Below are 230,686 nucleotides of genomic sequence, written 5' to 3'. Positions count from 1 at the left end.
GCGACGGCCGCGTTCGCGGAGCGCGGGGTCGAGGTGTCGATCGGCGAGATCGCCCAACGCGCGGGCCTCGCCAAGGGCACCGTGTTCCGGCACTTCGCCTCCAAGGAGGAGCTGCTCGCGGCGATCACGCTCCAGATGCTCGACCAGCTCATCCGCGCGGCGAAGCGGCTGCTGACAGCCGACGACGCGGCAGCGGCGCTCCGGGAGTTCATGACCGACGGGGTCGAACTGCTCGCCGCCGACCGCGCGTTCTGCGAGGTGATCGGACGCCCTTCGCTCCAGCATTCCGGGGTGCGGGACACGATCGGCGACCTCTGCGAGGCGGCCGAGGCGCTCACCGCTCGGGCCCGCGAGCAGGGCGCCGTCCGCAGCGACGTCACGGGAACGGACGTCGTGCTGCTCCTCGGCGGCATCCACCAGACCGCGGCGCCCCTGCTGGCCACGCAGCCACAGGCGTGGCGCCGCTACCTCGAACTCGCTCTCGACGGCCTGCGTGCCACCGACGCCGGCCCCCTGCCGCAACCGCCGCCCGGACGCCCACGGCTCACCTGACCCGCGGCGCCAGGTCCTGATCCGGGGTCGGGGACGTGTCACACACACCGGTGGTGTCCGGTCTCTCCTGTGGGACCTAGCGCAACCAACGTGGGAAAGGGATGGTCGGCATGTCGTACCCGAAGCAGGTGTACGTGGGAGATGACGGCGAGATCAACGCGGACTTCCGGCCGGCGACGACTCCACCGAACGTCGGCACGGCCGGCGGTGACGCCATCCACTACCTGGCGACCACGACCACCACGCACGGCGAATTCGGGCTGTACCGAGTCGAGATGCGCCCGCACGCGGGTGGGCCCAGGACCCACTTCCACAAGACCATCTCGGAGTCCTTCTTCATCCTCAACGGCACGGTTCGGCTCTTCGACGGCGCGCAGTGGACCGACGCCCGGCAGGGCGACTTCCTCCATGTGCCGCAGGGCGGACTGCACGCGTTCCGCAACGACTCCGACTCACCGGCCGACATGCTCCTGCTCTTCACCCCCGGAGCACCGCGCGAGGAGTACTTCGAAAAGCTCTCGCAGCTGGCGGACGCCACGGACGAGGAGCGCGCCGAGTTCCTCGTCAAGCACGACTCGTACTTCGTGGAACAACCGTAAGAGCACTCCCCCGGCCCTCGCCGCCCCGCCGCGGATCAGCCCCCGGGGCGCGGAGCACGCAGGTGAGCCCGCAGCGCCAGTTCCTCCTCGTCGACCAGCGTGAGCATCGGCGTGCCCGGCGCGCAGAGCATGGTCACGACGAACCGGCACGGCGCGTCCGTACGGGCGTTTCCGTCCTGGTAGTGGATGACGTCTCCGCCCGGCTCCCAGAACGTCTCGCCGGCCTTGACGACCCGTTCCGGTTCGCCTTCGAGCTCGAAACGCACCTCGCCCTCGACCACGTAGCCGAAGGCCGGTCCCGAGTGGCGGTGCGGAGGGGTGCCGGGGTCACCGGGTGGCCACTGGACGAGGATCGTCATCCCCGAGGCACCCTCGGGGATGTGGGGCGGTTCGACGTCCTGCAGGACCGTCACCGCCGTCTTCCACGCCTCGGAACGCGGCCTGTCCGGCGTCTCGCCCGACGAGTCGTTGTTCGACACTGCGACTCCCTCCGTGCTGGTCCGCGGTGACGGTGACCGTCGCTGATCAAGCGTGCACGGGTCCGACAGGGAGCACAACACGGGGCGTACCCGGCAGGTCAGGCCGCGTGGCTCCACCACGCGCCCTGCGATGCCGGCCGGTAAAATGGGTGACCCGAACCTGAAGGAGATCCATGTCAGCCGGGGATGACGCAGACTCCCTCGACCGGGCGACGAGGGATTTCGTCGCGGCCCGTCCCCAGCTCTTCGGCATCGCGTACCGCGTGCTCGGCAGCGCCGTGGAGGCCGAGGACATCGTGCAGGAGGCATGGCTGCGGTGGCAGAGCACCGACCGCACCGACATCCGCGAGCCGGCGGCGTTCCTGGCCACCGTCACCGCCCGCCTGGCCATCAACCTCGCGCAGTCCGCCCGGGTACGGCGTGAGACGTACATCGGGCCCTGGCTCCCGGAACCGGTCGACACCAGCCTCGACCCCCAGCTCGGCGCGGAACGGGCCGAGGCACTCGACCTGGCCGTCCTCTTCCTCCTGGAGAAACTGAACCCGGTGGAACGGGCCGCCTACGTCCTGCGCGAAGCCTTCGACTACCCGTACGGACAGATCGCCGACATCCTCGAGACCAGCGAGGCCAACACACGTCAACTGGTCAGCCGCGCCCGCAAACACCTCTCCGCGGAACGCAAGGAACCCGTCAGCCCCGACGCCCACCGCAGACTCCTGGAGGTCTTCCTCGTCGCCGCACAGACCGGCAGCCTGTCCGCGCTCGAGGACGTACTCAGCGCCGACGTGGTCAGCTACACCGACGGCGGAGGCATCCGCGGGGCCTCCCGGATCCCCGTCGTCGGCCGCCCGCACGTCAGCAAGTACCTCGTCGCCTTCGCCCCGCGGTTCTGGCCCGGGACGGACATCCGCTGGGTCGAGAGCAACGGCGGCCCGGCCGTCCTCGTCTCCTCCCACGGCAACCCGAAGGTTCTCCTCTCCGTGGACGTGTCGGAACACGGCATCGAACGCATCATGTGGGTCATGAACCCCGAGAAACTGAACCCCTACGTGGCTTCGTTGAGTGCCTGAAGACGTTCTGTCACAAGCCTCCCCACAGCTGTCACAAGCGGGGTGGCCCGTCGGTCAACCAGCTGTCCGAGACCCGGGGCTTGCCCATGACACAAAGGCGCGGGACACATGGCAGTTGGCGCATCCGGCTCGCTGGGCTCCGGCCGGGGCCGACCCCCTCGCATGGGCTGTCGGCATGAAGTGACCCCGCCGTACCCCCGTACTCCCGCGACGGTGCCGACTCCGCGGCCGGCGGCGTACGGCGGGGCCGACGGAGTCATGCGGTGACCGACGGGTTCCGGTTGCCCCCGCCGTCCACCGCCCAGGACTTCGACGCGGAGTCCTTCGCCCCCCTCTACACCACGACGGTGACCGTGAGTGGAGGAACAGCCCGTCACGGGCGGGCCTCGGGAAGGGCCCGCTCGGCCGACGGGGTCCTGGATCTCGACCTCGGCATGCCCGCCGAGCTGGGAGGAGACGGCCGGGGAACGAACCCCGAGCAGTTGTTCGCCGCAGGCTTCGCCGCCTGCTTCCACGGCACGCTCAGCCTGGTGGCACGCCATGCGGCGTTCGACCCCGCCGCGATCTCCGTGGAGGTGACCGTCGCGCTCGGGCGGGACCCGGGGGACATCGGTTACCTGCTGCGCGTCGACCTCGTGGTGCGGTGGCCCGGCGTCGACCCCGAGACGGCGGCTCCGCTGCTGGCGAAGGCCGATTCGCTGTGCCCCTACGCGAAGATGGTCCGGCGGGGGACGCCGACGACCCTCACGCTCTCGTCCTGAGGGCTGAGCGAAAGGAGGTGTCACAAACTCCGGGACGGCCTGGTCGTAGTGATGACAACCCAGGCGATCGGAGCAAAAACCGTGGTCATCACCGAACGACGTCTCTCCACCATGGTGCTGGTGATCGGCACCGGAGGAGCCGGACTGCGAGCGGCCATCGAACTGGCCGAGGCCGGCGTCGACGTGCTCGCGGTCGGCAAGCGTCCCAAGGAGGACGCCCACACGGCACTCGCCGCCGGGGGGATCAACGCGGCGCTGTCCACGATGGATCCCGAGGACAGCTGGCAGCAGCACGCGGCGGACACCCTCAAGGAGAGTTATCTTCTCGCCGACCCTCGGACGACCCGGATCGTCACCCAGGGCGCCGCCCGAGGAATCGACGATCTGGAACGCTATGGCATGGCCTTCGCCAGGGAAGAGGACGGCCGGATCAGCCAACGCTTCTTCGGCGCCCACAAGTTCCGGCGGACCGCCTTCGCGGGCGACTACACCGGTCTGGAGATCCAGCGCACCCTCATCAGACGCGCCGACCAGCTCGGCATCCCCGTACTCGACGGCGTGTACATCACCCGGCTCCTGGTCCACGACGGTGCCGTCTTCGGTGCCTACGGCTTCGATCTCACCGACGGAACGCGCTACCTGATCCACGCCGACGCCGTCATCCTCGCCGCGGGTGGTCACACCCGCATCTGGCGTCGTACGTCGTCACGGCGCGACGAGAACACGGGCGACTCCTTCCGTCTGGCGGTGGAGGCAGGGGCGCGTCTGCGCGACCCCGAGCTGGTGCAGTTCCATCCGTCCGGGATCATCGAGCCGGAGAACGCGGCCGGCACCCTGGTCAGCGAGGCCGCTCGGGGCGAGGGCGGAATACTGCGCAACGCGCTCGGAGAGCGGTTCATGTCCCGCTACGACCCCGCCCGTATGGAGCTGTCCACCCGTGACCGTGTCGCCCTGGCCTCCTACACGGAGATCAAGGAAGGGCGGGGGACGCCCAACGGAGGGGTGTGGCTCGACGTCTCCCATCTGCCCCGGCAGACGATCATGACGCGGCTTCCCCGTGTCTACCAGACCCTGCTGGATCTGCAGATGCTGGACATCACCCGTGAGCCCATCGAGATCGCGCCCACGGCGCACTACTCGATGGGCGGGGTGTGGGTGCGCCCCGAGGACCACAGCACCGACGTCCGCGGCCTGTACGCCATCGGCGAGGCGTCGAGCGGGCTGCACGGCGCCAACCGCCTGGGCGGCAACAGCCTCATCGAACTGCTGGTCTTCGGCCGCATCACGGGCCAGGCGGCCGCCGCCTACTCACGCTCGCTCACCGCGCACACGCGGTCGGCGTCGGCCACCGCGCACGCCCGCGCGGAGATCGACGACCTCCTCGCCGCCGACGGGCCGGAGAACGTCCGCGCCCTGCAGCGCGCCGTCCGCAACACCATGACCGAGCACGCGGGAGTCGTACGCGACGAAGAAGGCCTGCGGGCCGGGCTGGCGGAGCTCACGGCGATCGAGGAGAGGATGGAGAAGGTCGGCGTGCACCCGGACATCGCCGGCTATCAGGACCTCGCGCACGCCTTCGACCTCATGTCCGCCGCCCTGGCGGCCCGTGCCACCCTCGAGGCGGCACTGGAGCGTCGTGAGACACGTGGTTGTCACAACCGCAGTGACTATCCCGACCTCGATCCCGCTCTGCAGGTCAATCTCGTGTGGTCGCCGACGACCGGCATCACCCACGAGAGCATTCCGGCCATCCCCGAGGAGATCTCCTCTCTGATGGAGGAGGTCTCGACCGAGGGAAAGCTTGCCGAATGACGGCAGGCCGTACCGTGCGGTACGGCCGGTCCCGTCAGCGGTGATTCCCGCGGGCCCCTGTCGACGCGGCAGGGGCCCCGCCATTGCGGCGGCAGCCTCGCCCCACGCAGACAAGGGCCGTGTGCGGGCCCTCCTTTTCCGAATCGCCCCCCTACGAGATCCCCGCGCGGAAGAATCGGCACGACATGTTCCACCCCAAGGAAGCCACCGTTTCCCATCCCGCTCCCCATGAGGAGTCGACCGGCGTCTACCTCATCGACCCGGTCCGCAGTGCGATCGGCTTCTCCGCCCGACGTGCCATGATCACCGACGTACGCGGGCAGTTCACCGCGTTCGAGGGGCTCCTCAAGCTCGACGGAGCCCGTCCCACCCGCTCCGAGGCCTACCTCAGTGTCCAGACGGGCAGTGTGGACACGGGCTCCCGGGAGCGCGACGCGCACGTCACCGGACCGGAGTTCCTGGACTCCGCCACGTTTCCCCTCATGAGCTTCCGTTCCACCGGAGTCCTCGACGCCGGGGACGACCGGCTCCGTCTGGCGGGGTACCTCCGGATCAAGGACGGCGAGCTCCCCGTCCGCCTCGACCTCGCGTTCCGTGCGGCGAGCCGGGACGCGTACGGACGCGACCGAGTCGGCTGCGAGGGTACGGTCACCCCGCGGCGCCCCGCCCCTGGCCCCGACGGCGATCCGGCTCCGGGACCAGGTGGACTCCTGATCAGCGACAGGGTGCGGCTGATCCTCGACATCTCCGCCGTGCGGACACAGCCGCATCAGCCTCTGTGATCACCGGTGAGCGCCTTGTACTCGCGCGCCGTCGGCTTGGTGATCTGCGCGCCTTCGCCGTAGAAACGCCGGCTGAGCCGTGCACGCAGTCGCTGGGCGGGGCGCGATCCGGCAGTCGGCTCTCCCCCGTCGCCCGTGCCGCCGGGACCGATCGGCCGGTACTGCTCGTGCTGGGTGAGAACGTGCAGTCGCTCTTGGCTGAGCGGCTCGTGCACCTCGACGAACTCACCGTGCGGCAGACGCCTGATCGTGCCGGTCTCGCGTCCGTGCAGGACCTCGTCGCGGTCCGCGCGCTGGAGACCCAGCGCCCAGCGACGCGCTACGGCGTAGGCGGCGGGCGGCACGACGAACAGGGCGACGCGCACCGCCCACGTCACTGATTCGACCCCGACGTGCAGGCGAACGGCGATGATGTCGTTCGCGGCTCCGACGAGGGCCACCAGATAGAAACTGATCCATGCCACACCGAGGCCCGCTCGCACCGGCCGGTTGCGTGGTCTGTCGAGGACGTGCTGGTCACGATCGTCGCCCGTCACCCATGCCTCGAGGAACGGGTACGCGCCCATGGCGAGGAAGAGTCCGGCTCCCACCAACAGGGGGATCAGGTTGTCGAGAGCCAGTGTGTGACCCCACAAGTCGACTTCCCAGCCCGGCATGACGCGCAGCAGTCCGTCCGCCACGCCCATGTACCAGTCGGGTTGGGACCCCGCCGAGACCTGGTCGGCGCGATGGGGTCCGTACTGCCAGACGGGGTTGATCTGCGCGGACGCGGCGACGAGGAGGATGCCGCCGGCGACCAGGAGGAAGAATCCCGCGGACTTCACGGCACGCGCCTTGAGCGGAAGACCCACGACGTTCCGGTTGTTGCGCCCCGCACCCGGATACTGGGTGTGCCTGTGGCGGAGGGCCAGAACCACATGCGCGACGACCAGCCCCACCATGAGGGCAGGGATGATCAGCACGTGAAGGGTGTTGAAACGCGCTACCAGGTCGTCGCCCGGGAACTCGCCCCCGAAAAGGAACATCGAGAGATAGGTTCCGACGATCGGTAGGGAGAGGATGGTTCCGTTCACGACCGCGAGCCCCGTCCCGGACAGCAGGTCGTCCGGAAGGTCGTACCCGGTCAGGCCCGCGAACATTCCCAGGACCAACAGCAGGAAACCGAGAACCCAGTTGAGCTCACGGGGCTTTCGGAACGCTCCGGTGAAGAACACGCGCATCATGTGGACCAGCATCGCGGCGACGAAGACCAGCGCCGCCCAGTGGTGGACCTGCCGGATGAGCAGGCCACCGCGCACGTCGAAGGAGATGCGCAGGGTCGAGTCGAACGCCTCCGACACCGTCTGCCCGCGCAACGGGGCGTAACTGCCCTGATACGTCACTTCCTTCATCGACGGATGGAAGTACAGCGTGAGATACACGCCTGTGACGACGATGACGAGAAAGCTGTAGAGGCATATCTCGCCGAGCAGGAACGACCAGTGGTCCGGGAACGCTCTCCGCGCCCTCTCCTTGAGCCGACCGTGCACACCCAGGCGCCCGGAGACCCAGTCGGCGATCCTTTCTCCTGCGGGATCTCGCCGCACGGGCTGATCCCGGCTCCCGTCGCTCATGCCTCTACCACCGTTCACAGATCGTTCAGGGGAATCGCGTTCGGCCCGGCGCGTCTCCCCGTCTCTCGGGCAGCCGAGAACCTCTGCGAGGAGGGCCGGGGAAGGTGGCGCGACCTGGCGCGAGATCGGGTCTCGTCACCGCGCTTCCGGGATCGGCGGACACCCGCCCGCTCCCACCCGTATGACCGGGCAGGAAGCGTGCATGTGACACACAGAGGCTCGTGTCACAAGATCCGTGCCTGCCCGGTCACATGGTTGAGCCGAGAAATGAGAAATGGCGTGTCATTCACCAGGACTCCGCTGCCGGCCACCGAAATCACCGTCCGGGCACAGGCGTGTACGTGCCGGCCCCCAACCATCGGGCCGGGAATACCGCTCAAGGCCTCCGGAACCGCGAGGAGTAATTCTGTGCGGCCGTGTGACACGGCCGTCCGTGAGGGAGAATGCCGTATGGATCGTGTCGCTGCGGTGCCGCTCGCGGAGTTGCTGGACGAGCGTCGGTATCTGCTGGACGTGGCCTGCTGGATGCTGGGCAGCACCGGTGCGGCGGAGGGCGTGGTCGACGAGACGTACCGCCGGTGGTACGGGCTGCCGGACGCGACGCGTGGCCGTATCGAGGTGCCCCGGTCCTGGCTGGCGAAGACCGCGGGCGGTATCTGTCTCGGCCGCCTCACCGGTCCCGGCCGGGTCGACGACACCGACGGCACCGCGGGATCGGCGGACCGGCTCCGGACTGCCGAACGCTCCACCGCCACGCTACTCGTCGACCGGGCACGGCACGGCGTTCGCGTGGCCCGCCCGCAGCCCGTCACGGCGTACCAGCACGATGTCCTCGCCCGAGCCGTCCGCGAGGCCTGTGCGGCTCAGGACGGCGAACTGCTCGCCTCCCTCCTCGCCCCGGACGCCACGGCGCTCTTCGACGGCGGCGGCAAGGTCCGGGCCCTGGCCAGCCCCGTGCACGGCTGCCGGCAGGTCGCGGCCAGCCTGTTGACGCTCCTGGCGCTCCGTCCGCGCACCACACTGACCGCCCACTCGGTCAACGGCCGCACCGGTCTCGTGGCCCGCTACGACCACCAGGTCGCCGCCGTCATCAGCCTCGCCGTCACCGACCAGCGCATCACGCGGATCTCGATCGTCCTCAACCCCGACAAACTCCGCCTCTGGAACCGCCCGCCCAGCTCCCGCGGCGCACCGGAGCGTCCGTCGCCGCGGAGTGACGGCCGGCTCTGATCACCTGCTGTCCCGCCGGGTCTCAGGCCGACGCTCCGACGACCAACGCGACGCTGACCACGACCATCACCGCGGTGATGAGAGCCATCGCGGCCAGCGTTCCCCGGAGCCATCGCCCGAAGCGCACGTGGTGCTGCTTCTCCACCACGCTGATGCTGTCGGCGATGTGCTCGGTCACCATTCGAGCGACGTGTCTCTGCTCCTCGACATACCACTCCTCGATATCGATCCTCTGCTGCCGGGTCAGGCCGGGCACACGTGCGGTGAAATCCGCCGCACGCCGGTGGGCCGCTCCCAGATGCGACTCCCGGTACAGGAAGTTCTCGATGTCGGTCAGGCCGCGTGCGGCCTCCTCACTCGCGTCCAAGGTGCCCTCCAGAGGGGTAACCGCTTCCCCGCCACCCGGCACCGGCACCGGCACCGGCACCGGCACCGGCACCGGCCGAATGCTCCGGCCCGCCCGCGTGGCCCTGTCCCCCGTCGCTCACCCGGCTCCCCCGCCGGAGCGTCGCGGCTCGCCGCTCGCGAGGAACGCGTCCCGTGGGTGCTGGACGGAGGCCAGGGAGACGAGATCGCGGCCGAACAGCGCGGCGGTGAGCCAGACGGCGAGCACGCGGACCTTCCGCTCCCAGGTGGGGACGGCCAGAACGTGGTAACCGCGGTGCATCAGCCAGGCGGTAAGACCCTTGACGACGATGCGCTTGTACTGGAAGACGCCTCGTCCCAGGCCCAGTGTCGCCACCACTCCCAGACTGCTGTGGCGGTAGTCCCGGATCCTGCCTCCGTGCAGGTCGGCGGCGATGTTCTTCGCGAGGAGCCTGCCCTGCCGCACGGCGTGCTGGGCGTTCGGCACCGTGTGCGCCCCCGGTACCGGAGAGGCCAGGTCCGGAACGGCCGCGTCGTCCCCGGCCGCCCACACGTCCGGCACGGGCTCGTCGGCGGTACCCACGCGAAGGTCGGGGCGGACGATGACCAGTCCCCGCTCGTCGACCGGCAGATCCGTGTGGTTGTGCACGACCGGGTTCGAGGCGTTGCCGGCGGTCCAGACGATCAGCGTCGAATCGAACTCCTCCCCGCTGGACAGCACGACGTGCCCGTCCTCGGCGGAGACCAGCTGGGTGTTCAGATGGACGTGCGCGCCACGGCGTTCCAGGTCGCGCACGACCCAGGCGCCGGGCTTGTCACCCACCTCGGGCAGGATGCGCCCCCGGGCCTCGACCAGGTGGAAGGAGAGGTCCTCGAAGCTCAGTTCCGGATACGACGCGAGCATCGCGGTCGCCAGCGACAGCAGCTCGCCGAAGCCCTCGACCCCGGAGAAGCCGCCCCCCACGAACGTGACGGTGAGCAGTTTCCGCCGCTCGGCCCCGGGCGGCGTGGACGCCGCCTGGTCGAACGCGGTCATCAGCCGGTCGCGAATCGCGACGGCCTCCTCGACGTGCTTCAGGCCGATCGCCTGCTGCGCCAGGCCCGGTATGGGGAAGGTGCGGGTCACGGCGCCGGCGGTGACCACGAGGGTGTCGTAACGGAGTTCGTGGTCCGTTCCGTCGGCGGACCGGACGGTGACGGCCCGGTCCGCGTGGCTTATCCCGGTCACGCTCCCCGCGATCAGCCGGGTGCCGCGCAGATGCCGCCGCAAGGACACGGCGGCGTGCCGCGCCTCCACCGAGCCGGCCGTCACCTCCGGAAGGAACGGCTGGTACGTCATATAGGGACGCGGATCGACGACCGTCACCCGTGCCTCACCCGTACGCAGTGCCTTCTCGAGGCCCCACGCGGTGTAGAAGCCCGCGTAGCCGCCACCGACGATCACCATCTCGCGCATGATTCCCTCTGTCCGTTGTTCGACACCGGAATAGACCGGGTGAGCCCGGGTGGTGTGACAGACACGGCGGCGGAAACGAGGCAAGGGGTACGTCGTGGTCCGGGGTCCATGGGCCCCCGGCGGGCGCAAACCCTACATACTGTAGGGTTTGCGTCATCATGAGTTCGTCATGAGCCTCTTACGTCTCGGGGGATCCCTGTGAAGGAACGTGACGCGGATCGGACGGCGCCGGGCGACGGCACCTTCGAGCGGGTCCTGGACCGGGCCCTGCACTCCCCCGAGATCATGGCAGCGATGGAGCGCTCCGACGCCGCGGACACGCGCGAGCGCCTGCGCGGCGAGGCACTGAAGGCGCGCGCCGCCCTCTCCCGGACCGCTGCCGCCGAGTACGCCCGCTACCTCGGACTGCGGGCCCCCGCCGGCGACCTCCCGCACCCGGGCCGACATGACGGCCCATCAGAATCCGTCGTGTGTACGGAGGAGAGCTCCGTCTCCGTGTCCGCGTTGCTTCTGCCCAGCCTCGGTGTCGTCGCGGCCGGCGTCTACGTGCTGAGCGGGTTCGACCTGCGCGCCCTGGACGTACGCCCGCACCTGAACGACGGCCTGATCATGGTCGTGGTGATCCTGGCCGCCGTGACGGCGGGCGCGGCGCTGGGTGATCTGGTCTGGTCGCTGGCGACCCGCCGCCGCCTTGCCCCGGAAGAGCGTGAGCCCGGCGGCGCCGAGCTGAGACAGGCCCATCTGGACTGGCAACTGGCCCTCCTGGAGCGGGGCTTGATCCCGTTCCTGCTCGAGAGCCTCGACGGGCCTGAGCCGGTTCGGCCCGCGAGCGAGCGGCCGAACCGGTCCGAGCGGTCCTTCACACCGGGCAGCGCGAAGAAGTAGTCGCCCCGGTCGGGCCGAGGCGGCAGGTGGGAGGCGCGTCGACCGCCCTTGAATTCTCACCACTCCCTTACCCCGTGACACCGCGCGGACCAGGCACCCTTGCCGTACGAGGCCCCCGGCAGCCGTTCGCCGAGATCTCCGAAGCCCGTCCTCACCGTGGACACAACTCACCTTTCCTTACAGGATGTAGGGTTTCCCCGCTCTGCGGTTCCCAGGAACCGCACAGGTTCACCCGGCCCGTCCCCACGGCTTTCTTCCACTCCCTCTCCCCAAGGTGATGCTGCACCGTGTCTGCACAACAGCCTGCGCTCGTCCCCGAACAGCGGAACTCGACATCACGGCGGACCGCTCCCGCCGAAGGGTCCGCCGGCGGCGCAGGGTCACGACTGCGGCTGCGGGCCGCCGCGGCCACCGTCTGGTACCTGCGGCTGCTCGCGCTGCTCAACCTCGTGGCGGTCGTCTCGCTGCCGTTCCGCGAGGAGGTCCACGAGCACAACGCGGGTCAGTTCTTCACCCCGTACCTGGCCACCGCCGGGTTGATCTCGGCGGCCCTGGCACTGTTCCTGGCCCTGGTGATGAGGCGCCGCAAGCGGGCCGCGTGGATCTTCAACATGCTGCTGGCGGGGCCGCTCTTCGGGCTGTACGTACTCGCCCTGACCCAGGCCCCGTACCGACGCCACGGTTTCAACTGGTTCTCGACCCTGTTCACCGGACTGTTCGTGCTCGCGCTGCTGCTGGGGCGCTCGGAGTTCCGGGCCGTCGGGGACCGCTCGAACCCGCGGCTGGCACTCGCCGTCGGAGCCGGCGGCGTCCTCGTGAGCGGGACCCTCGGAATCCTGCTGGTGAGCGCCACCAACAAGGTGTCCGGGGCGCCGCTGAGGGACCGGATCGCCTACACCCTGCTGCGCGGGGTCAGCGTCGGCCCGCTCGCCGACCGCCTCGACTCCGTCGTCGCGCCCCGTTGGGTGGACGTCCTCATCAACGTTCTGATCGCCGCAACCTTCCTGCTCGTTCTCTACGCGTGCTTCCGCGCCCCGCGCGGCAGTGAACTCCTCGGCGAGGACGACGAGAAGCGCCTGCGCGTGCTCCTGGCCAAACACGGCGAGCGGGATTCGCTGGGCTACTTCTCACTGCGCCGCGACAAGGCCGTCATGTGGTCGCCGAGCGGCAAGGCGGCGATCGCCTACCGTGTGGTCGGCGGGGTGACCCTGGCCTCGGGAGACCCGATCGGTGACCCGGAGGCGTGGCCCGGCGCGATCGAGGAGTGGCTGCGCGAGGCGCGCCGGCACGCGTGGACACCGGCCGTGATGGGCGCCGGCGAGGAGGCCGGCACCATCTACGCCCGGCACGGCCTCGACGCGCTCGAACTCGGCGACGAAGCCATCGTCGAGCGGGCGGACTTCACCCTCGAAGGACGTGCGATGCGTGGAGTGCGCCAGGCGCACAAGCGGATCCGCCGGGCCGGGTACACCGTCCGTATCCGCCGCCACGCCGACATTCCCGAGGCCGAGATGGCCACCCTGATCGACAAGGCGGACCACTGGAGGGACGGCGAGACCGAACGCGGCTTCTCCATGGCGCTGGGACGGCTCGGCGACCCGGGCGACGGCCGTTGCGTCATGCTGGAATGCCACGACAGCCGGGCCGAGCCGCGGGCGGTGCTGAGCTTCGTGCCCTGGGGAGGGAAAGGGCTGTCGCTCGACCTGATGCGCCGTGACCGGAACTCCGAGAACGGGCTGATGGAGTTCATGGTCATCGAACTTCTGCTGCGCGCACAGGAGTTCGGGGTACAGCGGCTGTCGCTGAACTTCGCCATGTTCCGGTCGGTCTTCGACCGGGGTTCCCGGCTCGGCGCCGGGCCCGTGCTCAGGCTCTGGTGCACCGTGCTGACCTTCCTCTCCCGCTGGTGGCAGCTCGAGTCCCTCTACCGGGCCAACGCCAAGTACCGGCCGGTGTGGGAGCCCCGCTACCTGCTGTTCGAGAAGAGCAGCGACCTGCCCCGCATCGGGATCGCCACGGCCCGCGCGGAGGGCTTCCTCACCCGGCCCGCGCTGCCCGCCCTCGGCCGTCGCGGGCGCCCGCGGACACCGGAGGGAACGACCCGACCGCCGCACGGCGGTGCGCCGTCGGCCTCGACGCCGGGTTCGTCTTCCGGTTCGTCGTCCAGTTCGCCGTCCGCCGGGTGACGCGACGTGCCCGGCAGGCACCGGACCACCTCTCGGCTGCCGTGCCTGCCGGGCACCCGTCGCCCCGCCATTCCCCGGTCACCAGGCGTTCACGTCCTCCGGCGACGATGCGGCCGATCACCCGAGCCCGCTCCGGAGGAATCGACCACCCCATGAAACGCATCGCGGCCGTCCCCGCCCTGGTCCTCGCGCTCTCCGCCCTCCTGACCTCCGCCTTCCCGGCAGGAGCGACGGCAGGACCGGCCGGCTCCTACGGGACGAAGACCCCGTACGCCCCGCAGCAGGACGCCCGTTCGTATCAGCGGGCGCCGAAGGGGTTCGTCCCGGTGTTCACGGAGAACGTGTCCCGGCACGGCTCCCGCGCGGCGACGAGCGGTGAGGACGCGGAGTTGATCCTCCAGCTGTGGGACAGGGCCGCGGACGAGGGTGAACTCACGCGCGCAGGGGCGGCGTTCGGTCCCCAGGTACGGTCACTGACCGCCGCGATGGAGAAGGTCGGGTACGGCAGTCTCAGCGGCCGGGGGCAACGGGAGATCCAGGGGGCCGCGGTCCGTATGGAGCGGCGGCTGCCCGGGCTGTTCGCGCGGATCGCCCGGGACGGCGAACCGATCGACGTCGTCAGTTCGGGTCAGGGCCGCGCCGTCGACAGCGGCCGGCTCTTCGCCTCCGCGCTCGCCGACGCCGAACCCGCCCTCGGCCCCCTCATCGGCCCCGCGCGGGCCGACGCCGACCTCCTCTATTTCCACAAGTCCGCGGGGGGCGCCGCCTATCGCGACTACATAGCCAACGACCGGCGGCTGGCGACCACGCTCAAGAACATCACCGAGCAGCCCGCCACCCGGCGCGCGGCCCGCGGCATCCTGGAGAAGATCTTCACCCCGGCCTTCGTCCGGCGGATCTCGGCGGGCGAGTTCGCCTCGACCGGCTCCGAAGTGGACGCGGCACAGGCGGTCTACAACCTGTACAGCATCGCCCCGGCCATGAGCGACGAGGGCGACTGGCACCTGGAGCGCTACCTCGCCCCGCGCGACGCCGCCTGGTTCGCCTATCTCAGCGACACCGAGGACTTCTACGAGAAGGGACCCGGCTTCGCGGACAGCGACATCACGTACAAGATGGCGGATGTCCTGCTCGACGACTTCTTCAAGAAGGTCGAGGCCAAGCGCGCGGGGACCAGCGACCTGGGCGCGGAACTGCGCTTCACCCACGCGGAGGAGATCATCCCGCTCGCCGCGCTGATGCGGCTGCCGGGCAGCACCCAGCCGGTGACGGAGAGCCGGCCCTACACCTACGCGGACAACTCCTGGCGGGGCGGTTCGGTGGCTCCGATGGCCGCGAACATCCAGTGGGACGTGTTCCGCAAGGGGAACTCCTATCTGGTGCGGATGCTCTACAACGAGAAGGAGACCGCGTTCAAGCGGGGCTGTGAGCCCGTGCGGAAGGGCAGCTCGTTCTACGACCTGGACGAACTGGAGCGCTGCTTCGGCCGTGAGGGGTCGTGAGCGCCGCCTTTGACCGGGTGACCTGGGAACTTCTTCGCCCACACCGTCAGTTCCGACGAGACCGGCCCGGCGCGCGAGCGTCGGGCCGGTTCGGAACGACGAGTGCGATCAGTGAAGGAGCCACAGCGGCATGGTGTTCAAGAGGCTGCTCGGGGCGATGGGCGCAGGCGGCCCCTCGGTGGACACGGTTCTCGACGGCGGCGCGGTGGCGCCCGGCGGAATCCTGTCGGGACAGGTCCATCTCGAGGGCGGCGACACGGACGTGGAGATCGAGCACATCGGGCTCGATCTGATCGCCCGGGTCGAGGCGGAGCACGAGGACGGGGAGAGCGAAGGCGCCGTCGTCTTCGAGCGGTTCACCGTCGGCGGCGGTTTCCGCCTCGCCGAGGAGGAGCGGCGCAGCATCCCGTTCAGCGTGCCGCTGCCGTGGGAGACGCCGGTCAGCGAGTTGTACGGGCAGCCGCTGGGCATCGTGCTCGGGGTGCGGACCGAACTCGCCGTGGCCGGCGCGAGGGACAAGGGAGACCTCGATCCGCTCACCGTGCGGCCGCTGCCGGTCCAGGAAGCGGTTCTGGAGGCGCTGGGCCAGTTGGGCTTCGGCTTCCGGTCGGCCGACCTCGAGTACGGCCACATCGGGGGCACGGGGCAGCGGTTGCCCTTCTACCAGGAGATCGAGCTGACCCCTGCGCCGCAGTACGCGCACGCGGTGAACGAGATCGAGCTGACCTTCCTCGCCACCCCCGCCGGCATGGAGGTGGTGCTGGAGGCCGACAAGCGCGGCGGCCTGTTCGAGTCGGGGCATGACGCCCTCACCCGTTTCACGGTGAGCCATCAGGACGCGCACACGCTCGACTGGAACAGCGAAGTCGACGGCTGGATGAGGGAGTTGGTGGAGCACCGGGCTTCGTACGGCTCGCACGCCTCGTACGGCCACGACGATCCGTACGCCGCCGGGAGCGCGTACGGGCACGCGCCGGGCCATGGCGGCCACGAGGGCCGTCACTCCGGTCCCGGCGTGGGGACCGCGATCGCGGCCGGTGCGGCGGGACTCGCGGTGGGTGTGGTGGGCGGCCTGGTCGCGGCCGAAGTCGTCGACGAGGTGGGCGACTTCTTCGAGGGCGACGACGAGGAGGACTGAGCCCCGCGCGGTGTCCGTACCGGGCGGCCCGGTGCGCCGACCCGGTGGGGACACCGGGAGCGTCAGTGCGCGGTGCCCGGAACGTCGGCCGTCGTGCGCGGGGCGGCCTGCCCGGCGGCGTTCCGGACGGCGTCCGCGGCCGTGCCCGGGTGGGTGCCCGGCTCGGTGGTGGCCGCGGGATTCCCGTCCTTCATCGCCTTGGCCTCGCTCTTGGGGATGCGCAGGGACCTGCCGAGCGCGCGGGCGGTGTCCGGCAGAGGTCCTGGACGGCGCGCTGGACGTGCGGGGCGTGCTGGACGGTCGCGCCGCCTTCAGGCGCCGAAGCCGCGCAACCGCCGCCCTGCCGCCTGGGCGGGCAGCCCGGACCGGTCGGCCCGGTCCGTCAGTTGTCCGACCATGAGGCGTACGACGGTCACCACGTCCGGGTCGTCGACGAAGTAGACCTGTCGCCGGCCCTCGCGCCGGGACCGTACGAGGCCGGCGAGCTTCAGCTTGGTGAGGTGCTGGCTCACCGCGGGCAACGCACCGCCGACCCGCTCGGAAAGGCCGGTGACGTCGCTCTCGCCCTGCGCCAGCGCCCACACGATGTGCAGCCGTGCCGACGACGCGAGCAGCCCGAAGGCCGCGGCCGCCTCCGCCAGCACCTCGGCGGACGGATCGTCGAAGCCGCCGACCTCTGTCGCCACCGTGTTTCCTCCCCCTCGCCGGGATCGTCTCGCGCGAACCGCCCCGGCCGCCGTGTGGACCGTCCCAGTCTAGGGAGCCCCGTCGGCCCAGGAGACGGGACGGGGCCCGACCGGGCCGGGACGGACGGAACCGGGATCCTCGCGGCCGGACGTCGGCTGTCAGTGCCGTGGTGCACACTCGCGCTCAGTTGACGTATGTCCGGGGAGGACGCCGTGTTCACGGGGATCGACGAGGTCGCCTGGGCCTCGATGAAGCATGCCTACGGAAGCGCGGAGGAAGTTCCGCGACTGCTGCGGGGGCTGGCCTCGCCCAGCCCCCAGGAGCGGGAGAGAGCGCTCGACGGCATGTACGGGGCCGTACACCACCAGGGCGATGTGTACGACTCGACACTCGCGTGCATCCCGTTCCTCTTCGCACTCGTCGCGCGGCCGGAACTCCCCGACCGGAGCGGCGTCGTGGAGCTGCTCGTCAGCATCGGCGGCGGCGCGCCCACCGACGAACAGCCGATCGAGGACGCGGATCCCGCCGGGGAGCGACCGCTCGAAGGTGCGGATCCCACCGTCGACAACCACGCGATGGCCCGGACCGCGGTGCGGGCGGGTGCCGCGGTCTTCGCCGAGCTGGTCGGGGACCGGGACCCGGAGGTGCGCCGGGCGGCGGCGACGGCGCTGACGCGCTTCCTCGACGAACCGGAGCGGGTGCTCGGGCTGTTGGCGGAGCGGCTCGACGAGGAACAGGAGGAGCGCGTCCGCCCGGCGCTCGCCGAGGCCCTCGGCCTCTTCGCGCGCCTGCGTCCGGCGGTCGGCGCCGCGGCGGTGGACCGTCTGGTCGCGCTCTGTCGCGCACCGCACGACCCGGGGCTGCGGCTCGCCGCGCTCGGCCGGCTCGCCGGCTGCGCCCCCGACCGCCTGCCCGTCGACCTCGTGTCCACCGTCGTCGAGCTCCTCAGGGCCAGATCCCGGTGGCCCCGGGTCGAGGACCTGCCCGAAAGGCCCGACACGGACACACTCATCGGTCAGCTGCGACGCCTGCGCCCGGCCGACGAGGAGGGCGCTCAGCTCCTGCGGACGCTGCACACCGCGCTCGGTGGGCGGACGGCCGAACGGATCGCCCTGCTCAACGGGCAGTTGACGAGTGAATCGGCCACCGACCGGTGCAACGCCGTGTGGATGTCGGCGGGGCTGTTCCGCGAATGGCGCGGATCGTACGAGGAGCCGGTCGCTTTGATCGGCGAGCAACTCCTCTTGGGGGACGAGCGGTTGCGTGACGCGGCCGTCTCGGTCCTGGAGGATCTCTTCGCCCTGGCCCGACCGGCCGCCGACCGCCTCGCCGACCTGGTGGCCACCGGTCCGGAGCACTCGATACACCGGTGGGAGCGCGGGGCGGCGGCGCTGGGCCGAGCGCTCAAGGCGCTGGCCAGGGCCGGGGACCGGCGAGCGGTACCCGCGCTCGCCGAAGTGCTGAGCGGCCCGGTCGTGCCGCACGACACCGGATACACCATCAAGTTCCTGGGTGCCGCGGCCGAACCGCTCGGCCCGCTGCTGCGCGCACGGCTCGGCGAGGTGCCCCTCGACTCGCCCGACGCGTACGACCGCGCCGCGCCGCTGCTGTTCGCACTCGGCGGGCTGCGGCACGCCGACGCGCTGCCGGAGGTGCTGCGGCTGTTGCGCGGCATGCCGGTCGAACTGCGCGGCCGGGAATGGCTGGTGAAGGCGGCCACGCAGACCGTCGGCGCGTTCGGACCGGCGGCGCGGGATGCGCTACCGGCCCTGCGCGAGCTGCTGGACGGCGAGTTCGCGGTGGCGGCGGCGTCCGCGCTCTGGTCGGTGGAGGGGGACGCGGATGCCGTACTGCCGGTGCTGCGGCGGGAGTTGGCACGAGGGGAACACGCCCGCGCGAGTGCCGAAGCACTGGGGTGGTTGGGTCCCGCGGCGGGGGCCGCGCTGCCCGACCTGCGCCGCATGGCCGTGTCGGAGGACGTCTGGAAACAGGCGGCGGCCGCAGGGGCCCTGTGGGACGTCGCCGGGGATCCGGATCCGGTCCTCACGGCGCTCCGTTCGGCCTGGGAACGGAACGTGTACACGCGTGGCGCGCTGGCCGTGCGCCTGGGCCGGATGGGTCCGGCGGGTACACCCGCACACGATCTGCTCCGGACGGAACTCGCCGCACCGCGACGGCACCAGGCGCGGTCCGCCGGGCACAGCAGCCACGACATCGTCGAGGACGAACAACTGCTGCGTGCCTGCCGGACCGCCCTGGAGAGCGCCCGGCCGGCGCCGCGGCAGGCGACGTTCGCCCCGTCGCGACGCACGGCGCGCACTCGCGCCGCATCGGAAGGGAGTGACGAGCCGCGCTGAGTGGCGCGTCGAGGACATCGTCCTCAGCCGGTCTTCCGTCCCCACAGTGGCCCGATCCGCTGCCACTCCTCGTCCCACTGCTCCATACGGCGCCGTTCCATGTGTCCGCGCAGGAGCCGCCCGCCCATGAACGGCACGCCCGCGGCGCTCACCCCCATCAGGATCCCGACCAGCGAGGCGCGCAACCGGGCCTGGGAAGGTGAGGCGGGCTTGGTGACGAGCCGGCCGTCGTCGTCCGTCCACACGGTGACCGGGGTGCCCGCGTGGCTGCCGACGGAGACCCGCGCCTGGCCGGCACGCGGTGAGCCGTCCGCCGCGGTCCAGCGGACCTTCGCCCACACCATGTCCGCGCCGGTCGCCGACGCGGTCGTCCTCGGCACGTCGTCGGCGAGCAGCGCGAGGACGGAGTGCCACTCGGCGCGCTGCCGGGCGAGGCCGTGCTCCACGGACTGCGTCGCCAGCAGGCCGGCGAGCACCCCGCCGAACACGGTGAGTGTTCCGGCGACGAGCACGATCCAGGCCTCCAGGGCGTCACTGCGCCGCCGCAGCGGGTTGCGCCGCCATCTCCACAGCCACACGTTCAAAACCTTCGGACCACGGAATGCCGCCATCAACGGCGTCCTCCTCACGACCGCACGGACATGTCATGTCGCCCTCCCATACGGTCCCGGTCCCTCCGCTGCTCACAAGGCGCCCGGCGACGCGTCCGTTCCAGCGCTGCCTTCGCTCTCCGCCCGATGCCCGATGCCCGATGCCTTCCGTCCTCCGCCCTCCGCGGACGGACCGTCGACAGACGTCGTCAACAGGCGCCCCCGACCGACACGTGCCGTCGTTCAGCCCTGCGATGTCGCCGGGGTGTGCTCGGTGATGGCCTCGAAGAGGAGGAGGCCCTGATCCACCAGCTCCGCCCTGGAGACGTCCAGGACTCCGCTGGACCAGCTCAGCAGCATCTCGCTGACGGCGCCCACGACGGCCACGGACATCGTGGCCGTGTCGATACGGGGGTCGAGAAGCCGCTCCCTCAGGAGAGCGTCCACGAGCCCGCTCATCCGTTGCAGGCCCAGGCGCCGTTCGCGCGCCGTGAGGGGACCGGCACCCAGGGATTCCGTGAGTTTGACGCGGCCTTTCCTCGGGTCCTCCAGAGGAAGTACGACGACGACGTCGATCATGTTTCGAGCCCGGTCGCGCAACGGCTGGTCCGTGCTGACCGCCTCGGTGCACCGGTCGATCTGCTCCTCGTAGATCTCTCTCATGAGCGCCGCCATGAGGTCGTCGAGGGACGAGAAGCTCTCCGCGAAGTACCTGTCCTTCAGTCCGGCGTGGCGCAGCACCGCGCTGATGGAGGTGTGGGCGTATCCCCGGCTGGAGAAGAGCTCGAGGCCGCTGTCCAGCAGGCGCCGACGGCGGAGCGAAACGCGCTGTTCCGCCGTCGCTCCGCCATATGTCCGCACGATGTGCCACCTCTCCTGAGGTGCGGTGCTCGGGATGCGGTGCCGCGCACCGGACCCGGCCTGCCCACACCGCCCTCCCTGGGGCGGTGCCAAAGTTTTCCATCCCCGTTCTACCCATCTGGTGACGCGTTACCCCAGATGGGTGTAATGTCGCATTTATTCAGGAATGAACCATACGAAGCGCTCCTCACGAGGTGCGTTCTCCCGCCGCAAGGGGCGTCACGGATGTGGCCCGCCAGGGAAGAGTTCACCATGGATCCCCACCATCTGTTCATCGACGGACACTGGGTGCACGCGTCCGGCGCCCGCGTCATCGACGCCGTGTCCGCCAGTACCGGCGATCACCTCGGCACCGTCCCGGACGGCTCCCCGGCCGACATCGACCGAGCGGTCGCAGCCGCGCGTGCCGCATTCGACGCACCGACCGGCTGGGCCTCCTGGACCACCGCACGTCGCGCCGCCGCCATGATCCGTCTGGCGGACGCGCTCGATGCCAGGAGCGGGGCGACGTCCACCGCTGTCAGCGCGCAGAACGGCATGCCGATCACGGTCGCCCGGTCCTTCGAAGGCGTGGTGCCATCAGCCCTGTTGCGCTATTACGCGGGACTTGCCGACGGGATGGCGTCCGAAGAACTGCGTGCCGGGCTGCCCCGTGGCACCACCCTGGTCCGCCGGGAACCCACAGGCGTCGTGGCTGCCGTCATGACCTGGAACTTCCCCCAGACCATCGCCTTCTTCAAGATTGCCCCGGCGCTGGCGGCCGGGTGCGTGCTCGTCCTCAAGCCGGCACCGGAGACGGTCCTCGACTCGGTGCTGCTGGCGCAGGCGGTCGAGGAGGCGGACCTCCCCGCCGGCGTGATCAACATCGTTCCTGGCGGGCGCGACACCGGCGCGTATCTGGTCTCCCACCCCGGCGTCGACCAGGTGTCGTTCACCGGCTCCACCCGAGCGGGCCGCCAAGTGGCCGCCGCGTGCGCCGGGTTGCTACGACCAGTGACCCTGGAACTGGGAGGCAAGTCCGCCGCCGTCGTCCTCGACGACGCCGACCTCGCCGCGGACCCCGAGCAGTTCTTCATGGCCGGTCTGCTCAACAACGGTCAGACCTGCTACGCGAGTACGAGGGTCCTGGCCCCGAGCAGCAGGTACGGCGAAGTGGTCGAGTTCTGCACGACGATGGCCCGTGACGCCGTCGTCGGTGACGCGCTCGACCCCGGCACCCAGATCGGCCCGCTGGTCAGCCCGCGCCAGCGAGAACGTGTACTCGGTTACGTCAGGACCGGCCTCGACGAGGGAGCCCGGCTCACCACCGGCGGAGGCCGGCCGGCCGGCCTCGACCGGGGCTGGTTCGTCGAACCGACCGTGTTCGCCGACGTCGAGAACTCGTCGACCATCGCGCAGGAGGAGATCTTCGGCCCGGTCCTCACCGTCACGCCCTACGACGGCGAGGACGAGGCGGTGCGCCTGGCGAACGAGTCGGCGTACGGCCTGGCCGGAACCGTCTGGACCACGGACGTGGACCATGGTGCCCAGGTGGCCCGCCGAATCCGGACGGGCACCGTCGGACTCAACGGCTATCTCCCCGACCTCACTTCGCCCTACGGCGGCAGGAAGGCGAGCGGCCTCGGCAGCGAGCTGGGGCCCGAGGGGCTTCAGGCCTACCAGCAACTCCAGTCGATCTACCACCCCTGATCCGACGGCGGGCCCACGTCGCCCGTCCCGGGCGAGTCCGGGCGACGGCGTCCGCCGGGTGAGGGAGCCATCATGAACTCCACCGGAACCGAAGGCTTCGACTACGTCATCGTGGGCGCCGGCAGCGCCGGTTGCGTGCTCGCGAACCGTCTGAGCCGCGACGACCGGGTCCGCGTGCTGCTCCTCGAAGCGGGCGGCCCCGACAGCGACGAACTCATACACACCCCGGCCGCCCTCGGAATGCTCTTCGGATCGCAGGCCGACTGGAGCTACCGGACGGTCGGGCAGGCCAGGCAGGGCCGCACCTTCTCCTGGCCCCGCGGCAAGGTGCTGGGCGGCTCGTCCTCCACCAACGTGATGATCTACATCCGGGGCAACCGGCACGACTACGACGGCTGGCGCGACGAGTACGGAGCGACGGGCTGGGGCTACGACGACGTCCTGCCGTACTTCGTGAAGTCCGAGTCGCACCGGCGCCTCGGCCCGCCGTACCACGGGTCGGACGGCCCCCTGCACGTCGAGGACCGCGTCTACACCCACGAACTGTCACGGAGCTGGCTGGACGCCGCCGCGGCATGGGGACTGGATCCCAACGACGACTTCGCGGGTGCGTCCCCCGTCGGTGTCGGCCCGTACCAGGTGACCTGCCATCACGGACGGCGGTGGTCCGCGGCCGACGCCTATCTGCGCCCGGCCCTCGGCCGGCCCAATCTCACGGTACGCATCGATGCCCTGGCAACGGGGATCGTCTTCGACGGATCACGCGCGGCCGGCGTCACCTATCTCCTGGACGGTCAGGAGCGGGTGGCCCACGCCGACATGGAGACCCTGTTGTGTGGCGGATCCGTCAACTCCCCCCAGCTGCTCATGCTGTCGGGCATGGGCGATCCCGACGAGCTGCATGACGTGGGGATAGACGTCCGCGTCGCCCTGCCCGGGGTCGGGCGCAACCTGCAGGACCATCTGATGGCTCCCCTCGTGTGGGAGACCCGGAACACCACCGATGTCGTCCGCGACCTGCTCACCCCGGACAACCTCGAACGATGGCGCGCCCAGGGCGACGGACCCTTCGCCTCCAACTACGGCGAGGTCGGCGCGTTCCTCGACGTGACGGACGGCGGCAGCCGTCCTGACGTCCAACTGATCGGCGGGGCCACGGCACTCATTCTCAGCGGCGAGGAAGTACCGGACCGGCCGGTGTTCACGATGAACTGCGTCGGCCTGAACCCTCGGACTCGCGGCACCATCCGCCTCGCGTCCGCCGATCCGCAGGCCCCACCGCTGATCGATCCCCGGTACTTCGAGGTGCCCGCGGATATGAAGGTCATGGTCGCCGGACTCAGATCGGTCATGGGCATCGCCCACTGCGCACCCTTCGCCGCCTACCTGGCGCGGTCGTATCTGCCGGCCGCCGACGACCCGGACTCCCTGGACTCCCTGGACGACGCGGCCCTCGAAGAACATGTCCGCGGGTGGAGTGCCACGTCGTACCACCCGGTGGGCACCTGCGCCATGGGAACCGGAGAACGCTCCGTCGTCGGCCCGGATCTGGAGGTCCACGGGGTCGAGCGCCTCCGTGTCGTCGACGCCTCGGTCATGCCCACCGTCACCAGCGGAAACACCAACGCGCCCACGATCATGATCGCCGAGAAGGCCGCTGACCGGATCCGGGAGCAGTCGCGCCGACCTCTCAGCTGACATCGAAGAGGCAGAGCCCCTCAGGGCCCCTCAGGGCCCCTCCGGCAGCGCCCCTGTCGCGCGGCACGTGCCTGCCTCGCGACACGTGCCTGTGCGACATGCGCGTCCACCTGTGCGACGAGCGCGTGCACCCGTGCGGCCCCGTGGTCTCCGCGAGGGCCGCGGCCTACGGCAGTTGCCAGTCCACCGGTTGGGCGCCCTGCCGCAGCAGCAGGTCGTTGGCCCGGCTGAAGGGCCGCGAACCGAAGAAGCCCCGGTCCGCCGACATCGGAGACGGGTGCGCGGACTCGATCGCCGGAAGGTCCCCCAGCAACGGGCGCAGATTTCGCGCGTCACGCCCCCACAGGATCGACACCAGTGGTTTGCCGCGCGCGGCCAACGCCCGGATGGCCTGCTCCGTGACCTCCTCCCAGCCCTTGCCGCGGTGCGCGGCGGGCTTGCGCGGGGCCGTCGTCAGTGCCCTGTTGAGCAGCAGCACGCCCTGCCGCGTCCACGGCGTCAGATCGCCGTTCGACGGCCTGGGCAGCCCGAGGTCGGAGTGCATCTCCCGGAAGATGTTCTCCAGACTGCCCGGCAGCGAACGCACCTCGGGCGAGACCGCGAAACTCAGCCCGACCGCCATACCCGGTGTGGGGTAGGGGTCCTGACCCACGATCAGGACCCGCACGTCGTCGAAGGGCTGCTGGAAGGCCCTCAGGACATTCGCCCCGGACGGCAGGTAGGTCCGGCCCGCCGCTATCTCGGCCCGAAGGAAGTCGCCCATGGCGGCGATGCGCTCGGCCGCGGGCTCGAGGGCCTTCGCCCAGCCCGCTTCAACAAGTTCGTACAAAGGTCGTGGTGCCACGGTCCGTCACTCTACTGGCACACACGGACGCCCCGCATACGCACCGAAGCCTGCCCGGACCAGCGCAGTTGACGCTCGCCGCGGCCCCGACGGCCCCTCACAGCGCAGGCATGTCCGGCATTACTGATCATTTATGATCCACGCGTAACTCATCCGACAAAACCGGACGGATACCGCTCACCTGCACCCTCCCCGAACAGGGGAGCCCAGGAAACCAGTAACATGCGGCGCCATGAGCTCCCCCACTGGGCCCGCGTCCGGCCTGCCAGTACGAATGCCGCGACCCCGCCAGCCCGGGCGGCACCGCCGTCCGGAGCCCCTGGCGGCTCCCGAGGGCGCGCCCGCGCTCGTCCTCGCGGTGCCGGGCACCTCCAGCGCGGCCACGCGCAGCCTCGCCGAGGAGGTCGTGAGCATCGCGCGCTCCGAGCTGCCCGGCCTCGACGCCCGCATCGGGTACCTCGACGGGGACGACTCCGAGTTCCCCACGCTGCAGTCCGTGCTCGCGCGCGCGGCCGAGGAGCGCACCGCCCGCTTCGAGCAGGCCCGTGCCGCCGGTGCCGACGTGTCCGAGCCCGACGGCCCCGTCGCCGTCGTGGTGCCGCTGCTCGCCGGCCCTGACAACGCGCTGCTGCGCCGCATCCGCCAGGCCGTCATGGACAGCCGTGTCGCGGCCGACCTGACCGATTCCCTCGGTCCCCACCCGCTGCTCGCCGAGGCGCTGCACGTACGCCTGTCCGAGGCGGGTCTGGCGCGCGCCGACCGCGCCCGGCTGTTCACCGTGGCCACGGCCGCCGACGGCATCATCCTCGCCTCCGTGGGCGGCGAGGACGCCGTACAGGCGGCCGGTATCACCGGCATGCTGCTCGCCGCGCGCCTCGCCGTGCCGGTGATGGCGGCGGCGCTCGACGAGGAGGGCGCGATCGCGGCCACCGCCGAGCAGCTGCGCGGTTCCGGTTCGCAGCAGCTGGCGCTCGCGCCGTACCTGATCGGCCCGGAGATCGACGCCGGCCTGCTGGAGGAGGCCGCCAAGGAGGCGGGCTGCTCCGCCGCCGAGGCGCTCGGCCCGTACCCGGCGATCGGCAAGCTCGCGCTGGCCAAGTACACGGCGGCGCTGGGCATCGCCCCGCAGCAGCCGCAGGGCGCGCCGGTCCGCTGACCGGCCCCCGTACCCCTCTCGCACTCCGAAGGGCCCGCTCCTGATCCCAGGAACGGGCCCTTCCGCCTTCGCGCTCGCAGGCTGCCGCGCGTCCCGGCACCGGGCCACGCGAGCCCTCGCACACCCCTGAGCGATCTTCCCGCGCACCCCTGCGCGTGCGCGATCCCCAGCGCACTTCCGCGCGCGTCCTCGCGCATCCCTGCGCGGGTCCTCGTGCAACCCTGCGCGGGTCCTCGTGCAACCCTGCGCGGGTCCTCGTGCTCCCTCGCGCGAGTCCTCGCGCCCGGCCACACGGCTGGTGGCGGGATCAGCCGAAGACCACGCAGGACGCCGCCGGAACCGGCATCGAGCCGCCCCGCCGCGGCACCCCCGTGTCCGGGTCGACGGCGAACCAGGTCACGTCCCCCGAGCGCTCGTTGGCGACGTAGAGGAAGCGTCCGGAGGGGCCGACGGCCAGCGCCCGCGGCCAGGCGCCTCCACAGGGCACCGTGGCGACCAGCCGCAGGCCCTCACCCGTCGCGTCGGGCGTCAGGACGGAGACGACGTCCTGGCCCCGCGTGGCGGTCCACACGAAGCGGCCGTCGGGCGACACCACGATGCCCGAGGGGTACGCGTCGCCGTCCGGGGCACCCGAGAGCACCGACGTCTCGCCGACGGGCCGCAGCGAGCCCTCCAGGGCGTTCCAGCGGCACACGGTGACGGTGGGCGCGAGCTCATTGAGTACGTACGCGTGTTCGCCCCGGGGATGGAAGGCGAGGTGGCGCGGTCCGGAGCCGGGGCGCAGCGCGATCTCGCGGTGCAGCGCGAGCCTCCCGCCCTCCAGCGTGCACACCCGCACCGAGTCCGTACCGAGGTCGACGCTCACCGCCCAGCGCCCGCTCGGGTCGGACTGCACCTGATGGGCGTGCGGGTTCTTCTGGCGCCGGGTGTGCGGCCCGGAACCCGTGTGCTGGAGCACGCTCGTGGCGGCGCCGGCCAGCGTGCCGTCGGCGCGGACGGGCACGGCGGTGACGCTGCCGGAGCCGTAGTTGGCGGTGAGGACGTGTCCGGCGAAGACACTGAGATGTGTGGGGCCGCTGCCGCCGACCGGCACCGGGGGCCCGGCCGGCTCGGGCTTGTCGCCGCCCACGCGGTACGCGGCCACCGCGCCGTCGGACGTCTCGCTGACCGCGTAGAGCATGTCGCGGGCGGGTGACAGCGCGAGGTACGAGGGGTCGGGCACCCCGCCCACCGTGCTCAGGAGGGTCAGCGCACCGCTGTCGCGGTCCACGGCAGCGGTGAGGACTCCCGGGCCCCCCGCCGCCGTGAACGAGCCGATGAACGCCCGCTGTTCCCGCCTGCCACCGTCTGCCACTGCCGACCCCTCTCGGTCCCCGCGTTGCTCGGGGCCGACGGTAGCAGCCATCGGCCTGCGGTCTAGACCAAGACCTCCCCACTGCCGCCGCGCGCCCGTTCGTGCGCCTCGGGGTGGTGCACGTACGCGGGTCGCTGCTCCAGCGTTTCGTAGGTGCGGTGGAAGACGGGCGTGGCGCTGCCGGAGATGGGCGGCACGATCCACGACCAGTCGGCGCCGACGCGGCGGCCCTTGCGCTCCTCGCGGCCGAGATGGGTGAGGAAGTGCCGGGACTCGGTGTGGTGGTCGGTGACGGTGACGCCCGCGCGGTCGAACGAGTACAGGACCGAGCGGTTGAGTTCGACGAGCGTCCGGTCCTTCCACAGGGAGCGGTCGGTGCGGGTGTCCAGGCCGAGGCGCTCGGCGAGGAACGGCAGGAGGTCGTAACGGTCGGCGTCGGCGAGGTTGCGGGCGCCGATCTCGGTGCCCATGTACCAGCCGTTGAAGGGCGCCGTCGGGTAGCAGATGCCGCCGATCTCCAGGCACATGTTGGCCAGCGCGGGCACGGCGTGCCAGCGAAGTCCGAGCGAACGCCACCACGTGTACTCGGGGTGGTCCAGCCGCACTTCGAGCACCGCGTCGTCCGGCAGCGTGAACCAGCGGGGCCCCTCACCGGCGCCCTGGACCACCAGGGGCAGGACGTCGAAGGGGGTGCCCGGGCCGCCGGGCCAGCCCAGCCGCCGGGCGAGCGCGGTGAGGCCGACGTTGCGCGGGTCACCGGTCACGCTCCCGTCGGGGCGCGCGTAACCGGCGTACCGGATGAGCTGTTCGTTCCAGATCCGCGGGCCGGGGCGGCCCGGCTCGTCCGGCGCGAAGACCGTGATGAGGGCCCGGATGCGGCCGTCGCGGGTGGCCTCCCGCAGGTGGTCCGCGGAGGCGTCGGCGACCTCCCGTGCCGTCCGCACCTCCCTGCGGTCGCGGACCCGCAGCGAGTGCCAGTACAGGCGCCCGATGCACCGGTTGGCGTTGCGCCAGGCGACACGGGCGCCGAAGACCAGTTCCTCGGTGGTGTGGCGGTACGTGCCCGTCTCCGTTATCTCCGCCCGTGCGGCGGCGATGCGCCGCGACGGGTCGCCGAGACGCTGTTCGGTGTGATGGAGGGTGAGGAACTCGGCGGCGGCGCGGAGCAGTTCGTACGCCGTCCGCCGCGGACCCCTGAGGGCCGGTTCCGTCCCGCCGGGTGTCCCGGGGCCGGTCCACGGCACGGCGCCGGGCACCTCGGGGCCGGTCCAGGACACGGTTCGGTCCGGGCGGGGTGCCTGCACGGGGCAGGAGCGCGCCTCGACCGCCGGACCTCCGTCCGGCAGCCGGCCCTGGAGGTCCGGCACCGGCACCGGGGCAGGGGCCGGGACCGGGGCCGGGGCCTGAAGCGTGACGGCCGGGTCCGGGCGGGTGCGAGGCTCCGCGCCCGCCCGCGCGCGCGGCGGACGGGACTCCGCACGTTCCGTCCGGTGACCGCCCGCGAGCTGCTCCCGGGGGCCGGTCACGAGCTGCTCCCGGTGGCCGCCGGAGAACCGGTCAGGGCAGCCGCCCGAGGGCTGGTCCCGGTGGGCGTCCCCGTGCTGGTCCCCGCGGCCGTCCCGACGCCGGTCCTGACGGTCCTCCCCACGCCGGTCCTGACGGTCCTCCCGCCGCGGGTCCCCGTGGTCGTCCCGCCGCGGGTCCCCGTGGTCGTCGGTAAGTCGGCCTCGGTGGTCGTCGGGGTCGTCGGGGTCGTCGTCGTCCCGCCGGGGTCCGACCTTGAGCCGGTCGAGCCATCCGCCCGGCCCGCCGGGCCACGGCGCGCTCCCCTCGTCCGTGAAGCGCTCACCGTGTCCGGTTCCGCGCGACATGTTCCGCATGGCGCCACCCCCAGCGGCTCCGTCCGCGGGCCGCTCCCGCACGGTCCCGCGGCTTCCGTGCGTCTGATAGCCGCGGGGTTACCCCGCCCGCACGGTGATCCACCCTCCCCATGGCCCGTACATCCGTCACGCCGGCGGAGCCGAATTGCCGCTGGCCCATGCCGGACGCACACGCCGGTTGTCAGACACGCACGAGCCGGGAGCCGCCCAGCGGCGCGGCCAGCGCGACCAGCGCTCGTTCCAGGCCGTGCAGGTGGGCGAGCGCCTGCTCGGCGCCCGGGTGCCGGCCCGGCGCCCCCGGGTCGGCCGCCAGGGCACCCTCCGGCACCGCTCCGACCAGGGACTCCACCGCTGCTTCGACGCGCCGGCAGGCAGCCGTCAGCCGGGCGTCGTGGGAGGCGTCCGGGTCCTCCGCGACGGCCACGAGACCGTGCGCCTCCCGGGCGCAGTCGTCCAGCAGCGCGAGCACCTGACGAGCCCGCGCCTTGCGCGCCCGCAACGGGTTGAGGGGATGCACCAGGGGCGCGAGCGCCATCCGTACGCGCCCCAGAAGTGCTTCGAGCTCCCCCGCACGGGGCGCGGGGTCCGCTGCCTCGTCCCCCGCGAGCCGTGCGGCAGCCGCCGCGGTGCAGCCGTGCACCGCGTGCAGGGCCCGCTCGACCCAGCGGTCGGTGACCGTGTGCGTGGTGAGGGGCAGGACCATCGCCACGGCGAGCGCCGCGCCGAGCGCGCCGACGCCGGTCTCCGCGAGCCGCAGCACGATCAGACCGGGGTCCAGCACACCGAGCAGACCGTAGAGCGACTCGGCCATCAGCGTCACCGCGAGCATCATCCAGGTGTACGAGACGGCGGCCGCGTAGAAGATCCCGAAGACGCACACCGCGACGAGAACGGCGCTGGGGACCGGCGCGCCGTGCAGGGGCACCGCGACGACGAGGCCCAGGGCCATGCCGAGCACCGTGCCGAGAACCCGGCGGAACCCGCGCACCAGCGTCTCGCCGCGCGAGGCGGTGTTCACGAAGATCCACCAGGTGGCGCCCACGGCCCAGTACCAGCGGTCCTCGGACAGCCACTGGCCCGCCACCAGTGCGAAGGCCGAGCCCGCGGTCGCCTGGAGCGCCTGGCGGGTGCTCGGCCTGGCCCAGCCCCTTCCGTGCGGTGCGGGGGGCGTCGCGCCGGGCGGCAGCCGCCTCTCGAAGCACCACAGGGCGAAGCGCACCAGCGAGGACGCCAGCAGCGAGAGCAGCACCGCGACGTACAGCCCGGGCAACTGCCGGGGGACGGCGTGCAGGAACTGCGTCATGAAGAAGGTCATGAACGCGAACACACCCAGGGAATGGCCCCGCGGCCCCCAGCGCCGCGCGTACACACCGGCGCCGACGACCGCCAGGAAGGCCAGGTCCCTCGCGACCGGGTGGTCGTGCAGTCCGGCGGCGAGGGCCAGCACGGGCAGGCCCACGGCGGGGAGCAGGGCCGTGGTGACGGCCTGCCCGCGGACGGTCGCATCGGTCACGGTGAAGAGGGCGAGCAGCGCGGCGAGGCCGCCGGCCACGGCGCCCACGAGTCCCCGGCCGGCGAGGCCGCACAGGGCCACCGCCAGACCGATGCCGAGGACGGCCCGGGAGGCGTTGCGCAGCCGCAGCCGCCCCGGATCCGGCGCCATGAACACCCTCTTGAGCACTGCCCCGCCCTCTCACCACCGCCCGGCCGAACCGGCATGAAAAAGGCGCCGCGGGATTCCGCAGCGCCGTCGATGGGGACATCACACCATCCGCGGCCCACCTGGCTCAACAGAGGTCGCATCCGGTGAGCCATTGGCCCACCTCAACCGGCCCCCGCTGTACCACGGATGAACCAACGGACCACTCCTGGGCACCGCCGGTCCGCAACACCCGCCGCTGCTGCGGTGCGCTCCCGGTGGACGACGCGTCACTCGACGGGCAGGTCCGGCCGCACGAGCGTGCCCGACCTGCCGTGGACGATCTCGTACGCCGCGTCCAGGGCGCCGATCGCGGCCGGTCCGCCGGTGCGCTCGACGAAGCGCGCGGCGGCCTCGGCCTTGGGCCCCATGGAGCCTTCGGTGAAGCGGCCCCGGCGCAGCTCGGCGGGTGTGACGCCGAGGAGGGGCCGCTGCCCGGAGGTGCGGTAGCCGGCGTAGACGCAGGGCACGTCGGTGAGGATGAGCAGGAAGTCGGCCTCCAGGTCCTCGGCGAGCAGCGCCGCGGTGAGGTCCTTGTCGACGACGGCCTCCACGCCGGTCAGCGCGCCGGTGTCGCGGTCGGCGGTGACGGGGACGCCTCCGCCGCCGGCGCAGATGACGAGGGTGCCGCCCGTCAGCAGCTCGTGGACGGTGTCGGTCTCCCACACCCGCTCGGGTTCCGGGGAGGGCACGACGCGGCGTCGGCCCGTGCCCTCCGCGACGAAGCGCCAGCCGCGCCCGGCGGCGAGGGACGACGCCACGTCCGGTGGGTACACCTGGCCGACGCGCTTCGTGGGGTGGTCGAAGGCCGGGTCGTCGGCGCGCACGAGGGTGTGGGTGACCAGGGCGACGATCCGGAGACCGGGCAGGGCGTCGTGCAGGCTGCGGGCCAGCAGGGACCCGATCAGGCCCTGGGTCTGGGCACCGAGGAGGTCCAGCGGGTAGGGGGCGCTCAGGGCCGGGTCGGCCGCGCTCTCGCCGGCGAGCAGGCCGAGCTGTGGCCCGTTGCCGTGCGTGATGACGATCTCGTGCTCGTGTGCGAGGGCGGCGAGCGCGGTGGTGACCCGGTCGACGTTGGCTTCCTGAACGGCCGCGTCGGGGCGTTCGCCCCGGTGCAGCAGGGCGTTGCCACCGAGCGCCACGACGATGCGCATGGGTCGGTCCTTCTCGGGGTCGGTCGTTCGCGGGGTCCGTCCTTCTCGGGGACGGTCCTTCTCGGGGTCGGTCGTTCGCGGGATCGGTCGTTCGCGGGGTCCGTCCTTCTCGGGGTCGGTCCTTCTAGGGGGTCGATGTTCCTCCCGGGGCGCGCAGTCCACGCAGGATCAGAGGGAGAGGTCGACTCCGTACGCCGTGCGTCCGGCGACCAGCTCACGGCCGGTCACCAGTTCGGGTTCGATGCGGATGAAGACGTCGCGGGGCGAGGTGACCCAGGAGCGGGGGCCGGTGCGGGACAGCCTGCCGTGCTCGGCGGGGTCGGTGACCACCGTCGCGCGGCCGGTGACGACGACGCTCCAGCCGGAGTGCGCGCGGGCGTCGACCTCGTCCGCCTCGAACGCCACGACCACGCCGTCGACCGAACGGGCCAGATCCGAGTCCGCCGCCGTCCGCAGCAGTACGGCGGAGTCGGCGTCCAGACAGAAGTTGAGCGGCAGCACCGCGGGCAGGGCGTGACGCGTGTGCACGATTCGGCCGACGGGCGCCCTGACCAGCAGGACGAGACACTCCTGCCGGTCGAGTTCGCGGAAGCCGTCGTCGGGATACATCACCGGTCGACTTTGATCCGGCGCCCGGAGATCTCGGCGGTGTCGATGGACAGCCACATCAGGCCCTCGCCGCCCACCCAGGGAGCGCTGTACGAGAGCTCCTCCAGCCGTCGTACGGCGGCCGGGTCCGTCACGGCGCGGGCCCGGCCGCGTACGAGCACGCTCCAGCCCTGGCTCAGCGCCTCGTCGATGTGGTCGACCTCGAAGGCGACCCGGGCTCCGTCGGCGGCGGCCGGTGTCGAGCCAGGTGCCGTCCTGCAGACCACCGCGCCGTCCACGACGGTGTAGTTCAGCGGACCGATGTACGGACCGCTGGGCGTGTCCATGGCCAGCCGTCCGACACCGTGCGTCGACAGCCGCGCCCGGCACTCGTCGGTGTCGAGCACCAGCAGTTCGGGGTGGCGGGCGGCCCGGCCGACGCCGGGCGGCAGGTCGGTGTCACCGCCGCGCAGGGCCGCCACGCTGGTCTCCAGGACGTCGGCGAGCCTGATGAGCACACCGACGCCCGGGGTGGCCGTGGGCTGCTCCTCGATGTACCGGATGTAGCCGGGAGCCGTGCCCGCCCGGTCCGCCGTCTCCTCCCTGGTCAGGCCCAGTGCCTCACGTCGTTGGGCGATACGGCGCCCGATGTCGCCCTGCGCGCGGTCCACCGCCGGGGACACCGTGTTCGGCGGGATCTGTCGGGACATGGCCTTCACCTCTTCCTGTCGGGAGGCCCGGGTCGTCTTCCTGTCGGGAGCCGCCGGTCGTCGTGTGCTGCCGGGATTCCCCGGTCGTCGTCCTGTCCGGGGGCGCGATCGTCGTGACCGGCCGGGCGGGGCAGTCGTAAGAAGCGGCCCGGTACGTCCAGCGTGACCGCGGTGGACGCGGTCCGCTTGGGCCGGTCGGGCCCCTTCGCCGGACCGGACGGGGCAGGACGGCCCGCGGTACGGGGTGCGCGGACGAACCCGTGGTGGCCGTCCCGGCCGATGCCATGCGGCCCGGTCCTCGGGGCCGGGTGGCCCCTGGCCCCATCCGCCGGACGGGGAGAGTGTGGATGCGGCAGGGCCCCGCGTCAGGAAGAGACAGGGACATGAACGCTTCCCCCACATTCACCAGGCTGCGGGCACTGCCCGTCGAACACCGCGAGCGCCTGATGCGTCTCGCTCGCGAGGTGTCGTTCCCGCAGGCAACCCGTCTGTTCGAGGAGGGCAGGCGCGCCGACCGGTTCTGGATCATCCGGACCGGCACGATCACGCTCGACCTGCGTGTACCGGGTCGGCGCCCGGCCGTCATCGAGACCCTCGGGCACAACGAACTCATCGGCTGGTCCTGGCTGTTCGAGCCCCACATCTGGCATCTCGGCGCCGAGACGACGAGCCCTGTGCGCGCGTTCGAGTTCGACGCCGGGGAAGTGAGGATCATGTGCCAGGACGACCCGGTCCTGGGAATGGCCGTGGCCGAGTGGGTGGGGGACACCGTCGCCCGACGGCTGCGGTCGGCACGGACGCGGCTGCTGGACCTGTACGCGCCCTACGGCAGCGGCCCGCTCGGCTGACGCCGGTGCCCCTCGTCGGCCGCACCGCCCGGGTTGGACCGGTCGGCCCTGGCGCGCCCGCTCCCGGAAGGCGATGATCGTCGTCACAGCGGGCTCGTGATCCGGGTCGTGGGTCCACCCGGAACGATCCGCGGTCCACCAGGGAACAGCAGTCCGCCAGGGAACAGCAGTCCGCCAGGGAACAAGGGAACAAGGGGTCGCCATGGCCGAGGCGCGTGCCTTCTCGGAACAGAACCCGATCCGGGTCTTTCTGCTGGACGACCACGAGGTCGTACGCCGTGGCCTGACCGATCTCCTGGACGCCGAGCCGGACATCTCGGTGGTCGGCGACGCGGGCAGCGTCGAACAGGCGCTGGTGCGCGGCCCGGCACTGCGTCCGCACGTGGCCGTGCTCGACGTCCGCCTGCCGGACGGCGACGGGATCGGCGTCTGCCGCGAGCTGCGCGGTCAGATGCCGGAGCTGGCCTGCCTGATGCTGACGTCCTTCGACGACGAGGAAGCACTGCTCGACGCGATCATGGCCGGGGCCGCAGGCTATGTACTCAAGCAGATCAAGGGCTCCGACCTGGTCTCGGCGGTGCGTACGGTCGCTTCGGGCCAGTCGATGCTGGATCCGACCACGACGGCCCGGCTGATGCGGTCGCTGCGCGCCGACCCGGCCGGGGAGCCGACCCTCGCTCCCGAGCTCGCCGGCCTCTCGCCCCGCGAGCGGGACATCCTCGCGCTCATCGGGGACGGGCTCACCAACCGGGAGATCGGCAAGAAGCTGTACCTGTCCGAGAAGACGGTGAAGAACCACATCTCCCGGCTGCTGGCCAAACTCGGTGTCCAGCGCCGTGTCCAGGCGGCGGTCCTGGCCAGCCACCTGGAGAATCCGGACACCACGGGCCGCTCCCCGCGCTGACCCCGTGCCCAGGCGGCGGTGCGGGGCCCACCGGCACCGCCCTTCCCGGACGGCCACCGGCCCCCTCCGGGCCACCCGACAGCACCCTTCCCGGACGCCGACGACCCTCGCCCGCCGACAGCACCCTTCCCGGACGCCGACGATCCCCGCCCGCCGACCACCCGGACTCACCCGTCTCAGCCGCCCCCGGCCCTCCGGCGTCCGCGAGTCGGTCGGAGCCCGCGTCGGGGCCACAGGCCGCCCGCCCGACACCACGCGCCACCCGCACCACCCGCACCACCCGCCTCAGCCGCCCCCCGGCCCCCCGGCCGTCCGCGCATCGGTCGGAGCCCGCGTCGGGGCCTCGGCCGGGACCACCGGCACCCTCCACACCAGCCGCGTACCGCCGCCCTCCGGCCTCTCGCCGAGTGTCAGGGCTCCGCCCAGGGCGACGGCCCGCTCCTCCAGGTTCCGCAGCCCGCTGCGCGCGGCCCCCGGGGGCACCCCGCACCCGTCGTCGGTCACGGTCAGCGTCAACTCGCCCTCACCGCACCGAAGCCGGACGTCCACGGCCCGTGCCCCGGAGTGCCGGGCCACGTTGCTCAGCGCCTCGCCGAGCACCGCGACGGCGTGGTCGGCGATCTCGCCGGGGACATCGGTCTCCACTAGCCCCTCGATCCGCAGCGCGGGCGAGAACCCGAACGAGGTGGCCGAGGCCGTCACCGCCTGCGAGACCCGGCCACGCAGACCGCTGTCCTCCCCGGTACCCGCGCCGTGTGCGCGCAGACCGAAGATCGTGGACCGAATGATCTTGATGGTGTCGTCCAGGTCGTCGACGGTCCGCGTCAGTCGCTCCCTGCCCTCGGGATGCTCCATGAAGCGCTGCGCGCTCTGCAGGGTCATCCCCGCCGCGAAGAGCCGCTGGATGGCCAGGTCATGGAGGTCGCGGGCGATGCGGTCGCGGTCCTGGAGCAGCGCGATCTGTTCGGCGTCCCGGCGGCGTTCGGCCAGTTCCAGGGCAAGGGCGGCCTGGTCGGCGAACCCGAGCAGCGGGCCGGTGTCCGCGTCACCGAACGGCACGCCGCCCGGCTCCCGCCCCAGCAGCAGCACTCCGCGCGCCTTTCCACTGGTCCCCAGCGGCACCGCCACCACGGGGCCGAGCCCGGCCCAGGGGGCCGCGCCCGCGCCCGGCCGGGTGTCGTGCGCGATGTCGGCGCTGACCACCGGCTCGGCCGTGGCCAGCGCGGCTCCCACGAGGCCGTCCCGGGAGGACAGCACCAGGCCGCCGCGCTCGCGCGCCCCGAGGCCGACCGCCAGTGCCGGGCGCAGGGCCTCCTCGCCCGGCACCCGTTCCGCGATCATCCCCATGTCCGCGCAGACGATCTTCCGCGCCTCGTCGATGATCAGTTCCAGCACCTCCTCGCCGGGCGCGCCGGTCAGCAGGACGCTGGTGACCTTGCCGCTGGCCCGCTGCCACCGCTCGCGCAGGCGCGTCTCCTCGTACAGCCGCGCGTTCTCGATGGCGACCCCGGCCGCGACCGCGAGCGTCGACAGGACCGACTCGTCCTCGGCGTCGAACTGCGTGCCGCTGCGCTTCTCGGTGAGGTAGAGGTTCCCGAACACCTCGTCGCGCACTCTGATCGGGACCCCGAGGAACGAGTGCATCGGCGGATGGTGGGCCGGGAACCCGTACGACTCCGGGTGCCGTGAGAGCTCCGGCAGCCGCAGCGGCACCGGGTGCCGGATCAGCTCGCCGAGCAGCCCGTGGCCGCTGGGCAGCGCCCCGATCCGCGCGCGCCGTTCCTCGTCGATCCCGACGGTCAGGAACTCGGACAGCTTCCGGTCCCCGCCGATCACGCCGAGCGCCCCGTACTCGGCGTCCACGAGCACCACCGCGGCCTCCACGATGCTGCGCAGCACCTGCGGCAGGTCCAGCTCCCGTCCGACCGAGAGGACGGCCTCCAGCAGGCCGTGCAGGCGGTCCCTGGTACCGCGCACCGCGTCGATGCGTACCTGGAGCTCGCCCAGCAGCTCGTCGAGCCGCAGTCCGGGCAGGTGCTGCCCGGACCCCTGGCTCTTGTCCCCGCTCATCGCTTCCTCCGACCGACAGGGCAGACAGGGCAGCTCGGACAAGCTCTCGTGTCTTCACCGTACTGTCCGGGGGGCCCGGTCTCATCACCAGGACGGCGACGGGGCCCCCGGACCGGACTCGCTCCGGAACCGCGCATCGCCCCGTCGGTGTCGAGGAGAACGGCCGCCGTACCCCGCGGCGCACGGGGTACGGCGGCGACGCTCGGCCCGGTGCTCATCGGGCGTCGGGCGCCTGCTCGGGGTGTGCGGTCACGACGGGGGAACTCCTTCACGACCCGCACGGGGCGCCGGTCGTCAGCCGGTCCAGCTCCAGTCGGCGACCTCGGGCAGATCGGTGCCGTGTTCGCGGATCCAGGCGTGGTGGCGGGTGCGGACGTCGGCCATCCGCTGGCGCACGGCGGCGGCGCGGACAGCGAGGCCGGGGACCCGGTCGATGACGTCCATGACGAGTCGGTAGCGGTCCAGGTCGTTGCGGACGACCATGTCGAAGGGCGTCGTGGTGGTGCCCATCTCCTTGTAGCCGCGGACGTGCAGCTGGGGGTGGCCGGTACGGCGGTAGGCGAGACGGTGGATGAGCCAGGGGTAGCCGTGGTAGGCGAAGATCACCGGCTTGTCGGTGGTGAACAGTCCGTCGTACTCGCGGTCGCTCATCCCGTGCGGATGGTCCTCGCGCGGCATCAGCCGGGTCATGTCGACGACGTTGACGACGCGTACGGCTAGTTCGGGCAGCTGCCGGCGCAGCAACTGGGCCGCGGCCAGGACCTCCTGGGTGGGGACGTCACCGGCGCAGGCGAGGACGACATCCGGTTCGCCGCCGTTCTCCGTGCCCGCCCACTCCCAGACTCCGGCACCGCGGGCGCAGTGGGCGCGGGCCTCGTCCATGGAGAGCCAGTCGAAGCAGGGCTGCTTGCCGGCGACGACGACATTGACGTAGTCGCGGCTGCGCAGCACGTGATCGGCCACGGACAGCAGGGTGTTGGCGTCCGGCGGCAGGTAGACCCGTACGACCTCCGGACTCTTGCTGAGGACGTGGTCGACGAAGCCGGGGTCCTGGTGGGAGAAGCCGTTGTGGTCCTGGCGCCAGACGTGCGAGGTGAGCAGGTAGTTCAGGGAGGCGATCGGGGCACGCCACGACAACTCCCGCGACGTCCTGAGCCACTTGATGTGCTGGTTGACCATCGAGTCGACGATGTGGACGAAGGCCTCGTAGCAGGAGAACAGACCGTGCCGCCCGGTGAGGAGATAGCCCTCCAGCCAGCCCTGGCAGGTGTGTTCGGAGAGGATCTCCATGACCCGGCCGTGCCGGTCCAGGTGTTCGTCCACCTGGAGGGTCTGGGCCTGCCAGGCCTTGCCGCTCGCGGCGTAGACGGCCTCGAGCCGGTTGGACGCGGTCTCGTCGGGGCCCACCAGCCGGAAGTCGCGGCGGTGCGCGCTGTCCTTCATGACCTGTTCGAGGAGGTCACCGAGGACGCGGGTGGGCTCGTGCAGGGTCGTGCCCGGCTTGTCGACGGGGACGGCGAAGTCGTCGAGCGGCGCGATGGGCAGGTCGCGGACGAGCAGACCGCCGTTGGCGTGCGGGGTGGCGCCCAGCCGGCGCGCTCCCTCCGGGACACAGGTGAGGACCTCGGCGACGGGCCGGCCCTCGGCGTCGAAGAGCTCCTCGGGGCGGTACGAGCGCAGCCAGCCCTCCAACTGGCGCAGATGCTGCGGGTTTTCCCGCACCCCGGCCAGCGGGACCTGGTGAGCGCGCCACGTTCCCGCGACGGGCAGGCCGTCGACCTCCGCGGGTCCGGTCCAGCCCTTCGGCGTGCGCAGCACGATCATGGGCCAGTGCACGCGCTCGGTCACGCCGTCCTCGCGGGCGGTGCGCTGCATCAGCGCGATGCGGTCCAGGGCCCGGTCGAAGGCGTCGGCCATGGCCCGGTGCACCTGGTGCGGGTCGTCACTGGTGACGTGGATGGGGTCGTGGCCGTAGCCGCGCAGCAGTTCGTCGAGTTCGGGTTCGGGGATGCGGGCCAGCACGGTCGGGTTGGCGATCTTGTAGCCGTTGAGGTGCAGGATCGGCAGGACGGCCCCGTCGTGGACCGGGTCGAGGAACTTGTTGGAGTGCCAGGACGCGGCCAGCGGGCCGGTCTCCGCCTCGCCGTCCCCGATGACGCAGGCGACGAGCAGGTCCGGGTTGTCGAAGGCGGCGCCGTAGGCGTGCGCGAGGGAGTAGCCGAGCTCGCCGCCCTCGTGGATCGAGCCCGGTGTCTCGGGGGCGACGTGGCTGGGCACGCCGCCGGGGAAGGAGAACTGTTTGAACAGGCGCTCCATGCCGGCCGCGTCCCGCGACACGTCCGGATAGGTCTCGCTGTAGCTGCCCTCCAGCCAGGAGTTGGCGAGCACGGCGGGCCCACCGTGACCCGGGCCCCAGACGCACAGCGCGTCGAGACCGCGGGCCCTGATCACCCGGTTGAGGTGGGTGTGGACGAGGTTGAGTCCGGGCGAGGTGCCCCAGTGGCCCAGCAGCCGCGGCTTGATGTGGGCGGGGGTCAGGGGCTCGGTCAGCAGCGGGTTGGCCAGCAGGTAGATCTGGCCCACGGCAAGGTAGTTGGCGGCCCGCCAGTGGGCGTCCAGGGTGCGCAGTTCCTCGTCGCTCAGTACGGTGGCGTCCTGTTGTTCCACCTTGGACGGTTGGACCTTGGGCATGGTGACTCCGAAGTCATCGGGGCAAGTCAGCGGGCGGAGGAGGCGGCATGGCCGGCAAGAGGACGGCGTCGTTGCCGGGCGCGGTGTACGAGCGGGAGCTGCTGCGTCTCCAGACGGAACTGGTGAAGCTGCAGGAGTGGGTGCGCGCCGAGGGCGCCCGGCTCGTGGTGGTCTTCGAGGGGCGTGACGCGGCGGGCAAGGGCGGCACGATCAAAAGGGTCTCGGAGCACCTCAACCCGCGGGTCGCACGGACCGTGGCGCTGCCCAGGCCGACCGAGCGCGAGCGCACCCAGTGGTATTTCCAGCGGTACGTCGAGCATCTGCCGGCCGCCGGGGAGATCGTTCTGTTCGACCGGAGCTGGTACAACCGGGCCGGTGTCGAGCGCGTCATGGGTTTCTGCACCAAGGAGGAGTACCAACTCTTCCTGCGTCAATGCCCGATCTTCGAGCGCATGCTCGTGGAGGAGGGGATCGTGCTGCGCAAGTACTGGTTCTCGGTGAGCGACGCGGTGCAGCAGGACCGGTTCCGGCGCCGGCTGAAGGATCCGACGCGGCGCTGGAAGCTCTCCCCGATGGACCTGGAGTCGATCACCCGCTGGGAGGCGTACTCCCGGGCGAAGGACGAGATGCTGGTGCACACCGACATCTCGGAGGCGCCCTGGTTCGTGGTCGAGAGCGACAACAAGCGCCGCGCCCGGCTGAACATGATCGCCCATCTGCTCGACTCGGTGCCCTACTACGAGGTGCCCCCGCCGGTGCTCGAACTCCCGCCCCGGCCGCCGTCGACCGGTTACGAGCGCCCGCCACGCGATCTTCAGACGTACGTCCCCGACCACGCGGCGAGCCTCTGAGCCGGTCACGGTGTCTCCGCCCGGCCGGGGACGACGGCGACCGGGCAGTCGGACCGGTGCAGGACGGCGCGCGCGATCCGGCCGACCGGCAGCCCCACGTGTCCGCGGTGCCGCTCGGCGCCGACGACCAGCAGGTCCGCTTCGGCCGCGGCGGCCAGCAGTACGCCGCGGGCGGGCCCCTCGGTGGCCCGCAGGCGGAGGTCCACCGACGGGTGGTCCGCCGCGGGTCCGCCGAGCGCCGCCTCGAGGATCTCCACCGCCTGCCGCTCGTGCAGTCGGGCGGGTTCTCCCTCGACGGGTGGCTGGTCCGTCGGTTCCCGGCCGGGCCACCGCCAGGCCCGTACCGCGTCCAGGGCGGCCCCGCGGGCCTGTGCCTCCTGGAGGGCGAAGCGCGCGGGTGCGGAGTTGTGCGGGCCGGCGCCGACGCCGAGGACGATCCGGCGGTGCTTTCCGGTCGCGGCCCGGCTCTCCCGGCCGCCGCGCAGGACGATCACGGGGCAGTCGGCACGGGCGGCCACCGCGAGGCTCACCGAGCCGAGCAGTAGTTCGACGAGCCCGTTGCGCCCGCGCGAGCCGATGACCAGCGCGCAGGCACCGTGCCCCTCGTGCAGCAGGACGCTCACCGGGTCGTCGGGCAGGACGTCGGCGGACACCTCCAGGCCGGGCCGCCGGTCACGGGCACGCCGTGTGGCGGTGTCGACGACGTCCTCGACCAGCACCTGCTCCGAGGGCCGGTCCGCTCCCCCGGCGGGCGAGACTCCTTCGTAGCGTTCCCACAGTGAGGCGTTCACCAGCCGCAGCGGGGCCCCGCGCAGCGCCGCCTCGTCCGCCGCCCAGTCCACGGCGCGGAGGCTCGGTGCGGAGCCGTCGACGCCCACGACGAGGGGAAGCTCCAAGATCCTCACCTTCCCGTGCCGGGATCGAGGACGATCCCGGTCCTGTCCCGACCGCGCGGCACCTCGTCGGTGGGCTGGTCGACGGACGCGAGCGGACGGGTCCCGTGGCCGGATCCGGTCGGGCCCGGGGCGTGCGGCCGAAGGACCTCGGCGAGGTCCTGCCGCGTCCCGAGGCCGGAGCCCGTCACCGGGATGCCGCCGCGGATCGTGCCGTGGACCGGGGCCCGGACCGTGCCGTCGGCCAGGGCCCGGATCGTGCCGCACACCGGCACGGCCACCCTCACGAGTTTCCCGTCGTGCCGCAACCCGGGCCGGGACACCGCGAACGCGGCTTCGTCCACCATGGTGGTGATTCCCTCCTCACACGAGATCACCCCGCCGCACGGCCTCCGTTCGCTCCACCCGCGTGCCCTGCCCGGCCGGGGCACGGCCGTCCGCCACCGGGCCCTCCTCCGCCGCGGAGCCGGACGGGTGACGCCCCGGCCCTGGACCGGAAGCAAACCGAACGCACGTACGATTACAGATTTCATGCTCCGGTCCCCTCGAAGGTCGGTCGTGCGGGACGACAGCGACCGGGGCACCCGGTGAGCGGAACGGGTTCCGGCTCCCGGGCGTGGACCGGCCTCGGCGGCAGCCGGGCGGAGCCCCGCCTCGCGGTCCGCCCGCGCGGCGCCGGCCCGGTGCTCGGGCGAGCCGTCGGGCCCCACGGTGACACTGCGGAGCATGGTCCCCTTCTCCCGGGCCGGGCGGACGATGTGTTTCCAGCCTCTGGTCCCGGAGGGCAACGGTGCAGGGGCCGCAGGTCCCCGGCGGGGGCCGAACGGCCCTATGGACGGACGCGGCGGGAGGGCGGCGGGTGCGGACACAGGGCCTCGACGTCCGGCCGCGCGGCCGGACGTCACCGCCTCCAGGCCCGCCGCGCAACCGTTCATGAACCGACCCATGAACCGACCCACGACCCGACCCACGACCCGGCAACGCCCCGGCCTCGGCCCCGCCCCGGTCGCCGCCGACCCGTATCCCGAAGACCCGGGACCCGCCCCCGGAGACCGCCCGCCGAAAGGAAGACACCGCAGGTGGGCCCGATGCCCCGCGCCCGGGGCCGGCGACCTGTGGTGGCCGCCCCCTCATGCGTCCACGCTGGAAGGAGCACCCTCGACCCGGTGCCCCTCGCCGGTGAGCGACCGGACGGTCCTCGTACCGGTACGTACGCCCCTACGGCAGCGGAGGCCGGCCATGGACGACGTTCCCCTCCCCTATCAGGTGACCCAGGCGCGCGACGAGACGGCCGACACGGTCACCCTCACCCTCGCGCCGACCGGCACCGGGCTGCTCGCGCCGTTCACGCCCGGCCGCTACGCCCTGGTGCACGCCCTCGGGGTGGGCGAGATCCCGGTACCGGTGTCCCGCATCGACCGCCACGAACTCGCCCTGACGATACGGTCGCTGGAGGCGGTCTCGGCCGCGCTGTGCGCCCTCCGGCCGGGCGGCCGGGTCGGTCTGCGCGGCCCGTTCGGCACCGGCTGGGAGCTCGACAGGGCCGCCGGGCAGGATCTGCTGGTCGTCGCGGACGGACTCGGCCCGGCGCCACTGCGCCCGCTCGTCCTCGACGCGCTCGCCGCACCGCAGCTGTACGGACACCTGAACGTCCTGGTCGGCGCCCGCACCCCGGACGACATCCTCTACGCCCAGCAGACACACGCCTGGTCGGCGGCGCACGGCCCACCGCACTGCGCGGTCACCGTCGACCGCCCCGGCCCCGCCTGGGAGGGTCCCGTCGGCGCCGTCACGACTCTCCTGGACGGGGCCCGGTTCGAGCCCCGGAACACCGCGGCCTACGTCTGCGGTCCCGCGGGGACGATCCGGGCGGCCGCCCATGCGCTGCTCCGGCGCGGCCTGCCCGCGGAGCGGATCCGGGTCGCCCTCGACGGCTTCCCCGACGGCGACGCCGGTCACCGCGACGGTGCACCGCCAGGGGATGCCCCGCTGTCCCGGGACGGCGGCCCGGTGGTCGGCTGGGACCAGGTCGAGTCCCCGTCCGCCGCCGCGGACCCCGACACCTGACCCGGGGCCCTTCGTCGCTCCATGACCGGCCTGCCGCCCGGCCATGGCCCACCGGCCTCGGCAGCCGGGTACCGCGGAACCACGGCCTTACGGTCAGGACCGGTCAGGATCGGTCAGGACCGGAGGAGGCCGTCGGTACAGTCGGTGAAGATCACTTCAGGCGGCAGGAAGGCCGGCGCACCATGGCCGTGGACGAGCTCGACACCCGGATCCTGCGGCTGCTCCTGGAGCAGCCGCGTACCAGCGTGCGTGAGTACGCCCGCATGCTCGGTGTCGCCCGCGGCACGCTGCAGGCCCGCCTGGACCGGCTGGAACGGGACGGGGTGATCACCGGCATGGGGCCCTCGCTGTCCCCCGCGGCGCTCGGCCACCCCGTGCTGGCCTTCGTGCACATCGAGGTCACGCAGGGCCATCTCGACGAGGTGGGGGACGCGCTCGCCGCGGTACCGGAGATCATCGAGGCGTTCTCGATCACGGGCGGCGGCGATCTGCTCACCCGGGTGGTGGCGCGCGACAACGCCCACCTGGAGGATGTGATCCAGTCGCTCATCAGCATGCCCGGCGTCGTACGCACCCGCACCGAGGTGGCGCTGCGCGAACGTGTTCCGCACCGGGTGCTGCCGTTGGTGGAGTCGATCGGCCGGATACCGAACGGCTGACGGGGGCGGGGACGGGGCGATCGACTCCACCAGCGGCAGCACCTCGCCCCTCACCGGCCGGCCCTTGGCATCCTGGACCCCATGAGCACTTTCGGCCGCACCTCGGTCATCTTCGATCTCGACGGAACTCTCGTGGACAGCGAGCCGAACTACTTCGAAGCCGGCCGGCAGACGCTCGCCGAGCAGGGCATCACCGACTTCACCTGGGCCGACCACGAACGGTACGTCGGCATCAGCACCCGGGAGACGCTCGCCCTCTGGAAGGAGCGCTACGGTCTGCGGGCTCCGCTGGAGGTGCTGCTCGCCGACAAGAACCGCCGCTATCTGGAGCTCGCCCGTGCCTCCACGCACGTCTATCCCGAGATGCGGAAGTTCGTCGGGCTGCTGGCCGACGAGGGCGTCCCGATGGCCGTGGCCTCGGGCTCCTCGGCCGCCGCCATCGAGGCGATCCTGACAGGGACCGGCCTGGCGGCCCGTCTGACGACCGTCGTCTCGGCCGACGAGGTGGCACACGGCAAGCCCGCACCCGACGTCTTCCTGGAGGCGGCCGCCCGCCTGGGGGCCGCGCCGGCGGACTGTGTGGTCCTGGAGGACGCCGCCCCGGGGGCCGCGGCCGCGCACGCGGCCGGGATGCGCTGCCTCGCGATCCCGTACGTCACCGCGCAGGCCGACGACCCTGCGTTCGGCACGGCGGGGCTGCTGCTGCGCGGCGGCCAGGCCGAGTTCACGGCGCGGGCCGCGTACGACTGGCTCGGACGCTCGGCCGCGTCCTCCCGTACCTCCGGCACGCCCTGAGCCCGCCGGTACGTCCCGAACCCCGGGAACCCGCGCCCGGCCGGCCACCACCGGTCAGGCGGCCTCCCGGGTCCCGGTCGCACCGTCGGCCGGGCCGCCACCCCCGTCGCGGTGGATCGGCGTCCGCGAGCCGGTCAGCGGAGCGCCGGTGCCGCCCTCCCGGGCCGCGACGATCTCCGCCGCGATGGACAGCGCGGTCTCCTCCGGCGTACGGGCCCCGAGGTCGAGCCCGATCGGGGACCTCAGCCGGGACAGCTCCCGCTCGCCCAGCCCGGCCTCGCGCAGCCGCCGCTCACGGTCCTCGTGGGTGCGGCGCGAGCCCATGGCCCCGACGAAGGCCGCCGGCATCCGCAGGGCCGCCTCCAACAGCGGTACGTCGAACTTGGCGTCGTGGGTGAGCACGCACAGGACCGTCCGCTCGTCGGTCCCGGTACGCCGCAGGTAGCGGTGCGGCCAGTCGACGACGATGTCGTCCGCCTCGGGAAAGCGGACCCGGGTGGCGAAGACGGGGCGGGCGTCGCACACGGTCACGTGGTAGCCGAGGAACTTGCCGACCCGTACCAGCGCCGTGGCGAAGTCGACGGCACCGAAGACGATCAGACGCGGTGGCGGCACACTGGACTCCACGAACAGCGTCACGCCCCCGGGGCACCGGGAACCGTCCTCGGAGACCTCGACGGTGCCGGTACGCCCCGCCGTGAGCATGCCGCGGGCCTCCCCCGCCGCCGTGCCGTCCAGCGCCGGGGAACCGCTGAGACCTCCCTCGACCGGTGGCCCGTACGCCTCGTCGAGGCGGACGAGCAGCGCCCTGCCCAGCAGTGCGGCGGGTCCCCGGGCCACCCGGGCGACGGCGGCCGGCTCGCCACGGGCCGCGGCCGCCAGCGCCGCCTCGAACACCTTCCGGTCCGGTGCGTCCGCGCGCACCGGCGTGACCAGGACATCGACGACACCGCCACAGGTCAGTCCCACCGCGAAGGCGTCCGCGTCGCTGTATCCGAACCGTTCGAGCACCGTCCGGCCGTCCTGGAGCGCCTGGACGCACAGGTCGTACACGGCGCCTTCGACGCATCCCCCGGAGACCGAGCCGACGGCCGTGCCGTGGCCGTCCACGGCGAGGGCGGCCCCGGGACCGCGCGGCGCGCTGCCGCCGACGCGCACGACGGTGGCGACGGCGAAGTCCCGGCCCTCCTCGGCCCAGCGGTGCAGCTCGTCGGCGAGGTCAAGCACCCAGATCCCCTTCCGCCGCGGTCCCCGCGAGCAGGACCCGGTCGGGTCGGATCGGCAGGTTCCGGTGGCGTACGCCGGTCGCGTGCCAGACCGCGTTGGCGATCGCCGCCGCGGCTCCGACGACCCCGATCTCACCGATGCCCTTGATGCCGACCGGGTCGTCCGGATCCGGGTCGTCCACCCAGTCCGCCTCGATGTGCGGTACGTCGGCGTGCGCGGCGAAGTGGTAACCGGCCAGGTCCGCGCCGACGTGGCCGCCCGTGGCCCGGTCCCGGACCGCCTCCTCGTGCAGCGCCATGGACAGGCCCCAGACCATGCCGCCGACGAACTGCCCGCGCGCCGTCAGCGGATTGACGATGCGGCCCGCGGCGAAGATGCCGAGCATCCGCCGCACCCGCACCTCCCCCGTGGTGACGTCGACGGCGACCTCGGCGAACTGCGCCCCGAAGGTGTGCCGTTCCATCGGCGGCAGCGCGCCGACGGCCTGGGAGGTGTCCGAGCGCGCCGTGATCCCCTCCGGTGGGATGCCGCCGCCGAGGCCCAGCCGCTCGCGCAGCTCGGCCGCGGCGACCCGGATCGCCCAGGCCCAGGAGCGGGTGCCCATCGAACCGCCGGCGATCATCGCCGGGCCGAAGTCGCTGTCCGCGATCCGCATCCGGATGCGCTCCGGCTCCGTCTCCAGCGCGTCCGCGGCGACCAGGGTGAGCGCGGTCCGCGCACCGGTCCCGATGTCCGAGGCGGTGATCCGTACGGTGAAGGTGCCGTCGGGCTCCGCCGTCACGGCCGCCGTGGACGGGGCGGACAGCATGGGGAAGGTGGCCGCGGCCGTGCCGGTGCCGAGCAGTCGGCGCCCTTCGCGGCGGACTCCGGGGCGCGGGTCACGGCCCGCCCAGCCGAACCTGCGGGCCCCTTCCTCGAAGCAGCCGGCCAGATTGCGGCTGCTGTACGGCAACCCGGAGACCGGGCCCACGTCCGGCTCGTTGCGAAGACGCAGCTCGATCGGGTCGAGGCCGCACTTCTCCGCGAGTTCGTCGATCGCGGACTCCAGCGCGAAGGAACCCGGCGCCTCCCCGGGGGCCCGCATCCAGCTCGGCGTCGGCACGTCGAGCCGTACGACGCGGCTGGCGGAGTGGTGCGCGTCGGAGCCGTACATCGCCCGCCCGAACTCGGCGCTGCGCTCGACGAACTCGTGGACGGTCGAGGTGAGGCTCTCGGCCCGGTGCTCGACCGCGCGCAGCCGTCCGTCCGCGTCGGCGCCGAGCCTGACCCGCTGCGCCGTCGGGCTGCGATAGCCGACGAGGGAGAACATCTGACGCCGGGTCATGACGACCCTGACCGGGCGGTGCAGCACGGTCGCGGCCATCGCGGCGGCGACGGAGTGGGGGCGGGTCCCCTTGGAGCCGAAGCCGCCTCCCACGTGTTCGGACCGCACCCGGACCGACTCGGGGTCGAGCGAGAACAGCTTCGCCAGTTCGTCCGCCACGAACCTGCTGCCCTGGTTGGAGTCGATCACCTCGAGCCGGCCGCCGTCCCAGCGGGCGACCGCCGCGTGCGGTTCCATGGGGCTGTGGTGCTCCTCCGGGGTGCTGTACTCGGCGTCCACGACGACGGCGGACGCGGCGAGTTCGGCCTCCAGGTCGCCCTTGGTCGCGGCGGGGGCGCTCTCCGGCGTGTACACACCGGGAAGTCCGGCGGCGAACACGACGTCGTGCGGCTCCTCGTCGTACTCGACGACGAGCGCCTCGGCGGCCTCCCTCGCCTGCTCGGGTGTCTCGGCGACGACGAGGGCCACCGGCCAGCCGGCGTACGGGACCCGGTCCCGCTGGAAGATCTGGGCGATGGGGTCGGGCACGCCGAGGGCGTTCGTGTAATCGCCGTTGAGGCGCGGGGCGTTCTCGTGGTGCAGGACGGCGAGGACACCCGGCATCGCGAGGACGGGCGCGGACCGCACGGAGCGGACACGGCCGCGGGCCACGGTGGACAGCACCAGCCAGCCGTGGGCGAGTTCGGGATACGGCACCTCGCCCGCGTAGCGAGCCGCTCCGGTCACCTTGGCCACGCCCTCCACACGGGTGCGCGCGGTGCCGACGGCCGCGACCGCCGGGGTCGTGGTGGTCGTGGTGGTCGTGGTCATCGGGCGGCCTCCTCGGTGAGCTCGGTCAGCGTCGCCACGACGAGATTGCGTGTCAGCGGCACCTTGTATCCGTTGTGGGGCAGCGGTTCGGCCTGCGCCAGTTCGGCGTCCGCGGCGGCGGCGAAGGCCTCGGCGTCCGCCGGTCCCCCCAGCAGCGCCCGCTCGGCCTCCCGAGCACGCCACGGCCGGGACGCCACCGCACCGAAGGCGAGGCGTACTTCGCGCACCACACCCTCGCGGACGTCGAGCGCGGCGGCGATCGAGCCGATCGCGAAGGCGTACGAGGCGCGCTCGCGCACCTTGCGGTAGCGGGAGCGGGCGGCGACCGGGGCGGCGGGCACGGTGACGCCGGTGATCAGCGCGCCGGACGGCAGGGCGGTCTCCCGGTGCGGAGTGTCGCCCACCGGGAGATAGAACTCCGCGAGCGGCAACTCACCCGGTCCGTCGAGCGTTTCGTACGTGACGACGGCGTCGAAGGCGGTCAGTGCCACCGCCATGTCGGAGGGGTGCGTGGCGACGCAGTGCGCGGAGGCGCCGAGGACGGCGTGGTTGTGGTGCTCGCCCTCGACGGCGGGACAACCACTGCCGGGAACACGCTTGTTGCAGGGTTTCGCCAGGTCGGTGAAGTAGCCGCAGCGGGTGCGCTGGAGCAGGTTCCCGCCGACCGTGGCCATGTTGCGCAGCTGCCCCGAGGCGCCGGCCAGGACAGCCTGCGTCAACGCCGGGTAGCGGCGCCGCACTTCGGGGTGGGCGGCGAGGTCGCTGTTGGTGACGGTCGCGCCGATGCGCAGCCCCTCACCCTGGGTGAACTCGATCCGGTCCAGGGGCAGTTCACGCACGTCGACGAGGCGCGCCGGTCGTTCCACCCCGCTCTTCATCAGGTCGACGAGGTTGGTGCCGCCGCCGAGACACCGCGCCTCGGGGTCGGCGCCCAGCAGGGCGACCGCGCCGGCCACGTCGAAGACGCGCTCATAGCCGAACTCCTTCATGCCACAGCCTCCTTGGCATCCGCTCCGGTGGTGCCGGACTCCTCGTCCGCTTCCGTCTCCACGGCACCGGATTCGATGAGGTCGGACCGCGCGGCGGGGACTTCCCCCGCCCGGACCGCGCCGCCCCCTGCCGCCCGGGCGACGGCCTGCACGATCGACACGTAGGCGCCGCAGCGGCACAGGTTGCCGCTCATCCGCTCCCGGATCTCCTCGGCGGTGAGCGGCGGGACGCCCGCTTCGGGCCGTACGTCGGCGGTCACGGCGCTCGGCCAGCCCGCCGCGTGCTCCTCGATCACGCCGAGCGCCGAGCAGATCTGGCCCGGTGTGCAGTAGCCGCACTGATAACCGTCGAGGTCCAGGAAGGCCTGCTGCACCGGATGCAGCCGTTCCCCGTCCGCCACGCCTTCGATGGTGGTGATGTCGCGACCCTCCGCGGCCACGGCGAGTTGCAGACAGGAGACGGCCCGGCGTCCGTCGAGCAGCACCGTGCAGGCGCCGCACTGGCCCTGATCACAGCCCTTCTTGGTACCCGTCAGATCGAGATGCTCGCGCAGGGCGTCGAGCAGGGTGGTGCGATGGTCGACGGGCAGCGTGTACTTCTCGCCATTGATGTTCAGGGTGATGGCGCTGGACGACGTCGATGGGGCCATGATCAGCCTTCTTTCGCCGAGTCGCGGGTCGCGGGGTCGCGGGGGAAGGTATGGCGCTGTGCGGTGGGGGATGGGGGTGGATGGGGCCGAAGGCCTCCGCGGAAGGCGCGGGGCACGCCGGCTTCGGGGGGCACCGACAGTCCACGGTGGCCGGATCTCGCGCTATGGTGAACCTAAGTGGACAGCTGTCCACTAACCCTGAACTTAGCGGACAGCTGTCCACTTAGCAAGGCCCGGGCTCCGCCACGAGTGCCGTGCCTTCCGGAAGGGGGACGAGTGGAGCAGAAAAAGGACGCCCCGCTGCGTTCGGACGCGCAGCGCAACCGCGAGCGGATCCTCGAAGTGGCCCTGGCGGAACTGACCCGCTCCTCCGACACCCCGCTCAGTGCGATCGCCAAGAAGGCGGGCGTGGGACAGGGCACGTTCTACCGGAACTTCCCCAACCGCGAGGCGCTGGTCCTGGAGGTCTACCGCTACGAGGTGCAGCAGCTCGCCGACGCCGCGGCCCAGCTGCTGGAGACCCGCGCTCCGGACCAGGCCCTGCGGGAGTGGATGGACCGGCTGGCGCAGTACGCCATGGCCAAGGCCGGGCTGGCCGAGGCGTTGCGCGCGTCCACCGTGACCCGGGGCACCCTGACCAGGCTGGGACACGGCGCGGTCTCCTCGGCCGTCTCCCTCCTTCTCGACGCCAACGAGCGGGCGGGCACCATCCGCCCGGGGGTGACCCCCGACGACTTCGTCCTCGCGATCGCCGGCCTCTGGCAGATGGACGCGCACGGGGACTGGCAGCCGCGCGCCGCACGTCTGCTGGACCTGGTGATGGACGGTCTGCGGGTGGGCGCGCCAGGTCCGCGTCCGTCGGCGTCCGGCACGGCCTCCGCCGACGCGGGGTGAGGCGCGCGCCGGACGACTCGCATGCACCGGACTCGGACGCGGCGGACTCGGACACGCCGGACCCCGACGCACCGGACTCGGACGCGGCGGACCCGGACGCGCCGGACCCAACACGGCGGACCCGGACGCGCCGGACTCGGACGCGTCGGGTGAGGCGCGCGCCGAGGCCGGACCCGCCGGGGTGAAACGGGCGCCGAGCTCAGCCGTGCCGGAAGGAGACGCGCGCCGCACACCCGCCGATGCCGGTATTGGGCATGCCGACGCCGGGCGGCGCACCCTCCGGCGCACCACCTGACGTCATGCTGACCTCATGCCCGCCGCACGGGGATCACGTCACCGGCGCAGCAGCCGGGCATGGGTGACGGCCGGCGAGCTCACCAGCTCGGCGACGCGGTAGCCGTCGACCCCGTCCCCGAGGTGGTCGAACAGACGCTCACCCCGCCCGAGGAGCCGGGGAACGATGGCCAGGTGCAGTTCGTCGATGAGCCCGGCGCGCAGATACTGCTGAACGGTGGCCGATCCGCCACCGACGCGCACGTCCCGGCCCGCGGCCGCCTCGAAGGCCCGCTCCAGGACCGTGGTGACGGGCTCGTCCGTGAAGTGGAAGGTGGTTCCGCCCTCCATCGCCAGCGACGGCCGCGGGTGGTGCGTGTGCACGAACACGTCATTGTGGTAAGGCGGGTTGTCGCCCCACCAGCCCTGCCACGACTCGTCCGGCCACGGCCCGCGCTGGGGCCCGAACATGTTGCGGCCCATGATCGTGGCGCCGATGTTCTCCTCGCTGCGCTCGACGTACTCGACGTCGGTACCGCCCTTGCCGTCCGCGAGGTCCCGCATCGCGGCGAACATCCACGTGTGCATGTCCTCGAAGCCCTCGCCGAGCGGGTACTCCAGGCGCTGGTTCGGGCCGGCGGCGAAGCCGTCCAGCGAAACGGTCAGGTTGTGCACGCGCAGCCTTGGCATGGCCGTACTCCTCGGGTTCGTTCTTCCTGTTCTCACCCGTGCGTCGAACGGGACACCGCCGGATCGACAGGTGTCCCGACATCGGTCACCGGAGAGCTCAGGACCCACCCGGTCCGAGCGGCGTCCAGCGCGGACGCGGCCGACGACCGTGGGAGGTGCGGTCACCTCCCACGGCGGCGTGCCCTAGGCTCCGCTGGCGTCGAGCATGTCCTCGCGCTCGACGAGCTTCACCCGCTCGCGGCCCTGCGGTTCGCCGAGCGCCTTCTCCGCGGCGTCCAGCCGGTACCAGCCCTGCCACGTGGTGAAGCGGACGTCGCGCTCCTCCAGGAACGCGTCCACGGCCTCCGGCTCGGGTGCGGCGGGCGTGTGCAGACGGCCGCTCGCGTGGTCGTCGAGCAGACTGGCGACGGTCTCGTTGGCGTCGCCCTTGGTGTGGCCGATGAGGCCCACCGGCCCACGCCGGATCCAGCCGGTGACGTACGTCGACCGGAGGTGCTCGCCGGTCTCCTCGATCACCCGGCCCGCCGCGTCGGGGACCGTGCCGGACTCGACGTCCCAGGGCAGCTTGGGGAGCTTGTCGGACAGGTAGCCCACGGCGCGGTAGACGGCCGTCACGTCCCAGTCCTTGAAGGTGCCGGTGCCCTTGACGTTGCCGGTGCCGTCCAGGACGGTGCGCTCGGTGCGCAGGCCGGTGACCTCGCCGTCCTCACCGAGGATCTCGGTCGGCGACTCGAAGAAGTGCAGGAACAGCTTGTGCGGCCGGTCGCCGACGTCGCGGATGGCCCAGTTCTCCAGGGTCTTGGCGACCATGTCGGCCTGCTTGTTGCCGCGCCGGGTGGCGATCGAGCCGTCGTCGTAGTCGATGTCCTCGGGGTCGACGATGACCTCGATGTTCGGGGAGTGGTCCAGCTCCCGCAGCTCCATCGGGCTGAACTTGGCCTGCGCCGGGCCGCGGCGGCCGAAGACGTGGACCTCCAGTGCCTTGTTGGCCTTGAGTCCCTCGTGGACGTTCGGCGGGATCTCGGTCGGCAGCAGCTCGTCGGCGGTCTTGGCCAGGATGCGCGCGACGTCGAGCGCGACGTTGCCGACGCCGAGGACGGCGACCTTCTCCGCTTCGAGGGGCCAGGTCCGCGGCACGTCGGGGTGCCCGTCGTACCAGGAGACGAAGTCCGCCGCGCCGTACGAGCCGTCGAGGCCGATGCCGGGTATGTCCAGGGCCCGGTCCGCCGTCGCGCCCGTGGAGAAGATCACCGCGTCGTAGAAGGCACGCAGGTCGTCCAGGTTGATGTCCCCCGGGTAGTCGACATTGCCGAAGAGACGTATCTGCGGCTTGTCGAGCACCTGGTGCAGGGCCGTGATGATGCCCTTGATCCGCGGATGGTCCGGGGCGACGCCGTAGCGGATCAGGCCGAAGGGCGCCGGCATCCGCTCGAAGAGGTCGATGGAAACACCGGGCTCGACGGCCACTGCGGACTTCAGCAGCGCGTCGGCGGCGTAGATGCCGGCGGGACCGGCTCCGACAATGGCTACCCGCAGGGGGCGAGGCATGATCAGATTCCCTTCGAAGGGGGCAGGGTGACTCGCCGGGAAGCCTAAGCTAAGGCATGCCTTAGTCAGTACTCGGGTCGGATCTATGACCACATAAGGGCGACTTATGACCCCTTGTTTCTGGGAACACCCCTAGAGTCGGGGCGGCCCCTTCGGGACTCTTCCCACGGGTTGCGGGGCCGGGCGCCGGGGAGCAGGCGCTCCGGGTCCGGGGGAAAATGGGGAGGTGAGCGTCCGGCGCGTGTCAGTGGACCGCCTCGTGGAGCAGCCGTCAGGCCGCGGACTGGTGGCGATCCCTGTCGCGCTGATCGTAGTGATCACGGTAGTGGACATCCACTCACCGGCCGACATCCATCTCGGTCCGCTGCTGGTCATCGCACCCGCGCTGACCGCCTCGCTGGCAGGACCACGGATGACCGCCCTGGTCGGCGTGCTGGCCGTGACCGCCCAGGTGGTCATAGCGGTGCTGCACGGCGGCCTCGGCACGGCCAACCACGTCTCGCAGATCATCGCCCTGTCCGTGCTCTCCGCCCTGGTGGTCTTCGTGTGCCACGTACGCGAGCGGAGAGCACGCGAGCTGAGCCGGTCACGTTCGGTGGCCGAGACGGCGCAGCGTGTTCTGCTGCGGCCACCGCCCCGCAGGATCGGCCCACTGCGGGTGGCCTGGCTGTATCTGGCCGCCGAGGACGAGGCCCGGATCGGGGGCGACCTCTTCGCGGTGGCCCGCTCCGCCCACGCTTCCACGCGGTTGGTCATCGGGGACGTGCGCGGCAAGGGCATGTCCTCGATCGGCGAGGCCTCGGTGGCGCTCGGCGCGTTCCGGGAGGGCGCCCAGCGGTACGCCACGCTGCCCGAACTGACGGCGGCGCTGGAGGCGAGCGTGTGCCGGGACCTCGACGAGGTGGCGGACACCCAGCACGACCCCGGCGAGCACTTCATCACCGCGCTCGTCCTCGACATCCCCGACCACGGCAACCAGGTCGACATGATCAACTGCGGCCATCCCCCGCCCCTGCTGCTGCACGACCACGGGATCGAGATCCTGCACGCCAAGCACCCGGTGCCCCCGCTGGGTCTGTGCGAGATGCCCGCCGCGCGCCACCGCACCGATCCGTTCTCCTTCGAGGTGGGCGACATCCTGCTGCTCTACACCGACGGCGTCATCGAGGCCCGGTCACCGACGGGCGCCTTCTACCCGCTCGCCGAGCGGGTCGCCACGTTCCGGGGCGCCGGACCCGACGCCCTGCTGCGCCACATCCACGACGACCTCCTCGCCCACGTCGGCGACCGGCCCTCCGACGACGCCGCCCTTCTGATCGTCGAACGCGTCGCCTCCGAGCATCCGCACCGACCGCATCTCCCGACCCACCCCGTCGACGGCCGCCATCGGATCCGTCCCGGCGATCCGCCGCCCACCCCCGGGACACCGCCCTGATCCGGCCGCGGACGATGCCCCTCGGCGCGCGGCCGAGGCGGCCGGAGGGGGCGGTGCCCGTCCCGTGAGCCGTACCGCCCTCGGGTCCGCCGGTACGAGGCGCCCCACGGTCCGGCGTCCCGCCGCGGCCGCCCCGCTCCTGGAGCCGGGACACCGGCGGACCGCCCCGTGCCACAGCCCCCTGCCACGACCGGTGCCGACACGCCGAGGCCGGCCGGGACGCGGGGCGGCCGTGGCCGGTCCCGGACCCTGCCGGGGGCTCCGCCCGGACCCCCTGCGGTGCTCCGCCCCCAGACCCCCGCCAGGGGTGCTGCGCCGCCTGGACCCCCGCATCGCCGGAAGGGCTCGTCCTCGGACGCCGGACGGGCTGAGGGTACGGGCCCGCGCTGGAGGGTTCCGGCCGCCGCCCGCCCAGGTCACTCCCGGGCCATGTCCGACTCCGCCCTGCTCGCCGTCGAATCGGCGTCGTCGACCAGTTTCTGCAGGTGGCCGAGGTCCGTGGAGGACGAGGAAGCGGGTGCCGGCTGCCCGGCGTCCTCGCCGTGACCGCAGCCGGCCAGCAGCAGGACGGCCACGACGGCCAGTCCGGCCGGCGCGACGCGGCGCGCGCCCCTCACTTCGCGCTCCCGTTGTCGTTGGCGCCGCACCACTTCTCGACCTCGGACAGGTCCTTCCGGCGTGCCTCCAGGGTGGGGATCAGGGAGCGCCGGAAGGTGAGCCGGTCGTTGAGGTAATTCTCGATCTCCTTGTGTCCCGCCGACCTGGCATGGGCCACGCGCTGTTCGAGGCGGGCGACGGAACCGCGCCGGGACGCGTCCGCGTGCAGCCGGTCGAGGATCCGGTCGATCCGCTGGTCGACCTTCGGCGCGCGCCGGCACAGCGCCGCGGCGCCGTCGCCCGTGGGCGTGCCGGACGGCGCGGGAGACGCGGTGTCCGCCGCGGCGACGCCCGCGGCGCCGAGCAGCGTACCCACGGCGAGAAACGAGACCACGGTCTTCCTGGTGCTTGGCATGACGAACTCCTCCGTGTTCACGGGCGGTTGCCCGCACACCGCGGAAACTAGGAGTCGTCCTTGTGGAATTCTTGTGGGCGGTGGGCGGCCGCGATCATCCAGTTGCGAGGGAGCGGCAGCGTGTTCCCTTCGTCCGCCGTGCCATCGGCGAGCGGCAGCGTGACCTCGATCCGGGTACCGGGTCCCGCCGGCCGGTCCAGGATCCGGATGCGGCCCCGGTGCAGGGCGATCTGCTGGGCGACCAGGGTGAGTCCGAGGCCGGAGCCCGGACTGTCGGGCCGGCGCCTGAAGCGTTCGAAGACCTGCGCGCGCAGTTCGGGCGGGATGCCGGGGCCCTGGTCGTCGACGACGAGGAGTACGTCGGTGCCACTCGCGCGCAGGCTCACCTCCACCTGCGCGGGACGCGCGCCCCGGTGCCCATCCCCATCCCCGTGCCCGTGCCCGTGCACCAAGGCGTTGACGAGGAGGTTGTCCACCACGCTCCGCAGTCCCGGTTCCCAGCCGTGCACCCGCAGGCCCGGCGCGCAGCGGCCGGACAGCCGTGCGCGCGGATGGCGCCGCCGCTGTTCCGCCGTGCTCGCCTCGACGACGTCCGCCAGGTCCACCGGCCCGAAGGCATCGGCCTCGACGAGGTCCCCGCGGCCGAGGTCGCGCAGCATGACCAGGAGGCCCAGCAGCCGGGCGTGCTCGCGACGCAGGTCGAGCAGCACCTCGTCACGGTCGGCTCCGGCGAGTTCGGGGTGCCCGGCGAGGATCTCCAGGTTGGTCTGCATGCTCATCAGCGGAGTGCGCAGTTCGTGCGAGGCGGCGGAGGCGAAGGAGCGGGCGGTGGCCAGTGCCTCGGCGGTTCTGGCGGCCTGTTCGTCGTAGCGGGCCAGGACGGTCCCCAGGGTGTGCGCGAGATCGTCGACCTCGGCGATACGCGTCGGGGTGTGATCCAGGCGGGCCGGGCTGGAACGCGGGTCCAGGCCGCTCGCGCGGCGTTGCAGTCGGCGCAGCGGCCGGCTCGCCCGCGCGGCGACACCCCAGGCGAGCAGTCCGGACAGCGGCGCGGCGAGCAGTGCGACGGACACCGCGCGCCGCCGGACCAGCCGCAGTTGGGTGTCGGCGGCGGTGTCCGACGCGAACAGCCACAGGGTGCCGCGCGCTCCGGGCCGGCCGCCCGTCACCCGGGTCGACAGGATCCGCCAGCTGTGACCGTCGGCCCGGAGCGTGACCGGGACCGGCGCGCTCGCGGGCAGCGGTGCTCCGGCGTCCGGCTGCGGGCCGCCGGTGAAGGTCTCGTCCGGGCCGATCAGCCGGACGCCGACGTCCAGGGCGGAGGTGAACAGCCTTCGCTGCCGCGCCTGCTCCACGGCGGCCGACCGGTCGGCGGCGCTCGCGCGCAGCAGTCCCCGGGCGTCCTTGGCCACGGTCGCCGCGCGCTCGCGCAGATGGGCGTCCTGCTGGTCGTGCAGGTCCGCCGCGACCAGCCGCAGCAGCAACCAGCCGGTGGCCAGGACCAGTACGGGCACGGTGGCGCCGACGGCCAGTGCGATCCGCGTGGACAGCCTCACCGTTGCTCCCCCGCCCGGTCGTCCCGCAGGACGAAGCCCACGCCCCGTACGGTGTGGATGATCCGTGCGCGGTCCGGGGTCTCCAGTTTGCGGCGCAGATAGCTGACGAAGGTGTCCACCGCGTCGGTGCGCACGTCGAAGTCGTATCCCCATACGCGGTCCAGGAGTTGGTCCCGGCTGAGGACGAGGCCGGCGTTGCGCGCGAGGACGTGCAGGAGCTCGAACTCGCGCCGGGTCAGGTCCACCGGTCGTCCGTCGAGGGTGACCCTGCGGGCGGCGGGGTCCATCAGCAGGCCACCGACCCGTACGGTGTCGGTGTCGCGCGGCGGTCTGCGGCGCAACAGCGCCTCCAGGCGCAGCACCAGTTCCTGCAGGGCGAAGGGTTTGACCAGATAGTCGTCGCCGCCGGCCTGGAGACCCGCGATCCGGTCGGCGGTCTCGTCGAGCGCGGAGAGCATCAGCACGGGTACGTCGTTGTCGTCGCCCCGCAGTGTCCTGCACACCTCGATGCCGTTGAGGTCCGGCATCGAGATGTCCAGCACGATCACGTCCGGTGGTCTCGTCCGGGCCACGGCCAGCGCCGGGCGGCCTCCGTCGGCCAGGTCCACGGTGAATCCGCCGAGCCGCAGTCCGCGCTCCAGCGAGCGGCGTATCGCCGCGTCGTCGTCGACGACCAGGACCCGGCCCCGGTCTGCGCTCATCACCACTGTCCCTCCGCGCCGCTGTCCCACCACGCCACGCATCCGGCCGTGTCGCCGGCATCCGCCGCCGCCCATCGTGCATCAGTCGCGCCGTTCCCGTTCCCGAGGGGTGCCGACGACTCCTCCCCGGCCGCCGCCCGGCCGGCGCGCCCGGATCCCCTTCCCGGGTGATGCCCCGCTCCCGCACCGGGTCCTTGATCCCTCCGCGCGCCGACTGTGGTGGAGTGGGCCGCACCGGCCCGGGCACCGTTGATCGGTGCTTCCGTGCTTCCGCGTGTCTGTGCACCGGCACATGCCTGCGTCGGCGCGACCGTGCATTTCTGGAGGAGCCATGACCGAGGAGACGAACGGCGCGGCCCGTGGCGGACAACGATGGGCCGCCAGAGCCGCGCTGGCCGCGGCGGTACTGGCGGTGCTGCTGCCGCTGGCCAAGGGCGGCCTGAGCGGCGTACTGCTGCTCGCGATCGCGCTCGTCGGCGTGGTCGTCACGGCGGCCGCGGCCTGGTGGACGCTGACCCGCCGCGGTCCGCTGCGCTGGGTGGCGGCGCTGCTGGCGGTGGCCGCACCCGCCGCCGTCGTCACCCTGTTCGCGGTCTCCCTGCTGTGGGCGGTCCCGGTGTCCCTGCTGCTGTGGGCCATGGCCGTCTGGAGCGGACGGTACGCGCTGCGCGGCGACCGCCCCCGCTCCCGGCCTGCCAGGGAACGCAGGACGGCACCTCCGCGCCGCCCCTTCCTCATCATGAACCCGCGTTCCGGGGGTGGGAAGGTGGCGAGGTTCGGCCTGGTGGAGAAGGCCGAACGGCTCGGCGCGCGGGTCGTCCTCCTCGACCCCGACGAACAGCAGGACGTCACCGCGCTGGCGCGCGCGGCCGTCGCCGACGGTGCCGATCTGCTGGGCGTCGCGGGCGGCGACGGGACCCAGGCGCTCGTCGCGGCCGTCGCCGCCGAGCACGGTCTGCCGTTCCTGGTCGTCTGCGCGGGTACCCGCAACCACTTCGCGATGGATCTCGGCCTCGACCGGGACGACCCCGCGCGCTGCCTCGACGCGCTCACCGACGGCGTCGAGCTCCGGGTGGACCTCGGCTTCGCCGGAGGCCATCCGTTCGTCAACAACGCCTCCTTCGGCGCCTACGCGGCGGTGGTGCAGAGTCCCGCGTACCGCGACGACAAGGTCGGCACCATCCTGGAGCTCCTGCCCGACCTGCTCACCCGCCGCCGAGGGCCGCGGCTGACCGTCCGCACCGAAGGCGCGACGCTCGACGCCCCGCAGGCCGTACTCGTGAGCAACAACCCCTACCGCACGAACGATCCGGCCGGGATCGGCCGCCGCGAGCGGCTCGACTCCGGGCTGCTCGGCGTCCTCGGGATCAAGGTCGACAGCGCGGTCGAGGCCGCGGCCCTGGTGCTGGACAGCACCGCGGACGGACTCTCGGTCCTCACCACCCGCGAGGTGGTCGTCGACGCGGACCAACCGGAGATCGAGGCCGGTGTCGACGGCGAGGCCCTGATGCTGTCCGCCCCGGTGCACTGCCGTGTCGAACCGGGCGCGCTGCGCGTCCGGGTCCCCCGGAAACGTCCTGGTGTGCCCGATCCCCAACCGACGCTGAACTGGCGCCGGTTGCGGGAACTCGCGACGACCGCGGGCCGGACTCCCGCCACCCGTCGGACCGTTCACGCCGAGGAGCCGGCCCGGCGCCCCTGAATCCGGCGCCCCTGAACACCCCCGCGCGTCCGGGAGGCCGGGCTCCCCGGTCGCACGCCCGCTTGCCGGGCGAGCCGACATCGCGGGGCCGGACTGCCGGCTCCGCGAGCGCCCTCGGGCCTCCCCCGGTAACCGGTCCCCTCTCCGGCAACCGGTCCCCTTTGCGGTGAGCGCTCCCGCCCGGTGTGCGCCGAGGAGCCGGTGACGCGGAGTGCGGTGCTGCTGCGGACCCGGCGAGGACCGGCTGCGGACCGGGAGCGGAACGAGTTCAGGCCCAGTAGGGACCGGCTGCGGACCCGGTGCGGAATCAGTGCGGACCGGGAGCGAACCTGGTGCGAGGACACGGCCGAAGGCCGCGGTCCTCACGGACCACGGCCTTCGTCATCGCCCCGGACGCCCGGGAAGCGGGCGGGAGCTGCTGTCGCGCGCCCCCGCCCCGCCCCGTACCACCGGTGTCAGGGGGTGCAGTTCAGAGTGCCGGCGCGCAGCGCGTGGCCCCCGTCGTTGGAGTCGTCGGACCACAGGACCGGCTTGTGGCCGCCGACGCAGGCGGACTGGGGGGCGATGGCGAAGCCCTCGTTGTTGTAGTTGGCCATGCCGGTGGGTCGGTCGTAGGTGTGGGTGACGGCGAACGTGCCCTGGGCGTTGATGTCGAGGGTCGAGGTCCGGCCCTGGCAGGTGTCGTCGCAGGCCGCCCACAGGTGCCCGGTGGCGGGCTCGAACTCCAGGTCCATCACGCCGGGAAAGCCGCTGGTGATGGTGGCGACGCGGGTGTATCCGCCGCCGGACTGGTTGAGGGCGTAGGCGTAGACGGTGCCGTTGTCCTCGACGCCGGCGAGGAAGAGGCCGCTTCCGTGTCCCGGGTAGCCGGCCGGGTTGTAGGCGGCGCCGGTGTGCTCGTCGCGGAACCCGTGCGCGGTCAGGAAGGTGTCGGGGATCCACGAGATGCCCTCGGGCCCCGCGTTGGCCGGCAGGGAGGGGAGGTCGGAGGTGAGGTTCCACTCCGCGGTCGCGTTCAGCGACGAGGCGGTGGAGGAGGCGTCGAAGCGCAGGATCTTCGGCAGACTGGTGGAGCTCTTGCCGTTGTCGCGCTCGGTGACGACGAACATGCCGTCGGGGGTGACGACCACGCCCTCGGCGTCGGGGTCGCCGGTGCCGCCCGCGTAGTGCAGGGCCTTGCCCGATCCCCAGCCGCTCGCCGGGTCGGGGCGCCATGTCGTGCCGTTGGGCACGAGCCGGTACAGCTTGCCGGGGCCGTTGTTCACCGCCCAGAGCACGCCCTCGCTCTCGAACGACAGCCCGCTGAGGTTCTCCCCGAACACGTTCGAACCGTCCGCGACGGTGACCGCCGTGCCGCCCGGCCACGTGGTGTCGCCCCCGCCGCCGGTGGTACCGCAGGCGTTCGCCGCGCCCTTGGTCGGCGCGGTCGTGGTCGTGAACGCGCCGGTGCCGTCCGCGCACCGCCCGTACGTGGTACTGGCGTGGTCGGTCCAGGTGTAGGAGTCCACCAGGGTGGAACCGTCCGTCTGGAACAGCCGCGCGGAGTCCGAACTCCCCAGCCCGTACGACGACTCGACATCCAACGCCAGGAACGCACCCGGAGCGATCGACGTCTTCTTGCCGATCTTGTAGGAGTGGGAGTTGTCGTTGTCCTTGACGATCCATCCGGACACGTCGACCGCGGCGGACCCGGTGTTGACGAGTTCGATCCAGTCGCCGGGGCTGCCACCGCTCGACTCGACCTCGTTGATCCGTACCGTGGACGGGTCCTGCGCCGAAGCCGGCGCACCCGACAGGCCGAGGGCGAGGAGGATCAGGGCGACGGCGGTGATGGGGGCTTGTCTACGCCAGTGCGTACGCAAGGTGGCCGGTCCTCTTTTCAGGGGGTCGGGCAGACAAGGAGCGCGCTCACGCTCCCGGCGAAGCTTCGGGCACACCGACGACCAAGGACTGAACTCGCCGCGAACAGTGCGGGTACGCGCCGAACGGACTTGATCAACCGGTACCCCCCGCCGCCTCGGCCGCGCCAAGGCGAGCCCCCTGGCGATGAGTTGGGTACCCGCGTCGACGTAGGAGCCTCCACCGGCATGCCGCCGCGTACGCCGGGGACAAGCGGACGGCGAACGACCGGCGCAGGAACCGTGCGCTCCCCGGACGAGTCGCCCGAGGCAGCGCCACCGGTCACTTTCCGAGGCCGGCTGGCGGTGGAGGAGAGTACGTCCGACCACATGCCGGTGGTCACCAACGCGACCGCGACGTGCACGACCGTCTCGGGCAAGTAGCCGTCCGCGTAGGCCCGTTCGACGACTCGATGCGTGAGCCGGCGCGCCGTCCGAGGGGGTGCCCGAGGCGGGGCCCGACGCCCGCGCCAGGTCGGCGCGGGCGTCCGGCAGGTCGTGCCGGACCAGCCGCTTCGACAGCCCCCTTCAGGCTGCGGGACGGCAGTCGCGCGCGAGCCCTCCCGGCCTCTTACGCGGGCCGCGCGGCACTGTGGATCGCCGCCTGTCCGGCGTAGAAGATCGACTCCTCGCGTATGTACGCCCCCGGGCTCGGCGCGTGGATCATCATGCTGTTGCCGATGTAGAGGCCGACATGGCTGACGTCGCCGTAGAAGAAGATCAGGTCGCCGACGCGGAGGTCGGTGAGCGGGATCGCCGTGGTGGCCGTCGCCTGGTCGCGCGCGGTGCGCGGGAGCGCGACCCCGGCCACCATCCACGCGGCCCGGGTGAGGCCCGCGCAGTCGTAGGAACCCGGCCCGGCCGCGCCCCAGACGCACGGCCTGCCGATCTGGGCACGGGCGAAGGCCAGTGCCTTGGCTGCCTTCATGTCGTACCCCGATCCGGACGTGTCGCCGCCGGCCATGACCGTGCCCACGGTGGTGGGTACTCCCGCGGTGACAGGCGCGGCCTGGACGAAGGACGCGTCGGGAGCGACGGACGGGGCGAACGGAGCGGACACGACCGACGGGGCAGGGGCAATGGTCATGGCCGGGCTGTAGGCCGTCTCCGAGGCGACGGGCGCCTCCGGGACGAAAAGCAAATCCGGGGCACGGAGTGGCTCCGGACCTTGGAACTGGTCGGGGGCGTAGGGCATGTCCTGCGCGTAGGACAGCTCCGGAGCGTAGGGCGTACCCGGGGCGAACGCCGTGTCCGAGGTGAACGTCATACCCGGGGGGAACGCCGTGTCCGAAGCGAACGTCATGCCAGAGGCCGACGCAGTGTCCGAGCCGAACGTCACGCCTGGGGCGAACGCGGTATCCGAGCTGAACGTCATGCCCGAGGCCGACGCAGTGTCCGAGCTGAACGTCACGCCTGGGGCGAACGCGGTATCCGAGCTGAACGTCATGCCCGAGGCCAACGCAGTGTCCGAGCCGAACGTCACGCCTGGGGCGAACGCGGCATCCGAGCTGAACGTCATGCCCGAGGCCAACGCAGTGTCCGAGCTGAACGTCATGCCCGGGGTGAACGCCGTGTCCGAGGTGAACGTCATGTCCGCGGTGAGGGGCATGCCCGTACCGAGGGACGCGTCCGTACCGGCCGGTGCGGCCATGCCCGCACGTGCGGCCGTGTCCACGGCTGCGCCCATGGCCAGGCCGGCCGACTGCTGTCGCCGCCACTGCTCCTCGGCCTCGCGGCGGGTCCGTTCCTCCGGGGTGGGCCAGATCTCCTGAGCGGGCGGCGCCTCGATCGCCGCGATCGGGGCGATCCGCTGCTGGACGACGTGCCGGGACAGCAGTTCACGGGCGAGTGCGAGCTTGCGCCGGTTCTGCTCCTTGCGGTTCTTCAGCGAGGAGTGGCCGGACTCCGTGGCCGGCGCGGGCAGGGCCTTGACCGCCTCCTGTCGCGCTCCGGTCCCGGCCGGCAGCGCCGCGACGGCCCTCCCGGAGGCCGGCTCAGTCCCGGCCGCCGGTCCGGCGGTCAACTCGGCCACGGGGCCCGCTCCCGGTCCGGCGGTCAGCTCCGGAACGGGGCGACCCGCGGTTCGGGCGGAGGGTCCGCCCTCCAGGCGCTTCGCGGCAGGCGCGGGGCGCGCCTCGGCCGCACGCTTCGGCGTTCTGTCGGCCGGCAGCCTCGCCGGCACGGTCGGGCCCAACTGGGCACGGCCCACGTCGAACCAGGGCCGGGACACGTCGTCGAGGGCGGCGTCGGTGCTCCTGCGCCCGTTGTCCCGGGCGGGGTTGACGCGCTTACGCGAACCGGAGGTCATCGCGCGGGTCGCGTTGTAGTTCCCGGTGGCCGTCTCGGCCCGGTCGTACAAGGAGCTGATCCGCTGCTGGACCTCTTCGCGGCTCGGACCGTCGTCTCCGCCGAGGGACGCGGAGTTGGGGCTCTGCGGGAGGTCCGCCGAGGAGCGGGCCACCGTCGCGGGTGCGGAGCGGGGCATGCCGGGGAGGCTGTTGCCTCCAGGGCCCGGGGTGCGTTCCGGCGCCATGGCAGACGTACTCCTTCCGTGCTCCGCCTACCGAGTTAGCTGTCGGGTTCGGGCGGACGGATCCGGAAGGTATGCCCTACGGCCTCTGCCCGGTAGGGCAGTTGGGCCGATTCACCCCAGGGTTCGGTTGGGTCCCCGGCTCCGGTGGCCAGGAGGCCGCACCGGATTAGGCGGAGGCCAAGCGACCCGGCGAGGTTCGCCGGAGGAAGTCGTGTGGCCTGTCGCCAACTTAGCCAACTTGTGTGCCTCACGTGAAGATTGAAGTGCGATGTGTCCGATATGTAATTGTGACCTTCGTCGTACTCCCGATCTCGGGTGAGTTTGCGCACCACGGCGCCGGTGTCAGCGCAGGTGCGCCCGTGGCTCGTCGGCGCGACGCGCGGGACCCGACGGGTCCGCCAGGGCCGGTGACACCGCAGCGGCCGGTGTTCCCGCCACGGCCGCCGGGACCGCCGGTCTCGACAGGTCCGGGCCGCCGGTCGGCCGATCGTCCGCTCGGCGCGAGCCGAGCAGGACCGACAGGGCCCGCACGGGTCTTCGCCAGCGCCCGTGCAGCAGCCCCAGGACGATCGCGGCGGCCACGGCGATCAGGTGCTCCCGACCCGCCAGATTGGGTTTGACGATCGACTCCCACACCATCGAGCCGCCGGTGAGCGCGAACACCACGGGCGCCCGTCGGACGACCGCGAGATAGGTGAACAGGCCCACCACGGCGGCGGACGGGCCGGTGTCCAGCACCTGCCCGATCTCGGGGGGCAGCCCCAGGCCCCACCAGCCCGGGCCCATCGCGATCATCACGCGGACGGTGAGGGTGCCCGCCAGCGTGGTGACGTACGCGATGACCAGCGTCCGGGCCCGGCCGAGGGCGAGTTCGGCGAGGGCGAACGCGAGGAACAGCTGGGTGATGCCCGCCCACACCGGAAGGTCGAGGGCGGGCACGTACAGCGACACGGGAGTACGCAGCAGGGCCAGCGGCAGGGGCAGGGACGCCTTGACACCGCCGGTCAGCCGCACCACCGTGGCCCCGGCCGGATGCTGGGCGATCGCGTGGAAGAAGATGACCCCGAAGGCGGCCACGAACGCCAGCACGAGTCCGGACAGTCCACGGCGCAGGAGTTGCCGGAACGGTTCGACGACCATGCCGTGCCACTCGCCGCGCAGGGTGCGTCCGACGAACGACACGAACCGGTACGGGGATCCACCCGGTCGCCCGTGCGCGTCGTCGCCCGCGGCGGACGGCGGTGGACCGTCGCCGGGTCCCGCCGTCCGTCCATGACCGTTGCCGACATCGCCGCGACGCTCTTCCACCGCCCTAAGCAATGCCCTCTCCCCCCACCACCCGCAGGACGTCTCCTCGTATAGAGGGACGTGATCGTCATTAGGTTGACTCCGGCCGTGCCCTGTCCCTGTCGCGGGCCCGGCCCCCACCGCCCGTGCGCCTCAGGGTGAGCCGAGCGGGCCGTCCGTCGGCCTGCCCAGGTAGGTCAAGGGGCCCGGTTCCGGTACGGGGATCTCGTGGAAGCCGAGACGGTCGTAGAAGGCGCGGGCGGACGTGTTGGCGGTGACCATGCCGAGGTGGACGGCCGGGACACCGCGATCGGCGAGCGCGGCGAGGAAGGTGTGCATCAGCGCCCGGCCATGGCCCCTGCGCTGCCAGTCCGGGAGCAGGTCGATGTGCAGATGCGCGGGATAGGCGGCGAGTTCGGGCAGGATCATGCGTTCGGGGCGGTGCAGCAGGTCGATCATCGTGTCGCCCGGGGTGTGCGGTGGCCTCGTGCTCCGGGGGTACCGCTCGGCGACACCCGGTATCCAGACGTCGCGGAGGTCGCCGACGAAACGCGCGGTGTCGGCGGTGCCCAGGACGTAGCCGACCGCCCGGCCGGTCCCGTCGTCGAGCACGAAGGCGAGCTCCGGTTCGAGGTGACAGTAGGGGTACGCGAACAGGGTCGGCATCAGCTCCTGGTCGGGATAGAGGGCCCGTGAGTCCCCTCCGTCGTGAGCCGTCATCACGCACACGTGCGCCACCGCTGCACGGTCTTCGGCCTTGTACGGCCGGATCGTCGGCTGGTGAGTCATGAGCCGTATCCTCCCCGCATGGGAGCGCTCCCGCCAGCGCCTGGACGCTCCGACCGCCCCGTCCGTCCGACCCGTTCCATCCGCCCCTCCGTCCGGCTCGCCCGGCCCGCTCGAGCCGCCGCCTCCCTACCCCTTGCCCCCGGGCAGGGACCGTACCCGCACGGCACCGCCCGGCGCCGGCCGACCGCCGTCACCGGCAGCGCAGCGTCTCCCACTGCGCCGCGGCGCTGTCCAGCAGCATCTCCAGGGCCGTGGGATAGGCGCTGTCGACCATGCGGGTGGCCAGGAGGGGCGCCGCCTCCGCGATCCGCGGATGGGTGGCGCGCGGCAGCCGGGCGTACGTCGAACGCCACATGTCCTCGTCGGCGCTGCGGCTCTCGCGCGGCAGCGCCAGCGAGGCGGCGTCGAGCGCGGCGAAGGCCAGCGTCTGGTCGATGAAGGCCTGGTAGATCCGTACGGTGTCCGGCAGCGGGAACCCCGCGGTGCGCAGGACGTCGAGGATGGCCTCGTCGGCCGCCAGTTCGTGGGCCCGGCCGGTGACCCGGTTCGCGGTCAGCAGCGCCGCCTGCGGATGCCCGACGTACACGGCGTGGATACGCAGCCCGAGGCCGCGCAGGTCCGCCCGCCACTCCCCCGTGGGCTGCCAGCCGTCCAGGGCCTGCCCGATCAGGGCGTCGCCGATCGCGAGCGTCAGGTCGTCCATACCGCGGAAGTACCGGTAGAGGGTGCTGGGATCGGCGTCCAGGGCCAGGCCGAGACGGCGGGCGGTGAGTCCCGCGCTGCCGTGCTCCCGCAGCATCCGCAGGGCGGTCTCGACGATGAGCCGCTCGGACAGCACGGTGCCGCCCCTGGTGGGACGACGCCGCCGCCGCTTCTCCTCGGGCACCACCGCTTTCGGCACCGCCACCTCCCCGACCCTTATGCCAACACCATTGACCTTATCCGAGCACCCGGCGTTGGATCTCCCGCCAGGGGCGCCGCGTCTCCGGTCCGTGCGGGCACGTCCCTTCTCCGCAGAGAGGAAGTCCGTGTCATGCGTGTTCTGCTTGTGGGAGCCGGCGGTGTGGGCACCGCCATCACCCGGATCGCGGCCCGTCGTCCGTTCTTCGACGAGATGGTCGTGGCCGACTACGACCTGAGCCGCGCCGAGGCCGCGGTCGCCGCCCTCCCGGACGCCGCGGGCCGCTTCCGTGCCGAGCGCGTCGACGCCTCCGACCAGGGCGCGGTGACCGCGCTGCTGAGCCGGCACGGGTGCGACGTCCTGCTCAACGCCACCGATCCCCGGTTCGTGATGCCCCTCTTCCAGGCGGCGCGAGCGGCCGGCGCCACCTACCTCGACATGGCGATGTCCCTGTCGCGCCCGCATCCCGACAGGCCGTACGACGAGTGCGGGGTCATGCTCGGGGACGCGCAGTTCGCGCAGGCCGCCGACTGGGAGAAGGCGGGCGCGCTGGCCCTCGTCGGCATGGGTGTGGAGCCGGGGCTCTCCGATGTCTTCGCGCGGTACGCGGCCGACGAACTCTTCGACGAGATCGAGGAGATCGGCATCCGCGACGGCGCGAACCTCACCGTCGACGGCTATGACTTCGCCCCGTCCTTCAGCATCTGGACCACCATCGAGGAGTGCCTCAACCCGCCGGTCGTCTACGAGGCGGACCGCGGCTGGTTCACGACCGCGCCGTTCAGCGAGCCGGAGGTCTTCGACTTCCCCGAGGGCATCGGTCCGGTGGAGTGCGTGAACGTGGAGCACGAGGAGGTGCTGCTCGTCCCCCGCTGGATCGACGCGCGGCGCGTGACCTTCAAGTACGGCCTGGGCGAGGAGTTCATCCAGACTCTCAGGACGCTGCACCTGCTGGGCCTCGACCGCACGGACCCGGTGACCGTGCCGAGTGCCGCGGGCCCGGTGGGCGTGTCGCCCCGGGACGTCGTGGCCGCCTGTCTGCCGGACCCGGCGACGCTCGGCGAGCGCATGCACGGCAAGACCTGCGCGGGCACCTGGGTGCGCGGCACCAAGAACGGCGCGCCGCGCGAGGTCTACCTCTACCACGTGGTCGACAACCAGTGGTCGATGGCCGAGTACGGTTCCCAGGCGGTGGTGTGGCAGACGGCCGTCAACCCGGTCGTGGCCCTCGAACTCCTGGCCACGGGTGCGTGGACCGGCTCGGGAGTCCTCGGCCCGGAGGCGTTCCCCGCCCGTCCCTTCCTCGACCTGCTCACCGCGTACGGCTCGCCGTGGGGCATACGGGAGCAGTGACCGGCCCCGGCCGCCCGGCGACTCCGTGCCTGCGGGCGAGCGTGCGGGCGAGCGTCGGGCAACGGGCAACGGGCAGCCGACGGTTTCGCCGCTCGGCTGCCCGGCCGCTTGCCACGCGCCCCCGACGTCCCGGAGCCCCGAAGTCCCCGCGTCCCGAAGCCGGCCGGGTGACGCACGGCTCCGGGACCCGGGTGATCGCCCTCGCGGTGTCCACGGTGCCCGGCGGGCTCCGGCCGGCTCCGGCGGTTTCTAGGCGATCACCATCAGGAGATCGCCCGCCTCGACCTGCTGCACGGAGTTGATGGCCAGTCGTCCCACCGTGCCGGCGACCGGGGCGGTGATGGCGGCCTCCATCTTCATCGCCTCGATCGTCGCGATGGTCGCGCCCGCCTCGACGGCGTCCCCGGCCGCGACCGACAGTGTCACCACTCCGGCGAACGGCGCGGCGACGTGCTTCGGGTCGGACTTGTCGGCCTTCTCCGCCGCCGGCAGGTCCGAAGCCACCGAGCGGTCACGCACCTGGATCGGCCGGAGCTGGCCGTTGAGCGTGGCCATCACGGTGCGCATGCCGCGCTCGTCCGCTTCGCCGATCGCCTCCAGGACGATGAGGAGCCGCACCCCGGGGTCGAGGTCCACCTCGTGCTCCTCCCCCGGCCGCAGACCGTAGAAGAAGTCCTTGCTCGGCAGGACGCCGGTGTCGCCGTAGGCGTCGCGGTGTGCCTCGAACTCCTTCGCCGGCCCGGGGAACAGCAGCCGGTTGAGGGTCGCCCGCCGGTCCTTCTCCAGTCCGTCGCGGTCCTCGCCGGACAGTTCGACGACCGGCCTGGGCGCGGCGCGGCCCTTGAGCGCCTTGCTGCGGAATGGCTCCGGCCAGCCGCCGGGCGGGTCGCCCAACTCGCCGCGCAGGAACCCGATCACGGAGTCCGGGATGTCGTACGCGCCGGGATCGGCCGCGAACCGCTCGTGCGGGACACCCGCGCCGACGAGGTGCAGGGCGAGATCGCCGACCACCTTGGACGACGGCGTGACCTTGACCAGGCGGCCGAGCATCCGGTCGGCGGCGGCGTACATCGCCTCGATGTCCTCGAAGCGGTCGCCGAGGCCCAGTTCCCGTGCCTGGACACGCAGGTTGGACAGCTGACCGCCGGGGATCTCGTGGTCGTAGACGCGTCCGGTGGGCGAGGCCAGGCCGGCCTCGAACGGCGCGTAGATCCTGCGGACGATCTCCCAGTACGGTTCGAGGTCGCCGACCGCCCGCAGGCTCAGTCCGGTCGGCCGCGCCGAGTGGTCGGTGGCCGCGACGATCGCGGACAGCGACGGCTGCGAGGTGGTGCCCGCCATGGAGGCCACCGCTCCGTCCACGGCGTCCGCGCCCGCGTCGATCGCGGCGAGGTAGGTGGCCAGTTGGCCGCCGGCCGTGTCGTGGGTGTGCAGGTGGACGGGCAGGTCGAACTCCCTGCGCAGCGCGGTCACCAGCTTCGCGGCGGCCGGTGCCCGGAGCAGTCCGGCCATGTCCTTGATCGCCAGGACGTGTGCGCCGGCGTCGACGATCTGCTCGGCCAGCCGGAGGTAGTAGTCGAGGGTGTAGAGCTTCTCGGCCGGGTCCGACAGATCCGAGGTGTAGCACAGGGCCACCTCGGCGACGGCCGATCCGGTCTCGCGCACGGCGTCGATCGCGGGTCGCATCTGTCCGACGTCGTTGAGCGCGTCGAAGATGCGGAAGATGTCGATGCCCGTGCGGGTGGCCTCCTCGACGAAGGCGGTCGTGACCTCCGTGGGGTAGGGGGTGTAGCCGACCGTGTTGCGGCCGCGCAGCAGCATCTGCAGGCAGAGGTTGGGCACCGCCTCGCGCAGCCGGGCGAGACGGTCCCACGGGTCCTCGGAGAGGAAGCGCAGGGCGACGTCGTAGGTGGCGCCGCCCCAGCACTCCAGCGAGAGCAGCTGCGGCAGCGTCTGGGCCACGGCGGGGGCGACGGCCAGCAGGTCCTTCGTCCGCACCCGGGTGGCCAGCAGCGACTGGTGGGCGTCCCGGAAGGTGGTGTCGGTGACGGCCACCGAGGTCGACTCCCGCAGCCACCGCGCGAAGCCCTCCGGCCCGAGCTCGGTCAGCCGCTGCTTCGACCCGGCGGGCGGCGGCCCGGTGGCGATGTCCGGCAGTTTGGTGATGGGGTCGATCAGGTGCGGGCGCTCGCCGTGCGGCTTGTTGACCGTGACGTCGGCGAGGTAGGTGAGCATGCGGGTGCCGCGGTCGGCGGAGTGGCGCGCCGTCAGGAGATGGGGGCGTTCCTCGATGAACGAGGTGGTGACCCTCCCCTCCTGGAAGTCAGGGTCGTCGAGGACCGCCTGCAGGAACGGAATGTTCGTGGCCACGCCGCGGATGCGGAACTCGGCCACCGCACGCCGGGCACGCCGCACCGCGGTGGCGAAGTCGCGTCCCCGGCAGGTCAGTTTCACCAACATGGAGTCGAAGTGGGCGCTGATCTCCGAGCCGACGAAGGCGGTGCCGCCGTCCAGCCGGATTCCGGAACCGCCCGGTGAGCGGTACGCGCTGATGGTGCCGGTGTCGGGCCGGAACCCGTTGGCCGGGTCCTCGCTGGTGATCCGGCACTGCAGTGCGGCACCCCGCAGCTGGATCCGGTCCTGCGCGAGGCCGAGGTCGGCCAGGGTCTCGCCGGAGGCGATGCGCAGTTGCGCCTGGACCAGGTCGACGTCGGTGACCTCCTCGGTCACCGTGTGCTCGACCTGGATGCGCGGGTTCATCTCGATGAAGACGTGGTTGCCGTCCCGGTCGAGGAGGAACTCGACGGTGCCGGCGTTGCGGTAGCCGATGCTCTGCGCGAAGGCGACCGCGTCGGCGCAGATGCGGTCCCGGAGCGCGGGGTCGAGGTTGGGTGCCGGGGCCAGTTCGACGACCTTCTGATGGCGCCGCTGCACCGAGCAGTCCCGCTCGAAGAGGTGGATGACGTTACCGTCGCCGTCCGCGAGGATCTGCACCTCGATGTGGCGGGGGTCGACGACGGCCTTCTCCAGGAACACCGTCGCGTCGCCGAAGGCGGACTCGGCCTCGCGGGACGCAGCCTCGATCGCCTCACGCAGGTGCGCCGGTTCGTCCACGCGCCGCATGCCGCGTCCGCCGCCGCCGGCGACCGCCTTGACGAACAGCGGGAAGCCGACGTCCCGCGCGGCGGCCGTCAGCTCGTCCATGTCGGTCGACGGCTGCGACGATCCCAGGACCGGGACGCCCGCCGCGCGGGCCGCGGCGACCGCGCGCGCCTTGTTCCCGGTCAGCTCCAGTACGTCGGCGCTGGGGCCGATGAAGGTGATCCCGGCGTCTTCGCAGGCCTGGGCCAGCTCCGGATTCTCGGACAGGAATCCGTACCCGGGGTAGACGGCGTCCGCCCCGGCCCTGCGCGCCGCCCCCACGATCTCCTCGACCGACAGATAGGCACGCACCGGGTGCCCTCTCCGGCCGATCTCGTAGGCCTCGTCGGCCTTGAGGCGATGCAGCGAGCCGCGGTCCTCGTAGGGGAACACCGCCGCAGTTCCCGCGCCCAGTTCATAGGCGGCGCGGAACGCGCGGACGGCGATCTCACCACGGTTCGCGACAAGTACCTTCCGGAACATGCACAGTCCCTTCCTGACGTTCGCGACGGGCGCGCCCGACGGGCGCCCTCGTGACTGTTGCCCTGTCTACACCCGCTCAAGAACAGCCTGGGCGGAATCACCACCGGCCGGTCGCTCATCCGCGGCATCGTGAAGATCATCTTCGTGCGGCGGGCCGGGCCCCGGCCCGCCGCTGCCGGACGTCGTGTCCGGCGGTCCTCCCGGGACGCTCCCGATCAGCCCAGAAAGCTCAACCGCACCTGGCGTCGGGTGTTGGAGACGTTCGTGTCCACCAGACACACCGACTGCCAGGTTCCCAGCTCCAGTCGGCCGCCGAGCACCGGCAGCGTCGCGTGGGGCGGTACGAAGGCGGGGAGCACATGGTCGCGGCCGTGACCCGGGCTGCCGTGGCGGTGCTGCCAGCGGTCGTCGGAGGGAAGCAGGGTGTGCAGGGCGGCGAGCAGGTCGTCGTCGCTTCCGGCGCCGGTCTCGATGATCGCGATCCCGGCCGTGGCGTGCGGCACGAAGACGTTCAGCAGGCCGTCGCGCCCGGCCGCCGCCTCCCGCAGGAAGGCCTCGCAGTCACGGGTGAGGTCGACGACCGTCTCCGTGGAACCGGTGGTGATGTTCAGGACTCGGGTGGTGAAGGCATCGGACATGCCCCGATTCTCACCCGCGCGCCGGGCCGCGCCTACGACCGGTCGGCCGGCCCGTGGTACGAGAGGTCCATTCCGCGAGACACCATTGACCGGGCGACGACGACCTGACTACTTTCTGCCGCATGTTGCGTTCAGCCCTGCTCACCACGCGCGGTCACATCGACCTGCTACGGGTGGCCTCCGCCGCGTGTCGCCGCGGCTGCTGACGCCCTTTCACCCCTCGCCCGTACGGGTTTCCCCCTTCCCGGTGCGCCCGCGCTCCGTCCCACCCGCACGTCACGAGCCCGTACCTGGTTCCTGACGCGGCGGAGCTCAGGCGTCCCCCTCTCCGGCCGCTCTCCTCCCCGTGGAGCATCCATGACCATCAGCCATGCCCCGCCCGGCCCTTCCGAGTCCGATATTCCTGGAATATCCGCAACGGCCGAACACACCGCGCGTCCACCGGCGACGCCCGATCTCGTCCCGATCGACCCGAGTTCCACGCGCCGTGCCCGCGTCCCCCGCTGGCTGCGCCGCACCTCCGGCCCGCTTCTGCTCCTCGCCCTCTGGCAACTCCTCAGCGGCACAGGTGTACTGGCCTCCGGCATCCTCGCCCCGCCGGGCACCATCGCGCGGGTCGGCACCGATCTGATCGCGGACGGCTCGCTGACGAACGCGATGGGCGTCTCCTTGCAACGCGTGGCCGTCGGGCTCCTGTTGGGAACCGTCATCGGCACCGGTCTCGCCCTCGTGTCCGGCCTCTTCCGCATCGGCGAGGACCTGGTGGACGCGAGCGTGCAGATGCTGCGGACCGTGCCGTTCGTCGGACTGATCCCGCTGTTCATCATCTGGTTCGGGATCGGCGAGGCCCCGAAGATCGCCATCATCACACTGGGCGTCTCCTTCCCGCTCTACCTGAACGTGTACGCCGGTATCCGCGGCGTCGACTCCCAGCTGATCGAGGCCGGCGAGTCGCTCGGGCTCTCCCGCTGGGGGCTCGTCCGGCACGTCGTGCTGCCGGGCGCGCTGCCCGGAGCCATGACCGGGCTTCGCTACTCCCTCGGCATCGCCTGGCTCGCGCTGGTCTTCGCCGAACAGATCAACGCGGACGCCGGGATCGGCTTCCTCATGGTGCAGGCCCGCGACTTCCTGCGGACCGACGTGATCGTGGTCTGCCTGATCGTCTACGCCTTCCTCGGCCTGCTCGCCGACTTCATCGTCCGCTCCCTCGAAAGGCTGCTGCTGCAATGGCGACCGACGTTCACGGGCCGGTGACCGCGGAGAATGCCGCGGCGGCGGCACACATACCCGCGGAGACGCAGACGCCCGCACCGACCCCCGAACAGACAGCGACACCGACGACGACACGGGCGGCGACACCGACACAGCCGCCGGCACAGCCGCGGACACAGAAGCCGGAACCGGGGGAGGTCCAGTCCCGGTCCCAGGTACCGGCGCAGGCGCCGCTCGCGGCCGTACGTGTCCAGGGCCTGACCCGCGTCTTCGACGGCCGCGCCGTCATCGACGACCTGCATCTCGACGTCCGGCCGGGCGAGTTCGTGGCGCTGCTCGGCCGCAGCGGCTGCGGCAAGTCCACGCTGCTGCGCATCCTCGCGGGACTCGACCGCGACATCGAGGGCTCCGTCCTCGTCCCGCGCCGCAGGGCCGTCGCCTTCCAGGCGCCGCGGCTGATGCCCTGGAAGAAGGTGTGGCGCAACGTCCTGCTCGGACTGCCCGGCAAACCCGAACGCTCCGTCGCCGAGGACGCGTTGGCCGAGGTCGGCCTCACCCACCGCTCCGAAGCGTGGCCCAAGACGCTCTCCGGGGGCGAGGCCCAACGCGCCTCACTGGCCCGCGCGTTGGTGCGCGAACCCGACCTGTTGCTGCTCGACGAGCCGTTCGGCGCGCTCGACGCCCTCACCCGGATCACGGCGCAGCGACTGGTAGGCGAGCTGTGGCGGCGGCGCGGCTGCGCGGTCCTGCTGGTGACGCACGACGTGGAGGAGGCCGTGCTCCTCGCCGACCGTGTCCTGGTCATGGACGAGGGCGCGATCGCGTACGAGACCCAGGTCGAGCTGGACCGCCCGCGCGACATCACCGACCCCCGTTTCGCCGCTCTGCGTGCCGAGCTCCTGGAGCGCCTGGGCGTCGACAGCACGTCCTGAACGCCCCACACCCCCAACCCCGCCGACCGCGCGACGCCCACGCGCACCCCCACACCCGGACCGACCGAACGGAAATCGCCATGCGACGACGCCTCGCCCCCGCCGCTCTCCTCCCCCTGGCCCTGCTGCTCACTGCCTGCGGCGGCACCTCGGCCGCCGACACCGCCGCGGGCGCCGGAACCGACGGCAAGGGCTCCCTCACGCTCGACGTCGGTGACCAGAAGGGCGGTTCGGAGGCGGTGCTGCGGGCCGCCGGGGAGTTGAAGAACCTCCACTACAAGATCAAGTGGTCGACCTTCACCTCCGGCCCGCCCCTTCTGGAGGCCGTCAACGCCAAGGCCGTCGACATCGGCGGCGTCGGCAACACCCCGCCCGTCTTCGCGGCCGGCGCCGACTCGAAGATCTCGGTGGTGGCCGCCTGGCGCGGCACGTCCAAGGGCGAGGCCGTCCTCGTACCGAAGAACTCGTCACTGAAGCGTCCCGAGGAGCTGAAGGGCAAGTCCATAGCCGTGGCGCAGGGTTCGTCCGCGCACTATCAGCTGATCGCCTCGCTCAAGAAGGCAGGCCTGAAGCTGAGCGACGTGAAGGTCAAGTACCTGCAGCCCGCCGACGCGCTGGCCGCGTTCACCGGCGGCAGGGTGGACGCGTGGGCGGTGTGGGACCCGTACACCTCGCAGGTGGTCGAGGCGGGGCGGGGCCGGATCCTGACGGACGGCGAGGGGGTGGTCAACGGGCTCAACTTCCAGGTGGCCGCGCCCGGTGCGCTCAGGGACGGCCGGAAGGCGGCGGCCGTCAAGGACTACCTGGGGCGGCTGCGGCGCGCCCAGGACTGGGTCTACGACCACCCGGACGCCTGGGCGAAGGTGTGGGCGAAGGACACCGGACTGCCGTACGAGGTGGCGCTCGCCTCGGTGAAGCGGACCAACGCGAGCCGTATCGCGGTCGCCGTGGACAAGCCGCTCATCGCCTCCGAGCAGCGGATCGCGGACACCTTCACCGGCCTCGGGCTCATCCCGCGCAAGGTCGACTTCTCCGCGTTCGTCGACACCCGCTTCAACGGCGGCCTGCCGCCGTCCACCACCACGCCCCGCGTCTACAAGGAGTCCTGACATGACCGTCCATCTCCACTGGTTCCTGCCGACCGGCGGCGACGGCCGCACCCTGGTGGACCGGCACGCGTACGCGGCCAACCCCGTCGGCCGCGCGCGGCGGGCCGACGGGGTCCGGGCCCCCGACATCGAGTACCTGGCCCAGATCGCCAAGGCCGCGGAGCAGTTGGGTTTCGAGGCCGTGCTCACGCCCACGGGCACGTGGTGCGAGGACGCCTGGCTGACAACGGTGGCGCTGGCCCAGCACACCGAGCGGCTGAAGTTCCTGGTGGCGTTCCGGCCCGGTGTCGTGTCGCCGACCCTCGCGGCGCAGATGGCGGCGACCTACCAGCGGATCACGCGGGGCCGGCTGCTCCTCAATGTCGTCACCGGTGGCGACTCCGCCGAGCAGCGGCGCTTCGGCGATCATCTCGGCCACGATCAGCGGTACGCGCGTACGGACGAGTTCCTGTCCGTGGTGCGCGGAGTGTGGAGCGGGCAGCCGTACGACTTCGACGGGAGCCACTACCGGATCGAGGGTGGGCTGACGGCGCTGCCGCCCGACCCGCTGCCGGAGATCTTCTTCGGCGGTTCGTCGGCCGCCGCGGGGCCGGTCGCGGCCCGGCACGCGGACGTCTATCTCACCTGGGGGGAGCCTCCGGCCCAGGTGCGGGAGAAGATCGACTGGATTCGCTCGCTGGCCGAGCGCGAGGGGCGTACGGTCCGCTTCGGCATCCGGCTGCACTCGGTCTCGCGCGACTCGTCGGCCGCGGCCTGGTCGACCGCGAACCGGTTGCTCGACGACCTCGACGCGGACACCGTCGCGGCCGCGCAGTCCGCGCTGGGACGCAGTGAGTCGGTGGGTCAGCAGCGCATGCTGGCGCTGCACGGCGGTTCCCGCGACGAACTGGAGATCTCCCCGAATCTGTGGGCGGGCGTGGGTCTCGTACGCGGCGGCGCGGGCACCGCTCTCGTCGGCAGCCACGCCGAGGTCGCCGACCGGATCGAGGAGTACCACGCGCTGGGCATCGAGCACTTCGTGCTCTCCGGGTATCCGCACCTGGAGGAGGCGTACTGGTTCGGGGAGGGCGTGATCCCGGTTCTGGCCGCCCGGGGACTGCTGCCTCGGACCGCGGAGTCGCTGCCGCGTACGGCGGCCGGGGGTGGTGCGCCGCTGCTGGTCGCGGGCGGCCGCTGAGGGGCTCCCGTCGGGTGGATCACACCTGGTCCACCCGGGGGAAGATCTCCGGCTCCGGCCGAGTTGGTAGAAGCGTGAACAACACTGGGACGCAGGCGCGCGCGGTCGATGTCGTGGTCGTGGGCGCCGGTCAGGCCGGACTGTCCAGCGCCTATCACCTGCGGCGCACCGGTTTCGAGCCGGAGCGCGACTTCGTGGTCCTGGACCACGCGCCGCGTCCCGGCGGCGCGTGGCAGTTCCGGTGGCCGTCGCTGACCTACGGCAAGGTGCACGGAATGCACTCGCTGCCCGGCATGGAGCTGGAGGGCGCGGACCCGGCCCGTCCGTCCTCCGAGGTCATCGCCGAGTACTTCGACGCTTACGAGCGCACCTTCGATCTGCGGGTGCGGCGGCCCGTCGAGGTGACGGCCGTCCGGGAGGGCGCCGGGGGGCGACTGCTCGTCGAGACCTCCGACGGCATGTGGTCGGCGCGGGCGCTGATCAACGCGACGGGCACCTGGGACCGGCCGTTCTGGCCGCGCTATCCGGGTCAGGAGACCTTCCGCGGGCGACAGTTGCACACGGCGCAGTACCCCGGGCCCGAGGAGTTCGCCGGGCAGCGGGTGGTCGTCGTGGGCGGTGGCGCGTCCGGCACCCAGCATCTGATGGAGATCGCTCCGTACGCGGCCGCTACCACCTGGGTGACCCGGAAGCCGCCGGTCTTCCGCGAGGGGCCGTTCACCGAGGACTTCGGCCGGGCGGCCGTCGCGCTCGTCGAGGAACGGGTGCGGCAGGGGCTGCCCCCCAAGAGCGTCGTCTCGGTGACGGGGCTGCCGCTGAACGACGCGATCCGCCAGGCCCTCGCCGACGGTGTCCTGGACCGGCAGCCGATGTTCGACCGCATCACCGCGGACGGCGTGGAGTGGGCCGACGGACACCGTGTGACCGCCGACGTCATCCTGTGGGCGACCGGCTTCCGCGCCGCCATCGACCATCTCGCGCCGCTGCGGCTGCGCGAGCCGGGCGGCGGTATCCGTGTCGAGGGCACCCGCGCGGTCGCCGATCCGCGGATCCATCTGGTCGGCTACGGGCCGTCGGCCAGCACCATCGGCGCCAACCGGGCCGGGCGCGCGGCGGTACGGGACGTCAGACGGCTGCTGGCCGGAGTGCCGGCCGACGCCTGACGTCCCGCACGGCCGCCGTTCAGCTGGACGACGACGAGGCCGAGGACCCGCTCACCCGGTTGATCCGGTTGAACTCCGCGACGTTCCTCTGATGCTCCTCGTAACTGGCCGTGAAGCGGGTGTCGCCCGGCTTGACGGTGACGAAGTACAGCCAGTCGCCCGGGGTCGGATTGATCGCGGCGCGCATCGCGTCCTCGCCGGGGTTGGCAATCGGTGTGGGCGGCAGACCCATGCGCTCGTAGGAGTTGTAGGGGCTGTTGAGCTTCGTGTCGCTCGCGGTCGTGTTCAGCGTGGACCGGTTCAGCGCGTAGTTGAGCGTGGAGTCCATCTGCAGCGGCATGCCCTGCTGAAGCCGGTTGAAGATCACCCGGGCGACCTTGGCCATGTCGGCCTTGGTCGCGGCCTCCGCCTGGACGATGCTCGCGATGGTGACCACCTGATAGACGTCCATCGCGTTGCGCTGGGCTCCCGCGGTGATCGGGCTGCCGCGGAATCTCTTGTCGGCCGTGTCGACCATGAAGCGCAGCAGCGACTCGGGCGTCGCCTCCTCGTCGACCGGGTACGTCGCCGGGAACAAGTACCCCTCGGGGTTGCCCGCCGCGACGTCGGGCAGTTTCAGATGAGCCTTGGCCAGGGACTTCTTGGTGGCGCCCGAAGGCAGGGCGAGCGCCTTGTCGACGGCCCGGTAGACCTGGCCCGAGCGCCAGCCCTCCGGGATCACGAGGGACGCGCGGGGCGCCTTCTCGCCCCCGACGATCAGCAGCGGCACCGCCACGGCGGTGACCGCCACGACGGCTCCGGTCGCGACGAGGGCGACCCGGCCCCGGCGCGTCAGTCGAATCGTGCTCCGTGGCGGAGTGTTCATCTGCATGCGGGCACGGTAACCCGCTAATAGCCATAAATCCGGCATATCGTCATCTTGTCGGCGCCAGTTGGGCGTCCCGGCGGACGAGGGCCGCATAGCGCCCCTCCCGCTCCAACAACTCCTCGTGCGTGCCTCGTTCGACGGCGCGGCCGGAATCCAGGACCACGATCTGGTCCGCCCCCCGGATGGTGGACAGTCTGTGCGCGATGGTGAGCGTGGTCCGGTTGGCCGACAGCGCGTCGATCGCCTCCTGGACGGCGCGTTCCGTGCGGGTGTCCAGGGCGCTGGTCGCCTCGTCGAGGATGAGGACCGGCGGGTCGCGCAGGATGGTGCGCGCGATGGCCAGGCGCTGCTTCTCCCCGCCGGAGAAGCGGTGGCCGCGCTCGCCCACGACCGTGTCGTACCCGTCGGGCAACGACGCGATGTGGTCGTGGATCTGGGCCGCCCGCGCCGCCGCCCGCAGCTCCTCGTCGGTGGCGTCCGGCCTGGCGAAGCGCAGGTTGTCCGCGACCGAGGCGTGGAAGAGGTACGTCTCCTGGGAGACGACGCCGATTCCCCGCGCGAGCGTGTCGAAGTCGAGGTCGCGCACGTCGATCCCGTCGAGCGTGACACGGCCGCCCGTGACGTCGTACAGCCTGGGCACCAGATAGCTGAGCGTGGACTTGCCGGAACCGGTCGGGCCGACGACGGCGAGGCTGCCACCGGCGGGCACCGTGATGTCGATGCCGTCGAGGATCGGACCGCTCTTGTCGTCGTAGCGGAACTCGACGTCCTCGAAGCGGATCTCGCCCTTGACCTCGTCGAGGTGGACCGGGCGCTCCGGCTCGGTGATGTCGATGGGCAGGTCCAGGTACTCGAAGATGCGCTGGAAGAGCGCGAGCGAGGTCTGGATCTGCACACCGGTGGACAGCAGGCTCACCGTCGGGCGGAACAGGCCCTGTTGCAGCGAGACGAAGGCGACGAGCGTACCCAGCGAGACGGACGGTCCGCCGAACTGGATGGCCATGCCCGCGGCCCAGTAGATGACGGCGGGCATGGCGGCCATCACGATGCCGATGACGGACATCCGCCAGCGCCCCGCCATGTTCGACTTCACCTCGAGGTCGACCAGGCTGTCCGACTCCGCCTCGAAGGCCTTGGTGAGCGAGTCGCCGCGGCCCATCGTGCGGCCGAGCAGGATGCCGCTGACGGACAGCGACTCGGTGACGGTGGCGGCCATCGCGGCCATCTGCTTCTGCCGCTCGGTCGCGATCTTCTTGCGTTCGTTGCCCACACGCCGGCTGATCCACACGAAGACCGGCAGCAGGAGCAGCGAGACGACGGTGAGCCGCCAGTCGAGGACGACCATCGCGACGATCGTGGCGACGACGCTCGTGAGGTTCGAGACCAGCGAGGTGGCGGTGGAGGTCACGGTCGCCTGCATGCCGCCGATGTCGTTGGCGATGCGGGACTGGACCTCTCCCGTGCGGGTGCGGGTGAAGAAGGCGAGCGACATGCGCTGCAGCCGGCCGTAGACGGCGGTGCGCAGGTCGTGCATGACGCGCTGGCCGACCGTCGTGGAGATGAGGGTCTGCAGTACGCCGAAGATGCTGGTGACGACCGCGCTGAGGATCATGCCGAGCGCGAGCAGGCTCAGCAGACCGGTACGACCCTGGGGGATGGCGACGTCCAGGGTCTCCTTCAGCAGGAAGGGCGTCGCGACCGTGACGAGGGACGCGGCGCCGACCAGCAGGCCGACGATCGCGAGGCGGCCGCGGTAGGGCCGGAAGAGCTTCAGGATGCGGCGCACCTGCCGCGGCTGTTCGCTCTCGGCGGGTGACGGGGTCCAGGTGGATTGCTCGGGGCGCATGGGCTCCTACGGAAGGTGAGGGAACGATTACGGAAACGTGAGGAACGATGCCTCACGGAGCCTAGCTCATTGTTACCTATACTCACAATGAACCGCATCCTGTTATTGTTCCCGTATGACCACCCCCGACGCCGACGGCCTCCTCGCCGAGCAGTTGCTGCGGCTCACCCGCCGCGTGCACCGCATCCAGAAGCGTCATCTGGAGCAGCGCGGGCTGGGCATCACCCCGGCCCAGTCCCGGCTGCTGCGCACGCTCGCGCACTACGGCTCACCGCCGCGCATGGCCGATCTCGCCGAGCGGCTCGAGGTGGTCCCGCGGGCCGTGACCACGCTGGTCGACGGCCTGGAGGCGAGCGGAAAGGTGCGCCGGGTCCCCGATCCCAGCAATCGGCGGGTGATCCGGATCGAGGTCACCGACCAGGGGCGCGCGGCACTGCAGGAGCTGCGGGGCGCACGCCGGTCGGCCGCGGAGGAGATCCTGGCTCCGCTGTCGGACGAGCAACGTGAGGTGCTGGGCGGGCTGCTGGACACACTGGTGGACGGGATGCCCCGGCTGGAACGGCGCTGCTGAGGGGCCGCTGACAGGGCTCGGCGCACACGACGGGTCCCACGCTCCGGCACCGCGATGCCGGAGCAGGTGCGCGCCATCCCCTCGGACTCCCTCGGTGAACTCCTCGAGCCGTGCCTTCGGCCTCGACTGTTCCGGTCGACGTCAGCGGCCCCGAGTGACTTCAGCAGTACCGGTGATCCACCGTCAGCACTCCCTGCTCAGTGACGAGAACGCGGTCATGGCAACCGCCGGACCCGCGCAGGGAGTAGTGCTCGCTCGTCGTCCCGACCGCGTGCCGCTGATCGCGCGGCACGTCGGCCGTGTACGTCGCGTCGCCGTCATAGCTGTCGTCGAGCCGTGACCACGCGGTCCGGCGCCCGCCACGCACCTCGTCCACCGCCGCCCGGTCACCGAGCCGCAGCACGGTCCGCAGCCGGTCGTCCGGGCCGAGCGTCGTCGTACCGTCCATCGTGTACGTCCGGTGGGTGCGCGTCGCCCTGGCCGGCCCGCGTCCGTCGACGGTGACCGTCTGGTCGTCGCTCCAGGTGGCCTTCAGTCCGTCCGTGGCCTCACCGTCGGTCCACCGGTGCACGGAGGTGTTCGCGAGCACGCGACGGACGGCGGTCGTCACCCGGCCGTGCGAGGTGTCGACGTAGCCGGAGACCGTGAGCCGGTGGCCCCCTACCGTGTCGAGGCGCTCCGGAGAACCGGGCGTGTACGAGGAGCTGTTGGCGAGGGAGTCCGCCGCGACCTCGGTGAGCGCGCCGCTCAGGTGGGCGCGCCGCGCGTCCTGCCAGACGAGGACGTTGACAGGGGCGCTCCAGCCGCTCTGCCCCTCCGCAACACCCACGACGGACACGTCGACCTGGTGCGGACGGCCGTCGTCCAGAAGCCCGGCGAAGGGCGAGAGGTCGTATTCGATCGGCTTGACGTCGAAGGCGCGCGGTCCCGGGATCACGTACCAGAGGAAGGGGTTGGACCAGCCGCCGGTCCACACGTGCGGGAACGGCTCGGCGATGCCGGCGAGTAGGCCGTCGACCTTGATCTGCACCTCACGGTAGGGACCACCCGCCGCCTTGCAGGAGTACGGGGCCGCGTCGGGCACCGTCAGGTACCAGAACTCCTCGCAGCCGCCGCCGGACCCGGTCGCGTACACCTCGGCGACGATGCGCTCACTGTTGCGCGGAGTGGTGAGGGTGCCGTTCTGGAGGGTGAGGACACGGCTGGGGGTGTCGGGGGTCGCGGCCGGCCGCGTGGCCCTCCCCCGCGCGGAGAAGGTCAGCGTGACCTTCACGTCGAGGACGCCGGTGTACGTGTCGTCGACGACGTTCCCGATGAGCATCTCGACCTCGCCACCGCGCCGGAACGTGTCGCTGTAGCGCGTCACGTCCTTCTCGACGGACCACTCGATGCCGTCCGGCGAGGGCTCGGGAGTGGACGTGCGGAAGATCTCCACGCCACCGACGTGCAGATAGCCCAGCCGGTCGTACTGGCGGCCCTTGACCTTCCCGTCGAGCCGCAGGACGACCTTGCTCCAGCGGTCGCCGCAGCCGTCGGGCGGTGCGTACGTCCCGCGGTACGGCGTGAAGTCACTGAACCGTGCCTCGGCGAGCGTCACTTCGCAGGACTTGGTGACGGGCCTCGACATCGCCGGGGCGGCGGTCAGGGGGTCGTGCCAGTCGGTGCCGAACTCCGCGGGGGCGGGGGCGTGAACCCAGGTGGCGGGAGTGCCGGGGGCTGTGACGGGGGCGTGAGGCGCGGCGCTCGGTAAGGGAGCCGCCGAGACCGGGCCCGTCGCGAGGCAGGTGCTCGCCGCGAGGAACACTCCGGCGAGCATGGACATGACGATCCGTCTTCTCATGTGCGGTGTTCTACGGGGAGTCGGGACACCCCGCAACGGGCCCTCATGGCCGCCGGCCGCGGCACGCCGAGGGCGGCCGGGGTGCCTACGCCGCCAGATCCGCCCTGTCCCCCATCACCACGACCGGGTGCTGGCGCGGGTCGAGCGTGCGCAGCAGACGCTCCATGGCCGGCTTGGGCAGGCTCACACAGGCCGACGTACCACTGCCGTGGTCCAGGTGCAGCCAGATGCCGCCGCCCTTCGACTGGCCCTGGGGACGGCTCGGGTCGTCGGGCGGCGTGCCTGGGCGGCGGTTGTAGTCGATGGCGATGACATAGTCGAAGTCGTGCCAGTAGGACTTGGGCCAGCCGCGGGGGGCCTGGTACGACGACGAGCGGTCGTACGGGAGATGGGCGCCCGGGTCGTGGAGCACTCCGCCGGCGTCGGTGAGGGTGAACACCCCGACGGGACTGCGCTTGTCGTCCTCGTGGTGGTCGGTGGTCCAGCCCTTCACCCCGTTGTGCGCCTTCCCCATGCGCTGTGTGTCCCACGTGGATCCGGACTTCGTGTAGAGAACGACCGTCGCGTCGGCGGAGTCCCTGCCCGCGCCGTAGACGGCCACGACCTGACGGGCGTCGGACGGGATGCGCGCCCGCAACCGGTCGCCGACCCCCGGGATCCGCGTGCCGTCGACGTTGCCCGCGAGGGCACGTTCGGACCTGCCGCCCGCCCCGCCCTGCCCCTTGGCCGCACCGCCCCCTCCGGCCGGAGCGCCGCATGCCGAAAGGATCATCGCGAGGACTCCGCACACCGCCGCGCCGAGTCCCGTACGCATCCCACCCTCGTTTCGCATGCGTTCCATCGTCGCACCACTTATCGGACGAACAGCCCTTTCCCTCCGTCCCCTTGGACACATGACGGCCTTCCGGGCCCGGGCCCGGAAGCCCGGAACGCGGGCGCGACCGGGTGCGCGACCGGGGGCATCGTCCCGCTCGGGGCGAATCGCGGCGGGGACGTGCCGGACGGGCCGAAACCTTGTCCCAACAGAAAAAACCGCTTGCTTCGGACTGCTCCCTGCCGCGAACCTTTCACGGTTTGCTGCCGGCCTCCGCGACCGGCCTGGTCGCCGAAACGTTGCGGCTTCCCCTCACCCCCGAACCCACCCCCTACACGAGCCACTGGGACGTCATGCAGATTCAAGACCTTCCCTATCCAGACCCGGGTGTGCCGGATGCCCGCTCCGGCCCCCGATTCCTGCGGTGGCTCGGCCGGAATCAGCTGGGCGGCCAGTTCAAGGCCCTGGCCTGGGGGCTGCTGCACTTCGCCGCCGTCGCCGGGCTCCCGTTCTGTGTGGGCCTGGCCGTGCAGGCCGTCGTCGACGGATCCGGCACGCGACTCGCTCTGGCCGGTGGACTGATGGGGCTGTGCGGTGCGGGCATCGCGCTGGGCGAAACCATGCTGCACCGGGCCGCGGTCACCAACTGGATCACCGCCGCCGCACGCGTCCAGCAGTTGCTGGCGCACAAGACCGCCCAGCTCGGCTCGGCGCTGACGCAGCGCGTCGCGGCGGGCGAGGTCGTCGCCGTCTCCACCGGCGACGTCGAGAAGATCGGCTGGTTCGTGGAGGCCCTGTCGCGGTTCGCGGCGGCCGCGCTGACCGTCGTCCTCGTCTGCGTCGGCCTGGTCGTCTACCAGCCGGCGCTCGGCGTGATCGTCGCCGTCGGCGTGCCCGTCCTGGCGCTCGCCGTGCTGCCGCTGCTGCCCCGCGCCACCCGGCGCGCCGACTTCCAGCGTGAGAAAGCCGGACGCGCCACCGAACTGGCCTCGGACACCGTCGCGGGTCTGCGCGTGCTGCGCGGCATCGGTGGCGAGGAACTGTTCCTCGACCGCTACCGCCGCGCGTCCCAGGAGGTCCGCCGGGCAGCCGTGCGCAGTGCCCGGATGTGGTCGCTGATCTCGGCCGTCCAGGTGCTGCTGCCCGGCCTGCTCATGATCGCCGTCATCTGGCACGGCGTGCACCTGGCCCGCGACGGCCGCATCACGGTCGGCGAGCTGGTCACCGTGTACAGCACGGTCATGCTGCTCACCTACCCGCTGCGGCACTTCGAGGAGATCGCCATGGCGTACTCCTTCTCGCGTCCGTCCGCCAAGCGCGCCGCCCGGGTGCTGTCCCTCGAGCGCGCCACGGACAGTGGCGGGTCCCGCGCGGCGGAGGTGCCGGGCGGCGATCTGTACGACCCCGTCACCGGGCTTCTCGCGCCCGCGGGGCGGCTCACCGCCGTGGTCTGCGGCGACCCGGACGCGGCGGGCGTGCTCGCCGAGCGCCTGGGGGGCCACCCTTCCGTGGAGGGCACCTCCGTGCTCCTGGGAGGCGTACCGCTCGACGACCTGCCGCTCGGCTCGGCCCGCACGGCCGTCCTCGTCCAGGACAAGGACCCGGTGCTGCTGTCCGGCTCGCTGCGCGAGCTGCTCGACGTGCCGTCCTCGGGTGAGGTGAGCGCGGCCGAGGCGCTGGCCGCCGCGCAGTGCGGCGACGTCCTGGACGCGTTGGCGCAGGGCTCGGTCGACGCCGAGGACCCGATGGACGCCCGCATCACCGAGCGCGGACGCTCCCTGTCGGGCGGCCAGCGCCAGCGTCTGGCCCTGGCCCGGTCGCTGGTCACCGACCCCGGCGTGCTGGTCCTGGACGAGCCGACCTCGGCGGTCGACTCGCACACCGAGGCGCGGATCGCCGACGGTGTCCGCGCCCTGCGTGCCGGACGCACGACGGTCGTCTTCACCTCCTCACCACTGCTCCTGGACCACGCGGACCGGGTCGTACTCGTCCACGAGGGCGAGGTCGCGGCCGTCGGAGTGCACCGTGAGCTCGTGCTCGGCGAACCGCGGTACCGGGCGGTGGTCACCCGGGAGACGGACGAGGAAGCCGCCGCCGACGGTGGAGACGCGGGCGTCGCAACCTCCGACACCTCCGACGCCACGGACGGGCTCGACAGGATCGACGAGCTCGACAAGCTCGACGAGCTCGGCAGGACCAGCAAGATCGACGAACTGGAAGAAATCGAGGAAACCGCATGATCGGCCTGGCGCCACCGGCGTACGACCCGGCGGCCCCGACGACGGCGAACACCCTGCCCGTCGGCGCCGCCTCGACCGTACGCGCCTACGTCACCGAACTCTTCCAACGGCACCGCCGGGCCTTCCTGCTGCTCGTCACCGTCAACACGGTGGCCGTGGTCGCCTCGATGGCCGGGCCCTATCTGCTGGGCGCGGTCGTCGAGCGGGTCTCGGACCACGCCCGGGATCTCCACCTGGAACGCACCGCCGCGCTGTTCCTCGCCGCGCTCGTCATCCAGGCCGTTTTCGTGCGCGAGGTGCGGCTGCGCGGCGCCATGCTCGGCGAACGCATGCTCGCCGACCTGCGCGAGGACTTCCTCATCCGGTCGGTCGGGCTGCCGCCGGGCGTGCTGGAACGGGCCGGCACGGGCGACCTGCTGTCCCGCATCACCACCGACATCGACCGCCTCGCCAACGCGATGCGCGAAGCCGTGCCCCAGCTCGCCATCGGCGTGGTGTGGGTCGTACTGCTGCTCGGCGGGCTGGCCGTCACCGCACCACCCCTCGCCCCCGCGGTCCTGGTCGCCGTCCCCCTGCTGGTCGTCGGCTGCCGCTGGTACTTCAAGCGTGCCCCGGCCGCCTACCGCTCGGAGGCCGCCGGCTACGCCGCCGTCGCCGCCGCCCTCGCCGAGACCGTGGACGCCGGACGCACCGTCGAGGCGCACCGCCTGGGCGAGCGCCGCATCGACCTGTCCGAACGCCGCATCAAGGAGTGGACGGCCTGGGAGCGCTACACCCTGTGGCTGCGCTCGGTCCTCTTCCCGGTCGTCAACCTCACCCATGTCACGGTCCTCTGCTCGGTCCTCATGATCGGCGGGGTCTTCGTCCTGCAGGGCTGGATCGATGTGGGTCAGCTGACGACGGGCGCGCTCATCGCCCAGATGCTGGTCGACCCGGTGGGCCTGATCCTGCGCTGGTACGACGAGCTGCAGGTCGCCCAGGTCTCGCTCGCGCGGCTGGTCGGCGTCCGGGACATCGAACCGGCCGCCGGCGATCCGGAGGTGATGCCGGACGGGCGCGACGTGCACGCGGACGAGGTGCGGTTCGGCTACCGCGCCGGCGTGGACGTGCTGCGGAAGGTCTCCCTGGAGGTCGCGCCGGGCACCCGGCTCGCGCTGGTCGGCCCGTCCGGTGCGGGCAAGTCCACGCTGGGAAGGCTGCTCGCCGGGATCTACGCCCCCAGGGACGGCCGCATCACGCTCGGCGGCGCCGAACTCTCGCGGATGCCCGCGGAGGCGGTCCGTACCCACGTGGCCCTGGTCAACCAGGAGCACCACGTCTTCGTGGGCTCCCTGCGCGACAACCTGCTGCTCGCCCGGACGGGAGCGGCCGACGCCGAACTGTGGGCGGCCCTGGGTGCGGTCGACGCCGACGGCTGGGCAGGGGCTCTGGGTGACGGCCTGGACACCGAGGTCGGTTCGGGCGGGCTGGCGCTCACCCCGGCGCAGGCCCAGCAGATCGCGCTGGCCCGGCTGGTCCTCGCCGATCCGCACACGCTGGTGCTGGACGAGGCGACCTCGCTCCTCGACCCGCGCGCGGCCCGTCATCTGGAACGCTCGCTGGCGCGCGTCCTCGACGGGCGCACCGTCGTCGCCATCGCCCACCGGCTGCACACCGCCCACGACGCGGATGTCATCGCCGTCGTGGAGAACGGCCGGATCAGTGAGCTGGGCAGTCACGACGAGCTGGTCGCTGCGGACGGCGCCTACGCGGCTCTGTGGAGGTCCTGGCACGGATGAGGTGGTCCTGCCCGAGCGACGCGGCGCGGATGCGCGGGTCGCGCCGGTGCGGTCAGGAGCGCCTGCGGGGAACCCGGTGGAGCGGCCGGCGCCGTTCCGGCGGGGCCGTCGCGCCGGTGTCCGCGGCCTCGCTCCGTGGACGGGTCCGTCCCGCGGCGGAGCCTGTGGCGTTGCGCGGTGCCGAACCGGAGTGGAAGGCTGGATGTCGGCACCGATTCGGGGAGCGTCCGGGAACCACCCGGTTCGTGCGGGGCGGGGCCGGTGTCCAGTGGCCGTGCCCGCCGTCGAGGGTGGTGGGACCGGGCTCACCCGCATCACCTGGAGGTACCCGTGGAGAGCGCCGACGGATGGGGAGACGACGTCTACCAGCCCGACGGATCCGAGGTGCAGGACGACGCGGGGCTGCTCGACGTCGAGGACACCCTGGACGCCGACGGTGTGGGTGACCCGCTCGACCGGGGCTGGTCCCCGCCGGAGCGGCCGTGGGCGGTGGAGCACTCGGGGGTGACCGCCTCCGAGCGCAGGCACGGCGAGACCTTGGACCAGCGCCTCGCGGAAGAGCTGCCCGACGTCGTGGAGCCCGACGGCGACGGCATCGGCGACTACCAGGACGGGGACGGCGAGCCCCTGGACAACGAGGTGGGAGACGTGCGCTCCGGCCGTCTCGTCGCCCCGGCCGAAGGAGCGCACGAGGACGACGAGAGCGGGCTGATCGCCACCGACGTCGGCATCGACGGCGCCGCGGCCTCCGCCGAGGAAGCCGCGATGCACATCGTCGACGAGGACACCCTGTCCGGCTGACCGGGCCCTCCCCGGCCTGCCCTTCCCACGCGAGGAGCACCCATGCAGCAGGAGAAGCAGCCCGACTACCACTCTGTCGTCTTCCGGGACCGGGCCGCCGGATTCGCCTTCCTCACCCGGTCCACGGCGACGAGCGAGCGGACCATCGAGTGGGACGACGGCGAGACCTACCCGGTCGTCGATGTCGAGATCTCCTCGGAGAGCCACCCGTTCTACACCGGCAAGGCCCGGACGGTGGACACCGAGGGCCGCATCGCGCAGTTCGAGAAGCGCTACGGGAGCTCCGGACCGGGTGGGGACAAGGAAGACAGGGCGTGAGGCCCTGAGACCGTCACCGCCGGGAGCGCGGACGTCGCATCCACCGGGTGCGGGAGCGTCGAATCCACCGGGTGCGGGAGCGCCACGTCCACCGAGTGCGGGAGCTCCGTCGTCGCCGGACGCGGTGCTCCCCCGGTCGTCGGTCAGATGAAGTTCAGCGCCGCCGCACAGCCCAGCCCGCCCAACAGCATGAACACCGGCATCAGCACCTTGAGCTCGACCCAGCTGCCGGCCCGGAAGCGCATCACCTTGGGCGGGCCGATCGGGTACCAGCGCTTGCGGCCGAGCGGGATCGGCCACAGGATCGGGCAGCCGGACACCGTCAGCGCGTCCCCGATGTCGTGCACCAGCGCGCCCAGGACGATCGGCAGGCCGAGCCACAGGTACTCCTGGCCGGGAGCGGTGAACAGCCAGTCCGAGCCGTTGCCCGGCTTGTCCAGGGTCCCGGCGAGGATCCAGGCGCTGGTCGCGGCCAGCAGCCAGACCAGGACGTCGCTGCTGGACCCGCGCGCGGCCCGCCACAGCAGCCCCTCGATCGCGAGCACCATGTGCACGAACAGGATCGCCAGGACCGCCCAGCGCCCACCGGTGATGGCTATCACCGAGGACCCGGCGCCGATCACCACCGCCCACAGCCAGGTGTGCGTCAGCGTGCGATGGCCACCGGAGCGCCGCGGGTCGCCGGCCTTGCGTGTCGACTTGTAGACCGCGTACGAGAGCTTGTCGACGATCTCGCACACCCCACGGGAGATGGGCCCGAAGGCCCGCGAGATGGTCGCCGCCTTGTGGTCCAGGTCGGGGGCGAGCGCGGCCCCCGCGCAGATCAGAGCCCCGACGAGGAGCACCGGCCAGGGCATGGTGTGACCGGTGGCGGCGGCCGCCGCCCCGACACCGAGCCAGGCCGCGGCCCCCGACAGTGAGTGTGCTGGTCCCATCATGGCCGTTCCCCGCCCCATTCCACTTGTGCCGCTGTCCAGTTGCCCGCGTACCGTGACGCTTCGCCGGTGCCACAGCGTAACGTTCGTGATCTTCAGCCGGACATCCGATTCCCCCATCGAGCGGGTCGACAGGCAAGATGGGGGCGTGACCCTTATCGATCAGCTGCCGCAGACCGCAGATCCCGACGCCCTCTACGAAGCCTTCGAGTCGTGGGCCGGGGAACGTGGTCTCACCCTCTATCCCCACCAGGAGGAGGCGCTGATCGAGGTGGTCTCGGGGGCGAACGTGATCGTCTCGACCCCCACCGGCTCGGGGAAGAGCATGATCGCCGCGGGCGCGCACTTCGCCGCGCTCGCCCGGGACGAGGTCACTTTCTACACGGCACCGATCAAGGCGCTCGTCTCGGAGAAGTTCTTCGAGCTGTGCAAGATCTTCGGCACCGAGAACGTGGGCATGCTCACCGGCGACGCCTCCGTCAACGCCGACGCGCCCGTCATCTGCTGTACCGCCGAGGTGCTGGCCTCCATCGCGCTGCGGGACGGCAAGCACGCCGATGTCGGCCAGGTCGTGATGGACGAGTTCCACTTCTACGCGGAGGCCGACCGCGGCTGGGCGTGGCAGATCCCGATCCTGGAACTGCCCCAGGCGCAGTTCATCCTGATGTCGGCGACGCTCGGCGACATGTCGATGTTCGAGAAGGACCTCACCCGGCGTACCGGCCGCCCCACCTCGGTGGTCCGCTCGGCGACCCGGCCCGTGCCTCTCTCCTACGAGTACGAGCTGACCCCGATGACGGAGACGCTCACCGAACTGCTCGCGACCAGGCAGGCCCCGGTCTATATCGTGCACTTCACCCAGGCGCAGGCCGTGGAGCGGGCGCAGGCACTGATGAGCATCAACATGTGCACCCGGGAGGAGAAGGACCAGATCGCCGAGCTGATCGGCAACTTCCGGTTCACCACCAAGTTCGGCCAGAACCTCTCCCGCTACGTACGCCACGGAATCGGTGTCCATCACGCCGGCATGCTCCCCAAGTACCGGCGACTGGTCGAGAAGCTGGCCCAGGCCGGCCTGCTGAAGGTCATCTGCGGCACGGACACCCTTGGCGTCGGCGTCAACGTCCCCATCCGCACCGTGCTGTTCACCGCGCTGACGAAGTACGACGGCAATCGCGTACGTACGCTGCGTGCGCGCGAGTTCCACCAGATCGCGGGACGCGCCGGACGGGCGGGCTTCGACACGGCGGGCTACGTCGTCGCGCAGGCGCCCGAGCACGTGATCGAGAACGAGAAGGCTCTCGCCAAGGCCGGCGACGACCCGAAGAAGCGTCGCAAGGTGGTGCGCAAGAAGGCTCCCGAGGGCTTCGTCGGGTGGACCGAAAACACCTTCGAAAAGCTCATCACCTCCGAACCGGAGCCGCTCACCTCCCGCTTCCGGGTGACCCACACCATGCTTCTGTCGGTCATCGCACGGCCCGGGAACGCCTTCGAGGCGATGCGGCATCTGCTGGAGGACAACCACGAGCCGCGCAAGCAGCAGCTGCGGCACATCCGGCGGGCGATCGCGATCTACCGCTCGCTCCTCGACGGCGGCATCGTCGAGAAGCTGGACACCCCGGACGCCGAGGGCCGCATCGTGCGTCTCACCGTCGACCTGCAGCAGGACTTCGCGCTCAACCAGCCGCTGTCGACGTTCGCGCTCGCCGCGTTCGACCTCCTGGACCCCGAGTCCCCGTCCTACGCCCTGGACATGGTGTCCGTCGTGGAGTCCACGCTGGACGACCCGCGGCAGATCCTCGCGGCCCAGCAGAACAAGGCCCGGGGCGAGGCCGTGGCCGCGATGAAGGCGGACGGCGTCGAGTACGAGGAGCGCATGGAGCGGCTCCAGGACGTGTCGTACCCCAAGCCGATGGAGGAGTTGCTCTTCCACGCCTACAACACCTACCGCAAGAGCCACCCGTGGGTCGGCGACCATCCGCTGTCGCCGAAGTCCGTGATCCGTGACATGTACGAACGCGCCATGTCCTTCACCGAGTTCGTCTCCTTCTACGAGCTCGCCCGCACCGAGGGCATTGTCCTGCGCTACCTGGCCAGCGCCTACAAGGCCCTGGAACACACCGTCCCGGACGACCTCAAGTCCGAGGACCTGGAGGATCTGATCGCCTGGCTGGGCGAGTTGGTGCGCCAGGTCGACTCCAGCCTGCTGGACGAGTGGGAGCAGCTCGCCAACCCGGAGGAGATGACGGCCGAGGAGGCCCAGGAGAAGGCCGACCAGGTCAAACCGGTCACGGCGAACGCCCGCGCCTTCCGTGTCCTCGTCCGCAACGCGATGTTCCGCCGCGTCGAACTCGCCGCGCTCGACAACGTCGACGAGCTGGGCGCCCTGGACGCCGACTCCGGCTGGGACGCCGATGCGTGGGGTGAGGCGATGGACAAGTACTGGGACGAGTACGAGGACCTCGGCACCGGCCCGGACGCCCGCGGCCCCAAGCTGCTGTCCATCGTGGAGGAGCCGCAGAACAGCCTGTGGCGCGTCCGTCAGACCTTCGCCGACCCGAACGGTGACCACGACTGGGGCATCAGCGCGGAGGTCGACCTCACGGCGTCCGACGCGGAGGGCCGTGCCGTCGTCAAGGTCACCGACGTCGGCCAGTTGTGAGCACAGGAGAATCCCACACATGACAAACCCTGCCGAGAGACTCGTCGACCTGCTCGACCTGGAGAAGATAGAGGTCAACATCTTCCGCGGCCGCAGCCCGGACGAGTCGCTGCAGCGTGTCTTCGGCGGCCAGGTGGCGGGCCAGGCGCTGGTCGCCGCCGGGCGCACCACGGACGGCGACCGCCCGGTGCACTCGCTGCACGCGTACTTCCTGCGTCCGGGCAGACCCGGTGTGCCGATCGTGTACCAGGTCGAACGGGTCCGGGACGGGCGCTCTTTCACCACGCGGCGTGTCACCGCCGTGCAGCAGGGACGCACGATCTTCAATCTCACCGCCTCCTTTCACAAGCCTGAGGAAGGGACCTTCGAGCACCAACTGCCGCCGGCTCGCGAAGTCCCCGACCCCGAGTCGCTGCCGACGCTGCCGCAGGAGATCACCAAGCATCTGGGCACGCTTCCGGAGGCGTTGGAACGCATGGCGCGCCGCCAGCCGTTCGACATCCGGTACGTGGACCGGCTGCGCTGGACGCCGAACGAGATCAAGGACGCGGAACCGCGCAGCGCTGTGTGGATGCGGGCCGTGGGACCGCTGGGCGACGACCCGCTCGTGCACACGTGCGCTCTGACGTACGCGAGTGACATGACGCTCCTGGACGCCGTCCGCATCCCGGTGGAGCCGCTGTGGGGGCCGCGTGGCTTCGACATGGCCTCCCTCGACCACGCCATGTGGTTCCACCGGCCGTTCCGGGCGGACGAGTGGTTCCTCTACGACCAGGAGTCGCCCATCGCGACCGGCGGGCGAGGGCTGGCCCGCGGACGCATCTACGACCTCAAGGGACGCCTGCTCGTCTCCGTCGTCCAGGAGGGTCTGTTCCGGGCGCTGTAGCGATGTGACGATGACGGTCCGTCAGATCGTCAGGTGCTTCTGCGGCGCAACCAGCCGAGCAGCCCGCCCGGCCGCCCGCGCTCCTCGGACGACGGCGGAGCTTCGGGAGTGGCTGTCTGCGGCCACGAGGCCACCGTCGGAGCGCCGGCCGGTGCGGCGTCGGCCGACGCCTGGACAGCGGGAGCGAAGGCAGCCGCAGCTGGAACGGTCGGCCGAGACGCCACCGGGGATGAAGGGGCCGGGGACGATCCGGCCGGTTCCAGGACGACGCCGGGCTCGGCCCTCGGCGTCGGACGCGGTGCGGGGTGCGTCTCTCGGGCCTCGGCGACGGCCTGCCCCAGGTCGGCGCGGAGCCAGCTGATCTCGTCGGGATCCTCGGCTGTCATGATCCGGGAGAAGAGGTGCGCGGCAGGCGAGTCCGGCGCGCCGTGGGAGGGGCGTTCGGGGCGGAAGCGGTTCAGGCAGGCGCGCTCGTACGGATCTCTGACGACCTCCGCCACCTGGGCAGGGTCGAGCAGGGAGGCCACGACCGCTGCCCTCGCCCAAGGACCGTCGGCCTGGCGCAGCAGGAATCCCATGTGCCGCCCCCGCCAGTTGCGGGGCCGGAGGTCCAGGCCGGCCTGCAGCTGGTCACGGAGTCCCTCGGGCGTACGGCCCCTGAGCAGGGGAGCGTTCTGCCGGTCGGCCGGGAACCGGCGCAGTTCCTCGGCCAGATAGAGCCAGACCACGGCCCTGTAGCGGTTGAGGTAGAGCTTGACCGGCACCACGAGACCCAGACGTGCGAGGCGTGTGAACCTGGCGGTGGAAATGTCCAGGAGGGCGGCGCCCTCTGTCGTACCTACAGCCTTGACGCGCTCTCGCAGCGCCTCGGGAAAGTCCTCTTGGGAACGCACGCGGTCGATCTCCGCGTGGGCGACCCGGCGTCCCCCTCCCCCTTCGTCGGGAACGGTGCGTACGTATCCGAGGTGCACGGCCAGGTCGAACTCGCCGCGCCTGAGTTCCAGCTCCCGGGCGGCGCGGGCGAGCGACCAACTGGCGGACTGCGTGACGGTGTTACCGGACATGACGGTCTCCCCCGTGGAGTACGTGCTCGCGCCGGTGTGCGCTTGCTTCGAGAAAAACCGTAGCCGGTCCGGACGATCTCGTGGGGCGCCTGTGGATAACTCCGCGGCGACACATCTCCGCAGGTCAGGAGTCCCATGAGGGGGATCGCTCCGGCTGGCGCGTGTCCACCCGCAGGTGTTCGCCGACACGGTTCACCAGCAGCGTCATCTCGTAGGCGACCTGGCCGATGTCGGCCTCGGCGGCGCTGAGAACGCACAGGCAACTGCCGTCTCCGGCCGCGGTGACGAAGAGGACCGCCTCGTCGAACTCGATCATCGTCTGCCGCACTTGACCGGCGCCGAAGTGACGGCCGGACCCCTTGGCCAGACTGTGCAGACCCGACGAGACCGCCGCCAGGTGTTCGGCGTCCTCGCGTCGAAGTCCCGTACTCGCCCCCGTCACCAGCCCGTCGTTGGAGAGCACCAACGCGTGCCGGACGTGCTCGACGCGCGCGGTCAGATCGTCCAGCAGCCAGCCGAGTCGCGTGTTCTGCTCCATGTCCGTCTCCCCGTGTCGTGTCTCCCCCTGACCGGAGGATTCGACCAGCCAGCCTTCCCCACGGCCGCCCTCCGGGCAAGGAGGATGGGGGCATGGCACAGAAGATGACCGACGAGCAATGGCGGGCCTTCGTCTCGCACGGCACCCGCACCGGAAAGCTGTCGACCGTCCGGGCGGACGGGAGTCCGCACGTGGCGCCGATCTGGTTCCTGCTGGACGGCGACGACCTGATCTTCAACACCTCGAAGGAGACCGTGAAGGGGCGGAACCTGGCCCGTGACGGCCGGGTCGCCCTCTGCGTGGACGACGACCGGCCGCCGTTCGACTTCGTGGTGCTGGAAGGCCGGGCCGAACTGTCCGAGGACCCGGACGAGTTGCGCCGCTGGGCCGCCCGCATCGGTGGTCGTTACATGGGGGCGGAGCGGGCGGAGGAGTTCGGGAAACGCAATGGAGTCCCGGGCGAACTCCTCGTACGGGTGCGGATCGACAAGATCCTCGCCTACTCCGCGGTGGCGGAGTAGGCCAGGCGGCACGGCCGTGTACGGCAGGTCGACGCGGATCTCGTCGTTCGGATCAGGCTGACTGCGAGAGGCGGTGTCCTGTGGCCGACCGCCCCGCGAATGCCTGCCTGTTCCGAACGACACCCCCTGGATCCCTTCGTCCGTGGGTCTCCGGCGACTCGGCGGTCTCATCCGACGGAGTCGAGCAGCCGGGCGGTGTGCACCCGCCCGGCGTACTCCACCAACCGGATCAGCACCTCCTTGCCGGAGTCCCGGTCACGGGCGTCACAGAGCACCACCGGCGTGCCCCGGTCGAGGTCGAGGGCGCGGGACACGTCCTGGGCTCCGTAGGCCCGGGCGCCCGCGAAGCAGTTGACGGCCACCACGAACGGGATGTGCCGGTGCTCGAAGTAGTCCACCGCGGGGAAGCAGTCCTCGAGTCGCCGGGTGTCCGCGAGGACGACGGCGCCGAGCGCGCCCAGCGACAGTTCGTCCCACAGGAACCAGAACCGGTCCTGGCCCGGGGTGCCGAAGAGGTAGAGGGAGAGACCGGACCGGATGGTGATGCGGCCGAAGTCCATGGCGACGGTCGTCGTGGACTTGCGGTCCACACCCTCGGTGTCGTCCACCGACTGGCCCGCCTCGCTCAGCAGTTCCTCGGTGCGCAACGGCCGGATCTCGCTGACCGCGCCCACCAGGGTGGTCTTCCCCACGCCGAACCCACCGGCGACCAGTATCTTCAATGCCAGCGCGGACGACTCGGCGGCCGAGGCGTCGGAGTTCTCGGAGACCATCGATCACTTCCCTCGGGAGTGCCGACAAGGGTCGGCATGGCCCGTCCGCACGCGGTGTGGTGAAACCCAGGTGCGTGGCGGGCGCTTCGGTGCATTCGATACATGTCTGCGGGTGCGCGAAGTCAGCATCATGGCAACTGCGCCTCCCCCACGAGGGAACGGACCGCTAATGGACCGTTGCGACCGTCTCGCGGGCTGTTCGGCGTCCGGAAGCGGGCAAAAGCGGGTACTGGCCGGGCCGACATCGTTCATCTAGAGCGCCCTCAACCCTTCGATCACCTCGTGGAGGATCCGCTCGTCGGGCAGTTGTGCGGGCGGCACCGGGCGGCTGACCGTGACGCGGCCGCGTTCCAGAAGGTCGCCCAACAGCACTCTGACCACGCCTACCGGCAGGTCGGTGTCCGCGGCGAGCTCGGCCACGGACTGGGTCTCGACACGGCACAGGTCGATGAGATGGCGGTGCTCCGGCCCGAGAAGCGAGTCGTCGTCGGCCCCGGGTGCGCCCGTTTCGAGGGTGACCAGAGCGATCAGGTCGAAGCGCACCCCGGTGGGGCCGGGTTGGGTGCGTCCACCCGTCATCGCGTACGGGCGGACGAGGGGCCCCGCCTCGTTGTCGTACCACTGGCTGCCCGCCACGCCCTCGCTCATCCGTATCGCCCTTCCTCGGCCGATCCGGCGGCGGGCGGCTGCCCGGCGGCGCGCGGAGGTGCGTGGAGGTGCTCGCCGACGCGCTTGACCAGCCGTGCCATCTCGTACGCCACCAGCCCGATGTCGGCCGTCGCGGCGGTGAGGACGGAGAGACACGAGCCGTCGCCCGCTGCCGCCACGAGCAGGAAGCCGTCGTCCATCTCGACCAGCGTCTGGCGTACGCCTCCGGCACCGAAATGACGGCCTGCGCCTTTCGCCAGACTGTGGAAGCCGGAGGCGACAGCGGCCAGGTGTTCGGCGTCCGCGCGGCCGAGGTCGGTGGAGGCGCCCACCGCCAGCCCGTCGTTCGACAGCACCACCGCGTGCCGTACTTCGGCCACACGGAGCACCAGGTCGTCCAGCAGCCAGTCGAGCTCGCCGGATCTCTGGGCAGCCCGCAGGCTCGGGTCCTGAATCACGCGGGGTCTCCTTCGCCGCTGTCGCCACCCGCGTCGGGGGCTGAGGTGCCGCCGGGACCGGATGTCCGGCCGCTGCCGCGCGCCCACCCGTCGCGGTAGGCCGTCATACGGTCCCGTACGAGTTCGGGGGTACGGGTGTCCCCGCTCCGGGGACCGGGCGCATGGGCCGGCTCCTCAGGGCGCTCTTCGCGCAGTTGGGGTGCGAGGCTGGCCTGCCGCACGCGTTTGGGGAGGCCGTCGTCACCGTCGGTGGCTTCCGGAGTGCGGTGCAGCCGCAAGGTGGTGACTCCAGGTGGCGGTGTTTCGGGGGTGGTGTCCACGGGTGCTTCGACGGCGGCCTGTACGGGGGCCACGAGGACGGGCCGCTCGGCGGGCGCCTGGACGGCGTCCCTTTCGGGGGCGGCCGACACGCGCGCGTACTCGCGTTCCGCGGGCCCTTCGGTGTCCGCCCTGCGAGGGGACCGCTCCGCCGAACCTGGCTGCAGCAGCGCCGTGGGAAGCAGGACGACCGCGGTGGTGCCTCCGTAGGGCGAGGTCCGCAGGTGCACCTTGATGTCGTGCCGGGCGGCGAGCCTGCTGACCACGAAGAGACCGAGACGGTCACTGTCGGACAGGTCGAGCGTCTCGGTCTCCTCGATGCGCCGATTGGCCTTGTCGAGCGTCTCCTTGCCCATCCCGAGCCCCCGGTCCTCGACCTCCAGTGCGTAGCCGTTGCCGACCGGCTCACCGGTGATACGGACATGGGTGTGCGGCGGTGAGAACTGCGCGGCGTTCTCGACGACTTCCGCGAGGAGGTGCGTGAGGTCCGCGACAGCGGCGCCGATGACGGACGTCTCGGGGAACTGCCGCACGTCCACGCGCGCGTAGTCCTCGACCTCGGACACGGCCGCGCGGACCACGTTCGTCAGGGAGACCGGCATGCGCCAGGCCCGGCCGGGAGCCGCACCCGAGAGGATGATGAGGTTCTCCGCGTGGCGCCGCATACGGGTGGTGAGGTGGTCGAGCCTGAAGAGGTCGCCCAGTTCGTCCGGATCCTCGGACCTGCGCTCCATGCTGTCCAGGAGGCTCAGTTGGCGATGCACGAGGACTTGGCTGCGACGGGCAAGATTGACGAAGATTCCGGAGATTCCGCTCGCGAGTTCCGCGCGTTCGACCGCGGCGCGCAGGGCGGCCCGGTGGACGGTGCTCAGGGCCTCCGCGACCTGACCGGTCTCGTCCTCGGAGGGCGGCCCCGACGGGGCCTCGGCCCGGACGTCGATCTCCTCCCCCGCGCGCAGTTTGCGCATGGCGTCGGGGAGTTTGCGCCGGGCGATCTCGAGGGCACTGTTGCGCAGGGCCACCAGTTCGACGACCAGGCCGCGGCCGATGCGTACGGAGATGACGAGTGACGCGGCGACGGCGGCGAGACCGAACATGACGGCGGCGCCGGCGGGCGTCCGCAGACCGCGGCTCAGCGGGTAGGCCCGGCCCTCGACACCTCGGCCCGCGCCGGCCTCGATCGTGCGCATGGCGTCACGCACGCGCGCGTGAGCCGCGTTCCAGTCGTCTTCCGGCGCGGCGGCCATGGCGGTGGTGCCCGGCCGGGACGCGAGCGCCCTGTCCTCGACGGCGCCCACGGCGGCGTACGCACCACCGCCCATGAGGTCGCGCCAGGACGCCTGGTCGGCCCCCCGCAGATCCGTGACGGACGCGTCGGTCAGCGCACGGCGGGTGGCCACGGCTCCGGTGAACAGCCGCAGTCGTTCGCCGTCCAGGGTGCCCGCGAGCCGCGCGCCGGACAGCACTGTGTCCTCCTGCGCGAGCGCCTCCCCCGCCCGCGTGAACTCGAGGAGCACGCGCGCCTCGGATCCAGGACCCGGGTCCTGGACGCTGGTGAGTGAGCCGGTCACCGCGAAGGCCGTCGAAATGGCCTTGGTGTACTGCCCGTAGGCCTCGTCCCAGCCGGTACGGCGCTCTCGTACGGCGCTGCGCAGCGTTCGCAGGTCCTCCGCTCCGGTGACGAAGGAGTCGAGGCGCCCGGCCGCCCCGGCGGGCAGGTCGGCGCCGTCGGCGACGGTGTTGCGGTCGCCGAGCCGCAGTTTCGCCACCGCGCGGTCGGTGCGTTCCGCGAGCGCCCTGAGGTCGCTCTGCCGCTCGGAGTCCGGATCGGTCGCGTAGCGGACGGACGCCGCCCGCTCGGCCTGCAACGCGGTGACGGCGTCGTCGATCGGAACACGGATCATGGAGTCCACGCGTTGCAGCTGTCGCAGTCGCGCGATGTCCTGAGCCGTGCTCACCGTGGCATACGCCCACAGCGCGAACAGCGAGACGACCGGCACCATCAACAGACAGATGATCTTGGCCCGCACGGTGCGGGGGCGTGGACTCCAACGACCCGCGCGACGTGGGATCGCCTCGGGGCGCGGACTCGCCTCGGGTCCCTTCCCGCCGGCGTCCTCGTCGGGGCGGCCGTGTTCCTCGGCGGGCGGGCCGGCATGGGCACGACGGCCACGCGCCGGAGCCTGGGACGGCGACTCGGCGCCGGGTGCGGGGGTTGTACGGGGTGTACGCATGGCCTCCTCACTCAATGATTCGGGGGCGTTCCGGGCGGTCGGCTCGTCCGGGACCGTGGTCAGCGCGCGGCGCTCTCGACCGGCCGCTGGGCCGCCGCGGATGCCTCGCGCTCGTGGGCCGTGGGTGACAGCGCGACGAACGCCGATGTCAGGAAGAGGTAGGACCCGAGGCCGACGGCGAGGGGGAAGACGAACTGCATCACCGTGGCCCCGGGAAGAGCCTGGCCGGAGGGGTTGACGCGGACGCTCACCGCCAGCATTCCGGTGTAGTGCATGCTGCTCACGGCGCCTCCCATGACGAGTGAGGCCCCGACGACCGCGACAGGCGATTTGATGTTGAGCCCCGCCCACAGGGCCACGGTCGCCGCGACCACGGCGATCACCACCGAGAGTCCGACGAGCAACGGGTCGTAGCGCACGGAGCCGTGCAGCCGCAGCGCGGCCATCCCGAGGTAGTGCATGCTCGCGACCCCGAGCCCTGTGGTGAGTCCGCCCAGGGCGAGCGCACGCCCCCGGTCGCGGCCGTACCCGACGGCGAAGACGCCCGCGCCCACGACGACCAGGGCGACGAGCAGACTCAGGATGGTCAGCGGGACGTCGTAGCGGATCTCCGTGCCGCTGACGCCGAACCCGAGCATCGCCACGAAGTGCATCGTCCAGATGCCGGTGGCAATGGCCGAGGCCGCGGCGAGGAGCCAGTTGCGGCGCGATCGTCCGGTGGCGCCGAGCGCGCGGACCGTGCAGCGCAGCCCGAGAGCGGCGCCGGTACAGGCCATCGCGTACGACAGCACGGGGGTCAGCCAGCCGAAGGCGGCGTGGTCCAGGTGTCCCATGGCCCACGGACGTTAGCCCGGGTAGAGGCGCACAAAGTGGGCGCATTTCGAAAGGTGTTGCAATATGACGCAGAGAGGCAGGCGAGCGATCGTGTCACGCTCGAACGTGTGCGCAGTGTCGTCCTTCGTGTCGGTGCGGGATCATGCGGAACATGAGCGACGACCACACACACGTCCGGGAGTTCTTCACGGCGCGAGCCGCCGACTGGGACGTCAGGTTTCCCGACGACGGGCCCGCGTACGCGGCGGCGGCGGCCGAACTCGGCCTGCGCGAGGGCGACCGGGTACTCGACGCGGGTTGTGGCACCGGGCGCGCCCTGCCACCGCTGCGAGCGGCCGTGGGACCGTCCGGAGTGGTCATCGGGGCCGATCTGACGCCGGCGATGCTGGCAGCCGCCGTACGGGCCGGGCGGGACCGCGAGGGGCAGTTGCTGCTCACCGACGTCGCCGCGCTGCCGCTGCGCACCGGATCGCTCGACGCCGTGTTCGGCGCGGGACTCGTCGCCCATCTCCCGAACCCGGAGTCGAATCTGCGGGAGTTGGCGCGGGTGGTGCGTCCCGGCGGCATGCTGGCGCTGTTCCATCCGATCGGCCGGGCGGCGCTCGCGGCCCGCCAGAGTCGCCGAATCACGCCGGACGATCTGCGCGCGGAGGCGAATCTGCGGCCTCTACTGGCGGGTTCCGGATGGGAGATGACGTCGTACGTCGACGAGGACGCCCGCTTCCTGGCGCTCGCCGTACAACGGGGCTGAGACCTCAGGCCGTCGCGGCGACCTCGGCCACGAAGGCGTCGGGGTTGTCGAACATGATGTTGTGCCCCGCTCCGGGTACGGTCACCACGCGCACACCTGCGGCCTCCAGCCCTTTCCTGTCGTCCAGTTCGCCGCTCAGTTCCCCCTGGAGGTAGACCCGGGCCGCCGTCGACCTCTCCAGGAGACGACGCATCGTGGGCGTGGTGCCGCGCGCGAGTCCGGTCGCGGTCCGGTGGAGGGCGAGCGGGTCGGCGAGTCGCATCGTGGCGGCCCAGGTGGGGCCGATCTTGTCGAGCACGCGCGCGTGGCCGCCGTTCTCGACGTACTCCCGCTCCGAGTACGAGGTGATGCCGCTGCCGCCCACCACGCCCGGAGGGTACGGGTCGAGATTCGCTTCCACGAGGACGAGCCTGGACACGAGGTCGGGTCGGCGGTCCGCGAGCACGATGGCCACGGCGCCGCCCATGCTGTGGGCGACGAGCTCCGCCGCCGTGACACGGGCCTCGTCCAGAGCGGCGGCCAGCGCGTCGGCGTGATCCTCCAGGGTGTAGGCGAAGTCCGCGGGCCGGTCACTGATGCCATGACCCGGCAGGTCCACGAACAGGGACCGACGTCCCGCCAGTTCGGGCCGGGCGGCGATGTGGGCGTTGTAGACCGTCGAGGCCGATCCCAGGCCGTGCACATACACCCGGGCCGGATCCGCGCCCGCGGCTTCCGTCCAGCGGATCCGACTTCCCTTGCCGTCGAACTCTGCCTGCTTCATCGCTTCTCCTCCTGGAGCCGCTTCGTCGTTCTCGACATCCCGAAGAGGATACATCGACTCCGAGGTATTCCGGTTCCGATGCATCACTTTCTCTCGACAGCGACGGAGTGGGACATGGCGGCGCCGAGGTACTGACGGGCCGACGTACAGCGCCCGTGCGACACAATGCGGGACATGCTGGAACTGGCCATCCTCGGCTTTCTGTACGACTCCCCCTTGCACGGCTACGAACTCCGCAAGCGCATCACCGCGCTGACCGGGCACGTGAAACCCGTCGCCGAGAGCACGCTGTATCCCGCGATCAAGCGGCTGGAGAAGGCGGGCATGCTGGCGCGGACGACGGAGCCGGGCGCCGTGGCCGCCCCCCGCCATGTCCTGACCCTCACCGAGGAGGGCAAAGGCACACTGCGCCGCCGACTCGCGGAACCCGCGCGCAGCGACATCACCGACGAGAACCGCTGGTTCACGGTGCTCGCATTCCTGAGGCATCTCGAGGACCCCGCGGCGCAGGCCTCGGTGTTGCGGCGCAGGCTCACCTTCCTGGAAGAGCCGGCGAGCTTCTTCTACGAAGGCGACCGGCCGCTGCGCGCCGAGGAGCTGGACGACCCCTTCAGGCGCGGCATCCTCACCATCTCGCGGGCCACGAGCGTGGCCGAACTGTCCTGGCTGCGGGCCACGATCGACTCACTCGACGCGAGTGACGGGTGAGGCGGGGCAGCCGCGCACGCCCGGCACCGGACACGTGCCCAGCTCGGCTACGCGGTAGCCGTTCGGGTAGCTCTTGATCTCCCAGTTCTGTCGTGCGTGGTGCGGGGCCCTGCGGGGCGGCAGCAGCCGGACCAGACGGCCGCGCGCCCGTACCGCGCGGCGGACCAGCGTGCGGGTGGCAGCACCCGGCGGCTCGTACCGGAACGCCCGCAGCAGTGGCTCGTCGAGCAGCGCGAGCGTCGAGGCGCGGAGCAGGGGCGCCAGGGGGCGCGGGTACCAGGAGGCCATCAGGCCGAGGGTCGCGTCGGAGACGCGACGCGCGCCCTCGTCCCACCCGAAATGGGCCTCTTCGTAGGCGTCGAGGCACGCCTCGAACTCCTCGTACGTCTCCGGGATGCCCTCGATGCCCATGTGCCGCCCCAGAGTGCGGTAGTGGACGGCGGACGCGACGATCTCGTGCCGCGACATCCTGCGCCACCCGTAGGCGTCGATCCACCGTTTGGGCACGACCACGAAGGTGCAGAGCACGTACCGCATGTCCGCGTTGCTGATGTCGTAGCTGCGGTGCATCTGGTTGATGCGCCGGATCGCGGTACGCCCCTCGTCGGAGTCGAAGCCGTGCTCGACGACGGTGTCCAGAAGCAGCGCGGTGTCGTCGTACCGCTTCTGCGTGTGGTCGGTGAGCTCCGCCGTCTCGGCGAGCAGCCGGCCGATGCCGGGGACTGCGTACGTGCGGTAGAGGGCCAGTTCCAGGGCGCGGGTGAAGTCCCAGGGGAATTCGTAGACGGAGCTGAGCCGGTAGATCTCCGACGCCTCTTCGCGTGGGTCCATCCGCCGGATCCGCTCGAGTCGCTCGTAGCGCTTCACCGAGCCGTCCCCCTTCTGCCTCCGAGGCTTCAACTCTACGTTGAGTAGCAGCAGAGGAACGGTCAGCGATGACGAGTCCGCAGGGGAAGGCGGTCCGATGTCCGGCATGTTCGCCAGATTCCGCATGTTGTGGGGCCCCAGGACGGCTGAGGAGGCCGGAGGGCGGCGGCCCGCGAAGCAGCGACCCGAGAGGCGTGCGCACAACCTGTTCGAAGCCGCCGCGGCCTATGTGGCGGCGTGCGCGGAGGACGACCAGGAGCGGATCGACGAGGCCGCTGCCTGGGTGTCGCCCGAGGCCCTGTCGTTCGGGGTGAACGAACTGGCCTGCCGCGCGGTCATCGCCCTGGCCCGCGAGCGTGACGAGTCACCCCGTACCGTGGCGCGGACGCTGCTCGGTCTGCCGACAGGCTGACGGTCAGGGGCCGCGACGGTCGTTTCGCCCCTGTCCAGCCGGATAACTGCAGCTCCGCGTGGGCTTCGGGCCCGTGACAAGCACCTTCCGGTCGCACTAGGGTGCGCCGACGAACGTTGCGATGGGGAGGTTGGGATGGCCGGGACGGATGGTGACACCGTCGCCACCGGGGACGACGACGCGCTGTATGTGCTGACGGCGGTGCTGTTGACGCCCTCGAAGTTCCCCAGCGTGCTGGGGGACGACTATCCGGAGGCCTGCGCGGCCCTCGACCTGGCGCCTCTGGCCGACGGGTACGGAATCGTGCTCGGTCAGGACGGCGACGGCGCGCGGTGGACGGTCGTCATCGACGATGTCTCGTTGGTCGCCGTCGCGATCGCGTCCTGGGACTGCGGCATGGAGCACGAACTGTCCCCCGACGAGCGGACGGTCGTCTGCGCGCTGCCGGGCTGGCCCCTCGCGGTCGCTGTCGCGGCGCCGGGGGTTCCTGCCCCGCACGACCCCGCTCCCGAGCTCACGGAGCGGGCGCCGCTCAGCCCCCCGGACACCACCGACTGGGGACCGGCGCAACGCCGTCTCGGCGCCGACGAGATCGCCCTGCAGTGGTCGACGTGGCGGGAGCAGATCGACGACGACGAGTTCGTCACGGCGGAGAGCAAGGCTCAGGCGGAGGACAAGGCAGAGGACGAGGGCACGCCTCAGGACGAGTCCGCGAGCGACGGCAGGGGCCGCAGCGATATCCGCCGGGTGCTCGCGGAGGCGCGGTCCTACGTGGACACGCCGCCGCCACTCGGCCGGGTCCGGTCTTCGTTCGCCACCGGCGACGCCCGGACCCTGCGGGCGGACGGCCCGGGCTGGTCGATGGTCGCCCGGACCGACGACATCGCGTTCGTCCTCCTGGACGACGAACCCGGTGAGGTCCTTCCCGTCGGACGCGGCCCCGAACTGCCCGGCCTTCTGGAAGCCCTCGACAAGATGGCCGTTCGCCCCAGCTGAGCACCGCGCCGCGCGACCACCGCGGACGGTGCGTGCTGCCGCTCGCGGGCCGTACGCCCGTCAGGCCCGCGAGCGGCGGTGTGTCCGTCGTCTCTCCTCTACGCCGGGCGGGGCCACGCCGCGCCGGCGGTGCTCAGCGTCCGAGCTCCTTGCGGGTGACGCGGCGCAGCCGGCGCCGTTGCGAGGGGTCCAGCGTCAGGTACGCGGCCGCCGGAACCCCCACCATGATCAGGAAGGCGGCCCACCAGGGCAGCCAGATCAGCAGGATGAGGCCGACCGCCACACCTCCTGCGGCGATCTTCGCGTTCTTCGACATGTGTCGCCTCCTTCGCGGCTGCTGCCGCTCTCTGTCCTGAAAACGGGTTCGCGCCGTCCTCGGTTCCAGTGCGCGACCCTGAGAGATCCCTGAGGCGCTCCCCTACTCACCCCTGAGTCCCTCCGAACGCGTCCCCGATTTCCTTCCGCGACTACTCGGCCCTGAGCGGCTCACCGACCTCGTACATGTGGCGCAGGGCCTGACGGTAGGAGTCGACGAGCCCGGTTTCCGCATAGGGGATACCCAGTTCCCGACAGTGTGCCCGTACCAGCGGCTGGGCGCGCCTCAGGTGGGGCCGGGGCATGCTCGGGAACAGGTGGTGCTCGATCTGGTAGTTGAGGCCGCCGAGGAACCAGTCGGTCAGGACGGCGCCGCGAATGTTGCGCGAGGTCAGCACCTGGCGCTGCAGATGGCCCCAGCGTTCACCGTCCGGGTCGGGCATCTCCATGCCCTTGTGGTTCGGCGCGAAGGCCATGCCCAGGTGCAGACCGAACAGCGCCTGGTGCAGCGCGGCGAAGGCCAGCGCCTTGCCCAGGGACATGGAGGTGAGCAGCAGCGTCGCGTACGCCACGACGTGCGTCACCAGCAGGAGTGCCTCCACCGCCCGCTCGCGCGGTGTCTGCCTCCGCAGGTCCCGGAAGCCGTGGACCTTCAGAGCGACACCCTCCAGGAGGGTGAGCGGGAAGAAGAGCCAGGCCTGGTTGCGCGTGAGCCACCGCCGGAACCCGGCCCGCTCCTTGGCCTGCTCACCGGTGAAGACCAGGACGTCGGCGACGACGTCGGGGTCCTTGTCGATGTGGTTGGGGTTGGCGTGGTGCCGGTTGTGCTTGTCGTTCCACCAGCCGTAGCTCATCCCCAGGAGCAGATTGCCGTGGATCAGACCGATCACGCGGCCGGTCCTCTTGTCGGCGGTGATCTGTGAGTGGCCCGCGTCGTGGCCTATGAAGGCCGTCCGTGCCGAGAACACGGCTAGGGGCGGGGCGAGGAGCGTCGTCCACCAGGTGTCGCCGAGCAGGATGACGCCGGTCACGATCGCCGCCAGGAAGAGCGCGTTCACGGTGATCGTGAGCGCGTACCAGCCGAGGCGCCGCTCCAGGAGACCCTGCTTCCTGACGACGCGCAGGAGAGGTGCGAACCCGCTTCCTGGTGACTGCCCGACGTCTACCGCTGGAGGATGTTCCGCGACGGCTGCGGCGGTGTCGGGCATGGTGGGTCTCCGGTTCTCTCAGGCACGGGCTGACCTGATGAAACGTACGAATCGGAGCCCGTCGGCAGCCATGGCACCATCACCCGGATGCGTACGGGGGCTTCCCCCGCGCGCACAGGGGGGTTACCTGCACCCCCGATGCGGGGTGTGCCGTTTCAGTGCGGCGGCGTGCCTCCCCGGGCTGGGGAAGTGCTGTACCCTCGGCCACCCCGACCCCGAGTAGTCAAATTTGAGGAATACGTCTCGCCGTGCAGAGAATTCCTGCGGCCACACCCGCCGAGATCTCCGAACTGGCCCACTGTTGTGCCGTGTTCATGCCCACCGAACCCGCCCGCACCGGGAGCGTCGCCTTCTGGCGCCCCGAGGGTGACACCCCTCCGGCGGTGGCGTCGGGCACCGCGCGGGACCTGACCGTCGTCCTGCCCGGACACGCGGGTGTCGATCTGGTGACCGTGGCCGCCGTCGAACTCCCCGTCCGGGCCGCGCTGCCGGTCCTCACACGCGCGCGTGCCGCCGAGCGGGCGCACCGGGCCACGGCGTTCTGGGGAGCCGCCTCCGTGCTCGCGCTCCAGTTCGCCGCCCGGGGGCTGCTGCTGCCGGGGCTGACCGGCGACGGCCACGACGCGTGGCGCGCGGGGCCGCTGCGCGCCGACGACCTGGAACGGATGCGCGAGCTCGCCGCCGCGATGCCGCCCGAGGCACACGCCGTGCCGGTGGGCGACGTCGAGCCGCCGCGACTGCCCGATCCGGCGCGGTTGCTGCGCGACTTCCTCGACGCGGTGGCCGACGCACTTCCCCGCTCCCCCGCCGCGTCGCTCGCCGCGGGCGGTCCTGCCTTCGCCGCACAGGAACCGCAGCACGTACCTCAGCAGCGCGCCTGGGCGGCCGACGTGGCCGCAGGACACGACGCGGGCGTGCGCGTATCGCTGCGCGTCGAGATCCCGGGCCTGGCGTCGGTCGAGGCGGACGAGACACGGGTGCCGTTCCGCGGGGTGCTCCAGGTGCACAGCGTGAGCGATCCCGGTGTCGTCGCGGACGCCCCCGCGGTCTGGGCCGGCGCGCCGGGTTTCGGCCCGCGCGCACGGATGGACGTCCTGCTCGCCCTGCGCCGCGCGGCGCACGCCTGGGCCCCGCTCACGCCGCTGCTCTCGGCGACGGTTCCGGATGCCGTGGACCTCGCGGACGAAGAGGTGACCGAGCTCCTCGGCGAGGGCGCCCGTCTGCTGGCGTTCGCCGGCGTCGACGTGCACTGGCCCAAGGAGCCGGCCCGCAAGCTGACCACCCGCGCGGTCGTCGGTCCGTCCGACGAGGGACGGGGGCCGGAGAAGGTGTCGTCGGACACGCCGTCCTTTCTGTTTGCGGACGCGCTGCTCACCTTCAACTGGCGGTTCGCGCTGGGCGATCAGCCGCTCACCCGGCAGGAGTTGGACGTGCTCGCCGAGGCGAACCGTCCGATGGTGCGACTGCGCGACCAGTGGGTCCTCGTGGACCCTCACGAGGTGCGCCGCGCCCGGGCACAGCAGGACCGAAAGGTCACACCCATCGACGCGCTGAGCGCCGCTCTGACGGGCTCGACGGAGGTCGACGGCCACCGGGTCGACGTACAACCCTCGGGTTGGCTGGCGACGCTGCGGGAGCGGCTGGCGGACCCCGAGTCGCAGGAGCCGGTCGGCCAGCCCGTCGCACTCAGCGCGACACTGCGGGACTACCAGCTGCGCGGTCTCAACTGGCTGGCCCGGATGACCTCCATGGGACTGGGCGGCTGTCTCGCCGACGACATGGGTCTGGGCAAGACGATCACTCTGATCGCACTGCATCTGCACCGGCAGACCGACCGGTCGGCCACGGGCCCCACGCTCGTGGTGTGCCCGGCCTCCTTGATGGGCAACTGGCAGCGCGAGATCGAGAGGTTCGCACCGGGTACGCCGGTGCGCCGCTTCCACGGCTCGCGGCGCAACCTGGAAGGCCTGCCGGCCGGGGAGTTCGTACTCACCACGTACGGCACGATGCGGCTCGACGCGGTGCGGCTCGGCGAGGTGCCCTGGGGCATGGTCGTCGCCGACGAGGCCCAGCACGTGAAGAACCCCTACTCGGCGACGGCCCGGGCGCTGCGCACCATCGGCGCACGCGCGCGCGTGGCGCTGACCGGCACCCCGGTGGAGAACAGCCTCTCGGAACTGTGGGCGATCCTGGACTGGACGACTCCGGGTCTGCTCGGGAGTCTCGGCTCCTTCCGGACGCGGTACGCGCAGGCCGTCGAGGGCGGTCAGGATCCGGCGGCTTCCGAGCGGCTCGCCCGGCTGGTCCGGCCCTTCCTGCTGCGACGCCGCAAGTCGGATCCCGGCATCGCACCCGAGCTGCCGCCCAAGACGGAGACCGACCATGCCGTCTCCCTCACGACCGAGCAGACGGGTCTGTACGAGGCGGTGGTGCGCGAGACACTCGCGGAGATCTCGGGCGCGGACAGCATGGCGCGGCGGGGCCTGATCGTGAAGCTGCTCACCGGTCTGAAGCAGATCTGCAACCACCCCGCGCAGTACCTCAAGGAGGACCTGCCGAGGATCCCCGGCAGGTCCGGGAAGCTGGAGCTGCTGGACGAACTGCTCGACACCATCCTCTCCGAGGACGCGAGCGTTCTGGTCTTCACCCAGTACGTGCGCATGGCACGCCTCATCGAGCGCCACCTCGCGACACGCGGGGTACCGACCCAGTTCTTGCACGGAGGGACGCCCGTCAACGAGCGCGAGGCGATGGTGCGGCGCTTCCAGGAGGGCGAGGTCCCCGTCTTCCTGCTGTCGTTGAAGGCCGCGGGAACGGGCCTCAACCTGACCCGGGCCGAGCACGTCGTGCACTACGACCGCTGGTGGAACCCGGCGGTGGAGGCACAGGCCACCGACCGCGCGTACCGCATCGGCCAGAGCCGGCCCATGCAGGTGCACCGGCTGATCGCCGAGGGAACCATCGAGGACCGCATCGCCGAAATGCTGCGGCGCAAGCAGCGGTTGGCGGACGCGGTCCTGGGTGCCGGGGAGGCGGCACTCACGGAACTGACCGACTCCGAACTGGCCGAACTGGTGGAGCTGCGCGGGGGCACACGATGACAGAAGGTGACAAGGAACGCACGTTTGCGGCTCTTCCTCCCTTGCGCGGGCGGGGCTTCGCGCACACGTGGTGGGGTCGCGCCTGGGTGAAGGCGCTGGAGGACGCGTCGCTGGACTCCGAACAGCTCAAGGCGGGCCGCAGGCTCGCGCGCGCGGGGGCGGTGGGTTCCGTTTCGGTGCGTCCGGGACGCATCACGGCCGTCGTCCGGGATCGCGATCACACCACGCATCGGGCCGACGTACTGGTTCAGGAACTGGCCGATGCACGGTGGGAGCGCTTCCTGGACATGGCCGTCAAACGGGCCGGACACGTCGCGGCGCTCCTCGACCGTGAGATGCCGCCGCACCTGGTCGAGGAGGCGGCGGACGCGGGCGTCGAACTGCTCCCCGGGCTCGGTGACCTGGAAGCCGACTGCGACTGCGGGGCCTGGGACCACTGCGCGCACACCTCGGCGCTCTGTTATCAGATGGCGCGCCTGCTGGACCACGACCCGTTCACCCTGCTGCTCCTGCGCGGGCGCGCCGAACGGACGCTGCTCGATGAACTCCAACAGCGCGGCAGCGCCGCCGACGGCACGATGGCGCAGACCCGGCATCCCCAGGCAGTCCCGGAATCCCCTCGACATGGTGTGGCCGCGGCCGAGGCATACGCCGCCGGTGGCATCCTGCCTCCCCTGCCCGCCCTTCCCGTACTGCCCGAAAGGCCTGGACGACCGCCTTCCCTGGACACCGGGACCGCGCCCGCGCCCGGCGTCGACCCGCCCGCCCTGGAGTTCCTGGCCATGGCGACGGCGGCCGAGGCGTACCGGCTGCTGGCCCTGGCGGTCGGACCGGGCCATGGGTCGCAGCCACCGGAGGGGCAGTTGACGGTCGAGCAGGACGCGGCCCGTCTCGCGGCGGCCGGCCCGGACACGCCGATCGCCGAGCGACTCGCCCATGGCTCGGGACGCGACCGCCAGGAACTCACACTCGCGGCGCGTGCCTGGCAGTTCGGCGGTGCGGTGGCACTGTCCGTGCTCGAGGACGAGTGGACCCTGGGGCCCGAAGCACACGCACGCGCGCGGGCCGCGCTGGCGTCCGCCTGGGACGAGGACGAGCGGCCGTCGCTGATCGCCTCCCGCAACCGCTGGACCGTGGTCGGCGCGCCGGTCCAGCTGCGCCTCGGGCAGGACGGCCGGTGGTGGCCGTATCGCAAGGAGGGTGGCCTTTGGACTCCTGTGGGACAGGCGGTCCGGGATCCGGCCACGGCCCTCGCGACGGCAGGGGGAGATCCGCGCGGTGTCCCGATCAACGAATGACGCCGCGCGCTCGACCAGGTCGGGCGTACGTGCGACCGCCGTACCGGATCCTGACCTCGGGTCGGTTTTCGTACGGCACGCGTGTGTGAGGCGCGAACAACGGCCACGCGTGCGCGCCGGTCACGTCAGTGGCGCGGTGAGCCTGTGCGTGCCGTCACCGATGTCCGCGGCCAGGCTGCAGGCCACCTTGTCGATACCTGTCCGGTAGGTGCCGGAGTCCGGGTACTGCACGAGGGAGCCGCGGACGGTGCCCGCGGGCTGCTGTGCCGCCTTGTGTTCCAGGGGTGGTTCGCAGAGGGCCGAGGCGGCCTTCTGCAGAGCGGTGTCGGTGGCGTAGGTGCCGTTGAGCTCACCCACCTTGACGACTTCCGCGTCGTGCGGAGCGCCGCACGGGCGCTTTGCCGCCTGCCCGGGCCGGGCCGCGCTGGTGTCGAAACAGTCGCCTGTTCCCAACATGTAGTACGGCACTTCGTCGTCGGCCAGATTCGGGACGAGGGACTCGAGACCGCTCGGCAGATCGCTGAGCAGGCCGCTCGGCAGTTCCGACGGAAACTCCGAGGGCAGCCCTGAAGGCAGTGCGCTGGGCAGTGCGCTGGGCAGTGCGCTGGGCAGTGCGCTGGGCAGCTCGGACGGGATGCTCGGCGAGGGCGAGGGAGAGCTCTTCGTGCCGCCACTGCTCTCGGTGGGCCCCTTCTTGTCGGGCTTGTCGCTGCCACCGCCGGCCCACAGGACCACGGCGACGACGGCTCCGAGGGCCACGACCGCGACGAGCAGCAGGAGCAGAGGGCTGCGGCGCCGCCCTCCACGATGTCCTCCAGGACCACCGGGCGGCGCTGGTGGCGGGGGCGGGGGGTACCAGCCACCGCCACCGTCCTGCGACGGGGAGCCGTAACCTCCCGAAGGAGAGCCATGGCCGTCGGACGAGGGCACGTAGCCTTCGGGCGGCGGACCGAAGCCACCACCTCCTCGAGGTGGTGGGTTTCCCGGCGGCCGAGGGGGCTGGGGCGGTAAGGGCGGCGTGGCCATACCGTCCAGAGTCACCTCGAACCGGTCACATGGCGACCCCCGCGCGGAAGTTGATACGGACTCATGCCATGGACCGCACGATTCCGAAGAATTCCGGCAGAGATCCCCGCCGGGAGGCGCGGGCCCGCAACAACAGGAAGCGGGCCTCACGCCTCACCGGCGCGTCATCAGCCCCGTGCGCCGAGCAGGTGGTCCATGGCGAGCTGGTCGAGCCGCTCGAAGGCCATGCCGCGCGCGGCAGCCGCCTCCACGTCGAACTCCTCGAAGGTCGCACGGTCGGCGAGCAGCGCCTGCAGACCGTCCGCCGCGGTGGGCTGCGTCAGCTCGTCCAGGCGTGAGGCGCGCAGCGCCTCCTGGACCTCGGGGTCGGCACGGAAGGCGGCCGAACGCTCCCGCAGGATCAGGTAGTTGCGCATGCAGCCCGCCGCGGAGGCCCACACCCCGTCGAGGTCCTCGGTGCGCGGCGGCTTGAAGTCGAAGTGCTTGGGTCCCGCGTATCCGGCGCTCTCCAGAAGGTCGACCAGCCAGAACGCGGAGCGCAGGTCGCCCGCCCCGAAGCGCAGGTCCTGGTCGTACTTGATGCCGGTCTGGCCGTTGAGGTCGATGTGGAAGAGCTTGCCGGCCCACAGTGCCTGCGCGATGCCGTGCGGGAAGTTGAGCCCGGCCATCTGCTCGTGGCCGACCTCGGGGTTCACGCCGTACATCTCCGGGCGCTCCAGGCGCTCGATGAACGCGAGCGCGTGACCGACGGTGGGCAGCAGGATGTCACCGCGGGGCTCGTTCGGCTTCGGTTCGATCGCGAACTTCAGGTCGTAACCCTGGGCGATCACGTACTCGCCGAGGAGGTCGAAGGCCTCCTTCATGCGGTCGAGGGCGACGCGTACGTCCTTGGCGGCGCCTGACTCGGCGCCCTCACGGCCGCCCCAGGCGACGTACGTCTGGGCGCCCAGTTCGACCGCGAGGTCGATGTTGCGGATCGTCTTGCGCAGCGCGTAGCGGCGCACGTCCCGGTCGTTCGCGGTGAACGCTCCGTCCTTGAAGACGGGGTGCGTGAAGAGGTTGGTGGTGGCCATCGGCACCCGCATGCCGGTCGCGTCCAGGGCCTGGCGGAACCGCTTGATGTGCGACTCGCGCTCGCTGTCCGAGGACCCGAAGGGGATGAGGTCGTCGTCGTGGAAGGTCACACCGTAGGCCCCCAGCTCGGCCAGACGCTGCACCGACTCGACCGGGTCGAGGGCGCGCCGGGTGGCGTCGCCGAACGGGTCCCTTCCCTGCCAGCCGACGGTCCACAGGCCGAAGGTGAACCTGTCCTCGGGGGTGGGCTGGTAGTTCATGCCGCGGCTCCTTGTTAGCTCCGACTATTTCGTCATGGCGGTTAACAAATTAGTATGCGAAGGCGTCCCTGGGAAGAGACGAAGTGTGAAACCTGGGCCGCGCCGGCCCAAAAGCCCACCATCAGGACAGATCCCGCGGAGCCGCGGAAGAGGGAGAACCCGATGTCAGCAGCCGAGGGTCCGCTCGTCGTCGGGGTGGACACATCCACCCAGTCCACCAAGGCCCTGGTCGTCGACGCATCCACCGGTCGGGTGGTGGCGAGCGGGCAGGCGCCGCACACGGTCTCCACCGGAGCGGGCCGCGAGAGCGATCCGCGGCAGTGGTGGGACGCCCTCCGCGAGGCGCTCCACCAGTGCGGCGACGCGGCCCACGAGGCCGCGGCGGTCTCGATCGGCGGCCAGCAGCACGGGCTCGTCACCCTGGATGCCCAGGGCGATCCGGTACGCCCGGCGCTGCTGTGGAACGACGTGCGCTCGGCGCCCCAGGCCCGTCGGCTGATCGACGAGCTGGGCGGCCCGAAGGCCTGGGCCGAGCGCACCGGCACCGTGCCCGGCCCCTCCATCACGGTCACGAAGTGGGCCTGGCTGGCCGAGAACGAGCCGGACGCCGTCCGCGCCACCGCCGCCGTACGGCTGCCGCACGACTACCTCACGGAACGCCTGACCGGAGAGGCCACGACCGACCGTGGCGACGCCTCCGGTACGGGCTGGTGGGCGTCCGGGTCCGAGGCGTACGACGAGGAGGTCCTCGCGCACATCGGCCTCGACCCCGCCCTGCTCCCCCGCGTCGTCCGGCCGGGAGAGGTGGCGGGAACCGCGCACGCCCGCGACGAGCTGCCCTTTTCCAGGGGCACGCTGGTCGCCGCCGGCACCGGTGACAACGCGGCCGCCGCGCTCGGCCTCGGGCTGCGCCCCGGCACCGCGGTGCTGAGTCTCGGCACCTCGGGCACGGTGTACGCCGTCTCGACGCGGCGCCCCGCCGATCCGACCGGTACCGTCGCGGGCTTCGCCGACGCGCGCGGCGACTGGCTTCCGCTGGCCTGCACCCTGAACTGCACCCTCGCCGTCGACCGTGTCGCGGCCCTGCTGGGGCTCGACCGCGAGGCCGTGGAACCCGGCGCGGGCGTGACCCTGCTCCCCTACCTGGACGGCGAGCGCACCCCCGACCTGCCGCACGCCTCGGGGCTGCTGCACGGGCTGCGGCACGACACGACGGGCGGGCAGCTCCTCCAGGCGGCGTACGACGGCGCGGTCCACTCGCTCCTCGGCGCCCTCGACCTGGTGCTCGACGCGGACGCCGACCGTTCCGCGCCGCTGCTTCTCATCGGCGGGGGTGCCCGGGGCACGGCCTGGCAGCAGACCGTACGCCGGCTGTCGGGACGCCCGGTCCAGGTGCCCGACGCCAGGGAACTGGTCGCGCTGGGCGCCGCCGCGCAGGCCGCGGGTCTGCTGACCGGCGAGGACCCGGCCGCGGTCGCCCGGCGCTGGGGCACGGCCCACGGCCCGGTGCTCGACGCCGTGGAACGGGACGAGGAGACGCTCGCGAGGATCGCCGGGGTACTCTCCGACGCGGCCCCGCTGCTGGAACGGGAGTCGAACAGGAACTGACCACGCACAGACCAGGGCAGCCCCACGGGGACCGGCCGGACGAGGACTGACGGAGGCATGACCGCACCGCTGCACGAGGCCCACCCGACCGGTCCCGGCCGTCGGCTGCCCAACACCCAGCAGGGCATGCGCCGTCGCAACCTCTCCCGGGTCATGCACACCGTCAAGGCCGAGGGGCCGCTGTCGCGTGCCGCCGTCGCCTCGCGGATCGGTCTGACCCGGGCGGCCGTCTCCACGCTGGTCGACGAGCTGATCCGGTCCGGACTCCTCGACGAGCTCGGCCCCGAACGTCCCGGCCGGGTGGGGCGCCCCGGCTCGGCACTCGCGGTCAGCGGGCACGGGCCCGCGGGGATCGGCGCGGAGGTGGGCGTTGATCATCTGGCGGCGTGCGCGGTCGACCTGCGCGGAGACGTACGGGCCCGCGCGGTCCGGCACGGCACGAACCGCGGTCGGCGGCCCGGCCCCGTGATCAGGGAACTGACCGCGCTGGTCCGTCAGGTCATCGCCGAGGCCGAGCGCGAGGGACTGTGGCCGGCGGGCCTCGCGGTCGCCGTGCCCGGCCTGGTGGCACGTGACGCCCGGACCGTGGTCCGCGCCCCCAACCTCGACTGGCACGACACGGATCTCGGGGCGCTGCTGCCTCCGGAACTGCCGCTGACCGTGGACAACGAGGCCAACTTCGGGGGCCTCGCCGAGCTCTGGCTCGGCGAGGCGACCGCCCGCGACTTCCTGCACGTGTCGGCGGAGATCGGCATCGGCGCGGCGGTGCTCGTGGACGGGCACCTGCTGCGCGGAACAAGGGGGTTCGCGGGCGAGCTGGGGCATGTGCCGGTGCGTCCGGACGGGCCGGAGTGCCCGTGCGGCGGACGCGGATGCCTTGAGCAGTACGCGGGTGAGGAGGCCGTCCTGCGCGCCGCCGGTCTGGAACCGGGCGGCGACCGCGTCGGGGTACTGGCCGAGCGCGCCGCCCGAGGTGACGAGGAAGTACGACGCGCCCTGCACGACGCCGGGACCGCGCTCGGCATCGCGCTGACCGGGGCGGTCAACCTGCTCGACCCGGAGACCGTCGTGCTGGGCGGAGCACTGTCCGGCCTCGCGCCGTGGCTGCTGCCGTCGCTGGAGGGCGAGTTGGCGCGACGGACGGCGGGTCCCGCCTGTGCCGTGGCCGTCTCGCGGTTGGGTCCGCAGGGACCACTGCTGGGAGCCGCCCACTCGGTCGTGCGGGCCGTGCTCGACGATCCGTCGTCGGTCGCGGGACGGCCGTAGCGCACGGTCGTGGCCGTCGCGGCACGCGGCGCGGGGCTCCCGTTCCTCCCTTCGGGTGGCCGGGTTGTCCACAGCCCGGGACTTGTCCACCGACTCACGCCTCGCTCTTCCAGCCCAACCGGCAAGCGCCGTAACGTGATTCACGCGAGGCGCAGCCATCGGGCCGGTGGCTCGGTGTCCAGGCGGATCGGGGGATCACATGTCGGGGGAATCGGTTCCGGGACTGCGGCGCGACGCCATCGGGCTGCGCGAGGTCCTGTTCCAGAGTGTCACGGCCATGGCGCCGGCCGCCGCGGTCGCCGCGTCCATTCCGTCGGGCGCCGCGTTCGCGGGCGGCAGTCTGCCGCTGTCCGTACTGATCGCCCTCGTCGCGTGCCTGTTCACCGCGTCGTCTGTGGCCGAGCTCGCGCGGCAACTGCCCTCCGCGGGCTCGGTGGCCACCTACGCGGCGCAAGGGCTGCACCCGGCAGTGGGGTTCCTGGTCGGCTGGGGCTATGTGTTCGTCGAAGCCCTGGTGCCCCCGCTGCTGCTTCTGCAGCTCGGGTTCACCACGGCGGGCACGCTGCACCAGGAGTGGTCCTCGTACCCGGGCGACCTGTGGTGGCCGTGGTCGCTCGCCGGCGCCGGGATCATCGCGGTGGCGGGCTACTTCGGAGTGCGTGCCTCGGCCCGCTTCGGCACCGTCCTCGGCGTCTTCGAGGTGCTGGTCTTCGTCGTCTTCGCCCTATGGCTGATCGTCAAGGCGGGCGGTGACAACACCCTGTCGGTTTTCGGGACGTCGCACACCGCCGAGGGATACGAAGGCGTCAGCGGCGTGTTCGCGGGATCGGTCTACACCGTGCTGGCCTTCGCGGGGTTCGAGGCGGCGGCCCCGCTCGCCGAGGAGACGAAGGACCCGCGCCGGACGATGCACCGTGCGGTCCTCGGTGCGGCACTGGCGATCGGTCTTGTCTACGTCCTGACCACCTACGCCATGACCGTGTACGTCGGCCCGGACCGCTTCGCGGGTTTCTCAGCCTCCGGAGCCGCGTCCTGGGAGGGGGTGGCCCGCGCCTCGTTCGGGCTGTTCTGGGTGCTCGTGTTCCTGGCCGTGGTCAACTCCACCATCGCCAACGCCAACGCCTGCGCGACCGTCTCCACCCGGACGGCCTTCGCCCTTGGCCGGATCAGGGTCTTCCCGGAGCTGTTCGCACGCTTGCACCCTCGGCACCGCTCCCCCGTCGCCGGGGTCGCCATACAGTGCGCCGTGGCGATCGCGGCCATGCTCGGGCTCGGTTTCGCCTATGACCCGGTGACGGCGTTCCTGCTGCTCGCCACGGTGATCGTCACAGTCGTGATCGGTGTGTACATCGTGGTGAACCTCGCCTGTGCGGGCTACTTCCTGCGCCGTGCACGCGAGTTGTTCCATCCGGGACGACATCTGCTGTTCCCGCTACTGGGCATCGTCGCCTTCGTGCCCGCCCTGTTGACCGCCGCGGGACTGCCCGTCTTCGACTTCGTCTCCGAGCTCACCGCGCCCGTGTCGTACGCGGGACCGGTCGTCGGGGTCTGGATGACGGCCGGGGTCGTGGTACTGATCGTCGTCTCGCGCCGCCATCCCGGGCGCATAGCCGAGACCGCCCGTGTCCACCTCGACGAGACCCCCTCCCCCGATCCTCGACAGAGCGGAGCAGCACAGCCATGAGCGACCCTCACATCCTGACGGTACGGCCCGAACCCGGCGAGTACGCGTGGACGTTCGGCGGGGCGCCGCCCGTGGCGCGCATCGCGCCTGGCACGATCCTCGATCTGTACACGGAGGACTGCTTCGCCGGGCGGGTCCGTTCCGAGAAGGACCTGGTGTCCGAGGTGTGCGAGTTCCCGTTCCTCAATCCGCAGACCGGCCCCTTCCACGTGGAGGGCGCGGAGCCGGGCGACACCGTCGCGGTGCACTTCGTGTCGATCGAGCCGGCCCGCGACTGGGCGGCCTCCACGACGGTCCCGCTGTTCGGCGCGCTCACGTCCACCCACACCACGGCGACGCTCCAGCCGCCGCTGCCCGAGACGGTGTGGATCTGGCAGCTCGACCGGGAGCGGCGCACCGCCCTGTTCCGCGCACGGGACAGCGACATCCGGATCGAGCTGCCCATGGACCCGATGCACGGCACGGTCGGGGTGGCGCCGGCGAATCTGGAGGTGCGCTCGGCACTGGTGCCGGACGCCCACGGCGGGAACATGGACACGCCGGAGATGCGGGCCGGCGTCACCTGCTTTCTCGGAGTGAACGTCGAGGGGGCCCTCCTGAGTCTCGGTGACGGGCACGCGCGCCAGGGCGAGGGCGAGACGTGTGGCGTGGCGGTCGAGTGCGCGATGAACACGGTGGTGATCGTCGAGCTGCTCAAGGGAGTCGCCACCCCCTGGCCGCGCATCGAGTCCGACACGCACATCATCTCGACCGGCTCGGCCCGCCCGCTGGAGGACGCCTTCCGTATTTCCCAACTCGACCTGGTGCAATGGCTGGTGCGTGACTACGGGTTCAGCGACCTGGACGCGTACCAGTTCGCCACACAGGCGGTCGAGTCGCCACTCGCCAACGTCTGCGACACCAACTACACCTGCGTCGCGAAGCTGCGCAAGGAGTGGTTGCCGGCGCGCGAGACACATCGTGGTCTGCACGCGCGCTTGCGCGAGACCGCCACGGCGCTGCGCCTCTGAGCGACGGGGCCGACGCCCCTTTGCGTCTCCGTCCCCAACGCGATGGCGGCCGACCCGCCTGATCCGACAGCCGCCGCATCGTCACAGAGCTTGTCCGGACCCTCGCTGGACGTGACGATGGTCCCAGCCCCATCGCCGTTCCGGGAGGCCGAATGACCGATCCATGGGTTGCCCTGGAACCGGGTGCCGATCCCGTCGAACGAGTGCGCACCCTACGCCGCGCGCACGAGGCGTTCACCGAGGCGGGCACGGTGCCACGTCCGGTGCGTTCCGTGGTGGCCGAGTCGTGGCGGCGCTCGGCGCGGGCGGGTGTCGTACCCGACGGGACCGCGACGGTGGAGCTGACGGACGGCGATCTGGGTTCCTATCGGGCGGAGCATCCGCTGGCCGCGGTGATGCCGCTCTTCCGCGAGCTCATGGGGACGTTCGCGGCGGACGGCAAGCATCTCCTCGCCGTGTGCGACGCGCAGGGCAGGCTGCTGTGGGTCGAAGGCCATCCGTCGACCCGGCGCCAGGCGGGACGGATGAACTTCGTGCCGGGCGCCCGATGGTCGGAGACAGCGGTCGGTACGAACGCGCCGGGGACCGCGGTCGCTGTCGACCGTCCGGTACAGGTCTTCGCGGCGGAGCACTTCATACGGCGCGTCCAGCCGTGGACGTGTGCGGCGGCTCCGGTGCACGACCCACGCACCGGCCGGGTGCTCGGCGCGATCGACATCACCGGCGGGGACGGACTCGCGCATCCGCACAGTCTCGGTTTCGTGCAGGCGGTGGCACGGGCGGCGGAGTCCCAGCTGGCGCTGCTCGCACCACCGAAAACGGCAGCGGACACGGTGGAGTTGACCGCGCTGGGCCGTGACGAGGCGCAACTGGTCGCGGGAGGGCGCAAGGTCGGGCTCAGTCGCAGGCACAGCGAGATCCTGGTGCTGCTCTCCAGGCACCCGGAAGGCCTGACGGGCGACGAGTTGCTGTGCGCGCTGTACGAGGACGAGTCGGTGACGCCGGTGACACTGCGAGCCGAGCTGACCCGCTTGCGCCGTCTGCTGGACTCCGGCCTGCTGGCCTCGCGCCCCTACCGGCTCACGGCGCCGGTCGAGTCGGACGTCGCGGTCGTGGAACGTCGGCTCGGCTCGGGCGCGATCACGGGGGCCATGACGGCGTACGCCGGTCCGCTGCTTCCTGGTTCGGTGGCTCCGGCAGTCGTGCGCCTGCGGCGCCGGCTCGCGGACGGACTGCGTACGGCGCTCATCGCGCGCCGCGACCCCGACCTGCTGGCGGACTGGGCACGCGCCCCGTGGGGCGAGGACGATCTCGACGTCTGGCGGGCGCTGGCCGCCGTACGCCCGACGGCCGCGGTACGGGCGCGGCTCGACGAGGTGGAGTCCGAACAGGCCGCACCCGCCGGATGGTTGCCCCCAAGGCCCGGCGGACGAGGCCACGTGCACACGTCCGCAACGTCGTCGCAACGTCCGCGTTTCTAGCCTCGGGGCGAGAGCTGCCCAACGGCGGGCGGCGCTTCTCCGGGAGGCAGACCAGCATGACCCGTTACGCGGCGCCCGGCACCGAGGGCGCGATCGTCTCCTACCAGGCGCGTTACGACCACTTCATCGGCGGCGAGTACGTGCCGCCGGCTCGCGGTCAGTACTTCGAGAACCCGAGTCCGGTGAACGGGCAGCCGTTCACGGAGGTGGCGCGGGGTACCGCCGAGGACGTGGAGCGCGCCCTGGACGCCGCGCACGCCGCGGCGCCCGGCTGGGGCCGGACCTCCGTCGCCGCGCGCGGCGACATCCTGCTCAAGATCGCCGACCGGATGGAAGCGAACCTGGAGAAGCTCGCGGTCGCCGAGAGCTGGGAGAACGGCAAGCCGGTCCGCGAGACCCTGGCCGCCGACATCCCGCTCGCCATTGACCACTTCCGGTACTTCGCGGGGTCGATCCGCGCCCAGGAGGGCTCGCTCGGCGAGGTCGACGACGACACCGTCGCCTACCACTTCCACGAGCCGCTCGGTGTCGTCGCGCAGATCATCCCGTGGAACTTCCCCATCCTGATGGCGGTCTGGAAGCTCGCGCCGGCGCTGGCGGCGGGCAACGCGGTCGTCATCAAGCCCGCCGAACAGACCCCGGCGTCCATCCACTACTGGATGAGTCTGATCGCGGATCTGCTGCCGCCGGGCGTCGTCAACATCGTCAACGGCTTCGGTGTGGAGGCGGGCAAGCCCCTCGCTTCCAGTCCGCGGGTGGCGAAGGTGGCGTTCACCGGCGAGACCACGACGGGGCGGCTGATCATGCAGTACGCCTCCGAGAACATCAAGCCGGTCACATTGGAGCTGGGCGGCAAGTCGCCGAACATCTTCTTCGACGACGTCTGGTCACAGAACGACGACTTCCGGGACAAGGCGCTCGAGGGCTTCACGATGTTCGCGCTCAACCAGGGCGAGGTGTGCACCTGTCCGTCGCGTGCGCTCGTCCAGCGCGGGAACTACGGCGAGTTCATGGAGGCGGCGGTCGCCCGCACCGAGCTGATCAAGCCGGGGCACCCGCTCGACACCGACACGATGATCGGCGCGCAGGCGTCCAACGACCAGCTGGAGAAGATCCTCTCCTACCTGGACATCGGCCGCCAGGAGGGTGCCACGATCCGCACCGGTGGCGAACGCATCGAGTTCGACGGTGAGTTGAAGGGCGGCTACTACGTACAGCCGACCATCTTCGAAGGCGACAACCGTATGCGGATCTTCCAGGAGGAGATCTTCGGCCCCGTCGTCTCGGTCACGTCGTTCGACGACTTCGACGACGCCATCAAGATCGCCAACGACACGCTGTACGGCCTCGGGGCCGGTGTGTGGACGCGCGACATCAACACCGCCTATCGCGCGGGCCGCGCGATCCAGGCGGGCCGGGTCTGGACGAACTGCTACCACGCCTACCCCGCGCACGCGGCGTTCGGCGGCTACAAGCAGTCCGGCATCGGCCGGGAGACGCACAAGATGATGCTGGAGCACTACCAGCAGACCAAGAATCTTCTCGTGTCGTACTCGGCGAAGAAGCTCGGGTTCTTCTAGGGGCATGAGAAAAGGTGCCTGACCTGGGCTTTCACCGGTCAGGCACCTGTCGCTCGGTTCAGAAACAGCCGAGAGTGATTCACGTGGAAACTCCCAGTTCCTCCCATAGCTATCCCGCTCCGGACCAGCTGTTCCGGTCTATTTCCGGTCCAGGACGGCTCACTCGACTGCAGCTTCGCCTCGACTGACGCGGTCCCACTCCTTCATCGACTGTTCGATGAGGCGGTTGGCGTGCTCCTGGAGGCCGTCGAGGAACTTGGCGTAGAAGCGGAACAGAACCTCGATGCTCTGGCCCGCTCGACGAGCACACTCCGCAGGATCCACACCCGAATACAACCAGAAGGAGATTCCAGCGTGTCGCAGGTCGTAAGGACGCTTGGCCAGGCCGGAGGCCAGTTCGACCCGGGTGAAGACGTATTTCCTGGCCCGCGACCACGTCACACCGTACGCAGCTGCGTCCACGTAGTTCCCTGCCTCATTCCGGAACAACCGACCGTCCGTTGCCACCCCAAAGCGCTCGATGTGCGCGCGTAGCATGCGGACGAACTGCGGAGGGATAGGTACTGCTCGCGTGGCGGTAGCCGCTCGTCGCTTGAGTGAATGCACCTCGTGGACTGCGCCGTCGTCGCTCCACTCCTTGCCCGCCACAACGACGCCACCGGACAGATTGAGCATCCCCCATCCTGCCTCGGGCAAGTGGCATTGCGGCCTGCGGAGGTGGATAACCTCCGCCGGTCGCATCGCCGCGTAGTACATGCAGCCGAAGAACGCCTCCAGGTGAGGACCGCGACCCGGTTGTGCAGCCACCGAGGCAAGAAGCCGGGCAACCTGCGCCGGGTTGGGGACCGCTACCGGGTCTATCACGTCGTTGACAGCTGGGGCGTTCCACCTGATCCCATTGAGAGGGTTCTCCGCAAAGTATCCTCTCTCAACTGCCATATTGAGCACTTCATTGAAAGCAGCCCGCTTCCGCCGCGCAGTCTTTGCCGCGGCGGCATTACCGTCCAACTTGAGGCAGAGTGCATCGAGCGCCCGTAGCAGCACGTCCGCTTCCCCCAGTGAACTCACGGGCAGGGAGTTTCTTGCTATCCAATCCAGAGCCCGCTGCCACTCTTCGACCGGTTGATGGTCCCATGCGTTCTTGTTGAAAGCCCAGGAGTACAGAGCACGACGAAGCACCCGCGGCTCCGGGTATGAAGCGCCGCGTTGGACCAACGCGGGCGTAATCGTGGCAAAGGCATCGGCCAGAGTGCGGCGCGTGGTGCCTGGGGTTCGATCCCATCGCTGTTCTAGGTATTCATGGGCAAGTGCGTACCATGTTTTCCGCTGCCTGATGGCCCGTAGCTCCGAGGCAGGCAGACCTGTGCGTTCATCGAATGGTTCACCCTCGCGCGCCGCCGTCACAAGCTTTGCACGCCTGCTCTCTGCGAGCCCGAAAGTGCTGAAGGATTCGGACCTCTCCCGCCCGTTGACGGTCCATCGCACCTGGAAACGGCTCTGCCGACCAGGGCGCTCACGCGTGTCCCAAAATCGGACGTTGTAGCTCATCGCCATTCAGGCGTATCCCTTTCACACGCTTCCCACCACGCATCTAGATCGACACGGCGGCAGCGGAGCTCACCATTCGGAAGTTTGATCATTCGGGGCGCATGACCGCGAGCGCGCAGTCGGTAGAATGCTGACGGACTCATTCGGATTTCCGTCAGGACCTCGGCGAGTTTGAGCGCAGGAGGGCGAGCCATTTTTCTCCAGGAGAGTTGAACGAGTCGCCAGACGCTGGGCAGCACCAAAGAGCTAACCCAGTTGAGCGTCGGCATGGAAGATCACAGCGTCCGCACAGCTCCACCGCCAAGTGAACCGATGCGAACTTCTCAATGGTCGCGACGATCGCCGGTTTGGCTAACCGGCGATCGTGGTCTATGTTGCGCGCCGCATCAGATGAATCCGACAGCTTCTCGGGCTGGCCGCAGTCAGGATGCCAGCCGGTATGAACGCAGAGCTGGGGGCCCACCGTCCGCGACGAGCCGCAGCAGACCGTCGTCGGTTAGGCGGTCAAGATTCCCCACCACGACACGCTCAGGAACCCCGATGGCACGGGCCGTGTGCCGAGTTGCAGCTCCGGGGCGCGCCGCAACATGTGCGAGGACGGCCCTATTGCGGCGATAGCCACGTTGCAGCAGGTCCTCGCCGAAGGGGCCAGCAGCGCAGACGCATACGCACAGCCCGGTGGAAACGGCGCCGTAGTCCCCGCCGCTTGGCCGAACCAGTGCGCCGAGCGCAAAGAAAACAAGGGAAGTGAAGCGGGTGAATCGAACAGCGGAATCCGACAGCCGGGCCTCCTAAGTAGGGCCATGCCAGCGAGGCAGCTCGGTGCGATGCGGGGTTCCGAATCAATCGCAACCCGGCCGCACCGGAGAAATTGCACCCTCCTGACCTGGTGTTTTCCGGGACGTTGTACGTTGACATGCTCCCGCCGGAGGTTCCAGTCATTTGGAGTTCTTTCTTGTCTGCCGTGGGCGAATGCATGCCGGCAGCTGCGTGGAGCCCTTCCGTCACGGAGCCGTTGAGGCGCAAGGCATGCGCCGGCACCTGCGTCATGAAGCCGTTACACGACCTCGTCGATGAGAGGGCCTTCACCGTGCTGTCGAAGCGACGCGCCACCCTGGAAGACGGGCTGCCGTCTGACTGATCCAGGTCGGTGGGTGAGTCCCACCCACCTTGACCGGTAGCGACCGGCTGTCGGCGTGCGCCGGACGGCTGGGTAGGGTCGCGGTACCCGAGCTGGAGAGGTAGTTGCATGTCCCACGAGATTGTGATCGCGCAGACGACCAGTGACGACGAGGATCAGGCGAAGGCGCTGGCCCGGGGCGCGGTCGAGAGCAAGCTGGCAGCGGGCGTTCACATCGATGCGCCGATCACAGCCTTCTACTGGTGGAAGGGGAAGGTCGAGACGGCGCAGGAGTGGCGGATCTCGTACATGACTACGACGGACCGTCTCCCGGCGCTGGAGGCGTGGCTGCACGAGAAGCATCCGTATGACGTCCCCCAGTGGATCACGCTGCCCGTGACCGGTGGGTCGGAGGCGTACCTGTCCTGGGTTGTCGAGGAGACGGCACAAGACTGAGGAGCGACGGGGCTTACGACGGCCTTCGCAGCTTGCCCGCGTACCGCGCGATGGGGTTCAGGATGCGAACTGCCGCAGGTGAACAGCGAGTTCCTGCTCGCTTTCGGGGAGCGAGGCTGCGATACTCGCTGCGCGCTCCTTGCCCATCGTGTTGGGCTTGCCCTGTGCCGCCGACGCGAACTGGCGTGACACGTAGACGCCTTGGTCGACGTCACCTCCACGCAGTAGGGCCGAAGCGAGATCTCCGAGGACCACGACGCCTCCGTCCGGGAGTTCGTCTCCGAGGCGCTCGACTGCAGTGTCGGCTGTAGCGGTGAGTTCGGGGCGCCGCAACTGCCCGTATACGGAGAGGGCCAACGAGTCCATGCGGTACGGGGTCACGAACCGGACCCACGCCTGCTCGCTGGTGTGATCCGCGAAGTCGTAGGCGAACCGCGCTCGGTCCAACGCCCGGAGCGCCACCGTCTCGTCGCCAGCCGCCGCAGCTTCCTCCGCGTGCCTGCCGAGCACCCAGGCGGCAGCAGTAGCGTTACCGTGGCCTCGCACGTCGTTGGCCGCTTGGGAAAGGAACTCCAACTTCGCCTTGGGCGTCGAAGCGCCGTAGCTGGTGTAGGTCAGGGCCAGGGCTCGGAGTGGAGGGTGCCCGGCGGTCGCCGCACACTGCGACGTGACCTTGTAGTAGGCATCGGCTTTGTCAAGCTCGCCCAAGTCCCAGGCCACCCAACCGGCCAGGGCAGCCGTTTCTCCGGCGGCGATGGTGAGAGCCCGTTCATGCTCGCCGGCACGAGGCAGAGCCGCGGTGATCGCGTCAAGATGCGACTCGACCGTGCTTTGTAGTCGCCGGGCGCTGAGGTTGAGTTCCTGGACGTGCAGTTCAGCGGCCCGGTCGATGAGCGCGACGGCGGAGGGCGAATCGATCTTGGACCCCTTACCGAGGGCGAAGGCGAGTCGCCCCCAGGGCTCGGCAGCCGCGCTCACGCCGATAGCAGCGCCACCCAGCAGCGTGCGACGCTTCACGGCGTCCTGGTCCTCCCCTGCATTGACATGCCCCTTTCTCTTCCGAGCGCGGGCAGCCTTAGCCTCCCGCTGTAGTTCCTCGAAGGGGACACCGCAGGCCGCCGCGATGTGGCCGATTGTGTGATTGGTAGGGATGTTCTCAAAGTTCTCATAGCGGCTGATCTCTCGGCGGGTCATGGTGTCCCGGCCGGAGACAGCGTTGATCGCCTCTGCCTGCTCCTCCTGCGTCCGGCCCGCATCCTGCCGAAGCCGGAGGAGCAGGTCGGCGAACGGATCTGGCATGAGTGTGACCTCTGTTGGTGGACGGAATCCAATCATGGCCTCAATTCCCCCTCCGGTTTCCCCCCTTGACAGACTTTTCCCCCTGTGGATTCCCCTGGTCGACGGCGTCGCCGCACGGTGCGATAGCCCCCATGACCAGTCTCCAAGAGGCACCCCCGCCAGGCGGGGGCATCCGTAGCTTTGCGGCCACAGCAGGCGCGTCACGCGTGAGGTCGGTTCAGGAGGACCGACGCAGCACATCGGCACGGGCAGACATACCGGCGGCGTCCCATACCTGTTGGGCGGCCTTTCTCCCTGATCTCAAGGAAGTTGGGGAGATGCGACAGACAACCAGGGCATTCCTGCGGCGGTGCCGTGTTTCGAAGCCGGTGGCAGAGTTCGTCGTACTGGCCGTCTCGGAGCTGGTCACCAACGCCGTGGTTCACGGTGAGGGCGAAGTCGTCCTCCGGATCACGGTGGCCGTCGACGTGGTGCGGGTCTCGGTAACCGACCACGACCCGGCCCCGGCTGTACTCAAGGAAGCCGGACGCGACGGTGAATCCGGTCGCGGGATCCGGCTTGTCGACGCGCTCTCAGACGCGTGGGAGAGCAACGGCGAGGAGACGTGGTGTGAGTTCCGGGACGCGAGGGCTGCGGCTTGAGTCAGACCTCCGGCTGGTCCCCGACCATGCGACTGTCGAGCAGCGCAGCTCAATCACTCCCGCTACACAGGGCGCTCCGAAGGCCGTTCGCTTGCCTTCGCCCAGTAGTCCGGTTCAAGCATCTCGCCAGGCCATGCCGGCTGACGGATCGGGCCTCGAGGCCCCATCTGCTCGAAGTACGGCGCCAGGTCGATCACGGGTGTCCCTTCAACGGCGTCGAGATCGGTGACCAAGAGGTCTCGACCTTCGACCTTGAGCAACCGCGGGTAACTGATCGCCAGTTGGTTGGGGCGCCGGTGGTTGCGGTGGACGAACGTACCTGTCGCGGGCCAGTTCTGGTTTCCCCGAGGACTGCGTGCATGGAGCTGGACGTCTTCGGGTCGCGCCAGGTGGAAGCGCCAGGTCACGGTCAGGTGGGAGAACTCCTCAATTCCTTGCAGCGTTTCGAGGGGGTACGCGTCGTCGAGCCTGATGATCGATTCGACCCCGCCTTGGTAGTCGTCCTGAACGCGGATGTGGCCCCCGACGACCGTTGCAATCGATTCGACCTCGTACGTCACCATCGGCGCTCGTTCCTCTCCCTGGGCGTAGCGCGTGCGGCGGCCTCCGGTCGGCGCCGCGGATCTGCTCGTCGGTCAGCCTATGGTGCGCAGCATGTCTCGCGCGCGCCGGTCCAGTTCGGCGACGTGGCGACCGCCGCGTTGCCGGACGGGCGAGAGGTCGCTCTGTATGCGGACGATGACGTCGCGGGCGCGGCCGGACTGGACGCCAGCCATGGCGTCGAGGGCTCGGTTCCAGGTGGCGCATGCCTCGTCGAGGCGTCCCTGCTGGACCTGGACGGCGCCGAGGTAGCCGAGGGTCACGCTGTGGGTGCGGGCGTATTGCTGGCGGCGGCGGGTGGCGACGCTGCGTTGGAAGTGGATCTCCGCGTCCAGCGGCTGGCCCATGTCGCGCAGGGCGCAGGCGGTCTCGTGGGCCAGGGAGGCTTCTTGGAAGAAACCCACGCGGCTTGGGGCGTCGTTGTTGTCGGCGCGGGAGAGGTCCCGCTCTGCGCGGCTGATGGCCGCGAGGGTGCCGACGCGGTCGCCGTCTGCCGCGAGCGCTCGGGAGTGAACGATCGCGAGCAGGGCCTTCTCGCGGTGGCTGGCCTGGCCGTAGCGGTCGCGGGACATGGATGCGTCGGCCAGGGCGAGCGCTCGGCGGGGGTGCCCGAGGTCCACGGCTTGGTGCGCGAGGGCGCGCAGGATGTGGCCGCCGAGCGGCCCGTCGCCCGCTTCGGCCGCGATGCGGGCGGCCAGGGTGAGGTAGCGCTGGGCGGTGCGGTGCTCGGAGGCGTCGAAAGCCATCCACCCCGCCAGGTAGGTCATCTCCGCAACGGCCGAGTACATGTCGCGGCGGAGCTGCTCCGTGTGGAACCTGCTGCCAAGCAGGGGCACCGCTTCGTCGCGAAGGTGGCCGGCGAGGGCCGAGCGCCCCGAGGCTCCACCGCGCTGCTGGTCCCGAGCGGAGTAGAAGGTCGTCAGGTCGCGGACATCATCGATGTCGGCCTGGGCCACCAGCCGGGGGGAGACTGCTGGGCGCTTCGCCGCCGCGGCGGGGGCGGCTGCCCACCACGAAGCGGTGGGCAATGCGAGGCCGGCGGCCGAGTACGCGGCGGTCGCCAGCAGCTTACGTCGGTGCATATCGAGGTCGTCGCTTCCCAACTCGGCCAGCACGGTCAGAGGGTCGACGCTCCAGTCGGAACCGCTGTCGGTCGTACCTGTCGGCTCTCCTTCCAGCCCGAGGTCAGCCAGAGTGAGGCGGCGGCCGAGCCTGCGGGACAGCGTCTCGCGAAGGATATGGGGCGCTCTTCCACTCGGCCGCGTGCCCTGCACCCACATGGCGATGTGCGAGCGGGAGATGGCCTCCAGCTCGCGGGCTCCGCTCTCCGCGGCTACTCGGGCGACCGCGGCGGCTGCTTGTGGCTGGGACCAGCCTGCTTCGCGCAGGAGTGCGGCGAGGGCGACGTTTCGCGCACGGGCCATGGGCTGCCCCTCGGTTCCGAAATGATCTTTGACGCCTTTGACGGCCTCGGGGGCCGCGCAGGCATACCCCTCGGCGGGGATTCACGGTTCGCTCAACGTAGCCGCCGGATCACTCACTTTGCACGCCAGCCGTCGACACCGTACGACGATCTCCACTCAACTTGGCTTGATTTGAATAGGAGTTGTGTCATGCGTCTCTCGCTGGCTCCCCGCCGGGAAGCCTGTCAGCGCGTTGGCCGGGGCAGGCGGGATCGCGTCCCCGTCACGCTGGGTCCGCAGCAAAATCAGGCGGTGGCCGCAGCGGAGACGGTGGCGCTTGTGGTGAACGAGGACTCGCCGCTGCCGGAGAGCGCTGCTGATGTGGAGGAACTCGCGCGGCGCCTGCGTGGCCATATCAGCCAACTCGGAGTCATGGCGTCACCGGGAGAGCTGCGCATCGACCTCGGCCTGGTCGCCGAGGAGTACGACCACGCCACCGGGCGGCAACTCGGCAACTTCCCGCAGGTGTACAGCCACATCGGGGTGATCGGGTCCGCGCTCCAACTGCAGCAGCTCGGCTCGGGGGCGCCCGCAGCCAAGGCCGACGTGCTCCTGGCGGCGGGTGTCTGATGAACGCGACAGCCACCACCATGGTCATCCTGCTCGCCGCTGCGGCCATAGTCGCCGTGGCAGCGGCCTGGGTCGCCCAGCGCCGCTGGCAGAAGGCGCGGCAGCGGGCCCACCTCCTGGCCCGCGAACAAGAGGCGACCGAGCGTGCCCTGCAGAAACTGGTCCACGAGACGCTGCCCCAGATCCACCAGGCGGGCGGTCGGATCTCCGTGCCGTCCGCTGCACCGGAACTGGCCGGCACCCTGGTCGGTGAGCAGTTGACCGCGGCGGTCAAGGCCACCGCCGGCGTCGTCCAGGCTGTGGTGCGCGACATCCAGTACGCGGCGCACCAGGAGATCGAACAGACGAAGACGCTCGGAGCGGAGGAGTTGCGGCGTTCGCACACCGCCGCGCAGGAAGAGATCGCGCGTGTACGTGCCACGGCCTTGCGGTCGACCGAGGCTGCGGTGCGCAGTGTGTCGTCGGCGCTCGTGGGCATGGCGGCCAAGACCAGCCGCAAGGTCAGCGAAGGCGTGCGCGAGCACGAGGACGACGCCGCGTTCGAGACACTGACCGGTATCGACCACACGGTCCAGCAGATGCTGCTGGTCGCCCAGGGCTGGACCATCCTGGCCGGCGGCAAGCTGACCCGACATTGGCCCACGACGACGCTGACCGATGTGGTGCGGGCCGCGATGGGCTACGTCGAGGACTACCAGCGCGTACAGCCTCAGGAACTCAACGTCGCGGTGAGGACCCGCGTGGTCGGGCCCGTGGTGCACACCCTCGCGCTCCTGCTGGACAACGCACTGCGTTTCTCGCCACCACAGTCGAAAGTGCACGTGTCCTTCGAGCAGGGCCACCACGGAGTCACCGTCTTCGTGGACGACAGCGGCCTGCGGATGACGCCTGAGCAGCTCGACGCTGCCCGGGACATCCTCACCGGGCACCGCACGGACGACATCACGCAGCTCGGCGCCCGCCCGCAGACCGGATTCAGGGTCGCCGCCGCCCTCGCGAGCACCTACGGATTCCGGGTCGACGTCCAGGCACCCAACTCCCTGCTGGGCACCCGCGCGCTCCTCACCCTCCCCCAGGACCTCCTCACCACGGCACCGCAGGCGCCGCCGGCACTCACGAAACCGGCACAGGACGCTCCGCCGCCGCTCGCGCTCGCCCCCGCCCCAGCCGGCCAGCCGCCCGCGCTCGCCCCGTTCTTGGTGGACCCGCAGCCCGCGCTCACCCCCGCCCCGGCGGCCGGGGAGTCTGGCCAGGCACGCCCCGCTGCCCGTACGACCGCCAGTGGGCTGACGGTGCGCGACCGCCGAACCGCACCTGCCCCCGCTCACGTTCCACGCCCGGCCAACGCCGAGCCGGGACGAGCGAGCGTGATTGCCGCCTGGGCCCGTGGCACCCAGCGCGCCCGCACTGAGCGAAACACCCAACTCCCCATCGCCGACACCGACCAAGGACATGACGCATGAGTGACAAGAACATCGGCTGGCTCCTCGAAAGCCTGGAGGACACCGCCGGCGTGGAGTACGCCGTCCTGGTCGCCGCGGACGGCATGAGTCCGGCCCACACCGACCGGCTGCAGCGCGAACGCGCCGAGAAGATCTCGGCGATCGCCTCCACGCTGTGGGGTGCATCACGGGCCTACGACCGGGAGACGAACGGCGGTGGTGTCCGCCAGTTCGTCATGGAGTCGGTCGACCACATCCACCTGCTCATCCCGGCCGGCAAGAACACGATGCTCGCCGTCCGAACCGACAGCCCCCACGCGGACATCGGTGTGATCAGTGAGGCCGCCCTGCGCCTGGCCTCGAGCGTGGGCGACCGGCTGAGTGTCAAGACGCGCGTCGCCGACGGCACGGAAGCACCGCTGGCATGAGCAGGCCGCGGCAGGACCCGGATCTGGTCAGGCCCTACGTCCGCACGGGCGGACGCACCCGTCCCACCAAGGACGTGCGCCTGGAGAGCCTGGTCTTCGCCGCGACCGGCACACGCCCCGGCCTGAACCCGGACGCACGTCGGGTGCTCGCCCTGTTCGCGCCCTCGCAAGGCGGAGGACTGTCCGTCGCCGAGATCGCCTCCGCCTTGGCCCTCCCACCCTCGACCACTCGGATTCTCGTTGCCGACCTCATCGGACACGGACTGATGACCCTTGCCCAGGGCCAGGACGACGGCCGGCCACCGGCCTCACTCATTGAAAGGGTTCTCAATGGACTCCGCGCTCACGCCTGACCGGTTCGTCGCGCGCACGGTGACGGCTACCGCGAAGATCGTGGTCGCCGGAGCCTTCGGCGTGGGCAAGACCACCTTCGTCAGCAGCGTCTCCGAGGTGCCTCCGGTCCACATGGAGGAGACCATCACCCGCGCGAGCGCACTGGTCGACGACCTCGCCCGCACGCCGGCCAAGTCCACCACCACCGTCGGTGTGGACTTCGGGCGCAAGCACCTCAGCGACGACCTCGTGCTCTACCTGTTCGGAACACCAGGCCAGGCCCGATTCAGCTTCCTGTGGCAGGAGTTGATTATCGGCGCCCTCGGTGCCTTGGTCCTCGTCGACCCGCGTGACCTGGACGCCTCCCACGAAATCCTCGGCCTCCTCGAAGAGAACGGCGTCCCGTACGCGGTCGCGGTCAATCAGTTCGACGGCGCACCCCACTATCCGCTCGACGAGGTCCACGAGGCCCTCGCCCTGGAGGGACATACGCCGCTGACCGTGTGCGACGCCCGCGAGCGAGCGTCCTGCATGCAGGCCCTGATCCAGCTCACCCAATACCTCGCCCGTCTCGCGCACCGTCTGGAGCCCCGACCGTGAGCAACGCGATCCACCGAATTCCCCTGTACGAACCGGACTTCGCCCAGCATCCGCACGCCGCCTACCAGCGCATGCGCGAGCAGTTCGGCCCCCTGGTCCCCGTGGACCTGGCCCCCGGCGTGCCCGCCACGCTGGTCGTCGGCTACGAGGAGGCGCGCCGCATTCTCGGCGACCCGCAGCGCTTTCCCGCCGACCCGCGCCGGTGGCAGCAGTCTGTCCCCGACGCCTGCCCCATCCGGCCGATGATGGAGTGGCGCCCCAACGCCCTGCGGTCGGCCGGCGCCGAACACGCCCGCTACCGAGCCGCGAACACCTCGGCCCTGGGAGCCGTCGACCAGCACGCGCTGCACGCTCATGTCGAACTGGTCGCCGAACAGACCATCAAAGCCTTCAAGGCCGGCGGCAAAGCGGACCTGCTGTCGCAGTACGGCTGGCCTCTGGCGTTTCGGACGCTCAGCCACCTGCTCGGCTGCCCCGCCGAGGTCGGCCACCGGATCGCGGACGGGATGGCGAAGATCTTCGACGGGGTCAACGCCTCCATTGGTAACCAGATCCTCACCCAGGCCGTGGCGGACCTCGTCGCCTTGCGCCGCCGGCAGCCCGGCGACGATGTGACCAGCAGGCTCCTCGCCCACGTCGCCCGGCTGAATGACACCGAGATGGGGCACCAGCTCATCACGCTCTATGGAGCGGGCATCGAGCCCCTGACCAACCTGATCACGAACACGCTCCTGGAGATGCTCACCAACAGTGAGTTCTCCGGAGACCTGCACGCCGGCGACGCCTCCGTCCGCGAGGCCCTGGACAGCGTCCTCTACCGCGACCCCCCGCTGGCGAACTTCGCGATGACCTACCCGACCCGGCCGGTCGACATCGGCGGCTTCCTGCTTCCGGCCGACCAGCCGGTGGTCATCAGTTACGCCGCCTGCAATAACGACCCCGCCCTGGGATCCCACCGGCCTCTGGGCAATCGGGCCCACCTCGCCTGGGGAGCCGGCCCGCACAGCTGCCCGGCCAGCTCGCACGCGTACCTCATCGCCGAAGCCGCCATCCTCCACATCCTCGACGCCCTGCCCGAGATGGACCTCGACGGCCACCGCGACGACCTCGTCTGGCGCCCCGGCCCATTCCACCGCTCGCTGGTCGCCCTGCCCGTCACCTTCCCCACAAGCTGAAAGAGACCTCAACATGCCCGAACAGCAGATACTCGTCCTCGACCCGACCGGATCCGACCCGGACGCCGAACACCAGGCCCTGCGCGAGCGCGGCTCCGCCACACTGGTGGACATCCTCGGCGTGCGCGCCTGGTCCGTCTCCGACCCGGCGCTCCTCAAGCAGCTCCTCACCAGCAAGGACGTCTCCAAGGACGGCCGCGCCCACTGGCCGGCCTTCGCCGAGACCGTGCCCACCTGGCCACTGGCCCTGTGGGTGGCGGTGGAGAACATGTTCACCGCCTACGGCGACAACCACAGCCGCCTGCGCCGCATGGTCGCCCCCGCCCTCTCGGCCCGCCGCACCGCCGCCCTCCAGGCGGACATCGAGGCCCTCATGGCCAGCATGCTCGACGATCTCGACGCCCTCCCGGCCGGCGAGGTGGCCGACCTGCGCGAGCACCTCGCATACCCGCTCCCGATCGCCGTCATCGGCAAGCTCATGGGCGTCCCTGCCGACCGGCGCACCGAGTTCCGCACCGTGGTGGACAACGTGTTCGCCACCCACCTCTCCGCCGAGGAACAGGCCGCGAACACCGCCGCCCTGTATGGCCTGCTGGACGCCCTGATCGAGATCAAGCGCACCGAGCCTGGCGAGGACATGACATCACTGCTGATCGCCGCCCGCGACGAGGAAGACGGCTCCGCCCTCAGCCACGCCGAGCTGCGCGACACGCTCCTGTTGATGATCAGCGCCGGGTACGAGACCACCGTCAACGTCATCGACCAGGCCATCACCACCCTGCTGTCCGACCCGCAGCAGCTCGCCCACGTCCGGGACGGCCGCTGCACCTGGCAGGACGTGGTCGAGGAGACCCTGCGCCACCAGCCCGCGGTCAAGCACCTTCCCCTGCGCTACGCCCGCACCGACATCCCTCTCCCGGACGGGCAGACGATCAAGACCGGTGAGGCGATCCTCGCCTCCTACGCCGCCGCCAACCGCCACCCCGACTGGCACAAGGACGCCGACCGCTTCGACGCTACCCGCCCCAGCAAGGAACACCTGGCCTTCGGACACGGCGTCCATTTCTGCCTCGGCGCCCCGCTGGCCCGCCTCGAAGTCGCCACCGCGCTGCGCCTGCTCTTCGAGCGCTTCCCCGACGCCCAACTCGCCACGGAGCGAGCCGCGCTGGAGGCGCTGCCCAGCCTGATCAGCAACGGACACACCTCCGTCCCCGTGCGTCTGCGCCCGACGTCGAGCCGCTGACCGATACCGACGAGGAAGACCACCATGACCGCCCCCGCCCCGATCACGCCGCTCACCCCGGCCGAGCGGCGCATCGCCCAGCATGCGGTGAACGGCCTGCCGGCACGCCAGATCGCCGTCACCGAGACGCTGTCGCACCACACGGTCCGCGCGCACATGCTCTCCCTGCGCAGGAAGCTGCACTGCCCCGCACGCTGCTCCCTCGCCGTCGTCACCCACCGACTGCTCAGTGCCAACGAGGCCACGGTCCCGGTGCCGGACACGCCCGCCCCTGACCTGAGCCCCGAGCAGACGAACCTGCTGAAGGCCGTCACCGAGCACAGCAAGCCGCTCGACATCGCGCGCGGCGCCAACATCGCCCCCGCGGACCTGCGCGCGGCGCTCGACCAGCTGCTCGCCGACGCCGGGGCGTCGGACACCACCCGGCTGGTCGCCTGGGCTCACGGCTGGAACCTGCTGACCGCCGAGCAGACCAGCACGGTGCGGAGCGGAGCGAGCCAGTGAACACGTCCCCCGTTCCCACGGCCGCCGGGCAGTCCCCCGCGCCCCTGCTCCAGCGCCCGGCACCGTTACCTCCCGTGTACGAGATGCGCTCGCTGCGCACGGACGCTGAACGGGCCGAAGCCGCCGCCCTCGTCCAGGACCGTCAGCGCTGGCTCGCCCTCCGCGGTCTGCCCGTACCCGCCCGCGCCGATATCCCGGCTCTCTTCCGCGACCCGCAGGCGGAGCCGGCCGGCCTGTTCGAGGACGGACTCCTGCTCGCTTGCATGATCCTGCAGCGCGAGCCCGACCTCGGCTGGGGCGAGGGCCCGTGCCTCTTCCTCGGCCATGTCCACACCCTCCCCGACCGCTCCGACGACATGATCCGGCTGATCACCCTCTGGGCCTCCGACTTCGCCGCCCGCCTCGACCTGCCGCGCGTGCGGGCCGACGCTCTCGCCCGCCATCCCCTCGACGCCGATCCCATCGCCCGTTTCCTGAACCGCCTCACCGACATGGGCTGGGACCTGCGCGGCTCTGGAACGGGACAGACCGGCGAGCGAGTCGCCCGCCTCGAACTCGCCGCGGAGCACCGGCCAGGGCTGGACGCCCTCGTCGGTTGCAGTGTTCACCAGTCGCGGTCCGCCGCGGACGAGCGGAGTGTTGCGTGACGACCGCCGAACCGCTGCGGCCGGAACTCGCCCGCGAGCTGATCACCCTCGCGGAACGGTCGGCTGCACGCCGGGCACAACGCCTCCGTAACCAGCTCGACGCCGTCCAACTCGGGCGGGGCCGTCACGCCGACCATGCCAGCGCCAAGGTGCTACGGCGCATCCTGGCCGACCACGACTGCTGGCCCGGCCATCGCCTCGTCGGCCCCGACGCCGCACGCGCCGCCTGGAGTATCGCCCTCCACTCCAACGACGAACCCGACTTCCAGCGGGCAGCCGCCGTCCTGCTGCGCCGCGCCGTCCAAGCCGACGACGCACCGATCCAGCACTGGGTGCACCTTCACGACCGTGCCCTGATCAACAACAGGCACGACCAGGAGTTGGGTACCCAATTTTTCCTCGGCGCCAACGGGATTGAACTATGCCCCACGCGTGAGCCGAGCACCCTGGACCAGCGAAGGGCCGGCGTGGGGCTCCCGCCGGTCGCCGTCGCCTTGGAGAAGGTGCGTCACCGTTTCGCATCGATGCGCGGTGACGGCGGCTCTCCGACGGTCGTGCTTGCGGGGGCCGCATGACGGAAGACGAAGCCCCGCTCCTGGTCGCCGAGGCCGGCGGGCCAAGCCCTGCCGTAGGGGTCATCGAGATGGCCCTCCAGACGCGGGCCTCACCGGCCTCGCGGCCGGGCGACCTTCCTCGTGCACCCCATAACCCGTTCTACGAAAGGACCGTTGACGCTCGTCCCACCCAGGGGCCTCCGGCAGATGCGGGACCCACCGCCTGCCGGATCTCGAACCCGATTGCCAACCCCTGTGTGAATCCCTCCGGCGACCGAAGCCGACCCGTCCCCAACTCCTCAAGGAAACCAATGGACTTCAGTGCGGTTCCACTGCCTCCCGGCGCCTTCACCATCGGTAAGAAGTTCGGCTTCGAGGCCGGCCACCGGCTTCCCGGGCTGCCGTCCGAGCACAAGTGCTCCCGCCAGCACGGGCACAGCTACGAGGTCGAGGTCATTCTCACCGCTCCCTCGCTGGAGGAGCCCGGCTTCGTCACGGACTTCGGGGCGCTCGCTCCGTTCAAAGAGTTCCTGAACACCGAACTCGACCATCACAACCTGCACGAGGCTCTTCCCTTCGAGCCGACCTCCGAGCGCCTGGCCCAGTTCCTGGCCGGCTGGTTCATCCAGAACCTTCAGCCCGCCATCCCCGGCCGCCTGTTCGCCGTCCTGGTCCGCGAGACCCAGAGCAGCTGGGCCCGCTTCGATGTGGAGGGACAGTGACCACATCCGAGCCGATCAACCTCGAACCGACGGCTGACGAAGGCGAATCCCGCCTGATCGTCACGGAGTGCTTCGGCGTCGAGGTGCCGACCTTCCAGGGCGAGGGACCGAGCTGCGGACACCCGGCGCTGTTCATCCGCCTGTCCCGGTGCAACCTCACCTGCGCGAAATGCGACACGAAGTACACCTGGGACTGGTCCCAGTTCGATCCGCGCAAGGAGTCGACGAAGCGGTCCGTGGCGGACCTGGTGGCCTGGGCCGCGTCCTCGCCGGTCGAGCTGGTCGTGATCACCGGCGGCGAGCCGTTCATCCAGCAGGCGCGGCTGGTGCCTCTCGTCCGGGGCCTGATAGCAGCCGGCAAGCGGGTCGAGTTCGAGACGAACGGCACCATCGCGCCCGCTCCCGAGCTGGCGGCCGACGGGGTCCGGTTCAACGTCTCGCCCAAGCTCGCCAGCTTCGGCGTGAAGGAGACCACGAGCATCGTGCCCGCCGCGCTGGAGGCGTTCGTGGCCTCCGAGCAGGCGGCGTTCAAGTTCGTCGCTTCCACGGTGGCCGACCTCAACCGGATCGCCGAGCTGGCCGACACCCACCGGCTCGCGCCGGTGTGGGTGATGCCGCAGGGCACCACCCCCGAGGTGATCACCGCAACCACCCGGGTCCTCGCCGACGCGGTCGCGGCCCGGCACTGGCACTTCACCACGCGCCTTCACGTGTTGGCCTTCGAGGACGCCAGAGGCCGCTGACCGCACGCGCCACCACGCCCCATCCGTCCCCCCAGTCCCCCCAGTCCCCGGAAACGAGAGACGCCCATGACGACCTCTATCGCCAGCCCGGCAGCGGCGCCGACCGTCGCCTTCCCCGGGCCCGCTCCGGCCATCGACACCAGCCGGGTCGCCGGCCTGATCCACCAGCTCTTGGTCGAGCTGGGCGAGGACCCTGCCCGCGAGGGGCTGACCGGCACCCCGGACCGCGTCGCGGCCTGGTGGAACGCCTTCCTGTCCCCGGACGGCGCCGCAACGGCCACCTGCTTCACCGAGGCCCAGCTGGGCGGACAGCTGGTCATCGTGGGCGGCATGAGCGTGTGGTCGCTCTGCGAACACCACATGCTGCCCATGAACTTGCAGGTCACGGCCGGATACGTGCCGGACGGCGAGGTGGTGGGCCTATCGAAGTTCGGGCGGATCGCCCAGCACTTCGCCGGCCGACTGCAGGTCCAGGAACGCTTCACCCGCCAGGTCGCCGAATACCTCAACGGCGTGATCGGACACGAGGACGTCGCCGTCGCCGTGCGCGGCGTGCACCTGTGCATGAGCATGCGGGGCGTACGGATGGAGGAGGCCCGCACCACCACGGTGCACTCGGGCGGGCGCTTCGGCACCGACCCCGTACTTTCCCAGCAGTTCCTCACCCTCACCACTGGGCTGTGGGGGGCGCCGTGATCACCACCACGGGCATCGGCTTCTCCGTCATCGCTCCGCCTGTCTACCTGGAGCACTTCGTCGCCCAGGAGCCGGCCCGCGTCCACCACGTGGCCGCCCAGCACGTGCTGTCCGACGAGATCTACCGGGCCTTCTTCGCTCGCGAGGCCGAGCGAGGCGCCGAGATCGTCGTCGACAACGGGCTCTTCGACCTCGGCTACGCCCTGCCGGCAGAAAGCCTCGTCGAAGCCGCGCTCGCGGTGTCCGCGAGGGAGATCATCCTGCCGGACGTCATGCGGGACGGGGCCGCGACCTTGAAGGCGAGCGAGAAGGCCGCGCGCGAGATCCGGGAGCTGTCCGGCGATGCATTCCGGCTATGCGCGGTGCTGCACGCCGCGGACGATGACGAGTGGCTGCGCACCTACGACGCCTTCGTGACCAGCGACTGGGCCGGGGCCATCGCCCTGCCGGCCTCGCGTCGACCGGATCCCGGCGAGCAGCTGTGCCGCACCCGCTGGTTGGCAACTGCCTACCTGCAGGACCACGGCCTGGTCGACGATCTGCTCGTCTACCGGCTGCTCGGTCTGGGCCGGACCGGGCACCTGGAGCTGATCGAGCAGCGCGAGCACGAGTGGATCTCCTCCGTGGACGGCGCGGCCCCGGTCATCCTCGGCGCGATGGGCGTCGCCCTGCTGCCCGAAGGGCCGTACGAGAAGCCCTCCACGCCCCGCATCGAGAAGCTCGGCCCGATCCCCGAAGACCGGTTCGACCTCATCCGGGAGAACATCTGCGTCGTCCGCGCGGCGGCCGGCAGCACCGTGACGATCGCCGAGGAGCACCGATGACCCCCTTACTCGCCGACCCCGCCCCCGGACTCCTGCGCGCCGCCCCGATCGAGCCAGCCGGGCACACCATGACCCACGCGAGGCTGCTGCGCTACCTGGAGATCAAGGTCCACCACCTCATCCAGGACCAGGACTGGAACAGCATCCGCGTCGTCGGCGGTTACGACCGCACGGCGGTGGTTTCCCGGTACGAGAAGACCGGGAAGCTGTTCAACGTCGAGCGGCCCACCGCAGAGGTCCACGGCCCTGACCTCGTCGTCAAGGCGTTCCCCGGCGCCGACTACGTCCAGCACTACGCCCTGATCATCGCCACGTACCTGGCCATGACCGACCGCCCGGCAGACACCGTCACCTATCAGCCGCCCGAGCAGGAGGAGTGCCGAACGGCGCTCAACGCGCTTGACCTGGAACTGGACGGCGACCTGGTGATCGTCGGTTGGGGCCTTCAGTACCTCGCGCCCGAGAACGGAGCGTGGACCCGCGGGCCCGGCTACGCGTGGCAGCGCACCGAGGTCGCCGGCCGTCGCGTGGTCTACCTCGGGTTCCTCCACAGCATCTGGGGGGACGTGGCCGGACGGGTCGTCGCGCGCCTTGCCGAACTCGGCGCAGGCGACGTCGTCTACGTCGGCAAGGTCGGCTCGCTGACCCCCGGCGTCGAACCGAACGCCTGGCTGGCGACCGGCAACAGCAGCCTGGTACGCGGGGCGATGGTGAGCTGGGACGACTTCTTCGGCGACTACGCCGCCGCCCACGACGGGGTGCGCAGCGGCCTGCACGTCTCCTCCCCGTCGATCCTGCTGGAGAACCGCGACTGGCTTCTCCAGCACACCGCCTCGTACGCCTTCGTCGACCCGGAGATCGGCCCCATGGGGGCGGCGGCGCGCCAGGCGGGGATCAGATTCGGCTACCTCCACGTCATTTCCAACAACCTCGCCACCCACTATCCCGCCGACCTGTCCAATGAGCGGCACGGCGACGTCCTGCGCCAGCGGGCCGTCCTGGTGGACCGCATCCGCACCATCATCACCGGCCGCCTGACCTCCAGCCCGACGCACACCCTGGGAGAGTCCCGATGACGGCGAACGCGCCGACCACCCCCGCAGCCGGGAAGCTGATCACCTTCGTCGGCGGTGACGGGGCCGGCAAGTCGACCCTCGCCGCCCGCCTCCACCAGGCCCTGAACGACATCGGCCACACGGCAGTCCTCATCGGCAAGCACAGCACCGACGTCCCCCAGGACCCGGAGCTGTCCGCCTACCTCGACTGCCTCAACGAGCTGGTCTACCGGCGCGACGCCCGCGTCGCCCAGGCATGCGGCGACCACTACTGGCTGCTTGCCCTGGCCTCCTGGTACACCCTGCAGGACCGGCTCGTTATTCAGCCGGCCCTCGCCGCGGGCACCCACGTGATCCTCGACAACGCGCACCACAAGATCCTCGCCCGGTACGCGGTCAACCCCGAGGTCTCCCCCCGCCTGTGCGAGCAGGTCTTCGCGCATCTGACAAAGCCGGACCTGGTGTTCTTCCTGAACATCGGTGCCCGCGAGGCTCTCGTCCGCAAGGGTTCGTTCACTTCCTTGGAGGCCGGCCACGCCGGCGGCGGTGACGAGGACTTCATCCGCTACCAGGACACCGTCCTGGAGCAGATGCGCGAACAGGCGGAGCGCGGCGCCTGGCTGACGCTGGACGTCGCCCAGTTGGACCGCGACCAGGTTTTCAAGGCCGCCTCCGCTGCCCTGGCCGACCGTCTGCACCTGACCGTCTGACCCAGCCCCGATCCCGATCGACAAGGAACGCACCATGGACCAGGCCCTGCCCGCCAGCGGGACATTCGTCTGCCACGGCATCACCTGGGCGAGCGGAGACCCCCGTCTTCTGCTTGCCCCCGTGACCGGCGGACCACTCGTCTACGCCCCGGTCACGGGCAGGCGCCTGGGTTACCAGGTGAGCGGTACCGGCCGGTGGTGCACCGGCCGGTACCGGTTCGCCGACCGCGTCCGCGTCGAGGCGGTCGCCTGCCCTGACCGGGCCCCGGCCGAGGCCGGCGGCCAGTGCGCGGCCTGCACCGGGCGGGATGACTTCCGCTTCGCCCACCGGTTCCACTCCGGCGGGCACGTTCCCGACGCCCTGGCGGCGTACATGGCCCAGCCGCACTGGCTGTACCTGGCGACGTTCGCCGACGGCACCACCAAGATCGGCACCGCGGCCGAACCCCGTAAGCGCTCCCGCCTCGACGAACAGGGTGCCCTGATCGCTAGCTACCTCGCCCGGACTGCTGACGGCCGCGCCGTGCGGTTCCTGGAGGATGCCCTCACCCGCCACCTCGGCCTGACGCAGACCGTGCGAGCCGCGGCCAAGCTGACGGCCCTGGCCGAGCTGCGCGACCTCGCCCCGGCCGGCGCCGCTCACCAGCAGCACCTCGACCGCGCCACCGAGGCCCTGAGCGACCTGAACGTCCCGGCCACGCCCGAGCCGTGGACGCCGCCCGGCGATGGCGACCTGCTGCGGACGCCGGGGGCCGGGAGGCCCTTGTACCCGCACGATCCACGCTCCGGTGAGCACGGGCTGACGGTGCTCTCCTGCCTCGGCTCTCAGGTCCTCGCCACCCTCGATGGCGGTGATGAACAACTGCCCTACATGCTCGACCTCGGCGCCCTCAAGGGCCGGTGCATCGTCCTCGGCGCGCAGTTCTCCTCACCGCCCGCCGCCGTACAGTCCGCGCTCTTTTGACCCTGTCCGAACGCACGGCCTGGACTGCCGGGCCGCCCTGAGAAGCGAGGCCACAGCAACATGGCACCCCAGGACGCCATCCTCGGCTGGGACGAGGACAGCAACGCCGAGGCGTACAACGCCTTCACCCGCGCCCACCCCATGTACGACGCGACCAGCCGCGACCTTGCCCGCCGAGGCCAGCTGGCCAACGCCAGCCTGGTGGTCGACCTGTGCGGCGGCGCCGGCGCGACCGCCCGCGCGATCCTCGACCTCATCCCGGCCCGAGCCCGGGTCGTCTCCGTCGACAACGCCGCCGCGATGCAGCGTGTCGGCCGCCGCACCCTGACCGACGCCCGCCTGGCCTGGATCACCTCCCCGGCCGAGCAGCTCGCCGACCACCTCCACGCTGACAGCGCCGATGCCGTGGTGTGCAACTCCGCGATCTGGAAGACCGATACCGCCGCAGTGTTCACGGCCGTCGCCCACATCCTGCGCCCAGGCGGGCACTTCGTCTTCAACATCGGCGGCGGCTTCGCTGGCGTACGGCACCCCGACGAACAGTCCGTCCGCACCGGGCCCTCACTGAACGCCCTCATCGGCCAAGTCGCCGCTGACGACCACGGATACACCCCGCCGACGGCCGCAGACGCGCCGCCGAAGCTGCCGCTGGAGACGGTCGCCGAGCAGCTGACCGCAGCCGGACTCAATGTCCTCGATACCGACGTCACCGCCCAGCACAGCACCATGGCCGAGAAGAAGGCGTGGCTGTCCATACCCGTCTTCGCGCGGCCCGAAGGCGACTTCACCCACGCCCAGCGGATGCAGATCCTCCACACCGCCTATGCCATGACCACCCCCGACGCCCCGACCGTGACGAGCTGGCTCGTGGTCGTCGCCCAGCGGCCGGAGGCCACCGCATGAACCCGGCCGCCCCGGTGCCCGGCAGCAAGGACCGCCTCTGTGACCACACAAGCGTCGGGATCCTGGTCTCCTCTCCGAACGGCCTCCTGGTGTTCGAGCGGGCGACCCCTCCGGCGGGAATCGCCCCGGTCGCCGGCCACGTCGACCAGCACGGCGGCCCCAAGCAGGCCGCCCGCGACGAGGTCACCGAAGAGGTCGGCCTCACCGTCACCCACCTGCAGCCGCTGCTGGACCAGTGGCGGCCCAACCGCTGCCGCCGCACGCCCACCGGTCCGGTCGGCCACCACTGGTGGATCTACCAGGCTGAGGTTTCCGGATCACTGTGCCCCTCTCCCCGCGAGGTCCGCGCCCCTCGGTGGATCCACCCCGATGAGCTGCAGCAGCACGCGCTGCGGACCGCCGCGTACACCGACGGACACTTGAGTCAGGAGCAGTTCGAGCGGGAGCCCGGCCTGGAGCCGGTGTGGTGCCGCTTCCTGCACGACCTTGGGCTAGTCACCCTGCCCTCGGTCGACCTCGACCGGATTGACGCGGTCCTGTGAACGGTGACCAGAGGCGTCGCTCAGCAGGAGCCGACCGCTCGGCTGGCCGCAAGGCGCCAAGCGTGCGCACGGATCCGCTCGCGGTCCTCGGGGAAGACGCTGTCCCAGTCGGTGTCCAGACGGAACCATGCCGCCGGCTGGTTCTGCTCCCCGGCGAGCGGCACGTCGCGTCCGACGATCGCGGCATAGGACAGGCCCAGCGTCGGAGACCAGTCGGCCCGGTAGGAACGCACCGCCACGGCTGCGGGCTCGGGCAGCAGCTCGGTGGCCAAGCCGGTCTCCTCCAGCAGCTCTCGTGCCGCCGCCGCACGCGGCGCTTCGCTCGGCTCCACCTTGCCGCCTGGCGGCACCCATCCGCGCACGCGGTGCTTGACCAGCAGGACGTGCTCGAAGGCAGGGTCGGTGACCCACACCTCGGCCGCCAGCGGCTCCATCGGATGCCGACGGGCTTCTTCCAGCCAGGCCCGTGCACCGTCGAACTCCCATGCGGCGAGGCGGGCATCCGCAACAGCCTCGTCCAAGATCACCTGACCGACTTCACCATGACTCACCCGGCCCACCCTAGGCCGACGGGCCGGCCGGACGTCGCAGCAAGAAGCGGGCAGCCATCCGGCCGTGTCCGGCCGACCCGGTTGCCCCCTTGGGTTGTAGGGCGATCACCCGTGGTGCCTGCTTCACACGAAGGAGTCCAGCGTGCACGATGAGCAGACCTCGGACCGAGGAGCCTGGGTCGTCCTCGGCGGCGTCCACCTCCTCAACCGCACCGCGCCACGGCGGCCCAACGAGCCGATCGTGCTCGTACGGGTGCCACCGCAGGAGGTGTGTCAGCCAGCCACCACCGTGATCGTCCGCTGGGACGCGCTTGGGCCCTGCCCGACCGAAGCGCTGCACCCCGGCGGCACCCGGCTCGGGTCAGCCCGGATCGACGGCGGCGAACTGTTCCCCGACGCCATCGCCGGCCTCGCCCTGCGTGGCTTGGTCGGCGCCGAGGCCGCCCGGGGCCTAGTGCCGCTGTGCTATCTGGCCGAACACCCCGGCGGCGGCTACCACGCGTACGCGCAGATCCGTTTCCACCCCGAGGACGCCTGCTTCGTCCGCACCACCCGAGAACCAGTCGGCCACGGCCCGGTCGAGGAACTGCGCTGGCTCGACCCCGCGCTGACGGCTCACGCTGAGTCGAGCACGGCGCTCAACAACCACCTCCGGTACTTCCGCAAGCACTTCTCCGGTACCGAGCTGGAGTTCAAGTACACCCTCGACCCGGCACCGGACATCTGGGCCGCGTCCATGGAACTGCTCAAGGCACTGCGCGACGGCGAACTGGAAGGCTGCCGTCCGGAGTACCGGGAAGAGTTCCAGATCCACCACACCGAGAACCATCTGTTCGACGTCACCGGCCCCGAGTCCGAGATCGGCTACGCCTCCTTCATTCCCACCGTCACCGCCGGGCACGTGGTCAAGCGGAAGTGGTTCACGGAGGACGCCTTCGCCCGCCGCGAGGAACTGACTCCCGGTCTCGACATCACCCCCGACCGCTTCGAGGCGTACCTGGGCGAAGATTTGGGCCTCCAGGTCCGGGCTATGCCGCCCTTCCAACGCGTCCGCTACGACATCCAGTGCGAGTCGATGCGCACCGGACACGTCTACGGCATCTTCCTCGACCGCTGCGCCCTCCTGGCGGCACCCGAAGTAGTGCTCTCCCAGTGCGAGCTGGAGTACCTCCGCTCGCGCAGCATCCTCGAACACGACCAGGACGAGGTCCTCACCGAGATGAAGCGGATCGACAGCTGGCTCTGCGAGTACCTCGCCAGTCACGGCTGGGCGGCCGAGCACACCTTCTACTCCAAGCGCAGCTTCCTTCGCGACACGATCGCCCTCCGCCCAGACCTCGCCACGCCATGACCGACCAGGCGGCCCCCGGCAATCCCCCGCAGGAGGTACCGCAACCCACATGAGTGATCGAACACAGCATCACAACCCGCCCCACCCGACCACAGAAGGAGAGGGCCCGCTATTCGAAATCAGGTTCTAGATTTCGCCCGCCTCCACCCGTTACGGCGACAGCAGACTCGCCGTTACCCGATCACCTGTCCGCATCTCGCCCCGAGGAGCCCCCATGCATCCCGTACGCCGCCCTGCGCTCGTTCATCCTGCGTTCGAAAACACCACTGCCTCCTCGGGCGCCAGCCTTCACCTCGCCTCCGACCGCGCCGCGCTGCTCTCCGGCGGAGCACGACCGGATACGAGGTACCTCGCATGACGGACTCCGCTCGTCTTCCCTCCCCTCTCCACGCCCTGGTGGAGAGCGTGCTGGGCCCCCTGGACGATGTGCGGGACTCCTCGCACGACCGCGACAACTCCCAGGTATGGAGGGTGACTGGACCCACTGGCTACCACTACGTGAAAGTGGCGCCCAAACCGATCCTGTATACGCGCGAGACCCGTGCCTACCGGGTGGCCGTTCCTCACCTCGGTCACGGCAATGCCCCGCTGCTGCGCGACAGTTCCGCGGAGCTGCTCGCCCTGATCCTGACCGCCGTGGACGGCGAGCCGTTGAAGGAGGAAGAGTCACCCGCGCGCCGCCGCACGGCCCACCGGCAAGCCGGGCAGCTCCTGCGCCGCTTCCACGACGCCATGACCGGCCCCCTGGTCCAGCCGGAAGCCGACACAGTCGTCGAGAACACAGTGGCCGGCCTGGACAAGCACCTCGCCAAGGCCGGCGACCACCTGTCCACCACGGAAGCCGAGCTGCTGCGGCACCTCGTGGGCGCGCTGCCCGGCTGCGGACCGCTACCGGCCGGGTGGCTGCACGGGGACTTCTGGGAGCGCAACCTGCTCTGGAACGGTCAGCGCTGCACTCTGATCGACTTCGAACGCAGTGAACCGGGCCCCCGTGTCGCCGACTTCGTCAAACTCGCCACCTCGCTGTGGCTAGACCATCCCGAACTGCGGACCGCCCTGTTCGAGGGGTACGGCCGGCCTCTGTCCGAGGCAGAGGAATACGCGCTGACAGCGTTCGCAGCAGCTGACGCCGCCAGCGCTCTCGCCTACGGCCCCCGGCACGGCGATCCGCTCGTGACCGCGCGCGGCCGGCGCACCGTCGCACACCTGCTACAGGAGGGCCGTCTGTGAGTGACGCGCGTCACCTGCTGATCGCTGACGCGGCCCAAGTCCTGCTCCGCTCGAACGGCGCAGCCCTGTGCGTACGTCGCAAACCGGAGGCGGCCCTCGCACCGGGACAACTCACCGTCGTTGGTGGCCATCTGAAAGCCGGCGAACCGCTCGACCACGCCGCGCGGCGCGAAGCGGAAGAAGAGACGGGGGTCCGCATCAGCGCCGAGCAACAGGAGTTCTGCGGCCTCATTCACCACCACGAATCCGGCGACGGCCCGGACCGGGTCACCGCCGTCTTCGTCGCCCAGTCCTGGGCGGGCGAGCCGCACAACGCCGAGCCGGACAAGCACGAGGGCTTGTTCTGGGTATCGATGGAGATGCCCCCGCCGGACTGCCACCCGCACACCACCGCCATCTTCCACATGATCACCCACGGCCCGTCCTACCGGGCTCTGAACTGGCCGACGCAGGGAGGCAGCGAGTGAAGCGATTCTTCGGCAAGGTCCGCATGGCGGAGCCCCAGGTCTCCGAGGCAGAACGCGAGCTCTTCGGCGGGCCGTTGCGCTACGACATGGGCTGGTCCCAACACGAGCACGCGGGCCTGGACTTGACCATGCGATCAGCGCTGCGACAGATGCCCAGACTCGTCGGCGCTGCCCTGCGGATGGCCTGGAGCGCGGATCGCCGCGCGCTCGTGGCGGTCGCGATCAGCGAACTCGGCCAGGGCATCGCCGCCGCGGTCGGCCTGCTTGCCATCAACGCGGTCATGCACGCGCTATTAGGGGGCGGAGACGCTGTCGAGCGGCTGCACGCCTTGCTGCCGGGCCTGCTCGCCGCCGCAGGCGTCGCCGTCGTCAACTCCGCCCTGGCCGGCTGGTCGACCTCTCGGGCCGGACGCCTGGAGCCAAAGGTCGAGCGGATCGCCACCACCCAGTACCTGGCCGCGGCCACCGCCGTGGAACTCGAAGCCATCGACGACCCGGACTTCCGTCGTCTGATCGACATCGCCCAGTACGGGCCCGCCTCCGCGCGCCGCATGATCGGCGCCTGTGTCTCCGCGCTGAACAGCAGTATCTCGCTGATCGCCACGGCCGGTGTGCTCACCGTCCTGCATCCGGCCCTGCTGCCCATGCTGCTGGTCATCGCTGCGCCCCGGGGTTGGGGCGCCATGCAGGTGGCACAGGAACGCTACGTGTCGATGATGAGCTGGATCGAGCACGTGCGGGCCAGCCGCCTTATTGGCAACCTCCTCACCGAGCGAACGGCCGCCCAAGAAGTACGTATCCACGCCGTGGGTCCCTTCCTCCTCGACCGGTATCGGCGCATGGCCGCGAGCGCAGAGGCGGAGCAGGAGCGTCTGGCCTCCAGCAAGGCCGTCACCGAATGGGTCGCCTCCGCGCTGTCCGGGCTGGCGATGGCCGCCACCTACGGAACGATGATCTGGCTGGTCATGGCCGGTCATATGAGCCTCGCCGTCGCCGGCACTGCCGTGATCGCGGTGCGGACCGGGTCGGCGAGCCTGGGCGCACTGGTGATGAACACCAACCAGCTGCACGAGGAGTCCCTCTACGTGCGGGACCACGGTCAATTCCTGGTCGAGGCTGCCCAACGCGCTATCCCTGAGACCGGCAGTCTTGTCCCTGACCAGGTCAAGCAGGTCTCCCTGGAGCACGTCACCTACCGGTATCCCGACCGCGACGCACCGGCCTTGGACGACGTCACGCTCACCTTCCCCATGGGGTCGGTCACCGCCGTCGTGGGCGAGAACGGCTCCGGTAAAAGCACCTTGATGAAGATCCTGTCCGGTCTGCTGCTGCCTCACGACGGCACGGTGAAGTGGGGCGAGGCCGACATCTCCGGGCTGGAACGGGCTCAGGTCTTCCACCGCGTCTCCCTGCTCACCCAGGACTTCCAGCGCTGGCCTGTCACGGCCGCGATGAACATCCGCATCGGTCGTCCCGACCACGTCGCCTCGACGCGCGACCTGCAGACGTCCGTCGACTACGCCGGAGCCGGGCCCGTCACCGCCAAACTCCCCAACGGGCTGGACAGCATGCTCGGCCGCATGTTCCGCGGAGCCATCGAACTTTCCGGCGGGGAGTGGCAGAAAGTGGGTCTGGCCCGCACCCACTGGCGTAGCTCAACATCGCAATCGGACAGCGTCCTGATTGTCGACGAGCCGACTTCCGCCCTCGACCCGGAAGCGGAGATCGCTGCCTTCGACCGTATCCGGCGCCTGGCCGCACCGCACCGGGCCGTCGTCCTGGTCACCCACCGCATGTCCGGTGTCCGCCACGCCGACCGCATCTACGTCCTCAACCAAGGGCGCCTCGTCGAGCACGGCACCCACGACGACCTCATGGCCGCAGGCGGGCGGTACGCCGCCATGTTCGACACCCAGGCCGCCCAGTACGCCCCGACCCCGAATGTCCCGAAGCCTGCTTCGCCCAGCGTCTTGGACAAGGCATGACCCGCTCCACCGAAAGGCAGAGCATGTCCTCCTCCCTCCCTTCGTCAGCACGCGTTGCATCGCAGTCCGTTCTGTCAGCAGCGCAGTACGCCGCAACCCGGCACGCGGTGTGGCTCGGGGCCGCCGCGATCATCACCGACCAGGTCGGCCGCGTTCTGCTGGTCCACCCGACCTACCGCGAGGACGACCGGTGGCTGCTGCCCGGCGGAGTCGTCGAACCCGGCGAACACCCGCACGCCGCCTGCCAGCGCGAGATCACCGAGGAACTGGGCCTGGCGGACCTGACCCTGTCGGGCGTGCTTGCCGTCCACTCCCTCTCACAGCACCACCCAGACATCAGGCCCGCCGCGCCCTTCCCTGGAGAGATCCGATATGTCTTCGACGGCGGAACCCTCACCCCCGACCAAGCGAAGGTGATCCGCCTGCCTCGCGAGGAGCTGTCCGAGTACGCCTTCCTCGAAACCCGGGACGCGGTGCAGCGGCTGCGTCCCGTGGACGGGCAGATCATGCTCGCCGCCTACCGTGCCCGGCTCGGGAACACCGCCACGGCTCACCTCGCCGACGGCCGGCACATCCTCGACGTCCCGGCGCTGGATCGCCATGACGTCCACGTCCGCTACCGGCCCTTGTGGGACAGTCCCCTCAACCGTGGCCCTGTGTCCGAGCGGCTCCCCGTGCAGCAAGCCTGGGGGTGGTGCTTCGTTCCCGACGGCCGGGTCGTCCTTGTGGCCGACCCCGGCCCCCGGGGCGCCCTGCCCATGCTGCCCGGCGGCACCGTGGAGAAGGCCGACACGATGCCCGAGGCAACCCTCCACCGCGAAGCCGCCGAGGAAGCCCAGCTCATCCTGACCGACCCGGTGCGACTGGGCTGGGAGCTCGATGAGACGGGCGAGGTCTACGGCGGGGTGGGGCCCAATGCCAGGCTCCGACTGGCCGCCCGTGTCACCGGCATCGGGCCGGCAGCCGTCGACCCCGCCACCGGCCGCCCCTTCGCACGCCTGCTCGCCACCCCCGCCCAGGCAGCCGCCCTGCTCGGATGGGGCCCGCCAGGGGCGCGGCAGGCCCGACTCGCCGCTGAAACGGCCCGGGAGCGCTGGGGCCTGCCCACCGCTGGCCCCACCGGCATCGAGGAAGTCCCGGCGGAGGGGATGCAGCTGAGCTGAAGCGAACGCCCCCGCCTTGACTCGTTCCGCATCGCGCCCCTCTGAGGTACACCCATGCCGCTGTCGCACCACCACATCCGCACCACCGTCGAGACCTACCTCGCTCGCCACCCTCACGAGCGACCACAGCTCGCCGGCCTCCTGGAAGCCCTCCACCGGCCCACCGACATCGCCAGCCGCTCCACCTTCTCCGGACACGTCACCTGCGGCGCCATCGTCGTCGACCCCCTCGGCCGCGTCCTGCACGTGCTGCACCTGGCGAGCGGGAAGGTACTCGCTCCAGGCGGACACGCCGAATCCGACGACGAGTCCCTGGCAGAGGCGGCCCTGCGGGAGCTGCACGAGGAGACCGGGATCCCACCCCAGGCCGTGGCACCGTGGCCCGGCTACGAGGCCGTGCCGTTCGACGTCGACATCCACGACATCGACGCCCACCCAGGCAACGGCGAACCCGGCCACCAGCACTTCGACTTCCGCTTCCTCTTCCGCCTACGCACCGCCACAGAGGTGCCCGTGGTGCTGCAGGAAGAAGAAGTCGGCGGCATCGAGTGGCGGCCCCTGGAGAAGGTGGCCTCCCCCTCCCTGCGCGACAAGCTGCTCAAGCTCACGCCCGCCGTCGAACCGGAGAGCGCCAACGCCTCCGCCCTGATCTACAACGACCGCGGTGAATACCTGCTCCACCTGCGCGACTACTTCCCCGGCCAGATCTGGGAGCCGGGCATGTGGTCGCTCCTCGGCGGCGGCCGAGAACCCCAGGACACCACCCTGGAACACACCGTGCGACGCGAACTCGACGAAGAAGCCGGACTGCACATCCCCGACCTGACCCCGTTCGGCACCGAGGAAGCGGTCGACGCCGCCGGCGCGACCCTGCCCATCGCCATCTACGCCGGCAACTGGAACGGCGACCCACGCGAACTTCGCCTGACGGAAGGGGTGATGCTTGCCTGGTTCACTCCCGATGACCTCCACCGGCTGCGCATCACACCATCCACCAGCGACCTCGTGCGACGCCACGCCGCCACCTCCCCAGCCATCGCGTCCACTCTCACCTCACACGTCGCCCACGCTTCGGAAGCCGAGCGTCGACCGGCCTCTCCCAGCGGCACCGTCCCCAACGTGATCGGCGTCCACCTCTATCTAGAGCGCCCCGACGGAACAGTGCTGCTCGGGCTGCGCCACCCCGACTCCGAGTACGCACCGTCCACCTGGCACACCCTGGCAGGCCACTGCGAGCAGGAAAGCGCCATCACGTGCCTGATCAGGGAGGCACGCGAGGAGGCCGGCCTACTGATCGAGCCGCAGGACGTCGAACTCGTTCACGTCGTCCACCTCGTCGACCGTGTCGGTGACCAGCCTCGCCTGGGGCTCTTCTTCCGCGCGCGGGCCTGGAGGGGCGAGCCAAAACCATGCGAGCCGGACAAGTGCACCGAGTGGAAATTCTGGGACCCGACCGCACTCCCGGAAGCCCTCGTCCCTTACACCCGGGGCGTTATCGAAGCCATCCGCGCCGGTCACCTCTACTCGGAGACGGGATGGGCATGAGCCACCGCCGCAAGCTCGTCGAGGCCCTCCGTCGCTGCATCCTCGCCCTGCGCCCGTGGGAACTGGCCGTCTGAGCCGGCACCCCGCCTGATCTCTAGCCGTGTACCCACCCCTGCCCTCGCCGTAAGGATGCGCCGTTGTTCACCACGCAAGATGAATGGAATCGCGGCTACGCCGAAGGCCGCCGTTACCGGCCCCTCGACGACGACGAGCGATCGTTGCTCGCCCAGCACGTGTCTGCTCCCGACGGCGGCCGAGCACTCGACGTGGGATGCGGGACCGGAGAACTCGCCCTGCACCTGGCCTCCATGGGCTACGCCGTCGATGCCGTGGACTGGGCCAACGCCGCCTTCCCCAGTACCGACGCGCACCTCGACGATCCCTCCTACGGATCCGTCCGCTGGCAGCACCTGGACATCGAGCGTGCCAACCTCTCGAAACTGCAGGCGGACGGCTACGACCTGATCGTCCTGCGGATGGTGTACGCGTTCCTGCGCGACCGCACGCGCCTGACCCGCACTCTGGGCCGGCGGCTGCGCAAAAATGCTGCCCTCGTCGGCATCACACCGCTCGTCGCGACCACCCCCGGCGAGCGACGGGGCATCGCCCTCGACGAGGACGAGGTCGCCCACCTGATGAGCATGTGGGACCAGGCACAACGCTTCGACGCGAACGGCATGGCCGTCCTGGTCCTGCGCGGGCTGAAGAAGCCCGCCGTGCAGATCACGAACACACCGTCCCTGCAGCCGACTTCGGTGGCCGAGGTGCACGCCGTGGTCACCGACGCCCAGGGCCGCGTCCTTCTGGGCCGCTCGCAACAGGGATGGGAACTGCCCGGCGCGTTGGCCCAGCCAGGAGAAGGATTTGAGCACACGGCGGTGCGCGCACTGGCCGAGCAGACCGGCGTGACGGCCGAACCGGCCGACGCGCACGTCCTCGGAGTGCACCTCGATGCCCCGCAGGGCCTGGCGCGGACGAGCGTCGTGGTCCGCATCTCGGCTCACACCGAGCAGGTCCAGCCGCTGAAGCCGGACGATTTCGGGCACGTGGACTGGCGACCGCTGCACACCCTGCGCCGTCTGGACCGCCTGTCCGCCACCTCCGCACGGGCTCTGGACCTCATCTGGCCGGGGGTCCTGCCGTACGTGCCCTCCGCGCACATGTATCCGATCGACAACACCTGCCCGCCCGTGCCCGGCGAATCGCCAGAGGCGGTCGAGCGGCGCGAGCGCATGGCTGACCGGGTCATCGCCGGTGGCTGGGCCCCCTCCCTGCCGGTCCAGCAGGCGTTGCGTGCGGTGCCGCGCCACCGCTACACCCCCGAGAGCCCGCTGCGGACCGCCTACCACAGCGACTTGGCCGTGGTCACCGAGCACAACGACCTCGCCCAGGCGACCAGTTCCGTGTCCGCGGCCTGGCTCCAGGCCGACATGGCCGAGCACCTGCGTCTGACCGAGGGGATGACGGTTTTTGAGGGCGGCTCGGGCGGCTACAACGCCGAGCTGATTGCGCACATTGTCGGCCCGGCCGGGCGCGTAATCACCGTCGACCTCGCCCCGTATGTCGTACGCCGCACGCGGCGGCTGACCGCCGAGGCCGGCAGCGGTCGCGTCACCGCAGTGCTCGGCTCTGCCAGCGACGGCGCAGCCGAGCACATGCCCCGCGGCGGCTTCGACGCCTCGGTGATCACCTACAACTGCTGGGACATCGCCCCCGCTTGGCGCGACCAGCTCGCCGACGGCCGCTATCTCGTGCTCCCGCTGGAAGTCCACGGCTACACCCGCGCCATCGCCTTCCAAAAGCACGGCCGGGTGCTGCGTGCCACGGACTTCCAATTCTGCGGGTTCGTCCGCGACCGCGGGCCCGCTGCCCACACAGTCCCCGCCTTCGACCTCGCCGAGGGCGAACTGCAACTGCGGTTTCCCGACGGCGTACCCGCCGAGACCACCGGTCTGGACGATGCCCTCGCGGGCCCGCGCAACGAAGTGGCCCCGGGCGTGAGCGTGGCCGGCAACGAGTCGTTCGAAACTCTGCAGCTCTTCCTCGCCACCACGCTGCCCGGCTTCTGCCGCCTCGCCCGCAACCGTGAAAGGGACAGCGGCATCACCGCACTGCCCAAGGGCTCAGAGGCAGCCGCGATCACAGCCGACGGCTCCCTCGCCTACCTGACCCACATCCTCGTCCAGGACGGCCCCACACAAGATCAGCGCCGCTCGGAGTTCCTGGCCCACGGCTTCGGTCCATCCGGGCCCGTTCTTGCCGAACAGCTCGCGGCCGCCGTACGCCACTGGGACATCCGAGAACGAGCGCACGGATACCCCGAGTTGGAAGTGCATCCTGCCGGAACCCCGGACGCCGAGCTGCCCGCAGGTCAGGTGCTGGGCAAGACCCACAGCCGGCTCGTGTGGACGTGGCGCTCCGACGCCGCCGACACCCCGGCCCTGCAACCGGAGAAGGTGAGCGCCCATGAGTGATCCTGTACCCGCCCCGGTCGAGCCGCAGCACCGGCTGGGCCTGTACGAGCGTTACTACGCCCAGGTGGAATCCGGCCGTAAGACCATCGAAGTCCGGGTGCGCACGCCCCGGATAACAGGCGTCGCGGTCGGCGACGTGCTTGTGTTCCACGGCGAGGAGTCGGGGCGCGAACTCGACGTGAGGGCTACGCGGATCACGCCGTACGCCTCGTTCGCCGAGCTGCTCGCCGCCGAGGACGTCGCCCGCATCGACCCTGACAGCACTCGCGCGGAGCAGCTCGTCAACCTGCGCCGTATCTACCCGCCGGAGAGGGAGGCGCTGGGGCCGCTCGCGATCGAGTTCGACCACCGGCCGGCACTCGCGGGGCAGCCCATGTCCCGGTCCGCCGAGGCGTACGTCCAGACCGTTCCGCACCACACGGTGTACGGCTGCTTCTACGTACGCGACGACCACGATCGGCCCGTCCAGTTGCGTTCGGTGTACGGCGGTCGACCCTGGCAGTTTCCCGGCGGGAACACGGATGCCGGCGAGGATCCCCTGGAGACCGCGCGCCGCGAGACGGCCGAGGAAACCGGGCTCCACCTCGGCCAGGACCAGCTCCGTCTGCTGCTGACGCACTACCTCCACCCCGGGCCCCGCTGGCCCATGGGCAAGATCGGCTTCATCTTCGACGGCGGCACCCTCACCGCTGAACAGCTGCGGCAGATTCGCCTCGATCCGGCCGAGCACGACCTCTGGGCGATCCACGGCTTCGACGAGTGGCGACGCCTGATGGGCAAGGAGGCGTTCGCCCGCCTGGAGGCCGTCGAACGGGCCCGCGCCGGTAGCGGCCCGCAGTACCTCGTCACCGGTCCCGCCTGACCCCACCCCTCCCCTTTGGAGTTTCCATGTCCGTCGAGGCGTCCCCCAACCCCGAGACCTGGACTGCCTACGGCCAGTTTCAGCTCGACCGGTCCTACATGCCGCCCCTACCCGAACAGCTGCGCTGGGGCTTCTGGGACGGTGTCGGCCCCGGAGACGACGTGCTCGGCCCACTGGCCGGAAAGCGAGTCCTGGACATCGGATCCGGAGCCGGCCACTACGCCGTCCACCTCGCCCAGACCCACGGCGCAGTCGTCGATGCGGTCGAACTCTCGCCCACCCAACATCAACGCGCCACCGGACACTTCGGCGACGTACCCGGCGTCCGGTTCCTGAACGCGGACGTGATCGAGCACCTTCAGCAGGCGCAGCCGTACGACGCGGCGTACGGCATCTGCACGCTCGCCGGAATCGACCCGCACATCGCACTGCCCGCGCTGCGCGACGGATTGCTCCCCGGCGCCCCGCTCGTCTTCTCCACGCTGCACACCAACTGGCACGGCCACGGTCCCTCCGCCACCGTGGCCCCGCGCGAGGAGACGGTCGGCCTCAAGGGAATGGAGCCGCTACCGCTGCACACCTGGGTACTGACCGCACAGGTGTGGGAAGACCTCCTGACGGACTACGGATTCACGGTGGAGGCCATCACTCAGCTCCGTGCGCCCGAGCCGGACAACCCCGTGATCTGCCAGCTCATCCAGGCCCGGCGCAGAACCCTCCTCCCCACGCAGATCACCAGCCGCCCCCGCACGCATCGCCCGCCCGCCCCGCACGCGGTGATCGGCGTGGGCGCCATTGTCCTCGGCGACCGCGGTCTGCTCCTGGGCCGCCACCAACGCGGCACTCTTGAGCTGCCGGGCGGATCCGTTGAGGCCGGCGAATCCCTGGAGGAGACGGTCATGCGTGAGCTGGCCGAGGAGGCCGGCCTGTCCGCGCGTCCCGAGGACGTCACCCTCCTGGGCACCCTCGTCGATCGCGTCGGAGACATCGTACGCGTCACCGTGGGCGCCCTCGTCACCGCCTGGCAGGGTGAACCCGCCACCCAGCCGGACGAGAGCATCGGCGACTGGGCCTGGTGGCCGCTCGACGAACTGCCCGACGGACTGTTCGAGTGCAGCGCCCAGATCCTCGCCGCCTGGCGCCCCGACCTGCCCATCGACCATCCCCCGGCGCACTTCACCCCCTACGTCCGCCATACGACACCCTCGTCCGACTCGGGAAGCGCAGGTACATGAACCCGCCCCCGCGTACGAGCCTGTGGCGGCACCGCGACTTCCGCCTCTACTGGACGGGCCAGGCCAGCGACGTGCTCGGCTCCTCGCTCAGCTCTGTAGCCATCCCGCTGGTCGCGGTCATCACGCTGCACGCCACGACGTGGCAAGCCGCCATCCTCGCAGCCGTACAGAAGACGCCGCCCCTGCTGTTCTCACTGCCGGCCGGAGCCTGGTGCGACCGCGTCCGCAAGCGCCCCCTGATGGTCGCCACCAGCCTGGTCTGCGCAGTGGTGATGGGATCCATTCCCCTGGCAGCCGCCTGCGACAGGCTGACCCTCGCCCAGCTGTGGGGGGCGGCCTTCGTGGTCGGCTCCTGCCATGTGGTGGGCATGTCCGCGAGCCTGTCCTACATCCCCCAGCTCCTGCCGACGGACCGGCTCCTGGAAGCCAACGCCAAACTGGCCAGCGCCAACACTCTGGCCGACATCGGCGGCCCGGCCCTCGCAGGAGCACTGATCGGAGTGATCGGCGCCGCCCGCTCGGTCGTCGCGGACTCCGCCTCGTACCTCGTCACCGCCTGGTGCACCCTGCGCATCCGCACCCCCGAGGCCGCCCCGCACCCGCGCGCAGAAACCCCGTCACTGCGCCGGGAGATCCGGGCCGGCCTCGCCTACACCTGGCGCCACCCCGTGATCGGCCCGCTCGTGACCACGAACGCGATCACCTCCACCGTCCTGGCCGGAACCAGCGCGATCTGGATTGTGTTCCTGGTCCGCCAACTCCACTGGTCACCGCAGGTGTTCGCCCTCGTCATGAGCAGCGGGGCGAGCGGAGGGTTCCTCGCCTCGCTGACCACACCCCGCCTCACGGATCGCTACGGAGCGGGCCCCGTCATGATCAGCGCGCTGACCTTGGCCCCGGTCAGCCAACTGCCGCTCCTGCTGGCCCACCCGGGGGCCGCCGGACAGCTCGCCATCGGTTGCGGACTCTTCGCGCAGCTCTTCGGCGCGGTCACCCACGGACTGACCCAGCGCACCGTGCGCCAACGCGCTTGCTCGCCCGACATGCAAGGCCGCATGCAAGCAACCGGCCAATGGACCGCGTTCGGGCTCCGCCCCTTCGCCGCCCTCCTCGCCGGCTTCGCCGGCACCACCCTGGGCCTGCGCACCACCCTGGCCATCGGCGCATGCCTGCTCCTCCTGCCACCAATACGCCTCGCCCTCACACCAATTCGCGCCCTGCGCCCCGCCCCTACCCCCTGACCAAGCCCACCCGGACCCGGGCCGCACACCACAAGGAGATACTCATGGAACGCGCACGCCTGGCCACCGCGGATGACGCCGCCGAGATAGCCCGCCTGCGCTCCGACCTCATCCTGTCCGAGCCTCTCGACGATCACTGGCTAGCCCCCTCTGCGCCACGATGCTGGCCGAGCGGCTGGCGCTCGGCTGCGATGCCCGCGCCTACGTCATCGACGCCCCGACCAGCGGACTCGCATCCTGCTCGCTCGGCCTCATCCACCCCGTACTGCCCGCCCCGAACTACCCCAAGGGCCGCGCGGCACACATACACGCCGTCGCCACCGAACCGGCCTTCCAACGCCGCGGATGCGCCAAAGCCATCCTCGCCGCCCTCCTCGACCGATTGGAACGAGACGGCGTCACCCTCTGCGAGCTCTATGCCAGTGAAGGCTCCGCACCGCTGTACGCCGGCCTCGGCTTCGCGAGCAACCCCGCACTGATGCGCATGACCCACTTCCCAGCACCGTCCTCACCCGGGACATCCTGACCCGCTCCCCATCCGAGAGCACCTCCGGGCGCGCGACAGCATCGTGCCACCGCTATCCACCGTCCGACACACCCACTCCAGGGAGCAGCAGTTGAGCATCGTCCTGATGTCCGACCCCCGCGTCGCGGCCATCCCCGTCCAGGACTGCGGCGAAGACCTCGTCGATATCCGTGTATCCGGCGCATTCCTCGTCGATGAGCGCAAGCACGACCCGAACGGCCACTACGCGCACCTGCGCCAGGGGGCGCTCGACCGCCTCCAGCACGCCCAGCAGCTCCTGCCGTCAGGGCTTCGGCTGCTGATCGTCGAGGGCTACCGGCCCCCCACGCTCCAGCGCGCCTACTTCCAGGAGTACGCGACCGAGCTGCGTCACGCGAACCCGGGCTGGAGCGACAGTCTCATCCACGAGGCCGCGAGCCGCTACGTCTCTCCGCCGCAGATCGCGCCGCACAGTGCCGGAGCGGCTGTCGACCTCACCCTCGCCGATCAGGACGGCCAGGAAGTGGACATGGGCACGAGGATGAACGCCTCCCCGGAGGAGAGCGGCGGCGCCTGCTACACCCACGCGGAATCGATCAACCCAACGGCTCGCGCTCACCGCGAGACGCTCTGCCGCGCCATGTCGGAAGCCGGTTTCGTGAACTATCCGACGGAATGGTGGCACTTCAGCTACGGAGACCGGTACTGGGCGCTCCACTCCAGTCAGCAGACAGCCCTCTACGGCCCACGCGACCGCGCTTGAGCAGCAGGCGCCACGGTTGCCGGACAGCAACGATCCGGGAAGGAAGCCCGAGATGACGGGTGCCGTATTCACCGCCCCAGCCCAGCGCATCGACCACGAGCGCATGGTGCGCGCCCACGCCGCGGCGGCCCGCGAACTGAACGTCACGGCCTCCGGCTCCTTCGTGTGGGGCTGGCAGGGACGCACACTCGGCAGACGGGCCGACCGGTACTGGCTCCGCCTGCTCTGCTCGCCCCTGGAGAAGGAGGGCGGACATCTGTGGGAGGGGACCGCGACCGCGCAGGCGGCACTGCCCCGCGGCGTCCCCCGCCCAGCCCTGCACCACGTGCTGGACTGGACAGCCGGCGAGCGCGCCTACCGGGCGGAACTCACCGAGTACGTTCCCACCCGGCCCCTGGAGGCGGGCGGCCCCGTGCTGACACGCGAGGTGGACCTTCCGGACGCATGGTGGCGCGACCTCGAGAAGGCGCTCGCCCACACATCGACGACGCCCACCTCACGGATCGCCGTCCGGCAGGGATGGGTCGACAAGACCTTCAGGCGGTACCTCGGGATCCCACCGGTCCAGATCACCGCCACCCAGACCGGGCATGGCGACCTGCACTGGGCGAACATCACCGGGCCACCGCTGGTGCTCCTCGACTGGGAGGGCTGGGGGCGCATGCCGGTCGGCTTCGACGCCGGCCTCCTGCACGCCTACAGCCTCACCTGCCCTGCCACCGCGCGCCGGATCCGCCAGGAGTTCCACAGCACGCTGAACTCGCCCGAGGGCCGGGTCGGCGAACTCGTCGCCGTGGGCCAGCTCCTGCAAGTCGTGCACCGCGGCGGTCACCCGGAACTGGCTACTCCGCTCAGGCTCCATGCCGAATCACTCACCGGCGTGCCCGTTCCCCGGGCGTGAGCCGCCCAGAGTGCCGACTTCTTCGCTCGGTTCGAACCGCCTACCGACGCTGAAGGCGCAGTCACCTACAACGGTGACGCAGAGGTCATCCGCTCCATGGTGCGATGACACCCTCGACCGTCCCTCCGAGCAGGGGCGCCAGGTGCTCGGCCATCACGAGCAAGGTCCGGTCCGAATAGGCCGGTCCTACGAGCTGCACCCCGATCGGGAGGCCGTCGACGCCGTGCGCAATAGGCATGACCAGGCTGGGCAGACCGACGTGGCTGGTGAGGTTGGCCCAGCCGGTCTGCTCGAAGAAGCTCCGTTCGACGCCGTCGACCGTGAGAGAACGGCTCCCGGCCGGGATTGCCGCAGTAGGAGCGGCGGGCGTAATGAGGGCGTCGTACTGACCGTCGGTGAAGAACCGGCGCCACGTCTGCTGGAGCCGGAGGCGCTCCTCGTTGGCGCGGAGCCAGGCGCGGTGTGTCTGCGTGCGGTGGCGGAGGATGGCGGCTCTTGGGCTCGCGTCGTTCGTGTGCAGGTCACGGGCGGCGGCGAGTTCGGCCGCTCCGGCGTCATCGTCGGTGGTGGCCGTCGTGGTGGCGTGGAGGAGCTGCTCGAAGAGGCGGAGGGACTCGGCGAAGCCGACCGGCCCCGCGGTCCGGTGGACACTGACGCCGGAGGAGGCGAGTGTCCCTTCGAGGGCGGCGAGAGCGTCGGCCGTGTTGCGGTCGACGGGGCCGCTTGCGTCGTCGGCCCACACCGCTACACGGAGTTGGCCGAGCGGGCGCTGCGCCGTGGACAGCGTGACGCTCCAGGGGGTGTTCTCGTCGGGTGACGGTGTCGTCAGCGCGGCGAGGAGCAGGTCGAGGTCGCGGGGGTGGCGGGCGAGGGGGCCGGGGGTGACCATGTCGCTGCTGGTGATCCATCCCGGCGGTCGGGGGATGTGGCCGCGGGCTGGGACGAGTCCGTGGGTGGGGCGCAGGCCGTAGACGCCGCAGTAGTGAGCGGGGAGCCGCAGGGAGCCGGCGAGGTCGCTTCCAAGGTCGGCGGGGGTCAGGTATGCGGCGACTGCTGCGGCGGGGCCGCCGGAGGAGCCGCCGGTCGTGCGCTTGGGGTCGTGCGGATTGAGCGTGGGGCCGAACAGGGCGTTGTCGGTGTGAAGGTCCTGGCAGTACGCCGGGGTGTTGGTCTTGCCCATGATGACGGCACCCTGGTAGCGGAGCCGGGCGACCGCGTCGGCGTCGCGTGCGGGAACGTGGTCGGCGAGGTCTTCGGCGCCGCTGGTGGTACGCAGGCCGACCGTCTCGAAGCTGTCCTTGATCGTGAGAGGAAGCCCGTCGAGGATGCCGGTGCTCTCGTTGCGGGCGCGGCGTTCGTCGGCCGCGTGCGCGGCGGCTCGGGACACGCTGTCGTCGCGGGTGACGACGGCGTTGATCTGGCTGGCGTCTATCTGGGCGAGGTGGAGGTCGAGCAGTTCGCGGCTGGAGATCTCGCCGCGGTCCAGGGCCTGGAGCTGGACGTGGGCGGGCTGATGGGTGAGGTCGTTCGTCATGCGGAGACTCGCTCAAGGTGGGGGGCTCGTGCGGGCTGGCGGGGCAGGTGGCGTGCGACGTCGAGGAGAGCGTCGATGTCGTCCATGGGCCTGGTGGTCTGGCGTTCAGAGTCGGCGAACTCGGTGAGCTGGTCAGGCTCTGGGCGGGCGCCTGCGGCCCGGGCGGCGATTCCGGCGAGGATCTGGTCCGCCGTGACGGCAGCGGAAAGCTCCTGTCCGTGAAGCCCCCGGGCTCGGTGACGGGCTTCGCTGGCCTCGCGGACGGAGGCGTCGAGGTACCGGCGGATCACGAAGCGGCCGTCCCGGATCTCGACGGCTCGGCGGTAGAGCCGGATCGAGATGCGCCGGAAGCGGCGTCTCTGGGCCGGGTCGACCCTGTCGATCGGCAGCTCGATCTCCGGGGCCTCGCTGTAGAAGGCCAGCCACAGGGGGCGCAGGCCGTAGTAGCTGCGGTACTGCTTGATCCGGTACCGGACGCTCTGGGCCTGGTCGCTGATCGTGGGCACAAGCCAGCCGATCAGCGTGAGCATGGCGCCGACATCGCCGCAGGTCCAGGCGAAGCCCTCCCATTCCGCGAGGGAGGTATCGAAGGCACCGGCGATCACGTTGCCGATGCGGACGGCGCTGTATCCGAGGGTGACGGTCGCGCCGAGGGCGACGATGCGCAGGCCGACGCGGACGGACCAGCGAGTGCTGCGGCGGGCCAGGCGCCAGCAGGCGCGGGCGAGGAAGACTTCGCCGATGGTGTAGGCCGTGACGTACAGGGTGAGGTACGCGGCGTACCAGTCGTCGTGCGCGTAGTAGAGCGTGAAGTCGATCGGGTGCGGCGCGCTGGGCGTCAGCAGGGCGAACAGCACCAGTAGCCCGGCGATCACCGCGAAGCCTGCCCAGAGCCAGCGGCGACTGCGCCGGCGGGCTGCCTCAGGCGGGGATCCCCAGTAGGTGAGGACCACCTGCTGGCAGGCCAGGAGCGCGACCACGCAGCCCTGCGCGAGGGGCACGGAGATGTTGACGGTGCCGAGCACACGGTCGAGGTAGTTCCACATCGGCGTGATGGAGAACAGGAACGAGAGCCCTGACAGCAGGAAGACGGCGGCCAGCGCGGCCGAGGCGGGGTCACGGCGCCGGGTGGGCACGTCCCGCAGGAGGCAGAGGAAGCCGAGCGTCGCGACGACGAGGCTGATCGGGTGGAGCAGGTCCTTCACGGCCGGGCCTCCCGTCGGCGCAGCAGCGTGTGCGTGACCCGGTCCTGCACTTCGTCCCCGGAGGACTCGTCGCTGCGCAGCCACCGGTCGATGATCTGGCGCTGAAGCAGCGAGGCGAGCTGTTCGGTGTCCCGCTCCTCGTCTTCGTCGTACTTGGTGCGGCCCAGCATCATCTGCACGGTGGCTGAGCCGACGCTGGTGAAGACCGTTGAGGAGAGCGCGGACGCCGGGCGGGTCTCGTGGTGGCCGAGCAGCAGGTGGCTGAACTCGTGGGCGATGATGTGGTCTTGGTGCAGGACGCTGGTTTGTGGGTCGTAGAACACGTGGACGGCACTCTCCGTGACGGCGCACGCCCCGCACACCGAGGGCGCCTGCTCCCGGGGCACTAGGACCACCGTTCTTCCCGTGCGGCGAGAGACCTCGTCGCTGAGATCGCGGATATTGGTGACGTGCGGGAGCTGCAGCTCGGCCAAGAGGTCAGGCCGGCGCAGCCTACGTGCGGACCACATTGATTTTCCTTGATCACTTACTGAACTAAGGTCGTTCTACGCGCCAGTTGAGGGTGGCAACCCCTCGGATTTTCGTACGCTCTCGACGATTCCCAGGACGGCATCCTTTCCATCCGCCGAGACATCGGATAGGCGAAGAAGAACGTTCTTGATCTTTGCGTCGCGAAGCAGTGCGAGCAACTCAAGTTCCTGCACTGTCTTTTCGGCGACGGCCTCATCGAACCAATAGGCGGGATCCACACCGAAAAACCCTGCGAGCGCTTCGAGATGACGCTTCGTCGGGTTATCGCGCTGCCCGGTCCGCAAGAGCCACAGGTACTGCGCCGACAGCTTGCCCAGCCCGCGCTTCTCCATGAGTTCGGCCACTTCAGCGTTGCTGAAGGGGCCGCGGTCGGGCGGGTGCACCGTGTCGAACAGGCGGTTAAGGCGGTCCATGAGCCCCTTGGGGTTCACCTGGCCTTCGGTCGACTCTTTCATGATCCTTTCCTGGGTGGACTTCGTCGTCACTTCAACCACCCTACCTCGCCATAAACATGAGTTGACGGCGTGATCCCGCGTATGGAAAGTTCTTCCCCACCAGCACGTTTCCGTGTGGCGCGTACCGCCCGTTTCAGGTCGACCTGTCCGTTTCTACCGACAGGAGTGCGCCGGGTGACGTGGCGCAAGCCACATTCGTCCAGCGACATACGTCACGTCTGGCAGGCCGTATTTGATCTTCGATCGGAAAGCGCGGAGGCGACCGTGGAAACACCTCACCCGCATCGCATTTCCGCTGCGGAGAATGCCAGACTCCCGCTCCAATTCGGACACAATGGCACGCTCTCGGCGTACGAGGCAACCGCGGCAACGGTGCGCTTCGACGCGAGGAAGCACCCCACCAGGCCCTGTGCGGACGTCTGCGGCACACGATCATTCGGTGACTCTCTGCAACCAGTACAGAGTTTAAGAACCAAGTCTGGATCTTGACACGGGTCCGTGCGTATGTTCGTCGTCCCCGGGCAGCTCGCCTGCGGCGACGGACGTGAGGAGACCGCGAGCACGGACCGGACCGCGAAGGTCCGCAAACAGCGACGGCGCCCGGGAGCGGTAACTCACGGACGCCGAACGCTAAGCGGCATAGCCGCCCCGGCAAGGGCGGAGATTGCCCACCATCACCACGCTGAGTCCTTCCGAGGGGCGCGTCAGCGTGGCAACACTGCAAAGGGGAGTATCGCATGCCTCCTGCCCTGCGCAAAAGGCCCTTCCGCCTGGCCTGCGCGGCAGCCACCTCCGTCTCGGCGCCTCAGCGCCCCGAGCCGGACCGCACCATCCTGGCCCCGGCGAGCCGCCGGACCCGCCAGCTCGTCGGGAGCGGCCGATGAGCAGCGAAGCCCGCGAGTGGGTGTGGGAGCACAGCTCCAGCCGAGGGGCCGCGCGCCTGGTCCTGTTGTCGATCGCCGACCGGGTGGCCGACGAGCAGTGCATCTCCTGGGCCTCGCTGTCCAGCCTGGCCAAGCGCACCCGCGCCTCGGTCTCCACAGTGCGCGAAGCCGTCGAGCGCCTGCTCCTGGCCGGCGAGCTGGAACAGCTCGATGACCTCGTCGGCCCGCAGCGCAGCACGGTCTACCGCATGCCACTCGCCGCCGAAGCCGTCGCCCAGACCCAGCGCGAGCAGGAGGGCAGCGACACGGCGGCGGCAGACGAGCCCGCCGGCCCCGCGAAGCTCCGGCTCTCGGCTCTGCGGCGGTACGGAATCCGCCCGCGTGAGGTGCCGGAATCCCCCGCGAGGGTCCGGAAACCGGCAGTACCGGAAACCGGCAGGCCGAGGCGGAATCCGGCACAGCGGCGTACCGGCCACCGGCACAGCGATGTACCGGCCACCGGCACACAGAACCGTAGTGAACCTGATTTGAACCGGAGGTACAGCAGTGGTGGTGCTGCCGTCCTCTCGGCTGCCGAGTGGCAGGTCGACCCCGCCACCCGCACCTGGGCCCGCCAGCAGGGGCACCTCGACCGCCTCGGCGAGCAGGGTCTGCAGGCAGCCGACGCGAAGTGGCGTGCCCACCGGGCGGGCCACACCCCGAGGCCGACGGAAGCCTGGGCTGCCGACTGGCGCTCCTGGGTCGCCCGGGAGCACGCCCCCAGCCACCCGAACCTCTACGCCGTATCCGGCAAGAACACCGCCGCACCGGGAGGCATGACGCGGACGGAGGCCCACACCGCCGCCCTCCTCGCCGCCCTCGACGAGCCGACCGGAACGGAGGGCTGACCGTGGACCGCCGCGAAATCGCCGCCCTGCTGGCCTACATCGGCCGACTCGACCCCCGCACCATCCGCACCGACCAGGGCGAGGCGCGCGACCAGCTCGCGCAGTGGCACGAGCTGCTCGGCGACGTGCCGATGGCCACCCCGCCCGGCTGGGACGTCCGCGTCGCCGCCCGCCAGCACATCCGCACCTCGCCGTACCAGATCCTGCCCGCGGACCTGGCCCGTCCCTGGGAGAGCTACCGGCGCGACCGCCTGGCCCGGCACTCCGACCCCACGCCGTCCGTCGACCCGGACGACCAGGCCGCCTGGACAGCGGAGCTGGCTGGCACCCGCCGCGCCGTCGCCGCCGGTACCGCACAGCCCGCGCAGGCCCGGGCGATCACCAGCGGTCGCGACGGAGTCGACCCGAAGCTGGAGGCGCGGCTGCGGGAGATCGGCTCCTGCATACCGCCCACCGCCCGAGCGGCCCTCGCGCCGTACCGGCCCGCCCGCGCAGCACGTGAGGCCGCTGTAGCGCAGGGAATGCCCGACGCGCTGAGCGTGCGGTGCGAGTGGTGCCTGGCCCAGCCCGGCGAGCCGTGCCGCCGCCGGAGGATCGGTCCCGACGGCGGGGCTCGTGGAACCGCCCAGCGCGCGACCCCGCACCCCGGCCGCCTCGACCTCGCCGCCGCCCAGCAGGCCCAGCGCACCGAGCAGACCCAGCAGCCCGCCCTGGCCTGACCGGCGCACCCGGCGCGTGCACCCCGTCCGCTGCACCGCCACCCAACCTCACCGTCCCGCACCGGCGGCGGCGCACGCCCACGCGCCGCAGCCGGCCCCCGACGCCGCACCCGCCGAGCACCGCCCTAGCTGGCCGGTGCGGCAGCACATCGGAGACCTCCCTTGCGCCACATCACCACCCACGACGCGCCGGCCACCGGCCTGCGCGGCATCGGAGACACCAGCTGGCACACCCGCGGAGCGTGCCACGGCATGGACGTAGAGGACGCCGACGCCGTGTTCTTCCCCGGGCCCCGGGATCACGAGGAGATCGCGGAGGCGAAGGAGCTGTGCGGCTGGTGCCCCGTACGTCGCGAGTGCCTGGACTTCGCCCTGGAGAACGTCCTCAGGGAGGGCGTCTGGGGCGGCCTCACCGAAGCCGAGCGGCGCCCGCTGCACGACGGACTGCACCAGCGCCTGGACTACCGGCGCGTGACCGCCTTCTTCCAGGGACGCGACGTGCACCTGACCGAGGCCGAGCGGCAGGTCGTCATCGACCACGCCTACGTCCGAGGCTGGCAGTCCGACCGGCTCGCCGCCGCCCTGCAGATCAGCCACAAGCACGCCCGAGACCTGCTTCGGCAAGCCGCCAACAAGGTCCTCGACCGCGACCGTAACTACGGCGTGCCCCGCCCCAAGAAGAAGCGGAAGAAGACCTCCAAGACCAAGGGCACCCCCGCGCCCGCAGCTCCCGGCACGCAGCAGCCGGCAGGCCGCCCGGCAGCGTCGCCCCCGACGCACGCCCCTCTCGGAAAGGCAGCATGACCCACCCCGTCCTCGCCTTCGGTGCTACTTCGGACCTCCCTCTCCTCCTCGTCGCCGTCGTGCCCGCCACCCTCGCGCTCGTACTGACCGCCTGGACCATCCGGCGCCGGGGATCTCGCTCGCAGAAACGTCTCGGCGGCCCAGCAGTCCAGGTCGCCGCCGTCGCCGCCCTCGGCTGCACCGCCTACAGCGCCGACACCTCGTGGCGGTTCGCCGCCGACTACCTCGACATGGCCGGCGCCGCCGAGCGCGCCGGCATGTTCGCCGCCGCCGAACTCGCCCTGTTCGCCACCGCGCTGATGGCACGGCAGAACCTCGCCGTCCAAGGCGCCCCCGGCCTGCCGGGCACGCTGGTCTGGGTGATCACTACGGTGCAGGTGATCCCCGCCTACGCAGAGAGCGGCCCCATCGGCGGCACGGTCCGCGCCTTCGTCGGACCAGTCATGGCGGCGATGCTGTGGCACCTGGCCATGGGCATCGAACTACGCCTGCGCACACCCGGCGCCGCCTCAAAAGGACTGATCGCCGTCCTGGGCCGGGAGGCACGCGAGCGTTTCCTGTCCCGCCTCGGCATCGCCGCGCGAGACCGCGACGCCGCACAGATCACCCGGGACCGGGCCACCGCCCGTGCGGTCACCCTCGCCGCCCGCCTCGCCGAGCGCACACCCGAGCAGCAGCGGAACCGTCGAGGCCGACGGCTGACCCGACGCCTGTCGAAGGCGGTCGGCAGGGCTTCGGTCGGCACCGACCCCCTCCAGCGAACACAGCTGCTCGACCAGCTCGCCGCCCGGCGACACGCGCTCGCGCTCGCCACGGTCCCGCTCCCTTCTCCCTGGTCCCCGGCGCACAGCAGCGCATCGGCGGCCACGGTCCCCGCACAGCCGACATCGAATGTGCCGGTCCCCGTCCCCGGTCCCGACGGTTCCGACGAGCCGGTCCCGGACCGAGGACCGAGGCCTCCTCGGGGACCGGTCCCCGAGGAGGCGGCCCCTGAAGCCAAGGTCGGCGCGGGGACCAAGGGCGACGAAACGGGAACGACCGCGGGGACCAAGCCCCCTGAAGACGGCGCGGTCCCGGGGACCGAACCCGCCGATCCAGAAGCCGCAGCGCGGGACACAGCGGCCACGAGGACCGACCGCAACACGCGAGAAGTAGCAGCTCAGGACCCAAATCCTCATCGGGGACCGGGTATCGCGAAGTCGGGGACCGAGAGCACCGAGGACCGAGGACCGACCGCCACCGAGTCCGGGACCGAGACCACCCAGGACCGAGGACCGACCGCCACCGAGTCCGGGACCACCCAGGACCGAGGACACAAGGTCCCACTCCGTCGGAAGCCGGCCAGGAAGTCCCGGACGAAGAACAAGGACAACCGTGCCCGGTCCCGCTCTCCGCAGACGGAGCGCCCGGCACGCGAGCTGGGCGAGTCCGAGCGTCAGCTTGTCCACGAGGTACGCCCCCATGTTCCCGCCCTGCTCGAACGGGACGGCAACGGAGCGATCACCCGGGTGCAGCTGCGCGAAATCATCCGCCGCCAGGGCCTGACGGGTGTCGGGAACGACCGACTCGGCCTCGTCCTCCAGGAGCTGCGGAACGAGGACATCACGACGACGAGGAGCACCGCCCGATGAAGACCTGCCACCAGTTCGACACCGTCCGCGCGGAGTACGAGCGAGAGATCGGGTTCATGCTCGCTCACTCCGAGCGGCACGCGGGCAGGCCGGCGGCGAAGTCCAGTGCGAAGCAAGCTGCCTCGGCGAAACAGCGGATGGCTCGCGCGCTCAACAGCCACGTCGGGCGCTGCCCCGAGTGTGGCTGAACCGGCAAAGCCCCAGTTCAAAGCCCGTGCCCGCAAAGGTGGCCCGGCTCCGTGCCGGGCCACCGCCCCGCTTAGGAGGTACGCCGTGATTCCGCGTCCCCCTCGTTCTTCCGAGCCCACCGTCGCCGAGGCCGATGCCTGGGCGGACGTCCTGGTCCGCCGGCAACTCCTACACGCCGTCGTCCTCACGCCGACCGGGCAGTGGCTCGTCCAGGACCGCCCCGACGGGCCGGTCCGCGTCCTTGCCAGCCCAGCCGATGTCCTCGCGCTGGCCGCAACCATCCAGCAGCGCACCCGCTCTACGAGGCCCGAATCCTGATGACGAACGCACGCAAGAACGGCACCACCCCGGAACCTGATCCCGACTCCAACTCGGTCTTGGGGCGAGCAAGTTGGGGCGGAAGCGTAGCTTCCGCCGAACCCGCCCCCTCGGGGGCGGGAGAGGACCTGCACCGGGGGGCGCAGGTCCTTGAGGCTTCGACCGGGGGCGGATCGAAGCCAGGGCAGGAGGAGAAGCAGACTGAACCGCGTGTACGCCGACCGCGCGCTCCTCGCGCCCGCCAGCGTCCGCGCCAGTCGCCCGAGAAGAAGCGCCTCCACCAGCCCAACGCACGTTTCAATGATGATGAGTTCGCCGTGATCAAGTCCGCCGCCGCCCAGTGCAATCTGTCCGTCGCCGGGTTCCTCGCCCGCTCCGCGCTCGCCGCCGCCCGCGACCTCAACCGCACCAGCGCCGAGATCGCCGACGAACGCGAAGTCATCACAGCCCTGTTCGACAGCCGACGTCGGCTCGGCTGGGCCGGCAGCAATCTCAACCAGGCAGTCAAGGCGCTCAACTCCGGTGCAGACGTTCCTCAGCTCGAAGCGGCCGTCGCCGCCGTACGACGTGCCGCCGACACCGCCCACGAAGCCGCCACACGGCTGATCGAGCACCACGGCTCATGATCCCCAGCGTCAACCCGTCCGGGTCGGACACCAGAGGTCTCCTCTACTACCTCTACGAGACCGGCAAGTACGAGGATCACACCGACCCCCATCTCGTCGCCTCCTTCGACGGCATGTCCCCCGACCCCGGACGCCACCCGAGCGCCACCCTCACAGACCTCCAGCAGCTCCTCGACCAGCCCGTGATGGCTCTCGCCAAGCACGCCCGCCCGGCCAAGCACGTGTGGCACACCTCCGTACGCGCCGACCCCGGCGACCGGATCCTGTCCGACGAGGAGTGGGCCGACATCGCCCGCCGCATCGTCGCCGCCACCGGCATCGACCCCGGCGAGGGACAGCCCGGCTGCCGCTGGGCCGCTGTACGCCACGCCGACGACCACATCCACATCGTCGCCACCCTCGTCACCGAGGACGGCCATCGCCCCGACGACTACCGCTCCGGCGCCCGCGCCCAGGCCGAAGCCCGGCTCATCGAGAAGGAACTCGGCCTCCACCAGGTCGCACCCGGCGACGGCACCGCAGCCCAACGGCCCACCAGCGCCGAACGCCACAAAGCCGAGCGGCAGGGTCGCGAGCGCACCGCCCGCGAGGAACTGCGCGAAACCGTACGACACGCGGTGGCCGGCGCGAGGAGCGACGAGGAGTTCTTCGACCGGCTCGCCACCGCCGGCCTCTTGATCCGCAAGCGCGCCGCTCCCTCTGGCGACCTCCTCGGGTACAAGGTCGCCCTGCCCGAGGACCTGAACAAGGACGGCGAGCCGGTGTTCTACCCCGGCGCGCGCCTGGCCCCCGACCTGTCGCTGCCCCGCATCCGCGAGCGCTGGGCCGGTGACGCGCAGGACGTTCCGGCTGCCCGGCGGGAGGATGCGATCCGTACGGAGCCGGGCAGTCCGGCCGCCGCACGCCGCGGGACGGCCTCGGCCGTGTGGCAGGCCGTGCTCGTCGTCGAGCACGGCGAGGACGCGGTCGCCGCCGCCCACATCGCAGCGGCCGGCGAGGTCCTGGATGCCCTCGCGAAGACCTCCGCCGCCCACACCCGCCGCGAACTGCGCGACGCTGCAACGGCTTTCGAACGGGCCTCGCGCTCTCACGTCCGCGCCGTGCGCGGGCACGATCGAGCCCTGCGGCAGGCCGCCCGCGACCTCGTCCAAAGCGGCCCGGCCCTCGGCCGCGGCGAGGACGGAGCCACCACGGCCATGGCCATCGACATGCTGTTCTTCCTCATCACCGCCGCCGCGCACTGGCACGCCAGGAAGGGGCACGCCCAGCAGGCTGAGGCCGCTACCCGGGCCGGCGCGCACCTGCGCACCGCCTACCAGGCCGCCGCCACCCAGCCCCTAGGCGTGCTCTACCAGCGCGGCCGACGCCTGAGCCGACCGATGCTCCAGCGGCAGACCGTGCTGCTGCGCGAGGCGCTGCCGGAGCTGGCCGAGCAGATCCTCGCCGAACCCGGCTGGTACGCCCTGGCGGCGACCAATGCGGAAGCCGAAGCCGCCGGACACGACGCGGCCGTCCTTCTGTCCGACGTTGCTGGCCGCCGCGAACTCGGCACCGCGGACTCCGTCAGCGACGTGCTCGTGTGGCGGATGCGGCGGACCGCCGATCTGCCCGCCGACGCCTCCCACCTGCCCGAGACCAGCACCGCAGGGCGCCGGTCCGCAACGCGCGGGACGACCACCAGGCCCTCCGCGCCCGGCAGGCAGCGCAGCGGAGAGGACACATCACGTAAGACCCTGTGAGCCCGCCGGGTGCCTCCACGCGGACTCAGTGCATCACCGAGAGAAGGGACAGCGCCACCGCTTCGCCCGCAATCCAGAGCATGGTCGTGCGCCACATCGAACCTCGGTGGCGACCAGGTCCGATGTGGGGGCTGTCGGCATCCGTGCACCCGCAGGGCGGACGGGCATGGCGCAGGTGGGGCGAGTCGAGCCAGTAGGCGTCGCGAAGTTGAGCGGTCGAGGGAGACGATGGCGTGTGATCGGGCACACCCTGGCATGGCCACCCCGGCGCATGGAGACACGCATCGTGGCCAACTCATCCTCTGGGCAGCCGAGAAGCCGAAAACCTCTGCTGACCTGGCCGGAGGTGACTGTGGACTTTGTGAATTGAAACCGCCGGGGGCGTGGGGCACGATCATGAAACGCGCAGGACGAGGTGCTGAGGTAGAGGAGGACGCCGAGGTGTTTCACCGGATACGCCGCAGGGCCAAGGAGCCGAGCGAAGCTCAGAGACAGTTCGCCGAGCTGTACGTGCAGCTGCAGGGCCAAGTCCCGCCCGGCTTCGGAGTGCCGGCGCCTGAGCCGGAGTCCGCCGAGCCAGCCGCCATCGTGGACGACTTCCTCCCGCCGGAACTGCGGGTGCCGAGCCACGACCAGGTCGAAGGCAAGATGATGCCGTGGAAGCAGCCCCTCGTCCTCGACGGCGAGATGGCCGCCTGCACCGAGTGCGGCGCATACAGGGATTGGCTCATCCTCTCCACCCGCGGTGAGATCTGGCTGCGCTGCAGGGCCGGACACCAGCAGCAGGAGACCCGCATCGACACCGCCTGGTACAACCGGCACTCCGGGCCGGCGGACGCGACGCACGCCACGTTCGAGGACTGCCTGCGCCACCTCGGGCACTGACCACCACTCCTACGACCCCACCGGGCCCGCGGGCCCGCACTGACCACCCGTCGCCTAGCACCAAGGGGTCAGTTCCGTCATGCGCGTTCGCGTCGCCACCACCGCACTCGGCATCACCGCCGCCCTCCTCGCTCTGCCCGCCTGCGCCACCGACACCACCGGGGCCAAGCATCAGACCCCCTCCTCCCGTACGGGAAAGCCGGCCGACGCCGTCCAGAAGCCGGCCGCGCTCTCCTCGGCCGCACTCGAGTCCCGCCTGCTCGACCCGCGCGACCTCGGCAGCGGCTACCTTCCCAAGCCGGAGCGTCCGGCCCAGCACGACGACGTCACCGTCATCGGCTGCCCGGCCCTGAGCGAGCTGGGCGGCGACGCGGCGACTGGCGGCCCGCTCGCCTTCCCGCACAAGGCGAAGGCGGACTTCACCTACGGCGGCAGCTCCTCGGAGATCTCCGAGGAGCTGTACAGCGACAGCGCGAAGAAGCTCTCCGACGCCATCGACCGGATCTTCGACGCCATGACCGGCTGCCCGACCTATCAGGTCGTCGTGGGCGGCACCCCGGTCGACGTGACTCCGCAGAACCTGCCCGCACCCCACGTCGGCGGTGACGAGCAGTGGAGCCAACTCCTGACGTTCATCGCCGGGGGACGGAGCACCGTGGTCAAGCAGACCGCGATCCGCGACGGCAACCTGCTGCTGGTCGTCTCCGGCTCCCCGGCCCTGGTCGACCGCCACCTCGACAAGGCTCTCGCCAAGGCCAAGGCAACGAGCTGACCTGCGTGCACGTCACGCTGCTGCCTCCGACCACCGCAGGTCGGGGGCAGCAGTGCGTTACTGGCTGACGCGTTGAGCGGCGCGAGCCGCTTGGCCTGGTACCCAGGCTCGGACCTGGCCGGGCTGGACGTAGAGCACGTTCGGGTTATGACTGTGCGGCCCATAGCCGCTGGAGGCGTTCACGAGCAGGTACGCGCCTGCGGGAACGTGCCAGTTCCAGAACCAGGCGTCCTGCTGCCGCCCGGTGTCGCACCAGGTCACGACTGCTTTGGAGCCACGGCGGCCGTGCTGGTAGACCCGCGTCACCTGGAGGAGTTGCCCCTGCCCGGAGCTGCGGTGCTGCTGAAATGCCTGCCACTGCGCCGCGAGGGCAGCCGTGCGCTTGCGGCGTGAACGGGCCGTCAACCCGATCGTCACGGCGACGATGAGAGCGATGACCATTAAGGCGCTGGGGCTGGGGTGCATTGCCGCATCCTGCTTCGTTCCATCAACAGGCGGCAATTCTTCCTGGCATCGAAGACCGAACGGCCACTTCACCCGCGAAGCAAGAAGGTCCGGCACCCCCAAGTGGGAGGGTGCCGGACTGCGATCGTCGAGAGTTGTGCGCGGGACGTTAGATGGCCGGCGCGCGCAGGAGGCGCTCCTGGGTGGCCTCGGGCAGTACCCGCCGCAGGACCGGTGCGGTCGAGCTGAGGGAGGCGGCGAAGGCGGCGACGAGATCGTACGGGACGCTGGCGGCGAACGATGCCGCCCACAGACACGGTGCGCCGAGCGCGGGCTCGGCCCACGCCTGCCATCCGGCCGGTCCCGTCTCGTCGTCCTCGGCGGACAGGGCCCGCGGGTCAGCGTCCTGGATGAGGGGCGGGACGTCGCCGAGGCTGATGTGCGAGGTGAACGTCGGGTCCGTCGCCGCCGCCTGAGGTTGGTCGATGTCGCGGAACCATCCGTGGGTGGCGACTGCGTCAAGGACCAGCTCGGATCCGGCGAGCGGCACGGCAGGCTGGTCGCTTGCGTCGAGCGCGATGAGGAAGTCGACCACCGCCTCGCCGGGGACGTCACGGGTGAAGTAGGCCGACCACTGGGCGAGCGGGCTGCTCGCCTCGGCTCGGGCGGAGATCTGCCAGGCGATCGGCAGCTCGCCCAGGTGGAACGGCTCGTCCGCCAGGCTCCACTGGGCCCAGCGCAAGGCGTCGGGGCTGATGTGCAGGACGGTGCTGCGCAGGACCTGGCGGTCCTCCGGCGCCTCGTCCGGCTCGTGTCGTCCGCGGACGATCGTCAGGCTCGTCCAGCCCAGGCCGGCGAGCGCGTCGGCGACGACGTCGTAGAGGCGTCCATCGTCACCGGCCAGGTGCCGGGGGCCGACCCAGAACGCGGGTTGGCCGCCGAGCGGGGTGGACGAGTCGGGCGGGAAGTCGGGGTACAGGGGCGCCTCCAAGGGCTCGGTGCGGGTCTAGTTGCCGCCGGCGCGGCGACGGGGGCGGCGCGGGGGCGCCTGGACGGGGCCCTGCCACGTCAGCTCGATGGCGACCTCCGGCGGAAGGTGGCCGAGCTGTGCGTCCGGGTCCGGGCCTTCGGCGAGGTAGACCACGGTCTGGCCGGTCTCGTCGACCGACTGCAGGACCTGCGCCAAGCGGTGCGCCATCGGGGCGAAGGGGTTCATGGCCTGGCGGACCGGAGCACTCCGGTCGCAGCCGGACAACAGGTCGATGAGATCGCCGACGGTCATCTCCGGGGACGTCACGGACAGCCTCCTGGGGTTCGGGGGAAACGGGGGCAGTTGAACGGGCGGGCCTTCGGTACGGCCAGCGCTCACAGGGCGGCACTACGTGTCGGTGTCCGCGCTGTCAGAGGCGGCGTGAGGTCTCCAGCACACTCGCTACGGTGGCGGCGACGATGTCGGCCGGCGTCTCGGTATCGAACGACAGGTGGTAGCCGCGGACCTTGGCGGTTCCGGTGACAGCGATCTTCCATCCCTCGCCATCCGTGCCGGGGCGGCCGAGCGGAAACCAGCCGAGGTAGAACCGGCCGTCCTTGGAGCTGACGTGCACGTCCGCGCGATCATCGACGATCAGGTGGAAGTCCTCGGCGGAGAACTGGTCCATGACCAGGGTCGGCTGACCGGGGCCGAGCTGCCACTCCCGCGGTCGCAGGGCTTCGACGGTGGTGGAAAAACCGGGGCCCGCAGGGGCTACGGTCACGGGCAATCACCTCTCTGACCTGGGGTTTCTTGCAAGGTCGTCTACGTTGACATGCCCTCGCGCCCGTTGGCCAGTCTTTCCGCGATCTTTCCTGTCTGCCCCCGGCGAACTGTGTCCTTTGTCATCCAATCGAGTCGTTTGACAGCGAACCCAGTCGTTTCGGCTTCTCTGACAGTGGACCTAGTCGGAGGGCTGATGCCGTGGGCAACGAGCTCACACTGTGACTTCCGGTTGTTCCGAGCTGAGGTAGTGCACGCGCGTCTGATCGGCGTGGAGCATCAGCAGGCCGTGCAGTTCCTCGGCGGCGAACTTGAGCAGGTGGCCGTCGCGGGTGGCGTGGAGGGTTTCGAGGACGAAGACGACACGGGCGGAGTCCTCGGTGACGCGGGTGCGGTGGGCGTCGCGGTGGTTCCAGTGGCGGGTCAGGACGCCGGTGGTGTCGTCATAGATGATCTCGCCGGGCTTGGGGTTCTCGATGGTGTCGGGTTCGCCGAGCGGGGTGAAGGTCTCGGTTCCGTTCGCGTATCGGATGTTGACATCGCCGGTGAGGTGGTCGAGGTCGAAGGCGCCGGCGGGCAGGCCGTGGCGGACGGATACGGCGTTGTAGGAGTCGACGGCCGGGTTGATCCGCGGCAGCGTCCCCTTCTTGGCCATGCGACGCCCCAGGGCGTCGACGCTCGGGCGGATGCGACGCGGATTGGTACCGAAGGAGCGGTAGGCGGTGTGCCATGCCTCGATGCGCGGGTCGGTCTCGTCTGCGGGCTGCCAGGCCCCCTCGGAGAGTTCCTGCTCCAGCGTCTCCAGGGCGGCGGCGGTGTCGGGCCAGGGCTCATGGCCTCGCAGGCCGGTGGCGGTGACCACGGCGATGAGGGTGTCGGGGAAGGCGTCCGCGACGGCGGGGGCGATGCGGAAGTCGGCCATGGGAAGTGTTCTCCGTTCCTTCGTGCGTGTGGGGCGGGTGGTCAGGGCTTCCAGGGACCGATGCGGTTCAGGCGTCGGCGCTGCTGGTGTGCGGTGGGAGCGTCGAGGCCCTGGCCGCGTTCGGTGAGGTGGTCAGCGACGGCGGCGCGGTGCTCGACGGGCTTGTGGTCGTCGTACTTGAACTTCGCCCGTACGTCGGTGACCTCCAGGCGCAGGCCGCGGATGCCGGGCAGCATCCGGCCGTACGGGGGCTGGCCGGCGGAGATGGGGGCGTGGTCGCCGTCGGTCTGGAAGTGGGCCATCTGGCGGCGCAGCAGCTCGGCCTTGCCCTCGGGGTCGTCGACAATCCTGGCGTGGCAGGTGAACTGGACGGCCGTGTAGTAGCTGGTGGGGACGCCGTCGGCGGGTGGGGTGTCCGGCTTTGCGCGCCAGGGACCGGGGATGAAGGCGTAGTCGCCGAAGACGGTGAACAGGACGTTCGGGTCGTTGTCGATCGCCGTCCAAACCGGGTTGGGGCGGGCGAGGTGGAGCAGGAGGTGGCCGGTTTCGCTGGTGAAGTGGGTGGGGACGGCGACGGGCGCCTGGCCGGGCAGGCCGTTGACGCCGAGGAGGCCGAAGTCGTGGCCTTCTGCGATCCAGGTCTGCCATTCGGCTTCGTCCAGGCCGGCGTCCCAGGGCTGGATGAACATGCTGGTCTCCTTGCAGGGCGGCGGTGTCGGAGGTCTCAGGTGAGGGCGAGGAGGCTGACGGCGACGGCGGCGACGCCCAGGCCGGCGAGCTGTCCGCGGTGGATGCGTTCGGCGAGGACGCTGCGGGCGAGCAGGACGGTGCCGGCCGGGTAGAGGGCGGTGATCACAGCGACGACGGCGAGGTCCCCGCTGCGGGCGGCGAGCAGGAACAGCAGGTTCGCCACCGAGTCCAGCGCGCCGGCTGCGGCCGAGATCGCGTACGCGGGCTTCTCCGTCCCGAGCCTGCGGTACAACAGTCCGGCCGCAGCCAGGGTGACGGCGGAGGAGACCGCCCTCCCGATGATCAGGGGTGCCACGCCGCTGTCGGACGGGGCCTGGTGCAGGAAGATCAACTGGAGGGCGATGGCGGCGCCGGCCCCGAGGGCCAGCAGCAGAGCGGTACGCGACGGGCGGCCTGATCCGGCGCCGTGGCCTGCGCTGACCATCACCACCGCGGCCAGAGCGAGCGGAAGCCCGATCAGGCCGGCGGTGCCCAGGTGCTCGCCCTGGAGCAGGCCCACGCCGACCGGCAGCATGGCCGAGACGAGGGCGGTGACGGGCGAGAGCACGTTCATCGGACCGATCGCCAGGGTGCGGTAGAGCAGGGCGAACGCGGCGGCCGAGGCCACGCCGGAGGCGGCGCCCCAGCCGAGCGCGGCGGGGCTGAACGAAGCGCCGAGTACGGGCCACAACAGCAGCTCGACCGCCAGGCTGGCCGGCGCGGCGACCATTACAGTGCGGAGCACGTGGGCCTTGCGGGCGCCCAGACCGCCGAGGAAGTCGGCGCATCCGTAGGTCAGTGAGCTGCCCAGGGCCAGCAGTAGAGCTATCACGAGACGATCCCTTACGGTTACAGTGGAACGACTAAACCGTACAACGGAACGACCGCACTCTGTCAACCGAACGACCGAGTGGCACATTCCACTGACCGACCGATGGGGATGGTGATCAGGTGACCGAGACAGAGGCGGCCCTGCGCACGCTCGCGCACAACGTCCGCTCAGCTCGCACACGCGCCGGCCTGTCCCTGGACGAACTCGGCCGCCGGGCCAAGGTCAGCAAGGGGGCTCTGGTCGGGCTGGAGAAGGCGCAGGGAAATCCGAACTTCGCGACCCTGGTCCGGCTGGCCGACACGCTGGGCGTCTCGGTCTCCGCCCTGATGGAAGGTCCGGCCGAAGGGCGCGTCCGCGTGGTGTCGGCCAGCGGCGTGATGCCGCTGTGGGCGGGCGAACGCGGCAGCGAGGCCCGGCTCATGCTGACGACCTCGGGCCCCGCTCCGGTCGAGGTGTGGCGCTGGCGTCTCGAGCCGGGCGACGAGTACCCCAGCCACCCCCACCAGACCGGTGTCGTCGAGACTGTCAGCGTCATTGCAGGGCGCATGGTCCTGGTCGTCGACGGCGCGGAGCACCCCGTCGAAGCCGGACAGACCGCCACGTTCGAAGGCGATGTCACCCACACCTATCGCGGGGAGGGTGACGAGACCTGTCATCTGATCATGACCGTCCATCTGCCGCCTGGGCCCGCATCCGCAGTCTGATCCGTCCGCGGATGGCACTCACTCCGCTCGCCCTGGACGACTGGGTTCGTTGTCAATCGCCTTGATTGGATATCAAAGGACACCTTTGGCATCCAATCGAGGTGTTTGACAGCGAACTCAGTCGTTTCGGCCTTTCTGGCAGTGAATCTAGTCGGAGGGGTGAGCACGTTGGGGGTGTCGAATGTCGGTATCGACAGGGGTGGAGAGCACTGCCCCGTACGTCGAGGTGTCGTGTCGAGTGGACGACAAGCGCGGGACTAAGCGGCGTCGTCCGTTGCTGGACTGCGCGACGGTCAGGTTCGAAGACGCGGTGCCGGTCCGGCCGTTTCGGTGGTCGTGGGGTGGGCGCCATTTCCCCGGGTGGTACTGGGCGGCGACGACAGGACAGCACGTCGGTTTCGAGTCGTGGTTGGAGCGGGACCGGCTGGTGCTCATGGACTTCGATCCTGCGGTGGTGGGCATGGCGTCCCATGCCGTTCTGGCTGCACTGGCACGACGGGGAACGTGAGCGTCGGCATGCCCCGGACTTCTTCGTGCGCCGGGTCGATGGCTCGGCGGCGGTCGTCGATGTCCGCGCCGACGACTGGATCGCTCCGCGGGACGCCGAAGCGTTCGACCTGACGCGCCGGGCCTGCGCGGAAGTTGGGTGGAGATTCGAGCGGGTGGGGACGCCGGAGCCAGTGCTCCTGGCGAATGTCCGGTGGCTGTCGCGCTACCGGCACCCCCGCTGCCGACGGGAGCCGGTCGCAGCTCGGCTGTTGGAGGTCTTCTCGCAGCCGGGGCCGCTGATGGCCGGGGCTGATGCAGCCGGCGACCGGCTCGCGACGTTGCCCGTGTTGTTCCACCTCTTGTGGAAGTACGAGGTGTCGGCCCAGCAGATGGACATCGAACTGCTCGGGCCGCGTACGGTCGTGCGTCGGGCTGGCGGGAGTGCCGGATGACGAGCGAGGAGCGTCGGGTCCCGCCGACGGCGCGGATCGCGGAGTTCCCTAAGAGGGCTGCTGAACAGGCCCGTTGGTGGGAAACACACGTCGTGGAGGTGCTCCACGGATTGCCGCCGGATGCTCCCCACGGGGCAGTGCCGCGACCGGAGTTCGACCCTCGGCAACGTTGCCTGGCTGAGCGGGAGCGGGCCAAGGCCGCCGAGCTGACGGCAGCGGGCCATCGGATGACGGCCAGTGGAATCAAGCAGCGGCGCCAGCGTTATCAGCGCGACGGGCTGGTCGGGCTGGCGGACGGGCGGTCGGCCAAGAAGCTGCCGGACTTCGGCCAGATTTCCCCGTTGGTGGTCGAGGCAATGAGGCAGGCGATCGCCGAGACGACCGATGCCTCCTCGAGGACGGTTCGGTTCACCATCTGGCGGACGAAGGAGATCCTGGCGTCCCGCGACGACGCCGACGGCATCGCATTGCCCACGGAGCGCACGCTTTATCGGCTGTTCGACAAGTTGGCGGTCGGCACGCACGCGACCGGTTCGGCGAGGACACGGCGCTCGTTGCTGGCCCGTCCGGCCGGCCCGTTTGGGGAAGTCCCCGCTATTGCGCCGGGCGAGCTGATGCAGATCGACTCCACTCCGTTGGACGTTTTGGTACGGCTGGATGACGGCATCGCGGAGAAGGTCGAGTTGACGGCGCTGGTCGACATCGCGTCTAGGTCGATCACGGCGGCAGTGCTGCGTCCGACGACGAAGGCGGCCGACGCCTCCGCCCTCCTGGCCCGCAGCATCACACCGGAGGCGATGCGGCCGGGCTGGCCGCAGGCGCTGCGGATGTCCCGGTCGGTCCTGCCGCACCGGCGGCTACTGGCCCTGGACAAGCGGTTGGAGCAGGCGGCGGCGCGGCCGGTGATCGTGCCGGAGACGGTCGTTTGCGATCACGGCAAGGTGTTCATCTCGCACAACTTCCGTGCCTCCTGCCGCTTCTTGGGCGTCTCGCTGCAGCCGACGCACAAGGCGTCGCCCTTCGAGAAGGGCGTGATCGAGAAGACGCTGGGATCGGTGGCAACGCTGTTCGCGCAGTTCGTCGCGGGGTACACCGGCCGCTCGGTGGAGCGCCGTGGCCGGCATGTGGAGGACGGACCGCTGTGGTCCTTGCCCGAGCTGCAGGACCTGCTGGACGAGTGGATCGTCACGATCTGGCAGAACCGGCCACACGATGCGCTGCGCGATCCCAGCGCACCGAAGCGGGCGTTCTCGCCGAACGAGAAGTACGCGATGCTGCTGGAGTCGTGCGGTTACGTTCCGGCCCCGTTGAGCGGTGAGGACTACGTCGAGTTGCTGCCGGAGCGGTGGCACGCGATCAACTCCTACGGCATCCGGATCAAGTACCGCACCTACGACGGCCCGGAGTTGAACCCGCTGCGCCGTCAGCACTCCGGGGTCGCGGAGAGGAAGGGCTTGTGGGAGGTCCACTACGACCCCTACGACATCTCGCGGATCTGGGTACGCGACCGCCGAGGTGAGAGGGACCGGTGGATCACCGTGTTCTGGCGGCACCTTCACCGTGTCGGCGTCCCGTTCGGCGAAATGGCCTGGGACCACGCCCGCCAGCAGAATCCGAACGGCAGCGAAACCCAGATCGCGGAAGCGGCAGCGGACCTGCTCAAGCGCGCCCACAATGGCCCTGTCGGCGAGGAGCGCCCTCCGGCCAAACGGCCAAGGAAGGATCGCCGGGTCGCAGCCCGCACCCGAGCGACCGCCCCGAGCCGGGAGATCCCTGATCCACCGGCCGAGAGCGAGCCCAGGGACGAGGACACGGCGGACTCCGCGCTGGCGGAGGTCATCCCACTGGGCCTGTTTGACCCCCTGGCCGATCCTTGGAGGCGCACGTGACCATCTCCAAACCGGCGGCCCGCCGCACCGTGCTGCAGGAGACCGACGTCGAGGCCGACCGGCAGCTGAACACGTTGACGGGGTGGGGCAAGTTCATCGACGGCCCACCCGCTCCCCCCGTCTTGGCGTCGCGCAGTGCTCGGCAGCAGATGAACCCACCCGAGCGGGATCTCTATGAGGAGTCCCGCCTTGACCATCACGCTCGGATGCTCACCGTCGCCACCTCATTCATCGAGCGGACGGCGATCTGCGGCCGTCGTCTGGTGCTGCTGAACCGGCACGCGATCAGCGCCCGTCGCGGGCTGATCGTCTCCGGCCCGGCGGGAACCGGAAAAACCATCGCCATCACGCAGTTGGGGCGCTCCCATGAACTCCTGGACCGGGCCCGGCACCCCCATGCCACAGACCGGATCCCGGTCGTCTATGTCACCGTCCCGCCCGCCGCGACCGCCCGCATGATCGCGACCGAGTTCGCACGCTTCCTGGGCCTGCCGGTGCGGGCCCGCTCGAACATGACGGACATCATCGAGGCCGTCGTCGGTGTTTGCACCGACACCCGCACCGCTCTGGTGCTGGTCGACGAACTCCATAACATCTCGCTCACCAGCCGCCACGGCGCCGAAGTCGCCGACACCCTCAAGTACTTCTCTGAACGCCTGCCCGCCACCTTTGTCTTTGCCGGCATCGACATCGACGAATCCGGGCTGCTGTCCGGGACACGCGGTGCCCAGATCGCTGGCCGCTTCACCCTGATCCCCTCCCGGCCCTTCCCCTACAACAGTGAATGGAAGGGCCTGGTCGCCACCATGGAAGACACCTTGCGGCTGCACGAACACCGTTCCGGCACACTCACCGACCTGGACCGCTTCCTGCACAACCACACCGGCGGCATGATCGGATCTCTCTCCCACGCCATCCGCGGAGCCGCCCTCGACGCCATTCTCACCGGCACCGAGAAGATCACCAAGAAGAGCCTCCAGGCCATTCCGCTCGACCACACCGCCCACACCACGGCGTCGATGGCCACGAAGACCGCTACGTCCCGATGAAGAGCGAACTGCCGCCCCGGTACGCGCCGCTGCCGGTCCGACTCCGCCCCTGCCTCGGGGAATCCGCCAACTCTTACATCCGGCGCCTGGCTCGCGCCAACCATCTCCAGCCCAGCTTCCTGCACTGCTACCTCTGCGGCCCACCGCAGTGGTTCGGCAGGCCGCTAAAACCTCGCCACCGCCGCCGGCCGCTCGCCCGAAGCACTCGAACGCGCCCTCGCCGACGCCAACTCCCTGGGCGGCATCAACAGATCACGCCGACGCTTACCGAGGAGAAATCCCTTCGCCTGGCACCAGGACCTGGCCCAACGCATCGCCCTAGACGCCCGCAAAGGCACCCAAATCCGCACGCTCGCCAAGCGCTACAACCTCCGCTCCTGGGACGTTCGCTTCGCCCTGGAGACACCACGCCTGACCACATCAGAGACGGGGCCGCTGACCGAACCCGTCACGGGCGTACTCGCCGACACGGTCGAGAGCATGATCGGCAGAGGTCTCAATGGAAGGCAGATCTGGGCAGAACTCATGGACCACCACGAGTACTCGATAACTTACGGCTCGATCCGCCACTACATCCGTTACGCGCGACCTCGGACGAGGACTGCGCAAGCAGACGAACGGTAGACCAACGGATCGGCCTTCCCGCTGACGTCCAACCCCGTCCGTGGCCTACCCTCTGGCCCCGAGCCGGAAGCAGCCGCCAGCCGAGCCCAGGGCGAGGCAGGCGAGCCTACGCGGTGACTGGGTCCGTGGCCGTGGTGTCGTCGTCGAAGGTCATCTCCGGAGCGGGCCGGCGGAAGCCCTTGGTCAGGACGGCCAGGTAGACGACGCCGATCGCCAGCCAGACGCCGCCGATCTGGAGCGCCACATGACCGAGCTTCGTGAGCAGGTAGAGGGAGACGGCAACGCCGACGGCCGGCATCACCAGGTACGAGAAGAAGTTGAGGGAGCGACCCTGCCTGCGCTCGCGAACCAGGTGGGCGATCACGCAGACGTTCACCAGGGTGAAGCCGAGGAAGGCGCCGAAGTTGATGAATGAGGTGGCTGTGGTCAGGTCGAGTTTCATGGCGAGGACGCCTGCGGCCGCGGTCAGCAGCAGGTTGAAAACGGGCGTGCCGGTCTTCTTCGACAGGTTGCCGAAGACGGCCTTGGGCAGTGCACCGTCGCGTCCCATGACGTACATGAGGCGGGCGGCGGAGGCTTGCAGGGCGATACAGGAGGCGATGGATCCGGCGATGGTGACGAAGTTGATGATCTCGGCGTAGGTCTTCCCTCCGACCTGCACCTTCAGGTGGTAGGCGGCCGCGTCGACGTCGGCGAACTTCGCGCCGGGGTGGACCAGTTGCATCACGAAGGACAGCACGATGAAGATCGCTCCGGCGGCGATGACGCAGCCGATGATGCCGCGGCCGATCGTCTTCGCCCCGCCCCTGGCCTCCTCCCCCAGCGTGGAGACGGCGTCGAAGCCGAGGAAGGAGTACGCGGCGATGGCGGCGGCCGCCGTGACCGCGCTGATCGACGTGCCGGAGTTCCACAGGGCGTCCGTGGCCGGCGCGGAGGAGCCGTGCTTGCCGAGGAAGACGACACACAGGGTCGCGAAGAGGACCAGCGATCCCAGGGCGATGAACATCAGGACCTTGTTGACGCGGTCCGCGAGCTTCATGCCGAAGACATTGACGGCGGTGGTGACACCCACCGAGACGATCAGCCAGACCCACTTGGGCACTTCGGGGAACTGGGCGTGGAAGTAGATCGCCGTGATCAGCCAGCCGACCATCGGGATGAAGAAGTAGTCGAGCAGCATCGCCCAGCCGGACAGGAAGCCGATGCGGCCGTCGAGCATCCTGCGGGCGTACGTGTAGACCGACCCCGCACCGGGCACGGCGCGCGCCATCTTCGCGTAACTCAGCCCCGTGAGCAGCATCGCGACGGTGGCGATGGCGAACGCGGTCGGGGCCGCGCCGCCGCTGGTGGCGGCGACCACGCCGAACATCGTGACGACGATGCCCGGGGAGATGTAGGCCAGGCCGAACAGGACGACGGACAGCAGGCTGAGGTCGCCCTTCAGTCTCATCGTGCTCTCTGTGGTCTCGCTGTTCAACATCGTGGCTCCTCGGTGGAGTGGGCGGGGTTCCAGGTGGCGGGGTCGATGCGACCCCCGTACAGCGGGAGTTCAAGGGCCGGGTCGCCGGGACGGAACTGCTCCCAGACCCGGTTGAGACCGGCGGTGCCGTAGCGGCGGACGTTGCCGACCTCGTCGAGGTCGATCACGTCGGTCAGGGTGGAGTCGCCGGCGTCGACGGTTTCGGCGCGCACCGTGCCCTGCGGATCGATGACGAGGCTGCGGCCGACCCCGGAGGGGGCGGCGGCGTTGACACCGGCGACGAAGACCTGATTGGTGATGGCGTTGGCGCGGCTGAGGACGACTTCCTGAGCGCGGTCGCTCGTCGACGTGCGGACCACATTGACGATCAGCTCGGCGCCCATCCAGGCCAGATGGCGGGAGACCTCCGGGAACCAGGTGTCGTAGCAGATGGACAGTCCGATGCGGCCGACCCCGGCGAGGTCGACGACCTCGAACCGGTTGCCGGGTGTGGTCGTCTCGTACGGGCGCCACGGGAAGACCTTGCGGTAGGCGGCGAGGCGCTCACCCCGGGGTGAATAGACCGGTGCCGTGTTGTGGACGCGGTCGCCGGTGCCTCGCTCGTAGACGGTGCCGGGCACCAGCCAGATACCCAGATCCCCCGCGAGCTCGGCGAAGGCCGCATCGCGTTTGCCGTCGAGCGGCTCGGCGGCCTCCTGTGGGGCGGCCGGGACGCCGGGGGCGCTCTCGCCGAGGTGCAGTTCGGGGTAGACGACGAGGGCGCCGGGCGCGCGCAGTTTCACGCGCCGCTCCACGTCGGCGGCAAAGCCCGCGAGGTCGTCGGCCGGGCGGCCGGGCGCCTGGGCGAGGATCAGGGGCAGGGGGCGGGCCATGCGGGAACACCAGCCAATCGAAGGAACTGTTCGAGGAGAAGTCGACGGAGATTCGGGCGCCGATCACCCGAAATTCCGGTGGGACAAGAATGCGGCGAGTCAGCCATAGCCTCAAATACTTGAAAGGGGTGGCTACCATGCCTCTGAGGCATGAAGGTGTCATGCCTCCTCCATCTCCCGAGGGGCCCCCGCCATGGAACTCCGAGTGCTGCGCTACTTCCTGACCATCGTGGAGACCGGTTCGGTCACCAGGGCCGCCGAGGTGGTCCGCGTCGCCCAGCCCTCGCTGTCGCGCCAACTGCGCGGCCTGGAAGGCACCTTGGGGATGACGCTCTTCGACCGCGGCGGCAAGCAGATGGTCCTGACGGCGGCCGGCCTGCGCTTCCTGCCCCTGGCCCGCGACCTGGTCGCCCGCGCGGACGCCGCCGAGGCCGCGGTCGGTGCGCTGGCCGCCGGTCGTGCCATGCGGATCACCGTGGCGGCGCCGCCCACCACCATCACCGACGTGATCGCGCCGTTCCTGGCCACCTGGGGGCCGGAGGATCCGCTCGTCACTGTGCAGGCGGAGAGTCCGGCACGTGCGTACCAGGCCCTTGCGAGGGGCGCCGACGTCGCCATCTCCTCGTCACCTCCGAGGCGCCGATTCGCCGGGCTCCCGGTGGCCCGCCTGCCGCTGTGGGCCTACGTCCGTGCCGACCACGCCTGGGCGGACCGGGACCGCGTCACCATCGGGGAACTCGCCGCGGAGCCCCTCATCGTCCTCACCCCGGCGCACGGCACGCGCCGCATCCTCGACCACGCCGTGCAGGAGGCGGACGCCTCGTACGACATCGTGCTCGAATGCGACACCCCGCACGTCGCACAGGCCATGACGGCTTCGGGCCACGGCATCGCGGTGGTCTCCGACGACGCCCGCTTCGACCTGCACCCATTGCTGATCCTCGACAGCGAAGGCGACCCGCTGCAGATCCACCTGCACGCGGCATGGGACTCCGGCCACTACGCGCTGCACAGCATCGAGACATTCGCGGCCGGGCTGTCGCGCTTTTGTGTCGAGCGGTACGGGCCACAGGTCGCCGACCGCCTGTGACGGAGAGCTGGAGGTATGCCCGGCAGGCAGCCTGACCAGATCGGGCAAGCATTGGACGGCGGCCCCGGCGCACCTCACGATGCGGCGATATCCCGCACCGGTTGCCAGCCCGAGAGGCTGGCGCAGCTACTCGCGGGCCGCGCGCAGAACGGCAGCCACGGCCTCGGGAACGCAGGCGGGCACGACCAGGTCCTCAACGAGGTGCGCATGGCATTTCTCTCAAGACGTCACAGACAGGCACGTATCGTCCCGGAGCTTGACGACGCTGCCCTCAGCCGGCTGCTGAAGTCCCTCCGGGCGACGACAAGTACGGGCACGATCGCGACGACGGATCTGTACATGGCCCAGACATCCCGCCTCCTGGACCAAAGCCGGGCCGACTGGGACCGTCGCACCCACCAGCTTTCCGTGCTGGCGTACAGCCTGGCCGAATCGCACGGGCCCCGTGCCTGGGCCACTCGTGAGCCGCGCAACGCGAGCGCGCTCGTCCTCTCTGCATGGGCACAGCTCGAACGTGGACGCTCCCACGGACGCCCGCAGGGCGCAGCCGGCATCGCAGACAGCTGTCTGCGCGCCGCCGAACTGGCACCGGAGGACCCCACTCCCTGGGTGGTCCTGCTGGGTCTGTCACGGCTGGAGCGCCGCAGCCAGCCGGAAGTGTTCGGTCTGTGGCACGAGATACTGACCCGCGACCGCTGGAACCGCGAGGCGCACCTGAGCATGCTGCGCTATCTGGGGCCGGAGGAGATGGGATCACGCGTCCAGGTACTGGACTTCGTCGACGCGCTCCGCGCCCTCACGCCCGCGAACGCTCCCTGCGCGGCCACCGAACTCACCGCCCAGGTTCTGCAGTACCAGTCCGTCCTCGCCCGCGGCGGAGTCGAGGCGCTGATGGCCCGCACCCACTGGTCCCACGCGTCCGCCGCCCAGGCCCTCGACCGTGCGGCACACACCTGGGCCCGGCCCGGGTTCTTCCACCACGCGGCAGCCGTCGCCGACCTGAACCTGCTGGCCTACGCGCTCATGGCCGCCGAGCGGCGCGGCCAGGCCCGCCCGGTCTTCGAGGCGATCAACGGTACGGTCGCGGCCTGGCCCTGGAGCGCCGGAGGCGACCCGGTGTCCGAGTTCGAGAAGGCACGGATCAGGAGCGGGACCGGCGCGTGAGTTGCGGGGCCTTGCCCCTCGGCACAGCGGGCGGACAGCCCTTGACGGCAGAGGAACGTGGGAGGAGCCCGGCAGGCGCCGGGCCCCTCCCACGAGTCGCCAGTGGGGGCATCAACCGCGGATGATGTTCCCGGCCTCTTGGTCCTACTGGCCAAGGGCACTGGACACCCGCGCATCACGCAATCGAGCAGAGGGATGCAGAGGCCCAGGCTCCATTATCGGCCGCCGACTCCGATCCCGATGATGGCGAACCGGGTGCCGTGATGCGGCACTTCCCGCGCATTGTTGGACGCGACCTTGTCGCCCGCCGTCTATGGTGACGTCGTCCCGGTCTCGAAGCCGCCGTTGCCGAGCAGCCAGTCGGCTGCCTCAACCGGCTCCGCCTGCGGCGGGCAGCTTGTACGCCTGCGCGGCCGCCGCCGACCAGCCGAATTCGTCGTTGTCGCTGAAGTAGTAGTACGTGGCGCCGTTGGGCAGCATCGCCGCGGTGATGCCGCCGAAGCCGGACATGAACGGCACGTACACCGGGCTGGTGAACACCGGGTCGTCCGCCGAGGTGAACTGCCGCGCCCACAGGCCGTCCTGGTACTGGTAGGTCTTGCCGGTCGCGTCGGCGGTCGTGGTGAGGCCGCGGTTCGCCGGGTTCTGCTGCATCGCGTCGGCGAGCATAGTCGGGTCGAGCTTCTGCACGCCGTCGATCTTCCCGCCGTCGGCGTTCAGAAACCGGCTGACCTTGGCGATGTCGTCCTGCGTGTAGAACAGGCCGTACCCGCCGAACGGCTGCGCGGTGGCGCTGTTGTCGGTGCGCTCGGTGGCCAGCACGTCCGGGCTCAGGTGCAGCGGGACCAACACCTGGTCGCGGATCCAGCGGTAGACGTCGCTGCCGGCGCCGGCCTTGGACACCAGGTAGTTCTGCATCGCCCGAGCCAGCACGAATGTGTCGGAGGAGTGGTAGACCCACTTCGTGCCGGGCGCGGCGGATTGCGGGAAGGCCAGCGCGGCGGTCATCTTCGGCCCGTACGCCTCGGCGTCGAAGAACGCCGTCATGCTGCTGCCGGACTCGTCGGACTCGAAGGCGCTGGAGGAGTAGTTGCCGGTGGCCATGTTCGCGGTGTCCTGGAACGTGACGCCGCTCCAGGCGGAGGTGTCCGCCTCGCCGACCCAGTCGCGGATCAGCTGCGACGGCACGGACGAGCCGTAGACCTGCGTCAGCCGCATCAGCACGATGCCGGCGAACATCGTCTTGGCCAGCGAGTACGACGGCAGCACCATCTGATTGCAGTACGGGTACGCGCCCTGCCGGGTCTGGCACGCACCGACGTAGTTCACCCCGCCGTAGGACACGCCGTACGTGCTCAGCGCCGAGGGGGTGACGCCGCTACCGAACGCGCTGGTGTCGATGCCGGCGTTCGGGTAGTCGGTGCTCAGCGCGCTGATCGGCTTGGTCGGGATGCGGTGGGCGACCTCGGCGGCGTACGCGTTCTTGAGGTCGGCGTCACCGGTCACGGTGTGTCGGGAGTAGGCCGCGCCGACCTGGCCCCACATGTCGAACTGGAAGTACTCGCAAGTCTCGTGCGTGATCTGGTAGCGGACCTGGGAGATCGTGCTGCCGTCGAAGAGGAAGGTCAGTAGGCCGTTGTGCACGCAGTTGGCGTTGCGCTCGACCAGCGCGAAGGGCAGCGAGACGCGAGTGCGGCCACCGTCGCCGTTCTCGTTCCAGGCGCGGCCGCCCCCGACGATCAGGTTCCAGTACGCGCTCCCGGTGATCTGCAGGCCGCGGACGGCAGGGATGACGTGGCTGCCGTTCTGCACGAGATCGATGCTCACCGGCGGCAGGTGCTTGAGCGCGGCGGTGGCCGCGTAGTGGTAGGTATCCTTGACGTTGCGGAAACGGCCAGCGGTAGCCACGCCGTTGAGCGTCAGGGTGCCCTCGAAGGTGTGCGTCGGAGCGGCGCCGGCCGCGGGCAGCGCGAAGGCGTCGTTTGTGACGGTGCCGGTGGCCGCGCCGCTGGTCAGGTCGGCGGCAGTCAGCACGGACCTGGTCACGGCGCCGCTGCCAGTGAGCGGATCACCGGGTACGGCGGTCGCGGCGTACGCAGGTCTCGCCGTCAGCGGTGAGAACGGCACGAGGACCAGGGACAGTAGAAGGAGGGCCAACACGGCACAGCGGCGCCGGGCGTACAGGAGGGACACGGTGAACTCCTCGGGAATGCAAAGGGGTGGTGCCCGCATTCTGGGGACGCGCGGTGCTGCCGTCGAAGACCAATCGGGGTTCGACTACATGCCTCAAAGGCATCGGCGAGGGTCAGAGGTCACGGCGTGCGCAACCGCCGCTGGTGGGCAGGCAGCAGCCGGGCGAGGATCTCAGCGGTGTGGCCGGGACATCGAGCGTGGCAACACAAATGACCAACGTGAAGCCTCTGCTTAAGCCTAAGCAGGCGATCTTGTGGTGAGAACCGCCGTACCAGGGGCCTTAAGCCGCCCCAATCGGCGACGACTCGGACGGCGCGGACACGCCACCCACCTCACCTGCGCCGTACAGGTCACCCGAGCGACCTGCCACGGAAGCGGATCTCCGGTGACCGTCCTTAGCTTGGACTCCATGAGTGCCACGTTCGACGGTGACGCCCCCATACCTATCGCGAAGCAGGCGACGAGCCCTGCCAACTGATCATGACCGTACACCTGCCACCCGGGCCCGCATCCCCGGCCTGACCAGGTCACGGATACGGGCGCGCTGCGCTCGCCCTGACGACTGGGTTCGATGTCAAACGACTAACTTCGCTGTCAAAGGACAAACTGTGTCCGTTGACAGCGAAGTTAGTCTGCTGTCGGTCTGTGACCTGGGCGGACTAGGGACTGTGCCGAGTTGAGATCACGGGTTTGGCTGTTTCGCTGTCCCGGTCCGGCCGGGACGGTAGACAGGCGGGATGACCCGGGGTGATCTCACGGACGACGAGTGGAGTGTGTTCGAACCGCTGCTGCCGCTGGGCGAACGCGGTCCGATCCCTGACCTGCGCAGACTCGTCAACGGCGTGATGTGGCGGTTCCGTACGGGCGGTCCGTGGCGGGACATGCCCGAGCGGTACGGGCCGTGGTCCACCGTCTACGGGCGGTTCCACCTCTGGGCCAGGTCCGGGGTCTTCCAGACGCTGATGGAAGCGGTGATCGCCGAGGCCGCCGCACGCGGTCAGGCGGACCTCGACCTGGTGAGCGTGGACTCCACCGTGGCCCGGGCCCACCATCACGCCGCCGGGATGGCCGTCGATGCGGAGCTGCTCGAAGCCCTGGAGAAGGCCGTCGCCGAGGAAAAGGGGCTCCGCCAAAGGGACAGAACGCCCCGGTAGCCGAGCCGGACGGGCAGGCGGACGCCGTCCGTGAGGAGCGGCGGCGCCTGCGCCGACGCCGCAAGGCCCGGCTCCGGGCCGCCGAACTGGGGCGCTCACGCGGCGGGTTGACCAGCAAGGTGCACCTGTCGGCGGACCGCCGCTGCCGCCCGCTGTCCTTCGTCCTCACCCCCGGCCAGGCCGCCGACAGCCCCCGCTTCACAGCTGTCTTGGAACGCATCAAGGTCCGGGGCGCGGTCGGCCGGCCTCGCACCCGCCCCGCCGCCGTGGCCGCGGACAAGGCGTACTCATCCCGAGCGAACCGCGCCTACCTGCGCAGACGCAGGATCCGGGCGGTGATCCCGGAGAAGAACGACCAGGCGGCCAACCGCGAGAAGAAGGGACGTCGTGGCGGGCGACCCCCTGCCCATGACGCCGTGCTCTACCGCGACCGCAACACGGTGGAACGCTGCATCAACAAGATCAAGGAGTGGCGCGGGCTCGCCACCCGCTACGACTAGACCCCGGTCAGCTACCTCGCAGGACTCCACCTACGCGGCGCGGTCATCTGGCTCCGCAGCCTCACATGAAGATCTCAACTCGGCACAGTCCCTAACTTGGTTGGCAAGAAACTTCCTTGGTCGACCTAGGGCAGGAGGCTTTTCGAGCCGCAGGGGCCGGGTGCCGGTCGAACCCCTACGTCACCCCTTATGGAAACCCAAGGCGCACCTGGGGGCCGCGCTGACAGGATCGGCACATGCTTATCACTCCTCGCCCCGGCGCAGAACGGAAGAACATCCGGCAGGTCCTCAGCGGCGTCCACACCACCGCGATGAACCTGCAGCGGCCGTATCTCACTGCCTTCGAGCTCCCAGATCAGCGACCGGGACCTCGACGTTCTGAACGTCCGCATCCTCGAAATCGCCGGACTAATTGCTCGCTTGCAGGGACCCAGGGAGCTGACAGAGTGGCGCTCCGTTGCTGGCCAGAGCCTTGGAGGGAAGCATGTCGGCGTCCGAAATCGGGTATCGCGTGGTGCGTCATGGAGACAAGGCGCCGAAGGACGGGACGCTATGGCGTACCGAAGCGGAGTCACGCAGCAGGGTAGCGGCGGGCGATCGTCCAGCGCTCCAGGAGGTTCTGTTCTGCCTGCGTGCCGATCTCGTGGATAGCATCCGCGTGTCCAGGTGGGATGACCTGGGCGATCCGATCACCCGGGAGATGGTCCGCGACGAGATCCGGGATCACCGCGCGACACTGACCGTGGCCGGTGATGTCATCGAACCTGATCACACGCTGCGCAACACCGAGCGAGGTGTTCGCAACCAGGTTCAGGCTACCTGCGCTGCGCTTCGGGCTCTTCTTCCTCGCCAACGAGGCAAGCAGGGCCAGTTGGACATCGGCCGCGGCCTGAGCAAGAACGAAGTGGTGCGGCTCGCACACAAGTTGCACTTCGGGTTTCAACTGACGCTGGCGCAGACTGCGGACCTCCTCAACCAAGCGGGCTACATGTGGGATGGCGTGCAGGGTGAGCAGGACTTCAACAAGCAGATCGTTCACCGGCTCCTCCAGGACGCGTGCTGGGACGACGATGCCCCCCGGACGGTCGATGGCGAGCGGATCCGTACCAGCGGGAGGTCACATCAAGTTCTCCAGGAGATCGAGGTGATGGCCGTCTACGGACCAGACGACGAACGAGATCACCTCACACGATCGAGGGACGTCCAGAACATCGCGAAGGCGCACGACCACCTCTTCGCCTTCTCCTTTACCCCGAGCACTCCGGACTTCGGGCTCACAGACCTTCTCCACTTCGTGACCACACCCGCGCCTGTCCGCACCCTCTACGTAGCCGACTCTTCCCTCTTCCCCAGTGAATTGGACCGGCTGGTCGCGTACAGGTGGGTCGAGCACTTCGGCGTCCAGGTTCTGGAGGCGGGCAAGTCGGTGAAGTCGACCGTTGAAGGTTCCAGACAAGAGCGAGTTCTGCGGGAGGTGATCAAGACGTTCGCCGCCCTTCGGATGCACGACAGCCACACCGTGATCGAGACCACCCGGTCCATCGATCACGCGAGGGCCGTCGCGAAGCGCCTGCGGAGCCAGGCGGGGTACTCGTATGAGGAGATCGCTCGTCACCTCAGGCTAGAAGCGATTCCCACGCGGAAGCGCAGCGGCGACTGGGGCAGAAGCGCTGTCATGGATCTAGTGTCCGGTGATGCCGCCTCATGAGCAACGCCCGACGCGATGCTCGTCGAGAGCGCGCGCTGACCCGACTTCGCACGCATGCAGGCGTCACGCTGAGCCGGCACGCCCTGTCCCGGGCGAAGGAGCTCGGTTTCGATGAGAGTGAAGTGCTGCGGTGCGTCATATCTCCCGAGCAGACCTACGGAGGCGACCCGAAATACCCAGGTGCCCGGCGCGTCCACCAGCGTCGAGATTGCGCCTGCGTCATCGACACGGCGACCCGAACGGTGGTGACAGTGCTGCTACGCAATACGGGCCTATGGCAACACGGAACCCATACCCGGTGGGACATGCCTCGTGCTTGCTCAAGTTGAGCGCGGGTCATAGGCTCTCCGCCTCTTTCCAATGCGGAAAAGCGCCCCGGGATCTGACTCGCACTCTGCCCGGGGCGCTGTCACGTCGTTTCCCGCCACCCCTGCCGCTCCAGTGCCCGCAGGTCGAACCGCTCCCGCAGGTCGGCCAACCCTGGTGGCACTTCATCCATGCGGGCACCGGGGAGCGCCGCGTGACCCGTGATGAGAGCGATCCGAGGGTCCGACTCCTCGGCGACCACCTCGTCGTCCGCCTCAAGCGCTTCTTCGATGCGGCCAGGCAGGGACGGAGTCGAAGAGAGGACGTCGTTGCTGTGCAGCCCTTCCATGCCCATCAGCAGCGTCGAGGCGTATGACTCCTGATGATGCCCCGACCGCGCTGTCGGGCAGTGCACCAGGCACGACAGCGGCTTACTTTCGGCCAGTACGTCGCAGTAGCCGTTCTTACCCTTCACGACCAACTCGTCGATCTGCTGGGCGGGGGCGATCGTGATGCCGAGCAGGGGCTGCTGTTGACAGGGCTCAAGTCTCGTACACGGCCATGGCTCAGCCCTTTTACCCTGCAGGCAGTTGTAGAAGGCGTACAACGGGACCGGCGGGACCTCACCGTTCCGGCCTTCCCGTCGCGCGGCCTCGACCAGCAACCGACTCTGCCAGATCCTGCCGTCTGATCCTCTCCGGACTTTGTGTTTGAGCTCCTCGTAGCGTTCACCAGGGTGGTAGAGGCGCTTGGCCTGAATCCAGAGACGCACCCACGATGAGTCGCTCCGCTGGATCCACCACTCCCAGTCGGCGCCGTTCGCTCGTTCCTCGTGCGGCTTGAATCTAACGACCCGCCAGAAACGCGGGTCCACATGCGCAAGCTCCGTCAGAAGCAGGTCGGTGAGGGTCGTCTCGTACGCCTCGAACCCAACGGCACGTGCTCTCGCCATGCGGCGGTGCGTGGCACGAGCCTGTTTGGCCAGAGCCTTCGCCAAGTGGCATGCCTCCGGCCGCCCAGCCATCAAGTTCTCGATCACGTGGTGGATGTGCTTCACGGAACCAATGCGGGATCCCGGTGGTGGAGGAATGGGGGGAAGTGGCGGCGACGTCAATGGATCTCCCTGTTGCGGCTCCGCCTTTGATCCCTGGGCGTTCGCTCGGCGCTGCACTGACTTTGTGCCACCTACCGTACGGTCATGACCTGTTCCACATCGACGAGTTGACGAACGGGAGACCTCCAACTCCGGGGCACTCGGCGCTACGTCCCGATATGCCCAAGGAACCACACTGCGAAGGCAGACCAGGTAGCCATGAAGGCCACGTGCCCAGGACGGGCGTGGACACGGAGCCAGGCTGCGGATGCGTTCCGAGAGGTGTCGCCACTCTCGTCGTTCCCCAGGATGTTGATCTCATACGCGACGCCGATCAGGAGCAGGGTCCCCACGGCTGGTCGGCCGAGGTCATTCCCTTGCCTTTCGCTGTGGTCCGGTGCGGTCAGTTGCCGAGCGCCGACCATGCGGCGAGTCCGAGAGCTGCGAGGCTGGTCAGTACGCCGATGGTCGGCAGGGGCCAGCGGGCGCGTTCGAGGGCGGTGACTTTGCCGTCGAGTTCCCCGACGGCCTTGTCGATCTGGTCAGATCGCTGGGCGATCAGGGCGAGTTGGCCGTCGATGCGCGCCAGCCCGACTTCGAGGGCGCGGCGGAGCTCTGCCAGTTCAAGGGCTACCTCTCCGTCGGGCATGGCGCGGCTCCTGCGGTCAGTTCGTCGTGGACGGGGATGCGGGGTCGGTTCTCGCCGGGAGCCAGGAGGCGGTCCCGGTGCGGCCGAGAAGGGTGCCGACGGCGCCCTTGGCGACGGCCGGGCCAGCGGGGATCGCGGCGATGGCGGCGGACTGGAGGGTGGAGAGGTCGAGGATGTCGGTCGTGGCCGTCGCCAGGAGGAGGCCGAGGAATGCCTCGGCGTAGGTGAGGACGGTGCGCTCGGCGATGCCGGCGAGCAGCTTGGATGTGCCGGTGGTCGGGCCATGGTGGTGGTGTTCCTCTCGCTGACAATTAGGGCTTGGGGACGTGGAGCTTGGCCCAACTGGGGGCTCCCGGGATGCCGTTGGCGTCCGCGCCGGAGTAGCCGAGCTTGCGCTGCCAGGCTGCTTACGAGCGGCGGTCGGCGTCGGTCCAGCGCGGGCCGGGGCCCGTGCCGTACTTGCCGCAGCCCTCGGCGACGAGCCGCTTGCCCATCGCGGTAATGAGGGCCGAGCGGCGTCCGGTACGGAAGTAGCCCGCGCCGGGGAACGGGGCGTATCCCGACGTTTCCTTGTCGGACGTGGAGCCGGACGGCTTGGACGAACCGCTACTGGGCTCCGTGCTCGCGCCGAGGAGCCTCGCCATGGCAGTGCGGAAGTCGGACATCGTGATGCTGGCGGGGTCCGGCTTGCCGGGCTGCCACTCCTTGTGGGCGATTACCGACTTCTCGGACCAGCCATGCGCGCGACAGAGTGCCGCGCTCACCTTGTGCATCGCGTCCAGCTGGGCTTCCGGCCAGTTCTGGTGTTGATGCAATCGAAGCCGTAGAAGTGCGGGTTGCCGTCGGTGTTGGACCCGTTGTCGGTCGTCGTCTCCCGAACCGGCGTGGTTGGCGCGGCCGTAGCCGACGAGGTGGACGGAAACTGTTGTCCGGTGACACTTGTGGGATCTCAGATGGTGTGGCCAAATTGCACGGCCATTGGCCACCTCGTGGCCGATTGGCCACGGATCTGAGATCCCCGAGCCACCTTGCTCGCACTTTTGGGTGCAGCGGCCCCCCGCCCGGCCGCGCTGTCCGACCTGCGGGCTACGGTCGGGCCATGAGCACACGCGCGTACGAAGGAACGTCCTGGCCGGAGCGCTCCGGGCCTTACGGCGCAGTCCTGCGGAGAGGAACACGAGCCCTCGCGCCCCCGTAGCCGCCCCGTCGTCCCCGCTCGATACGAGTGCTCGTCGTACCGGCCATCCTGCTCGTGGCCCTCCTACGGACCCTCGTGAGCACATCCACTGCGCGGCCCTCGTCCGCCACACCCCCTGCCGTCCCTGACTGGTCGACCTGCCCCAGCAGCCGCCCGCCGCCGAACTGGCCTGGACCCGCGCTGGCCCCGTACCGAGGACACCCGGCAGACACATGGCTCCGCACCCCGGCACCAGGTGGCTCCGCCGTCTTGGTGGCGGCCGTCGCCACCGCCGTACTGCTCACGGCGCTCGCACGCGTCTGAAGGGAAACACGACCATGCCGGACCTCCGCGCCGAAGTGCGTGCGAAGACGCTCGACCGCATTACTTCGTACCAGGGGGCCAAAGACCGCTGGAACCTGTTCCGCAGCCTCAAGAACCTCATCGAACAGGCCATCCGCGACTACGAGCACCGCGCCCTGGTGGAGCTCCTGCAGAACGCCCACGACGCTCATGACACGGGCGACTTGGGAGGCCGGGTCCTGATCAGGCTCGACCACGACGAGGGGCCGCACGGCGCGGTGTACGTGGCGAACACCGGGCGGCCCGTCAGCCGCAGCAACTTCGACGCGATCACCGACATCGCCCAGTCGGACAAGCGCCCGGAGGAGGGCATCGGTAACAAGGGGATCGGCTTCAAGAGCGTTCTCCAGCTGACCGGAGCACCTCAGGTCTACTCCGTCTCCGAGGAAGGCGGCCGGGTCTTCGACGGCTACCGCTTCAGCTTCGCCGACGAGACCTCGCTCAAGGACCTCCTGGACGGCGACGCCACTCTCGCGGCGGAGGTGGCCGCCGACGTCTTCCACCTCTGCCTGCCCGTGCCCCTGGACAGCGTTCCCGACACCGTGAACGCCTTCGCAGCTGACGGATACGTGACCGTGCTGCGCCTGCCGCTGAAGAGCGAGGAGGCCCGGGCCGAGGCGGCCGAACAGCTGACCATGCTGTCCGCCGGCCCGCCGGTGCTGCTCTTCCTGCGCCGGATCGGCTCGCTCACTGTCGAGGAGCGGCAGGACGGCATGGTCGACCGGCGCACCCTGGCCCGGACCGAGCGGGCGGACGCCGAACTCGACCAACTCACGGTCAGTACGGTGACCGTCGGCGACGGCGGCGCCTTCGTCCTGCTCGACCGGCAGGTGGCGGCTGAGGCTTTCGGCGACGCGGTCGAACGCAGCGTGCTCGGCGACCACATCAGCGAGGGATGGCGCGACTGGCAGGGAGACGCCCGGGTCACGCTCGCGATTCCCGTCGAGGAAGGGTTGACCAAAGGACGCCTCTACACTCACCTGCCGATGGGCGAGCAGGCCGTTGCCCCCCTTCCGGCCCATGTGAACGCGCCCTTCTTCGCGAAGCTAGCCCGCGTGGACCTCGAGAAGACGGTCCCACTCAACGACTTCCTCCTGGACGAGCTGGCTCTCCTCGGGGCCGAGACGCTCCTCGCCTGCTCCGCCGGGACCCTGGAGCTCCCACCGACCCTCTGTGCGGACCTGCTGAGCTGGGACGCATCTATGTCCGACCGGCTGTCCCGGGCCTTCAAACGCCTCGGACACGAGGTCGGCACCGCCCCGATCATCCCCCTGGCCCTGGGCGCGCGGCCGTGGGCCTCCCTCACGGAGGCCCGGCTCTGGGACGACAAGGACCGGACCCTGTTCACGACCGACCGGCTGAGCCGGGACGCGGACGCCGTACTCGTACACCCGTCCGTCACCGGGCAGCGTGCGGCCCGGCTCGAGAAGGCCGTCGCCACGCTCGTCGGCCGCTCACCCCGGCCGTCGGATGAACTACTGGCGAAGTGGGCCGAAAGCCTGGCGCGCAGCCTCGCCGACGCGCCCTTTCAGCCGGAGTTGTGGGCCCGCTTCTACGACGAGCTCGCCGGCTGCGTCGAGCGGCCCCGCGCACTCCAGGGCCGCCGCATCCTCATGGACGACGACGGAAAGCTCCGGCTGTGCAACGCGGCCGACGGCAGGGTCAGGCGTGCCACGGCCTTCTTCTCGCCCAGAGCGGACGGCGAGGAACAGGCAGGATCCACGGAGCAAGGCCCCCGCCTTCCACGGTCGCTGCGCCACCGGGTCTTCTTCGTGTCGCGGAACATCCCGTGGAAGAACCGGCTCGGCAGCATCACGATCAAGCAGCGAGGCCGCCGGATGCTCGAAGACGGCGGTCTGGTCAACGAGTACCGCGCCGACGAACTGCTGGCACTGGTCGCCCGCTCCCTTCAGGACAAGCCCACGCCGGAGCTCGCGGCGGAGGTCCTCGCCTGGGCCTTCCGGCTCTCCAGGAGCGACACGGCACCGTGGCGGGACATCCAGGCCATGGGGCTGCTCGTCCCCGGCGCCGACGGTGTGTGGATACCCGCCTCGAAGGCCCTGCTCTGTGCCGAGTGGGGCGGAGAACGAGCGAAGCTGCTCGGAGAGCTCATCGACCGCGCGCAGGATGTCTCGGAAGAACTCGCGGTGCTCCGGGGCCGCTTGACCGCACCCCCGGAGCACCAGGCATTCCGGGGCGCGGACCGGGCGGAGTGGCGTGCCTTCCTCGGGCGTCTGGGGGTCGGCGCGGGGCTCTGCCCCGAGCCTGTGCCCCGCTCCACCCTGCGGGCGGACGGCCGTCACTTCACGGACGGCAGGCCCCCGACGATGTCCCTGCCGCAGGCCACCGCGGAAGTCTGGCTGCGCCATGTGGAGAGGGAACCCCCCACGGATCGGCGGCCGTACACCGAGTACGTGGGCCAGACTCCTCTGTATCGGCTGCCCGGCCAGGACGACCACCACCATCTGTCCGACGCCGCGAAGCGGGTGTACGCCCGGCTCGTGGCCGCCGGTTGCTCCGAGTGGGCCGCCGATGCCCTCCACGTCACCGTGCGGCGCTACAACGACCGGTGGGACTCCTTCAGCCTTCCCACGCCGGTGACCGCCTTCCTCGCCGAGGCCGAGTGGATGCCCGTCGCGTCCCCGCGCGAGCGCGCCGACTGGCGCTTCGTACGGCCTGATGCCGCCTGGACGCACGGGGACGAGGCCGCCCCGTCGTTCGTCCCCCTGCTGCCCTCGGCGCTGCGCCGTGCGTTCCAGGCGAACGACCGTGCGGTCCGTCGCGCAAGAGGCTGGGGACTTGAGCGGTGGGACTCCCCGGAGACCGCCGCGCGTCGGGTCCGCGAGCTCACCGAGCTCTTCCGCGACGGCGCCATCCCCGAGACGATGACGGCCGCATTCCGCCGGGCGTACGAGGACGCCTGGGCGGAGTGCGCCCAGACGCGCCAGGACCCCTACCCCCAGGGCTCGGAGGCGGCGGTCGTCGTCAGCCGGGGCGGTCGGCTCGAAGCTGTCACACTCGCCGACGACACGGACTCCCCGAACACCGTGGATCACCTGTACGTGGAGGACACCGACGCACGCCAGCTCGTCCAGCTCCTCGAACAGCGCGGTGCCCCGTTGCTCCGCATGCGCAACATGCACGGGGGCGCGGTGGCCGCGCTCCTCCAACGGTGCTTCGGCTCGCGCGTCCGGAGGATCTCCCGAGCACGAGTCGAAGTCCGGGTGGACGGAGAGGCGTTCCACGCCGGGACCGCGGGCGACCCGCTGATCACGTCCGAGCGCGACTGGCTCCTCACCCTCGTCGCGGCCGTGATCGACCTGCGCGCCAGCCGCTTCCGCCGCCCCACTGCGGAGTCCGTGCGCCGCGGTTGCGCGATCGCCAAGCGCATCCAGATCGTCCACGCCGGCGTCCTGACCTCCGTCGTGGACGAGATCGCCGAGCGGCCCGGCCACGGCGGCAGACGGTGGCTGGCCGTCCCACACCAGGACACCCCGACTCTCCTGCTTGAGGGGCCCAGCCAGGGCGAGGAGGACCTGCTCCAGCGGTCCGCCGCGGGGATCATGGAACTCCTCCACCACCCCGAACTCGCCGACACCCTCCGCATGGCCCTCCTCGACCTGAACACGGCCGGCTGGGGCCCGGGTCAGAGCCCGGACGCCGACGCGATCGCCGACGTCCTGGGCGAGGACCGGGCCCGGGTGCGCGAGATCACCGCAACCCTGCGACAGCCCCTGGACGCCCTCCTGGACATCCTCGTGCCACTGCTCGCGACGCTCGACCTCGAAGCGGCCCACGCCCTCCTGTCCAACGACGAGGCCCTCGCCTCAGAGACCGAACTGGACCGCTGGCTCGCCGCCCGGCTGACGCCGACGGACCACCGGACGCTGCGGGCGGCGGCCCGCCACCCCGACCTGGACACCGCCCGCAGGGCCATGTCGCTGTCGCTGCGCGAGCTCAACGCCGCGATCGCCGCCCTCGGTTCGACCTACCGGCCGCTGCGCAACGCCGAGGGCATCGAGCAGGAGTTCCGGCACTTCGTCGCCAGCCGGCGACGAAGCATCCTGGACGCGCTGCGGGTCGGCTTCCTGGACGCGTTCCGGTCCGGGGCCCCCCTGACCTCGTACGCCGAGAACCGGAATTTGACCGGACTCGTGCCGGACACCGCCTGGGCGGACGAACACCTCCATCTGGAGACCGCCCTAATGCAGGCGCACGTCGACCGCTGGCTCACCGGACTCGGGGCCCCGCCGCTCGGTACGGACGCGGGGCTGACGCCCGTGGACGAACTCCGGCTGACCAACCGGCCCCTCCTCCTGGAACGGCTGAAGCGCGCACGGACCCTGATCCACGCGTGGGAGGCCGCGCACGGCGAGTCCACCTCCGGCCTCCCGGGGGACCCGGAGAACCTCACGACCGAGGCCACCGCCGCCGGGCTACTCGACTTTTTCCCGCTCGACGACGCCACGACGCTGCACTGGCTCCGAACCGGAGACCGCTGGCCCGCCGCCGTCCCGCTCGCCCTGACACCCGGAGACCTCGGCCTGACGACTGGTCAGCTGGACGACGCCGAACGGCAGGAGAAGAGGGAGCGGCGGCTGCGGCAGGAGGAGCGGCGGCACATCGTGGTGGACCGCACGAGGATGTCGGCGGAGGAGGACAACTACCACGCGATCGTGGAGGCCGTACGGGGCGGCCTCACCCCCGAGTTCCTCGGCTCCGCGGGCGACGCCCCGCTCGTCGCACTGGGTCGGCAGACACAGCGGCTCCCCGGCGCCGGGCGCCCCGGATTCTCCGCTGGCCGACGGGGCAAGCTCTCCGACACACAGGCGCTCGCGGTCGGACTCGCGGGGGAGGTCGCCGCCCTCGCCTGGCTCATGAACCGGTACGACGCCGTGGACGAGAGCGCGTGGGTGTCGGGCTACCGCAACAAGGTCCTGGGTGACGGCATGGGCGACGACACGCTCGGCTACGACCTCATCGTCGAGAGGAAACGGTCGAGCCTGCTCTTCGAGGTGAAGTCCTCGGCCGGAGGCGAGGGGGAGTTCGTCCTCTCGCCCACCGAGATTGCCCGGGCGCGCTCCCTGAAGAAGCGAGAGACGTACCACATCCTGTACGTCTCCCACGCCCTCGACGCCGACCTGCGGAAGATCCACCTCCTACCCAACCCGCTCCACCCCCGGTCGGCCCACTTCTTCCGCTCGGTCGGCGAGGGCCTGCGCTACAGGTTCCAGCTGTCACGGACGGGGGAGCGCCGGACGGGGACCTGAGCGAAATAAGTGCTTGGCAACCCAATCCAGTCGGGCCAAGTCAACGCACTGATCGCGACCAACCCAGCTGTCAAATGACAACTGCATGGTCCGGCGTTGTGGCGTGCGCCAGCCTCATGTGGGCAGGGGGGCCAGCCAGTTGTCGCTTGGTCGGTCCATCCAGTCCGAAGTCCCATGTCGAGGATTTGGACACGGCCGTGAGACTGAACGGCTGGCCAAGCCGTGAGACACGACGACAACTACCAGGTCACGGAACCGCCGCTGGCCATGGGCGGCGAGACCCTACAGACGGCTGTGGGATCTCAGATTCCGTGGCCGATCAGCCGCAACCAGAGGCTGGTTGGCTAGACGGGCGCGGCATGGATCAGACGTCACCTTGGGAAAAGACAGTGACGGTGTCAGGGTCTGCTCCTATCTTCAGACCATGACCGTCACCGCACGGCGGGAGCTGGTGAGCCCGGCCACCCGCAACGCCTTCCGCTCTCTGGCCACGGACCTGACCGTCCGGATTGTCGCCGAACTGTGGGAGGACCACGGGTTCGCGCCCAGCCCGCCAGATGAGCTGAAGTACCAGGACTCAGGCCAGCGGCGGACTGAATTCATGCTCTACGCGGAGGGCGTCGACTGGTCGGATCCGAGCCAGGTTCGACGTGTACTCCTGGTCTTCGAGGACTTCATCCGCGCGTACCGGAACCCGGACGATCAGGGAACTCCGAAGTGGCTTGACGACATCAGGGTTCGCTTGGAGCGGGACGGCTTCACTCTCGATAAGGAGGGGAGGATCTCCTGGTCCAACCCGCCAGTGCTGGTCCGCGACCTCAGCACCCTGAGCGACGCCTCCGGCATCACGATCGAGTTGGAGCGCATTCGGAGGGACCTGACCACCGATCCCCATGGGGCCATCGGCGCGGCCAAGCAGCTCATCGAGGCAACGGCGAAGACCGCTCTTGGGGAGCTGAACATCGAGGTCGACCGGAACGCCGCGCTCCCAGCCCTGATCAGCACGGTCCAGAAGGCGCTGAAGCTCGACGCTGGCTCGGCTCCTGATGGGCCGGACGGCAGCAAGGCCGTAAAGAGAATCCTTTCGGGCTCGGTGAACATCGCAGTCGGCGTCGCCGAACTGCGCAACCAGGGTTTCGGTAGCGGTCACGGTCAGGCGAGCGCACCGTCTGGGCTTGGAGTGCGTCATGCCCGCCTGACGGTCAATGCTGCCGTGACCTGGTGCGAGCTGATCCTGGACACGCTCTCGGACCCCGCCGCGCCGTGGCGCAAGACCAAGGTCTGATCACTTCGCGAAGAGGGCCAGGTTTCGGGGGGGGGAGCAGATCGCGCCACCCGCGGGCGTGACTTCAGCTCACCAACTTGGACCTCCCGCCCACCGGTCCCGGCGGGCCGACTACACCCTGAGGAAATGCCCCGGCCATGAGACGGACCGGCTGTGCCATCAACTTGAGACAGCGTAAGAGCTGCTGGTCAGCAAGGACGGCGTACCACGAGCCGCGAGATCCTACAGCACCGAACCTTGAGCGAATCTCGCCGAAGACTGACGGATCGCAGTTCGTCTCACCGAAGGTTAAGTACGCAGGTCAGGGCGTTGCCGCAGTGGTCCGAGAGCCTGTCTGCTCACCGCTCCCGTGTTTGCCGGACGACTGGGATACCTCGCCGGTCTGCCATCGTCACCCCTCTGACCTGCGGCGTAGTCGGTGCTCAGACTTTCAGTAAGACGGCTCAAGGTTCGGTGCGACATGGACAGATGTCTGGGACGCGGGGCCCTTGCGTCCCGTGCTCGGAAGCCGCTGGGGCTCCCTCACGCCCATCGGGAGACTCGTGAAGGTGTTTCATCGCTTCTGCTCCACGAGGCCGAGTCTCAAAAATAGTCCCGAGAGCACGCAGCACCACCTATGATAAACGTGAAATTTGGTCGCCCGCACGGAAAGGCGCAGCTTTGAGTGATCTTGATGGTCTGATCTCACCTGAAGAAGCAAAGAATATTCTGGATTCAGCCGATCCGCGCATAGCGGCGGAGGAGGAATGCCGGAAGCAGAAGGTTGAACACAATTGGCAATTGCAGAACACGGAACCTTACCTTCGAGTTGGCCTCCCGAACGGCCGCGACAAAAAGTGGAGGGTCCTGAACAAGGAGAGATCTGATGCCTTCCTTCGCCACAATTTCGCATCCGTTACACATCTCGGCGATCTCGACGCTTGCTTATTTCGCGATACAGGAGTTATTGAAGCCTCGATTCTTCCACGCACGTCTGGCACTTCATGGCGATACGAACGGGCCATTATCGAATTGCCTGGAATCCGGAGAGTTTCTGGAGAGCAGTCGACTCCAGACGAGGAGCAAGACGCCGATCCAGCGCCGGATGTTGAGCCGAATGAAATAAAGCCCGAGGATGATTGGGTACTTGGATTTGAGCGCCCTGAAGGAACGCCGTTCGGCGTCGAAATTGGGACCGCGAGCGAGCGATTCTCGGAATTCAGTACGCGAGGTAATATGCGCCGAGGGCGCGTACCTGGCACGAGCAGGCCCGACAAGTTTACGACTCTCAGAATTTCAGGGGTGACGGCTACACGCCATGACGAGGCACTGAGGATATTGAAGCGCGTTTCTGATTCCCTCTTCTTTGAGCTAGATTTGCGTTTCGATACTGCACTCAAAGTTGCACCGGCACGTCCGGCCCGTTATGTGCGACGTCGACGCTCTCTTGAGGATCCCGGCGAAGGCGGTGGGAGTGTTACCCGCTCTCCGCGCACTCAATATGCAGAAAAGCCGCTGAGTCTGTACTGGTACGCCAGGTCGGCAGTTGGCCTTCCGCTGCTGGAATTCCTTGCCTATTACCAAGTGCTCGAATATCACTTCCGTAGCTATAGCCGACGCGGCACCTTGGACAAAATTCGGCACGAGCTGCGTGATCCTCGGTTCGATGTGGAAGATGACTCGGATCTCGAACGGATTCTGACGCTGACCTCGCAGTCCGGAGAAGGCTTCGGATCCGAACGCGAGCAGCTGAAAGCAACTGTCAGAGGGTGTGTGGCTGAATCGCACGTGCGTGATTTCATCAAAAATGACCCTTGGCTAACAGAGCACTTCGACGCGGATCCACTTAAGGGGGTTACGGGAATTGATGCCAACAACAAGAAGACCGGTTATGACTTGTTGAGTCAGCTCGCAGACCGCGTGTATGACATCCGATGTCGTATCGTTCACGCAAAGGAGGATGGTAAAGCTCCAGGCGAGAAGACGTCACTCCTACTACCCTTCTCGAAGGAAGTCGAATCGCTAGGGCCTGATATTGCGTTGGTCAAGTTTCTTGCCCAAAAGTGCTTGATTGCAGGAGCGTCAAGGCTGCGGCCCTAATCCCGCTCGGTAGCGGTTCGTGTGGATTGGTGGCTTCTACGCCCCTCTCCTGTCGCCTCACCCAGCGTCCACGGAAGATGATGACAACCACCACGAAGCCTTCGGGGCTTGTGGAGAGCCGGGCGCGGTGCCAAGTCGCATGCCTGGTTCGGGAAGCGGCTCCCGGGAAACGGGCCGGTCGAAAGACCGGAACCGCGCCCCGGCCGGGCCGACTTCACCAGACATCTGTCCTGTCGCACCGAACCTTGAGCCGTCTTACTGAAAGTCTGAGCACCGACTACGCCGCAGGTCAGAGTGACGATGGCAGACCGGCGAGGTATCCCAGTCGTCCGGCAAACACGGGAGCGGTGAGCAGACAGGCTCTCGGACCACTGCGGCAACGCCCTGACCTGCGTACTTAACCTTCGGTGAGACGAACTGCGATCCGTCAGTCTTCGGCAAGATTCGCTGTCCCGTCTCAAGTGATCTGGTCCGAAGCCGCGGCTGTGTTCTCTCGGGGGCGACCAGAACGGTTGAGACACCTGGGCGGACGAAAATCTCAGTTGATCTGGACCCTGGCGTATGAATACTGGCTGTCGTCTCAGTTGGTCTGGTCTGCTTCCGGCGTTTCGAGTCGGACTAGTGGAAGAGCGGGCGAGAGATGACCATGCACGATGACCAAGTGGACGTGACCACCGAAACCGTTGCGACTTTGATCCAGGAACAGTTCCCTCAGTGGAGCGGCAAGGCGATCCGACTCCTGCCGTCGACCGGGACGGTCCACGCCATCTTCCGCATCGGGAACGACCTCTCGGCGCGTTTCCCACTGCGTCTGGCCGATGCCGCCGAGGCGCTGGCGTTTCTGAAACAGGAAGCCCAGGCGAGCGCGGAGCTGGCGCAGGTGTCTCGGTTCCCCGCCCCGGAACCCGTCGCCTTGGGAAAGCCTGGAGCGGGTTACCCCATGCCGTGGTCGGTCCAGACATGGCTGCCGGGAACGGTCGCCTTTGATGCCGACCCGAGTGGGTCGGACGCTTTTGCCGAGGACCTTGCGGCCTTCATCGCAGCCCTCCGGGAGGCCGAGACGCGGGGGCGGCTTTTCAGCGGCGAGGGTCGTGGTGGCGTTCTCGCTCACCACGACGATTGGATGGCGAAGTGCTTCGAGGAGAGTAAGGGGCTGCTCGACGTGCTCCGGCTGCGCCAGGTGTGGAGCCACTTTCGGGAGTTACCACGCACGGGTGCCGACGTGATGAGCCATGGTGACTTAATTCCCGGCAATGTACTGGTCGCGGGAGACCGGCTCAGCGGCGTACTCGACACCGGCGGCTTCGGCCCGGCCGACCCCGCTCTGGATCTGGTCAGTGCCTGGCACCTGTTGCAGCCGGGTCCGCGGGAAGTGCTCCGGCGGACACTGGTCTGTGACGATCTGGAGTGGGAGCGCGGCAAGGCATGGGCGTTCCAACAGGCGATGGGTGTTGTCTGGTACTACGTCGAGAGTAATCCGACGATGAGCAGAATGGGGCGCCGGACACTCGACCGCATTCTGGGGTCGATGGAGTGATGTCGCCCCGGTTATAGGCCGTGATAAAGACGATCGCTTGCCGCCCCCACCGACAGCAGCACCAATGGGAACAGATCATCTGAGACGACGAGCGAATCGGGCCAGATCATTTGAGACAGAGATCAGATCGGCTGAGACGGAACATTCGCTCAAGGTTCGGTGCGACGGGACAACTGCTGTCCTTTGGAAGTTAGTCGGTGGCAGCGCCATGACCTGGGGCGACTAGACTAGCTTCCCTGTCAAAGGACATCGTCGACTGGGCCGCTCACGATCCCACCTCGGGACGGCGGACTGCTCCCGACCTCCCCGTGCTGCGGATGGTGTCTGATCTACTGGGCCCTGCCGCCTCGCCCCAGCGGAAAACTGTGGGCGCACGCGGGCAGCACGAGGGATCATGAGGCATGCGTCCGGATGGCTGGCACCTCACCGAAGACCTCGACGGCTTTCTTGCCCGAGCCGGAGACTTCCTGCGCTCGCGCCCTGCCCTGCACACCGTCCCGCTGACGGTGACCGAGGCACTGCGTTTACGCGGCGCGGACGCGTGCGGCGCCGAAGCCCCCCTCTTCGGCAGCCTTGAGCGGGCGGGCGAGATCCGCGCGGCCTTCTTCCGCACCCCGCCCCGCCGCCCGTACCTCACCCCGCTCACCCTCGAGGAGGCCGACACCCTCGCCGCCCACCTGGCCCGCCTCGGCCACCGCCTCCCCGGCGTCAACGCGGACCACCACACCGCCACCTCCTTCGCCGATGCCTGGGCGCGGCACAGTGGCGCGACGCCGACGCTGCACGAGCGGGAGCGCCTGTACCGCCTCGGCACGCTCACACCACAGGAGCCACTCCCGGAGGGCCGAAGCCGAGTCGCGGGCGAGCAGGACCGTGAGCAACTCATGCTCTGGCACCGCGAGTTCATCACGGCCATCGGAGGAACCCCCGCTGCGGACAGCAGCTCATGGGCGGATACACGCATCGCCCAAGAACGCGTCACGCTCTGGGAAACCCCCACGGCACCCCCGCCTCCATGGCGGGCGTGACCCCGATGGTCGCCGGCCAGGTCCGGGTTGCCCCCGTCTACACCCCGGCCCACCTACGCGGCCGCGGTTACGCGGGCGCCGCGACGGTCGAGGTGAGTAGGGCCGCGCTGGCCGCAGGCGCGGCGGAGGTCCTACTGTTCGCGGACCTAGCCAACCCCACCAGCAACGGCCTCTACCAGCGGATCGGGTACCGCCCGGTTACCGACTTCGCGGTGTACGACTTCTCGTGTGCCGGACCGGAAATTCGTTGAAGAATCTGAGGGCCCCGTGACATCAGCGCAGCGAACGTCCCTGCCAATCAGGGGACTCGACTTCGCCAGCGACACCTCGCTGTACTTCTTCAACGAACATGCGGCGCAGAACACTGGCCGAAGGGCTCATCCTGCTCGCCAGACGGGCTTGCGAAGCCAACGAACAGCTCTACTGCTGGATGTCGATGTGAGGCGGCCCGACCTGGATATCCGCGTCATCTCCGGCCCGAGCGGACTGCGTTCGCTGTCACACACCATGAATCGACTGCCTTCGTTGTCAACGACTGGCTTCGATGGCAGCGGACAACTGCCAATTTCGCGCTCCCGTTGGCTGCGGCTCGGGCCTCTGCGGCGAGCCGGGCCCGCTAATCTCTGGCTGCTATGGAGATCCCGGACCCCGCCGGACCGCCGTACATCGATCCGGACCGCGAAGACCCGAAGCGGCCCGTCTGCGGGATCTGCCCAGCCGCCCTGTACCCGCGCGAGCAGTTCGTGGTCTACAACAGGCCCTCTTGGGAGTGCCCGTTCCATCCGGAGAACGGGCACCGCTACACCCACGACGAAGGGGTGCCGGCCTGCGTCCACCCGGACAAGATCGGCCTACGGCCCGACAGAATCGCCCCGCCGCCGAAGGCGTCGCCAGACCCGGGTGAGACACCGACCCTCCGCCGCGGCTGGAGCCTTCCTTGGAGCGCACGTCTCTGGCAGCGGCGACGCCCGTCATGATGTCCCGATCCGCCAAGACGCACCGAGTTCCGCAAGGCGCCCTCGAAGCGCGCCACGCTGCTCCTCCAGGTCTTGCGACGCAGGCGAGAGGAGATAGACGTTGTCGCGGTAGAGGCGGAACCCGAGCCTCTGCAACCCTGGTCGATCTTGGCGTTCACGCGGTCCCACTCGGCCTGGCCCGTCAGACGCTGGCTGCTGAGGTCGGCGATACCGGGCGAGCAGGCGATGGCCCGGCAGCCGGCCATGAGCCGGTGGATCACCTCGCAGCTGAGTACGGCCGCCAGGCCGTGCCCACGCCACGCAGGATCCAGCGTCACCCGGTCCATGACGAGCAGCGCGGAGCCGACGTACTCCAGCAACTCGCTGACCTCGCCGGTGAAGAAGCCCGTCTCGGGATCGAGGAGCACCTGGGCGGTCTCGTACAACTCCTCGGATTCCTCTTCCATCGCCCAGTACGCATTCCGGGCACCATCGAGGTGCACGCGGTAGAACGTCATCGACCCCACGGTGGCGTCCTCGACCGTGCACGAGGGGCAATCCGCTGTGACGCAGCTGCTCGTGCCCGCCGGCCCACGGTCTCCGTTGTGCACACGCCGACGGTGGAGGACGGCCACACTCCATCGCTCCAGCGTGTCGGCCTGCGGGGTGTCCCAGAGTTCGTCGTCGTATGAGATGCGCAGGTGCAGGTCGGAGGGATCACCTGGAAGCTGAGGCCGCTTGCTCACCCGGTAGTCCTAGACCTTCAGGTCCTGCACGATGGCTTTAAGGACCGTGCCCGAAGCCTCGATCGGCGTGGGCATCACGGCGCCGATGACCATTCGATGCACGGCACCGCCCGATAGCAGCGACGGCTCGGGCTTCTTGGTCACGATCCGCAACGCGCCGCGTCCGGGAGCCCCCTCGATCCGGTAGCCGGGTTCGAGACGACAGAGCCACCCGTGGTCCACCGCCACCGCGGCGCCCCGTAGCGCGCCGATACACAGGCCGCGGGTTACCCACGCAGACCAGGCGACCTCGCTCCAGTCCGAGCCGTCCGCCGGGTCAGGAATGACGTCTGAGAGGTCGGGGCGCTGCTCAGCCACCCAGCGTGAGGGCTGCGCTTTGCGCAGGACCCACTGTCCGTCCCGGGCGACCTCGCCAGGATCGAGCCCTGGCGTGAGGCGCATATCCAGAGCGACGTGGCCATCGGTGATCCGGTCGCCGTGGACCCAGACCTCGTCCATATTGACGACCCAGTCGCAGAGCCGCTCCATTGACGCTGTCACTCGTTGTGCTCCCAGTAGAGATCGTTGCCCTTCCACAGTAGGGCGGGGAACACGAAGGACCAACGAGAGATGCACCCGAAATCGAACAAGTGCTTGAATAAATTCATGGAGACCGCGCCCTACCCCGACGACCTGCTGCAAGCCCAACGCGAGTGGCACCGCACATACGAGGCACTCTCCGCACTGCCACCCGCCGCGGGGGCCACGGCGCTGCGGCGACGACTCCTCCTGCTGTCGTCACGGATCGCCCGACACCCGCACTGGCCAGCGCAGCGTTGCTCGTCAGCTGCTCACGCGGAGCTGCGCCGCGCGGTCCGGGCACAGGATCGCCCGAATTCACCGTGAATGCCCGCGGGGACGCGCCGATCTCGCAACCGGGGCTCAGCGCAGACCGTCATGTCCGGCGCTGAGGGTCGGGCGCGAGCGTGATGGCCATCCAAGGCGCCGCTTCCTCGCGGTAGCTGTGTCCGACCGGGGCCAGTTCAGCGCTGTGGGAGAGACTGAAGATCGCCACCATGATCATGTCCGAGCCGTCCGCGACGGAGGTGAGCTGGGTGCGGCAGCGCTGGCAGGAGCCTCGATGAAGCGTCGGCCAGGTGGAGAAGTACGTCGGCTCACCTCCCGGGCCCGTCCACTTCAGGGCGTCCCTGTGGAATCCGACCCACGCCATCGCCGGCGCACCGGACAGGCGCGTGCAGTGCTCGCACGAGCACAAGTGGGGGTCGTCCGGAATACCGGACGCCTCGTACGCGTGGTCGCCACACTGGCAGTGCCCGGTCCATAGGTCGGGGACGACGATCGACTCGGCCATGGGTGGCTCCTCTGGTGCGAGAACTCTGATTTCCCGCGGCAGCTTGCCGCACCTCTGCACGCTCGCGCTGGCGTTCGGTATTGTCCGACACCAAAGAGGCGGCAAGTCCACCCCTGGCGGTGAACGCGCGTACGAGTCTTCACGGTTCGGCGATACGCAAGGACCACGTATGGGCGGCGGGTGAATCGACCGCATTGCACACCGCCTCCGCTCGCATCGGATACGCATCCACGACAGAGCCCCCGAAATCGAATGATTCCGGGGGCACTCCGTCATGCTGTGAGTAAGGTCAGCTCTCGCTGGAGCCGTCGTCGGTGGAGTCGTCCGTGCGTCGGCGGCGAGCCGCAATGAGTGCGCCTCCGCCGGCAGCGATCAGAACTCCGGCACTGCCGATCAGCCACGGGGTGGCGTCGGCGCCTGTGTGCGCGAGCGAGCCCGCGGGGGCGGGCGTCGCAGTGCTCGACGCGGCCTTGTCAGCGGTCGGGGTACCCGAGGCGGACGGCACCGAGACGTCCTCGTCCTTGCCGGGCTTGCTCGGGGAGGGCTCGTCGCTCGGCTTGTCGGCGGGCCTATCGGTCGGCTTCTGCGTGGGCGGCGGGGTGGTGGCGGTCTTGGCGTTGGTGACGGTCACGGTCACGGGGGCACCGGGACCCGCGCTGAACGTCTTGGACGGCTTGTAAAGGTCGTAGCCGGCGGGAGCCTTGATCTCTTTGACCCAGAACTGCGTCTTCCGGCTCGACACCGGCAGCTCGCCAGAGGCCGTGCCCTTGGAACCAGTTGTCAGGGTGAGCAGCGTCGAGGTGCCGGTGCCGATGTTCACGGTCGCACCGGGCAGGAGCTTGCCAGTCTTGTCGTCCTTGGCCTGCAGGAGAACCTTGGCAGCCTTGAACGGGTCGGTGATCGTCAGCCGTGTGGTCGCGCCCGGGGTGACGATGACGTCCTGGTCGGCGACGACCTCGTGGAGCGGGCTGCCGGAGGCAGTCTCCTTGAGCCGGTAGACGCCCGGCTCAAGGTCAGGGAAGGCCAGCTTCCCCTGTGCGTCGGTCTTCCCCCGTCCGGCTTCCTGGCCGGCGGAGTCGAGCAGCAGGAACGCAGCGCCGGGGAGCACATCCCCGGCCGTGTCCTTCGCGGTGATCTCGACGCTGCCCGCGTCCGGGGCCGGTGTCTCGGCGGGGGCGGCAGAGGCCGAGGGGGTCAGTTCGGAGGGCTGGGCGCTCGCGGCCGGCGCCCAGGTGAGGGTGCCGGCCGCCGCGACGGCGACGGCGGCGGATCGGACGAGACGTGCGTGCACGAGGTAGAGGACTCCTTGATCAGTAAGGGAAGGTCAGCGAGTGCGGCCGGTCGGCGAGCGGTGCGGGCGGGCAGAGCGGGCGTCGGATAGCTCAGCGGGTGCGGGACCCGGCGGGGGTGGCCGGCGGGACGGGAGTGCTGCGTGGGGTACGGCCAGCCGCGCGTCTGGGCGCGGACGCGGCCCAGGCACCGGGGAACCAGACGGCGGTGTACTGCTCGATGGCATCGCGCAGCCCGGTGGTGACGGCCCCGTCCCACGGGGGTCGGCCGGGGCGGTGGTACTTGTCGAAGGTGCCGTACTGCTTGGTGTTCGGCCGGGTGTTGGTGGCTTCGTCGCGGCGGTAAAAAGTTCCGTGATCCACGAAGCTGAGCGCCACCGCGTCGATCTCGCCGCGGTCCGGGTGGAGGACCGCCACACGCAGCCCGCCGTAGGTGTCCGCGTGGATGGTGCCGGTGAAATCGATCCGCAGCCGCAGCCGTGCGCCGGGGACGGGGGCGGCGAAGTAGGTGTTGCCCACGACGGCGTGGTCGTGGAAGGGGAGGAACAGCTCAGCGAAGAACTCGGGGGCTTGCAGGGACAAGAAGGTGTCTCCGGTCGGGGTCGGGCTGGTCCTACCGGCGTGGGCCGGGCAGGGCCGGTCGGCTGGTGGTGCTCCAGCGCGGGACGCTGGGAACGGGGAGCGCGGCCGGGCGGCGGGATGAGACGGCTCGCTGCACGTCTAGCGGGGTGGGGGCCGGCGGTCCGGGCGGGAGGATTGGGGTGAGCTGGGCCATGCCCTTGATGTAGCTGAAGGTCTCCTGACGCCACCGGGGCAGCGGAGCCGGATCGGCGACGCACTCGGTGACGGCGGTGAGCAGGGCGACGGGGGTGTCGGTGCTGGCCGTGGCGTACCAGACGGGTCGGTCGATGGATTTGCCCGCCCACAGCTGCCAGCGGGCGTCCCGTGTCGTCAGCTCGGCTTCCGGATCGAGGTCGCCGGTGGTGAACTCCATTCCGGCGAGCCCGTCCGGGGCCTGGACGGCGAAGACGCCCCAGCGCGGGCGGTCGATCTCCCAGCCCTGTTTCAGGAGCGGGACGACGGCGAGGAAGGGATCGTGCTGGTCGATCCCGGAGACCGGCCGGGCGAGGTAGGCGTCCGGCCCCTGCTCGTACGCCGTAGCGAGGACGGTGGTGAACGCCTGGACGAACTCGGTGGGGACGCGGTCGTTGAAGCAGACGCCCCACGCCGGCGGGCCGAACGAGTCCTTGTAGGCGTTGATGCGCCAGAGCCCGTCGTCCTCGCCTTCGGGCAGGTAGCCCAGGCGCACGCGCCGGTCGGGAGCGCTCACGTACACGTTGGAGTCTGCGTCGTACCGCAGGTCCCAGCCGAGGTCGAGCAGCGGGGCGAGGGCGGGGTCGCCGGTCCCGGTGGTGGAGGCGAGGTGGCGCGGGGAGACGTAGACGTCGCCGTCGATGTCGCGGTGCGGGTCGGGCTGGTGGCTCATCGGTCCGTCCTCGTGGCGACGGTGATCTCGTCGGCGGCGGTGTCGAGGCGTTCGGTGACCTCGGCGGTGGTGCGGCCGGTGACGATGTAGAACCCGGCCCGGGCGGTGAACAGGTTGCCGTCGGGCGGCAGGAGGAGCTGCTCGCCGATCTCGCGGATCCACTGGATCTGCCGTAGCCACGGGGTGTGGGCGGCGAACGGCTGGTTGATGTGCCGTGCGGTGAGGGTGCCGGAGGCGTCCGGGTAGAGCATGCGGATGCCCGCGGCCCCGCTGCGGGTGGGGGTGAGGTCCGGCGCTCGGCCGCAGGCGAGGTCGGCTGCGGCCTTGGGCAGGTCGATGCCGGTGGCGAGGCGGACCAAGTGGCCGATCATGTCGCCGCCGATGCGCGCGTTGACCTCGATCAGCCGGGGCCGGCCGTCCACCAGACGCAGCTCGACGTGCTGCACGCCGTCGGTGATCCCCAGGGCCCGGACCGCAGCAGCGGCGGCCGGGGCGACCTGAGCCAGGAGCGGATCGGTGGCATCGACGGTGTGTCCGGTCTCGTCGAAGAACGGCTCGGCGCCCAGGTGCTTGCGGGTCACGGCGACCGCGGTGGTCTCGCCGCGGTGGGTGACGCATTCGACCGAGAATTCCGGCCCGTCGAGGTACTCCTCGACCAGGACGCCGGTGTCCTCGCGGCTGCGGCTCGCGCCGGCCGAGGCGAACGCGAACGCGGCGGGCAGCTCTTCGGGACGGTCGACGCGGATCACGCCGATGCTGCCGGCGAACGCGGCGGGCTTGATGACGGCGGGGTAGCCCAGCGTCATCGTCGCAAGGCCGGCCTCGAGCAGGGTTCGCGCCTTCATCGAGGCGGCCGAGGGTACCCCGTGGCGGGCGAACAGCGTGCGAGCGGTGGCCTTGTTGCGGCAGGCCCGCATCACCTCGACGGACGTCGAGGACAGACCCAGCGCTCGGGCGAGGCGGGCGGTGGGGGCGAGGTGCCACTCGTCCCAGGTGACCACGCCGGCGAGGTCGTGGCGCTCGGCCAGGGCCCGGCCGCCGGCGAGCAGTGCTGCGGGATCGGCCAGGTCGATGACGGCGTGGTCGACGATGAACGGCTTCTCCCACGACGGCTCGGTGCCGGTGAGTAGGACGACGTCGTACGCGGCGGCCACCTGCTCAAGGCAGTAGCCGCGATAGGTCTCGTCGCCGGGGGAAACGACGAGCACGAGGGGACGAGCGGACAAGAAGGGGTTCTCCGTATCGGTGGACGGCAGGGCGAGAAGAGAGCATGGGTGTCTCAGGCGGCACGGCGGCGGCGCAGCTCGAACGCCCCGGCCCAGTGGGGGTGGTCGTCGATCAGGCGGCGGGCGTAGAGGGCGGTGTAGTTGTTGTTCAGCCCGGCTACGCCGTACGGGAGTTGGCGGCGCAGGTCTTCGAAGAGGTCCTTGAGGCTGACCCGTGTGGCGCCGGCGGCCAGGCGGCGGGCGGCCATGCGTTCCAGGGCGCGGTAGACGTGCGGGTTGTGTGCGTCGAAGGCGTGGAACTGTTCGGTGATGGTGCGACCGGTCGCGCGGTGCGATCCGAGGACGGCGGTGGGCCTGAGGTCCTCCACAGGCTGGCAGTGGGGCAGGGTCAGGTGCGCAGAGCGGGATCGGTGCGCAGGCGTACGAAGGCGCAGAACAGGCCGAGGCCCTGCAGAGCGGCGCACGCGGTGATGACGTGGCTCAGCGCGTCGGGCGGGGTGAGAGCGGTGAGCACGCCGGCGACGGGGAAGGGCAGCAGGAGGATGAGGATGGTCGCCGACAGGGTGCTGCCGAACTTCTCCGGGGGAATCAGGCGGGAGCGCAGGGTGCGCAGGACGACGGTCATGCCGCCTTCGCCCGCCATGAGGATTGCGACCAGGACCAGGTAGGACAGGTAGTCGGGGGCTTGGGCGGCGGCGAGACAGGCGAGCGAGGCGAGGGCGGCGCAGGCGGCGCCGACTGGCCACAGGCCCAGGCGGTCCAGCGCGAACCGGCAGACGGTGACGGCCAAGAGGGTGGCCGCCGCAGCGGCGGACCAGACCAGGCCGACGGCAGTGGTGGACTGCCCGAAGTGCTGGACGACGATGACGGGGCCGGCCGCTTGGAGAAGCCCGGTGGCCAGGTTGGACAGGGTCAGCCCGGTCACGAGCCAGCCGAGCGCGGGAAGCGAGCGGATGGTGCGCCACCCGGTGAGGAGTCCGGGGCTGGACTGCCCCTTCGGCGCGCGGGCCGGAGCGACGGGCGAGGGGGGTGTGCGCAGGGCGAGCAGCGCGGCGAGAAGCGAGAGCACGGTGATCACCGCGAGCATCGGCGGTGGCCCGGCGAGCAGGAGTACCCCGGCGAGCGCTGGGCCGGCCAGGGTCGCGGTCTGGTCGATGCCGAGCAGGACGGCCTGGACGCGGTGGGCTCCCGCCCCCGCTCGGCGGCCGGCGGCGGCGCCGGCGGTCTCGGCCGCGATGTAGCTGAACTCGGTGAGCACGCCGGTCGTCGCCGCGAGCACCATGACGGTCGCGCTCGCGACGGTGCCGGACGGGCGGAGGTAGAGCAGGACCGCGCCGGCGGCGAGGGCCAGGGCGCGTCCGAGGGAGGCGAGGTGGAAGACGACGGCCGCCCCGCGCCGGTCGACGATGGATCCGGCCCACCCGAACGCCGCCAGCCTCGGTATCCATTCCAGGGCGAACGCGGCTCCCGTCAGCGCGGCGGAGCGAGTGGTCGCCAGGACCAGCAGCGGGATGCCGTAGGTGGACATCGCGGACGCGAGGGCGTCCGCCGTGCGCGGCAGGTAGATGCTGCGCATGAGCCCGGCGGTGTGGCGTGCATGCCGGGGTGTGACCGCTGCGCTCACACGACCGGCTCGGGCTCGGACACCCGGGTGGCCTGGGGGTTGCCGGCCAGCCACTGGATCAGCAGAGCGCGGGGACGGGCAAGGTCCGCCTCGGCGTCGGCGCTGGGCAGGTGCGCGGCGGACCGCGGTGAGAGGCCGTCGGCGCGCTCGGGCGCGAGCGAGGGCGCCAGGAGGTCGAGGACGTGGCGGATGCGGCTGCTGAACTCGCAGACCGGTGCCGGGTAGGCGTGGCGTCGTGCCCAGCGCGCCGCCGCGTCGTACAGGTCGGCCAACTCGGCTCCAGCGTCCGCGAGTTCCAGACCGGAGCCGGGTGCGGTCCGGACGAGACCGTAGGCGCGGGCCGCTTCGGCAGCGCGGCGCAGCTGGTGCGAGGAGAGGTCGGGGAGGGTGCCGGCCAGCCGTCGCGGCGGTATGGCCCCGTTGTCGTCGATCTCGGTGACCAGGCGGATCACGGAGCGCGAGGCCAGCAGCTCGACAGCGCGGCGTACTTCGGCAGAGGTGAAGCGGGTGGTCATCGGCGCGGCCCTCCCGCCGGGATGGCCGCCTTGGGACGGGCGGTCGTGGCGTGCGAGAAGAGATCGCGGTGGTGCCACGCCGGAGAGGGCTCACCCGTCCGGGCCCGCGGGAGGGCTGCGGGCGCCGGCCGGGACTGACTGCTCACCCATGGCCTCGGCGCGGGCTTCGCCTGCGGGTGCCCCCAGACCGGGTGGTGGGCCGCCTGGTTGAGGGGCTGCCCGGCGGACCACGCGGACAGGGCGCCGAGAACGGGGCCCAGGCCGTCGCCCGCCGCGGACAGCCGGTATGGCCGGCCCATGCCCTCGGTGTCGACCAGGCCGTCGTTCACCAGCTGCCGCAGCGGCGGGTACACGTTGGTCCAGTCGCTGTTGGGCATCACGATCCTGGCCAGGGCCCGGCCGCTGGCCTCCTCGCGGGACTTGAGCACCCACAGGATGGCGGCGGCGTGCCGCCGGGCGAGCAGGGTGAGGCTGTCCTCGATCTGCTCGATCGCGGGCAGCGTGCGGTCCGCCGTCTCCAGGTACTCCTCGGCCCAGGTGACGATCATCGGCAGGACCGGCAGCAGGGCTACGCCACGCTCGGTGTGGCCGTAGGTGACGTGCCGTGCGGTGTGTTCGGTGCGCTCGACGAGCCCGGCGTCGCACAGCGCCTTGAGCTTGGGGTGGAGCTGGCCGTTCTGCAGCCAGGACACCTTGGCCGCCAGCTCGCTGTAGCGCAGCGGCGGGCCGGAGAGTGCCAGCAGGATCCGGACGTTCCAGCGCGGGGTGATCATGGCGAGGGCCTCGGTGACCCGGGCTATGTCGGCGTCGGCGTCGGGAGGCAGAGCGGTGATGGCCAAGGGAGGAACTCCTGGGTGAGTAAGGGAAATCGCCTGCGGGTCAGCGGCTGTGGGCCGTGCTCTGGGCCGGAAGGGGCGGAGCCGGAACGGGCGGCGAGGGAGTCGGTGGGGACGGCGTGGGGGCCGGGACGCGGGCGAGGCTCTGCAGAACGGCGGCGGCCGACTTGGCCTGCACGTCGCGCACGGCGACTGCTTCGGCGAGCCGGCGTGCACCGTCGAGGAGGTGGGAGACCTCGTGGCGGCCGATCTGCCGCTCGGGGTGGATGAGCCGGGCGAGGTGGTCGCGGTGGACGTCGATGCTGCGCTCGGCGAGGGCGAGGTCGTCGTGCATGCCGAGCAGGGCGGAGAGCATGCCTGGCGGCTGGTCCTGGGCGTGGGCTTCGAGGTCGGCGAGCGGCGCGCCGTACAGGTCCTCGATCCGTCCGGCTATCTCGGTGGACGTGAGGTGGGACAAGCGGGGGCTTTCACGGTCGGCGGGCCCGGGCCGCCCCGGCACGCTGGGGTGCCGGGGCGGCGGACGGGGGCAGGGTTGCGGTGGCCCTGAGCTGCGTGGTGCGCACGGGCCGGGCCCTCTGGCCGGGTGGAGGCATGGTGCGCAGCAGCTCGCCGAGGGCTGCGCGGTAGCCGTCGCGGGCATCCAACGCCGCCTCCAACCACTGCGCGTCGAAGCGGAGCTTGTCCGCCGACAGCTCGCCCATGTCGCGGTCCGGATCCATGTCCGCGTGAACGCGGTCGCGGACGCGGGCGACCTGCTCCTCGGTCAGAGCCAGGAAGGAGCGCAGTTCCAGGACACGGGCGAGGGCGGGCGAGGCATCGGGGCCGGCAGCCGCCTCGCACAGCGCGGGGAGCAGATTCCCGAAAACCCTCTGCAAGTCGGCGTCCATGCTGCTGGCCTTGATCCGGCTCAACGGACGGGCCTTCCCGCCCGCCACGCCGACGCCGGCGCAGGTGTCCCCGGGGGTCGTTGGGGAGCGCTGGTCTGCACCGCCGGACCGGTTCGCGGGCGGAGGCGGGCGAGCCGTTCGGCGGCGCGATCCTTCTTGCCCGGAGCGTCCGGGTCGAGGAGCCACCGCACGACCATGGCCCGGCCGTCGCGTGCGGTGACGGCCGCGTTCACGCGGTGGGCGAGTCCCATCGTCGGGTCGTCGACCTCGCTGGGCTGGGTTTCCAGCGCGGCGAGGAGGTCGTCCTCCGCATGGTCGAGCACGGACTGCGCCTGGACGAGGAGGCCGTGCCACTTGACGACGTCGGTGGCGTCAGGGTTCGCGGCCGGCGCGGCACCGACTGCGGCCTTCAACTGATCCATGTCCATGGCGAAGCACGCTTCGATCCGTTCGGTGAGCACGCCCACGACATCCTCAGCGTCATCGGATATGCCGTCGGACAAAAGGGAGACTCCTGTTCTGGAAAGGCCGATGCCTGAGGAATGTGAGGGGCGGCCGTACCCGGCAGCTCAGCCGATTACGGGTACCGGCTGAATTCCTGTCAGTCCAGGCACATTCGGACGTCGCGGTAGACGTACGTGCCGGAGACCCAGCCCTTGACGCCGGTCGACTTGTCCGTGATGTAGAGCCAGTTGCCGCTCTTCTTGGCCACGCTGAACTTGTGGCTCTTGTAGAGCACGCCGAGCGCTGTGGACTTCGAGCTGTCCTTGGACCGGATGGTCACGGCCTTGGCGTGGACGGCGTACGGGAGCGGCGGGAGGTTCTGGCAGCTGACCGTGGGAACGGCCGTTGCCGCGGTGGGTACGGTCGCCGCGCTGGCGGTGGTGGCGGACAGCACTGGCAGAGCGAGTGCGCCGAGCATCGCTGCGGAGATGGCAATTCGGGTGGAGCGCATGCGGAAGAAACCTCCGTGAAGGCATAGGGATTGCGTGGAATGGCGCCGCGGAAGTTGTCCCGGCGGCTGTATAAGAGTCCGGAGAATCGCCGGTTTGGCTAACCGGCGATCGTCGGCTATGTTCCGGCGCCCGCGTCGGCCTTGGCGCTCAGCGCGAACGGCCGGGCGGGCGCGGAGCAGGGGCCTTCGCCACACCGGCCGGGCGGCTGGCTGCGGCTGCCGGGCGGACCGGCGGGAGAGGACCGACCTCGCCGGTAAGCCGGTCGTCGCACCACTGCCGGGCTTCGCCCACCGTGTCGAAGCCGCCCTCGCGCAGGGTGTGCGTCCACGCGTCGGTGTCGACCTCCTCGACAATGACGCGGAACGGGCTGGGGGCTCGCTCGTCCAGGGCGCGCAGGGCTACGACGGTGACCATGTCGTCCGGGTCGTCGGCGGTGTAGGAGTAGCCCATGGCGTAGTGGTCGCCGTCGCCCGCGAGGCGTCGCTCCAGCGCGCGAGTCACCTCGTCCGCCGGCGGTGGTCCCAGCTCCGGGTTGAGGCCGATGGCATCGTGCGGGCAGCCGCGGTGGATGAGCCAGGACTGCGCCATCGCGGGCAGTGGCAGCAGGGCCTGCTCGAAGTCGAACGTCTCCTTCTCCTGGTCCCGCTGTAGGTGAACGGCGACGTATTGCGGCATGCCTGGGTGCCCGTAGGTGGCGGTGCGGTCGAAGAGGACGCAGTAGCTGTGCGCGCCGTCGTGGTGATGGGCGAGGGGGACGAGCATGTCCTCGTGGACGCCGACCTTGCGGTAGAAGTCGAGGTATTTCTCCTCGTCGGCGTCGAAGTCGTCCAGCTCGAAGTCGACTTGGGGGATGGACTTCCGAGCCGGCGCCGGTTCGGTGGGAGACAACAAGGGCCTTTCGGAGGAGTTCAGCGCCGATGCGCCGGGGTGGACGGAGATGTGCCGGGTCGGGCCGGGACCTTCGGCGCCCGGGTCGTGGGCGCCCGGCGGGCGGCGAACAGCGCGGCCCGTCCAACGTCGGTGAGGGCGACTGGCTGGCCGGCGTGCACGGGGTGGTCGGTATCCCGGACGACCAGGCCGGCGTCCTCCAGACGCTGCAGCTTGGCGTGAGGGATGCGAGTGCCGGAGGCGACGGTGACGGACATCCGGCCCGTCAGCAGGTGCTCGTGCAGCTTGGCGCCGCCGGCGATGGCGAGCAGCGCCGCCTGGTCGTCCGTCGAGAGCTGCTTCACACCGGGCGCGGAGGCCGCCGCAGCGGCCTCGATGGGCTCCAGGGCACCGAGCACCTTCCGGGCAGCGGCATCCCGTGCGACGGTGGCCTCCTCCAGCTGGTCCACGGCGCGGTCGATACGCGTGAACAGGGCGTCATCGACAGGGAACTCGCCGCTGGACAGGCGGATGAGGAGGCGGAGGTAGAAGGTGACGCCGGTCTGGGTCTTGGCCAACTCGCGATGCTGGTCGACCAGGTGGGCATGTGGCTCGTCGAGGACACCGCGGTCGCGATAGGCCCACAGGGTGTCGATGTCGTGGCCGGTGACGGCTTCGAGGCGGTGGTCGAGCGGGGAGACCGCACGCCGGGCTGGTGTCGGCGCGGGTTCAGGGGACATAGGCGACGCTCCATGCGTTCAGCGGGTGTGATGGTGCGCGGGGTTCTGTGCGGGACGGGGCAGACCCGGCAGCGCGGTGGACGGTGGACCGGGCCGGGGCACGGGACCGCGGGTGGTCAGCTGCGGGGAGCGGGAGCGTGCTGCGTGGGTGCGGGCACTCAGCGGCCGGCGGGTCATCCCCAGGCGGCGGCCGACCTCGTCATAGACGTCGTTGCCCGCACGCGGCCGGACCGCGACGACGTGGATCTCCTTCTGGTACGCGGACTCCGCAGGCGCCGGGCGGACGCCGTAGACGACGCGCCAGTCCTTCCGGGAGTCCACGAACAGCTTCCGGAACCCCTCCAAGTCACCGTCGAGGCGCAGCCCGAAGCGCTGCGCGTTCACGACTTCCTGCAGGTAGGCGAGGGTGAGATCGCGGATATCGCCGGGAGCCTGCAGGAGATCGGTCAGCGCGCGCGGGTCGAAGCTCAAGCCGAAGCCGGGCTGTCCCTGTCCCGCAGTCATGACGTCGGCTCGTCCGGCTCGGCGGCCTCCGCCGTGGCCGCCGTCTCCGTACGCACGGACGGCGGCGGACCGGGCAGAAGACGGTGCGCCGGCCGCTCGGGGGAAGTCATACACGCCGACAGCGGCCCGCCCGGTGCGCGGATCGCCGCAACGGCGTGGGTGAGGAAGTCCCGGTGCCACACGAACAGACCGGAGAGTCCGGCTTCGGGGTCCTTGTGCTGCTGGTAGGCGAGCCACAGGGCGTGGAGCCAGGCCACGACGTCGTCGTGCTCCTGCCACTGCAGGCACCAGGGCGCCGCGGTGGTGACCTCCGCCCCGTACACCGGGAGGAAGAAGTCGTCGACCCAGTCCGACAGGGCGTCGAGTTCGTCTTCGCGTTCTTCCCCGTCGAGTTCCAGGATCGGGCGGGGCTCCGGCGGAGCGGCGGCAGGCGGCCCGCCGAGCCCCGGCATGCCGAACGCGGCGAACGGCGATCCGCCCGGCTCCGGGGCGGACGCGAGATGGTCGAGCTGCTGCGCCTGTTGCGCCGACTGCTCCATGAGCCGTCGGACGCTCGCCTCGATTCCCTCCAGCTGCGGATCGGGAATACGTACCGGCTCCAACTCCCCACCGTCAGACGGTTTTACGGATTCGGGCATGAAAAGTTCGGCCTCCTACGAGACGCGGAATGAGAGGAAGACGGAAACGCCGACGCCGGAGCGGCCAGCGAGTTGCAAGCCCGCTTCGTCGGATTGCCAACTAGGGCGCCGGTCGCCTTGACGGGAAGCGCGCTCGCGGCTCAGACGGTGAGAATCACGTCTTCTTGGGTGAGGGTCTCGCGGATCGTCTCGGTGAGCCGGTCGGCCGCAATCGACGCGTAGTGCTCGGTCTTCTCCACGCCGATGAAGTCCCTGCCTTCCAGCAGGGCGGCGACGCCCGTGGAGCCGGAGCCGGCACAGAAGTCGAGCACCGTGCCGCCCTCGGGGCTGATCTTGACCAACTCCCGCATCACGGAGACGGGCTTCTGGGTGATGTGCTGGCGCTTGGACCCCGACGGCTGCGAGGCGCTGTAGAGGCCGGGGAGATAGACCGGGTTCGCGGCGGCGTCAATCTTGCCCTTGGCTCCCCAGACGATGTACTCGCAGTCCTGGCGGAACTTGCCCTTCTGCGGCCTGGCCTGCGGCTTGTGCCAGGTCAGGATGCCCAGCCACAGCCATCCGGCGGCCTGGAAGGCATCCGTCGTAGCCGGCAGTTGGCGCCAGTCGGTGAACAGCAACGCTGTGCCGCCCGTCTTCGTCATGCGGTGCGCCTCGGTCATGATCTGGGTCAGCCAGAGCGTGTACGAGCGCTGATCCATGTTCTCGCCGGTGAAGTCCGGCAGGGCGTGCTGGGCGTCAGCGGAGGTGTACTTCTGCTTCGCGGAGCGGGTGGTGCGCTCCTTCGCGGTCCTACCGCCCGAGTTGTACGGCGGATCGGTAATGACGGAGTCGACGCAGCCGTCCGGAAGGCCGGCGAGAACACTGAGGGCGTCGCCCTGGTGCAGAGAAAAAGGCAAAGAGGAACCCCTATTCGGGTGCGGAGTCGCAGAGGGAATTAGCCGCCTCGCACAGAAGTCCTCGCGGGCCGGAAGTGGGCATGCAGAAGCCCAGGGCCGCAGACCGAGGAGGGCGAGGGGGAGTCCAAAAACTGTAGAGGCGAATCCGCCGACGACCAAGAAGTGCGTTGCTGAGGTGCCGGATTCCGATACCTCACGCCCACTTTTTGGTCAACCGCCGATCCGCGCCTACTGTTTTTGAACCGCCCGGCGCACACCGCCGCTGGCTACTTCCCGCCACATCTCACGGAGGTACCCCCTGCCCCGGCACACCTAGCTCACGGCCCGGCCACGCGGAGCGAGCGGCAACTCGCCCGCGCTGGCCCGTCCCGATCGCCCACCCCGGCCGCCGCGCCCTTCCAACACGCCTCGCGCACGCGGCATGCCGGACACCGCACCCCGAAGGACACGCTCATGACGTCTCGCCACCCACCCCTGCCCGGAAACGCTGACCGGCGAGCGATCCGCTCCGATTGAAGGCGCTCGCCGCCGGCATCGGCGTCGTCTTCCTCTCCCCAATCCTGATCGCCGGCACCGGCATGATGCTGGCCTCCTCCGCCGACGCCGTGCAGAGCAGCGGCTCCTTCAGCAGCTGCCTGACCGACATCGACACGGACAAGGTCGCCGAGCAGGTCACCAAGATCCTCGACGGCGCGTCCGGCAAGAACGTCCACATCGAGGGCCTTGATCTGCCCGCCGAGCAGGTCCCCAACGCCCAGACGATCGTGGCCGCCGGCCTCTCGCTCGACGTCCCCAAGAAGGGACAGATCGTCGCGCTCGCCACGGCGATGCAGGAGAGCCGGCTGCGCAACCTCAACTACGGCGACAGGGATTCCCTCGGCCTGTTCCAGCAACGTCCCTCTCAGGGATGGGGCAGCGCCCAGCAGATCCGCGACCCGGTCTACGCGAGCGAGCAGTTCTACAAGCACTTGCTCAAGGTCGACGGCTGGCAGCAGATGACCGTCACCCAGGCGGCACAGGCCGTCCAGAAATCCGGCCTCCCGGACGCGTACGCGCAGTGGGAGAACCTGGCCACCGCGCTGCAGGAGGCCATCGCCAAGACCTTCCCGGGCGGCGGCAACGACGGGGACGGCAAGGACGCGGACCAGGGCAAGCAATCGTCGACCAGTACGACCGGCTGCGCGCCGGGCCAGGACGGTTCCGGCTTCGGCCGCATCCCCGAGGGGAGCGTCCCGAAGGGCTACGCGATCCCCAAGGACGCCGACCCGAAGGCGCGCAAGGCCATCGAGTGGGCGATGCACCAGCTCGGCACGCTCTACCAGTGGGGCGGCTCCTGCACGAACTCGCATGGCCCTGACCCCATGGGCCGCTGCGACTGCTCCAGCCTGATGCAGCAGGCGTACGCGCATGTCGGCGTCACACTCACCCGCACCACGTACACGCAGGTCAATGAAGGCAAGGCGGTCTCGCCCGCCCAACTCAAGCCCGGTGACCTGATCTTCAGCCGCGGCAGCGCCGCACGGCCTGAGCACGTCGGCATGTACATGGGCGAGGGCCTCGTGATCGAGGCGCCGCGCACCACCAAGCCGGTCCGGATCACCCCGATCAAGGACTGGACGATTCTCGCCGCCCGCCGCGTCCTCTGACGCCGCCCCGCCCGGCACCGCTCCGGGCGGGCCGCTGCCGCGGCCACTTCCGCGCCCGGGCGCGCCTCCCCCTCCGCTTACCCCTTCCCGCCGGCCTCGCCTGGCCCGCGTATACAAGGAGCCCCGCCACACCTATGTCCGTCCCTCTCGCAGACCGCGTCATCCAGCTCGCCTACGACCCAGGAATCTCGCCCAAGGGTGGCGGATTGCCTGGCCTCGCCGTGCTGAAGAACGTCGTCAACAGCATCAACATGTTCGGGATCATCGCCGTCGTCGGCGCCCTCGCCGTCTCGCTCGGCGTATGGGCCTGGGGTCACCACACCGGTGGTCACCAGGCCGAGGCAAACGGGAAGAAGGGCGCCGTCGTGGCCGCGGGCGCCGCCCTCGGCTTGGGTGCTGCGAACGGCATCGTCGCGTTCTTCTCGGCCCTCGGGTCGCAGGTCCACTGATGCAGAAACGATTCCCCTCCTTTTCGCTGTCCTCGTACGGCGCGGGCTGGTCGGCCAACCGGCGCATCGCGATCGTCGCCTCTGCCGTCGCCGTCCTGCTCGCCATCGCCGGGATCGTCGCCCTGCTGACCGGCGGCGGCAACGGCCACCGGGCCCCGGACACTGCCGCGCCGGCCCCGACTGGCAGCCCGTCCTCCTCCGAGTCCGCCCCCATGCCTTCTTCCGGATCCGGTTCGGTGCCCAAGCCTCCGCAGATCGCCGAGCCGGTCGCCTACGCCAAGGCGGCGGCCCAGATGCTGTGGTCCTACGACACCCGCGACACCAACCGCGACCAGCAACTGGCCGGCATGCGCGCCTGGATGACCACCGAGACCACGTACGCAGACTGGGCCTCGGTCTCCGGCCAGGTGCCCGATCCGGTGCTGTGGTCACGGATGGCCGACCAGGACCAGCACGCCACCGCCAGCGTCACCGAGGGCCACTACCCCTCCGCGTTCAAGGCGGCCCTGGCCGACGACCCGTCCGCGATCACCGAGGCGTACATCTACGTCGTCACCGTCAACGGCAAGCAGACGCTCAGCTGGAAAGAGGGCGGCGGCGGAGCCGAGGAACGGGCCGTAACCCTCGCCGTGCAGTGCCGCCCGAACCACGACTGCACCCTGGCCGCCATCGCACCGATCGTCACGCAGTGACCCGCACCTGAGACAAGAAAGGAGGAGTAACTCCTCGTGGGTTTCTGTGATTTTCCCCTGGCAGACAAGCTGTGCGCCGTCGGCGACGCGGTGGATTTCGCCTCGGACCCCGGCAAGGCCATCGGTGACTGGATGGCGAAGTCCGCCGGTGAACTGGCAGCCGCCGCAGCCGATCTGGCCGCCGAGGCCATCAACACCACCACGAAGGTGGACCTCAACGCGACCTGGTTCGTCGACAACTACGAGATGCTGCTGCCACTGGGCCTGGTTCTGCTGGTCGCCACAATCTGCGCACAGCTGGTGCGGGCCGCCATCCGACGCGACGGACAAGCCCTGACACAAGCGTTCACCGGCACCATGAGCGGCGTCCTGTTCGCCTTCTGCGCCATCGCCTTCACCACGGTCGCCGTCGAAGTGGTCGACGCCGTCAGCGACGGCCTGTTCAAGACCGCGCACCTGAACATCGAGTCGGCCGTACGCCGCATCGTGAAGGTCAACCAGATCGGCGGCCTGGCCGGACTGGGCTGGCTCGTGCCAGTCGTCGCCGGCCTCGGCGCCGCCATCGGCGCCTTCCTCTACTGGTGCGTGATGATGGTCCGCAAGGTCGGCATCCTCGTCATGGTCACGCTGGCCGTCTTCGCCTCCGCCGGCGGCGGCTGGGAGGTCGCCCGGCGCTGGCGCAAGGGCTGGATCGAAGCCACCGCCACCCTCGTCGTCTCCAAGCTCGTGATGACCGTGATCTTCGTGCTCGGCATCGCCGCCATGGGCAAGACCGAGGCCAAGGACGGCATCGCCGCTCTGGCCGACGTCATGTCCGGCATCGTGATCATGATCCTGGTGTTGCTCTGCCCGTACGCCGTCTTCAAATTCGTGCACTGGGCAGCCGATGGCACCGACGGCGAGTCCATCCACCGGGCCGGCGGCGCCGGAGCGCAGATCGCCAAGGCACACGCCGAGAAGGCCGCCCGCAAGGCAGCCTCGGCTGCGGCCACCGCCGGAACCGGTGGCGCTGCCGCCGGAGCGGGGGCCGCGCCACAAGGCCCCGACGCCGGCGGGGGCGGTTTCCCTGGCGACGTCGCCGCCAACCCGACGGGTGGAGGCGGAGAGGGCAAGGAAGGTTCGCAGAGCGGCGGCACGGGCGTCTCGCCCGGTGGCGATGCCGTCAAGTCCGGTCTGGAGAAGGCCGTCCAGCCCGCACCGACGAGCGCGTCCGACGACACCAGCGGCCAGGTGGGCGGCAGCCCGGTGCCGGGCGGATCCGGCGCGAATGCCGCGTCCGGCCAAGGCGGCGGATGGCAGTCCGCTCCGCCGACCACAACCCCGCCGCCTCAGGGCGCACCGCCGTCCTCCGGCTCACAGGACGCCACGTCGAGCGGGTCGGCCTCACCGCCGCCGACCGGCCTCTGATCCCCTGCCCGACTCCCGGGGGCGGGATGTGCACGCCACCTCCCGCCCCCGGGTTCCACCCGCGCCTCCAGGACCCGCCCCTTGACTGATCTCTCCGTCGCCCCGGTCACGGTGAAATTCCCGCACCGGTCCCGCCGCGGCATCCTCCTCGGCCTCTCCCTGCCCCAACTCGTCCTCGTGTCCTGCACGCTGGCGCTGCTGCTAATGACGGTGGTCTCCACCGGACTGCTCGGCGCCGTCGCCCTGGCCCCGCTGTGGGCCACGTCCGGCGCCCTCGTCGCGATCCGCCGACACGGCCGCTCCCTCATCGACTGGGCGCCGATCGTCACCCGCTACGCACACCGCCGCCGAACCGGCCAGACCCTCTGGCTCGCCCGGCCCGTCACCCGCCCCAGGCAGGACGGCGTCCTCCACCTGCCCGGCACCGCCGCCTCTCTGAAAGTAGTCACCCCCGGCGACTCCGCCAACGGCGCAGCGGCCGTGCACGACCCGCACCAGCAGACCCTGACCGCCATCGCCCGCGTCAGCTCACGTGCCTTCGTCCTCCTCGACCCGGCCACCCAGAACCACCACGTGAGCAGCTGGGGACGCGCCCTGGCGGGCATCGCCCGCACCGGGCACGTCGCCACCGTCCAGGTGCTGGAACGCACCGTCCCCGACAGCGGCGACACCCTCACCCGCCACTGGACCCAGCAGGGACAGCCCCAGGCCCCCGTCGCCGGACAGATCTACTCCGAACTGGTCGCCTCGGCTGGCCCCGCCGCCGCACCGCACGAGACCTACCTCGCCATCTCCCTCGACCTCAAGGCCGCCCGACGCCTGATCTCGCAGGCCGGCGGAGGGCTGCCCGGGGCGTTCACCGTCATGGAGCAGACCACGGCCAGCATCGCGCAGGCCGCGCGCAACGCCGGGCTCACGGTCACCGGATGGCTGAGCGCTCGGGAGATCGCCGCCGTCATCCGCACCGCCTACGACCCGAAGGCGCTCGCCGCACTCCAGCAGTGGTCCGAGACCGGCCGCGCCGAAGCCGACCCCGCAGCCGCCGGGCCCGTCGTCCAGTACGAGGAGTACGACCGCCTCGCCACCGACAGCGCACGGCACGCGACGTACTGGGTGGAGAACTGGCCGCGCACCGAAATGGGAGCCGGGTTCCTGCACGGGCTCATGTTCACGGCCGGCGTGCGCCGCAGCCTCTCCCTTATATACGTGCCGCAGGGACTCGAGTCCGCGCTGCGCGACGTCCAGCGGAAGAAGGCCGCGATCATCGCCGACGCCAACGAACGCGCCCGCCGCGGGCAGGTCGATTCCGAAGAGGACTCAGTCGAGTACGCCGACGTCAAAACACGCGAACGCCAGCTGATCGCCGGGCACGCCGACGTGGCCCTGACCGGACTGGTCACCGTCACCGCCGAGACCGACGCCCTCCTGGACGCCGCCTGCGCACAGATCGAGACCCACGCAGTCACCTCCGGCGTCGACCTCCGACGGCTCAACTACCAGCAGTCGGACGCCTTCGCCCTCACCGCGCTCCCGCTCGCCCGAACCGCCCTGTGAGCCGCGCCCGTCCCCGCCGGCCAGCGCCGCCCGCGGCTCTTCGATCACCCGCGACGGACCACCCGTCATCGCCCCTGCCTCCTGGCAGGAAGGA

The 230,686-nt window shown here is 70.6% G+C and carries 207 protein-coding genes, 4 pseudogenes and 1 riboswitch (1 of these 212 only partly in view); of the genes and pseudogenes, 114 read left to right on the top strand and 97 right to left on the bottom strand.

What is annotated here, in order from left to right:
* Positions 1-552, top strand: partial view of a TetR/AcrR family transcriptional regulator gene (locus tag OG199_RS36790; protein ID WP_405833138.1) — the 3' portion only. The gene continues 72 nt to the left of window position 1, outside the view; only the last 552 of its 624 coding nucleotides appear in the window; its start codon lies beyond the left edge, outside the window; it ends in the stop codon at positions 550-552.
* A 110-nt stretch (positions 553-662) separates the two neighbouring features.
* Positions 663-1,151, top strand: a complete 489-nt coding sequence (locus OG199_RS36785) for a cupin domain-containing protein (RefSeq protein WP_405833136.1) — start codon at positions 663-665, stop codon at positions 1,149-1,151.
* 35 nt (positions 1,152-1,186) lie between these two features.
* On the opposite strand, the gene OG199_RS36780 is transcribed toward OG199_RS36785, so the two are convergent.
* A complete protein-coding gene (locus OG199_RS36780) occupies positions 1,187-1,630 on the bottom strand; it encodes a cupin domain-containing protein (protein ID WP_356804923.1) in 444 nt (147 codons plus the stop codon).
* A 173-nt stretch (positions 1,631-1,803) separates the two neighbouring features.
* Here OG199_RS36780 and OG199_RS36775 point away from each other — a divergent pair, with 173 nt between their 5' ends.
* From OG199_RS36775 to OG199_RS36760, 4 genes are all read left to right on the top strand, one after another.
* Positions 1,804-2,700 carry an RNA polymerase sigma-70 factor gene (locus OG199_RS36775; RefSeq protein WP_405833134.1) on the top strand — a complete coding sequence of 299 codons (897 nt, stop codon included), beginning with the start codon at positions 1,804-1,806 and terminating at the stop codon, positions 2,698-2,700.
* 263 nt (positions 2,701-2,963) lie between these two features.
* Positions 2,964-3,461, top strand: coding sequence for an Ohr family peroxiredoxin (locus OG199_RS36770; protein ID WP_405833132.1), 498 nt, complete (start codon positions 2,964-2,966; stop codon positions 3,459-3,461).
* 111 nt (positions 3,462-3,572) lie between these two features.
* Entirely contained in the window at positions 3,573-5,273 is a 1,701-nt protein-coding gene (locus OG199_RS36765; protein WP_401806457.1) for an L-aspartate oxidase, read from the top strand.
* Positions 5,274-5,458: 185 nt separating this feature from the next.
* Positions 5,459-6,055, top strand: coding sequence for a YceI family protein (locus tag OG199_RS36760; protein WP_356802846.1), 597 nt, complete (start codon positions 5,459-5,461; stop codon positions 6,053-6,055).
* Here OG199_RS36760 and OG199_RS36755 read toward each other — a convergent pair.
* On the bottom strand, positions 6,043-7,668 hold the full coding sequence (locus OG199_RS36755; protein ID WP_356802848.1) for a cytochrome bc complex cytochrome b subunit: 1,626 nt from the start codon (positions 7,666-7,668) through the stop codon (positions 6,043-6,045). The genes OG199_RS36760 and OG199_RS36755 overlap by 13 nt on opposite strands.
* Before the next feature lie 450 nt (positions 7,669-8,118).
* Between OG199_RS36755 and OG199_RS36750 the strand changes: the two genes are divergently transcribed.
* Positions 8,119-8,898 carry an RNA polymerase subunit sigma gene (locus OG199_RS36750; protein WP_405833129.1) on the top strand — a complete coding sequence of 260 codons (780 nt, stop codon included), beginning with the start codon at positions 8,119-8,121 and terminating at the stop codon, positions 8,896-8,898.
* A 22-nt stretch (positions 8,899-8,920) separates the two neighbouring features.
* Here the strand turns inward: OG199_RS36750 and OG199_RS36745 are convergent, their stop codons facing one another.
* Positions 8,921-9,337, bottom strand: a complete 417-nt coding sequence (locus OG199_RS36745) for a hypothetical protein (RefSeq protein ID WP_405833127.1) — start codon at positions 9,335-9,337, stop codon at positions 8,921-8,923.
* 45 nt (positions 9,338-9,382) lie between these two features.
* Positions 9,383-10,720 carry an NAD(P)/FAD-dependent oxidoreductase gene (locus tag OG199_RS36740; RefSeq protein ID WP_356802854.1) on the bottom strand — a complete coding sequence of 446 codons (1,338 nt, stop codon included), beginning with the start codon at positions 10,718-10,720 and terminating at the stop codon, positions 9,383-9,385.
* 198 nt (positions 10,721-10,918) lie between these two features.
* Here OG199_RS36740 and OG199_RS36735 point away from each other — a divergent pair, with 198 nt between their 5' ends.
* The 4 genes from OG199_RS36735 (at position 10,919) to OG199_RS36720 (ending at position 16,431) form a co-directional block, all read left to right on the top strand.
* Positions 10,919-11,605, top strand: a complete 687-nt coding sequence (locus OG199_RS36735; RefSeq protein WP_356802856.1) for a hypothetical protein — start codon at positions 10,919-10,921, stop codon at positions 11,603-11,605.
* A 287-nt stretch (positions 11,606-11,892) separates the two neighbouring features.
* Positions 11,893-13,791, top strand: coding sequence for a phosphatidylglycerol lysyltransferase domain-containing protein (locus OG199_RS36730; protein WP_356802858.1), 1,899 nt, complete (start codon positions 11,893-11,895; stop codon positions 13,789-13,791).
* Between the two features lie 152 nt (positions 13,792-13,943).
* On the top strand, positions 13,944-15,293 hold the full coding sequence (locus tag OG199_RS36725) for a histidine-type phosphatase (protein ID WP_405833125.1): 1,350 nt from the start codon (positions 13,944-13,946) through the stop codon (positions 15,291-15,293).
* 130 nt (positions 15,294-15,423) lie between these two features.
* Positions 15,424-16,431 carry a sporulation protein gene (locus OG199_RS36720; protein WP_405833123.1) on the top strand — a complete coding sequence of 336 codons (1,008 nt, stop codon included), beginning with the start codon at positions 15,424-15,426 and terminating at the stop codon, positions 16,429-16,431.
* A 62-nt stretch (positions 16,432-16,493) separates the two neighbouring features.
* On the opposite strand, the gene OG199_RS36715 is transcribed toward OG199_RS36720, so the two are convergent.
* On the bottom strand, positions 16,494-16,625 hold the full coding sequence (locus OG199_RS36715) for a hypothetical protein (RefSeq protein ID WP_405833121.1): 132 nt from the start codon (positions 16,623-16,625) through the stop codon (positions 16,494-16,496).
* A 117-nt stretch (positions 16,626-16,742) separates the two neighbouring features.
* Entirely contained in the window at positions 16,743-17,117 is a 375-nt protein-coding gene (locus tag OG199_RS36710; RefSeq protein WP_266697018.1) for a metalloregulator ArsR/SmtB family transcription factor, read from the bottom strand.
* 195 nt (positions 17,118-17,312) lie between these two features.
* Between OG199_RS36710 and OG199_RS36705 the strand changes: the two genes are divergently transcribed.
* Entirely contained in the window at positions 17,313-19,475 is a 2,163-nt protein-coding gene (locus OG199_RS36705; RefSeq protein ID WP_405833119.1) for a HEAT repeat domain-containing protein, read from the top strand.
* A 23-nt stretch (positions 19,476-19,498) separates the two neighbouring features.
* Here OG199_RS36705 and OG199_RS36700 read toward each other — a convergent pair whose 3' ends face one another.
* Entirely contained in the window at positions 19,499-20,086 is a 588-nt protein-coding gene (locus tag OG199_RS36700; RefSeq protein WP_356802866.1) for a hypothetical protein, read from the bottom strand.
* A 222-nt stretch (positions 20,087-20,308) separates the two neighbouring features.
* On the bottom strand, positions 20,309-20,926 hold the full coding sequence (locus tag OG199_RS36695) for a TetR/AcrR family transcriptional regulator (protein WP_356802868.1): 618 nt from the start codon (positions 20,924-20,926) through the stop codon (positions 20,309-20,311).
* Positions 20,927-21,178: 252 nt separating this feature from the next.
* On the opposite strand from OG199_RS36695, the gene OG199_RS36690 reads away from it, so the two are divergent.
* Positions 21,179-22,615, top strand: a complete 1,437-nt coding sequence (locus tag OG199_RS36690; protein WP_405833116.1) for an aldehyde dehydrogenase — start codon at positions 21,179-21,181, stop codon at positions 22,613-22,615.
* Positions 22,616-22,687: 72 nt separating this feature from the next.
* On the top strand, positions 22,688-24,313 hold the full coding sequence (locus OG199_RS36685; RefSeq protein ID WP_405833114.1) for a GMC family oxidoreductase: 1,626 nt from the start codon (positions 22,688-22,690) through the stop codon (positions 24,311-24,313).
* Between the two features lie 166 nt (positions 24,314-24,479).
* Here OG199_RS36685 and OG199_RS36680 read toward each other — a convergent pair whose 3' ends face one another.
* Positions 24,480-25,157, bottom strand: coding sequence for a uracil-DNA glycosylase (locus OG199_RS36680; RefSeq protein WP_356802874.1), 678 nt, complete (start codon positions 25,155-25,157; stop codon positions 24,480-24,482).
* Positions 25,158-25,389: 232 nt separating this feature from the next.
* On the opposite strand from OG199_RS36680, the gene OG199_RS36675 reads away from it, so the two are divergent.
* On the top strand, positions 25,390-26,313 hold the full coding sequence (locus OG199_RS36675; protein ID WP_356802876.1) for a hypothetical protein: 924 nt from the start codon (positions 25,390-25,392) through the stop codon (positions 26,311-26,313).
* A gap of 307 nt (positions 26,314-26,620) precedes the next feature.
* Here the strand turns inward: OG199_RS36675 and OG199_RS36670 are convergent, their stop codons facing one another.
* From OG199_RS36670 to OG199_RS36645, 6 genes are all read right to left on the bottom strand, one after another.
* Entirely contained in the window at positions 26,621-27,667 is a 1,047-nt protein-coding gene (locus OG199_RS36670) for a lactonase family protein (protein WP_405833112.1), read from the bottom strand.
* 62 nt (positions 27,668-27,729) lie between these two features.
* The gene (locus OG199_RS36665; RefSeq protein WP_356802884.1) at positions 27,730-28,836 is read right to left on the bottom strand and encodes a nitric oxide synthase oxygenase; all 1,107 of its coding nucleotides are present in this window, start codon (positions 28,834-28,836) and stop codon (positions 27,730-27,732) included.
* 892 nt (positions 28,837-29,728) lie between these two features.
* On the bottom strand, positions 29,729-31,228 hold the full coding sequence (locus tag OG199_RS36660) for an FUSC family protein (RefSeq protein ID WP_401806108.1): 1,500 nt from the start codon (positions 31,226-31,228) through the stop codon (positions 29,729-29,731).
* A 248-nt stretch (positions 31,229-31,476) separates the two neighbouring features.
* Positions 31,477-32,400, bottom strand: coding sequence for a carbamate kinase (locus tag OG199_RS36655; RefSeq protein ID WP_405833110.1), 924 nt, complete (start codon positions 32,398-32,400; stop codon positions 31,477-31,479).
* A gap of 168 nt (positions 32,401-32,568) precedes the next feature.
* Entirely contained in the window at positions 32,569-33,009 is a 441-nt protein-coding gene (locus OG199_RS36650) for a pyridoxamine 5'-phosphate oxidase family protein (protein WP_266705714.1), read from the bottom strand.
* A complete protein-coding gene (locus tag OG199_RS36645) occupies positions 33,009-33,698 on the bottom strand; it encodes a helix-turn-helix domain-containing protein (RefSeq protein WP_405833108.1) in 690 nt (229 codons plus the stop codon). Before OG199_RS36645 ends, OG199_RS36650 begins: the two co-directional genes overlap by 1 nt.
* 383 nt (positions 33,699-34,081) lie before the next feature.
* Between OG199_RS36645 and OG199_RS36640 the strand changes: the two genes are divergently transcribed.
* Together OG199_RS36640 and OG199_RS36635 are read left to right on the top strand one after the other, a co-directional pair.
* A complete protein-coding gene (locus tag OG199_RS36640; RefSeq protein ID WP_405833106.1) occupies positions 34,082-34,546 on the top strand; it encodes a cyclic nucleotide-binding domain-containing protein in 465 nt (154 codons plus the stop codon).
* 202 nt (positions 34,547-34,748) lie between these two features.
* A complete protein-coding gene (locus OG199_RS36635) occupies positions 34,749-35,450 on the top strand; it encodes a response regulator (RefSeq protein WP_401806114.1) in 702 nt (233 codons plus the stop codon).
* A gap of 285 nt (positions 35,451-35,735) precedes the next feature.
* Here OG199_RS36635 and OG199_RS36630 read toward each other — a convergent pair whose 3' ends face one another.
* Positions 35,736-37,520 (bottom strand): GAF domain-containing protein, encoded by a 1,785-nt coding sequence (locus tag OG199_RS36630; RefSeq protein ID WP_401806116.1) that lies wholly within the window; start codon positions 37,518-37,520, stop codon positions 35,736-35,738.
* A gap of 294 nt (positions 37,521-37,814) precedes the next feature.
* The gene (locus OG199_RS36625) at positions 37,815-40,211 is read right to left on the bottom strand and encodes a phosphoketolase (RefSeq protein WP_401806118.1); all 2,397 of its coding nucleotides are present in this window, start codon (positions 40,209-40,211) and stop codon (positions 37,815-37,817) included.
* A 47-nt stretch (positions 40,212-40,258) separates the two neighbouring features.
* Here OG199_RS36625 and ppk2 point away from each other — a divergent pair, with 47 nt between their 5' ends.
* Positions 40,259-41,062 carry a polyphosphate kinase 2 gene (ppk2, locus tag OG199_RS36620; protein ID WP_401806119.1) on the top strand — a complete coding sequence of 268 codons (804 nt, stop codon included), beginning with the start codon at positions 40,259-40,261 and terminating at the stop codon, positions 41,060-41,062.
* Between the two features lie 5 nt (positions 41,063-41,067).
* On the opposite strand, the gene OG199_RS36615 is transcribed toward ppk2, so the two are convergent.
* Together OG199_RS36615 and OG199_RS36610 are read right to left on the bottom strand one after the other, a co-directional pair.
* A complete protein-coding gene (locus tag OG199_RS36615; protein ID WP_405833104.1) occupies positions 41,068-41,958 on the bottom strand; it encodes a universal stress protein in 891 nt (296 codons plus the stop codon).
* A 5-nt stretch (positions 41,959-41,963) separates the two neighbouring features.
* Positions 41,964-42,302, bottom strand: coding sequence for a hypothetical protein (locus tag OG199_RS36610; protein ID WP_405833102.1), 339 nt, complete (start codon positions 42,300-42,302; stop codon positions 41,964-41,966).
* Positions 42,303-43,194: 892 nt separating this feature from the next.
* Between OG199_RS36610 and OG199_RS36605 the strand changes: the two genes are divergently transcribed.
* From OG199_RS36605 to OG199_RS36595, 3 genes are all read left to right on the top strand, one after another.
* The gene (locus tag OG199_RS36605; protein ID WP_405833100.1) at positions 43,195-44,022 is read left to right on the top strand and encodes an oxidoreductase; all 828 of its coding nucleotides are present in this window, start codon (positions 43,195-43,197) and stop codon (positions 44,020-44,022) included.
* A gap of 182 nt (positions 44,023-44,204) precedes the next feature.
* The gene (locus OG199_RS36600) at positions 44,205-44,681 is read left to right on the top strand and encodes an Lrp/AsnC family transcriptional regulator (RefSeq protein WP_356805683.1); all 477 of its coding nucleotides are present in this window, start codon (positions 44,205-44,207) and stop codon (positions 44,679-44,681) included.
* 81 nt (positions 44,682-44,762) lie between these two features.
* Complete coding sequence (locus OG199_RS36595; protein ID WP_401806126.1) at positions 44,763-45,476, top strand: HAD family hydrolase; 714 nt, start codon at positions 44,763-44,765, stop codon at positions 45,474-45,476.
* Positions 45,477-45,530: 54 nt separating this feature from the next.
* Here the strand turns inward: OG199_RS36595 and OG199_RS36590 are convergent, their stop codons facing one another.
* The 4 genes from OG199_RS36590 to OG199_RS36575 are packed head-to-tail and all read right to left on the bottom strand — an operon-like array spanning position 45,531 to position 50,476.
* Positions 45,531-46,703 (bottom strand): XdhC family protein, encoded by a 1,173-nt coding sequence (locus OG199_RS36590; protein WP_405833098.1) that lies wholly within the window; start codon positions 46,701-46,703, stop codon positions 45,531-45,533.
* Positions 46,696-48,837 (bottom strand): xanthine dehydrogenase family protein molybdopterin-binding subunit, encoded by a 2,142-nt coding sequence (locus OG199_RS36585; protein WP_405833096.1) that lies wholly within the window; start codon positions 48,835-48,837, stop codon positions 46,696-46,698. The genes OG199_RS36590 and OG199_RS36585 overlap by 8 nt, the downstream gene beginning before the upstream one ends.
* Positions 48,834-49,826, bottom strand: a complete 993-nt coding sequence (locus OG199_RS36580) for an FAD binding domain-containing protein (protein WP_405833094.1) — start codon at positions 49,824-49,826, stop codon at positions 48,834-48,836. Before OG199_RS36580 ends, OG199_RS36585 begins: the two co-directional genes overlap by 4 nt.
* Positions 49,823-50,476, bottom strand: a complete 654-nt coding sequence (locus OG199_RS36575; protein WP_405833092.1) for a (2Fe-2S)-binding protein — start codon at positions 50,474-50,476, stop codon at positions 49,823-49,825. The genes OG199_RS36580 and OG199_RS36575 overlap by 4 nt, the downstream gene beginning before the upstream one ends.
* A gap of 276 nt (positions 50,477-50,752) precedes the next feature.
* On the opposite strand from OG199_RS36575, the gene OG199_RS36570 reads away from it, so the two are divergent.
* Entirely contained in the window at positions 50,753-51,370 is a 618-nt protein-coding gene (locus tag OG199_RS36570; protein WP_356805670.1) for a TetR/AcrR family transcriptional regulator, read from the top strand.
* Between the two features lie 333 nt (positions 51,371-51,703).
* Here the strand turns inward: OG199_RS36570 and OG199_RS36565 are convergent, their stop codons facing one another.
* Together OG199_RS36565 and OG199_RS36560 are read right to left on the bottom strand one after the other, a co-directional pair.
* Positions 51,704-52,333, bottom strand: coding sequence for a dihydrofolate reductase family protein (locus tag OG199_RS36565; protein WP_356805669.1), 630 nt, complete (start codon positions 52,331-52,333; stop codon positions 51,704-51,706).
* Positions 52,334-52,516: 183 nt separating this feature from the next.
* On the bottom strand, positions 52,517-53,881 hold the full coding sequence (locus tag OG199_RS36560; RefSeq protein ID WP_356805667.1) for an FAD-dependent oxidoreductase: 1,365 nt from the start codon (positions 53,879-53,881) through the stop codon (positions 52,517-52,519).
* 247 nt (positions 53,882-54,128) lie between these two features.
* Here OG199_RS36560 and OG199_RS36555 point away from each other — a divergent pair, with 247 nt between their 5' ends.
* Positions 54,129-55,316, top strand: a complete 1,188-nt coding sequence (locus OG199_RS36555) for a PP2C family protein-serine/threonine phosphatase (protein ID WP_405834783.1) — start codon at positions 54,129-54,131, stop codon at positions 55,314-55,316.
* 416 nt (positions 55,317-55,732) lie between these two features.
* Here OG199_RS36555 and OG199_RS36550 read toward each other — a convergent pair whose 3' ends face one another.
* The 4 genes from OG199_RS36550 to OG199_RS36535 are packed head-to-tail and all read right to left on the bottom strand — an operon-like array spanning position 55,733 to position 58,585.
* On the bottom strand, positions 55,733-55,933 hold the full coding sequence (locus tag OG199_RS36550; RefSeq protein WP_356805664.1) for a hypothetical protein: 201 nt from the start codon (positions 55,931-55,933) through the stop codon (positions 55,733-55,735).
* Positions 55,930-56,328 carry a hypothetical protein gene (locus OG199_RS36545; protein ID WP_405833089.1) on the bottom strand — a complete coding sequence of 133 codons (399 nt, stop codon included), beginning with the start codon at positions 56,326-56,328 and terminating at the stop codon, positions 55,930-55,932. The genes OG199_RS36550 and OG199_RS36545 overlap by 4 nt, the downstream gene beginning before the upstream one ends.
* A gap of 47 nt (positions 56,329-56,375) precedes the next feature.
* Positions 56,376-57,884 carry a sensor histidine kinase gene (locus OG199_RS36540; protein WP_405833087.1) on the bottom strand — a complete coding sequence of 503 codons (1,509 nt, stop codon included), beginning with the start codon at positions 57,882-57,884 and terminating at the stop codon, positions 56,376-56,378.
* Positions 57,881-58,585 carry a response regulator transcription factor gene (locus OG199_RS36535; RefSeq protein ID WP_405833086.1) on the bottom strand — a complete coding sequence of 235 codons (705 nt, stop codon included), beginning with the start codon at positions 58,583-58,585 and terminating at the stop codon, positions 57,881-57,883. The genes OG199_RS36540 and OG199_RS36535 overlap by 4 nt, the downstream gene beginning before the upstream one ends.
* A 331-nt stretch (positions 58,586-58,916) precedes the next feature.
* On the opposite strand from OG199_RS36535, the gene OG199_RS36530 reads away from it, so the two are divergent.
* Positions 58,917-60,287, top strand: coding sequence for a diacylglycerol/lipid kinase family protein (locus OG199_RS36530; protein ID WP_405833084.1), 1,371 nt, complete (start codon positions 58,917-58,919; stop codon positions 60,285-60,287).
* 455 nt (positions 60,288-60,742) lie between these two features.
* Here the strand turns inward: OG199_RS36530 and OG199_RS36525 are convergent, their stop codons facing one another.
* The 5 genes from OG199_RS36525 to OG199_RS36505 all read right to left on the bottom strand — a co-directional run bounded on the left by OG199_RS36525 (position 60,743) and on the right by OG199_RS36505 (position 67,695).
* Positions 60,743-62,149 (bottom strand): lamin tail domain-containing protein, encoded by a 1,407-nt coding sequence (locus OG199_RS36525; RefSeq protein WP_356807425.1) that lies wholly within the window; start codon positions 62,147-62,149, stop codon positions 60,743-60,745.
* Between the two features lie 607 nt (positions 62,150-62,756).
* Positions 62,757-64,670 (bottom strand): C40 family peptidase, encoded by a 1,914-nt coding sequence (locus OG199_RS36520; RefSeq protein ID WP_405833082.1) that lies wholly within the window; start codon positions 64,668-64,670, stop codon positions 62,757-62,759.
* Between the two features lie 56 nt (positions 64,671-64,726).
* Positions 64,727-64,901, bottom strand: a riboswitch (cyclic di-AMP (ydaO/yuaA leader).
* A gap of 159 nt (positions 64,902-65,060) precedes the next feature.
* Entirely contained in the window at positions 65,061-65,900 is an 840-nt protein-coding gene (locus tag OG199_RS36515; protein WP_405833080.1) for a hypothetical protein, read from the bottom strand.
* Between the two features lie 258 nt (positions 65,901-66,158).
* Positions 66,159-66,794 (bottom strand): GNAT family N-acetyltransferase, encoded by a 636-nt coding sequence (locus OG199_RS36510; protein ID WP_405833079.1) that lies wholly within the window; start codon positions 66,792-66,794, stop codon positions 66,159-66,161.
* A 190-nt stretch (positions 66,795-66,984) separates the two neighbouring features.
* Positions 66,985-67,695 (bottom strand): TetR/AcrR family transcriptional regulator, encoded by a 711-nt coding sequence (locus OG199_RS36505; RefSeq protein ID WP_405834781.1) that lies wholly within the window; start codon positions 67,693-67,695, stop codon positions 66,985-66,987.
* Between the two features lie 132 nt (positions 67,696-67,827).
* Here OG199_RS36505 and OG199_RS36500 point away from each other — a divergent pair, with 132 nt between their 5' ends.
* Positions 67,828-69,048 carry a saccharopine dehydrogenase family protein gene (locus tag OG199_RS36500; protein WP_401806150.1) on the top strand — a complete coding sequence of 407 codons (1,221 nt, stop codon included), beginning with the start codon at positions 67,828-67,830 and terminating at the stop codon, positions 69,046-69,048.
* Positions 69,049-69,297: 249 nt separating this feature from the next.
* On the opposite strand, the gene OG199_RS36495 is transcribed toward OG199_RS36500, so the two are convergent.
* Positions 69,298-72,672: a pyruvate carboxylase gene (locus OG199_RS36495; RefSeq protein ID WP_405833077.1), complete on the bottom strand. Its 3,375-nt coding sequence runs from the start codon at positions 72,670-72,672 to the stop codon at positions 69,298-69,300.
* Between the two features lie 215 nt (positions 72,673-72,887).
* Positions 72,888-73,310: a secondary thiamine-phosphate synthase enzyme YjbQ gene (locus OG199_RS36490; RefSeq protein WP_401806155.1), complete on the bottom strand. Its 423-nt coding sequence runs from the start codon at positions 73,308-73,310 to the stop codon at positions 72,888-72,890.
* A gap of 122 nt (positions 73,311-73,432) precedes the next feature.
* Here OG199_RS36490 and OG199_RS36485 point away from each other — a divergent pair, with 122 nt between their 5' ends.
* The 6 genes from OG199_RS36485 to OG199_RS36460 all read left to right on the top strand — a co-directional run bounded on the left by OG199_RS36485 (position 73,433) and on the right by OG199_RS36460 (position 78,903).
* The gene (locus OG199_RS36485; protein WP_349817350.1) at positions 73,433-73,516 is read left to right on the top strand and encodes a putative leader peptide; all 84 of its coding nucleotides are present in this window, start codon (positions 73,433-73,435) and stop codon (positions 73,514-73,516) included.
* Positions 73,517-73,667: 151 nt separating this feature from the next.
* The gene (locus tag OG199_RS36480) at positions 73,668-74,564 is read left to right on the top strand and encodes an ABC transporter permease (protein ID WP_401806158.1); all 897 of its coding nucleotides are present in this window, start codon (positions 73,668-73,670) and stop codon (positions 74,562-74,564) included.
* On the top strand, positions 74,537-75,454 hold the full coding sequence (locus tag OG199_RS36475; protein ID WP_405833074.1) for an ABC transporter ATP-binding protein: 918 nt from the start codon (positions 74,537-74,539) through the stop codon (positions 75,452-75,454). Before OG199_RS36480 ends, OG199_RS36475 begins: the two co-directional genes overlap by 28 nt.
* 80 nt (positions 75,455-75,534) lie before the next feature.
* A complete protein-coding gene (locus OG199_RS36470) occupies positions 75,535-76,563 on the top strand; it encodes an ABC transporter substrate-binding protein (RefSeq protein ID WP_405833072.1) in 1,029 nt (342 codons plus the stop codon).
* A gap of 1 nt (position 76,564) precedes the next feature.
* Positions 76,565-77,740, top strand: a complete 1,176-nt coding sequence (locus OG199_RS36465; RefSeq protein ID WP_356800436.1) for an LLM class flavin-dependent oxidoreductase — start codon at positions 76,565-76,567, stop codon at positions 77,738-77,740.
* Positions 77,741-77,814: 74 nt separating this feature from the next.
* A complete protein-coding gene (locus OG199_RS36460) occupies positions 77,815-78,903 on the top strand; it encodes an NAD(P)-binding domain-containing protein (protein WP_405833070.1) in 1,089 nt (362 codons plus the stop codon).
* Between the two features lie 19 nt (positions 78,904-78,922).
* On the opposite strand, the gene mltG is transcribed toward OG199_RS36460, so the two are convergent.
* A complete protein-coding gene (gene mltG, locus OG199_RS36455) occupies positions 78,923-79,774 on the bottom strand; it encodes an endolytic transglycosylase MltG (protein WP_401806167.1) in 852 nt (283 codons plus the stop codon).
* 43 nt (positions 79,775-79,817) lie between these two features.
* Entirely contained in the window at positions 79,818-81,617 is a 1,800-nt protein-coding gene (locus tag OG199_RS36450) for an ABC transporter ATP-binding protein (RefSeq protein WP_356800433.1), read from the bottom strand.
* 115 nt (positions 81,618-81,732) lie between these two features.
* Here OG199_RS36450 and OG199_RS36445 point away from each other — a divergent pair, with 115 nt between their 5' ends.
* The gene (locus tag OG199_RS36445) at positions 81,733-82,188 is read left to right on the top strand and encodes a MarR family winged helix-turn-helix transcriptional regulator (RefSeq protein ID WP_266697062.1); all 456 of its coding nucleotides are present in this window, start codon (positions 81,733-81,735) and stop codon (positions 82,186-82,188) included.
* Between the two features lie 160 nt (positions 82,189-82,348).
* Here the strand turns inward: OG199_RS36445 and OG199_RS36440 are convergent, their stop codons facing one another.
* Together OG199_RS36440 and OG199_RS36435 are read right to left on the bottom strand one after the other, a co-directional pair.
* The gene (locus OG199_RS36440) at positions 82,349-84,028 is read right to left on the bottom strand and encodes a peptide-N4-asparagine amidase (protein ID WP_405833067.1); all 1,680 of its coding nucleotides are present in this window, start codon (positions 84,026-84,028) and stop codon (positions 82,349-82,351) included.
* Positions 84,029-84,113: 85 nt separating this feature from the next.
* Positions 84,114-84,860 carry a hypothetical protein gene (locus OG199_RS36435; RefSeq protein WP_405833065.1) on the bottom strand — a complete coding sequence of 249 codons (747 nt, stop codon included), beginning with the start codon at positions 84,858-84,860 and terminating at the stop codon, positions 84,114-84,116.
* 335 nt (positions 84,861-85,195) lie between these two features.
* On the opposite strand from OG199_RS36435, the gene OG199_RS36430 reads away from it, so the two are divergent.
* From OG199_RS36430 to OG199_RS36415, 4 genes are all read left to right on the top strand, one after another.
* Positions 85,196-87,082 carry an ABC transporter transmembrane domain-containing protein gene (locus OG199_RS36430; protein WP_405834779.1) on the top strand — a complete coding sequence of 629 codons (1,887 nt, stop codon included), beginning with the start codon at positions 85,196-85,198 and terminating at the stop codon, positions 87,080-87,082.
* Entirely contained in the window at positions 87,079-88,860 is a 1,782-nt protein-coding gene (locus OG199_RS36425; RefSeq protein ID WP_405833063.1) for an ABC transporter ATP-binding protein, read from the top strand. Before OG199_RS36430 ends, OG199_RS36425 begins: the two co-directional genes overlap by 4 nt.
* A 330-nt stretch (positions 88,861-89,190) precedes the next feature.
* Positions 89,191-89,661, top strand: coding sequence for a DUF5709 domain-containing protein (locus OG199_RS36420; RefSeq protein ID WP_405833061.1), 471 nt, complete (start codon positions 89,191-89,193; stop codon positions 89,659-89,661).
* 42 nt (positions 89,662-89,703) lie between these two features.
* Positions 89,704-89,979 carry a type B 50S ribosomal protein L31 gene (locus OG199_RS36415; RefSeq protein WP_405833059.1) on the top strand — a complete coding sequence of 92 codons (276 nt, stop codon included), beginning with the start codon at positions 89,704-89,706 and terminating at the stop codon, positions 89,977-89,979.
* 143 nt (positions 89,980-90,122) lie between these two features.
* On the opposite strand, the gene OG199_RS36410 is transcribed toward OG199_RS36415, so the two are convergent.
* Positions 90,123-90,917 (bottom strand): metal-dependent hydrolase, encoded by a 795-nt coding sequence (locus OG199_RS36410; protein ID WP_356800427.1) that lies wholly within the window; start codon positions 90,915-90,917, stop codon positions 90,123-90,125.
* Positions 90,918-91,062: 145 nt separating this feature from the next.
* On the opposite strand from OG199_RS36410, the gene OG199_RS36405 reads away from it, so the two are divergent.
* Together OG199_RS36405 and OG199_RS36400 are read left to right on the top strand one after the other, a co-directional pair.
* Positions 91,063-93,576, top strand: a complete 2,514-nt coding sequence (locus tag OG199_RS36405; protein ID WP_356800426.1) for a DUF3516 domain-containing protein — start codon at positions 91,063-91,065, stop codon at positions 93,574-93,576.
* Positions 93,577-93,595: 19 nt separating this feature from the next.
* Complete coding sequence (locus OG199_RS36400; RefSeq protein ID WP_356800425.1) at positions 93,596-94,462, top strand: acyl-CoA thioesterase II; 867 nt, start codon at positions 93,596-93,598, stop codon at positions 94,460-94,462.
* Between the two features lie 29 nt (positions 94,463-94,491).
* Here OG199_RS36400 and OG199_RS36395 read toward each other — a convergent pair whose 3' ends face one another.
* Positions 94,492-95,526: a DUF6397 family protein gene (locus OG199_RS36395; RefSeq protein WP_405833056.1), complete on the bottom strand. Its 1,035-nt coding sequence runs from the start codon at positions 95,524-95,526 to the stop codon at positions 94,492-94,494.
* A 124-nt stretch (positions 95,527-95,650) separates the two neighbouring features.
* Positions 95,651-96,064 carry a roadblock/LC7 domain-containing protein gene (locus OG199_RS36390; protein ID WP_356800424.1) on the bottom strand — a complete coding sequence of 138 codons (414 nt, stop codon included), beginning with the start codon at positions 96,062-96,064 and terminating at the stop codon, positions 95,651-95,653.
* A 92-nt stretch (positions 96,065-96,156) separates the two neighbouring features.
* Here OG199_RS36390 and OG199_RS36385 point away from each other — a divergent pair, with 92 nt between their 5' ends.
* Positions 96,157-96,585 (top strand): PPOX class F420-dependent oxidoreductase, encoded by a 429-nt coding sequence (locus OG199_RS36385; RefSeq protein WP_356800423.1) that lies wholly within the window; start codon positions 96,157-96,159, stop codon positions 96,583-96,585.
* Between the two features lie 167 nt (positions 96,586-96,752).
* On the opposite strand, the gene OG199_RS36380 is transcribed toward OG199_RS36385, so the two are convergent.
* From OG199_RS36380 to OG199_RS36360, 5 genes are all read right to left on the bottom strand, one after another.
* A complete protein-coding gene (locus tag OG199_RS36380) occupies positions 96,753-97,358 on the bottom strand; it encodes an ATP/GTP-binding protein (RefSeq protein ID WP_356800422.1) in 606 nt (201 codons plus the stop codon).
* Positions 97,359-97,610: 252 nt separating this feature from the next.
* A complete protein-coding gene (locus OG199_RS36375; RefSeq protein WP_356800421.1) occupies positions 97,611-98,006 on the bottom strand; it encodes a DUF742 domain-containing protein in 396 nt (131 codons plus the stop codon).
* Positions 98,003-98,464 carry a roadblock/LC7 domain-containing protein gene (locus OG199_RS36370; RefSeq protein ID WP_405833054.1) on the bottom strand — a complete coding sequence of 154 codons (462 nt, stop codon included), beginning with the start codon at positions 98,462-98,464 and terminating at the stop codon, positions 98,003-98,005. Before OG199_RS36370 ends, OG199_RS36375 begins: the two co-directional genes overlap by 4 nt.
* Positions 98,461-101,016: a nitrate- and nitrite sensing domain-containing protein gene (locus OG199_RS36365; RefSeq protein ID WP_405833052.1), complete on the bottom strand. Its 2,556-nt coding sequence runs from the start codon at positions 101,014-101,016 to the stop codon at positions 98,461-98,463. The genes OG199_RS36370 and OG199_RS36365 overlap by 4 nt, the downstream gene beginning before the upstream one ends.
* 59 nt (positions 101,017-101,075) lie before the next feature.
* A complete protein-coding gene (locus tag OG199_RS36360; RefSeq protein ID WP_405833050.1) occupies positions 101,076-101,849 on the bottom strand; it encodes an MHYT domain-containing protein in 774 nt (257 codons plus the stop codon).
* Between the two features lie 152 nt (positions 101,850-102,001).
* Between OG199_RS36360 and OG199_RS36355 the strand changes: the two genes are divergently transcribed.
* Positions 102,002-102,601, top strand: a complete 600-nt coding sequence (locus tag OG199_RS36355) for a class I SAM-dependent methyltransferase (RefSeq protein WP_405833048.1) — start codon at positions 102,002-102,004, stop codon at positions 102,599-102,601.
* Positions 102,602-102,605: 4 nt separating this feature from the next.
* On the opposite strand, the gene OG199_RS36350 is transcribed toward OG199_RS36355, so the two are convergent.
* Positions 102,606-103,364, bottom strand: coding sequence for an alpha/beta hydrolase (locus OG199_RS36350; protein ID WP_356800416.1), 759 nt, complete (start codon positions 103,362-103,364; stop codon positions 102,606-102,608).
* A gap of 174 nt (positions 103,365-103,538) precedes the next feature.
* Between OG199_RS36350 and OG199_RS36345 the strand changes: the two genes are divergently transcribed.
* A complete protein-coding gene (locus OG199_RS36345) occupies positions 103,539-104,072 on the top strand; it encodes a PadR family transcriptional regulator (protein ID WP_405833046.1) in 534 nt (177 codons plus the stop codon).
* Here the strand turns inward: OG199_RS36345 and OG199_RS36340 are convergent.
* Positions 104,049-104,903 carry an oxygenase MpaB family protein gene (locus OG199_RS36340; RefSeq protein ID WP_405833044.1) on the bottom strand — a complete coding sequence of 285 codons (855 nt, stop codon included), beginning with the start codon at positions 104,901-104,903 and terminating at the stop codon, positions 104,049-104,051. The genes OG199_RS36345 and OG199_RS36340 overlap by 24 nt on opposite strands.
* A 142-nt stretch (positions 104,904-105,045) precedes the next feature.
* Here OG199_RS36340 and OG199_RS36335 point away from each other — a divergent pair, with 142 nt between their 5' ends.
* Positions 105,046-105,351: a hypothetical protein gene (locus tag OG199_RS36335; protein ID WP_356800413.1), complete on the top strand. Its 306-nt coding sequence runs from the start codon at positions 105,046-105,048 to the stop codon at positions 105,349-105,351.
* A 135-nt stretch (positions 105,352-105,486) separates the two neighbouring features.
* Complete coding sequence (locus OG199_RS36330) at positions 105,487-106,347, top strand: hypothetical protein (protein ID WP_405833042.1); 861 nt, start codon at positions 105,487-105,489, stop codon at positions 106,345-106,347.
* Positions 106,348-106,480: 133 nt separating this feature from the next.
* On the opposite strand, the gene OG199_RS36325 is transcribed toward OG199_RS36330, so the two are convergent.
* Together OG199_RS36325 and OG199_RS36320 are read right to left on the bottom strand one after the other, a co-directional pair.
* Positions 106,481-106,663, bottom strand: coding sequence for a hypothetical protein (locus OG199_RS36325; protein WP_356800411.1), 183 nt, complete (start codon positions 106,661-106,663; stop codon positions 106,481-106,483).
* A 151-nt stretch (positions 106,664-106,814) separates the two neighbouring features.
* Positions 106,815-107,870, bottom strand: coding sequence for a fatty acid desaturase family protein (locus OG199_RS36320; RefSeq protein WP_405833041.1), 1,056 nt, complete (start codon positions 107,868-107,870; stop codon positions 106,815-106,817).
* 248 nt (positions 107,871-108,118) lie between these two features.
* Between OG199_RS36320 and OG199_RS36315 the strand changes: the two genes are divergently transcribed.
* Both OG199_RS36315 and OG199_RS36310 read left to right on the top strand, forming a co-directional pair.
* The gene (locus tag OG199_RS36315; protein WP_405833039.1) at positions 108,119-110,971 is read left to right on the top strand and encodes an SNF2-related protein; all 2,853 of its coding nucleotides are present in this window, start codon (positions 108,119-108,121) and stop codon (positions 110,969-110,971) included.
* On the top strand, positions 110,968-112,269 hold the full coding sequence (locus OG199_RS36310; RefSeq protein ID WP_405833037.1) for an SWF or SNF family helicase: 1,302 nt from the start codon (positions 110,968-110,970) through the stop codon (positions 112,267-112,269). Before OG199_RS36315 ends, OG199_RS36310 begins: the two co-directional genes overlap by 4 nt.
* 120 nt (positions 112,270-112,389) lie before the next feature.
* On the opposite strand, the gene OG199_RS36305 is transcribed toward OG199_RS36310, so the two are convergent.
* Together OG199_RS36305 and xylA are read right to left on the bottom strand one after the other, a co-directional pair.
* On the bottom strand, positions 112,390-113,028 hold the full coding sequence (locus OG199_RS36305) for a hypothetical protein (RefSeq protein WP_405833035.1): 639 nt from the start codon (positions 113,026-113,028) through the stop codon (positions 112,390-112,392).
* A 434-nt stretch (positions 113,029-113,462) separates the two neighbouring features.
* Complete coding sequence (gene xylA / locus OG199_RS36300) at positions 113,463-114,629, bottom strand: xylose isomerase (RefSeq protein WP_405833033.1); 1,167 nt, start codon at positions 114,627-114,629, stop codon at positions 113,463-113,465.
* A gap of 162 nt (positions 114,630-114,791) precedes the next feature.
* Here xylA and xylB point away from each other — a divergent pair, with 162 nt between their 5' ends.
* The 6 genes from xylB to OG199_RS36270 all read left to right on the top strand — a co-directional run bounded on the left by xylB (position 114,792) and on the right by OG199_RS36270 (position 123,258).
* Positions 114,792-116,237 carry a xylulokinase gene (xylB, locus tag OG199_RS36295; protein ID WP_405833031.1) on the top strand — a complete coding sequence of 482 codons (1,446 nt, stop codon included), beginning with the start codon at positions 114,792-114,794 and terminating at the stop codon, positions 116,235-116,237.
* Between the two features lie 57 nt (positions 116,238-116,294).
* The gene (locus tag OG199_RS36290; RefSeq protein WP_405833029.1) at positions 116,295-117,503 is read left to right on the top strand and encodes an ROK family protein; all 1,209 of its coding nucleotides are present in this window, start codon (positions 116,295-116,297) and stop codon (positions 117,501-117,503) included.
* 199 nt (positions 117,504-117,702) lie between these two features.
* Positions 117,703-119,187, top strand: coding sequence for an APC family permease (locus OG199_RS36285; protein ID WP_405833028.1), 1,485 nt, complete (start codon positions 117,703-117,705; stop codon positions 119,185-119,187).
* Positions 119,184-120,197 (top strand): acetamidase/formamidase family protein, encoded by a 1,014-nt coding sequence (locus OG199_RS36280; RefSeq protein WP_401806215.1) that lies wholly within the window; start codon positions 119,184-119,186, stop codon positions 120,195-120,197. The genes OG199_RS36285 and OG199_RS36280 overlap by 4 nt, the downstream gene beginning before the upstream one ends.
* Positions 120,198-120,349: 152 nt before the next feature.
* Positions 120,350-121,678, top strand: a complete 1,329-nt coding sequence (locus OG199_RS36275; protein WP_356800402.1) for a GAF domain-containing protein — start codon at positions 120,350-120,352, stop codon at positions 121,676-121,678.
* Between the two features lie 56 nt (positions 121,679-121,734).
* Positions 121,735-123,258, top strand: a complete 1,524-nt coding sequence (locus OG199_RS36270; protein ID WP_405833025.1) for an aldehyde dehydrogenase family protein — start codon at positions 121,735-121,737, stop codon at positions 123,256-123,258.
* 159 nt (positions 123,259-123,417) lie between these two features.
* Here OG199_RS36270 and OG199_RS36265 read toward each other — a convergent pair whose 3' ends face one another.
* Complete coding sequence (locus tag OG199_RS36265) at positions 123,418-124,326, bottom strand: hypothetical protein (protein ID WP_307797713.1); 909 nt, start codon at positions 124,324-124,326, stop codon at positions 123,418-123,420.
* Between the two features lie 476 nt (positions 124,327-124,802).
* Complete coding sequence (locus OG199_RS36260; protein ID WP_277312715.1) at positions 124,803-125,000, bottom strand: AlpA family transcriptional regulator; 198 nt, start codon at positions 124,998-125,000, stop codon at positions 124,803-124,805.
* A gap of 1,055 nt (positions 125,001-126,055) precedes the next feature.
* Here OG199_RS36260 and cutA point away from each other — a divergent pair.
* The gene (cutA, locus tag OG199_RS36255) at positions 126,056-126,382 is read left to right on the top strand and encodes a divalent-cation tolerance protein CutA (RefSeq protein WP_207317150.1); all 327 of its coding nucleotides are present in this window, start codon (positions 126,056-126,058) and stop codon (positions 126,380-126,382) included.
* A 57-nt stretch (positions 126,383-126,439) separates the two neighbouring features.
* Here cutA and OG199_RS36250 read toward each other — a convergent pair whose 3' ends face one another.
* The gene (locus tag OG199_RS36250; protein WP_207317149.1) at positions 126,440-127,681 is read right to left on the bottom strand and encodes a helix-turn-helix transcriptional regulator; all 1,242 of its coding nucleotides are present in this window, start codon (positions 127,679-127,681) and stop codon (positions 126,440-126,442) included.
* A 254-nt stretch (positions 127,682-127,935) separates the two neighbouring features.
* Between OG199_RS36250 and OG199_RS36245 the strand changes: the two genes are divergently transcribed.
* A complete protein-coding gene (locus tag OG199_RS36245; protein ID WP_277312714.1) occupies positions 127,936-128,322 on the top strand; it encodes an ATP-binding protein in 387 nt (128 codons plus the stop codon).
* Positions 128,323-128,384: 62 nt separating this feature from the next.
* Here the strand turns inward: OG199_RS36245 and OG199_RS36240 are convergent, their stop codons facing one another.
* Complete coding sequence (locus OG199_RS36240) at positions 128,385-128,885, bottom strand: SAM-dependent methyltransferase (RefSeq protein ID WP_207317147.1); 501 nt, start codon at positions 128,883-128,885, stop codon at positions 128,385-128,387.
* Positions 128,886-128,957: 72 nt separating this feature from the next.
* Complete coding sequence (locus tag OG199_RS36235; RefSeq protein WP_207317146.1) at positions 128,958-130,346, bottom strand: Tat pathway signal protein; 1,389 nt, start codon at positions 130,344-130,346, stop codon at positions 128,958-128,960.
* Between the two features lie 429 nt (positions 130,347-130,775).
* On the opposite strand from OG199_RS36235, the pseudogene OG199_RS36230 reads away from it, so the two are divergent.
* From OG199_RS36230 to OG199_RS36140, 19 genes and pseudogenes are all read left to right on the top strand, one after another.
* A pseudogene (locus OG199_RS36230) lies at positions 130,776-130,955 on the top strand (glycoside hydrolase family 15 protein); the annotation flags it as partial.
* Positions 130,955-132,418: an ATP-binding protein gene (locus OG199_RS36225; RefSeq protein WP_405833021.1), complete on the top strand. Its 1,464-nt coding sequence runs from the start codon at positions 130,955-130,957 to the stop codon at positions 132,416-132,418. The pseudogene OG199_RS36230 and the gene OG199_RS36225, both read left to right, overlap by 1 nt.
* Positions 132,415-132,825, top strand: a complete 411-nt coding sequence (locus OG199_RS36220) for a roadblock/LC7 domain-containing protein (protein WP_277312462.1) — start codon at positions 132,415-132,417, stop codon at positions 132,823-132,825. Before OG199_RS36225 ends, OG199_RS36220 begins: the two co-directional genes overlap by 4 nt.
* Positions 132,822-133,178 carry a DUF742 domain-containing protein gene (locus OG199_RS36215; RefSeq protein WP_277312461.1) on the top strand — a complete coding sequence of 119 codons (357 nt, stop codon included), beginning with the start codon at positions 132,822-132,824 and terminating at the stop codon, positions 133,176-133,178. Before OG199_RS36220 ends, OG199_RS36215 begins: the two co-directional genes overlap by 4 nt.
* Entirely contained in the window at positions 133,156-133,758 is a 603-nt protein-coding gene (locus tag OG199_RS36210) for an ATP/GTP-binding protein (protein ID WP_326818800.1), read from the top strand. Before OG199_RS36215 ends, OG199_RS36210 begins: the two co-directional genes overlap by 23 nt.
* Entirely contained in the window at positions 133,755-134,933 is a 1,179-nt protein-coding gene (locus OG199_RS36205) for a cytochrome P450 (protein WP_328919767.1), read from the top strand. Before OG199_RS36210 ends, OG199_RS36205 begins: the two co-directional genes overlap by 4 nt.
* Positions 134,934-134,946: 13 nt before the next feature.
* Positions 134,947-136,176 carry a cytochrome P450 gene (locus OG199_RS36200; RefSeq protein ID WP_329450010.1) on the top strand — a complete coding sequence of 410 codons (1,230 nt, stop codon included), beginning with the start codon at positions 134,947-134,949 and terminating at the stop codon, positions 136,174-136,176.
* Positions 136,177-136,200: 24 nt separating this feature from the next.
* Positions 136,201-136,680, top strand: coding sequence for a helix-turn-helix transcriptional regulator (locus tag OG199_RS36195; RefSeq protein ID WP_326818797.1), 480 nt, complete (start codon positions 136,201-136,203; stop codon positions 136,678-136,680).
* A 74-nt stretch (positions 136,681-136,754) separates the two neighbouring features.
* Positions 136,755-137,327: a hypothetical protein gene (locus OG199_RS36190; RefSeq protein WP_405834777.1), complete on the top strand. Its 573-nt coding sequence runs from the start codon at positions 136,755-136,757 to the stop codon at positions 137,325-137,327.
* A complete protein-coding gene (locus OG199_RS36185) occupies positions 137,324-137,902 on the top strand; it encodes a DUF6624 domain-containing protein (RefSeq protein ID WP_326818796.1) in 579 nt (192 codons plus the stop codon). The genes OG199_RS36190 and OG199_RS36185 overlap by 4 nt, the downstream gene beginning before the upstream one ends.
* 290 nt (positions 137,903-138,192) lie before the next feature.
* Positions 138,193-138,603, top strand: coding sequence for a 6-pyruvoyl trahydropterin synthase family protein (locus tag OG199_RS36180; protein WP_405833017.1), 411 nt, complete (start codon positions 138,193-138,195; stop codon positions 138,601-138,603).
* Positions 138,600-139,346: a 7-carboxy-7-deazaguanine synthase QueE gene (locus OG199_RS36175; protein ID WP_329450014.1), complete on the top strand. Its 747-nt coding sequence runs from the start codon at positions 138,600-138,602 to the stop codon at positions 139,344-139,346. Before OG199_RS36180 ends, OG199_RS36175 begins: the two co-directional genes overlap by 4 nt.
* 66 nt (positions 139,347-139,412) lie before the next feature.
* On the top strand, positions 139,413-140,042 hold the full coding sequence (folE, locus tag OG199_RS36170) for a GTP cyclohydrolase I (protein ID WP_405833015.1): 630 nt from the start codon (positions 139,413-139,415) through the stop codon (positions 140,040-140,042).
* A complete protein-coding gene (locus tag OG199_RS36165) occupies positions 140,039-140,866 on the top strand; it encodes a hypothetical protein (RefSeq protein ID WP_405833013.1) in 828 nt (275 codons plus the stop codon). Before folE ends, OG199_RS36165 begins: the two co-directional genes overlap by 4 nt.
* Positions 140,863-141,942: a hypothetical protein gene (locus OG199_RS36160; RefSeq protein WP_405833011.1), complete on the top strand. Its 1,080-nt coding sequence runs from the start codon at positions 140,863-140,865 to the stop codon at positions 141,940-141,942. Before OG199_RS36165 ends, OG199_RS36160 begins: the two co-directional genes overlap by 4 nt.
* The gene (locus OG199_RS36155) at positions 141,939-142,631 is read left to right on the top strand and encodes an AAA family ATPase (RefSeq protein WP_207317505.1); all 693 of its coding nucleotides are present in this window, start codon (positions 141,939-141,941) and stop codon (positions 142,629-142,631) included. Before OG199_RS36160 ends, OG199_RS36155 begins: the two co-directional genes overlap by 4 nt.
* Positions 142,632-142,665: 34 nt before the next feature.
* Positions 142,666-143,595 carry a DUF2797 domain-containing protein gene (locus tag OG199_RS36150; RefSeq protein WP_207317504.1) on the top strand — a complete coding sequence of 310 codons (930 nt, stop codon included), beginning with the start codon at positions 142,666-142,668 and terminating at the stop codon, positions 143,593-143,595.
* A gap of 60 nt (positions 143,596-143,655) precedes the next feature.
* On the top strand, positions 143,656-144,498 hold the full coding sequence (locus OG199_RS36145; protein WP_207317503.1) for a class I SAM-dependent methyltransferase: 843 nt from the start codon (positions 143,656-143,658) through the stop codon (positions 144,496-144,498).
* On the top strand, positions 144,495-145,040 hold the full coding sequence (locus OG199_RS36140) for an NUDIX hydrolase (RefSeq protein ID WP_207317502.1): 546 nt from the start codon (positions 144,495-144,497) through the stop codon (positions 145,038-145,040). The genes OG199_RS36145 and OG199_RS36140 overlap by 4 nt, the downstream gene beginning before the upstream one ends.
* 20 nt (positions 145,041-145,060) lie before the next feature.
* Here OG199_RS36140 and OG199_RS36135 read toward each other — a convergent pair whose 3' ends face one another.
* On the bottom strand, positions 145,061-145,567 hold the full coding sequence (locus tag OG199_RS36135; protein WP_405833008.1) for an NUDIX domain-containing protein: 507 nt from the start codon (positions 145,565-145,567) through the stop codon (positions 145,061-145,063).
* 166 nt (positions 145,568-145,733) lie between these two features.
* Here OG199_RS36135 and OG199_RS36130 point away from each other — a divergent pair, with 166 nt between their 5' ends.
* The 13 genes from OG199_RS36130 to OG199_RS36070 all read left to right on the top strand — a co-directional run bounded on the left by OG199_RS36130 (position 145,734) and on the right by OG199_RS36070 (position 161,313).
* The gene (locus OG199_RS36130) at positions 145,734-146,942 is read left to right on the top strand and encodes a hypothetical protein (RefSeq protein ID WP_207317500.1); all 1,209 of its coding nucleotides are present in this window, start codon (positions 145,734-145,736) and stop codon (positions 146,940-146,942) included.
* A 354-nt stretch (positions 146,943-147,296) separates the two neighbouring features.
* Complete coding sequence (locus OG199_RS36125; RefSeq protein ID WP_405833005.1) at positions 147,297-148,172, top strand: phosphotransferase enzyme family protein; 876 nt, start codon at positions 147,297-147,299, stop codon at positions 148,170-148,172.
* Positions 148,169-148,639: an NUDIX domain-containing protein gene (locus OG199_RS36120; RefSeq protein WP_207317498.1), complete on the top strand. Its 471-nt coding sequence runs from the start codon at positions 148,169-148,171 to the stop codon at positions 148,637-148,639. The genes OG199_RS36125 and OG199_RS36120 overlap by 4 nt, the downstream gene beginning before the upstream one ends.
* Entirely contained in the window at positions 148,636-150,624 is a 1,989-nt protein-coding gene (locus tag OG199_RS36115; protein WP_405833002.1) for an ABC transporter ATP-binding protein, read from the top strand. Before OG199_RS36120 ends, OG199_RS36115 begins: the two co-directional genes overlap by 4 nt.
* 107 nt (positions 150,625-150,731) lie before the next feature.
* Positions 150,732-151,787, top strand: coding sequence for an NUDIX domain-containing protein (locus OG199_RS36110; RefSeq protein WP_405833000.1), 1,056 nt, complete (start codon positions 150,732-150,734; stop codon positions 151,785-151,787).
* Positions 151,788-151,841: 54 nt separating this feature from the next.
* Entirely contained in the window at positions 151,842-153,332 is a 1,491-nt protein-coding gene (locus OG199_RS36105; protein WP_207314567.1) for an NUDIX domain-containing protein, read from the top strand.
* A 137-nt stretch (positions 153,333-153,469) separates the two neighbouring features.
* Entirely contained in the window at positions 153,470-155,806 is a 2,337-nt protein-coding gene (gene fxlM / locus OG199_RS36100; protein ID WP_207314568.1) for a methyltransferase, FxLD system, read from the top strand.
* Positions 155,799-156,668: an NUDIX domain-containing protein gene (locus OG199_RS36095; RefSeq protein WP_207314569.1), complete on the top strand. Its 870-nt coding sequence runs from the start codon at positions 155,799-155,801 to the stop codon at positions 156,666-156,668. The genes fxlM and OG199_RS36095 overlap by 8 nt, the downstream gene beginning before the upstream one ends.
* A 26-nt stretch (positions 156,669-156,694) precedes the next feature.
* Positions 156,695-157,903 carry a bifunctional class I SAM-dependent methyltransferase/NUDIX hydrolase gene (locus OG199_RS36090; protein ID WP_405832998.1) on the top strand — a complete coding sequence of 403 codons (1,209 nt, stop codon included), beginning with the start codon at positions 156,695-156,697 and terminating at the stop codon, positions 157,901-157,903.
* A complete protein-coding gene (locus OG199_RS36085) occupies positions 157,900-159,144 on the top strand; it encodes an MFS transporter (RefSeq protein ID WP_405832996.1) in 1,245 nt (414 codons plus the stop codon). Before OG199_RS36090 ends, OG199_RS36085 begins: the two co-directional genes overlap by 4 nt.
* A 160-nt stretch (positions 159,145-159,304) precedes the next feature.
* Positions 159,305-159,670: a GNAT family N-acetyltransferase gene (locus OG199_RS36080; RefSeq protein WP_405832994.1), complete on the top strand. Its 366-nt coding sequence runs from the start codon at positions 159,305-159,307 to the stop codon at positions 159,668-159,670.
* Positions 159,671-159,776: 106 nt separating this feature from the next.
* Positions 159,777-160,412 carry a M15 family metallopeptidase gene (locus OG199_RS36075; RefSeq protein ID WP_277312711.1) on the top strand — a complete coding sequence of 212 codons (636 nt, stop codon included), beginning with the start codon at positions 159,777-159,779 and terminating at the stop codon, positions 160,410-160,412.
* Between the two features lie 52 nt (positions 160,413-160,464).
* Positions 160,465-161,313: a hypothetical protein gene (locus tag OG199_RS36070; RefSeq protein WP_277312441.1), complete on the top strand. Its 849-nt coding sequence runs from the start codon at positions 160,465-160,467 to the stop codon at positions 161,311-161,313.
* A gap of 85 nt (positions 161,314-161,398) precedes the next feature.
* Here the strand turns inward: OG199_RS36070 and OG199_RS36065 are convergent, their stop codons facing one another.
* Genes OG199_RS36065 through OG199_RS36050 form a run of 4 tightly spaced genes read right to left on the bottom strand, consistent with a single transcriptional unit; the run spans position 161,399 to position 165,068 of the window.
* Positions 161,399-162,847: an amidase family protein gene (locus OG199_RS36065; RefSeq protein ID WP_277312440.1), complete on the bottom strand. Its 1,449-nt coding sequence runs from the start codon at positions 162,845-162,847 to the stop codon at positions 161,399-161,401.
* Entirely contained in the window at positions 162,844-164,052 is a 1,209-nt protein-coding gene (locus tag OG199_RS36060; RefSeq protein WP_277312439.1) for an MAB_1171c family putative transporter, read from the bottom strand. Before OG199_RS36060 ends, OG199_RS36065 begins: the two co-directional genes overlap by 4 nt.
* Positions 164,049-164,561: a hypothetical protein gene (locus OG199_RS36055; protein ID WP_242643519.1), complete on the bottom strand. Its 513-nt coding sequence runs from the start codon at positions 164,559-164,561 to the stop codon at positions 164,049-164,051. Before OG199_RS36055 ends, OG199_RS36060 begins: the two co-directional genes overlap by 4 nt.
* A gap of 36 nt (positions 164,562-164,597) precedes the next feature.
* Complete coding sequence (locus OG199_RS36050; protein ID WP_307797570.1) at positions 164,598-165,068, bottom strand: XRE family transcriptional regulator; 471 nt, start codon at positions 165,066-165,068, stop codon at positions 164,598-164,600.
* Positions 165,069-165,918: 850 nt separating this feature from the next.
* On the opposite strand from OG199_RS36050, the gene OG199_RS36045 reads away from it, so the two are divergent.
* The 10 genes from OG199_RS36045 (at position 165,919) to OG199_RS36000 (ending at position 174,492) form a co-directional block, all read left to right on the top strand.
* Positions 165,919-166,809, top strand: a complete 891-nt coding sequence (locus tag OG199_RS36045; RefSeq protein ID WP_207314571.1) for a helix-turn-helix domain-containing protein — start codon at positions 165,919-165,921, stop codon at positions 166,807-166,809.
* Between the two features lie 2 nt (positions 166,810-166,811).
* Positions 166,812-167,528 (top strand): hypothetical protein, encoded by a 717-nt coding sequence (locus OG199_RS36040; RefSeq protein WP_405832990.1) that lies wholly within the window; start codon positions 166,812-166,814, stop codon positions 167,526-167,528.
* A gap of 162 nt (positions 167,529-167,690) precedes the next feature.
* On the top strand, positions 167,691-168,332 hold the full coding sequence (locus OG199_RS36035; RefSeq protein ID WP_405832989.1) for a WhiB family transcriptional regulator: 642 nt from the start codon (positions 167,691-167,693) through the stop codon (positions 168,330-168,332).
* Positions 168,329-169,963, top strand: a complete 1,635-nt coding sequence (locus OG199_RS36030) for a hypothetical protein (RefSeq protein ID WP_405832987.1) — start codon at positions 168,329-168,331, stop codon at positions 169,961-169,963. Before OG199_RS36035 ends, OG199_RS36030 begins: the two co-directional genes overlap by 4 nt.
* Complete coding sequence (locus OG199_RS36025) at positions 169,960-170,151, top strand: hypothetical protein (RefSeq protein ID WP_057608355.1); 192 nt, start codon at positions 169,960-169,962, stop codon at positions 170,149-170,151. The genes OG199_RS36030 and OG199_RS36025 overlap by 4 nt, the downstream gene beginning before the upstream one ends.
* 85 nt (positions 170,152-170,236) lie before the next feature.
* Positions 170,237-170,470 carry a hypothetical protein gene (locus OG199_RS36020; protein ID WP_112438305.1) on the top strand — a complete coding sequence of 78 codons (234 nt, stop codon included), beginning with the start codon at positions 170,237-170,239 and terminating at the stop codon, positions 170,468-170,470.
* A gap of 317 nt (positions 170,471-170,787) precedes the next feature.
* Positions 170,788-171,096, top strand: coding sequence for a mobilization protein (locus tag OG199_RS36015; protein WP_102912502.1), 309 nt, complete (start codon positions 170,788-170,790; stop codon positions 171,094-171,096).
* On the top strand, positions 171,093-172,835 hold the full coding sequence (locus tag OG199_RS36010) for a relaxase/mobilization nuclease domain-containing protein (protein WP_405832984.1): 1,743 nt from the start codon (positions 171,093-171,095) through the stop codon (positions 172,833-172,835). The genes OG199_RS36015 and OG199_RS36010 overlap by 4 nt, the downstream gene beginning before the upstream one ends.
* A gap of 441 nt (positions 172,836-173,276) precedes the next feature.
* Positions 173,277-173,720, top strand: a complete 444-nt coding sequence (locus OG199_RS36005) for a hypothetical protein (RefSeq protein WP_356927535.1) — start codon at positions 173,277-173,279, stop codon at positions 173,718-173,720.
* A gap of 79 nt (positions 173,721-173,799) precedes the next feature.
* Positions 173,800-174,492, top strand: a complete 693-nt coding sequence (locus OG199_RS36000; protein WP_405832982.1) for a hypothetical protein — start codon at positions 173,800-173,802, stop codon at positions 174,490-174,492.
* Between the two features lie 57 nt (positions 174,493-174,549).
* On the opposite strand, the gene OG199_RS35995 is transcribed toward OG199_RS36000, so the two are convergent.
* The 7 genes from OG199_RS35995 to OG199_RS35965 form a co-directional block, all read right to left on the bottom strand.
* Positions 174,550-174,909: a hypothetical protein gene (locus tag OG199_RS35995; protein WP_359120551.1), complete on the bottom strand. Its 360-nt coding sequence runs from the start codon at positions 174,907-174,909 to the stop codon at positions 174,550-174,552.
* 196 nt (positions 174,910-175,105) lie between these two features.
* Positions 175,106-175,927, bottom strand: coding sequence for a DUF317 domain-containing protein (locus tag OG199_RS35990; protein ID WP_277312425.1), 822 nt, complete (start codon positions 175,925-175,927; stop codon positions 175,106-175,108).
* 15 nt (positions 175,928-175,942) lie between these two features.
* The gene (locus OG199_RS35985; RefSeq protein WP_107454353.1) at positions 175,943-176,233 is read right to left on the bottom strand and encodes a hypothetical protein; all 291 of its coding nucleotides are present in this window, start codon (positions 176,231-176,233) and stop codon (positions 175,943-175,945) included.
* A 103-nt stretch (positions 176,234-176,336) separates the two neighbouring features.
* Positions 176,337-176,690, bottom strand: a complete 354-nt coding sequence (locus OG199_RS35980; protein ID WP_277312424.1) for a DUF317 domain-containing protein — start codon at positions 176,688-176,690, stop codon at positions 176,337-176,339.
* A 213-nt stretch (positions 176,691-176,903) separates the two neighbouring features.
* Positions 176,904-177,611: a B3/4 domain-containing protein gene (locus tag OG199_RS35975; protein ID WP_207315678.1), complete on the bottom strand. Its 708-nt coding sequence runs from the start codon at positions 177,609-177,611 to the stop codon at positions 176,904-176,906.
* Positions 177,612-177,652: 41 nt separating this feature from the next.
* Complete coding sequence (locus tag OG199_RS35970; protein ID WP_207315677.1) at positions 177,653-178,300, bottom strand: FMN-binding negative transcriptional regulator; 648 nt, start codon at positions 178,298-178,300, stop codon at positions 177,653-177,655.
* 35 nt (positions 178,301-178,335) lie between these two features.
* The gene (locus OG199_RS35965; RefSeq protein WP_405832979.1) at positions 178,336-179,172 is read right to left on the bottom strand and encodes an EamA family transporter; all 837 of its coding nucleotides are present in this window, start codon (positions 179,170-179,172) and stop codon (positions 178,336-178,338) included.
* A gap of 119 nt (positions 179,173-179,291) precedes the next feature.
* Between OG199_RS35965 and OG199_RS35960 the strand changes: the two genes are divergently transcribed.
* From OG199_RS35960 to OG199_RS35945, 4 genes are all read left to right on the top strand, one after another.
* Positions 179,292-179,876 (top strand): XRE family transcriptional regulator, encoded by a 585-nt coding sequence (locus tag OG199_RS35960; RefSeq protein WP_207315675.1) that lies wholly within the window; start codon positions 179,292-179,294, stop codon positions 179,874-179,876.
* A 470-nt stretch (positions 179,877-180,346) separates the two neighbouring features.
* Positions 180,347-180,817, top strand: a complete 471-nt coding sequence (locus tag OG199_RS35955; RefSeq protein ID WP_372446661.1) for a TnsA-like heteromeric transposase endonuclease subunit — start codon at positions 180,347-180,349, stop codon at positions 180,815-180,817.
* Between the two features lie 356 nt (positions 180,818-181,173).
* The gene (locus OG199_RS35950) at positions 181,174-182,706 is read left to right on the top strand and encodes a Mu transposase C-terminal domain-containing protein (RefSeq protein ID WP_405834775.1); all 1,533 of its coding nucleotides are present in this window, start codon (positions 181,174-181,176) and stop codon (positions 182,704-182,706) included.
* A complete protein-coding gene (locus OG199_RS35945; RefSeq protein ID WP_277312421.1) occupies positions 182,703-183,755 on the top strand; it encodes a TniB family NTP-binding protein in 1,053 nt (350 codons plus the stop codon). Before OG199_RS35950 ends, OG199_RS35945 begins: the two co-directional genes overlap by 4 nt.
* Positions 183,756-184,485: 730 nt before the next feature.
* Here OG199_RS35945 and OG199_RS35940 read toward each other — a convergent pair.
* On the bottom strand, positions 184,486-185,859 hold the full coding sequence (locus OG199_RS35940; RefSeq protein ID WP_242643853.1) for an APC family permease: 1,374 nt from the start codon (positions 185,857-185,859) through the stop codon (positions 184,486-184,488).
* Entirely contained in the window at positions 185,853-186,731 is an 879-nt protein-coding gene (locus OG199_RS35935) for a carbon-nitrogen hydrolase family protein (protein WP_207315672.1), read from the bottom strand. The genes OG199_RS35940 and OG199_RS35935 overlap by 7 nt, the downstream gene beginning before the upstream one ends.
* 193 nt (positions 186,732-186,924) lie before the next feature.
* On the opposite strand from OG199_RS35935, the gene OG199_RS35930 reads away from it, so the two are divergent.
* Both OG199_RS35930 and OG199_RS35925 read left to right on the top strand, forming a co-directional pair.
* The gene (locus OG199_RS35930) at positions 186,925-187,821 is read left to right on the top strand and encodes a LysR family transcriptional regulator (RefSeq protein WP_207315671.1); all 897 of its coding nucleotides are present in this window, start codon (positions 186,925-186,927) and stop codon (positions 187,819-187,821) included.
* Positions 187,822-188,160: 339 nt separating this feature from the next.
* Positions 188,161-188,985, top strand: coding sequence for a hypothetical protein (locus tag OG199_RS35925; RefSeq protein WP_277312419.1), 825 nt, complete (start codon positions 188,161-188,163; stop codon positions 188,983-188,985).
* 369 nt (positions 188,986-189,354) lie between these two features.
* Here the strand turns inward: OG199_RS35925 and OG199_RS35920 are convergent, their stop codons facing one another.
* Positions 189,355-191,178 (bottom strand): hypothetical protein, encoded by a 1,824-nt coding sequence (locus OG199_RS35920; protein WP_277312418.1) that lies wholly within the window; start codon positions 191,176-191,178, stop codon positions 189,355-189,357.
* 412 nt (positions 191,179-191,590) lie between these two features.
* Between OG199_RS35920 and OG199_RS35915 the strand changes: the two are divergent.
* From OG199_RS35915 to OG199_RS35905, 3 genes and pseudogenes are all read left to right on the top strand, one after another.
* Positions 191,591-191,700: pseudogene (locus OG199_RS35915) on the top strand (XRE family transcriptional regulator); the annotation flags it as partial.
* A 215-nt stretch (positions 191,701-191,915) separates the two neighbouring features.
* Positions 191,916-192,901: pseudogene (locus OG199_RS35910) on the top strand (IS5 family transposase).
* A gap of 415 nt (positions 192,902-193,316) precedes the next feature.
* A complete protein-coding gene (locus tag OG199_RS35905; RefSeq protein ID WP_207315670.1) occupies positions 193,317-194,540 on the top strand; it encodes a hypothetical protein in 1,224 nt (407 codons plus the stop codon).
* A 409-nt stretch (positions 194,541-194,949) separates the two neighbouring features.
* Here OG199_RS35905 and OG199_RS35900 read toward each other — a convergent pair whose 3' ends face one another.
* The 3 genes from OG199_RS35900 to OG199_RS35890 form a co-directional block, all read right to left on the bottom strand.
* Positions 194,950-195,903, bottom strand: coding sequence for a DUF6615 family protein (locus OG199_RS35900; RefSeq protein ID WP_207315669.1), 954 nt, complete (start codon positions 195,901-195,903; stop codon positions 194,950-194,952).
* 439 nt (positions 195,904-196,342) lie between these two features.
* Positions 196,343-196,588, bottom strand: coding sequence for a hypothetical protein (locus tag OG199_RS35895; RefSeq protein ID WP_207315668.1), 246 nt, complete (start codon positions 196,586-196,588; stop codon positions 196,343-196,345).
* A 407-nt stretch (positions 196,589-196,995) separates the two neighbouring features.
* Positions 196,996-197,871 carry a peptidoglycan-binding protein gene (locus OG199_RS35890; protein WP_405832974.1) on the bottom strand — a complete coding sequence of 292 codons (876 nt, stop codon included), beginning with the start codon at positions 197,869-197,871 and terminating at the stop codon, positions 196,996-196,998.
* Positions 197,872-198,103: 232 nt separating this feature from the next.
* Between OG199_RS35890 and OG199_RS35885 the strand changes: the two genes are divergently transcribed.
* The 5 genes and pseudogenes from OG199_RS35885 to OG199_RS35865 all read left to right on the top strand — a co-directional run bounded on the left by OG199_RS35885 (position 198,104) and on the right by OG199_RS35865 (position 209,578).
* Complete coding sequence (locus OG199_RS35885; RefSeq protein WP_277312413.1) at positions 198,104-203,398, top strand: sacsin N-terminal ATP-binding-like domain-containing protein; 5,295 nt, start codon at positions 198,104-198,106, stop codon at positions 203,396-203,398.
* Positions 203,399-203,822: 424 nt separating this feature from the next.
* Positions 203,823-204,683, top strand: coding sequence for an abortive infection family protein (locus tag OG199_RS35880; RefSeq protein WP_207315666.1), 861 nt, complete (start codon positions 203,823-203,825; stop codon positions 204,681-204,683).
* Between the two features lie 660 nt (positions 204,684-205,343).
* A complete protein-coding gene (locus OG199_RS35875; RefSeq protein ID WP_207315665.1) occupies positions 205,344-206,762 on the top strand; it encodes a hypothetical protein in 1,419 nt (472 codons plus the stop codon).
* A 640-nt stretch (positions 206,763-207,402) separates the two neighbouring features.
* Positions 207,403-208,299: an aminoglycoside phosphotransferase family protein gene (locus OG199_RS35870; RefSeq protein ID WP_207315664.1), complete on the top strand. Its 897-nt coding sequence runs from the start codon at positions 207,403-207,405 to the stop codon at positions 208,297-208,299.
* Positions 208,300-208,700: 401 nt separating this feature from the next.
* Positions 208,701-209,578: pseudogene (locus OG199_RS35865) on the top strand (GNAT family N-acetyltransferase).
* A 548-nt stretch (positions 209,579-210,126) separates the two neighbouring features.
* On the opposite strand, the gene OG199_RS35860 reads toward OG199_RS35865, so the two are convergent.
* The 20 genes from OG199_RS35860 to OG199_RS35765 form a co-directional block, all read right to left on the bottom strand.
* Positions 210,127-210,801 (bottom strand): hypothetical protein, encoded by a 675-nt coding sequence (locus OG199_RS35860; RefSeq protein ID WP_207316196.1) that lies wholly within the window; start codon positions 210,799-210,801, stop codon positions 210,127-210,129.
* Positions 210,802-211,038: 237 nt separating this feature from the next.
* Positions 211,039-211,557, bottom strand: a complete 519-nt coding sequence (locus tag OG199_RS35855) for a hypothetical protein (protein WP_207316195.1) — start codon at positions 211,555-211,557, stop codon at positions 211,039-211,041.
* A gap of 406 nt (positions 211,558-211,963) precedes the next feature.
* Positions 211,964-212,380 carry a GFA family protein gene (locus OG199_RS35850; protein ID WP_207316194.1) on the bottom strand — a complete coding sequence of 139 codons (417 nt, stop codon included), beginning with the start codon at positions 212,378-212,380 and terminating at the stop codon, positions 211,964-211,966.
* A gap of 289 nt (positions 212,381-212,669) precedes the next feature.
* Complete coding sequence (locus OG199_RS35845) at positions 212,670-213,671, bottom strand: collagen binding domain-containing protein (RefSeq protein WP_405832970.1); 1,002 nt, start codon at positions 213,669-213,671, stop codon at positions 212,670-212,672.
* A gap of 91 nt (positions 213,672-213,762) precedes the next feature.
* Entirely contained in the window at positions 213,763-214,251 is a 489-nt protein-coding gene (locus OG199_RS35840) for a hypothetical protein (RefSeq protein ID WP_277312401.1), read from the bottom strand.
* 31 nt (positions 214,252-214,282) lie between these two features.
* Positions 214,283-215,155: a DUF317 domain-containing protein gene (locus tag OG199_RS35835; protein WP_405832968.1), complete on the bottom strand. Its 873-nt coding sequence runs from the start codon at positions 215,153-215,155 to the stop codon at positions 214,283-214,285.
* A complete protein-coding gene (locus tag OG199_RS35830) occupies positions 215,152-216,381 on the bottom strand; it encodes an ATP-grasp domain-containing protein (RefSeq protein ID WP_405832966.1) in 1,230 nt (409 codons plus the stop codon). Before OG199_RS35830 ends, OG199_RS35835 begins: the two co-directional genes overlap by 4 nt.
* A 53-nt stretch (positions 216,382-216,434) precedes the next feature.
* On the bottom strand, positions 216,435-216,749 hold the full coding sequence (locus tag OG199_RS35825) for a hypothetical protein (RefSeq protein ID WP_405832964.1): 315 nt from the start codon (positions 216,747-216,749) through the stop codon (positions 216,435-216,437).
* A 20-nt stretch (positions 216,750-216,769) separates the two neighbouring features.
* Positions 216,770-218,005, bottom strand: a complete 1,236-nt coding sequence (locus tag OG199_RS35820) for an MFS transporter (protein ID WP_277312397.1) — start codon at positions 218,003-218,005, stop codon at positions 216,770-216,772.
* A complete protein-coding gene (locus OG199_RS35815) occupies positions 218,002-218,520 on the bottom strand; it encodes a regulator (RefSeq protein WP_405832962.1) in 519 nt (172 codons plus the stop codon). The genes OG199_RS35820 and OG199_RS35815 overlap by 4 nt, the downstream gene beginning before the upstream one ends.
* Complete coding sequence (locus tag OG199_RS35810; protein ID WP_405832960.1) at positions 218,517-219,359, bottom strand: winged helix-turn-helix transcriptional regulator; 843 nt, start codon at positions 219,357-219,359, stop codon at positions 218,517-218,519. The genes OG199_RS35815 and OG199_RS35810 overlap by 4 nt, the downstream gene beginning before the upstream one ends.
* 40 nt (positions 219,360-219,399) lie before the next feature.
* Positions 219,400-219,813, bottom strand: a complete 414-nt coding sequence (locus OG199_RS35805; protein WP_326746040.1) for a hypothetical protein — start codon at positions 219,811-219,813, stop codon at positions 219,400-219,402.
* Between the two features lie 10 nt (positions 219,814-219,823).
* Entirely contained in the window at positions 219,824-220,267 is a 444-nt protein-coding gene (locus OG199_RS35800; protein ID WP_405832959.1) for a hypothetical protein, read from the bottom strand.
* Positions 220,264-220,746: a hypothetical protein gene (locus OG199_RS35795; protein ID WP_405832957.1), complete on the bottom strand. Its 483-nt coding sequence runs from the start codon at positions 220,744-220,746 to the stop codon at positions 220,264-220,266. The genes OG199_RS35800 and OG199_RS35795 overlap by 4 nt, the downstream gene beginning before the upstream one ends.
* Positions 220,747-220,844: 98 nt before the next feature.
* Entirely contained in the window at positions 220,845-221,165 is a 321-nt protein-coding gene (locus tag OG199_RS35790; protein WP_207316816.1) for an SH3 domain-containing protein, read from the bottom strand.
* Between the two features lie 181 nt (positions 221,166-221,346).
* Positions 221,347-222,090, bottom strand: a complete 744-nt coding sequence (locus tag OG199_RS35785) for a hypothetical protein (protein ID WP_207316812.1) — start codon at positions 222,088-222,090, stop codon at positions 221,347-221,349.
* A 17-nt stretch (positions 222,091-222,107) separates the two neighbouring features.
* Entirely contained in the window at positions 222,108-222,806 is a 699-nt protein-coding gene (locus tag OG199_RS35780; RefSeq protein ID WP_207316813.1) for a hypothetical protein, read from the bottom strand.
* Positions 222,807-222,824: 18 nt separating this feature from the next.
* On the bottom strand, positions 222,825-223,310 hold the full coding sequence (locus OG199_RS35775) for a hypothetical protein (protein WP_207316814.1): 486 nt from the start codon (positions 223,308-223,310) through the stop codon (positions 222,825-222,827).
* Positions 223,307-223,849, bottom strand: coding sequence for a DUF4913 domain-containing protein (locus OG199_RS35770; protein WP_207316817.1), 543 nt, complete (start codon positions 223,847-223,849; stop codon positions 223,307-223,309). The genes OG199_RS35775 and OG199_RS35770 overlap by 4 nt, the downstream gene beginning before the upstream one ends.
* A gap of 239 nt (positions 223,850-224,088) precedes the next feature.
* Positions 224,089-224,844 (bottom strand): site-specific DNA-methyltransferase, encoded by a 756-nt coding sequence (locus tag OG199_RS35765; protein WP_207316815.1) that lies wholly within the window; start codon positions 224,842-224,844, stop codon positions 224,089-224,091.
* Between the two features lie 512 nt (positions 224,845-225,356).
* On the opposite strand from OG199_RS35765, the gene OG199_RS35760 reads away from it, so the two are divergent.
* The 5 genes from OG199_RS35760 to OG199_RS35740 all read left to right on the top strand — a co-directional run bounded on the left by OG199_RS35760 (position 225,357) and on the right by OG199_RS35740 (position 230,592).
* Positions 225,357-226,490 carry a C40 family peptidase gene (locus tag OG199_RS35760; protein ID WP_277312388.1) on the top strand — a complete coding sequence of 378 codons (1,134 nt, stop codon included), beginning with the start codon at positions 225,357-225,359 and terminating at the stop codon, positions 226,488-226,490.
* Positions 226,491-226,624: 134 nt separating this feature from the next.
* Entirely contained in the window at positions 226,625-226,939 is a 315-nt protein-coding gene (locus tag OG199_RS35755; RefSeq protein WP_277312387.1) for a DUF6112 family protein, read from the top strand.
* Entirely contained in the window at positions 226,939-227,631 is a 693-nt protein-coding gene (locus tag OG199_RS35750; RefSeq protein ID WP_277312386.1) for a hypothetical protein, read from the top strand. The genes OG199_RS35755 and OG199_RS35750 overlap by 1 nt, the downstream gene beginning before the upstream one ends.
* Positions 227,632-227,667: 36 nt before the next feature.
* Positions 227,668-229,038 carry an ATP-binding protein gene (locus OG199_RS35745; protein WP_405832954.1) on the top strand — a complete coding sequence of 457 codons (1,371 nt, stop codon included), beginning with the start codon at positions 227,668-227,670 and terminating at the stop codon, positions 229,036-229,038.
* Positions 229,039-229,119: 81 nt separating this feature from the next.
* Positions 229,120-230,592 carry an SCO6880 family protein gene (locus OG199_RS35740; protein WP_405832952.1) on the top strand — a complete coding sequence of 491 codons (1,473 nt, stop codon included), beginning with the start codon at positions 229,120-229,122 and terminating at the stop codon, positions 230,590-230,592.
* Positions 230,593-230,686: the final 94 nt, after the last annotated feature.

Origin of the sequence: Streptomyces sp. NBC_01176, from assembly GCF_045039825.1 — a bacterium.
Taxonomy (GTDB): domain Bacteria; phylum Actinomycetota; class Actinomycetes; order Streptomycetales; family Streptomycetaceae; genus Streptomyces.
The sequence above is the reverse complement of the archived record's forward strand: the minus strand, read 5'-3'. Positions and strand labels throughout refer to the sequence as shown.

Bases quoted from the DNA above. Each gene is read 5' to 3' on its own strand.
- OG199_RS36360 (WP_405833050.1), bottom strand. From the start codon at position 101,849: ATGGGACACCTGGACCACGCCGCCTTCGGCTGGCTGACCCCCGTGCTG.
- OG199_RS36560 (WP_356805667.1), bottom strand. From the start codon at position 53,881: ATGCCTCGCCCCCTGCGGGTAGCCATTGTCGGAGCCGGTCCCGCCGGC.
- OG199_RS36070 (WP_277312441.1), top strand. From the start codon at position 160,465: ATGACGGGTGCCGTATTCACCGCCCCAGCCCAGCGCATCGACCACGAG.
- OG199_RS35850 (WP_207316194.1), bottom strand. From the start codon at position 212,380: ATGGCCGAGTCGATCGTCGTCCCCGACCTATGGACCGGGCACTGCCAG.
- OG199_RS36160 (WP_405833011.1), top strand. From the start codon at position 140,863: ATGACCCCCTTACTCGCCGACCCCGCCCCCGGACTCCTGCGCGCCGCC.
- OG199_RS35870 (WP_207315664.1), top strand. From the start codon at position 207,403: ATGACCATGCACGATGACCAAGTGGACGTGACCACCGAAACCGTTGCG.
- OG199_RS36275 (WP_356800402.1), top strand. From the start codon at position 120,350: ATGACCGATCCATGGGTTGCCCTGGAACCGGGTGCCGATCCCGTCGAA.
- OG199_RS36625 (WP_401806118.1), bottom strand. From the start codon at position 40,211: ATGCCCAAGGTCCAACCGTCCAAGGTGGAACAACAGGACGCCACCGTA.
- cutA (WP_207317150.1), top strand. From the start codon at position 126,056: ATGTCCCACGAGATTGTGATCGCGCAGACGACCAGTGACGACGAGGAT.
- OG199_RS35955 (WP_372446661.1), top strand. From the start codon at position 180,347: ATGCCGTTCTGGCTGCACTGGCACGACGGGGAACGTGAGCGTCGGCAT.
- OG199_RS35835 (WP_405832968.1), bottom strand. From the start codon at position 215,155: ATGAGCCACCAGCCCGACCCGCACCGCGACATCGACGGCGACGTCTAC.
- OG199_RS36685 (WP_405833114.1), top strand. From the start codon at position 22,688: ATGAACTCCACCGGAACCGAAGGCTTCGACTACGTCATCGTGGGCGCC.
- OG199_RS36450 (WP_356800433.1), bottom strand. From the start codon at position 81,617: ATGCGCCCCGAGCAATCCACCTGGACCCCGTCACCCGCCGAGAGCGAA.
- OG199_RS36480 (WP_401806158.1), top strand. From the start codon at position 73,668: ATGACCATCAGCCATGCCCCGCCCGGCCCTTCCGAGTCCGATATTCCT.
- OG199_RS36475 (WP_405833074.1), top strand. From the start codon at position 74,537: ATGGCGACCGACGTTCACGGGCCGGTGACCGCGGAGAATGCCGCGGCG.
- OG199_RS36270 (WP_405833025.1), top strand. From the start codon at position 121,735: ATGACCCGTTACGCGGCGCCCGGCACCGAGGGCGCGATCGTCTCCTAC.
- OG199_RS36535 (WP_405833086.1), bottom strand. From the start codon at position 58,585: ATGAGCGCAGACCGGGGCCGGGTCCTGGTCGTCGACGACGACGCGGCG.
- OG199_RS35890 (WP_405832974.1), bottom strand. From the start codon at position 197,871: ATGTGCTCACGAGGGTCCGTAGGAGGGCCACGAGCAGGATGGCCGGTA.
- OG199_RS36065 (WP_277312440.1), bottom strand. From the start codon at position 162,847: ATGACGAACGACCTCACCCATCAGCCCGCCCACGTCCAGCTCCAGGCC.
- OG199_RS36340 (WP_405833044.1), bottom strand. From the start codon at position 104,903: ATGGACCCACGCGAAGAGGCGTCGGAGATCTACCGGCTCAGCTCCGTC.
- xylA (WP_405833033.1), bottom strand. From the start codon at position 114,629: ATGAACTACCAGCCCACCCCCGAGGACAGGTTCACCTTCGGCCTGTGG.
- OG199_RS36610 (WP_405833102.1), bottom strand. From the start codon at position 42,302: ATGGTGGACGAAGCCGCGTTCGCGGTGTCCCGGCCCGGGTTGCGGCAC.
- OG199_RS36365 (WP_405833052.1), bottom strand. From the start codon at position 101,016: ATGCGTACACCCCGTACAACCCCCGCACCCGGCGCCGAGTCGCCGTCC.
- OG199_RS36645 (WP_405833108.1), bottom strand. From the start codon at position 33,698: ATGTCCCGACAGATCCCGCCGAACACGGTGTCCCCGGCGGTGGACCGC.
- OG199_RS36325 (WP_356800411.1), bottom strand. From the start codon at position 106,663: ATGTCGAAGAACGCGAAGATCGCCGCAGGAGGTGTGGCGGTCGGCCTC.
- OG199_RS36375 (WP_356800421.1), bottom strand. From the start codon at position 98,006: ATGAGCGAGGGCGTGGCGGGCAGCCAGTGGTACGACAACGAGGCGGGG.
- OG199_RS36150 (WP_207317504.1), top strand. From the start codon at position 142,666: ATGGACCAGGCCCTGCCCGCCAGCGGGACATTCGTCTGCCACGGCATC.
- OG199_RS36640 (WP_405833106.1), top strand. From the start codon at position 34,082: ATGAACGCTTCCCCCACATTCACCAGGCTGCGGGCACTGCCCGTCGAA.
- OG199_RS36290 (WP_405833029.1), top strand. From the start codon at position 116,295: ATGACCGCACCGCTGCACGAGGCCCACCCGACCGGTCCCGGCCGTCGG.
- OG199_RS36345 (WP_405833046.1), top strand. From the start codon at position 103,539: ATGCTGGAACTGGCCATCCTCGGCTTTCTGTACGACTCCCCCTTGCAC.
- OG199_RS36530 (WP_405833084.1), top strand. From the start codon at position 58,917: ATGACCGAGGAGACGAACGGCGCGGCCCGTGGCGGACAACGATGGGCC.
- xylB (WP_405833031.1), top strand. From the start codon at position 114,792: ATGTCAGCAGCCGAGGGTCCGCTCGTCGTCGGGGTGGACACATCCACC.
- OG199_RS35815 (WP_405832962.1), bottom strand. From the start codon at position 218,520: ATGACCACCCGCTTCACCTCTGCCGAAGTACGCCGCGCTGTCGAGCTG.
- OG199_RS36595 (WP_401806126.1), top strand. From the start codon at position 44,763: ATGAGCACTTTCGGCCGCACCTCGGTCATCTTCGATCTCGACGGAACT.
- OG199_RS36155 (WP_207317505.1), top strand. From the start codon at position 141,939: ATGACGGCGAACGCGCCGACCACCCCCGCAGCCGGGAAGCTGATCACC.
- OG199_RS36485 (WP_349817350.1), top strand. From the start codon at position 73,433: ATGTTGCGTTCAGCCCTGCTCACCACGCGCGGTCACATCGACCTGCTA.
- OG199_RS35970 (WP_207315677.1), bottom strand. From the start codon at position 178,300: ATGTTCATCCAGCCCTGGGACGCCGGCCTGGACGAAGCCGAATGGCAG.
- OG199_RS36605 (WP_405833100.1), top strand. From the start codon at position 43,195: ATGGACGACGTTCCCCTCCCCTATCAGGTGACCCAGGCGCGCGACGAG.
- OG199_RS36385 (WP_356800423.1), top strand. From the start codon at position 96,157: ATGGCACAGAAGATGACCGACGAGCAATGGCGGGCCTTCGTCTCGCAC.
- OG199_RS35930 (WP_207315671.1), top strand. From the start codon at position 186,925: ATGGAACTCCGAGTGCTGCGCTACTTCCTGACCATCGTGGAGACCGGT.
- OG199_RS36715 (WP_405833121.1), bottom strand. From the start codon at position 16,625: ATGAAGGACGGGAATCCCGCGGCCACCACCGAGCCGGGCACCCACCCG.
- OG199_RS36225 (WP_405833021.1), top strand. From the start codon at position 130,955: ATGAACGCGACAGCCACCACCATGGTCATCCTGCTCGCCGCTGCGGCC.
- OG199_RS36220 (WP_277312462.1), top strand. From the start codon at position 132,415: ATGAGTGACAAGAACATCGGCTGGCTCCTCGAAAGCCTGGAGGACACC.
- OG199_RS36195 (WP_326818797.1), top strand. From the start codon at position 136,201: ATGACCGCCCCCGCCCCGATCACGCCGCTCACCCCGGCCGAGCGGCGC.
- OG199_RS35775 (WP_207316814.1), bottom strand. From the start codon at position 223,310: ATGACTGCGGGACAGGGACAGCCCGGCTTCGGCTTGAGCTTCGACCCG.
- OG199_RS35885 (WP_277312413.1), top strand. From the start codon at position 198,104: ATGCCGGACCTCCGCGCCGAAGTGCGTGCGAAGACGCTCGACCGCATT.
- OG199_RS36650 (WP_266705714.1), bottom strand. From the start codon at position 33,009: ATGTATCCCGACGACGGCTTCCGCGAACTCGACCGGCAGGAGTGTCTC.
- OG199_RS36095 (WP_207314569.1), top strand. From the start codon at position 155,799: ATGAGTGATCCTGTACCCGCCCCGGTCGAGCCGCAGCACCGGCTGGGC.
- OG199_RS36400 (WP_356800425.1), top strand. From the start codon at position 93,596: ATGACAAACCCTGCCGAGAGACTCGTCGACCTGCTCGACCTGGAGAAG.
- OG199_RS36080 (WP_405832994.1), top strand. From the start codon at position 159,305: ATGCTGGCCGAGCGGCTGGCGCTCGGCTGCGATGCCCGCGCCTACGTC.
- OG199_RS36500 (WP_401806150.1), top strand. From the start codon at position 67,828: ATGCGTGTTCTGCTTGTGGGAGCCGGCGGTGTGGGCACCGCCATCACC.
- OG199_RS36580 (WP_405833094.1), bottom strand. From the start codon at position 49,826: ATGAAGGAGTTCGGCTATGAGCGCGTCTTCGACGTGGCCGGCGCGGTC.
- OG199_RS36775 (WP_405833134.1), top strand. From the start codon at position 1,804: ATGTCAGCCGGGGATGACGCAGACTCCCTCGACCGGGCGACGAGGGAT.
- OG199_RS36425 (WP_405833063.1), top strand. From the start codon at position 87,079: ATGATCGGCCTGGCGCCACCGGCGTACGACCCGGCGGCCCCGACGACG.
- OG199_RS36755 (WP_356802848.1), bottom strand. From the start codon at position 7,668: ATGAGCGACGGGAGCCGGGATCAGCCCGTGCGGCGAGATCCCGCAGGA.
- OG199_RS35770 (WP_207316817.1), bottom strand. From the start codon at position 223,849: ATGGAGCAGTCGGCGCAACAGGCGCAGCAGCTCGACCATCTCGCGTCC.
- folE (WP_405833015.1), top strand. From the start codon at position 139,413: ATGACGACCTCTATCGCCAGCCCGGCAGCGGCGCCGACCGTCGCCTTC.
- OG199_RS36260 (WP_277312715.1), bottom strand. From the start codon at position 125,000: ATGGCTCGCCCTCCTGCGCTCAAACTCGCCGAGGTCCTGACGGAAATC.
- OG199_RS36585 (WP_405833096.1), bottom strand. From the start codon at position 48,837: ATGACCACGACCACCACGACCACCACGACCCCGGCGGTCGCGGCCGTC.
- OG199_RS35940 (WP_242643853.1), bottom strand. From the start codon at position 185,859: ATGTTGAACAGCGAGACCACAGAGAGCACGATGAGACTGAAGGGCGAC.
- OG199_RS36690 (WP_405833116.1), top strand. From the start codon at position 21,179: ATGGATCCCCACCATCTGTTCATCGACGGACACTGGGTGCACGCGTCC.
- OG199_RS36465 (WP_356800436.1), top strand. From the start codon at position 76,565: ATGACCGTCCATCTCCACTGGTTCCTGCCGACCGGCGGCGACGGCCGC.
- OG199_RS36655 (WP_405833110.1), bottom strand. From the start codon at position 32,400: ATGCGCATCGTCGTGGCGCTCGGTGGCAACGCCCTGCTGCACCGGGGC.
- OG199_RS36740 (WP_356802854.1), bottom strand. From the start codon at position 10,720: ATGCGCGAGATGGTGATCGTCGGTGGCGGCTACGCGGGCTTCTACACC.
- OG199_RS36030 (WP_405832987.1), top strand. From the start codon at position 168,329: ATGACCCACCCCGTCCTCGCCTTCGGTGCTACTTCGGACCTCCCTCTC.
- mltG (WP_401806167.1), bottom strand. From the start codon at position 79,774: ATGCAGATGAACACTCCGCCACGGAGCACGATTCGACTGACGCGCCGG.
- OG199_RS35790 (WP_207316816.1), bottom strand. From the start codon at position 221,165: ATGCTCGGCGCACTCGCTCTGCCAGTGCTGTCCGCCACCACCGCCAGC.
- OG199_RS36045 (WP_207314571.1), top strand. From the start codon at position 165,919: ATGAGCAGCGAAGCCCGCGAGTGGGTGTGGGAGCACAGCTCCAGCCGA.
- OG199_RS36700 (WP_356802866.1), bottom strand. From the start codon at position 20,086: ATGGCGGCATTCCGTGGTCCGAAGGTTTTGAACGTGTGGCTGTGGAGA.
- OG199_RS36090 (WP_405832998.1), top strand. From the start codon at position 156,695: ATGTCCGTCGAGGCGTCCCCCAACCCCGAGACCTGGACTGCCTACGGC.
- OG199_RS36785 (WP_405833136.1), top strand. From the start codon at position 663: ATGTCGTACCCGAAGCAGGTGTACGTGGGAGATGACGGCGAGATCAAC.
- OG199_RS36235 (WP_207317146.1), bottom strand. From the start codon at position 130,346: ATGGCCCGTGCGCGAAACGTCGCCCTCGCCGCACTCCTGCGCGAAGCA.
- OG199_RS35975 (WP_207315678.1), bottom strand. From the start codon at position 177,611: ATGGCCGACTTCCGCATCGCCCCCGCCGTCGCGGACGCCTTCCCCGAC.
- OG199_RS36725 (WP_405833125.1), top strand. From the start codon at position 13,944: ATGAAACGCATCGCGGCCGTCCCCGCCCTGGTCCTCGCGCTCTCCGCC.
- OG199_RS36025 (WP_057608355.1), top strand. From the start codon at position 169,960: ATGAAGACCTGCCACCAGTTCGACACCGTCCGCGCGGAGTACGAGCGA.
- OG199_RS36675 (WP_356802876.1), top strand. From the start codon at position 25,390: ATGAGCTCCCCCACTGGGCCCGCGTCCGGCCTGCCAGTACGAATGCCG.
- OG199_RS36210 (WP_326818800.1), top strand. From the start codon at position 133,156: ATGGACTCCGCGCTCACGCCTGACCGGTTCGTCGCGCGCACGGTGACG.
- OG199_RS36105 (WP_207314567.1), top strand. From the start codon at position 151,842: ATGCCGCTGTCGCACCACCACATCCGCACCACCGTCGAGACCTACCTC.
- OG199_RS36750 (WP_405833129.1), top strand. From the start codon at position 8,119: ATGGATCGTGTCGCTGCGGTGCCGCTCGCGGAGTTGCTGGACGAGCGT.
- ppk2 (WP_401806119.1), top strand. From the start codon at position 40,259: ATGGCCGGCAAGAGGACGGCGTCGTTGCCGGGCGCGGTGTACGAGCGG.
- OG199_RS36495 (WP_405833077.1), bottom strand. From the start codon at position 72,672: ATGTTCCGGAAGGTACTTGTCGCGAACCGTGGTGAGATCGCCGTCCGC.
- OG199_RS36575 (WP_405833092.1), bottom strand. From the start codon at position 50,476: ATGGCCCCATCGACGTCGTCCAGCGCCATCACCCTGAACATCAATGGC.
- OG199_RS36010 (WP_405832984.1), top strand. From the start codon at position 171,093: ATGATCCCCAGCGTCAACCCGTCCGGGTCGGACACCAGAGGTCTCCTC.
- OG199_RS36600 (WP_356805683.1), top strand. From the start codon at position 44,205: ATGGCCGTGGACGAGCTCGACACCCGGATCCTGCGGCTGCTCCTGGAG.
- OG199_RS36520 (WP_405833082.1), bottom strand. From the start codon at position 64,670: ATGCCCCGCTCCGCACCCGCGACGGTGGCCCGCTCCTCGGCGGACCTC.
- OG199_RS36410 (WP_356800427.1), bottom strand. From the start codon at position 90,917: ATGATGGGACCAGCACACTCACTGTCGGGGGCCGCGGCCTGGCTCGGT.
- OG199_RS36250 (WP_207317149.1), bottom strand. From the start codon at position 127,681: ATGCCAGATCCGTTCGCCGACCTGCTCCTCCGGCTTCGGCAGGATGCG.
- OG199_RS36440 (WP_405833067.1), bottom strand. From the start codon at position 84,028: ATGAGAAGACGGATCGTCATGTCCATGCTCGCCGGAGTGTTCCTCGCG.
- OG199_RS36075 (WP_277312711.1), top strand. From the start codon at position 159,777: ATGTCCGACCCCCGCGTCGCGGCCATCCCCGTCCAGGACTGCGGCGAA.
- OG199_RS35880 (WP_207315666.1), top strand. From the start codon at position 203,823: ATGACCGTCACCGCACGGCGGGAGCTGGTGAGCCCGGCCACCCGCAAC.
- OG199_RS35860 (WP_207316196.1), bottom strand. From the start codon at position 210,801: ATGACGTTCTACCGCGTGCACCTCGATGGTGCCCGGAATGCGTACTGG.
- OG199_RS36470 (WP_405833072.1), top strand. From the start codon at position 75,535: ATGCGACGACGCCTCGCCCCCGCCGCTCTCCTCCCCCTGGCCCTGCTG.
- OG199_RS36335 (WP_356800413.1), top strand. From the start codon at position 105,046: ATGTTCGCCAGATTCCGCATGTTGTGGGGCCCCAGGACGGCTGAGGAG.
- OG199_RS35750 (WP_277312386.1), top strand. From the start codon at position 226,939: ATGCAGAAACGATTCCCCTCCTTTTCGCTGTCCTCGTACGGCGCGGGC.
- OG199_RS35755 (WP_277312387.1), top strand. From the start codon at position 226,625: ATGTCCGTCCCTCTCGCAGACCGCGTCATCCAGCTCGCCTACGACCCA.
- OG199_RS36545 (WP_405833089.1), bottom strand. From the start codon at position 56,328: ATGCCAAGCACCAGGAAGACCGTGGTCTCGTTTCTCGCCGTGGGTACG.
- OG199_RS36215 (WP_277312461.1), top strand. From the start codon at position 132,822: ATGAGCAGGCCGCGGCAGGACCCGGATCTGGTCAGGCCCTACGTCCGC.
- OG199_RS36430 (WP_405834779.1), top strand. From the start codon at position 85,196: ATGCAGATTCAAGACCTTCCCTATCCAGACCCGGGTGTGCCGGATGCC.
- OG199_RS36565 (WP_356805669.1), bottom strand. From the start codon at position 52,333: ATGCCAAGGCTGCGCGTGCACAACCTGACCGTTTCGCTGGACGGCTTC.
- OG199_RS35855 (WP_207316195.1), bottom strand. From the start codon at position 211,557: ATGGAGCGGCTCTGCGACTGGGTCGTCAATATGGACGAGGTCTGGGTC.
- OG199_RS36055 (WP_242643519.1), bottom strand. From the start codon at position 164,561: ATGTGGTCCGCACGTAGGCTGCGCCGGCCTGACCTCTTGGCCGAGCTG.
- OG199_RS35950 (WP_405834775.1), top strand. From the start codon at position 181,174: ATGAGGCAGGCGATCGCCGAGACGACCGATGCCTCCTCGAGGACGGTT.
- OG199_RS35895 (WP_207315668.1), bottom strand. From the start codon at position 196,588: ATGCCCGACGGAGAGGTAGCCCTTGAACTGGCAGAGCTCCGCCGCGCC.
- OG199_RS36285 (WP_405833028.1), top strand. From the start codon at position 117,703: ATGTCGGGGGAATCGGTTCCGGGACTGCGGCGCGACGCCATCGGGCTG.
- OG199_RS36280 (WP_401806215.1), top strand. From the start codon at position 119,184: ATGAGCGACCCTCACATCCTGACGGTACGGCCCGAACCCGGCGAGTAC.
- OG199_RS35780 (WP_207316813.1), bottom strand. From the start codon at position 222,806: ATGTCCCCTGAACCCGCGCCGACACCAGCCCGGCGTGCGGTCTCCCCG.
- OG199_RS36490 (WP_401806155.1), bottom strand. From the start codon at position 73,310: ATGTCCGATGCCTTCACCACCCGAGTCCTGAACATCACCACCGGTTCC.
- OG199_RS36635 (WP_401806114.1), top strand. From the start codon at position 34,749: ATGGCCGAGGCGCGTGCCTTCTCGGAACAGAACCCGATCCGGGTCTTT.
- OG199_RS36355 (WP_405833048.1), top strand. From the start codon at position 102,002: ATGAGCGACGACCACACACACGTCCGGGAGTTCTTCACGGCGCGAGCC.
- OG199_RS36380 (WP_356800422.1), bottom strand. From the start codon at position 97,358: ATGGTCTCCGAGAACTCCGACGCCTCGGCCGCCGAGTCGTCCGCGCTG.
- OG199_RS35905 (WP_207315670.1), top strand. From the start codon at position 193,317: ATGTCGGCGTCCGAAATCGGGTATCGCGTGGTGCGTCATGGAGACAAG.
- OG199_RS36085 (WP_405832996.1), top strand. From the start codon at position 157,900: ATGAACCCGCCCCCGCGTACGAGCCTGTGGCGGCACCGCGACTTCCGC.
- OG199_RS36705 (WP_405833119.1), top strand. From the start codon at position 17,313: ATGTCCGGGGAGGACGCCGTGTTCACGGGGATCGACGAGGTCGCCTGG.
- OG199_RS36510 (WP_405833079.1), bottom strand. From the start codon at position 66,794: ATGACTCACCAGCCGACGATCCGGCCGTACAAGGCCGAAGACCGTGCA.
- OG199_RS36125 (WP_405833005.1), top strand. From the start codon at position 147,297: ATGACGGACTCCGCTCGTCTTCCCTCCCCTCTCCACGCCCTGGTGGAG.
- OG199_RS36720 (WP_405833123.1), top strand. From the start codon at position 15,424: ATGGTGTTCAAGAGGCTGCTCGGGGCGATGGGCGCAGGCGGCCCCTCG.
- OG199_RS36320 (WP_405833041.1), bottom strand. From the start codon at position 107,870: ATGCCCGACACCGCCGCAGCCGTCGCGGAACATCCTCCAGCGGTAGAC.
- OG199_RS36240 (WP_207317147.1), bottom strand. From the start codon at position 128,885: ATGGTGACGTACGAGGTCGAATCGATTGCAACGGTCGTCGGGGGCCAC.
- OG199_RS36310 (WP_405833037.1), top strand. From the start codon at position 110,968: ATGACAGAAGGTGACAAGGAACGCACGTTTGCGGCTCTTCCTCCCTTG.
- OG199_RS36180 (WP_405833017.1), top strand. From the start codon at position 138,193: ATGGACTTCAGTGCGGTTCCACTGCCTCCCGGCGCCTTCACCATCGGT.
- OG199_RS36415 (WP_405833059.1), top strand. From the start codon at position 89,704: ATGCAGCAGGAGAAGCAGCCCGACTACCACTCTGTCGTCTTCCGGGAC.
- OG199_RS36390 (WP_356800424.1), bottom strand. From the start codon at position 96,064: ATGGAGCAGAACACGCGACTCGGCTGGCTGCTGGACGATCTGACCGCG.
- OG199_RS36140 (WP_207317502.1), top strand. From the start codon at position 144,495: ATGAACCCGGCCGCCCCGGTGCCCGGCAGCAAGGACCGCCTCTGTGAC.
- OG199_RS36445 (WP_266697062.1), top strand. From the start codon at position 81,733: ATGACCACCCCCGACGCCGACGGCCTCCTCGCCGAGCAGTTGCTGCGG.
- OG199_RS36435 (WP_405833065.1), bottom strand. From the start codon at position 84,860: ATGCGAAACGAGGGTGGGATGCGTACGGGACTCGGCGCGGCGGTGTGC.
- OG199_RS36000 (WP_405832982.1), top strand. From the start codon at position 173,800: ATGCGCGTTCGCGTCGCCACCACCGCACTCGGCATCACCGCCGCCCTC.
- OG199_RS36395 (WP_405833056.1), bottom strand. From the start codon at position 95,526: ATGTCCGGTAACACCGTCACGCAGTCCGCCAGTTGGTCGCTCGCCCGC.
- OG199_RS36765 (WP_401806457.1), top strand. From the start codon at position 3,573: ATGGTGCTGGTGATCGGCACCGGAGGAGCCGGACTGCGAGCGGCCATC.
- OG199_RS36200 (WP_329450010.1), top strand. From the start codon at position 134,947: ATGCCCGAACAGCAGATACTCGTCCTCGACCCGACCGGATCCGACCCG.
- OG199_RS36630 (WP_401806116.1), bottom strand. From the start codon at position 37,520: ATGAGCGGGGACAAGAGCCAGGGGTCCGGGCAGCACCTGCCCGGACTG.
- OG199_RS36330 (WP_405833042.1), top strand. From the start codon at position 105,487: ATGGCCGGGACGGATGGTGACACCGTCGCCACCGGGGACGACGACGCG.
- OG199_RS36760 (WP_356802846.1), top strand. From the start codon at position 5,459: ATGTTCCACCCCAAGGAAGCCACCGTTTCCCATCCCGCTCCCCATGAG.
- OG199_RS35935 (WP_207315672.1), bottom strand. From the start codon at position 186,731: ATGGCCCGCCCCCTGCCCCTGATCCTCGCCCAGGCGCCCGGCCGCCCG.
- OG199_RS35925 (WP_277312419.1), top strand. From the start codon at position 188,161: ATGGCCCAGACATCCCGCCTCCTGGACCAAAGCCGGGCCGACTGGGAC.
- OG199_RS36350 (WP_356800416.1), bottom strand. From the start codon at position 103,364: ATGAAGCAGGCAGAGTTCGACGGCAAGGGAAGTCGGATCCGCTGGACG.
- OG199_RS36145 (WP_207317503.1), top strand. From the start codon at position 143,656: ATGGCACCCCAGGACGCCATCCTCGGCTGGGACGAGGACAGCAACGCC.